The following is a 230,686-nucleotide window of genomic DNA, read 5'->3' as shown; positions in this document are numbered from 1 at the left end:
CCCGGCGTAGGCCGCAAGACGGCAAACGTCATTGCTTCGGTCGTCTACAACAAACCGGCAATGGCTGTCGACACGCATGTGTTTCGCGTAGCTAACCGCATCGGTCTGACAAACAACAGTAAAACTCCGTTAGAAACGGAAAAAGAGCTGGTGAAACATATCCCGGAAGAGCAAATCCCGATCGCTCACCATTGGTTGATTCTGCATGGACGCTACACTTGCATCGCCCGCAAGCCCAAATGTGAAGAATGTGGGCTCAAACCTTGGTGTAAATATTTCCTGAGTCCAAAGAAAACATAACACACAATGAAAGCTGACAAGCGGGAAATAGTAACATTCGTTATAGCTGCTCTCGCTACGTTGATGGCAGTCTGGTTCTTTTTAGGCAAAATGCAAAAAGAGAAAGAGACGGTGCGGACTGATTTATACACATTAGTAGCCCCGGCACCGGATGCGATATTGAGCATAAACCGTCCTGCCGCTTTCAGCAAATATATCTTATCACGAAAACCGGAACGGGATGCTTTCGCTTCAAAGATTCCGGATATCTATCTTTCCATCATTCAAAACAACCGGAATCTTCCGTGGCTGCTTCTATCTTTCCATCCGCAGGGAGTCATCTTTTACGCACAAGTGGGAAACAACTACGCCAGCCGGATAGAGAAAAACACGTTGCAGAAGGTATTCGGTTCGTTCGCGCCGCAGAAACAGAAGAAGGACGGCATCACATTCACCTATTATCCGGATGCCGGAAACCGTTTTTTCGGTTATTATCAACATGAAGGCATATGGGTGGCGAGCTACAGTAAGAAGCTGCTCGAAGAAGTAGCCCAAATCCAATGGAACCGGAAAAGTTATTTGCGTCCCGACCAGGACCACCTGCGTAAGTCATTCGACCCAAACGCCCCGCTGAACCTGATGGTGCAAGCAGACAGCCTCGACCTATACGTTTCCCTTCCCGATTCAGCCGAATGGCGTGTCCGGAAAGGATGGTTAGGCGCCGATCTTTTCATGAACGAAAATCATCTTTGCTATTTTGGCAACCTTCCCTATAATTCGACCGCCGACAGCTTATATACCTCTTTAGGCGACACATTGGCACTGCGGTTGGAACAGGCCTTTCCGCAATTCACAGTGTCCAACCAAACGACACGGGAAAACAGCCGGGTGTTTTACACGGGATGTTTCACTTCCAAAGACCAATAAATAACGGGATATATCTTTTATAACAACTGCTTCAGCATCCTCAACGCCATATCCGCCGCCAACCGGATATTCTCTTCACGTTCCGTCCCGAAATGGCAACATTCGGATACGACCTTATCTTTCAGAGCAGCGGCAATCCAAACGGTTCCGACAGGTTTTTCGGGAGTACCGCCACCAGGACCGGCAATACCGGAAGTAGCAACCGCACAGTCGCAACCTAACACACGGATCGCACCTAACGCCATCTGTTCGACGACCGGACGACTGACCGCCCCGTACTGCGCCAGGCTCTCTTCCGAAACGCCTAAAACATGCTGTTTCACTTCATTGCTATAGGAAACGACTCCTCCGCAAAAATAATCGGAACTGCCGGCCACACGTGTAATCAGATGTGCAATATATCCACCGGTGCAACTTTCTGCCGTTCCCAACGTCAGGTGGCGAGAACGAAGCAACCCGCCTATTTCTTCTTCTATAACCATTCTTCTCTTCTTTACTTTTTCCTCTTTACCTCAGTTTCGCCTCTACCCTTGCAAAGGGAGCGGCATCCATCGGGCAGAACTGCTTGTCGAGATATTTGTAATATCCCGTTATGGCAACCATCGCCGCATTGTCTGTCGTGAAAGAAAACTTCGGAATATGCACTTTCCAACCGAAACGCTTCGCATGATCGAGAAAAGCATCCCGTAAGCCGGAATTGGCCGATACGCCACCAGCAACAGCCACCTCCTTAATGTTCAGGTTCTTCGCTGCCAGGCGCAACTTGTTCATCAGGATATCGACCACCGTCGCTTGCAAAGAAGCGCAAAGGTCCTGCTTGTTTTTTTCGATAAAATCGGGGTCTTCCTGCAGCTTGTCACGCAGGGTATAAAGGAAAGAGGTTTTCAATCCGCTGAAACTATAGTCGTAACCGGGGATATGCGGCTTACTGAAGGTAAAGGCCTTCGGATTCCCTTCATTGGCAAGGCGGTTCACGACAGGACCGCCGGGATAACCTAACCCCATCACCTTTGCACATTTATCAAACGCTTCACCGGCGGCATCGTCGATCGTCTGCCCGATCACTTCCATATCATTGTAAGCGTTCACCTTGATGATCTGTGAGTTTCCACCCGAAACCAACAGGCAAAGGAACGGGAACGAAGGAGCATGATTGTCTTCCGGCGTCTCTTTGATGAAATGAGCCAGCACGTGTGCCTGCAAGTGGTTGATCTCGATCATCGGGATGTCCAACGAAGCCGCCAAACCTTTGGCAAAGGAAGTTCCGACCAGCAACGACCCCATCAACCCCGGCCCTCTGGTGAAAGCAACGGCGCTTAGTTCGGATTTATCGATACCGGCACGCTTGATCGCTTCGGCAACCACCGGGATAATATTCTGCTGATGTGCGCGGGAAGCCAGTTCGGGAACGACACCACCATAGGCTTCGTGAACAGCTTGACTGGCAATTACATTCGACAACATCACGCCTTCGCGTATTACAGAGGAGGAAGTATCATCACACGATGATTCGATTCCTAATATTGTCACACTCATATCTTCGCTTTAATTTTTGTGCAAATTAACGAAATCTATCGGGATATTGTTGTAGTTTTGTGCTTAAATATAGTAAAGATATCAAAGGATTAAAATACATAATCATCGCCCTGTTTACCCTGTTCTGGATATTCTACGCGACTCCGGCCATTCTGTTACGCATTCCCTATGTACAGCAAAAAGTGGCCAATACGGCAACGACAGTATTATCCGAGCGTTTAGGTGTGCCCGTACGAATCGGGAATGTAGACATCGAATGGTTCAACCGCCTGGTGTTGGAAGATCTATATCTCGAAGATGAAAGCGGAGCCGTGCTGTTCGATGCCAACCATGTTTCAGCTGGTTTTGAAATCTTGCCTTTACTGAACGGCAAGATCGTGTTTTCGACAATCCGCCTGTTTGGGTTCTCCGTCAGCCTAAGCAAAGAAACACCGGCAGACAAGTTGAACCTGCAATTTGTCATCAATGCATTCGCCAGCAAAGACACGGTTAAAAAGCAACCCAACATTGACTTACGTTTCAACTCGATCCTCATACGCCGCGGTAATTTCCGCTACGATGTGAAGAACGCAGCCGCCACCCCAGGAAAGTTCAATGCCAAACATATCGACATCCGCAATATGAGCGCCAAGATATCGATGAAGGCATTCAACAAGGATAGCCTCAATGCCAACATCAAAAAGATGAGTTTCGACGAAGCTTCGGGCTTTTCGCTCAACAAACTTTCACTCAATATAGTTGCCAACAAGGACAGTGCAATCATCAACAACTTTGAAATCAAGTTGCCTGAAACGGACCTTAAAATAGACCGTACCCATATCCATACGAAGAATGCAGAAAGTGCTGCAGATTTACTGGATCATTCGCCCGTAGAACTGAATATCGCACCTTCGCAAATCTGCCTGAAAGACCTCTCCGCTTTCGTCCCGGCATTTCGCAATTTTTCGGAAACCATCGAACTTTCGGCTGAGGCTTCGGGCTATATAAACAACATCGACCTGAAACGGCTGACACTGAAATACAGCGATAAGATGCTTTTTGTCGGAAAAATGGGGATGAAAGGAATCACGCACCCGGAAGATGCTTATATTTTCGGGCAAGTCAACAAAATGTATATCACAACCGAAGGTCTTTCGGGTCTGGCCAACAACTTCAACGAGAGCTCGGTCAACCTGCCGGATGCGATCGTCAAGTTGGGCACGATCAACTTCACAGGCGAGATATCCGGTTTCTTCGACAACCTGGTCGCTTTCGGTAAGTTCTCGTCAGCGATCGGATCCGTCCAGACAGACCTGATATTCGGGAGCGACAAAGAGAAGAACATTGCCGCCTACCTGAAAGGCCATCTCTCGACCTCCACTTTGCATCTGAACGAACTTTTTCCAGAGGGCAACCCGTATGGGACAGCCAAACTGGACGTTACGCTGGACACGCACCGTCCTGTCAACGGATCGTTTTCGGGCAATATCAAAGCGAATATAAACGAGTTCGAATACAAGGGCTACAAGTACGAGGATATTCTCATCTCCGGTAATTTCAAGAAAAACGGATTCAACGGCGTGCTGGACATTGACGATCCGAACGGCAAACTGTATGCCGAAGGGTTGTTCCTGCACGAAGGAAAGAATTCCATGTTCAACTTCACCTCGCGTCTGGAGCATTTTCGACCGGACAGTCTCCATCTGACAGACAAATATGAGGCTCCGGACATCTCCTGTTCGTTGAATGCTGACTTCACCGGAGACAACATAGACAACCTGGAAGGGAGCATTATGCTTGACAGCCTCTCTTTCAAGACCGAACCGGACAGTTTTTTTCTGAAAAAGTTCAAGGTGGAAGCAACTGGTCATTCACTGGACCGCCATCTGACCATCACCTCCGATGTCCTGAATGGCGAGGTGACGGGAGCTTACTCTTTCACGACCATCGTCCCCAGCCTTATGCAGACACTAAAGGGATATATCCCGGCTCTGATCAACGTCACGCAAAAAAAGCAAAAGGTGATGGAAAACAACTTCTCTTTTTTGCTGACTATCGAAAATACGGAAGCCATGTCCAACACCTTGAAATTGCCTTTTACGATGCTGAATCAAGGACGCATCACCGGACATTACAACAACCAGTACAACCGTTTCCGCTTCGAGGCCTACTTGCCTAAATTCAACATCGGCAAATCCATGTTCGAATCCGGCTACCTGACCTGCGATAACCCTGAAGACAAAGTAAATTTGAAACTTAAGGCAACCAACTACAATACCAAAGGGTTACGCAACTACATGGATCTGAAAGTAGATGCTAAAGACAATCAGATCAAGACACAAATCGGTTGGGCGAACAACAAAGAACGACTGTTTAAAGCAGATATCTCCGCCTCCACGCTTTTCATAGAAGAAGAGCAGGAAAAAGAGCCTGCCAAACTGCGTACGGAAATCTCGTTGGACAAGAGTCCGCTGATTCTGAACGATTCCACTTGGTACATCGCTCCATCCACCATCACCCTTGCTGACGACAAGATCAGGATACAAGACTTTTCCGTTTCCAACGGCAACGAATATGTCCACATGGGAGGAGTGGTTTCAAAAGATCCGACCGACACACTGCTGCTGAACCTGAAACAGGTCGAACTGAGCTATATCTTCGACATCCTGAACATCCCGGTACTCCAATTTGCAGGCAAGGCTACCGGCACTTTCAATATCACCGACCTGTACGGTAGCCGGATGCTGAACACCGACCTCGAAGTGCAAAACTTCTCGTTCAACCAAGTACAGTTAGGACGCCTCAACCTTTTCAGCGAATGGGACGACCAGCAAAAAGGTATCTTGATGTTAGGCAGTATCTATAAAAACGATACGACCTGGACCGATGTGAGCGGCTATGTCTATCCGGTCGGTAAAAACGCAGGCCTTTCTCTCTTTTTCGGGGCAAATGATTTGGATGTCGCCTTTCTGCATCCTTTCGTCGAGAATATCGCCAAAAACATACAAGGAAGAGGTTTTGGAAATGTCCATCTGCATGGACCGTTCAAGGAATTGAATGTGGAGGGCGATGCTTTTGTACTCGATGGCGGCCTGGGTATCGAATATCTGAACACCTATTACACTTTTTCCGATTCCATCCACCTGACACCGGAAGCGATCATCGGACGTAACGTAACGGTGTATGACAAATTCGGCAACCCGGCAAAGGTTAACCTGACTGTCAACCACAAACATTTCAAGGATGTCAGTTTCAATGTAGGAGTCCAGACAAACAATATGCTGGTATTCGACACTTCCCAAAAGCAGAATCCGCTGATATTCGGGACTGTCTTCGGAACGGGGACAGCATCCATAAAAGGGAACGGACAACTGATCAACTTCGACATCAACATGCGAAGCGATCCCAAGACATCCGTCAAACTCGACTTCATGAACAATTCTTCTGCGGCAGAATACGATTTCATCACATTCGTGAATAAAAAAGAATTGGGCGAAATGGCACTTACCCGACCGGCCGATTCCATCAAACCTCTTATCTTCAAAAACGAAGATGAAGGAGCGGAATTGCGTATGAACTTCCTACTCGATATCACACCGGATGCCAACATCGAATTGATCATGGATCCGGTTGCAGGCGACAAAATTGCAGGGAACTGCAATGGGAGCCTCCAGATACAGTACGGAACGAAAACCGATTTGCGCATGTACGGAAACATCGGGATCGTACAAGGAAACTATAATTTCAGCCTGCAACAACTTATCCATAAAAACTTTAAGATTCGAGACGGCAGTATTATCAATTTTAGGGGAGATCCCTTCGAAGCAACGATGAATGTAAACGCCATTTATAACGTGACAGCCAATATACAGGACTTGGATCCCAGCCTGACATACGAAAGTTCCCGACGCAATACACCGGTCAACTGCGTATTGAAATTAGACGGTGTGCTGCGAAACCCGACTATATCGTTCGACCTCGAACTGCCGAGTTCCAACGAAGAACTCCAACGGCAGGTCAAAAGTCTGGTCGATACAGAAGACATGATGACCCGGCAAATCATCTATTTGTTGGTTTTGAACAAATTCTATACTCCGGAATACAATGCGCAATATAAATCGAACGATTTCAGCGCAGTGGCCTCATCCGCCCTTTCTTCTCAGATATCCAGTATCATGAACAGCTTCACCGACAAAGTGCAACTCGGCACAAATATCCGGACCAGCCAAGATGGCATCGAAGATACGGAAGTTGAGATGTTGTTGTCCAGCCAATTACTGAACAACCGCCTTATCTTCAACGGTAACTTCGGATATAAGAACAGTACGATAAACAACCAGAAGAATGCTTTCATCGGCGAGTTCGACCTTGAATATCTGCTGACGCCAAGTGGCGATATTCGCCTGAGGGCCTACAATCATGCCAACGACATGTATATGATATTGAAGCAAGCTCTGACGACACAAGGAGTCGGCATCATGTACAAGAAAGACTTTACTCGCTTCTCCGACATTTTCCGCCGCCGGAAGAAGTACCCGTTAGTCCCCCTTCCTCCAGTAGCCCCCCTCGACAGTACACAGCAAACACCGGTAGCCACAGAGCAAGTTCCGACAGCAACAGAACAAACAAAAAAGTAATCAGGATTTCGTATGTATGAAAGAAGAGGCCGCATTTCTTATAAAAGAAGATGGCTTATCATGAAACGGGGGCCTGCATTTCTATATATGCAGGCCCCCGTTTCATGATATTAATTATCTGATTATGCGAAGAACAGAATCAACAGCTGTGCCGTCAATACCCGGAGAAACATAGTCAACGGATAGACCGTTGCATAGCCTACCGATGGAGCATCATTTCCGGCTGTCGCATTCGAATAAGCCAATGCTGGCGGGTCAGTCGTACTACCGGCAATAAGTCCCATAAGCGTAAAATAGTTGACCTTACAGAAATAACGGCCGATACAACCGATGATCATCAACGGCACAAACGTAATGATGAAACCGTAACCGATCCAAGCAAAACCTCCATTATTCACAATCGTATCGACAAAACCGTCACCGGCACTGAGACCCACACAAGCAAGGAAAAGTGTAATACCGATCTCACGCAACATCAGGTTCGCGCTCTGTGTCGTATAGGTAATCAACTTATAATGATAACCGAAGCGGCTGATCAGAATAGCCACAACCAACGGACCACCTGCCAGACCTAATTTGACCGGCTGAGGAATACCGGGGAAGGTAATAGGAATACTACCCAGCACGATACCCAATGCAATACCAACGAAGATCGTGATCAGGTTCGGTTCGTTCAGGCGCTTCATCGAATTGCCCAAAACCTTTTCCACATTGGAAACAGCTGTTTCAGTACCGACAACATTCACACGGTCACCGACCTGCAAAGTCAGTCCCGGTTTGGCAACCAGATCGACACCGGCACGATTGATACGGGTGATATTAATACCATACAATTTACGCAGTTTTAACTGCCCCAGACGCTTACCGTTCAGTTCCGGTTTCGTGATCAGGATACGGCGGTTGATAAATTGGCTCTCCATACGGATCCACTGTTTACGCTCCATATCGATCTCTTCTCCGATAAAGGTCTTGATCGTCTCGGCATCCGTCTCGGTCGTGATAACAAAAACCTTGTCGTTTTCCTGTAATACCGTATTGGCCGAAGCGATTTCGATCTGCTTGTTGCTGTCACGCCAGACACGGGAAATAACGAAATCACGATGTTCAAGCAGGTTTGACAATTCAGCGACCGTCTTATTGAAAATAGCCGGATTCTTCACGATCAGCGAAATCGGCTTTGCCTCATTGGTATGCGAAGAATCTTCACTGTTCAACTGTTCGTTCTCCTTATCGAAATTTATACGGAAAATATACTTAATCAAGATAATGGACAAAATAATACCGATCACACCCAATGGATAAGCGACTGCATATCCCAAAGCGATCGTATTGTCTGACACTCCGTGCATATCGGTAAACGCTTGCTGTGCAGCTCCTAATCCCGGTGTATTCGTTACTGCACCCGACAAAATACCAACCATCGTTGGCATCGGAATCCCGGTGGCATAATGCAGAATGACAGCCGTCAGGACTCCTAAGAACACAATGCCACAAGCCAACATATTCAACGTAATCCCTCCCTGTTTGAAAGAAGAGAAGAAACCTGGTCCGACCTGCATACCTACAGAGTAGACAAAAAGTATCAATCCGAACTCTTTAAAAAAGTGAATCACGTTGTGGTTGATCGTAAAACCAAAATGTCCTAAAATAATCCCCACAAACAAGACAAGAGTAATTCCTAAAGATACGCCAAAGACCTTAACCTTACCCAATTGTATGCCGGCGGCGATCACAAAGGAAAGCAGAAGTATGGAGTGGCCAATGCCCTCGCCCCATAACAAATCATTAATCCAATTCATAATAATACGTGTAGTTATAATCTTAAATTTGCCTTAAAGGCTGCAAAGGTAGCCATTTACTTTGTGTTTAACAACATAAATACTATCTTTACCCTCCAAATATTTCAAAAGATGAAAAAGAGCTATTATATCTTATTAGGTTTGCTGGCCTGCCTCTCGCCAGCTTTTGGCCAAAACGATGCAGACGCCGTAACATCTGCATCAGAACAGGTTCCCGCGAAAATAGTCACTATCAATACAAGCGCCGGAACCATGAAAGCGAAACTGTATGACGATGTTCCAAACCATGTCCGTACCTTTATCGAACGTGCCAAACGAGGTGAATATGACGGAACATTGTTCACCCGTGTACTTCCCGAATTCATGATACAAGGCGGAGCTCCCGATTCCCGTAATGCACCTGCCGGTGCCCGTTGCGGTTTCGGAGACCGAAATTCGGAGATCATGCCGGAGATGCGTCCTCATCGCTTCAACAAGCGAGGTGCGTTGGCTGCTCCCCGTCAGAATGACGACATCAACCCGCAAAAAAAATCAGACATGTCGCAGTTCTATATAGTACAAGGGAAAGTCTACACCAATGGAGAATTGGACACGCTGGAAATGATTGCTAACCAGGATATCAAGGAGAAGGCTATGCAGAAATTCTTTTATCCTGTCCGTGCCGAACTGCGCATGCAGAAAACCAGCAATAAACGCGAATATCAGAAACGTTTGCGCAAAATCAACGCCCAGGTTGATTCAATGGTACGTGCCACACCCGGACACCTGTTGTTCACCAAAGAGCAACGAAAAGCCTACACTACTGAAGGCGGTTGCCACCATCTGGACGGCAACTATACCGTATATGGCGAACTCATCGATGGATTCGACGTGCTCGATGCCATCGCCGGACAACCCCGCGACGAATACGACCGCCCCAAAAAGGATATCCGCATTATTAAGGTGACAGTGGAAAAGTAAAAGTGAAAAGTAAATGCCTTTTTCTTAATTACTAATTTTTGATTATTGATTTCCCTATGCTCAAACGAGATTTCATCATGATACAGATCGAGGAACTTGCCAAAGTAGTCCTTCAGATCATTACGAACCGCAACACTAATGCGACTCGCCATACCCCGGAGTTGATCCAAACCGTGTACAATTCCCTCAAACTGGACCGTCCTGCCCTAATGGCTCTTCCGCCCGAAGAGCTTATCCGTCGCCTCGACAGTGATGACAATGGCGGAATCCTTCGTCTTGAGATAGCCGTCAAAACCTTGATAGAAGAAAGCTACCTCTACCCCGATGAAGAGCAAGCGATGTTGCGAAAAGCCAAGATGCTTTTAGAATATATCCAAAAGTATGACAATACGTTCTCTTTGGAACGCGTGAATATGCTGGACGAATTGGGACGGCGTATTCTTTGACCGATAGTCAAACATTTAACCGGTATCTCAAGTACATTTAACACACAGCCCTAAAAAGATAAGCAGGACTCATGCTAATGTCCGAACCTTGAGGTATCAATCTTCCGGACTTCTTTCTTCTTATATCCACCAAAGCGGTAATTGAAAAGTAAAGTGAAAGCGCGTGAATAAAAACCGTTGTTCATATCCAAGTGTTGCCCTTTAAAACGAACTTTCAAGTTAGGCATGCCTGAGTTGAAAAGATCGCTACAACGGGCAGACAAGCTTATCCTATCATTAGCAAAACCCCATTTAATTCCGGCTGTAAGGTTATAGACCGTTTCTATGTCAAAAGTACCCTGAATCATCGGGGTTTGCAGGCTACCTATTAATTCAAGAGCCAGATTCTTACTAACCTTAAACGTGTTATCCAGCGAACCGTTGAACATCCATTTCTTCCGGTTAAACGGGATATCGAAAAAGTCGTCGCAACATTGGCGAACCTGCATACCGATCAAAGTAAGTCGTGAATCCAGCCAATTCCCGACTTTAAAAGGTAAAATGACGTTTGCCCCCCACATCTGCATATAATTCCAATTTGTATTCTTATAGATTAATGCCAAGCGGTCGGTGGATTGGTAGCCTGTTTGTACGAAAAAGTCAGACGTATGCATGAAGAACAGACCGAAAATATACTTTTGTTTCCATATATAATTACCGTTCAAATTATAGGTTGTCGACGGTTTCAATCCCGGCGTTCCCCAAAGTTCGGTATATCCGTTTAGATGGCTGACGGAAGACTGCATATCCCAATAGCCCGGATATGTTTTATCCGTCGATAACGAAAACTGGAATAAATGTTCGGGAGATTTGACATACGTCAGGGATGCTTGCGGATAGACTGCCCATTTACGATAACTGCCGATGGTATAATATTCACCTGTAGCAGAGACAGAGACCGACGTTCCGGTCGCATAGTTCTTGCTCAGGGATACATAAACATTGGCAGTGTGCTCGTGAAGCCTGGAATCTGTATTTTCGGTCTGGATATCGCCTACAACCTTATCATAGGTCTGAAAGTCACGGTCTTTCGCAAACCGGTAAGACATTCCGTAACTTAAATTCCATTCTTTGCCCAAAGAACGTTTCCGGTCGGCATAAATAGAATACCGGTCTATTTTTTGACCGCCGATGATAGAAAAACAGCTTTGACCACCCTCCGTATAGTCAGCCGACAAAGTCTGATTATTATCGGATGTATAACGCGTGTAATCCCCGCCGACATCAAATCCGGATCCGGAATGATATTGCAAAGTAACATTATGCATACGGGTTTCGACATATTTGTCTACATTGCTTGCTTGGTAATTGCCTGAGGTCAGGCTATTGCTATGCTGGTCAGGAGTAAAACTACCGGTATAAGCGAGATTGAGATTATCCTTATCATTCAGGTTATACTCGAATACAGTCCTAAAATTGTGGTTCCAATACTTCATCCGCAACTGCTCGTTTTGCCTGATATCATATACTTGATTTTTCAATGTGTGCCTGGAATACAGATCCATATATTCCATCTTTTTTACATCATTGGCCCCATACATGACATCAAAAGCCATCTTAGGCGTCGATAAGCGGAAATTTCCGTTCGCCCCACCGCTATTGAAATATTGGTTTGTATAATCAGCATTGACTTCTCCTTGAAAAGAATAATCATGAGATCGTTTCAAGACAATATTGATCACAGCTCCTCTTACATGATATTCAGGAGGCGCGCTATACATGACTTCCGCCTTTTCCACCCTATCCAACGGAGTATTGCGCAAAAGTGTCTCAAGTTGTCCGGCCTCCATTGTTGTCGGTTTTCCATTCAAGACCACAGTCAAGTTTCCCGTGCCTGCCAAAGTAAGTACACCTTTACTCTCCTTTACACCGGGGAGTTTAGCCAGAGCCTCGTATGCATTGTTCACCACTCCATCACCGGCAAGAACGGACAAATCGTATCCCAAACGCCCATCTTCCACTTTCACAAAAGGACGCTCCGCTTTTACCACGATCTCATCCAAAGCATAATCCTGCGGATCAAGTCGAATGACACCGACATCTCTGCCCTTTCCCGTGATTTCCTTAGTTTTGTACAAGAGATGCTGTACGATCAATCGGTATTCTTCCGGCTGGCTATCCAATACAAAAGTTCCGTCTACATTCGAAATTGAGGCGTTTATATATGTAGAATCTGTTGTCTGCAAAACAATGGTTGCACCGTCTATCGGTTGTTTTTTATTGTTCGTGATCACCCCCGTGATATTCTGTGCCTGCAAGGAGGCAACAAAGAATAATAGTAAAATACCGATTCCGACTTTCATATAATATAAAGTTTGTATTAATTTCCACTCTCCCTAAACAAGGGGTATTCATCATGCACCAGACATAATTAGCTGTCCATCATTTTCTAATACACCGTAAATGTACCGATTTAATCGAAAAGAATAGCCAAGTATGAAGATAAAATGGATTTCTTGCAATAAACCGTTGTTTTTGTACGTTTATACAAAGAAATGGTTGGATGTTATTTTTTTATTTGAGATGAGATGAGAAAAACCTTTAATCTTTTATTTGTATGTCTGATCGCCTTATACGGCCGGATTGGATATCAAATAATCCATAACACCGATTTACCGCAATGTCAACCGGAAGGAAGCCTGTCAGATGTTGCCGAGGAGGTGATCGCTATTCCTTTGGAAACAAATAAACATTGTTCCTTGAAAAAGATCAGGATGATCAAGCGCGACCGGGAAGACCTCTTTCTCGTCAGCGATCGTCAACTTTACCATTTCAACAGTTCCGGCAAGTTTCTCGGACAAATAACAACACACCGGTCAGAAACAGGACAGCCGGTCGAATTGGCAGACTATGCAGTCGATCCCGTCCACGACCGCCTGATCGTTATCGGGACCGGACATGAGGTATATTATTACGACTACGACGGAAAACTCCTTTTTCAAAGCATCCTTCCTCAAGATGCTTCGTGGAAAACTTTCGGACATATAGCTTACTACGACAACCATCTGTGGGCGACAATCGACTTGATCAACTCCGAAAACGAACAAGCACCGACAGTCGAACAATGGCTCTACAAATTTGATCTCGAATTTAAAGAAGCAGGAAAACGCAAATTGGATGTAGCCGATTTAGGACGGATGGAAATCAACCACAAGACAGGTCCCGAAATAGCCGTCAAAGACGGACATGTTTATGTGCAGTCTCCATCCTTACAGCCGGCCCATATATTGAATGACACGCTCTATCTTATCTATAGCAACCAGTTGGACATCACGGAGGACTATGCACAGATCCTTCCTTTACAGATCGGGACACGCTTTTTGGTCTCTACCCATTACGATCCGACCTTACCGGAACATAGCTACACATTTTGTTACGACCAACAAGAGACAAAAGCCTATAACGTACAAGGTGGACTGGAAGACAATTTCTACAAGACAGGCAAGATCCCCGAACTTCAATCCATCGACCTTCAGAGCAATACCTACTGCTATTGCAAAAGTGGCAAAGAACTCGCCTACTCTTTTCCCCGCCGGACAAACAAAGACAATCCTGTCCTCTTTATAGTAAAAATGAAAGCCTGACTTTACTGCCAGGCTTTTATTTTTTAGAAATTAGAAAATCCGTCCACAAAGGCGTATCTTCATGACCGGATAAACAGTCAGTTTATCCACGATTTTAGAAAACGTATCGTCCGGATCGGCTTCAGCCAACAAATTGCCAATATTACCATAGTCCGTATAGACATCCGGTTTGCCTTGAAACTGGACGCCCAGTTCAAACATCACGCCAAGCCGTTTCTTCGGTACGGCACGGCCGAACCCCAAACCCACATACGGACGGAAACTCGAAACTTTCAAGCCACCTGACACATTACCGTTTTTGTCTACCGGAATCGTATAATCGCCGATAACGACACCGGCCTTATCGGCTTCGGCTACCAGTTCCTTCAATTCATCGCTATGTCCGTTTATCTTCAATAAAGTTCCTCCGCCAAAATAAGCGCCGGCAGTCAAAAAGAAAGAACCTTTTTTAAACGGATAATAGTTCACAAGTAATTCTCCGGAAACTCGCTTGATGTTTCCTTCCACATTGATCGTAGAGGGGACATTCACGCCTTCTGCCGCTTCCACTTCTACATCCACATCCGTATTCATGCTAAAATTCGGCATAAAGGAAAGGCCACCGCGCAAAGCAAAGTGGGAAGTGATGGGAGTTGCCACATTCACATCGACACCGATAGTACCGACACCCACACCAACTGCTAAAGAATTAAACAAATCCTTTTGGGCCATAACATCACTCATAACCACACTCGAAAAGGCCAACGAGATAACACAAAGTAGAGTTCTAATTCCTTTCATGATTTCTTAAAATTGTATTTGCATTAAAATAAAGTATGACAAAGGAAATAAGAATTTCCGACATAACTGCTGATATAGAATAAAAAAGAGAGTGTAAAGGTTATAGTTTTTACACTCTCTCTTTTTTATTCTATAACAATTACAGAATTAATCTTCACTTTCGTCTTCCTTCATATTGTGGAACACATTCTGAACATCCTCATCTTCTTCCAGCTTTTCAATCAATTTTTCAATCGATTCACGCTGTTCGGGAGTCACCTCTTTCACATCGTTCGGAATACGGACAAATTCGCTGCTGGTGATTTCATATCCATTTTCTTCCAGATATTTCTGAATAGCTGAATTTTGGGCAAATTCACCATAGAGAACCACTTCGTCTTCATCTTCATCCACTTCATCGACACCATAATCAATCAGTTCCAACTCAAGATCTTCCAACGACATGCCTTCTTTCTTCGCAATATGGAAAACACATTTATGCTCGAACAAGAACTCCAGACTGCCGGATGTACCCAAAGAACCGCCGTTCTTGTTGAAATAGCTGCGCACATTCGCAACAGTACGAGTCGTGTTGTCTGTTGCCGTTTCCACAAAAATGGCAATACCGAAAGGACCATATCCTTCGTAGTTCATTTCCTTATAATCGGTAAAATCCTTAGAAACAGCCCGTTTGATAGCACGTTCGACATTTTCTTTCGGCATGTTTTCTTTTTTAGCAGTCTGCATCAACACACGCAAACGCGGATTGTTCTCCGGTTCCGGTCCACCTTGTTTTGCTGCTATCGTAATTTCTTTACCCAACTTAGTAAATACACGGGCCATATTGCCCCAACGCTTAAACTTTCTCGCTTTGCGAAACTCAAACGCTCTTCCCATGATTTATGATCTCTATTTTTTAATTTTTAATTTTCAATTTATCTCAATTGTGCTCCTAATTTCTGTTCCAAGTTCGTCTGGATCTTTTTCATGATAGCGTCAATCTGCTTATCATTCAAAGTCTTTCCTTCATCCTGCAAATAGAAGCTGACAGCATATGATTTCTTACCTGCCGGCAGATTCTTTCCTTCGTATACATCAAACAAAGTAACGTCTTTCAACAGTTTACGTTCGCTCTCCGTCGCTATCTTTTCTATTTCGGCAAATTGAACGCTCTTATCCAACAACAAGGCAAGGTCGCGTTTTACAGCCGGGAATTTGGAGATTTCAGAGAAAGCCACCTTGTTTTTCTTGATTTCCTTCATCAACAGCGTCCAAGAAAATTCCGCATAATAGACTTCCGCATCAATATCCATTTCCTTGCATATTTTCGGGCTGACAATACCCATCGTACCCAACTGGCGACCGGACGAAGTCGTGATACTCAATCCTGCCGAATAGATATCGTTCGCCAGATTGCCGAAAATAACCTTCTGCAAGTTCACTCCGAGACGAAGCAGGATATTTTCCACATAGGCTTTCAGTTCGTAGACAGACGATTTTTCATTCGGATGCGCCCAGTTGTTATCCACACGGCTACCGCTCACCCACAAACCCAAACGATAATCTTCCGAGAACTCAGCCAATGTTTCATCTTCTTTCTTATGGTCGATATTGTAATCGTAGCAGTTCCCAAATTCAAAGAAACGGATATTACCATTTTTGCGTTTCGCATTATGTTCGATACTTTCCAAGCCACCGAACAGCAACGTCTGGCGCATGCAATTCAAATCGGCACTAAGCGGATTCATCAGCATCACACAATGAGAAACCGGATAAGTGGAAAGGTTGTCATAGTAAGCCGAACGGGTCAGCGAGTTATTCAGAATCTCATTGAAACCGCAACCGCAAAGCTGTTCGGAAATCAGGTTCTGCAATTTATAACTGCGATCGGTCGGAGTCTGATAGCTCAGGTTTGACTTCACATTGTCACTGAACTCCACGTTATTATATCCGTAAATACGAAGAATATCTTCGATCACATCGACATCACGCTGTACATCGATACGATATACGGGCACATCAATCACCAGGCCTTCAGTCGTTTCGGAAACAATCTTCATTTCCAGGCTATCCAAGATACTCTTGACCGTTTCAACCGGAATCACCTTACCGATCAGCGTATTGACCTTATTGTAAGCCAGTTCCACACGATACGGTGCAACCGGAGCCGGATAAACATCCTGAATGCCACCCGTAATCGTTCCACCTGCTACCTCTTGAATCAACAGGGCGGCACGCTTCATCACTTCGACCGTCTGATTCGGGTCCAGGCCGCGTTCATAGCGGAAAGATGCATCCGTGTTCAGACCGAAACGACGGGCTGTCTTACGAATCCAAGTAGGATGAAAAGTGGCAGATTCCAGAAATACATTCTTGGTTTGTTCCGTCACGCCGGAATCGAGGCCGCCGAATACACCGGCGATACACATCGGTTCTTCCACATTGCAAATCATCAGGTCACGGTCGGTCAACGTGCGTTCCACGCCATCGAGCGTCACAAACTTGGAGCCTTCCGTTGCCGAACGTACCACGACTTTATTACCTTTGATCTTATCGGCATCGAAAGAGTGTAAAGGTTGTCCTACGCCATGCAGGATGTAGTTCGTGACATCCACCACGTTATTAATAGGACGCAAGCCGATCACCTTCAAACGGTTCTGCAACCATTCCGGACTTTCCTTTACGGTCACGCCCTTGATCGTAATGCCTGAATAGCGCAGGCACGCTTCTTTATTTTCAACGACTACTTCGATAGCCGGAGTTTCATCATCAATCTTGAAAGCCTCCACACCCGGACGTTTCAAGTTGGCAGGCTTACCGTGTTGTTTCAGATAAGCGGCCAAGTCGCGAGCCACACCGAAATGAGAAGTGGCATCCACGCGGTTCGGCGTGATATCGACTTCCAGCACGTAGTCGCTCTTTACATTATAATATTCTTTGGCCGGAGTACCGACTACCACATCGGCCGGCAGTACGATGATACCTGCATGATCCGTCCCGATACCGATTTCATCTTCAGCACAGATCATACCGTTCGATTCAACGCCGCGGATTTTGGAACGTTTGATCGTAAAGCACTCGTCACCATCATACAATTTAGTACCGTTTACAGCAACGACCACTTTCTGTCCGGCTGCCACATTCGGTGCACCGCAAACGATCTGCAAAGGTTCCGCACCGCCTACATTCACGGTTGTAATGTGCAAGTGATCGGAATTCGGATGTTCTTCGCAAGTAAGAACTTCACCGATGACAAGTCCTTCCAATCCGCCTTTAATGGTTTGAACTTCTTCTACCCCGCCGGTTTCCAAACCGATAGAGGTTAGTGCTGCTGCTACTTCATCAGGCTGTAAATCAAAATCAAGATAATCTTTCAGCCAATTGTAAGATATATTCATCGCTTTAAAATTTATTCAGTAAAGAGACGGGGCCGTCCGGCCGACGCCAAATTGACGGACAAAAGTACAAATAATTATTTAATATGTAGAACAACAGCAAAACGAAAATAAGTTCCATACCCATGAAAGGATTGCTCCATGCCTATAAAACTAAAAATTCATGCCCAAGAAACTTTATTTTGCAAACTATTAGAAATCTCCTACATTTGCACCATAAATCTGAAATATACATTTATATGCGCATAGATATACTGACCGTACTTCCCGAGATGATCGAAGGAATGGTGAACTGCTCCATTGTGAAACGGGCACAAGACAAAGGTTTGGCTGAAATACACCTGCATAACCTGCGGGATTACACGACCAACAAATGGCGCCGTGTGGATGATTATCCCTTTGGAGGTGAGGCTGGTATGGTCATGCAGATCGAACCCATCGACCGAGCCATCTCGGCCTTGAAAAGCGAAAGGGATTATGACGAAGTGATCTACACATCGCCGGATGGGGAAACCTTCAATCAGCCGATGGCTAACAGCATGTCGATGCTGGACAACCTGATTATCCTTTGCGGACATTATAAAGGAATCGACTACCGCATCCGCGAACATCTGATAACAAAAGAAATATCCGTCGGTGATTATGTCCTGACCGGTGGAGAACTGGCAGCCGCCATCATCACGGATGCCGTCGTACGCCTCATCCCCGGAGCTATCGGCGATGAACAAAGCGCACTCTCCGACTCGTTCCAGGATGATTTACTGGCTCCTCCCGTCTACACACGGCCGGCCGATTACAACGGATGGAAAGTTCCCGAAGTCCTCCTGTCCGGACATCAACGCAAGATTGAAGAATGGCGCTTGCAACAAGCCCAGGAAAGGACTGCCCGACTGCGTCCCGATCTATTGAAGTAAATTGTTTTTCACTTTTGTTCCACCACAAAATTATAGATAAACGTATATTCATACATGTTTGTTTCCGCAGTAGCGCCATTTACGGGATTGATCTTTTCTTCAACCGTCATGCCAGTAATATAGTCGCCGGTTAACGTATAACGGAACGTATATTCGGCACAGATATCCGTTGCTTCGGAAACATTATACCAATAGGCACGGGCCGGCAAATTCTGATTCATCTTCCCATACAGCAGGTTAAGCGGAGAAATCATATCAAAACCAACCGGTTGAAACGAATTGACAACCCGGAACGGGAAGTTTTCCGGACGCAATTGAGAGTTATATTCATACGTAATCTCTTTCTGTGGCAGATAGGCATAACGTACCACGTTTCCATTCTCCCACGAATAGCGGTCCACTTCCCCCATTTCTCTCGTCTGATAGCCCGAACCGTTCTCATTCGGCCACTGGATAACTTGCGAAACCGATTTCAGCCAATTGGAGTTATAGGTGTATCTGTTTTCTACCGCCGTATACACCGCATTGCTCATGTACTTGTTTTCGGATTTTTCTTCCTTGCCCGCAATCATATTTCCACTCAACGTATAAACCGTATGGATAAACGGATTGGTCGGAGAGCCGTCGACCATCTTCACGCCGCTTACGGAAATCGTCTTGTCTACAATAATATAATTATCAGTGAACCGGTTTCCATCCATATCCAATACAATCCGATTGATTTGCTTGTCCTGGTCGTAAGTGATATCCGCATTAAAAAAAGCATTCCCGTTTTTCGTACATGCCACCCCCGTCAGTTTATTCAATTCCGGGACATACGGCTTATCATCACCTCCGCAAGACACAAGTCCTGCCACTATTAAAAGCATACTCAAAAGCTTCTTCATCTTATTTTCTCTTTATTATTATTCGACCTTACAAATGTAGAACATTTGCGAAAATAACGGACGAAGTAACCTATTTTAAGTAATTCTACTTGAAGAAATGCAAGTAAACCATTAGTTTTGCGGCATATTTTTCACAATAAACAGCTAATAACAAACATATTACAATAAGATAAAACGTAAAATATACAATATCTAAAATTTAATAACATGAGAATGAAACATCTGACAGTGGCAGCACTGACATTATTACTGTCTGTTTCCTGCAGTCAAAAACAAGAAGACTATCCGTTCCGCAACCCCGATCTCCCCATCGACGAACGTATAGACGATCTCTTAAAACGTCTGACGGCCGAAGAGAAAGTCGGGCAAATGATGAACACGACTCCGGCTATCGAACGCCTCGGCATTCCCGAATACGATTGGTGGAACGAAGCCTTGCACGGTGTCGCACGTGCAGGAAAAGCGACCGTCTTTCCGCAGGCAATCGCAATGGCTGCGACTTTCGATGACGAAGCCCTGTACAAGACATTCACGATGGTGAGCGATGAAGCCCGCGCCAAATACCATCAGTATCAAAAAGATAAAGAATACGATCGCTACAAAGGCCTGACCTTTTGGACACCGAACATCAACATTTTCCGTGATCCTCGCTGGGGCCGCGGCATGGAAACTTATGGAGAAGACCCGTACCTGACGGAACGAATGGGCGTGGCCGTAGTGAAAGGCTTGCAAGGAGACGATCCGAAATACTTCAAGACACATGCTTGCGCCAAGCATTATGCAGTCCATAGCGGACCGGAATGGAATCGCCACGAATTTGACGTCACGGTGACACCTCGTGATTTATGGCAAACCTACCTGCCGGCTTTCGAAGCCTTGGTAAAAGAAGGAAATGTACAGGAAGTCATGTGTGCCTACAACCGCTATCAAGGCAAACCTTGTTGCAGCAGCGACAAACTGCTCATCGACATCCTCCGGAACAGTTGGGGATATGAAAACATCATTCTTTCCGACTGCGGTGCGATCAACGACTTTTGGCAAAAAGACGAGCGCACGCCTCGCCACGAAACACATCCCGATGCGGAAAGCGCCTCTGCCGACGCCGTCCTGAACGGCACAGACCTGGAATGCGGCAACAGTTACCGGGCTTTGATCAAAGCTCTGAAAGACGGGAAAATATCTGAAAACGACCTGGATGTTTCCCTCCGCCGCCTGTTGAAAGGGCGTTTCGAATTGGGTATGTTCGACCCGGACGAACGGGTTCCATACGCTCAAATCCCATATAGTGTGGTGGAAAGCCCCGAACATGTGGCACAAGCACTCGATATGGCGCATAAGAGCATGGTGTTGCTGAAGAACAAGAACAACACGTTGCCGCTGAGCAAGACAATCAAGAAGCTCGCCGTCGTCGGGCCGAATGCCGCCGACTCAACGATGCTTTGGGCAAACTACAACGGTTTCCCGACACATACCGTAACGATACTGGAAGGACTCCGCAACAAAGTTCCCGATGCTGAAATAATCTACGAATTGGGCTGTAATCATGCCGCCGATTTCGTAATCCAGGACCTGGGCAGCCACATCACCTCACCTGCCGGACAGGGATTCGCATCCGAATTCTTCAACAATACGGAATTCGAGGGCGAAGCCGTTTACAAAGGCCTGGCAAGCCAATTGCATTATACGACAGGTGGAAACACGCAGTTCGCACCGAATGTAAACCTGACAAACTTCACGGCTCGTTTCACCGGCGAGTTTGAAGCGCCTGAGACAGAACAGGTCGAGATCAAATTGTCGGGAAACGACGCTTTCCGCCTCTTCATCGGAGATGAAAAAGTCGCCGAAGTATGGGAAAACGAATATGGAGCAGAAAAAACATATATGCTGAATGCGGAAAAAGGGAAAAAATATCCCGTCAAGATCGAATATATGCAACGCATGGGTAGCGCCGACCTCAATTTCCAGATCGGTACGCGGCGACCTGTCGATTATGCCGCCACAGCCGCCAAAGTCAAAGATGCGGATGTGATTGTCTATGTCGGAGGTATTTCTCCTCGCCTGGAAGGTGAAGAAATGCCGGTCTACGTGGAAGGATTCAAAAAGGGAGACCGCACCAATATTGAAATACCGAAAGTACAGCAAGAAATGGTAAAAGCACTGAAAGCAACGGGCAAACCTGTCGTTTACGTGCTTTGCACAGGTAGCGCATTGGCTTTAAACTGGGAAAATGCCAACGTCGACGCCATTCTGAATGCCTGGTATGGCGGACAGGAAGCCGGAACAGCGGTTGCCGACATCCTGTTTGGCGACTATAACCCGTCAGGACGCCTGCCGGTCACATTCTATAAATCGATCGACCAGTTGCCTGACTTCGAAGATTACAGCATGAAAGGACGTACTTATCGCTATATGACCCAAACACCGCTTTATCCGTTCGGATACGGTTTGAGCTACACGAACTTTGCCTATCGGAATGCGAAGTTGTCTTCCACCAAGATAGCCAAAGACCAGCCCGTCACACTGACATTCGACATTGCCAACACCGGCAAAACGGATGGTGATGAAGTCGCACAAGTCTACATCAAAAACCCGAACGATCCGGAAGGGCCGATCAAGGCGCTGAAAGCATTCTTGCGTGTACACGTAAAAGCCGGCGACAGCCAGGAAGTCAACCTCAAACTGACTCCCGAAGCCTTCTACTCTTTTAACGACAACACGCAAACGATGGAAGTTCGCCCCGGAAAGTATCAGATTTTATATGGTGGCTCATCCAGCGACAAGGATTTGCAGACATTGGAGATGGAAATCGAATAAAAAAAGGCGGTTAAAAACCGCCTTTTTTTATTATTTGCAAATGATGATTTATCCAATATATGTTTCCATAAACTTGGCACCCGGAACCGGAGAAATCGTCACGACATCCGTATCAGCCGGAATCAGGACCGTTTGTCCCTGGTGAATATAAATTTCATTGCCTTTATTGTCACGGATAGACGCTTTACCTTCCATACAGATATAAACCACAAAAGAATCCAGTTCGGAGAAATCACGGACCATGATCGTATCTATATCCAACAGATTAGTTGTAAAATACTTACAGGCGGCAAGCTCCACTGTCGCATTCGTATGTGCTTTGTAATGGGTGCGGTAGTCCGGATACAAGGTGTAGTCGATCGCATCCTTTGCCAGTTCGGTATGCAGTTCGCGCCCTTTACCGTCCGGTCCTTTACGGTCGTAATCATATATACGATAGGTGATATTGCTCGTTTGCTGGATCTCAGCAATGAAACAACCGGCTCCGATCGCATGCACGCGCCCTGCAGGCAGGAAGAAAACATCGCCCGGATTCACCTCGTAACGCTGTAGCACGTCCATGAACGTATTGTCCTTGACACGTTTCACATATTCGTCCGCATCGATCTGCTTTGAAAAACCGGAATATAAGCCGGCGCCTTTGGTTGCATTGATCACATACCACATTTCTGTCTTACCGAAAGAGTTATGGCGTTTCTTTGCCAGTTCGTCATTCGGATGAACCTGGATAGACAAATCATCACGTGCATCGATAAACTTGATCAACAAAGGGAATGTGGTACCGAACCGTTCGGCTACCTTTTCACCCAGCAGTTGTTTGCCATATGTACGGATCAGTTCATCCAGCGTTTTACCCTCGAGTTCGCCATTATCGACGACGGAATAATTACCCTCCACATGTGAAAGTTCCCAACTTTCGCCGATGCCTTCCTGCACCGGAGTGATACCCTTAAACGGGCAGATTGCAGAGCCTCCCCAGATAATCTTCTTGAGGATAGGCTTAAATGTCATTGGATATAACATATTGATTTATGATTTTTGATTTATGATTTATCAGGTTTATGATTTATAATTTATGATATGATCAACACACAAATCACAAATTATAAATCATAAATTATTTCACTTTCCGAAGAACGACAGCGCTACGTGCCGGGATGTATAATTTGAGCCATTCTTTTTTCTCTTTTTTATACAACGGGTCGAATTGGGTGAAATGGTGAATGGAATCGTCCGCGAGTCCGAACCCTCCGAAGCGGGTGGCATCGGTATTCAACACCACTTCATATTCGCCCTTAGGCACAAGGAAGCCATAATCGGTAAACGATTTTGTCGGGCTGAAATTGAACACGAACACCAGTTTTTTTCGCATGTAAGCCAGAATCTGGTCTCCATCGTTATCCCAGACTTTCAGTATCGGAGTGGCCTGGAAGTTTTTCACGCTACGGATCAACTCCAACATTTCGCGGTCGAAATCGCCTAAGAAATGATATTTCAAATCCAGGTTGTCGACCAAATTCCATTGACGGCGTGCATACTTATGCGACCAGCCATTTCCTTCACGCGGGAAATCAATCCATTCCGGATGACCGAATTCATTCCCCATAAAGTTCAGATAACCTCCATTGATAGTGGTGGCCGTAACCAGGCGGATCATTTTATGCAAAGCCACACCGCGTTCCACCACCAAACTATGATCGTCTTTCTGCATATGCCAATACATGTCGGCATCGATCAGACGGAAGATGATCGTCTTGTCGCCCACCAATGCCTGGTCATGACTTTCGGCATAGCTGATTGTCTTTTCATCGGCACGGCGGTTCGTTGTTTCCCACCAGATGGAAGAGGGATGCCAGTCTTCGTCTTTCTTTTCCTTGATCGTCTTGATCCAATAATCAGGGATATTCATTGCCATACGGTAGTCGAAACCATAGCCGCCATCTTCATATTTGACAGCCAGCCCCGGCATTCCGCTTACTTCCTCGGCAATCGTAATCGCGTTCTTATTGACTTCGTGGATAAGCTTATTAGCCAACGTCAGGTATGCAATGGCATCACCATCCTGGTGGCCGTTAAAATAATCACTGTAATTGCAGAATGCCTCACCCAGCCCATGGCTGTAATAGAGCATCGAGGTCACGCCATCGAAACGAAACCCGTCGAATTTATATTCGTCCAGCCAGAACTTGCAGTTCGACAACAGGAAATGAAGCACTTCATTCTTTCCATAATCGAAACAGAGGGAATCCCATGCAGGATGCTCGCGACGGGCACCGCCCAAGAAATACTGCGTGTAGGACCCGTCAAAACGTCCGAGGCCTTCAACTTCGTTCTTGACCGCATGGCTATGGACAATATCCATAATCACGGCAATCCCCATGCCATGAGCTTCGTCTATCAACTGCTTCAGTTCTTCCGGCGTACCGAAACGGGAAGATGCAGCAAAGAAACTGCTGACATGATAACCGAACGAACCATAATAAGGATGCTCCTGGATAGCCATGATCTGAATGGCATTATACCCTTCCTTTGCTATACGGGGCAACACCAGGCGGCGAAATTCGTCGTAGCTGCCGACTTTTTCTTCATTCGAAGCCATACCGATATGGCATTCATAAATCAGCAAAGGAGAAACATTGGGCTTGAACCGCTTATGTTTAAACACATACGGTTTATCCGGATTCCATACTTGCGCACTGAATATTTTGGTGTTTTCATCCTGAACAACACGCCGTATCCATGCTGGAATACGTTCTCCGCTGCCGCCTTCCCATTCAACCAGAAGTTTGAACAGGTCTTCATGGTGCAACAAATCTTCTGCAAGCATGATCTCCCAAATGCCATTGCCCAACCGTTGCAACTTATACCGGTCGTCTTTCTTCCATCCGTTGAAAGTTCCGATCAGGTACACAGCGGTTGCATTGGGTGCCCACTCACGAAACACCCATCCATCCTTTGTTTTATGCAATCCGAAGTAAAGATATCCCGAAGCCATTTCCGACAACGTCTGTCTGCCGTTACCCGTCAGGCTCTTTTCTTTGTTTACCACGTATTGATACCGTCCTTCTATTGCCTCCTTATAGGGGGCCAGCCAAGGGTCATTCTTTATTAGACTTAGCGACTCCATGATTTATTGAGATTGGTTTCGCACAAAGATAGAAGAAAAAACTTACATATATACAAAAAGTCCGGATACTTTCCCTTTTTCAAAAAGATATAAACTCTCCATCCTCAGAGTTCCACCTTCTGCTCGCATCCACTATCTTCCATGATTCGGCTTATGTTTACTTTACAGAGGCTTTCACCTTCTTTTTTTCTGTGGAAACCGAACCAAAATTCCACAAAAATCAGACAATATCCCCCATTTAAACCCAAATCCACAATAAATCATTGGTTCTTAACATCATACTCAAAACAGCAGTTTCTTAAAAAATATTACCCTTGCTACTAATTTGGTTTATATGGGGTAGAAAACCTAATTAGATGCGGTAGTAGTTTCGATTCGAACCAACGGCTTTTTTCACAAAATCACAATAAGGGTAGAAAAAAACAAAATCGCCAATAAAAAAATCCGCCGACAAAAGGGGCTATATTTAATTCCTTTTCTTATTTTTGCAAGAAACCGTTTAATGCTAACAGATGAGTAAGGGAATTAAAAGCATAGCCTTTTATTTGATGATGATTCTGATCTTTGGCTCACTCATGTATTTCATAGTCAAAGAAGGAGAAAGTCGGCAAGTCGATACGGCTATCCAAACGATGCAAAACGCCCCCCGGGATATGGGCGAAGGCTTTTTTGTGTTCTGGGATTCGGTCACTCATCATATTCAATCTCCAATCGGAATCCTCCTTCTGCAAATCATTACGATATTAATCGTCTGCCGTCTGTTCGGTTGGATGTTCCAAAAGATCGGGCAGCCCACCGTCATCGGTGAAATCGTAGCCGGCATCGTACTCGGCCCGTCCGTACTCGGGCATCTGTTGCCGGGAGTATCCGCGTTTCTTTTTCCTTCCGAATCATTAGGCAATATCACCATATTAAGCCAATTCGGCTTGATTCTTTTCATGTTCGCCATCGGCATGGAACTGGACATCGGCGAAGTCCGCAAAAAGCTGAAAGAGACCATCCTGATCAGCCATACCAGCACGATCGTTCCGTTTTTCTTCGGTATGCTGACGGCCTATTATGTTTATGAATCCTATGCCCATAAAGGGACACCGTTCCTCTCGTTCGCCCTGTTCATCGGGATTGCCATGAGCATCACGGCCTTTCCGGTCCTGGCACGTATCATCCAGGAAAAAGGGTTGACCAAAACACATCTGGGAACCCTTTCGCTGGCAAGCGCCGCCAATGGAGATATTACAGCCTGGTGCCTGCTGGCCGTCGTGATAGCCATCGCCCAGGCCGGCAGTATGCTGAGCGCCGTGTACAATATATTGTTTTCCATCTTGTACATCCTCTTCATGTTTTTTGCCGTTCGTCCTTTCTTACGGATGATCGGGCATATATACCACAACAAAGAGGTGATCGATAAAGCGCTGGTGGCCCTGATGTTCCTGTTGCTGATCGTATCGTCTTATTTTACCGAGATATTAGGATTGCATGCTCTTTTCGGCGCCTTTATTGCAGGAGTAGTCATGCCGGGAAACATCAAGTTCCGCAAGATCATGACAGAAAAGGTGGAAGACGTATCGCTGGCGCTCTTCCTGCCGCTTTTCTTCGTTTCGACCGGACTGCGCACGGAGATCGGTTTGTTGAACTCGCCGGAACTTTGGACCATGTGCGGAATCTTTACAGCAGTAGCCATCATCGGGAAGTTCGGAGGGGCCATGTTCTCCGCCCGCTTTGTCGGTGAAAGTTGGAAAAACAGCCTCTATATCGGAGCACTCATGAACACGCGCGGTTTGATGGAACTGGTCGTGCTGACGATCGGCTATGAGATGAAGATATTGCCGCCTTCCATTTTCGTGATGTTGGTTTTGATGACACTGGTCACGACCTTTATGACGATCCCTCTGGTTTCGTTCATCAAATTCTGCTTCACGGCTCATGACAAGATCAAGGAACAACGGATATATACAGAACCGACCGACGGCATATTCAAAGTCTTGCTTTCGTTCGGACGTGCCGGAAACGGCCAGATCATGCTCGATGTCGCCCATCAGATGTTTGCCCGCGGGAAAAACAAACTGGACCTGACGGCGCTTCACCTGACGGTCGGCTCCGATGTCAACCCGCTGCATACGGATAATTTCGAGGAAGTGAGCTTCGGTCCTATCCTGTACGGAGCCAAAAAACTGGGTATGCACATCCATACCCGCTACGAGGTGTCGAACAACGCCGGGCAAGATATCTGCGACATCGTCAATAACGAAGGATTCGATTTCCTGCTGGTCGGTTCGGGCATCTCCATGAGCGACTCGCCGGACGATATCGAGGCCAACCGCTACCGCACGTCCTTTTACAACCGCTATTTCAAACGCTTCAAAGCACCCGAATCCTGGTTTTATCCCGGCGCTTTGCTGAAAGACAAGACGAAGATGTTTATCGCCCGCAGCAATTGCGACGTCGGCGTGTTTATCAATCGCAATTTCGTGAAAGCCTCCAACGTATTGGTCATCATCAGTTCCGAAGAAGATCTCTTCCTGCTCGACTACACAAGGACATTGCTGAAAACGACGCACGGTTCTGTCGGCATCGTAGCCAAGATATCCTCCACAACGGCCGGACATGATCAAATTGTCAAAGAACTTTGGGATTTCGTCTCGTCCATCCCGCAAACTCATCTGTTACCGGACAAAGACCTTACACCGGGATTGTTCAACGGCTATAACTTCATGCTGATCGGCTATGACACCTGGAACGACGTATCCGAACACCGCAAAGAGGCTCTTCAAAAAATGCCGTCGACATTGATTTTAAACAAGAACCGGAATGAGCAGAAATGAGACGATACTTCCTATACCTCTTCCTCGTATTATCCAACATCATATACACAATACAAGGAGAAAATCTCACATACGACTACTTCAACCATTTAGGGATAGAAGACGGACTCTCCCAATTGTCGGTCTTGGACATTTTTCAGGATTCGGACGGGTATCTCTGGTTGGGGACAAGAAACGGAATCAATCAATATAACGGATACGAATTCAAAGTATACCGAAACGAAGTAAGCGATTCGACAACACTCAGCGACAGCCATATCTTGGCAATCACCGAAGATAAAGCAAAGAATATCTGGATCGGAACGACTAACGGACTCAACTCGATCCGGTATTCCGACAAGAAAGTCTTTCGTTATTATCCCGACGAAACGTCTCGCAACCAGGAAATACGCTGCTTTTTGCTTCACAGGAACGACTCGTCGCTATATACCTTTTCCGACAACAAGGTGTATGCCTGCCTTCGTGACAACACGCTAAGCTACTTAAACACATTAAAAGAAATAGAAGGAGGAATAAACGCCGTTTCGCAATCCGAAGACGGGACCATTTATATCGGAACCGGCCAGCATGGGATGTTTATCTACACTTCCGACTGGAAATTTATCACCCAGGTCAAACTTCCCCGACTGGCCAAAGACCATACACAACAAGACATTATCAACACGATACTGGCAGGTCCCGGCGGCCTGGTATGGATAGGGACATACGCCCACGGCATCTATCTGTATAATTCCCGTACACGGCAAATCAGCCATTTCGACAATACCAATTCCAACCTGTCCGACCGTGCCGTCCGGAAATTTATTTATTTAAATGACAGCACGCTATTAATCGGCACGTTCGAAGGATTGAACATCATGGATTTGACCACGATGGAGATAAAACCGTTCCCTATCCATACCCATGCCAACAACGAGTCCGAGATATCCTCCATCCACAGTCTTTTGGTCGACAGAAACCAGACTTTATGGATCGGTACTTATACGAACGGAGTTTATTATCATAGTCCTTTCCAGAATAATGTAACCATGATCTCCCCTAAAGATTTCCCTAACCTGATCATCGGGAAAGGGGAAATGGATAAAAACGGGAATCTATGGTTTGCCACAGAAGGAGCCGGATTGTTCTTCTATAACCCGGCCACCAGAGAACAAGCATTATATCCAATAAAAAAGTCGCATGGCAAAGGAAACGACAATGTCATCAAATCCATTAAAATAGACGGAGACATTCTATACTGTTCCACCCACTACGGAACAGTATATTCCTTCGATACGGTCCGGAAGCAATTCACCCTTTTGCATGATTTTACATTCAACGATATCAATTCGCTGTTCATCGACAGCAAGAACCGGTTATGGATTCCGGCAAACAGCAATAAGGCACTCGTGCTGGTTGACAGGGATCGATGCATCAATCTCTTTCCCACGCAAAACGGGCCACAACTTTTCAAGCATGTATCCGTGATGGATGAGATATCGCCTGATGTGTTCCTGATCGGGACCAGCCTGGACAGCCTTTACCTCTACGATATGCCAAAGGCGAGACGGGAAAACCTGAGCTACAAACTGTCCTCCCTGAATTCCCAAACGCAATCAGGCGAGATCACCGGAATACTCCAAGACAGAAACAACCGGATTTGGATATCCACGACCAAAAACGGGTTATTCCGCCTCGACCATTCACTGAATGTCATGAAGCACTATAAGAAGGAAGACGGCATCTCCGACAGCTATATTGCTCAACTGATAGAAGACAAAAAGGGGAATTTATGGGTAACGACCACCCAGCATATCTATAAGTTGGACGCAGAAAAAGACCTTTTCCTGCCGGTCGAGCAACCCTACACGATGGAATTTACCAAATTTGCCGGTACAGCCTCCCATAACGGGCAACTCTATTTTCCCGGCAACAAAGGAGTCCTCGCTCTGTCTCTCGAACAAAAGAGAACCAACCCCTACAAGCCGCCTGTCCTCATTACCTCCGTACAGGTCAACACACAGGAAACACTATCACCGCCGGACTTCAAGCACGGACTGAAACTCGATTACAAGCATAACAACCTGACAATCGGATACACAGCTCTCAACCTGATTCATCCGACCATGAACCGGTATGCCTACAGGTTGGCCGGCGCGGATATGGATTGGCATTATGTAGGCGACCGGCGCGAAGCCTATTACAGCAACCTCCAACCCGGCACATACACTTTCGAAGTCATGGCCTCCAACAACGACAATCTATGGAACCCGCAAGCAGCCAGCCTGCAGGTCACGATCACGCCACCTCTCTATAAGACCTGGTGGGCTTACCTGATATACATAACCTTGACCGTCTGTGCCATCATTGCAACATTCCGCCATGCGCAACGGAAACGGGAGAGAGAACGAGCCGATGAACTCCATAAGGAACGGATTCAGATGTTTACCAACTTCTCCCACGAATTGCGCACGCCTTTAACTCTGATCATCAACCCGCTAAACGACCTCTTGGAACGTGTATCCTTCTCTCCGGAAGTAAAAGACATATTGCTGCTGATCAAAAAGAACACCCAACGAATGCTCTTGCTGGTAAACAGCCTGATGGACATACAGAAATATGAAGCCGGAAAATCCGACCTGCAGAAAAGCCGTTTCGACTTTGTCCCTTTTATCAAGGAAATATATCATTCCTTCGAAAGCATCGCCGGCAACCGGAATATCAAGTTCACGCTTATAGACAAGCTGCCCCACCCCTATTTTGTATTTCTCGATCAAACCGAAATAGAAAAAGTCTTCTTCAACCTGCTTTCCAACGCCTTCAAGTTCACGCCGGCGGAAGGAGAAATTTCAATTCTGACACGTGCTCTTTCCCAACAAGAATGCAAAGAATTGCCTCTTTTTCCGGTACAGCAAAGTTCTTTCCTGACCGAACCCCGCTATCTATACATAGAAGTCAACGATACCGGAAAAGGGTTTGACAGTGAAAAAGCGGAAAAGATATTCGAACCATTCTACCGTTCGCAAGAAGATATACACCGGCAAATAGCCGGTACGGGAATCGGGTTGACCCTCACACGCTCTATCGTCTTGCAACACAAAGGATACATCTGGGTCAAAAGTTCGGAACAGGAAGGAACGACCTTCATGCTCCTCCTCCCCGGCATGGAAGAAACAGCAACTCTCCATCCCTCCACCAGCCATAAAAAGGTAAACTTATTGTTGGAAGAGGTGGAATCCGGGAAAAAACCGGTTATCTTGTTAGTCGATGACAACCTCGAGATCCTTCAATATCTGGAACAACAACTCAACAACGAGTATACCATAACCAAAGCCACCAATGGCAAAGAGGCGTTGAAACAGCTCGAAGAGATCAACCCGAATATCGTGATCAGCGATGTCATGATGCCGGAGATGAACGGGTTGGAACTGTGCAGACGTATCAAGGAAAGCCAAGCTCTTTGCCATATACCAGTCATCCTGCTAACAGCCAAATCAATGGTTTCGCAGATAGAAGAAGGGTTGGAAACAGGTGCGGACGACTACATCGTCAAACCGTTCCAGATGTCCCTGTTGCGAGCCCGCATCAAAAATATCCTGTCGGTACGGGAAAAAATGAAAATGATATATGGAGGCGACCTTTCCTTAAAACATCTGGGAATGGGAGCTTCGGAAGAAGAGAACGACTTCCTGACACAATACATCGATATCGTAAAGGCCCACCTATCGGACCAGGAACTGGACATATCCGTCATATACGAAGCATTGGGGATGAGCCGGGCCAATTTTTACCGGAAAGTAAAAGCCGCGACAGGGCTCTCACCAAACGAACTGATCAAGAACATCCGGCTTGAGGCAGGCGCAAGGCTACTCAAAGAATCTAATCTGAACATATCAGAGATTGCCGAACACACAGGTTTCAGCAGCAGTTCTTATTTTGCCCGCAGTTTCAAGGCCGTCTATGGTATCTCCCCCTCGGAATACCAGAAAAAACAGGCGGAATGAGAATCCTGTACTAATATATGAGATTATTTTACCAACCTTGTTCCATTCTCTTCCCTACTTTTGGACTGTCTATCAGAGATAATCAGACGGATAATCTAATTCAAAAAAAAGAGATATGAGAAACATTTCAAATTACCAACGAATGGCATGCATCATCTGTATGTTATTCACCTGCATCACCTCCAAAGGACAAACGCAGGAAATCGACCTTTCCGGGGAATGGGGATTCCAGACAGATTTTATGGATTTCAGACGCGGCTCGCTCGATGTCCGCTATATGCATCGCTTGCAGGAAACCATCACCCTTCCCGGCATTACCGATGACTACCAGATCGGTTACAAATCTCCTTACCGCCACCTCGACCGCCTGACACGCCTGTACGAATACATGGGGCCGGCCTGGTACCAGCGTGAAATCGCCATCCCGAAAGAATGGGAGAACAAACGCATCTTCCTGTATTTCGAGCGCACGCACTGGCTCAGCTCCGTCTATGTAGGCAAGCAGGAAATAAGCAAGATCGATTATGTCAGTGTCCCGCACAACCATGAACTGACCGAATTCGTGAAACCGGGAAAAACCGAACTGATCACTTTCTGTATCGACAACCGCTACCAATACGATACGCATAAATGGGATCACGCCCATTCCGAGTTTACACAGATCAACTGGAACGGCGTCTTGGGAGAAATCAAACTGGTGGCTGTCGACCCGGTCTACATCGACGACATGCAAATCTACCCGAACATTGCGGACAACAGTGTAAAGGTAAAGATGCAGATCAACAACTGCACAAAAAAGCCCTTCAACGGTACTCTTTCCTTCCATATCTCCGGCACGGATTATGACCTGGCGACAGATGTTCCCGTCAGCGGGAACGACACGATCGAAGTAATCGAACAGACGATCCGGTTAGGTAAAAAAATAAAACTGTGGGATGAATTCCAACCGAACCTCTACAACATGGGCTGTAAGCTGCATACGACCGTCGCCGGCCACAACTACGAACATGCCAAAGAAGCGACCTTCGGCATGCGTGAAGTGACGGCCAGCAAAGATCATGTCCTGATAAACGGGCATCCGGTCCATCTGCGCGGGACGGTGGAAAACGCCGTATTCCCTCAAACGGGCTACGCGCCTGTCGACGACGCCTCTTGGGAACGCATTCTGAATATCCTGAAAGAGTACGGGATGAATCACATGCGCTTCCACTCCTGGTGCCCTCCGGCAGCAGCTTTCCGCGCGGCCGACAAATTGGGCGTCTATCTGGAAGTAGAACTGCCGATGTGGGGAAAAGATGCCGAACCCGATGAAAAACGCTATGGTTTCTTCCGCCGCGAACAGAAAGCTATCCTGAAGGAATATGGCAACCATCCATCCTTTGTCCTTTATTGCAACGGAAACGAAATAACCGGCAACTTCGATTTCATCGAAGAGTTGACGCATACCGGCCGCGAGCAGGACAGCCGCCGCCTCTTCAGTGGTTCGACTGCCCGCAAAAGAGTCAATTCCGACCAGTTCTATATCACCCATCAGACAAACAAGGGGAACGTGGCAATCTACGAAGGCCGTCCATACACCGATTGGGACAAAAACAAGGAAGCAAGCATCGACGTCCCGGTCATCTCACACGAGTCCGGCCAGCGTTGCGTATACCCGAACTACAAAGAGATCGAATATTATACCGGCCCGGTACGCGCCCGCAACTTCGAAGTGTTCCGTGAATCGCTGGACAAGAATCACATGCTGGATCAGGCGGACGATTTCTTCAAAGCCTCCGGGGCACTGACCGTCCTCGAATATAAAGATGTAATAGAAGCACAGCTACGCACCGACCGGGCTGCCGGGTTCCAACTGTTATCCATCAACGACTTTACCGGACAGGGATATGCCCCGGTCGGAATCCTGGACCCGTTTTGGAATTCCAAAGGACTCGTGACCCCGGAAAAGTTCAGGGAATCCTGTTCTTCTACAGTCCCGTTGCTGCGCTTCGAGAAAAGAGCATTCTATACCGACGAAACATTCCGGGCAAAAGCCGAAGTCTATAACTTTGGCCCTGCGGCTCTCAAGAATGCCAAACTGAAATGGTTCGTGACAGACATGTCCGGCCGTACGCTCGCTTCAGGCAAACTGAAAACACAGACGATCCAAGACTACGGGGTTTTCCCCGTCGGCGAATTTAGTTTCGACTTCAGCAAGCTCACCGGACCTCAACGTCTGAAAGTCCATTTCACCATCAACGACAAGTGGAGCAACGACTGGAATATCTGGGTATATCCACATCAGCCGAAACTTATGCAATCGACCGGTGATGTCCTCTATACGACCGTATACGATGATCAAGCAAAGCAATATCTGGAACAAGGTAAAAAAGTCGTACTATGCCCGATGCCTAACCGGGTAAAAGGACGTAAGTCCACTTTTCACAATCATTTCTGGAATCCGATCATGTTCAAATGGCCACCGATGACCATCGGCTGCCTGATCCATAACACCCAGCCGGTTTTTGCCGATTTTATCACCGACAACCACACCGACTGGCAATGGTGGGACATTCTGGAAAATGCGAAAGTGATCGAAATGGCTGATGCTCCCCAGGAATTACGTCCTTTCATCCAAGTAATCGACAGCTATGACAACAATCAGAAATTAGGCATCGGCTTCGAAGCGAAAGTGAAGAACGGGCAACTGCTGGTATTGGCTGTCGACACGAAAAAGAATATCGACAAACGCCCGGCCACTCGCCAATTACTGAAAAGCATTGATTCTTACGTAAAAAGCAACAAGTTCAATCCGCAAATACAGGTTGACGAATCCTTTATTCGCTCTTTTCTAATAAAATAACCGATTCTCTCATTTTTCTTAACAAAAGAATCTCATGAAACGATTTTTATTATCAGCTTACTTGTTCCACCTCCTCTCTGTTACTTCTGCTTTCAGCCAAGAAATACAGATAACAGTGTTCGCTCCGTTAGAGCAAACATATGGTGAAGTATTCGAATCGCCGGAGCTTATGACCATGAACGATATGGGTATCGACTTCGGATATGCTCTTTATGAAACAGAGCTCAAAACGGAAGAAGAAAATCCGACACTGGAAGTGGAAAACATCAGGGATTATGCAACCGTTTACCTAAACGGGAAACTACAAGGTTGCCTGACAGACGACCATAAAAGCCTATTGCTGAATATTGCTCCGGGGACATATCAGTTACAAATCTATGCCGAGAATATCGGACGCATCACCTATGGTCCCGAAATACTGGACAACTCAAAAGGACTATTTGGAGCCATCTCGCTCAACGGTGCAGCTATCGAGAACTGGAAAATGATTCCGCTTCTCGTCCGCGAAACTTCCGTTAACGAACTCACGTTCGGAGACAAAAAAGAAGGCGACTCTCCCTGTTTCCACAAAGGGACGTTCGAGATGAACACCCCCAAAGACTGTCACATCAGTATTAAAGGCTGGGGAATGGGAGAACTCTGGGTAAACGGCGAATATCTGGGGGCCTATTGGGAAGAGAATGCCACGCAATCCGTAGAAGTTCCGGCAAGCGTTCTGAAACAAGGGAAAAACGAAGTCGTCCTTTTCGAACTGAAGAACAACAGCCAACGGTCTGTTTCCCTGTCAGACAAACCGGTATACAAATAAAAAAAGCCACGGAAGCGGCCCGGTTTCCTCAACGGATTCAGGCAGGCTTCCGTGGCTTTTACGTCTTTTTTATACGTTAGTAGCCGTCCTTCTATTCAAATCCGGCATGTACGCCTTTGATGGAAAAGGAATCCGCTTCCCGTTTTTTCTCTCCGGTATACATCCATTCGATCGTATCTTCGTATGTCTTGCCATCTTTGCTTACGACAGTCTTCACGATGTTCTTCCCGTCTGCCAGAGTCACATTGTCTATAATATAATGTACGTCTGTATAACCTTTGTGAATGCCGGATAGCTCTCGGCCGTTCAGGAAAACCTTCGGTTCGCCGATATTGGAATAGACAGTGATGGAAGTGACTTTCTTTTCGCGGTCCACATTCCGGCGTTGTGTCAGGTACAGAACGGGGTCTTCGCTCCAGTTCGCCTTGTACCAGAAATAGGAGTCTTTCTTCGTCTTGCGGTCGAAAGTCACCATACCTTTCATATTACGTGCAGGGAGGTCGCCGCGGTTGGCCAGAGGAGTAGCGAAATCGAAGGTGTTCCACAAATAAGAAGCGACAATATACGGATGCTTGGCGATCACGCTCCACTGGTATTCGTGCGTCTTCGTCTGAAAAGTTTCCGGATAGAAGGGCTTCGTCCAGTTAAGCGAATTGTCCAGATATTCGGTCTGATGAGCCAGATTGGCGTCGGCCCCGTACTCCGTCAACATCAGTTTCTGGTTCGGATAGTTCTTCTCCAAACCTTCCACCCACGGTTCGATATCCTGCAATTTCTTTTCATACCAGCCGAAATAGCGGTTCATGCCCTGTATGTCGGCGTTCAGGTTGACCGGATGCTCCATGTGTCCGTATCCGTTTACCGAAACGGTGTAACGGTCCGGATCTTCCGTCTTCGCCAGGTCATGCAAGGAGCGGGTCAGTTCTTTCGTATATTCATGCGGATGGTAGACCTCGTTATGCAACCCCCAGACATAGATGGACGGGTGGTTGAAGCTCTGGCGGATCAGTTCGCGGAGCTGGTTACGGGCGTTCTCGGCTTCCTGTCCGGAGACACGGTTCACAAAAGGAATCTCCGCCCAGATGACCAACCCTAAGCTGTCGCAACGCGAATAGAGGTAGTCCGATTGCTGGTAGTGGGCGAAACGGACGGTTGTCGCACCGATATCCATGATCGTAGCCAGGTCAAAATCATGGTTTTCGTTCTTCAACGCACTGCCCAGTCCCCACCAGTCCTGATGGCGGGTAACGCCGTACATCGGGTATTTCTCTCCATTCAGATAGAATCCTTCGCCGGCAACGATCTCGTATTTGCGCAGGCCCAACGGTTGCACCACTTCGTCGATCACTTTCCCGTCCCGGATCAGGCGGCTCACGACCTTATACAGATAAGGGTTCTTCCGGCCCTGCCACAAGGTGGGATTCTTGATCTTGAAATCGGTTTCGAACGACTGTACGCCCTGCGGTGTCAGGTCGAACGAGCGGCTCTGGGTTGCTATCTGCTTCCCTTCCCGGTCGTAAATCGTGTTCTGCAAAGTGAGCGGAGCCGGTTGCAACGTCCCGTTGTCCAACTTCACTTTCACTTTTACATCCGCTTGCTTTTTGGAGACATTCTTCTGGGTGATATAGACACCGGAAGAAGCGCAATCGGTCACACATATATTATAAGGATCTGTCACGATCAGCCAAACCGGGCGATACATCCCGCCGTAAACGCCGAAAAGCACATGGTTGATGGGAATCACGTCCGGACGTGACGCATTGTCGGCTTTCACAATGATCTCGTTATCCGCTCCCGGTTTCAGCACCGTGCCGATCTCGCATGAAAAAGCGGAATAGGCTCCTTTATGGGTCGTGACAAGCGAACCGTTGACATACACTTCCGCAACGGCCCCCACACCTTCGAAGCGGAGGAAGACGCGTTTGTCTTTCAGTCCGGCGGGAAAGAAATAGTGTTTCTTGTAGTAGGCAGGTCCCTCGTAGAACTGGTCATACTGCGTCTGCATGTCTTTTGCATTCCATGTGTGAGGAATCTCGACTTCGGTCCATCCACTCTCCCATTTCGGCGCATTAACGGCCAGTTCCTTGCTTGCCGGCGCTTTCTTAAATACCCAGCCGGAGTTAAACGACTCGACAATCCGGCCTTCGGCCTGCACCACCCAACTGAAACAGGCCAACAATAAGGTTAAACTCAATACTCGTCTATTCATGATGTTTTTATTGATTGAGTTGCAAAAATAGGGTTATCAGCTCATTGAACCGTGCAAAATCATCTCAAACCTGTTCAAGATCGTCTCCAAATCGCTATCTTTGCAACATATGATAAAAAGGTTCCATATCACACTCGCCATATATTTAGTCATGCTATATGTAACTCCCGCATATAGCATAAATTTCTTCTTCTCCCATTTGGGAGTAGAAGACGGCTTGTCACAAGTCTCCGTTCTTGACATTTTCCAGGATTCGGACGGCTACATCTGGTTCGGGACGCGCAACGGTGCGAATCGCTATGACGGTTACGAATTCGTCGTCTACCAGAATGAAGTCAACAACAACGCAACGTTAACAGACAACTACATCCGGGGATTTGCCGAAGACGACAAGAAGAATATCTGGATCGCGACATCGAACGGAATCAATTGCATCGACTACAAAACAAAAAAGATAACCCGTTTCTACCCGAAAAGCATCAATGAGGAATGTCCAACCAACATTGTCAACCGGTTATTGAAACATACGGACGGAAACGTCTACGCTTTCTGCAGCCGCTTCATATTCAAATGCCGCATGAACCAGACAGTCGAAGCAACCTTTCCCGACACGGCTCTTTCATCCCCGACCTATTCCGCAGCACAAGCTCCGGACAAGGACATCTACGTAGGGACACAAAGCAGCGGCTTGTATATCTTTTCCGACAACTGGAGGTTGAAACAGCACATCCCGTTCGATAAAACCATCACCACCATACTGCCCGGCACAAACGGGGATATATGGCTTGGAACGGACGAAAACGGGATTTGCCTCTTCAACAAAGAAAAACAGACCTTCACCTGGCTGCACAAAGACAATACAAAACTCAGCAACAACTCGATACGCGCGTTCGTACCCTATGGCGACAGCTCTATCCTGATCGGGACGTTTCGCGGTTTGAATATCCTGGATAAAAACAAGTTCACCATCACTCCGGCAAACATCAATATATCCGGAAAGGGAGGCTTGAGCCACTACTCCATCCACAGCATGCTGATCGACAAAGACCAGACGCTCTGGATCGGGACCTACTCGGCCGGAATCAATTATCACAGTCCTTTTTACCGTCCGTTTTCCTATATCACGCCAAACGAATATGCCGGTATCATCGGCAAAGGAGAACAAGACAAGAACGGAGACATGTGGTTTGCAACTGAAGGCGCGGGATTGTTTTACTATAACCCGAAAAACGGACGGCAACAGCTTTACCCCATCAAACCTCTTCACGAAGGAAATTACGAGATCAACATCATCAAATCGCTCCTGATACAGGGGGATTCTATCTTGTGTTCCACCCATTTCGGGTCAGTCTATCTGTTTTCTATCCGGGACAAACAGTATAAAATGCTATACGACTTCCACCACAACGACATTCTCACCCTATACATCGACAAAAGCAAACGGCTCTGGATACCGACAAACAGCGACCAGAACTTAGTCATGGTCGACAAAGGGAAACAGATCAACCGGTTCATGGCAGACGGCGCTTCCCGTTCTTTCAACGGAGTCACCGTGATCCATGAACTCGAACCGGACCGTTTTTTATTCGGCACATTGTCCGACAGCCTTTACCTATACGACATAAAGAAAGAAACCGTCCGTAACCTGACCTCCGAACTGCAACCGAATCCTCAGTTCGAGAAGCTGGGAAATATCACGGTCGTCACGCAAGACGAAGAAGGATATATCTGGATTGCAACCAATAAAAACGGGCTGTACCGCTTGAACCGGAATCTGAAACTGGCCAAACATTATCAGAAAGAAGACGGGCTGTCCGATAGCTACATCAACTCGCTCACGATCGACCGGCATCAGAATATCTGGGTGACAACGGGTAAATCCCTGTATAAACTGGACCGTACGACCGATACGTTCAGCGAAATGAAGATAGCCGACATCCCGGCAATGGAATTCACACGATTTTCAGGCAATAGCATTTCGACCGACGGCGATATCTATTTCCCCGGAGACAAAGGAGTCCTTTTCTTCAACCCGGACAAGATTACGGTCAATCCCAATATTCCACCCGTATATATTACCTCCCTGATCGTGAATAACGAAGACAACGTGACCGGAGACATCGAGAACGGGAACATTACGCTCGCTTCCAACCAAAACAGCATCACGTTCAGGTATACGGCACTAAACTTTATCCATTCCGAAAGAAACCAGTATGCCTACAAACTGGAAGGGGCCGACCCGACGTGGCATACGGTCGGCAACCGGCGGGAGGCCTATTACAGCAACCTCGCACCCGGCACCTATACGTTCAGGATCAAAGCCTCCAACAACGACAATGTTTGGAACCCCGAAGAAGCGACACTACGCATCACGATCGATCCGCCCTTCTACAAGACATGGTGGGCTTACCTTCTATATTTCAGTATCATCACATTCGTCATCACGAGAATCATCCGCCATCAGCACAACAAGCATGAACGGGAACGGGAACTTCGCTACAAACAGATGGAGCAGGACAAGGTCAACGAACTGCATGAGGAACGGATGCGCATGTTCACCAATTTCTCACACGAGCTGCGCACTCCTCTGACGCTCATCATCAACCCGCTAAACGACCTGATGCAGTACGTCTCGTTCTCGCCCGAAATAAAGGAGACGCTCCAGCTGATCAAAAAGAATACCGGACGGATGTTGCTCCTGGTCAACAACCTGATGGACATACAGAAATACGAGGCCGGTAAAACAATCCTGCAAAAGACCTGTTTCAATTTCTCTGCCTTTATCCGCGAAATGTACCACTCGTTCGAGAGCGTGGCACACAATCGGGAGATCCGTTTCACGTTGGAGAATGAACTGCCGGAGACGTACCAGGTTTGTTTCGACGAAGCGGAAATCGAAAAGATATTCTTCAACCTGCTCTCCAATGCCTTCAAATTCACTCCGTCGGAAGGAGAAGTAACCATCCGTGTCAGTACGGTCACACAAGCTGAATGTGAACTGCTCCCCCATTTCCCGGCTCAATACAGCTCCATATTGATAGAAAGCGGATATCTGTTCATCGAAGTAATCGATACCGGAAAAGGGTTCAGCGAGCAAGAGGCGGAAAAGATTTTCGAACCTTTCTATCGTTCGCAAGAAGATATACACAAGCAGATTTCCGGTACAGGAATCGGACTCAGCCTGACACGCTCCATCATTTTGCAGCATAACGGTTGTATCTGGGCAGAAAGTTCGGAAACGGAAGGCACCCGCTTTATGTTCCTTCTTCCCGACACCGAAAAGCAGGACGGAGGGCAAAACGAATCTCCCGTTCTGTCCAAGTCCGCCGAAATCAGCAAGAAATTCGATTTGCTGGTCGAAGAGACCGAAAACAAAAACAAGCAGACAGTCTTGCTGGTCGATGATAACCAGGAAGTGCTTCAATATCTGGAACAACAGCTCAGCCTCGATTATATCGTGGTCAAAGCATTCAATGGCAAAGAGGCCTTGGCTATGATCGAGGAGTCATACCCTCATATCGTCATCAGCGACGTCATGATGCCCGAAATGAACGGGCTCGAACTTTGCAAACGTATCAAGGAAAACCAAAACTATTGCCATATACCGGTTATCCTGCTCACCGCCAAATCGATGATATCGCAGATAGAAGAAGGACTGGATGCCGGTGCAGACGACTATATCGTCAAACCGTTCCAGATATCCTTGCTCAAAGCCCGCATACGGAATATCCTTTCCCTGCGCAAAAAAATGAAAACGATGTACGGGGAAACGCTTTCTCTCAAACAACTCGGAGTGGAAGAGCCGAAAGAGCACGATGATTTCCTCGCCCGGTATATCGAGATCGTAAAAGCCAATATTTCGAATCCGGAACTCGACGTGTCGGTCATTTATGAAGCATTGGGTATGAGCCGGACCAATTTCTACAGGAAAGTTAAAACCGTAACCGGGCTTTCTCCCATCGAACTGATCAAAAATATCCGTTTGGAGGCAGGAGCGAAACTCTTAAAGGAATCAGACATGAATGTTTCCGAAATAGCCCAACATATCGGTTTCAGCAGCCGTTCGTATTTTGCCCGCAGTTTTAAGGCTGCCTACGGAATGTCTCCGACAGAATACCAGGAAGCTGGATCTCAAAACGGGTAGTACCTCTATCAATATTCATCAAAATAAATGTTTTTTAGCACGTTGGAATAAATTTATCCCCTTTTGGAATAAATTTACACGTGCTTGGTTTGCATCTTTCATTCTTTTGACACAAAAACAAACAGGACCGACAGGTTAATTACTAATTGTTTAATGTGCTAATAAATTATGAAAGGCATGAACAGACAACTACGAGGGAATTTGCCACCCAATGAAAAGGCAAACGGAAAGAGCAGATTTCTTTCCTTATTACTATTTTTTATGGCGTTTATATCCGTACAGGTATATGCGCAGAACGTCAAAGTGTCCGGTACGGTAATCGCGGATGCTGACAAATTTCCGATTATCGGAGCTAACATTGTCGTAAAAGGCACGACGATCGGTACCGTTACCGATGTTGACGGGAAATTCACCCTTGATGTTCCTCAAAACTCAACAATCGCAGTTTCTTACATCGGTTGCGAAACGCAAGAAATCAAGATTACGGGTGCTAAAACATTAGACATCGTCCTAAAAGACAATGCGATCGGTTTGGACGACGTTGTTGTTATCGGTTACGGTTCGCAACGTAAATCAGATATGACGGGCGGTATCGTCGCCGTGGGAGAAGAAAAGCTCCAGATGGTTACGACAAACAACTTGCTCGACAAATTAGCCGGACAGGTTCCGGGGTTAAACATTACGACAAGCAAAGCCAACCCCGCGGAAGACCAGACCTTGCGTGTTCGTGGTGAAAACTCGCTGAGTGCAGACAACTCACCTTTGATCGTATTGGACGGTATTCCTTACAGCGGTTCACTGGGTGACATCGATCCCGACATCATCGAAAACTTATCAGTGCTGAAAGACGCTTCGTCTGCCGCCATCTACGGTTCACGTGGTGCAAACGGTGTAATCCTGATCCAGACAAAGAAAGGTAAAAAAGGCGCAGCCACCGTATCCTATAAAGGACAGGTAGGTTTCTCACAACCGGAACGCCACATCGACATGATGAACGGATCCCAATATCTGGAATTCATTACCCAACAGAAAAAAGAACTAAGCAACTTGACAGGCGACGCATTGCTGCCGGAAAACATCCTGCACGCCATCGAACTGGAAAACTATCGGAATGGCATCGAAACCGACTGGCAAGATTTGATCTTCCGGAATGCGTTGACCAACAGCCACCAACTCAGTGTCTCCGGTGGAACGGAAAACACAACCTATATGGCTTCGATCTCCCGCCTGAACCAAGAAGGGGTTGTTAAAGATACGGGTATCAAACGTACCAACATTGCTTTAAATATTACGCAAAAGTTAGGTTCTTGGTTGACAATCGGTATGGGTACGCAAGCCGCACAAAAAGAATACGGAGGAGTACAGGCCGGTATCAGCGATGCCATGTTGCAATCTCCTTACGGTGTTTTATATAATAAAGACGGTTCCTTGCGCGACTATCCGATGGACGAAACATTGCATCCCAACCCGTTAGCCGACATGGAAGCGACAAGCGACAAAACAGCCCGCAACATTTTCATTTCGACATTTGCAGAAGCCATGTTGCCGATAAAAGGCTTGTCTTTCCGCACTAATTTCGGTTATAACTATCGCAGCAAATTCGAAGGCGAATATTACGGACGAAACACTTTGTCCGGTAAAGCCAAAAACGGTAGCGCTTCTATCCTGAACGAACATTATTGGGATTACACATGGGAGAACTTACTGAAGTACACAGGTGAATTCGGAAAACATAAGATCGACGCCACTGCCCTGTTCAGTATGCAGCAGACCTCTTTGGAACAATCCAAACAATCCGGAACAAGCTTCGTAAACGATGATTCCGAATACCACAACATGGCCGGCGCGGAAGAGAACAAAGTCCTGACTTCCGAACTGACGGAAACAGCTATGTTATCCTATATGTTACGCTTAAACTATAGCTACGCGAACAAATATTTGCTGACCGTAACCGGTCGCTCGGACGGCTATTCCGCATTCGGAACGAACAATAAATATGCATTCTTCCCTTCTGTTGCCGCCGCATGGAATATTTCTTCGGAAGATTTCATGGAAAATACATCCAATTACTTGGATATGCTGAAAATACGCCTTTCATGGGGTTCAAACGGAAACCAGGCTATCAAAGCTTACCAGACTCTCGACCGCCTGCAGTTAACCAACTATATTTGGGGAGACAAAGGGACGACTGTCAATGGCGTACTCCTGCCTAACAACGGTGTCGGAAATCCGAACTTGAAGTGGGAAACCACCCGTACGGTCAATGCCGGTGTAGATTTCAGCTTTTTCAACAGCCGCCTGTCCGGTAGCATCGACTTCTATGTGGCCAACACTTCCGATTTGTTGATGAGCCGTACTGTTCCTATCATGAACGGATACAGCTCTATTATGGACAATGTCGGCAAGACGCGTAACACAGGTGTGGAACTGAACTTGAATTCGATCAACATCTCGACCAACGATTTCCGTTGGAGCTCAAACTTCAACTTTGCCTTGAACCGCGACAAAATTATCGAATTGCGCGGTGACGGTAAAGACGATATAACAAACAAATGGTTTATCGGCGAACCGTTACGTGTCCACTACGACTATAAAGTCGCCGGTATCTTCCAAGAAAACGAAACGTTCGAAATGAACGGACATACCATCAGCTGGGATCCGGCAAGCCAGAAATACTTGAATGAAGAAGGCAAGGAATATCAGAAAGGAGCAAAACCCGGCTATGCCAAGATGGAAGATACTGACGGCGACGGCACGATCACAGCCAAGGACAAACAGATCATCGGATCCAAACTGCCGAGCTTTACCATGTCTTTGGGTAACACGATCACATATAAAGATTTTACTCTTTCATTCTTGTTCAACGGGACATTCGGTGTTACAAAAATCATGAGAGACCAAAACATCGAACGTTGGGGCCAAAAGTACAACTACCTTGCCAACATGGGCTACTGGACTGCAGAAAATCCGAGCACCGAATATACTTCAGCAGGCTATATTCCGTACGACAAGCATGAATTCTACAAAAAGATGAACTACGTACAACTGAAAAACATCACGTTAGGTTACAACTTGCCGAAAAATATCTTGAACCCGATCGGCATAGCTGCACTAAACGTTAATGTAAGTATTAACAACGTATGTACATTCAGCAATGTGAAAAATGCGATGAACTTCGACGGTACGGATACGAATGCTGATATCATTTCCTGCTACCCGACCGCACGTTCTTATATGTTGGGATTAAATCTTACATTCTAATAATTAATAAAAAGATTACAAATGAAAAAGATATTAGCCGCTGCAACAGCAGCTGTTTTATTAATCACGGGAACAAGCTGTTCCGGGTTCCTGGATGAAGAATTAAAAAAAGAACTGGCTCCGGATAATACATATACCAGCAGCTATGGCTTTAAAGTCGGTATAACGGGGTTGTATGCATGGGCACGTTCCGAGTTCAACACATGGGGAACAGCTCCCACCACGCTCGGACAGGCTTGCCCGTACGAATCGTTTCAAGTGGCAACGGACATTGTTTACACAGGTCATAAAGATGGTAACCTCGTTCCTTTCGAAAACCTGTCTTACACATCTTCCAGTACATTCGTCCAAAACTACTGGAAATGGTCATACGGCCTAATCGCCAATGTCAACGAGATATTGTCATACGCCGATAAGAATGAAAACTGGGACACGCCGAACGATAAAATCGGTTTCCAGGCAGAAGCCCGCTTCTTCCGTGCGTATGCCTATCGTTATTTGGTCTATCTGTATGGAGATGTTCCTTACGTCGATAAGATCGAAAGCCAATTCCGCATCGACTTCACTCGTACACCGAAAGCAGAAGTGCTGGACCACATGATCGACGACTTGAAGTTTGCCGCTGAAAACTTGCCGGAAAATCCGGACAATGTGGAAGAAACAGGGAAATTGACCAAATGGGCCGCTTTGCATCTCTTATCCGAAGTCTATCTGATGGCAGGGAAATATGCAGATGCCGAAGATGCAGCTTTGCAAGTTATCAATTCCGGCTATTTCCAGTTGATGACAGAACGTTTCGGTTCAGCGACCAACCAGCCGGGTGACGCCTTCTCGGACATGTTCAAAGAATACAACCAGAACCGTCCTTCCGGCAATAAAGAATCGATTTGGGTCATGCAGTTAGAATACAATACCCCCGGTGGTGGCGGAGCTTACGAAGATTGGAGCAAACGTGCATGGGTTCCCAAATATTGGGATGAAACAGGTTTCACCCTCTGCGATTCTTTAGGTGGTCGCGGACTGGCACAGATCGTTCCGTTCCAATGGTGGATCGAAAGCACGGATTTCTTTGACGCTACCGATATCCGTAACTCGGAAGCCAATATAAAGAGACATTGGTACTACAACAATCCGGAAACACCGGAGCTATTGGGCAAACCGGCTGAAATGACAGAACTCACGAGATCCAAATGTACTCTTTATCCGGCTGTCACGAAGTTTTTCTATGGGAAAACAGAAGACGATCCTTCTTACGGTGGCAACAACAAAGACCGTATGAAATTCCGTTTGGCTGAAACTTACCTGTTACTGGCCGAAGCCCGTATCCAGCAAAACAATGCAGCAGGTGCAGCCGAAGCCATCAACGTAGTCCGCAGACGCGCCAATGCTTCTGAAATCACGGCAAGCCAAGCAACCCTCGATTTCTTGCTGGATGAACGCATCCGCGAATTAGTTGGTGAAGAACTACGCCGCTTGACACTGGTTCGTACAGGTAAATTAGTGGAACGCACAAGGAAATATAATCCTTACAGTAAAGAAATCGATGAACACAACACGCTGTGGCCTATACCACAAACAATCATCGATTCCAATACAGGCGCTGATTTCCCGCAAAATCCGGGATATAATTAAATAATAAAGATAAGCTGCCTTGGGTATTTGCTCCGGGCAGCTTATCTTTGTTTTTTATTCTATTACCTATAATTATATATGAAAACATACTTCATTCCTATTCTTCTGGCCTGTGCCTTTTTTGCAGCCATCTTTCCTCTGCAGGCTCAACAGTCCATATATGTCGCCCCGACAGGAAATGACCGAAATGCCGGGACCAAAGATGCTCCTTTGGCCTCTTTACCGGCTGCGATAAAAACCATAGAAACTTCAACAGAACAAAACATAACCCTTTTTCTACAAAAAGGAACCTACCATTTGGAAAAACCTCTAACCTTCTCACCGGAGATATTGGCCGGAAAAAGACTACAGATCACGACTTCCACACAATCCGACTCGGTCATCATATCCGGAAACAAAAGACTTTCCCTGCAATGGAAAAAAGGAAAACACGGGCTATGGGAAGCCCAAACGGAAGATTCTTTCGACCAGTTATGGATCAATGGAAGCCCAAGAATCCTCGCCCGCTATCCCAACTACCGAAAAGACACCCTGTTTAACGGCACGGCCGAAGACGCCCTCTCTCCTGAACGGATCAAAAAATGGAAAAAACCGGAAGGAGGATATATCCATTCCATGCATGCCGGAATGTGGGGCAGCCAACATTACCTGATCACCGGAAAGGTGAAAGACTCCTTGATCTATGAAGGCGGTTATCAGGTGTCACGTCCATCTAAAATACATCCTTCACTCCGTTATGTAGAAAACATACGGGAAGAACTGGACAGTCCGGGTGAATGGTTTTTAGACAAAAAGAAACATATTCTTTATTATTATCCATTGCCCGGTGAAACGATGGATGCCGTCGAAGCCGAAGCCACCGTCACTCCGCATCTGTTTGTCATCCGAGGTACGGAAAACGAACCTGTCCGTGGCCTTAACATCAATGGCATTACATTTACTCATACCCGGCGTACGGTTATGGAACCCTACGAGATGCTGATGCGCAGCGACTGGGGAATTTATCGCGGTGCCGCCGTATTATTCGAGAACACGGAAAATTGTAAAATCAACAATTGCGAGTTTAAGGAAATCGGAGGAAATGCGGTGTTCCTGAGTCGTTATGCCTATCAAGACACGGTCATCGGCAACCATATCCATCACACGGGTGGAAGCGCCATCTGCATAGTCGGAGATACATCCGCCACACGTTCCGGAGCATACGGATACAGTCATTTCATACCATTCGAACAAATGGACCGAACTCCTGGTCCCAAAAACAAGCTATATCCTCGCCAATGCCTGGTTGAAGACAATCTGATTCATGATCTCGGAACGGTAGAGAAACAGGTTGCAGGCGTAGAGATACAAATCGCCGCTATGCTTACAATCCGGTATAATACGATTTACGATGTCCCACGTGCCGGTATCAATGTCGGCGACGGTGCTTTCGGCGGCCATTTGATCGAGTATAACGATGTGTTCGATACAGTTCTCGAAACAAGCGATCATGGAGCTTTCAATTCATGGGGACGGGACCGTTTCTGGCATCCGAAATACAACGAAATGGCACGTTTGGCAGAGGAACATCCCGAATTGACCGGAGCGGATGCACTCTACACGAACATCCTCCGGTATAACCGTTTCCGCTGCGATCACGGATGGGACATCGACCTTGACGACGGAAGTTCGAATTACCATATTTATAATAATATCTGTCTGCGCGGAGGTATCAAACTAAGAGAAGGCTTTCTCCGTAAAGTTGAAAACAACATATTGGTCAATAACTCCCTGCATCCGCACGTTTGGTTCAAGAATAGCCACGATGTAGTCCGCCGCAACTTATTTATGCAACCCTACTATCCTATCTCATTGAATGGCTGGGGTGAACAGCTTGACTACAACTTCTTCACGTCTCAGATGGCATTAGATAATGTTCGGAAAAACCAAACAGACGCTCATAGCATCACCGGGGCTTTCGACTTTGAAGATGCCGCCCGAGGCAACTATACGTTGCTCCCCGGCAGTAAAGTCTTTGAAATCGGATTCGAGAACATCCCGATGGATCGTTTCGGCGTTTATAGTCAAAGGCTGAAAGCTCTTGCCAAAACTCCGGAGTTTCCGCTTATCCAAATCATCGATGCTTATGACCAGGACAAAACCTATAGCTGGTTAGGAGCAACGATTCGAATTGTCAACGGTCTTGGAGACCGTTCGGCTTTTGGCCTGCCCGATGAAAGAGGTATTGTCATCATCGCTGTTGAAAAAGGCAGCTTGGCAGACAAAGCTGGTCTCGGCAGAAACGATGTTATACGGGCTATAGCTGGAAAGGAGATTTCGACGATAGAAGAAGTTTTTGCCTTGACAGAAGAAAATCGCTGGAAAGGAAAGGTTTTTGTCACGATCATCCGTAACCAAACAGAAGAAAAGACACAACTGAAATTTAAATAATTCAACGGTATATGAAACAGACTTTTTTAATACTTTGCTTTTTCGCATTGATACAACCGCTTTTTGCCGAAAAGAAAGACTGGCTGATCGACGGAAGCCCGTATAAGACGGAAGCCAATCTATCGTCGGACAAGAAACAAATCGAATTGACAAACGGCCTCCTTCGCCGTACCTTTTCGCTAACTCCCAACGGTGCGACAATCGCGCTGGACAACCTGATGACGGGACAAAACGAACTGCGTGCCGTACGACCGGAAGCCGTGCTTGTCATCAATGGAAAAGAGTATCCGGTCGGAGGTTTGGAAGGACAACCTGTCCATAATTTTCTGACAAAAGATTTCCTGTCCGACATGCAGCTTTGCGACTCGGCTTTTGTCTTGGCCGATTATACGGTCGGCGAGACAAAAGAACGCTTTCCCTGGAAACCGAACGAGACCTGGATCAGTAACAAATATCCGTGGCCTGCACCCGGAAAACGCATTACTTTCACTTATAAGGCGCCCCGGAAAATAGCAGACGAGTGTAAAGGCTTAACCGTCCGCATCGTCTACGAACTGTATGACGGCGCTCCGATCCTGTCCAAATGGATCGAGATCGACAACAAGGGACAAAAGGCTGTCACGCTGGATTCCTTCAAATCAGAAGTCCTTGCGCTGGTTGAAACCGCTCCGAAAGTCCACTATGGTGAACCTCACGAAGTGCGCATGATGGCGCAAGAACCGGGACATTATACGAAAGACTACCGCAAGAAACCAGTACAGACAGATGCCCCGCGCGACTATATCGACCGCTTCACCCAACTATTCGTCGTTACGGACTATGCAATGGGCGGAGACATGGAAGCGATGAAAGACAATCCGGCCGTCCGTTGGGTATTCGATCATCCGGAATATGAATTTACCGGTATCCGCTATTACGGGCAATACAAGCCGGCACGCCTGGAAGTGACACCGCTGTTAGGACCGGCCGAAAAGATCGCGCCGGGAGAAAGTTTCACCTCTTGCCGTGCCTTCGAAATGCTTCGCGACGCGACAGACCGTGAAAGACGGGGGCTTGCCGAGTGTCGATTCTGGCGCATGATGGCTCCTTGGACACAGGAAAATCCGATCTTTATGCACGTAAGAGAATCAAGTGATCAGGCTGTCAAACAGGCAATCGACCAATGTGCGGCTGTCGGCTTCGAAATGGTGATCATGACTTTCGGCAGCGGTTTCCGGATCGAAAACGATTCGGCCTCCTATCTCCAACGCATGAAAGCGTTGAACAGTTATGCTGCAGACAAAGGCATCGCTATCGGTGGCTATTCGCTACTGGCAAGCCGTGGAGCCAAACCGGAAGATGCTGCGATCAGCCACCATACAGGCCGTCCGGCAGAGACACGCGCTGAAGGAAGCCGTTTCGGAATTTCCCCTTGTATCGCATCCGATTGGGGAGACCTCTATTTCAAACGTCTACGAAATTTCTTTAACACGACAGGAATGAATGTGTTCGAAAATGATGGCTCTTATCCCGGCGATCCATGTGCCTCCACCCTGCATAGCGGGCATAAAGGTTACGAGGATTCACAATGGAAACAATGGGAAAAGATCCGCTCGTTCTATCAGTGGTGCCGGGCAAACGGTATCTATCTGAATGTTCCGGACTGGTACTTTTTGACTGGTTCCAACAAAACCCCGATGGGATATGTCGAAACCAACTGGTCTCTGCCAAGAGCCTATCAGGAAATTATCGAACGGCAGAATATCTACGATGGAACCTGGCAGAAAACTCCCAGCATGGGTTTCATGTTCGTCCCTCTCACCCAATATCATGGAGGTGGAGCCGCAGCTACCATCGAACCGTTAAACGAACATCTGGACCATTACGAGACCCGGCTTCGCAATCTGTTCGGGGCAGGCGTGCAAGCCTGTTACCGCGGACCGCGTCTATACGACACGGACAAGACTCGCGAATTAGTGAAACAATGGGTCAGCTTTTACAAACAACATCGTGCAATCCTCGATTCGGACATCATCCACCTAAGACGTCCGGACGGGCAAGACTGGGACGGGATCATGCACGTCAACCCGAATTTGAAAGAAAAAGCATTCATCTCGATTTACAATCCTCTGGACAAGGAGATCGAAAAAGAGATCAAAATTCCGTTATACTATACCGGAATATCCAGTAAAGCCATTGTAAAGGAGCAAGGAACGAACAATCGCGAATACACCCTCTCACGCGATTATTCAATCTCCCTAAAAATACAAATCCCGCCAAAAGGCTACAATTGGTATATAATAGAATCAATCGATTAATAGAACAAGTATCATGAAAACTACAATCAAGTACATCTGTACAAGCCTTTCACTTTGCGCTTGTACCTGTTTAGTGAATAACCTGCCGGTACAGGCTGAAACGACAAATACAGCCGTTGCCTGTGCGACGGGAACGGGTTGGAATCGGCAAAGCGTCATGGATGTCGCTCGTCGGGTGGCTGACTGGCAGATCAAGGATTATCCGGAAAACAAATATGCCAAGAGCGAACCGCGCGGATGGATCGCCGGAGCGCTTTATATGGGGATGTTCGACTGGGCGGAACTGAGCGGAGACAATACTTATTATGACTGGCTCCGGAAAATCTTCAACCGCCAGAACTGGCAAGTTGCCAACCGGATGTATCATGCCGACGATGTTTGTATCGCACAGACCTATATAGATTTCTACAATAAAGAAAAGAATGAGAATATGCTGAAACCGACTATTGCCCGCGCCGACTGGGTTTTGAACAACCCTTCCAACGGAAGCATGGATCTCGATTACGGCAAAGGCAGCACAATCGAACGCTGGACCTGGTGCGACGCCCTCTTCATGGCACCCGGAGTCTACACGCGGCTCTATACGTTGACCGGCAACCGCAAATACATGCATTTCGCTGACAGCGAATTTCGTGCCACTTACAACCATCTGTACGATAAAGACGAAGACTTGTTCTATCGCGACAGCCGTTACATCGGACAGAAAGAAGCCAACGGCAAGAAGATTTTCTGGGGACGCGGCAATGGTTGGGTAATCGGCGGATTGGCGGAAATACTGAAGACGCTGCCGGCGGAAGATACCGAGTTCCGTCCTTTCTATCTCGAACTTTATAAGGAGATGTCCGAACGCCTCGCCGGACTGCAAGGGAAAGACGGCTACTGGCATGCCAGCCTGTTGGATCCGGACAGCTATCCTTCGCCCGAAACAAGTGCGACCGGATTTATCGTTTACGGCCTGGCATACGGAATCAACCAGGGGTATCTGCCGGCAGACAAATACCTGCCAGTCGTAAAAAAGGGATGGGAAGCATTGACCCGTGCTGTTGAAACAGACGGGAAATTAGGCTGGGTACAGCCGGTAGGTGCCGATCCGAAAAAGGTGACACGCGACATGACCGAGCTCTATGGTACAGGCGCATTCCTGATGGCTGCATCGGAAATTTACAAATTAGCAGACAAATAAGTCACAACAAGGCTCTTCTTTTCACAAAAGTGCCTGTAAAAGCTCTTTAACACCCGGGTAAACCCACCTTTTACATCCGGGTGTCGGTAGGGTAAACACCCGGGTGTGCAGGAAACAGACACCCGGGTGTGCAGGAAACAGACACCCGGGTGTGCAGCATCTACCCTCACTATCTTACTGAAAATAAGCAACATGCTTTATATCTTTTTCCGCTATATGGGGAAATGATGGAATGATAGTAGAATGATAGATAAAAATGGCATCTATCATGCAATAAACAAACTGTATATAAACGGTTTACATGCAAATCATGATAGTATGACAGATATTTTGAAAAAATAATAATGATATGAACTATAAAGTTTGTTTACTCTTCGCGCTCTTCTCCCTTTCCTTATCCGGTATTTCCGCAACGAACGGACAGGATTCATTACGCCAAATTCAGCTAAAAGATCTGGAAGTGCAAATCCGATGGGTAAATCCTACCGCCATACGAGCCTATCTGGACGACACCAAAACTGCATTGGGAGAGAAAGCTCCCGCGCTATACAATAAACTGTCCCGCCTGGAAACACTTCTGCCCGGTGTGCAGCAGGCCTTCTCCGGCGGGGTTTCCGGTAACGTGGTCGACGAAGTGATTGGCCAAGCGCAAGAAATACTTACGTTGAAGCGTGAGATCATCCTGGCCAACCCGTTGCTGGATATGGACAAGCTCATAGTGGCCCGTTATCGTTTGGGCGACAAGGCCCGTAAGGCAATGGGCCCGTCTATGGGTACTTCGACAGCCAACTACAACTCGCTCTTTTCCAACTCGCGTAAAGGCTACGATGCCGAGATCGACCTGCTCACGGGTTTGCGCGGACAAATCGAAAGCTGCCGGATATACAAACCTGAAGCCGATGTCCCAGTTTCGGACATACAGCTTCACTGGGATGCCGACCGCCTCCTCTTCTCTTCGCTCGACAAAGACCGGAAATGGCAGATATACGAAATAAACACGGACGGAAGTGGTTTCCACCAGAAGATCACTTCCGATGAACCGGATCTGGAATTTTGCGACGCCAATTACCTGCCGGACGGGAAAGTTGTGGCGACGACCAACATCGGCTACAACGGTGTTCCTTGCGTGCATGGCGACGATGTGGTAGCCAACCTTGTTTCCTTTGATCCGCAGACGCACGCCTTGCGCCGTCTCACCTTCGACCAGGACGGGAACTGGTCGCCTATCGTGATCCCGAACGGACGCATCATGTACACCCGTTGGGAATATACGGATCTGACACACTATTTCTCCCGTATCGTGATGCACATGAACCCCGACGGGACGGAAAACAAAGCCCTCTACGGCAGCGGCTCCTACTTTCCGAACAGCACGTTCGACATGAAACCGCTCTCCAAGCACAGCAGCCGCTTCATCGGCATCATCTCCGGCCATCACGGAACGGCACGTTCGGGACGGCTCGTCATCTTCGACCCGGCCAAAAGCCGGAAAGAGGAAAAGGGAATGATACAGGAACTGCCGTTTAAAGACCGCCCGATCGTACCGATCATCAAAGACGAATTGGTCGAAGGTGTCTGGCCTCAGTTCATGAAGCCGTTTCCACTGAACGAAAAGTATTTTTTAGTCGCCTGCAAACCAGCCAAGGATGCACTTTGGGGGATTTACCTGGTCGACGTTTTCGATAACCTGACACTCATTGCCGAGCAGGAAGGGGAAGGCCTGACCGCTCCCATCCCACTGGTAAAACGCGAAACACCTCCCGTCATTCCTTCGAAGATCAAGCCGGACAGCAAAGAGGCCACGGTCTTTATCCAGGATATCTACGAAGGAGAAGGTACGCAGGGTGTTCCGCGAGGTACGATCAAGGCTCTCCGCATCTTCGCTTATGAGTATGCCTATATCTTAGCTCCATCCGACCACGATGCACAGGGAATACAAAGCGGATGGGACATCAAGCGCATACTCGGGACGGTCCCGGTCGAGGAAGACGGTTCCGCACTGTTCACCATTCCCGCCAACACGCCGGTTTCCATCCAGCCGTTGGATAAAGACGGGGCTGCCATCCAGTGGATGCGCAGTTGGCTGGCAGGGATGCCGGGCGAGATCGTCTCCTGCGTCGGTTGCCATGAGGACCAGAACAGCATACCTATTCCCAAACGCACGATTGCTTCGGCCAAGCAGGCACGCCGGTTGGAAACACCGGAAGGAGGTGTACGTCCGTTCACGTTCCGCCTGGAAGTGCAACCGGTACTGGATCGTAACTGTGTGTCGTGCCACAACGGGAAAAATGCCGAACCGGACTTCCGCAAGGACCAGATGGTCACGTATAAGAGAGGTATATTGACGAAAATCAACAAACAGTATGACCAGAGCTATCTGAACCTGCACCCATACGTGTACCGCCAAGGTCCGGAATCGGACATCTACGTCCTCAAACCGGCCGAATTCCATGCAAGTAACAGTGAACTGATCCGCATCTTGCAAGCCGGACACCACGGTGTAGAGGTTCCGGAAGAGGACATGCGGACACTTTATGCCTGGATCGATCTCAACGTGCCTTACTACGGGGCTTTTACCCAAATCGACCTGAAACCCGAATCCCCCAAAGGCCAGGTGGCACGTCGCATGGAGTTGGCCGAGAAATACAGCGGGGTACGGGTAGACTGGCAAAAAGAGATTGCCGACTATGCAGACTGGCTGAAAGAAAACAAAAAGGCAGACGCCATTACCGGAGCGACGACCGGCGAGACAGTCAATATTAAAGAGCCGGCCAAACCGGTCCGTCCGGTCAAAGTAAAAGGATTTCCGTTCGACACGCAGACAGCGACAGCCCGGCAAGCCGCCAAAGGCAAAACAACCCGCCGTCTCACCATCACTCCGGATGTCCATATCGACCTGGTATGGATTCCCGCCGGCAGCTTTGTGATGGGGAATAACCGGACACCATCCGCTTCTCCTGCATTTAAAGCGAACGTGAAGGATGGCTTCTGGATGAGCACGACCGAAATCACGAACGAACAATTCCGCGTACTTTTCCCGGAACACGACAGCCGATACATCGGACAGACCTGGAAAGATCATACAACTCCCGGTTATGCAGCCAACCGGCCCGAGCAACCCGTCGTGCGCGTCAGTTGGGATGAAGCGAACGCTTTCTGCCAAAAGATCAGCGAAATATCAGGCAATACTGTTTCCCTTCCAACCGAAACACAGTGGGAATGGGCGGCTCGTGCGGGAAGTGCCGATGATTTCTGGTTCGGATCAGTCAATAGCGACTTCGGATCTTTCGAGAACTTGGCAGACAGTACGACTGTCGACTTGGCAGTAACGGGAGTAGACCCGAAGCCGATGCGGGCAAACGATCCCATGCGCAAGTTCTGGGATTTCCTGCCGAAAGTCCTGAACGTAAACGACCACCAACTGATCAGTTGCCCCGTCGCCTCTTACCGCCCCAATCCCTGGGGATTGTACGACATGAACGGGAATGTGGCGGAATGGACAGCCTCCGATTACATGCCTTATCCTTTAAAAGAAAAGGCAAATAAAAAGACTGCCGAGAAGAAAGTAGTACGAGGCGGTTCCTGGCGTGAACGTCCCAAATACTCCACATCTGCCGTCCGTAAAGCCTACCGGCCTTGGCAACGGCCGATGAATGTCGGCTTTAGAATCGTGGTCCTTGATCACGATTCTAAAGTCAATTAACAATTCTCACAATGCTCTTCCCATTGCCCTCCCGGCTTACCTGTACGCGGACAGGGATGCGCTCTGTCATTTCCTGTACATGCGAGATGACGCCGATCTTGCGTCCCTGCGTCCGCAAACTTTCCAAAGCATCCATCGCCACACGAAGCGTATCGGCATCCAAGGAACCGAAACCTTCGTCGATAAAAAGGCTTTCAACCCTCATCCGGTTGGATGAAAGAGAAGACAAACCGAGTGCAAGCGCCAGTGAAACAAGGAACGATTCACCCCCCGAAAGGCTATGGACGGTACGCACCTCATCACACATATCCCGGTCGATCACCTGTAAGGCAAGCGTATCTGGAACCCGTTCCAACCGATAGCGCCTCGTCAATTCGCGCAGTTGCACATTGGCATAGTTCAACAATATATCGAGTGTATATCCCTGCGCTATGCGGCGGAACTTGGCTCCATCGGCTGAACCGGCCAGTTCATTCAGTTTCGCCCAACGTTCGCTCTCCGTGCGCCGGACATTCAAATCATCCTGCAAGCCGGAAACTTTCGCCTTGTTCTCCGTCTGGGTACGAAGGCGAAAAGCGAGTTCCGTCTTTTCCTGCGTAAATCGAAGTAAGGTCGCTTCGAGCGGCTGTCCATCCGAAGAAGCCGAATAGTCGGCAGTCCATTTGTCCAAAGCCGCCTTTCGCCGGAGCAGGTCGGCCGAGGCTTCGTCCAAGTCTTTTGCGATCTGGTCGGCTATGCCGCGCGTCTGGTCGGCTATACCGGATTGTTCGGTCTGCGTGGCCGACAACTTTTTCAAGCGTTCTTTCAGTTCTTCCATTCGCCGGGTGTATTCCCGTTCCACGCTGTCTGCAGGGCGGCCGTTCAAAAGCTTCTTCCGCTCCGCCTGCAAGGATGAAAAAGCGGAACGGTTCTTTTCGTGAAGCAGCCCGGCTTCTTCAGCTTGCTTTTCGAGAGAAGGGAGGAAAGAGGCGAGAGATTCGCACTCAGCTCTCCGGGCACTTTCCTGCCGTTCCTGTTGATGGAGTTTCTCGGTATTCTCATGCCATTGGCGGGCGAAGTCTGTCAACGTTTTACGGAAGACTTCCGGATTCTGCAACCAGGCTTTCTGCCATTCGTTATTATCGAACAGACGATCGGCAGCCGAAAGAGACTGGGCTAATTGGACAGACTGCTCCTTGACAACAGTTTCTTCCCGCTCCTGACGACTGGCGACGAGTTGCAGCCGGCCGATCATCTCCTTACAGGAAGCCTCGCTATCAGCCAACTCCTTATGGAATTGAAGCAACTGTTGCTGCAGACGGGCAAGACGGCGGTTATAGGCACTGTAGGTTTCTTTTTTATTCGATAAATCCTGCAGTTGAAGGGTTAAGACAGCAATCGGGCTTTTATCTCCCACCCTCTGACTTTTCTCTACAGGAGAAGAGATACGCCCTTCTTCTTGGGAATGTACGGACGAGATAAAAGGATGATGCGTGCTTCCGCAAACCGGACAGGGTTGCCCTTCCTGCAACCTACCGCGCAAATCCTTTATATTGCCGGAAGCCTCCAAACGTGCCTGTTCGATAAGCAACCGTTCCCGTTCCTGACGAAGTTTCTCAATCTGTTTGTCCAAAGCCGGAGCATCGATCGCTTTCAGTTCTTCTTCCAGGCTTCGATAGTCCGTTTCCGCCTGCTTCAAGGCCTGCTGTTTACTTGCGCTGGTCTGTTGCAGGCCGGCAAGTTGTTTATTCAACGCTACAGCCTCCTGCCGAAGTGTTTCGATCGAACGGTTTGCCACTTCCACCCCCGAACGGGCAGCTGAGGCCGCATCCAGATGAAGCAACAGGGCGGAAAGCTGTTCCGCTATGCTTTCTTTCTTCTTATAACGCTCGCGCCAGGCGGTCAGACGGGCAATCTCCTCTGCTCCCTGCTTACGACGAAGAACAGCTGCCTGATATTTCTTTTCGGCTTCTCCTTTCCGAAGCGTTACATTCTTCAACTGCAGCTCCGAATGGGACAGGTCGCGAACAGCCGTATCCAACTGAACATCCAGTTTACGCGCCTGCAACAACTCCTGTTGAAGAGATTTGAAATGAGCCTCGGACTGTTGCTGCTCCTCCACGCCCTTTTCGTATTCGCGGCGGGCGACCGTCAACAATTCCGTCGCGTGTGTCAGTTTGTCGACAGCCTCTTTTTGCTGTCTCCTGCGGACAGAAATCTGCTGTTCGACAGAGCGGACAGCCTCTTGAAGGGCTTGCCGCTCCGCTTTCGCACTCTCGACACGCTGCAAATCCTTCTCCGCTTCGGCAAGACGGGTACGTAGACCGTTTTCTTCCTCATCCGTCAATAGTTCGATACCTTGTATGCGCGATTGTATCTGTTCGAAGGCTTCTTTCGCCCGCGCGTTCCTTTCGAATATCTGGCGGGAAATGGCGGAATAGAGTTCGGTTCCGGTCAGTTTCTCCAACAAGGAGGCTTTTTCTCCCTGTTCGGCTTTCAGAAAAGTGGAAAAATCGTTTTGCGCCAACAATACGGAACGCGTGAACTGTTCGAAGGTCAGGCCGATCAGCTCGATGATACGGGCTTGCAGATCGGAACGCGTTCCCTGCTCTTCCTCCTCCTTGTCGAGGTTATACAAAACCAAACGCGGATTCTGCAACCGTCCGTTTTCCTTGTCGCGTGCCCGTGCCACCGACCAGCGTGCCCGATAGCGGTGTCCGTTCAAAGCCATGAAATCCACCTCTGCGAAACCGGATGCCGTTCCCCTTCGCAACAAGAAACGGGGGTCACTTTGAGACAGTTGTTCATTGCTGACATCCTGTAGCTTGACATTATTCTCTTTCGCCTGGTCGGTACGGGGCGTACGGGCAAACAAAGCCAGGCACATGGCATCCAAAAGTGTGGATTTTCCCGCTCCCGTCGGTCCGGAAATAGCGAAGATCCCAGCCGAGAGCAATGGTTCTACCGTAAAATCTATCTCAAAATCACCTTCCAGCGAGGCCAAGTTACGACCTCGTATCGCTAATATCTTCATAGGGAAACCTCTCGCATTACATCGTTAAACATCTTCTCCAACTCTTCCGGTAAATCTCCCCCGAAACGGTTCGTAAAGGTATGCCGGAGCATATCCAGCGGATCTATCTTCTGCAAATCCGTATAAGACAAAGGACGAGATTCTTCCTCTCCCTCTTTTTTAGGATAAGAAGGGATGATGGAAGTCAGGCGTACGGCCTTATCCGCCAGCGCCTCCTCCACCCGATGCCGGAAACCCGGATCAGGTTCCGTCAGGAGCACCTGTACTTCCAGATAAGGCCACAGGCTGCGGTCAGCCTCCTCTTCCGCCAACGGCAGAGCGGAAAGCTGTAAAAGGACTTCGGCTGGCGATGCCGGTTCTGCCGGGACCCGTTGCAAGGCGGTTCTGAGTGGGACGGGCACTGCTTCGAGCTCCGACAGGCATCCGTTTTCGAGGGTAAAGGCAACGACCTGATGCCGGTAATGCTGTTCGGAGAAAGACATCGGAAGCGGACTACCGGCATAGCGTACATGTTCACGTCCTCCAACCCGCTGCGCTTTGTGGATATGACCGAGAGCCGTATAAGCCAATCCCTCTTTAAAAGTATCGGCCGACACAGATTCAAGCCCCCCCATAATGGTCCGTTCGCTCCGGTCGTCTTCCGACAGTTCGGCTCCGGTCGCATGCAGATGTCCCATTGCAAGAAGCGCCTCGCCCGGTCGTCTTAGGCTGTCGGCATAATCGTACAGTTGGTGATACATCCGGGTAACGCCCTCCACATACGAATCTTTTCCTTCTTTAGCTGCGGGATAATCACCCTGACGGAGATAGGGGACAGCCAGACAGAGCGCTTCCCGTTTTCCTTCCTTATTATATAAAGGAATCAAAAGCGAATCGAAATCAATCTTGCACAAGTCCGTTCGCGGAACAACCCCGACAATCGACGTGTTCAGTTCTTCCAACAGAGGTATCGGCGCCTCCAGACGGGCAGCCGAATCATGATTGCCAGCGACAATCACAATCTGCAAATGCGGGTTACGCCGGTTCGCTTCCCGCAAAAACCGGTAGAAACGGCGTTGGGCGGCTGCCGACGGATTGGCTACATCGAAGACATCTCCCGCAATCAGCAAGACATCGGTCTGTCGCTGCGTCAAGGTATCGGTCAGCCACGCAAGAAATGCCTCATGCTCCTCATCACGGTCATAACCGAAAAAGGTTTGCCCCAGGTGCCAGTCGGCAGTATGTATTATTTTCAATGACATCGTCTCTTTGTTTTGTTTGCAAATTTATCAAACAATAGCATAAAAAAGCATGAAAGAGACGATAATTCCGCAACGCTAAAAAATCATTCGATGACAGCAAAAGGTATGTTTGCTGTGGAAACATATCCCGTATGATCGAGTACATAAACATACAGGCGATAATATCCGGGGGTATCGATAGAAATCCGGACATTGCCGGTCTCCGTAGTCCTTACCTTCCCAACGCGATCCGGGCGTGGTTCATAGGCGCCACCTGTTGCCGTGACTGTCGCTTCTTTCAATACTTCCCAGACGTATGTAAGCCGATCTCCTTCCTTGTCGGCGGCAATCACTTCCACATCAAAGCCGGTGTTGCTTTTCACTTTCGGTCCAAACGAAATGCCGTTAATCGTCAATTGTCCGACAACCGGAGCCGTCTGCTCCGGCTCTGTTCCGGTCCAGACACGTTCCATCGCTTCCACCATGGGCGTTTTTTCTCCGTTCAACGGTAAACCTTCGACCTTGTTTTCCACAAACATACTGAACCACGTCGGGGTACGTTCCTCCTTCTGCCCCCAAAGAAACACAAAAGATCCCAAGCAACGAGGGTTACCACCGATGGCTTTTTTATAGCGTGTTTCATAAACGATCCGCTTCTCTTCACTGGTCTGTTCGATCGGTGCGCCCCATTCTGTTTTCCGGGTTTCCCACCAGCCTGTCGGTCCCCATTCCGTGATGATGAAAGGGCCACGATAGGGAGAATCTTCGAAAAGTTTCCCCACCTCAAAGATGTTGCCATAGCTGTTTATCCCGACAAAGTCCAAAGACGGAGCATAGCGGGCGATCAATTCCAAAGCCTTCGGCTTATGTGAAATAACAGTAGCGACCAAGTGGTTGTGATCCACTTTCTTTATTTCTTTCGCCAATTCCTCCACAAAAGACCAGGATTCCGGTATATTCGCCTTGTCCAAATCGATTTCATTGCCAATTCCCCAGGCAAACAAAGCCGGATCATCCTTGAACGTCTCTGCCAACAAACGGACTTCTTCTAACTTTTTCCTTTTAAAATCATTATCGACATAGCGATCCGGATCTTTCGGCAATGCGATGCCTTGCATCAGATACATATGAGCGGCCCCGGCCTTTTCCAATGACCGGCGAATCGACTCCACGTCACCTCCCCAAGTCCTGAAAGCATTTGCACCGCAAGCACTCGCGACCTCCAACCGATTCGCACCGCCCACTCCTTTTATATAAAGGGGATTGCCGGCAACCGACAAAGACCACGCATCGCCCCGGCAAACGATCTTGACATACTCTTTTCCTGCACCTTCAAGACCATAGCCAAACATGCTATTTCCGAGCCACAAGGCCACCAGAAACACCCAACAGACCACTCTCTTCATATCGATGAATCTATTTCAGCACCTTGTCGATCCACGGCAGCACCCATTCTCCTTTAAAATAATGATTCTTCGGATCGACATTGACTATTTCGAAAAACACATCCCGGTTGATACCCTCCGGAACTTTCTCTATTTGTTTCCGGTCTTTAGGATCGGCAAACTTCTTATAATGATAGAACGTGAAGTTCTCCGGTTTACCGGCTATCCGATAGGCTTTGCCGATCAAGTCGAAATCGCGGTCAAGACCGCCTTCCGTACAAATAACGGGACGGGGAGCCAAAGCAGCAACCAGATCGGGGAAATCGAATTGCGTCAAAAAGCCCGGTATCAAATGCTCGATAGAGTTCGGGAAAGGACGTGCCCCTTTCGAATCAGGTTCTGTCATTACCAAAATTCTTTCAAGCGTACGGCACAAGAAATCATTGTAGACAAATGCATATATGGACGGATCCAAAGCGCCTAACACCATTAACGGTTCGGTCCCTAAAGAGAAACCGCTGACGATGATCCGCTCTTTATTCACAAAATCCTGTCCTTTCATCCAGTTCAAGACAATCCAATCCTGATAAGCGGTCAGTCCCAAATAACTCCATCCCATTTCGAGCAAGATACGGGATGTATTCAAATAGTCGAAATAACCATTGTCCGAAAGTTCGGCACAGGAGGTGTTATCCACCGCAACCGCCACCAATCCTTTCTTCACATAATGCAATGCCATAGCCCCTTTCTTCACTGGTTCGACAGGCTGCGAGGTCAACTCATAATCTCCTTCTGTTTCACCGGCCAGTCCCTCTTTACTTCCCCCAAATCCGGGTATACAAAGCACGCCGGGTGCTTTATGGGCGGCATCGACACCATCCGGGATCAACACCAGATAAGGGACGACACTGCCCGGCAACGGATAGGATTCCCATTTCTCAACCCGATAGCCATCCCGCTGAACCGTTTTGACACAAACCGGAGCCGGTACATCCGATTGTTCAGGAAAATGCATCAACTCTTTCATTGCTGTACGCAGGTTGGATTGCCACTCCTTAAACTCGGCAGGTGTAAATGACGGATCAAAGGCATAAGCCGGCTTTACTTGCTCCAACATGTATTGAACAGAACCTCTGGAACTCAGGAAACGCCCGTCTTTACGATTGGTAGTTATCTGAGCCTGCCCTATCACCGGCATCACAAACAAAAAAATCAACAGACTATTAATAAGTTTATTCATAACAAATCTTTTTATGAAGGCACGTCAAATGTTATTAACGACCACAGATGACACCTTCTATTGAAACAAACGAACGATCAAACCGAAATTAGAATCACGGAAAGAAGTCTCCCAAGGCGTCGTATCTGCCGGATCATTCCGCGACTGAAGCAGTCCTGCAGCCTTTTCTTTTTCTCCCCTATAGATAGCCGTACACCATTGTGCCACACGATTTTCAGGGAAATCTGTACTCCAAGCGGCAACCATACGATCCGCTTCCTGTACCTTCCCGGACTCACGCAGAGCCAATGCATTCAACAAATTACCGGAACCGAAATGAGAACGGGATGTTTTATATCCGGCCACAGCCGATAACAAAGCGGATGCTTTCCGACTATCTCCCAGCCCGGCTGCTGCTTTCGCTTCCAGATAATCTTCCAAACGACTATCGATCATATTGTCATAAGGTTTTCCAACCCCTAAGTTCTCCGGCCACTCCTTAGAGGCCTCCACGCTTTTCATTACCTGCTTATAGTTCTTGTGGCTCAACTGTTCCATTGCCTGATACAAATTAGCCTCGCGGTAAACCGCACGTCCCGCATACGAACCTTCATTCGGAAGGACCTGCATCTGGCTTAACAAAGAGACACAGGGACGATACTGACCTGTCTCACATAGTGCCTTCGCATATTTCAGACCGATATAGTAGTTCGACGGATACTTCTTCATGTATATCTTTCCTGTCTCAGCCGCCTTCTGCCACTGCCTATTGGCGACATAATAATTAATCAAGGCAAAACCTGTACGCCATGACATCCCGATCTGTTCCGCCTTTAACAGGTCAGCCAGCCGGGATTCGCCCTCTTTTAAAGAGGCCCGGCTTAAATAGAACGGTGCATAGTCCGTCTCGCCACAATTTGTCAATAACTCCAATGCTTTTGATTTATCCTGGTTTGCCCATCGGATCAAGGCTTCATAATAATCGATCTTCCAGTCCGGTTGCACCGTCTTCGCCCATGCCAGCGCATTCAAAGAAGAAGGACGGAAAGGAAAGACCATCGCCGGAGAAAGAGTTTCGGCTCGTTGCAACATCCTGCGGCTTTCATCCTCGTTGCCAGTCTGATGTAATAGATAAGCCTGCTTATAAAGGGCTATCGGATAGTCTCCCGCACATGACAGAAGAGACAGCGCCTCTTCCGTGCAACCGACCGATTCATACCATTCAGCCAGTTCCATATAAGTTTCAAAAGGCAGCTCGTTGCGAATCAAAGATTGAAGATCATCGATAGGATGTCCCGAACCTTCACCCTGGTAGAGCTGTTCAAAACGCGCCGCATGATACAAGGGAAGGTCTTCCAACAACGGATTGATAAGCGCTTTGGCTTCTTTCAACCGGCCTGTCTTACGATAGACTACCATTAAAACATGGTCGGCACTCAGATTCATCCGGTTGAACTCTTTACTCCTCAATGCATAATGTTCAGCCTTTGCCCAGTTCTTTTCGAGCAGGAACATCTCGGCTAATTTTTCGTATGCAGCGCTACGTACTTCCAATGAATAGGAAGCAATCGAAAAGCCGTCTTTGGCATCCGTATAATTCCCTAAGGCCTTGTTGCACAACCCATACAAATAGTTGACATTTCCTTCGTACGTGTTGATGCTTAACGCCGTTTTACAACGGGCAAGCGCTTCATCATAGCGTCCCTGGCGATAATACAAAGAGGCCAATTTAGTCAGTGCCGGCACGAAATAAGGATCTTTTTCGAGAGAGGCCAATAAAAACTTCTCTGCCTTGTCAAGTATTTTTTGATTCATCCATTGTTCTCCTTGCGTATAAAGACCATATGCCGAGTTCCAATCAAAATCAGCAGGCAGTTGTTTCGGGCGACTGGTGATGTTATCCGAAGGGACTTCCGAATAGACCAACAAATCCTCTCCTATCACAATTTTCAATTTACCGGCTGCAACGGCTTTGTTTAACGGGATAGAATCTTTCCATGTTTCCAAGACATCGCAATTCAATGGGACGGAATGTACTTCCTTTCCTCCTTCATATAGTTTTAATGTCGTAGACAATTTCTGCAAAGGAGAAAAATACAGTTTTAAAAAGCCATCTTCCCTCAACACATTAAGCGCTCCGATACGGCTCGCCTTTGAAACGCCTTTTATTCCTTTTACCGGAAACCAGTACTCAGTCCATTGATCGGTTGCTTGCGGCCCGAATGCCGTATGTTTATAAGGAGTAAAAGCGCTGTTGGAAGCCGGTTGGTTGTACATACGTCCCGATTGCAGTTCGATATACTGGCCGTCAGTATCCGTCAGCAGGTCTTCCCAAATGCCACCCTCGCGGGAAAGTCCCCACAGGAATATCTTCATCCCCAGTTTTTCGTCATAATCTGCATGATGGATAGAACCGAAATCTTTATCATGCCAGTAAGCGCCATAGAAATCGTTATACTTTCCTACGATATGGTAAGATTTAGAATTACCAAAGTCATTCTTTTCATACCAAGAGATGTCGCGCCCCTGTTCATCCAACGGGAAAGAATGGAGTTCTCCGCCATGTCCGATATAGTTGGTTCCCGGATAGCAAAACTCAGCATTTCCGGCTGCCGGATAACCGGCATTCATCCATTGGTAGTAAGGCTGGTCGATGGAAGAACTGTTATGCCAGGTCGTTGTCGTCGTAAAGTAAGCCTTATCTTTGGGCAGATTCACCTCTACAGTCCACAGCGTCCGGGTAACCAGTTCATAGGAAGAGACATAACAACTCACGCTTCCGTCCGGTTTCTGCCGGGTCACGTAGTCGACCGGCGTACTGGATGTCGGCGCATGGCCGATAATGCCGAAGTTAAACTCTATACCACCCGATGTCCAGGGACCACGCATGGCTATATCACGGAACTTCACGACATGGTTGTTGTAGATAAACTCCCTGCCGGTGGTTTTATCTACCGCTCCCCATATCTTTCCGCCTATTTCGGGGAAGAGAGTCAATTTTATATAATCGTTTTCAAGAGAGACAACTTTCCATTGCCGGTCGATCCCTTTAGCTGAAAAGCCATCGAAACGAAAATAGGGATAGAACAGATCGGAAGGGTCCGCCACCGGATCAGGATCAGAAAACGGATAGGTTTTAACCGTCTCTACTGTCTCGGTCACAACCGCTTGTTGCGCAACCAAGGGTTGCAACAACGAGGTCGCACAAAGAAGGATGAAAATCTTTTTCATGGCAGTTCGTTTATCTGGACAATAATCAACAAACCTTTGCCTTTCGGGACAACAATCTCATCGCCGGGTTTCCAGTTGCCTTCTTGTTGGAAATTCTCAATAGCCGGAGCATGCAATGTCACTTTTGATGGATCGAGACCCAGTTTGGCCCAGTCTACAGAAAGCTTCACCTTGGCATCCGAATCTTCCCATGTAGCCAACGAGATCAACGCCTTATCGCCCTTATGGCTGTATACAGTCGCCAACGTCTTTTCGCTACCTGTCTTCACCGGATTATCTTTCACCCAATAACCGATCATTTCACTATTCTGCATACCGAAAGAATCCCACAGTTTCCACAGAGGTCCGTTGTCCACACGAGGACTTCGTCCCGTCATGCCATACAGCATGCCGCGCCACGGATTACCTCCGCCTTCCAGCATCTCGCCCATAAGGCCATATGGAATACCTGAAACTTCAATCAACCAGAACTCGGGCGGGAAATCATAATTGAAATATTCACCGAACCACAGACGGTCGAGATATGGGAAATGTTCCAGATACAAATTGGCGCTATTGGCAAAACCATCTTTCGGATTATACTGGTTGGCTGAATGCAAGTCAATCATCGCCCCCGGATTCGTGCGGTTCATCACCTTGCGGATACGCTTCATTGTCATCCGGTCGAAAGCCAAGTCGTCAATATACAGCCCATCAATACCGACATTCTTCACCAACCAGTCGAGCCCTTCCAGATAATAATTATGCCAACGGGAAACCCCGCTGTTCACAATCGCCGCATCTTTCAATCCGGGCACAAACCAAGCTCCGATATAATTCTGGTCCAAATGCTCTTGCAGCCAGGAGAAGCCGCCACCGGGACCTTCCGAGAATATCTCATTACCCAAGCTACGCAAAGCGAACATTTCCACGCAACTGTTAGACAGTTCGCGAACGGTGTTGTAAATCTTCACCTTCATGTTGCGGGCATGAGCTCCATCAATATAAGCCTTCATCTCCTTCGTCCGCAGGAACGGGTAGTTGATAAACGGATTGATAGCATTGGCATGATGGATATTGATGACATTGGCTCCACGCTTTTGTATGCCATCGAGAAACTCATAGCTATGATAATAACGTTCACGCCATTGTTTATCCGTATCGATCGGGCGGAACGGAGTCAAAGCCAAATTGAAATAGTAATACAAGCGGTCTCCCTTTTTCACCGTACGCTTACCGGAATAGGCGTTGATACGCGTCCCGTCAGCAGCTTTCCGGATATCAATACCTCCATTTCCTGCATTACACCAAGACTCCGGCATATGAAGCGGTTTCTGATGATAGAAATTGGTATTCAGCGGACGTTCGTACTTATTGTCATACAGACGAATCTGGATACCGGCATTGACATCGCCCACCCAAACTGCATCCTGGTTTTTCTCTACATCCCATTTCCAACGGAGATTATCCGGGCAGAAACCACCCTTTTCTCCCAAACCCATCATATAATGTCCGACACCGGAGGCTAAATGTGTCCGCAGCGCCACATCTTCCACGGAAGCATCTTCGCGGGCTACCAGTGTCACTTTATATTCTATATTTCCATCCGATTCCATCTCTCCTTCCAGGTCCATCAGGAAACGGCTGTTCTGATTGAGAGCTTTCCAAGCTATTGCACCTTGTTTATGTTTGGTGATTTCAAAATTCAAGTTTTCCCACACACCGCCATCGGCAGCCAACTCCATTGGGGCAGCCAAGACACTACGCCCATTCGTATCGATACCGGTCATCGTTTCTTTGAAATAGCTGGTAATATGTTCCGGCAGACCTAAGTCAGAGAGTTTGACCTCACGTCCCAGACAACTGATCGTTTTGTCCTTCATCACCAGCGGTGTATAAGGAGCAATCACTTCATCGTCAAAGCCGATCTGCGAGTTCAGCCAGCGCAGGCGGGAATGGCGCCAAGGTTCGTTATCGCCATGATTAGCTATCACATTTTCCGAGACAGTCAAAGAAACCTGTACGGCCTTACTTTCGGCGTTGGCAGCTGAGACAGTGACCGTTCCCTGATAGGTTCCGGCAGAGAGATGTTCCGGCAATTGCGTTCCGATCCACAAAGCCTGCACTTTCCCTTTTTCCACAGAGCAGTTCTTTTCAAAAACAGTGCCAGTCACATCCGTTCCCTCCGTATTGAAACAGGTAAACGAAGAAGCAGGTATCTGCTCTCCGGTCGCTTTATTCGTAAGGGCGGAAAAATCGACATGCAGCTTCTCTACATTCGAACGAGCGGCCCAGACACCGAACTGGAAAACATAATATTCTCCCTTATCGGCTTGTCCGTCAAAGAAATCATGCCGGTTGTCGGCAATCCATTTATAAGGAATATCCGTTGTCATACGGATGGGGTATTTGCGGTCTTCCGTAAAGAGAATATATTTCTCTCCGGGACGTTCTTTCAATAATTGCGCTGTCTCTTTCGATGTCGCGATCACCTCCATCGGATAGAAACTGTTCATCTCATTGATTGCCTGGAACTGTACGACTTTAGCGGCCGGAAGAGCGGGAGCTTTCTTTCCGGACAGTTTATTTTTCTTTATCCAGTCAGCCGAAGCCGTATTTTCAAAAGCAGGGTAATTGACGGTCGGATAATAAGGACTACCGCTCATTACATTCTTCAGATAATAGATATAATATTCTCCGGGGACAGTCTGAGGTTGGAAAACGACCTCTCCCCGTTCACGGTCGATAGCGAAACGACATACATTCGTGACACGTTCACCCGTTGCAGCATCTACAACAATCAGATTCTTCGCTTCCGGATCCAGATCACGGCGCCGCCATTCGATCGTAGCCAATACGGCATCGGCCGGTTTATCAACAGCGACGACAACCCGATGGTTTCCCAACGAATCGGCATTCCATGTACCCACCCCATAAAGAGCGTCTGTGGGTACATCCTGTGCCTGTAAGCCGGTAAAAGCAAACAGGCTGAAGAGTGTAAATAATAATTGTTTCATGTGGACTATTTTTTATCTTTAATAATGCTTTATACGATTGATTAATTCATCTTGCGGACGTCTTTTCGCCAAGTCGGCGGGATCAGCCTCGCGAATAAAATCATTCTTCAGACGAATATTCTCTTCATTAAAATAAGCGATTTCCTCATCGGAGAAGCTATCTCTGAGTAAATCTGCCGGCGTACATAAAGAATACCCCAGTTGCTGCAACATATCTCCTGCGACGGATTCAAATATAGCAATATCTTCTGAAGATAATTCACGCAGAAATTTTTTTGTGTTGTCTTTCAGAATCGGTTTGGTTACATTTGCCCACATTTTGCCAGCTACCGCTGTATTTTCAGACTCCCGGCTTTTATAATAATCCATCACCTTGTCAGAATAAGGAAGATGTAGAAAACCACAAAGCCGCCGCATGACTTTTTCCGGATCGGCAATAAGCGATTCGTAATTCAGCATAAAGAAATGATCAGCTGCCGTTCTGTCTTTCAAACGAAGGGCTGCCTCCTGGTCCTTTTTCCAATTTTCAGCCAATGCATAAATATGTTTCTCTCCGACAATAGCCTTTTTGAACGAAAGGGCCACATCACGGCCATCCCTGTATAGATAGATATAATAAGGACGGATTCCTGTAGATTCGATACCTTCTGCATATAGCATATTTTTCATGCTTTTACAAAGCCAGAAAGAAGCTCCGGCCTGACGGGCTGCCGATTCATAAATCACCCTGAACAACTCATATAACGTCTGTTGCCTGCAAGAAGCCACCACTTCGTCCGTACGAATGGCAATGCCCTCCCAAGGCACCGGATTCACCGTAACCAACTCGCATACATCCTGTGCCAACCGATAAAAATTAGACCGATCCGCCAAATCGCCATACTTGGGAAGCAACGGCAAGAAACGTTGGAGAATATGGGGAGGATGGGGAGCAACAATCTCCCGGATTCCGTCCAACATTACGCGCAACAGATTGGAACCGGATCGTTGGGTTCCTATCATTTGTATACCTTGTATTGTATTCATAGAATTAGAATATGATAAAGCCCGCCACGCCTGCTCCGATGATCAGGTAAACCGGACTGATTGTGTATTTTAGTGAAATAAAAAATGTAACCAGGAAAATAAGAGCCGAAACGATCGACGGCGCAATCGTTTGCCCGATCGTAACGGCCGAAGCAAAGATCATACCGATAACAGCAGCCCGTACGCCTTTCATGGCCGCTTTTACGATCAATGACTGATTCAGTATCTTGACAAAACGGGATAGCAGCACGGTTAATACAGCCGGCGGAGTAAACATTGCTAAAGTTGCCAACAACGCCCCCGTGACACCTGCCACTTTATACCCGATGAAAGTTGCTGTAATGAATATCGGCCCGGGAGTTATCTGCCCGATCGCTATCCCATCGGCAAACTCAGCCGAGGTCAACCAGTTCAAATTCTCCACGAACAACTCATGCAAAGCCGGGATAACGACATATCCCCCGCCAAACAAAGTCAGGCTGATACCGGAAAAGGCCGATATAATCTGAATGCTTTCCGGAGCGCCCGGATATTGTCCTCCCCAAAGTAATATACAGAGTAATAGTAAAAGAACGATTCCGGAAGTTATCAACTGCCTGCGTCCCGTCTGTATCTTTCCATCAGAAACAAGACCTTGCCCCACAGGCTGGCGAAACAGGAAACAGCCGGCTATTCCACTGCTGAAAATCAACAGAAAAGTAACGGCAAAGCCCCCGATAAAAATCAACGACAAAGCCGCCAGCAAACAAATGACCCATTGGGCAGGCAATTTGATAGTCTTCCGTGTCATCCCAATCGCGACCGTAACGATCAAAGCTGTTATAGCGGGTGTGATCCCGCTGAATACATTCTTTACCGCCGGTATATTTCCGTAAGAGAAATACAACCACGAAAGGAATATGACCAGTAAGAATGCAGGAATGATGATTCCGGCAAAAGCGGCAATTGCCCCCGGTATGCCCCTTAAATGGTATCCTACATAAGCAATCGTATTGACGGCTACCGGTCCGGGCAAAACGGAAGTCAGAGAAATTCCATCCAGCAGATCTTCTTCTTTCAGTTTCTTGTCAACTTCCACCAATTGCTTTTGTACAATAGCAACCAGTGACATATAGCCGCCAAATGCGGTAGCACCCAGTTTCAGGAATGTAAAGAAAATATAGGAAAGTGATGTGGATCCCATATTATTTGATTTCTTTAAAGTATTTATCCCAGGTTTCCTTCGGAACATATACCGCCCGATAAGGAGCGAAATGTAAAACACTCTCCCAAAGAACCTTACCATCCTTATCCGTAACCATCACCGAACCTGTCTTCGAACTGCATTGCAGCAAATTCCCATTCGGCAACATAGAAGCATTTCCCATACGGGAAGTATATCTATCGGCAGGCAATAAAGCATTGACCGTTGTCTCGGCCGTACGTTTTTCTTCATCCAACCGAAAAGCCTTGCCACCGGAACGTTGGTTATGCAAGCCATTATCGAAAAGCATCAAATCGCCGTTTTCCATAATATAAGGCGAATGCTGGAAAGAGAAATAAGCCGTTGTGTCCATTTTAAAATCTCCGTCCCGTCCAAAACGCCAGACCAGTTTGCCACTTTCGGCATCCACCTTCCATATCTGGTCTTCAATAGGAACCGACAACAGATAATTACCGTCTTTATCAAAGCAAAGCCCGTTGATATGGAAACGGTCGTACCGATATTCCCCGATATGCGGATCTTTCTCTATATCCCATACATTCCAAACAGACCATGTCTTCAACACTTTTCCTAAGGTATCGATCACCATAATGCCATCACCGCCCAATGTATCCGTCTCCATTTTTCCATTGACCGGAATTGCCGCCACTTTTTTCGGACGGAACAGTGTATGTATGTTGTGGTCTTCATCCATCAATATTTCATGATGGATCACCTGAAGATCTTTTTCCTTTTCTACTTTATCCAAATCGAGGCGCCACATCGTTTCCCCTGTCAACGACACTTCAACCAATCCGGTCCCACCGGCAAATCCGATTGAACCGCGGCGCATCGGTTTTTTATGTTCTTCGTTACGTACTTGTTCCGGGGTCATAGTATAATCATCTATAACATCTTTCACAAACGGACGAAGCATTGCCAAGAATGTCCCCCGCGGAGTCAGAGAAGCAGCACGTACGCCAATATCTTCAACCTGCCAGTACCAACGAACCTCTCCTTCGTTGTCGATCAACATCATATAGCCCGGCAGACGGCCGAAACAGACTAATATCATCCCATCTCCCAATGCCTCCGTATCATGAGGATGTCCTTCATTAAACCAATGGTTCACCAGCCAAGGAGATTGTTCACGGGTCTTAAAAGTCAATTCTTTTGATTTTTGTTTAAATAGATTATCGATAACCACACGATAAGTATATTCGGTATTGGCCTTTAAAAGTAACAAATCCAGATGATGAAGCGTATCTGCCGGAGAAGTACGGGTCCGATAAGACTTTCCGGTCTCTTTTTCCGTATATTCAATATAAACAGGAGCAGGCTTGGCTATCGAAATATCCACCCGGTTATACATGGCCGTATTACGGGGTGAAGTCAGGGTTATCGATCTCAATGCATTTTTTTCAATCCATATAAAAATAGCTGACAACAGACAGCAGCAGGCAACAACAATTCCTATCAAACGCTTCATATCGATCTTATGTATTAATTGAATATAAAAGAAGGAAAGAAGGCATGCCAAAACACACCCTCTTTCCTTAAAAAAATTATTTATTTAGGTAACCGTGAAGGATTTTCTGCTGCCAAATTCGGATTCAATTGGGCATCATTCAACGGATACGGGAAATACCGCAAAGCAGAAGTTACATTTGTCGGCTGGGAGATACCCAGTTTCTTTAAATGTGCATTTACGATTTCCTCATATTTTCCAAAACGGATCAAGTCCGCACGACGCTGGAATTCAAATACAAGCTCATAACCACGTTCTTTAAGAATAGCATCGTTCATGGCTTCTTTCGTCGTAGGAGCCGGGAAACGGTCATGTTTGCCATATTCCGGTGCACCGGCACGAGCACGAATCTGATTCAGGTAAGGAAGAGCCGCAGCCGGACCATTCAAATTATTCTCGATTTCAGCCTTGCAAAGGATAACATCCGACAAACGGAATATACAAATGGTACGTCCATCATAATAAGCATCCGAAATCATATCGTATGTATATTTCATGGTAGCCACGTTTTGCATATACTTTGTCGTATCATTCGGAACAACCGTCACACCCTCCTCCGGAACCATGTAATGAAAACCGTAGCTAGATTGGTCATCGCGTTTTGCATCTCCCGTATAATCATAATAGAAGAATTCACGACGCGGGTCTTCTTTGTCATAACTGCGCCAAAACGGAAGAGATACGCCATAATACTGCCAACGTCCCGGTACATCCGGATGATCCGACGGACCAAAGTGACAGGCAATTTCGGCAGCATTCTGACCCGTTTCATGCAATAATGCAAAAATCATCTCCTTTCCATATTTGTTGTTTTCCGACCATACATATTTGAAATCGCTTTCCAATTCATACTGGCCACTGTTCAACACCATGTCGATATATGTTTTTGCATTTGCATAATCATGGTTACGCAAGTATATCTTTCCCAGCAAAGTAGCAGCTGCACCACTCGTGGCACGAGCCAGGTCCTGGCCACTCCAACTTGCCGGCAAAAGGTTGATACATTCTTTCAAATCAGAAATCAAAGCAGCTTCAATATCGGCTACCGGAGTCAATGCCGCATCATTCATGGTAAACGGATTCTTCACCAATGAAGTGATAAAAGGAACCGGACCCCATGCATCCGTCAAATCACGATAAGCCATTGCCCGCAAGAATTTGGCCTGTCCTTTTACCAGATTCTTCTTTTCTTCCGACATGTTGACAGCATCTACATTATCCAGAATCGTATTGGCATTCGATATCACATTGTACATATCCCGCCAGTTGTTGCTGAAATAACGGTTGCTGGCATCATACGTCATGTTACTCAGTTTAGTCGGGTCGCCGGCTGCTGTAGAATAACCCATATCGGTAGCATAATCGGTAATCATAATCATATAACCACCATAATACAACCAAGAATCACCCGGATAAGGATTCATATCCGAATATAAACCCACTACGGCAGCTTCAATATCCGACTCTGTTCCATAAGCATTCGCCGTCGTCAAATTACTATATATTTCAGGATCCAGATCGGTACAAGCCGAAAACAATCCCATCGTAACCAGACCTAATAAATATTTCTTACAATTCATTTTCAAATTCTCCTTTTCATTAGAATGTAATATTCAAACCTACCGTATAAGTACGCATAGCCGGATAAGCATTGAAGTCCATACCAGCACCAGCATTTGCCGTTTGTTGGCTTCCTCCTGATTGAGCAGCCTCGTTAGCTTTCGTATCCACTTCCGGATCCCAACCGGAATAACCAGTGATTGTAAACAAGTTCTCGGCAGAGAAATATACCCGGCAAGAACTTACCACTTTTTTAAACGGAATCGTATAACCCAATGTCAAATTCTTCAGACGGAGGAATGAAGCATCTTCAACGAAATGATCGTTCACATATCCACCGTACTGTGAGTAGTAGAAACCGTTACGCGGAATATCCGTATTCGTGTTTGAAGGTGTCCAACGGTTCAATGCATCAGTCGTACGTTTCCATTCCAAGTTCATACGAGTCATGTTCAACAAATCATTACCAATAGATCCCTGGAAGAAAATAGACAAGTCAAATCCTTTCCATGCGAAATTGTTGGTCAAACCAAAAATCAAATCAGGATTGGCATTACCAATAATCGTACGGTCATCAGCATCGATCTTACCATCGTTATTGATATCTTCGAATTTCGGATCACCCGGTTTTGAATTGGGCTGTGGAGCGTATGTTTCTCCTTCCTGCAGAACACCGATATATTTCCATCCATACAAAGATCCGAGAGGTTCTCCCTCGCGCACAATAGCATAAGCATTTTCCGATACCGTACCGACCGGTTTAGCTGAAGTGATACGTATATCGCCGCTACTACCCAAATCCAACACCTTGTTCCGGTTGAGTGCCAAATTGAACTTCGTATCCCATGTGAAAGCACCCGTCAGATTATGAGAAGTGATATCCAATTCAAAACCTCGGTTCGAGATCTCACCGATATTCTGCTGTCCGGAAGTAAAACCAGTATAATAAGGCAAGGAAACTTTCAGCAACAAATCTTTTGTTTTCTTCCAGTAACCATCCAACGTAACAGACAAACGGTTATTGAAGAAGCCCATATCGAAACCGACATTATACTGGGTTGTCGTTTCCCACTTCAAACTGGCATTTTCCGGACTACTCTGGCTCAGGTGTGTACCCGGCGTATTGCTTGAGCCGTCCAGTGTGATATGGTTGGTGGAAACCAATGCATAGGAAGCATAGTCACCGATACGTTCGTTACCCGTGACACCATAACCGGCACGTACTTTCAAGTTGCTGAAAACGCCCCAGTTCTTCACAAACTCTTCTTCACTGGCACGCCATGCCAAAGATCCTGATGGGAATGTTCCCCAATGATTGTTCGATCCAAATCGAGAAGAACCATCACGACGAACCGTTACCGTTGCCAAATATTTATCATTGAACGTATAATTCACACGGCCGAAGAATGAAGCCAAAAGATTCTCGGTCTTGGCCGAAGAGATTCCTTTAATAGAAGCGGCACCCAAATTGTTCCATTGGAACAGGTCTGTCGAGAAACCTTTTCCGCTTGCAGAACGAGATTCAGCACTGTATTTTTCATACGAATATCCCAACATCACATTCAAGTCGTGTACGCTGTTAAAGGTCTTCATATAATTCAATATGCCTTCAAACACCTGCCGGGTTGCTCTGAAATCATACGTAGAAGCCACACCTCCTTCTATTTCCCCAGCATAAGTAGTAGATTGGGGCAAATAAGAGCCTTTGAAATTATGTAACATTTCGACACCAGCCGTAGCTTTAGCTGTAAATCCGTCAAACGGATGAAGTTCGAGAAAAGCTGTTCCGTTGAACTTGTCATTCACGACTTCTTTCTTACGTTCCAGCAAATTGGCCAGCGGGTTATCTCCACGTCCACCAGGAACACGTCCGTATGAACCGTCATCATTGTAAGGCTTTACCGTCGGATCGTAGCCCATCACACTCAACATTACGTTCTCGCCCAAAATATTACCACTATAAGATTGAGCGTTCGAACGTTCACGGTGAGCATACATCGTTGCACCGGCTTTAATGAAATCATTGATGGTTTGATCGACATTTACACGTCCGGAAATACGGTTAAAATCCGTATTCTTCAAAACACCTTCTTGTTTATAATATCCCAAGCTGGTCAAAACTTTTGTCTTTTCAGAACCGCCACGGAACTGAATGTTATGATCCTGCACCAATGCGAGCCGTGTACAAACATCCAGCCAGTCGGTATCTACCGTAGACTGTAATTGAGACGGCGTATAAGCTCCGTTCGGATTACCTTCCTGACCGGCGATCTCCTGATACAACGCATTTTGCAAATTCATATAATCCTTTGCATTGATGAACTCAAACGGATTATCCACCTTCTGGGCTCCCAGGTAGCCACTGTAAGAAATTTTATTTTCGCCTGCTTTTCCTCGTTTTGTTGTAATCAACACAACGCCATTCGCACCACGTGCACCATAAATAGCTGTGGCCGATGCGTCTTTCAGGATCTGCATGGATTCTATATCATTCGGGTTCAAGTTCAAACCTTCGGAAGAAGGGAAACCATCCACCACATAAAGAGGTTCGTTGGTAGACGAAATTGAGTTGTTACCACGGACACGTACCGAAATGGTACCACCCGGCGCTTTTGAACTTTGCGATACCTGCACACCGGCTGTTTTACCTTGCAACGCCTGAGCTGCGTTGCTCACCGTACCACCCAACACCATATCGTCAGCCGATACAGTAGAAATAGCACCCGTCAAATCTTTTTTCTTCACATAACCGTAACCGATCGCTACAACCTCATTCAGACCGATTGCTTCTTCATCCAAGCTGATGTTCAACACAGACTGGCTACCAACCTTAATTTCTTTCGTTGTATAACCGATAAAAGAAACAACCAGTGTTGCATTATTAGGAACATCCAAGGTATACTTACCGTCCATATCGGTACTTGTACCATTCGTCGTTCCTTTCTGCACGACATTTGCACCCGGTATAGGTTCACCGGCACTGTCCGTTACTACACCCGACACCTTTTTAGACTGCTGGGTGATCATAACACTTTCATTATTTGCTTTCGTCGCATCCACTCCACTTGGAATAGCGTACGAAGAAACGATGGAAGATATACATAATCCAGCTATAAGACCGGATCTTGACAATACCTTCCGCGTCTGAGAATCTGCTACGATTGCAGCAAGATTGTTTTTCAGTAAAGCGCTGTTCATAAATTTGAATTATTAGATTTATATCTGCATTACAATTGCATTCCTTTTTACAATAATTTTGTCAGAAAACTAACAATTGATCCAAACTCTGTAAGAGCCTAATCAAAATATTTGCACAAAAATACAATTATATTTGATAATTCACAAAAACAGACGCATATTTCTTGCTTTTTTTATAAAAGGACTCAAGAGAAACTAAAATATAAGCAAAACAGTCGTTTATTTTCTTCATAAAGTTAAATTTAATTCTTATACGGCCTATGACACGGTAAACATAAACAGGGCGACGATATGTAGACGATTTTGTCGCCGGATATAACTACTTATCGGGTCGTTACCGGCCTTCTTCTAAATTATTGCCTATCTTTGTGCCGTCAATAAACAGAGGGAAACTTATGAATTGGTTACAAGAGGCCTTTTTAGAACCTACGATGGTTCAGGCGGTTATCATTATTTCACTGGTCTCTGCACTCGGATTGTATTTGGGGCGGATCAAGATATTCGGTATATCACTGGGTATTACATTCGTATTCTTTGCAGGTATCCTGGCAGGGCATTTAGGGATTGTCGTAAATAAAGACATGCTTTATTTCGCACAAAGTTTCGGTCTGATCCTTTTCGTCTACGCATTAGGATTACAGGTAGGACCCGGTTTTTTCTCTTCGCTGAAAAAGGGAGGCGTAGCTATGAACATGATGGGGCTGGGCGTTATTGTACTCGGACTGGCTATGACGGTCGGACTGCACTGGACAACAGGAGTTTCCCTTTCCAATATGGTCGGTTTGCTTTGTGGGGCCGTCACCAACACGCCTGCATTAGGAGCTGCCCAACAAGCTTTGTTGCAGATAGATCCATCCAACACCAAAGGGGTGACAGACATGGCATTGGCGTGTGCCGTCACTTATCCGCTCGGTGTGGTGGGCGTGATCTTGGCGATTATCATCCTGAGAGCCTTGTTTGCCGACAAGAAACCTAAAGACCAGAGAGAACAGCGCGATACGACTACCTATGTCGCCGAATTCCAGGTTAGTAATCCGGCCATCTACGAGAAAAGCATCAAGGATGTGATGAAGCTGACAGACAAACATTTCGTTATCTCCCGCGTATGGAGAAACGGGAAGGTAAGCATTCCGACTTCAGACACCTTGCTCCACGAACATGACCACCTTTTGATCATCTCCGTCAAATCGGATGTCGAAAATATTAAAGTCCTCTTTGGCGAACAGGAAAATGTCGACTGGAATAAGGCGGATATCGATTGGAATGCCATCGACAGCCAACTGATCTCCCGCCGCATCGCGGTGACCCGTAACCGAGTGAACGGTGTAAAACTGGGTTCCCTCCGCCTCCGCAACCTCTACGGTATCAATATTACGCGTGTGAACCGTGCCGGTATAGACCTGCTGGCCTCTCCCGACCTGCGCCTGCAAATCGGCGACCGGCTGACAATCGTCGGAGAAGCAAACTCGGTGAACACGGTCGGAAAGATTTTAGGTGACGAGATCAAACGGTTAAAAAACCCGAACCTGTTGGCTGTCTTTATCGGTATCTCACTGGGCATGCTGTTAGGGGCGTTGCCGATCACGCTGCCGGGGATGAGCACGCCGGTCAAATTGGGGATTGCCGGAGGCCCGATCATTGTCGGGATCCTAATGGGAGCATTCGGTCCACGTTTCCATCTGACAACCTACACGACGATGAGCGCCAACCTGATGCTCCGTCAATTGGGAATCATTATTTACTTGGCGGGATTAGGAATCGATTCGGGGGCACATTTCTTCGAAACGGTTTTCCGGGCTGAAGGGTTGCTTTGGGTCGGGCTGGGATTCCTGCTGACGATCGTGCCGGTACTGATCATCGGTTTTGTGGCTTCGCAATTCTTCAAACTCGACTATGCGCATAATGTAGGGATGCTTTGCGGAAGCATGGCAAACCCGATGGCTTTAAGCTATGCCAACACGACTGTCGATGGCGACGAGCCTTCCGTTTCTTATGCCACCGTCTATCCGCTTTCAATGTTTATCCGTGTAATCTCGGCGCAGTTGGTACTGATGTTATTTACCTGATCAGGCTTTGGAGCACCTGACCAGAACCTTTTTCCCATCCGAAAGAGTGGTTGCAAAAAGAAAGACAGGACCACCGTCGGCTATCTTCGTCCGCTTGCGCAGTTCTTCTACTGAAAGGGGAAAATTGCGCACGGTTATATTTGCCTGAGGAAGTGTTTTCGAAAGCCCTTTACAGAGTTTCCCTGTAAAAGGCAGTATTTCGTCTACCCGGAATCTACGACCGGGGAATCCGGAAACCAACTGGTCCGAAGTATATAAATGGCTGCTCACCTGCAACTTCTTTACTCCCATCCGGACAGCTATCTGCTTAAATGCTCCGGCTTTTAAAACCGAGACATTCGGTTCATACAAATATGCACCGACCCGTTCGGCCAAGATCAGTCCGGCATTACGCTCCTCCTCCATTGTAAAAAGAAAAGATTGCACCCCGTTCGTCCCGAAATTGATGCACCGGATCGACGGCTGTCTGCCTTCCGCCCCGCGTTCCGTCACGAAAAGCAGTTCTTTGCATTCGTTTTTCACAGAAAGGACATGTACGGACGTCGTCCCCGGCAGCAGCTCCAAAGTCATTTGTATATCGGCCATCGGAGAGAGTTTTGCAATGACACGCGGAGAACGTTTCAAAAGTTCCGGCAACAATCCGGGCAGGTCAGGTTCGCAATCCTGCAAGGCGAAAACCCGTTTGTTGGATTCGCCTCGACGTGCAGGATCGATATAGAAGGCATCGACCACCGGAAGAGCTTCGACAAATTGAGTGATATCGCCATTTACAACCGTTATATTACCGGCTCCCAAGACGGAAAAATTATATTCCGCAGCTTCACAATAAGCAGGGAAACGCTCTATGTAAGTCAAATGTTTTGCCTTACGGGAAAGAAAATAGCTATCGATTCCCAAGCCTCCCGTCAAGTCACAGACAGTCCAGTCTTCGCCAACCAGTTCTTGCTTATAGGCAGCCGTTTGTTCGGAAGAACATTGTTCTGCCGCAATCTTTGAGGGGAAGGCCAGTCGCTCGTTCTCATACCACGAAGGCAATTTCTCCCGAATCTGCCTCCGGGCCGCAATCTGATCGACCAAAAAAGGGATATCCATTCCGGGGTACTTAGCGGCGGAAAGTAACAGACGAGCCAAATCATCTGCTGCATGTTCTTTAATAAACTGTATTTGTGATGTTGTTAAAAACATATAGACAACAACTATAGAGTTAAAAGATCGAATTGATTAAGTATATAGCATGATAAAGATACCGTTTATTTCCCAACCGGCAAATCTTTTCAGAACAAACAACGCATTTCCATCTTCCGCCTTTCCACTTATTCCCCATATAACACGACATCGGTTATCCAGGCAAAGAGATTGGCTATCAATTTAGAAGCATCATTATTTATCTCTCCTGTAGTGTTATTTATCCGGTTATCACTTGTACCTCCTGTTCCGGACAAAGAGTTACCCAAATCCGTATCTCCGATATAAACGATCCGTCTCGAATAGTCTACACCTAACACGATCCCTCCAGCCTTCCCTGTCAAAATCGGAGTGATTCCTTTCGCCGACTCGGTGTTCAAAAGTATTTCACCATGATAGGCATCGTAGTTACGAAATGAGAAACCCGGAGAGACCGGAGTATAAGATCCGCTTGTAAAAGGTCCGGTAGAAGTGAAGTAGCTATTATCCACGCTTGACGGAGCGACAGCAAACTCACCATTATTGGCGGTCAAATATTTTATATCGCTATTTCCTCCTAAAAGTTCATCGATCAGATATTTACTTACATCCGTGGCATCATAAGAGGCAATCAGCACACGGTTCTTCTTCGCCTTCAACCAATCATGTACTTTCTTCGCATCTTCATTTCCGAAATAAGCATTACCCATATAATGGACATATACGACATCAAAAGCCGCAAAAAGGGCATCTGTCAATCTATTATTATTTGTATTGGACCGTATCAGATTATACCCTCCACAAATGACATTCCCGTCCGGACCGAAATTATTCCGATTATCCAATATGCCTCTTATACCTCCTGCACGTCCGTCAGGAGAAACCGAAGCGACAAGATTAGTGCCCAAATTACCTAAGCCGGCATTAAATGTCAACAAATTGATTACCGTATTGGCTGCCACACTATATTTTTGCCGGACCGTCACCAAGATTTTCCACCGATGGGCAGTAATGACAAAACGCCGGACCGGACCGGCATCACCAGACATATTATCCTGTAAGGCCGTTACAATCAACCGACTGCCGTCCGGATTCTTTTCTACGGTAAAATAATCATCTGATAATGATTGTTCCTCACTTCCTATCGGCAAGCCATTGGCATCCGCCCACTGAAGCGTATAGTCGGTCAAGTCGGTAAACACATCTATGACTGCATTAGAACCAGCCTTGTTATTCAATACGATTTCGCGGGAAGAAACACCGAAATGATGTTCTCCGTCAAAAGACATATCTATCGTATTATCATCCCATTGTTGCACTTCCACCATAATATGTGCAGACCGGTTATTCGCAGCATCGTCAGGATTGTCCCATCCGGGAGCGGAAACCTTTTTTACATTAAATATATATTTATGATTACGCAGGATTTGCCCAAAAGAGTTTTCCTTGTTATCCGGGTCAAAATCCATACGATAATAACTCATCTTGTCGCTTCCATTATAGTAGCCACCGACGACGACACACGTGGCATTGCTTACCCGGTCGCTTTCGGCCGGAGAACTCGCCTCCGGCAAATAAAGTTGTGCGGAAAATTCATTTCCATCCTCCTCGGCAACAGAAAACATACGGCTGTTCACATTTGCCGTACTTTCGTCAGGGACACTCGGAGTTGTCACTTTCACAGAGCCCGCTTCATCAGGAATCACCTGCAACGAACTATTGGCACGATATGCTTTTACTCCCGCCAGTCTGAAATTCATAGCTTCGGTAGCGATAACATCCACACGGGCTATGGAGCGTAACATCTTTATTCCTGTGATTTCTTGTTTTTCCGTCGATGACAGTCCGGCAGGGAACTCATATTCGCCATACATCGGGAAATTGGATACCAGATTATCAAACTGCCGATTTATTTTCTTTTTCACGACATCTTTACTATCACCCGACGACGGTTCATTGGATATAACCGCTTCGTCTGTATTTGCCAAAATAAGCAATTCCACAGGCAAAGGACTCGCTTTCAAAAGAGCAGTGAATGTTGTCTGTTCCGTATTGCTATTGATAGATATGCCTGGCACCCGGTACCGGTATTTCCGATCTTCAAACACCAACACCTGGACTTCACTAATCAAAGACTCATGAATGGGTTGTCCAATCCCGGCTTTTGTCTTAGAATAACCTGTAGAAAAGGGAATCGTTATGACCATTCTCACTTTTATACCATCACCTGCATCATTTCCGGCAGGTATCTCTACCTCGTCATTACAGGATATAAAAAAGAGAATAACGGCCAGGATGGATATAAATTTTCTCATGATGCGTTTTTCCGATAAAACATGAATCATCGTCCTTTTGTTTCATTAATCTAACTCATTGTTTTTTAAAGAATATCCATTTTCCTTAAAAACGTAACCATTTGGACCGAACGGATGTTTTCATAGGACAATCGGATTAAACCGGATAAATAAAAAAGCAATATAAGTATTCACTAAAAAAAGCAAGCATATGAAAACAAGCAATTTGTGTATGACGTTATTTGCAGCATTAGCTATTACGGCATGCAGCGAAGAGAACGAGTTCCCTCAAGAATCCGCAAAAGATCCGAAAGCCGACCGCCCGGACGCGTATACCTCTATCGCGATAAATATTCCTCATACGACTATGACGAAAGCCCCTTCGGGCCGTGCCATTGATTCGGGGACAGCAGATGAAAACAAGGTCAAGACCTTGCATGTATTTATCTATGATACCGATCCCCCACATACACCGACGGTTGCCGAATTTACGGTAGAAGACAATTCCCTTACCCCTCAATCTTCCGGTAGCTCCACCTGGGTGACAAACAAACCTATCAAAACCAAAAAAAACGACAAATATATTTTTGCAGCAGTGAACCTCAACGCAGACATGGTCAACTACATCACGACCAATGGCCTCGGGGCATTCAGCTATAACGAGTTTGCTCAAGAAATCTCACAACTGGCAGACCCGACAAACGGCTTTGTCATGTTCAACACAAGTTATCCGGAAAGCACTCCGGCCGCAAACTTATATGAAGATGAAAGCCTTGCCCTAACAAACCGCATGTCTATTCCGGTTTCCCGCGTTGTGGCGAAAACAGCCGTATTTAAAGCGAATGACTTCGTTGTAAACGGAGGAGGAAAAATGACAGACATAAAATTCGGGTGGAGAAACTTGAATAAAAAGTTCTACTTCATACAAGATAAAAGAGACGGGATTATCAAGGATTATAACTGGGAAAATTATTCCGTATCGGACTTCGAAAGAGGTTCAGACGCCATAAACACATATCTCTCAGCCGATGTTCCGGCCTCTTTTTCCTATGCGCCGGAGAATTCATTCAAATACAGCTTAGGGCAAACAGAAATAAACGGAGTGACTTTTATCAGTGTCAGTGGAGTGTTTACGCCAGACAAAGTAATATCGACCACCAATCCTACGCCAACCCAACCGGCAGATTTTACAATTATCGACAATCCTAATAATTCCGGCAAAACTTTCTATGTTGTCAGAACAACCGATGGCATTGCCAACTATTTCGTAAATGGAACCATTGCACAACAATATGCCGAGCTTTGCAGCAATAACACTCCGGGAATGCCTTCTTATAACGGAACATACGCATTGGAAGAGAATACCTTTACTGATGGAATCTGTTACTTCCACATTTTCGTCAATGCCAATGCCACGTCACCTCAAGCGCCTTACAATGTTTACCGGAATCAGTATTTTAAGGTAAACATCCATAGTATACAAGCCCCTGGTAATCCTTCAGACAATTTCGATACCGGAGAAATACTAAAACCTGAAACATGGATAAGTACGGATATCGAAATCAATCCATGGGAGGTTTACGAAGAAGACTATGATCTATAATCCATCATTTTATCTGTGAAATGAAAGCTTGTTTAAAATGGATCATATTAGTTACCTGGTCATTCGCACTGACAGATTGTATACAAGAAGGCCTGCCGGAATGTATTCCGGACGAAACAGGTATCGTTCTTAAATTTCAATATCCGGCCGGCACAAATACCCCCGATAACGGAAATAGGGTCGATCGGTTATCTGTATTCATTTTTGACGACAAAGGTTTTTTCGTTTCACAAATAAATGATTCCCTGATATGGATCGATGATAATTATGAATTGGGACTTCCTTATACACAAGGAAGTTACCAATTTGTAACATGGGCGGGGTATGACGAGGCAACATACGGAACAACAACGTGCATTCCGGGACTAACGCATATAGAAGATTTTTTCTTGTTCCTGAAACGGGATACGGACAACCGGATTACAGTCCAACCCAAGTTGCTATATCACGGGATACATAAGACGGTAACATTGGATGAACACGAAAAAAAGATTGTCCGGATAAATCTAAAACAGATTACGAACCATATCCGTGTCATTGCCTATAATTTGGACAAAGCCTTATCTCATAACATCTATATCGAAGATGATAATGGCAAATACGGATATTCATCTTCGTTTACCAATGACGACCGGATTCTTTATACGCCTGTCTATATGAGACCTGCACAAGAGAGCGATACGTTAACAGCAGATTTCAATGTAATGAAACTTGATAAAAACCGGATACCGCATTTACAGATAGTGGATGGAACAAACACCGTTTGCTACGATGAAGACCTTATCGGAGAACTTCTGAACAAAAATCCAGATATTAATTTAGAGAACGAACATGATTTCACAATTGAAATCTCATTCAAGGGTTATAGCCCGATCGGCATAAAGATTAACGGTTGGGATATAAAAGAAAGTGATGAGATGTAACCGCTTGAAAAATCGTGTAAAGTGCTGCGGATATTGAAAACCCGACAAACAAGCTATTCCACTAATTGTTTCAAGGTTCGAAACTTTTGTATCTGCGGTCGAAACTTCTGTGCCTGCGGTCGAAACTTTTGTGTCTGCGGTCGAAACTAAAGTTTCAACCGAGGAAACTAAAGTTTCAAGCAAGTGAAACAAAAGTTTCAAGGCAAGAAACTATTTGAAACTAAAGTTTCACAAAAAATATTCACTGAAACTTTTTACCAAATGTAAAAATACAGCTCTTATTTATACTTAAAATAAAAAGATTATAAAATAAAGTCAGTGCTATTTCTTTTATTACCTTTGCACCCAAACTGAACAGTTTTTATGTATTTTTTTAATTTATCTACGATGAAAAATATATTTACCACTTTATTACTCTGTGCAATAGCACTATCTGCAAAAGCACAACAAATGTATGAAAATAAAAACATCAATTATTCTTTTAATGTGATAGAAGCCGAAGCTGCCAAAGGAAATGTTTCGGCTATAAAGGCTTTGGGGGATTGTTATAATTATGGAAGGCAGTCTAATGCTACTTATCCAGGGGTTGTTGACTATAATAAGGCATTGGAGTGTTACAAAAAAAGTTCCGACTATGGTTATCCATGGGGGGCATGGGAGATCGCCCGTATGTATGAAGCAGGAAAGCTGAAAGACGCTGATGCGAAAAAAACTGCAGAAATGTGGCATGAAAAGGCGTTTAAAGAATTCAAAATCTATGCTGACCGGGGTGATGCAAATGCGATGGATAATCTATCGGAATATTATGCCGGTTATAATGGAGATAAATATCGAGACGGACTAAAAAACTTATATTGGTCGCTTTGCTCGCTTGAAGCGGGAAACCCAAGTGCGGCAACAAATGTTGCTTTTTGCTATACATACGAGAAAGAGGTGGAAAAAGATACTGTATTTGCTCTGGCATGGCATGCACGTTTTTGTATAGAAGCTGCTGAAAAAGGATGGCCTGTAGAAAAATATTTAGATTATAAGAAGCTTGCAGAAGCCGGTTATTCAAAAGCTGATTGGAAATGCCTGGCTGAACCTACATATTTGCCTATTCCACGTATATTAACGCAAAATGAAGACAGTATCAATGATGTGGTAATTTTTGCTGTCGATTTATTAAAAACACGGGCAGAGGATTTTAGAATAGCTTGTCGTACTCACAAACACATTACGGAAACCCCTGCCGATAATGAATCGTTTACGAGCAGTACAATACCTTCAGCAACGTACCAAGAAACGAAAACAAGCACTCAAAAACGCAAACGGAACTGGCTTTCAGCAATTGGACGCGCACTTGATGTTGTGAGTTCAGTAGCCGGCGGACAAAATGTAATGTCTGCATTGTCCCAATCTCTATCTGGTAATACAGCCAATGCAGCAATGGCACAGTCGTTCCAATATAGTGGCGATCAACGCAAAGGGCAGCAGGATTTCAACGGACGTATCATCAGGAATGAACTTACGGCTCCTTGCGTTTACGGGCAAGCACACTACACATGGTATGAAGATGGATATTGTTTCGTATATTCAGTGACAACATGTGTGGGCTGTTACGGGAAAAAGACATGTTACCTCTGCAACGGACAAGGCAAAATATATAATTCATACTTCAAAAACTACCAACAATGCACCATCTGCCAAGGAAGCGGAAGATGCAAGTATTGCCAAGGTGCAGGAAACCAAACAATGAGCAAGTTATGGGCTCCTGGTGAAGCAGAAGCTTATCAAGCAGCCAAAAGAGAAGTAGCGGCCGACGGCTATTCATCGTCAAGTAGTTTTTCGTCGTCATCTTCAAGTTCAGGAACATGTCCCAAATGCGGTGGTAAGGGATACAGGCCGGAATCATATACTTATGCTGCCGGTTCAAGCATGGCACCCTATCATAATGCCGGCGGGACCAATTGTTCCATTTGCAATAAAGCAACCGATCATTACCATTACCGCTGCACAGAATGCAAACGGCATTGATTCGCAAATAGTCATATTCCCACACCCAAAGTCGTTTACACTAAGAAAGAATCTAAATGCCTGTCCGATAGGGCAGACATAAGGAGATAAAAAAAAGTCCCACAAATCGTTGAATTTGTGGGACTTATCTGTTTACCATCTGGTTAGTTCAGCGGAAAGCGAGGGATTCGAACCCCCGGTACAGTTACCCGTACACCGCATTTCGAGTGCGGCCCATTCGACCACTCTGGCAGCTTTCCTTAGGTCGTTGTTTGCGAGTGCAAATGTAGGGAAAATTCAAATTCGTTGTCCTTTTAAGAGGATTTTTTTGCAAGAAAAAAAGGCATTCTCCTAAAAGAACGCCTTTTCCTTGTTAACGAATTTGCGAATTATTTGAAATAACGGTTGTATAGACCTTCAAATCCTTTACCGTGGCGAGCTTCGTCCTTGCACATTTCGTGAACAGTGTCGTGGATAGCATCCAGGTTTAATTGTTTTGCACGAGTGGCAATACGTTTCTTATCTTCGCAAGCACCACATTCGGCATCTTTACGTTTTTCCAAGTTTGTTTTTGTATCCCAAACAACATCACCTAACAGTTCGGCAAACTTGGCAGCATGTTCAGCCTCTTCCCAAGCATAGCGTTTGAAAGCATCCGCTACTTCGGGATAGCCTTCGCGATCAGCCTGGCGACTCATAGCCAAATACATTCCAACTTCAGTACATTCGCCCATGAAGTGCGCATTCAAGTCTTTAATCATTTCTTCATCACAACCTTTAGCAACACCGATCACGTGTTCATCGGCAAAAGTCAGTGCTCCGGTTGTTTCTACCAATTCTTTAAACTTGCTCTTCGGCTGCTTGCATTGAGGACAGAATTCGGGAGCTTCATCACCTTCGTGTACATAACCACATACTGTGCAAATCCATTTCTTTTTCATCTTTGTCTTTTTTTATTGGTTGTATAATCTAAAACAGTTGTAACACTCGCTGTTTGTTTTTTTTACAAATGTAGGGAAACATTCTATAACAAGCCCTACAAAACCAATAAATTTATTCTATCGGCAAATTGATAAAAACTATGATTTGCTCAAAATCCTTATTTCTTCAGCCACATATCCAACCACTCAAAGAATGTACGCTGCCAAAGCACGCCATTCTGAGGTTTCAACACCCAATGGTTTTCATCCGGATAGATCAACAGCTCGGCCGGAACACCTCGAAGGACAGCTGCATTAAACGCTGCCATACCTTGGTTGGCCAGAATACGATAATCCTTTTCACCGTGGATGCAAAGGATCGGGGTATCCCATTTATCGACAAACAGGTGCGGGGAATTGGCAAACGTACGTTGTGCCGTCGCATTCTGCTTTTCCCAGTAAGCGCCACCCATATCCCAGTTGGCAAACCACATTTCTTCTGTTTCGAGATACTGCATTTCCATATTGAAAATACCGTCGTGTGCAATAAAGGCTTTGAAACGTTTGTTGTGATGACCGGCCAACCAATAAACGGAGAAACCTCCGAAGCTCGCACCGACGCAACCCAGACGATCCTTATCGACAAACGGCTCTTTCGACATCTCGTCGATAGCAGTAAAATAGTCTTTCATGCACTGGCCACCATAGTCACCGCTGATCTGTTCATTCCATTCCATACCGAAACCGGGAAGGCCGCGGCGGTTCGGAGCCACCACGATATAGTCGTTAGCGGCCATAATCTGCATATTCCAACGATAAGACCAGAATTGGCTTACCGGACTTTGAGGACCACCTTCACAGAATAATAAGGTAGGATATTTCTTATTCGGATCGAAATGGGGAGGATAAATCACCCAGGTAAGCATCTGCTTGCCATCCGTCGTTTTCATCCAACGCCCTTCCACCTTGCCGATTGCCAACTGGTCATAGATATGTTTGTTCTCCGTTGTCAACTGAGCCACTTTATTGTTATCAGCCAAATCGATCGAATAAATTTCGTCTCCCATGCTCAAAGAATGACGCTGCACGATCAGTTTGTTTTCACCTAACAGGGCTACCCCGGCATAATCGTACATTCCGGAAGTAAGCGGGGTGATCTTATTGCCATCCGCCAAATCTATCTTATAAACCTGAGATTCGCCATGCCATACCCCCGTAAAGTAAAGGGCTTTCGCATCTGCACTCCAGACGAACCCGTCTACGTTGGAATCAAAATCTTTGCTGGCAAATATCTTTTCGCCAGTTTCCAGATTCATGACCATCAAACGGTTCTGGTCAGACTCATAGCCGTCTCGCTCCATGCTCTGCCATGCGATGAACTTGCCATCGGGAGAGTATTGGGGGTTCGTGTCATACCCCATGATGCCTTCGCTTATATTGGTCGTTTTTTTCGTACTCAAGTCATATACATAAATATCCGAATTGGTGGACAACGCATATTCCTTTCCTATCTTTTTACGACTCGTGTAAGCGACCTTGTCCGATGTTGTATTCCATGCCAGCTGTTCGATTCCACCGAACGGTTTCATCGGGCTTTCAAACGGTTCGCCTTCCATGATATCGACAGGGTTGCTGATAGCCTTGCCATCAAAATCGGCAACAAAAGGATGTGGAGCCGTTGTCACCCATTCGTCCCAATGCTTGTACATCAGGTCCGTAACAATAATGCCGGTAGCCTTATCCAAGTCCGGATATTTATCTGCCGTACTCTTGACCGTCTTTACCTGTGAAATAAACAGGACTTTCTTTTCATCGGGAGAGAAGGCAAAACCTTCGATATCCCCGTCATATGTAGAGAGTTGTCTGCGGTCACTTCCATCCGGATTCATTTCCCAAAGCTGGCTGCTGCCGCTTTCATTGCAAAGGAAAGCGATTTTCTTTCCACCTTTGATCCAGACTGCTTCGTTTTCGGAGTAAGCCGTTTTCGTAATCTGCTTATTATCCGTTCCGTCTGCGTTCATGACAAACACTTCGCGGTTACTTCTGTTTTCCGGTACGCTGTAGTAGGCTACAGTGTACACTATTTTCTGTCCGTCCGGAGATACTTTCATTCCCCCGATACGTCCCATAGCCCAAAGCACTTCCGGCGTCATTCGTCCGTCTTTCACTTTAATGTCCGAACGCCCGATCACATTTTCGGTGTTTCCTTTCTGCTGAGACGCACGACCGCCCGTCTCAGTTCCATCCCCACTACAAGCTCCAAATAATAAGGATGTTGCCATAACCATTGTTCCGATAGATTTATTCATGTAGTTTATAATATATTGTGTTTTGGGCACGAAAGTACAAAATATAATTTATATCTTTGTCCCATTAATTTAAGAACTGAACAGTATGAATAAGATTTGGTTATTTGGAGCCTCCATGTGTATGGTTTTAGCATTAGGTTCTTGTAAACCTAAACAGAGTGCGTATAAGGCTGCTTACGAACAAGCAAAAGAAAAAGAATCGACAGCTCCGGTTGAGGTAGTCGAAGAAGAGGAAGTAGTTGAAGAGGTAACTCCGGTTTCTAAACCGAGAACATCCAACGTCAGCACACGCGCAGAAAGAATTAATGCTGCACAGGGTGAGGACGCAAGCAGACTGAAACGTTATAGTGTTGTTATCGGCAGTTTCAAGAACAAAACAAATGCTTACGCTTTGAAAGAACGTATGCAGAACGACGGATATAACGCTGTTTTGGGAGAAAACGAACAAGGCATGCTTCGTGTGATCGTTGCCAGCTTTAATGACAAGGCCGATGCAGCAGACAGCCGCGATGCAATCAAAGCAAAATATGCACCTAACTTTCACGATGCTTGGATTCTGGAAAGAAAATATTAAAATCCAATCTCTACGGTAATAAAAAAGGATGAATCTTTAACCGATTCATCCTTTTTTTATTTGATCCGAACTATTAATCTAATTTCAACACAGCCAAGAATGCTTTCTGCGGAACCTCGACCGTACCGATCTGTTTCATTCGTTTCTTTCCTTCCTTCTGCTTTTCAAGCAACTTACGCTTACGGGAGATATCGCCGCCATAACATTTGGCCGTCACGTCTTTACGAACCGCCTTTATCGTTTCACGAGCAATGATCTTCGCTCCGATAGCCGCCTGAATAGCGATATCGAACTGTTGACGAGGAATCAGTTCTTTCAGCTTTTCGCACATACGCCGTCCAAAGGTCACGCTGTTGTCCACATGAGTCAACGTCGAAAGAGCGTCTACCGGTTCTCCATTCAGAAGAATATCCAGTTTAACTAATTTGCTCGGACGGAAATCATGGATATGATAGTCAAAAGAGGCATATCCCTTAGAGATACTTTTCAACTTATCATAGAAATCGATTACGATTTCACCCAATGGCATATCATAATGAATCTCGACACGATCACCGGATATGTATTCCTGCTTGATCAATATGCCGCGCTTACCCAGACAAAGTGTCATGATCGGACCGATGAAAGTCGTATTGGTAATGACTGACGCACGGATATACGGCTCATCGATATGATCGATCAATGTAGGATCGGGCAAACCGCTCGGGTTATGCACTTCCGTACAATTGCCTTTCTTGTCGTAAACCTTATAAGACACGTTAGGAACGGTCGTGATCACATCCATATTGAACTCGCGGTCCAAACGCTCCTGCACGATCTCCATATGCAACAATCCCAGGAAGCCACAACGGAAACCAAAGCCCAATGCCGCCGAACTTTCGGGTTGGAAAGTCAAAGAGGCATCGTTCAATTGAAGTTTCTCCAAAGAAGCACGCAAATTCTCAAAATCTTCGCTATCGATCGGATAAACACCTGCAAAGACCATCGGTTTCACTTCTTCGAACCCGGCAATCGCTTCCTTTGCCGGACGAGCCACATGGGTGATGGTATCCCCTACCCGAACCTCACGGGATGTTTTAATACCGGAAATAATATAACCGACATCTCCGGTACGGATCTCATCACGAGGCGACATCGTAAGTTTCAAAACGCCGACCTCATCGGCATCATACTCCTTACCGGTTGCTATAAACTTGACATGGTCTCCTTTATAGATCACTCCGTTTACAACTTTGAAGTATGCAATGATGCCACGGAAGGAATTAAACACAGAGTCAAAAATCAAACACTGCAACGGGGCTTCCGGATCACCTTCCGGAGCCGGCACTTTTTCGACGATCTTATTCAAAATGTCATAGACCCCTTCGCCCGTCTTACCACTCGCCCGGAGAATATCTTCCCGCGGGCATCCCAGCAGTTCGACAATCTGATCTTCCACCTCATCCGGCATAGCGCTCGGAAGGTCTATCTTATTCAAGACCGGAATAATCTCCAGATCATTCTCGATTGCCATATACAAATTGGAAATAGTCTGTGCCTGAATGCCCTGAGCTGCGTCAACAATCAGCAAAGCACCTTCACAAGCGGCAATCGAACGGGAAACTTCATACGAAAAATCGACATGCCCCGGAGTATCGATCAGATTCAGGATATATTCTTCTCCTTTATAATTATACTTCATCTGAATGGCATGACTCTTGATCGTAATGCCTCGTTCACGCTCCAGGTCCATATCGTCCAGAACCTGTGCCTGCAAATCTTTACCTTCTACTGTCTTGGTATACTCAAGCAAACGGTCGGCCAAAGTACTTTTACCATGGTCAATATGGGCAATAATACAGAAATTGCGGATATTCTTCATCTGCTAATTTTATTTAGGTATGCAAAGATAGAAATTTTAGGCTAAATTGTTATACATTTGGCATACCATTTGTTGTTAATAATATATGACACTACAAGAAATAAACAAAGCATACAACCGCATAATCGGTTCATTGGACAGTAAAGAATTAAAGAATGCCTTCGATTCTTTACAGGCTCTTATTGCAGGTAGTCGCGAATATTCTTTTCAGGATAAACTGAACGAATTGCAGGACACCTACAAGTATATGTTGCGCTACCGGATCGAAGGAGCAAAAGACCCGATGGAAGAGCAGATATACAACAACTTACAGGCTTCTGTCTATAAATTGGCCGATTTAGTCAAGCAAAAGGCTTTGGCAGTGGAATCTCCCCTATCCTTTTACAGCCGCCGAAGAAGTCTGAACATACAACCACCTCTCACCTATAAACAGCTGCACGGCCAATTAGCGTTGGAACATGAAGCCGGAAAGCACAAAGAGTGTGATACTTCGAATATTCTCCTCTTTAACAAAATATGGGTATCATCTTTTCTGAAGAAAGAAGAGGTGGAGGATATTCGCGGCATACTTCTGGACAATACATTGCCTTTCATAACCGGTTGCCAGATCGTTTCCGCCTTGATGTTGGGATTGCAAGAGGCATTCGACAAAGAGAAGATGCTTTTACTGTTCGACGCCGCCAACCATCCGGACGAAGAGATCAAAGCCAGAGCTTTGATTTCACTCCTGATCTCTTTATATACATATCGAAAACGGACCGACTTATACCCACAGATAGCCAACCGGTTGTCCGCATTGGCCGAAGTTCCGGGGTTCACCAAGACGATCCGCACAATCATCCTGCGCTTCATCTTAGCCCGCGAAACAGAAAAGATCACCCGCAAGCTACAGGATGAAATCATCCCGGAGATGATGAAACTAAGTCCGAAGATCAGCAATAAAATCAACTTGAAAGATCTCACCTCTGAGCAGTTGGGAGAAGAAATGAACCCGGAATGGGAAAACGTTTTCTCAGACAGCAATCTTGGCAAAAAGATGGAAGAGTTCGGAGAACTTCAGCAAGAAGGAGCTGACGTCATGCACTCGACTTTCGTTCATTTGAAGAACTTTCCTTTTTTCCGCGAGTTAAGCAACTGGCTGCTTCCGTTCACGATCGATCATTCTTATTTCGACGACCAGTTCACCCCGGATAACGAAGCTGAAAAGCAGATGTTCGACTCCATGACATTGGCGGCTTTTATGTGCAATTCGGATAAATACTCGCTTTATTTCAGCATGATGCAACTGCCGAAAGAAGCCCGGAAGATGATGATGAACCAGTTCGACAGCCAAGCCACTGAAATGATCAGACAGAATAAAGAGGAATTGATCAGCAAACGTGGAAAACTGGATACGATCATCGGACAATACATACAAGACTTATATCGTTTCTTCAAATTATATCCAAGCCATTTGGATTTTACGGATATTTTCACAATGTCGTTAGACTTTCACAACCTGGCCATCCTGCGCCCTTACATATCGGACAAAGAGAGCCTTACGACCATCGCCGAATATTACCTCCGTAAAAATTATTTCAGTGACGCACTGACGATATTCAGCCAATTGGCGGAAACGGATCAGGATAGCGACATCCTATTTCAGAAAATCGGCTACTGCAAGCAAATGGAAGGGGACTTGAAGGGTGCTTTGGATGCTTACCTGCACGCAGACTTACTGAATTCCGAAAGCAAATGGGTGATCCGGCGAATCGCCGGTTGCTACCGTTCACTCAAACAACCGAAAGAAGCCCTGAAATATTACCATCGGTACGAAGCTTTAAATCCGGACAATTTGTCGGTTCAAATCAGCATCGGGCACTGCCATCTCGAACTAAAGGATTATAACGAGGCTTTGAAATGCTTCTTCAAAGTCGATTACCTGGACAACAAAAGCCATAAAGCATGGCGACCTATCGCATGGTGCTCTTTCCTGACAGGAAAATACGATCAGGCACGAAATTACTATAAAAAGATACTGGATAACCAACCCAACACACAAGACCTGCTGAATGCCGGTCATACAGAATGGGCCTTGCAAAACATCAAAGGAGCGCTTTCCTTTTACCAGCAGGCGGTGCAAAAGGAAAACGGCAACTTCCTTAAGTTTCAGGAACAGTTCAACCAAGACGTAGCCGATCTGCTGATTGCCGGTATTGAAGAGGCCGAAGTCGCTTTGATGCTGGACCAGCTAAGATATAAAATGGAAGGGGAGATTTGACAATCTCCCTCCCCTTTATCCTCTGCTTCCGAGGCTATCCGTATCAGGATTGAGCTCCTTTACGGCATCCTTCACTTCTTTTTCACCTATCGGGTAAGTCACGGCTACTTGTTGTACGGGATAGTCTTCTTTTTCCCTGTCTGACGCTTTCGATTCGGCATTCTCCGGAATTTTGGTAAAATCATTGTCCATATCATTCATTATTTATGTTTCTATAGCTATTCAACAATAAAAATGGCCCGGAAGTTCCGAGCCATTCAATCAACCAAAACAAAAAAAACTAAAAACCTAAACATCAACCATCTTTTTCTTTTTGTTCTACTCTACGTTAAGGTTTCCTATCACTAAACAATCTTTCTAACCTAAAAAACAACCTATTAATCGTGTATATATATATTTTTTTCCCAAGTTTCCTATTCCTCGTATGCCGGCCAAGCCCCCTCTTTCATGCAAACATAAGCAGCTGTACGAACGGCAAACTCATGCGCTTCTTTCAACGAAGCCCCTTTCAGCAGCGAGATGATCAGCGCACCGGAAAAAGCATCACCTGCCCCGACCGTATCAGCCACCTGCACTTCCGGGGTCTTCAAAGTCGATTCTTCATTAGCGGCATATATCGTACTGTAAGCACCTCCGGCAGTCAGAACCACCAAACGGAGATTATAGCGTTCTATAAACCAATGTGCCACTTCCTTGTCCGTTCCTTCCAAATGAAACATATCCCGCAGGACAAGCAGCTCACCGTCATTCACTTTCAGCACATTTGCGAGGTAGAGCGATTCTTCGATCAACTCTTTCGTATAATAATGCTGACGCAAATTGATATCAAAACAACGGTAAGCGTCGTCCGGGGCAAAAGAAAGAATTGCCTGTATCGTCTCTCTCGACTGTGTGGAGCGCTGTCCTAACGTACCGAAACAAATAGCATCTGCCCGTTCAGCCAGATCAATCGCATTCGATGTCGGTGAAAGATGATCCCAAGCTACACGTTCATTAATAATATAGTCCGGAACGCCATTCTGCAAAGTAACCTGTACCGTCCCGGTCGGATAAGGGACTTTCTCGATCAGATATCGAATCGAATTATTATCCAGTTCTTTAAGGATTTCATTTCCGAGTTCGTCATCTCCAACGGCACTGATTGCATATCCTTCCGCCCCCAGCCTTGAAGCATGGTAGACAAAGTTGATAGGAGCACCGCCTGCTTTCTTTCCTGTCGGCAACATGTCCCACAGGAGTTCTCCTATGCCTACTACGACCGGTTTTTTATTGTTGACTTGCATTTGTTTTATTATAGTTTATTTGACAAGGATAATTCTGTTTTCCACGCTGCAAAGATAGAAGCCGATGACGGACACGACGATAACAAATGCTACAGGATTGATAACGTTTGTTACATAATACACTTATTTTCAAGCAACATATACAGATGTTACATAAATGTAACGAGCTTTATCAAAGGGAAGATATCATTCTTTTTCCAGATACTCCGTCGGAGTAATATTATAAACGGCTTTAAAGCATTTCGAGAAATAAGCAGGCGAACCGAAACCCGTCGCATAAGCTACCTCGTTCACATTCCCGGCTTTCCGGCGGAGCAGGGCAGCGGCTTTCTTCAAACGGTAGTTACGCAGAAAGTCAGTCGGCGTCACTCCGGCAAGTTCCTTCACTTTCCGGTAAAGATGCACGCGTGACAACCCCAACTTCTCACTTCCTTTCTCGATGCTGAAATCAGGATCGGCATACGACTCTTCTATCAGTTTCAAGAAACGATTCATAAAAAGATCGTCCATGCTTTCCGCTTTCTCCTCTTTCACGGAGACGACCGGCGAAGAAGCATCGCGGGCATAAGCCTCACGCAACCGGGCACGGTCTTCCAACAATTTGATGATATGCAATTTCACCACTTCTATATTAAACGGCTTCTGGATATACGCATCCGCACCGCCTGCGATACCGTACATCTGCTGCTTGTCGTCAGACAAGGCGGTCAACAACATAACCGGAAGATGGCTCAGGACAATATCCGACTTAATCTTGCGGCAAAGATCGAAACCGTTCATTTCCGGCATCATCACATCGCTGACAACCATCGAGACCTCTTCGTTCATCAACACTTCCAACGCCTTCACGCCATTATCGGCTACCAACACATGGAAGTTTCGTTTCAGTTCCGTCTGCAAGTAACCTCGTATATCCGGATCGTCTTCTACGATCAGAACCGTATAATCATAGGTACGTTTCAAAGCCGCCTGCATTTCGTCCGTGTTCAGATTGGCGACACCACTGGAAAGTTCGTTTACGGGAAGGTCGAACGTACAGGATTCGTCAAAATGAGATTTGCCTTTCAACAGTTCGACCGTGAAGACGGTACTCTTATGCGGGACACTCGTCACCCGGATCGTCCCCTTGTGCATATGGACGAACTCGCGCGTCAGATGCAGACCGATCCCCGTTCCTGTCACGTAGTTCTGGTCACCGGTAAAAAAACGGTCGAAGACGGAAGCTATGTTCTCCGGCGGAATGCCTTTGCCGTTATCTTCGACAGAAAGCTCGACCAGACCGTCTTTATCTTTCAGGCGGACCGTGATCGTCCCTCCATCCAGTGTAAACTTGAAAGCGTTGGACAAAAGGTTGGTCAGAATCTTCTCCATCTTGTCCCGGTCCACCCATATACTGACAGAAGGGCAGTCGTGCTCAAACGTGAAATGAATCTGCTTGGAAGCAGCCATCGTATCGAAACAAGATTTCACCTCCGCCACAAAAGCGACCAAATCCACCTCACTGACCCGCATATTCATCTTATTGCTCTCCACCTTCCGGAAATCGAGCAACTGATCCACCACCCTCTTCAGCCTCTCCGCGTTTTTTCGGATAATACGGATATCGTCTGCCAGCGAAGAACCTTCGGGCGCCTCTTTCGAGAGCTTATCGAGCGGACCGAGGATAAGCGTCAGCGGTGTCTTTATCTCATGCGTGATATTGGTAAAGAATTGCAGTTTCTGAGTCGTTGACTTCTCGATATAGCGGTTAGCCTCCGCCAATTCTTCTTTTTGCTGCTGTACCTGCAGATTCGTGCGCTTCAACTCACGGTTCTTCCGTTTCACCGTCCAGTTCACATGAATCACATACAAGGCAGACAAAAGCAACAGTCCCATCAACAAAAGAATGATGCCGACAGAGTTTTGAAGGAACGTATATTTGGAAAGCAAGCTCTCTAAATTCTCTCGTTGCAACTCGATCTGTTGCTGGTAGTCGACCACCTGTTCGGACTGGATGAACAGCGTCCCGGCATTGTCCTTATCGACCAAGGCCGAAGAGAGCAAATATTGCCGTGGCACCTCCTCTCCGTTCAATATCTGCATAGCCACACGGATAGCCAGGCTTCCACCCGTCGGATACAAGATCGAAGCGGCCAATTCTCCGTGCATGACGGCTTCCAACCCCGAACCATGTCCCGATACGGCATCGATCCCCACAAAACGAATCCGGTCTGCCAATCCGGGATGCTTCTTTTCGATCGCCCTGCGGGCAGCCATCGCCATCACATCGTTATGAGCGAACACGACATCCACTTCCTCCAGCGAATCCATTCTCGCAATGTCCTTCTCCACCGTTTCCGATTTCCATTTCCCGAATATCTCTCTCACCTTAATGCGAGAGTTCAAGACATCCATAAAACCGCGATGGCGATCCTGTGCCGGAGAAGAGCCGGGCAAGCCCCATATTTCCAACACGGTAGGATATTTCTCTTTCACCTGGCGGTTCACGAAAAAGCCCGCCTGCCGGCCGATATCGTAATTATTGCCGCCGATATAAGTCGTATATTCATCCGAACTGATCTTCCGATCTACCAGGATAGTCGGGATACCGGCACGATAAGCCTCGATCGCAATGGGAGTGACAGGTTCCGATTCGTTGGCTGAGATAATCAGCAGATCGACCTTTCGCTTTATCAGGCTGCGTATCTGCTCCACCTGCAACAAACTGCTGTCCGCCGCATCCTCGACCAACAGGGAGACACCCGGATATTCGGAGGCCTGCACCTTCATATCCAGCAGCATCGACTTACGCCAGACACCTTCAAGCGTACACTGCGAGACGCCAATAACATACTTTTTCTTCTCCGAATCTGTTTTGCAGGAAAAACAGAGTACTAAAAGTAAGGCCAATAGAGCGTAATAAGTTAGAGCAGGTTTCATTCTGTTTTGTTTACAGGTTTCTACAAATGTACGGTTTTAACACGACTTTCCATCGATACTTCTACTTCTGGAATACTTTTGTCGAGCGGATCACGACGTCTTTCACCGGACGGTCGTTCTTGTCCGTCTTGACAAGCGACATCTTCTCGACAATATCAAAGCCTTCCACCACTTCCCCGAAGATCGTCACCGATCCGTCCAGATGCGGAACGCCACCGACAGTTTTGTAAATCTCGCGACGGTCGGCTGGAATCGTATAATATCCCAGTACATCGAGCGTATCTTCCAACATGACGAGCGCCCGGTTCTCCAACTCCGTCTTCATCGAATCGGCAGCCAAGGAAGGTTCCTGTTTCTTCAAACGATCCTGAAATTTATAGAACAACCAGTTACGGCGTATCTCGTTGATACGGGCTTCTTTCTGTGCCAGCTCTTCATCCGTCAACTTCTTCCCCTGCACGAAACAGAATTGCGTGCCGGCAGAGGCTCGTTCAATATTCACATCGTCGGTTTCCTTCGCGTCGATCAAAGCGCCGCGTTTATTAAAATGCTGGGGCAATATCTCGGCGGGAACGGTATAACCACCGTCACCATCGCCATAAAGCACATGAGGTTCATGCGCTTTGCTGGCCGGATCGCCGCCCTGAACGACAAAGTCCTTGATGATACGGTGAAACAGCATTCCTTCATATTCGCCTGACCGGCAAAGCTTGATGAAGTTATCACGATGCAAAGGCGTATCGTCATAAAGCAGGACCGTAACATCCCCCATTGAAGTACTCACCGTTACATAAACCGGCTTATCCGGATCCAACGGCTTCTCTGCACAAGAAGCCAAAGTCAACAAAGACAAACAAAACAATAATAATCGTGTTCTCATAATTTTCAATTTTCAAATACCAACATCTGACAATGCTTGCAATCGAACTGCAACCGGAGGCGCGTATCTTTATAAAGCAGATAATACGGTTCCTTATAGGGAGATTTGTTCTTCTGATAAGTAGGGCACCATCCCATGCTGTAGCGCAGGCAGTGTTTGGCAAACATCAGCGGAACATCTTTCCGGGGAGACAGTTCGAATGCCGGGTCGATCTGTTCCACTCCGTGATCCCGATAGAACGAACGGGCTTTCCCGTTGGCGACATTTCCCAAATAAGTCAGGCTGCGTTCGGGAAAAGGCCTCGATTCGGACGGAAGCACATGTTTCGCCATCTCACGGGGATAACGGGCGCGGCGTGCTTCCAACAGCTTCTCCACCCCTCTACGGCGCATATCGGCGAGCAGAGAAGAGGGAACGAACCAGTTTTCAGACAAACCGACCATAACCTCCGATACCTCGAAAGGCGTATTCCCCAACTTGGACAGCTGTGTCCGGATATTATCCTGCTGCTCACGGCGAGCCGGCTCTTTCGCGAACGGCTCGGTCAGCATGATCCGCGCTCCCGTCTCATCTTCCATGCAAAGCGTGAAACCGAAGGGATTATCCAGAAACTCGATCTTCACGGACAACTTGCGTTCGGCTGAAGGTTTGGCGAGCAATTTATCAAATGCCTGGTCAAAATTGCGGTAAAGCGGAGTCTTGGGGGCAAGTTGCGGCATATCCAACGGGAACACCCGGTTTGCCTCCACCCGGTTTACACGAAAACCCTCCAATTCGCCTTTCTTATTGAAGAAGACAAGTCCGTCTCCGTTATTCAACTGCTTCAGGCCGGCAACGGTAAAGGAATTACCTTTGATCTCTTTGACCGTTCCGACAGGTTCACCGAGCGATTTAGGCGTATTGAAAGCGGTAATGTCCGCCGTCCGCCCTTCCAGAAGAAACGGGGTAAACCCGCGGTTAAAACTCTTTTCGGCTGCCGGCTCGAACGTATAGGTGCTTCGCCCGGCAGAAGCACGGCGATATTCCGGGCGACGGGACAAGACTGCGTCCAACTTCTTCCGGTAATAAGCCGTGATATTCTTTACATAGCCGACATCTTTCAACCGTCCTTCGATCTTGAGGGAAGAGACGCCTGCATCCAACAGGGCTTCCAGTTGGTCCGAACGGTTCATGTCTTTGAGCGAAAGCAGATGTTTGTTACTGACGATCTCCGTCCCCGCCGCATCGACCATCGTATAGGGCAGGCGGCAATATTGGGCACATTCCCCGCGGTTGGCGCTGCGTCCGCTCAGGGCGGCACTCAGGTAACATTGCCCGCTATAACTGACACAAAGAGCACCATGCACGAATACTTCCAGCGGGACGGTAGTCGCTTCCGCTATCCGGCGGATCTCGTTCAGCGACAACTCACGTGCCAACACCACCTGCGTAAAACCGGCAGCTTCAAGGAAACGGACCTTTTCCGGCATGCGGTTATCCGTCTGCGTACTGGCGTGAAGCGGGATAGGCGGCAGGTTCAGCCGGGTAATTCCCATGTCCTGAACGATCAGGGCATCCGTTCCGGCACGCCAAAGATCCCAGATCATCCGTTCGGCTTCATCCAGCTCCTCTTCTTTCAGTATCGTATTGAGCGTAACGTAGATACGGGCGCCATACAGGTGCGCATACTCGCAAAGTCCGCGTATGTCATCCAAAGAGTTGCCCGCAGCAGCACGCGCACCGAACTTGGGCGCACCGATATATACGGCATCGGCACCGTGATTAATCGCTTCAATCCCGCAATTGAGGTCTTTAGCCGGAGAGAGAAGTTCTATAGGACGGGATTTTGTTTGCATGATGTTATTTCTCATTATTTATTTCCCGCAATGAAGAACCAGGTTCTTCATTGCCTTATAAGTCTCATAAATCGCCCAACTTGCTGATATCCTCGATGCGGAACGGGGTTTCCTGGTAAACGTAATAATTCAGCCAGTTGGTGAACAGCAGATTGGCATGGCCACGCCAACGGACCACCGGTCCGAGAGCCGGATTGTCATTACGGTAATAGTTGCGAGGAATGGAAATAGGCAATCCTTTGTTCACGTCGCGCATATATTCGTCGTTGAGCGTGTAGGGCGAATATTCGGAATGCCCGGTGATAAAGAACTCGCGTCCTCCGCGCGCCATCGCCATATAGACACCGGACTCTTCGCTTTCGGACAAGAGCGTCAATCCGGGAACTTTCATCACATCCTCACGACGTATCTCCGTATGCCGGCTGTGCGGCACGTAGAACTCGTCGTCGAAGCCACGGAAGATCGGTACATAAGGTTCGCGCAACGTATGGCGGAACACGCCGAACATCTTGGCTGGCAGATCGTATTTGGGTATGCCGTAGAAATGGTACAACCCCGCCTGTGCCGCCCAACATATATATAAGGTAGACGTCACATGCGTACGCGCCCAGTCGAATATTTCGGTCACTTCCTCCCAGTAGTTCACTTCCTCGAAAGGCATCTGCTCTACCGGAGCACCTGTGATGATCATGCCATCGTAGAAATCATCCTGCATCTCGTCGAAATCTTTATAAAATTCCCGCATGTGTTCGATCGGTGTGTTCTTGGGAGTATGGCCCTTTATCTTCATAAAGTCAAGCTCCACTTGCAGGGGAGTATTACTCAGGAGGCGGACAAGGTCTGTCTCCGTCGTGATCTTCAGCGGCATCAGGTTCAGCACAACCACACGTAGCGGACGAATGTCCTGCTCAGACGCACGTAACGAGTCCATCACAAAGATGTGCTCTTTCTTCAACAGCTCAACAGCTGGTAAGTTCTTCTGTAGGTTTAAAGGCATTTTCTTTCCTTGAAATTATTTATATATGGCACAAAGATAGTGAGAAATTGACTTCCTTTGAAAATAAATCGTTGTTTCCCGCGTTAGTAGATTTACAATTAGATGGAATATGAAGATTCGTGCAATAGCAATACTACTATATATATTATTTTCGATACATGCTTTCGGGCAAGGACATGCCAAAATCAGCGGTTACATCCGCGATGCGGACGGCAATCCGTTGGACTTGGTCAATATTCGGGTCAAGAATACGTTAAACGGAGCGATGAGTAACGAAAAAGGGCACTACTCGCTTTCGGTCGCTACCGGCGACTCGGTGACGCTCATCTATTCATGCCTGGGTTACAACAAGGCCGAAAGGATCATTCCGCAGGTAACCGGCGACATGCGGCTCAACGTGCAGATGAACTACACCTCTATCGAATTGGGAGAAGTGACAGCGACCGCTATCCGAAGACAGACATCCACCCTTCAAACCCTCGATGCCGACCGCGTCAAGCTGCTCCCCGACCCTGCCGGAGGGAGCATTGAAAGCCTGGTCGTCACATTTGCAGGCGTTACTTCCAACAACGAATTAAGTTCACAATACTCCGTACGTGGCGGCAGCTATGACGAGAACATCGTATATGTGAACGGACTGGAAGTGTTCCGCCCGCTGCTCATCCGTTCAGGACAACAGGAAGGACTGAGTTTTATCAACCCGGACATGACGGAATCCGTCAATTTTTCTGCCGGAGGATTTGAAGCCCGTTACGGAGACAAGATGAGCTCCGTGCTGGATATCACCTACAAAAAGCCGAAAGGATTCGAAGGTTCGGCCTCTGCCAGCCTGCTGGGAGCCAATGCCTATGTGGGCAGCTCGTCCGGCAAGTTCACGCAGGTGACCGGTTTTCGCTACAAAACAGGACGTTCTCTTTTGAAAACGACCGACACGGATGCCGAATATGATCCGAATTTCATTGATTTGCAGACGTACATGACATACAAGTTCACCCCGAAATGGGAGATCAACTTCCTTGGAAACCTGGCCATAAACAATTACAAGTTCATTCCCCACACCCGCGAAACTTCTTTCGGAACGGTAACGAACGCAAAAAAATTCAAGGTGTTTATGAGTGGACAAGAACGGGACAAATTCGAAACGCTATTCGGAGCGCTCACTTTAAAGCACAACCTGAACGACAATACGGAGCTCGGCTTGCAGGCCTCTGCTTTCACCAGCAAGGAAGAGGAAGGATATGACATTGCCGGCGATTACTGGTTGGGAGATGCGGCCGAAGAAGGCGGAGGTGAAATACAGAACTTATCCATCGCACGCTACAACGAACACGCCCGCAACCGCCTGCATTCCAACATCATGAACGTCGGCCACTATGGTGTCGCCCGTGTGAAAAACAACACGTTGAAATGGGGCGCCACCGTCCAGTTGGAAAAGATCAACGATAAGATCAGCGAATGGGAAAAACGCGACTCTGCCGGATACTCGTTGCCACAAGGAGGCGGAAACGTCAACGTGATCGCAAACCTGTTTTCGGATAATAAACTGGAAAGCACACGCATTTCCGGCTATTTGCAGGACATGTTCAAGTTCCGCACCAAACAAGGCCTGTTCACGCTGGTCGGCGGCATACGCGGCAGTTACTGGAGCTATAACAAGGAATTCATATTCAGCCCGCGTGCATCAATCGGTTTCATTCCTAATTTCGACCAGAACCTGACATTCCGCCTGGCTTCCGGCCTGTATTACCAATCTCCTTTCTACAAGGAACTGCGTACGACCGTACAGGACGAACACGGCAACAGCATCATACAGCTGAACAACGACCTGAAATCGCAACGCTCCATCCATGTCATTGCAGGAGGCGATTATACCTTCCGGGCCTCCGGCCGGAACTTTAAAGTCAGTGCCGATATGTATTACAAAAAATTGGACAACCTGAACCCTTATACGGTAGATAATGTCAAGATCCGGTACTACGGCGAGAACTGCGCCCAAGGTCACGCAATGGGTCTCGATGTCAAATTCTTCGGCGAATTTGTTCCGGGTACGGACTCCTGGATCAGTTTCTCCCTGATGAAAGCGGAGCAAAGCATCCGAGGTAGCGAGTATGTCCCGATGCCCAACAGCCAAGGCTACAATGTATCGCTTTTTTTCCAGGATTATTTTCCCGGTTACAAACGCGTCAAACTGAATCTGAAAGGCGTCTTGTCCGGCGGCCTTCCCGTCACAGCCCCACGTACAGGCTACGAGGACGGTTATTTCCGCACTCCGACCTACAAACGTGTGGACCTCGGTTTTTCTTACCAGCTTGCCGGGGGAACGGATGCGATTATGGATCGCGGATTTTTCCGCAACCTCAAAAACATTTGGCTCGGACTCGACATTTTCAACCTGTTCGACATAAAGAACACAAGTTCCTATTATTGGATCACCAATATAGACAACCACCAGTACGCGATCCCCAATTACCTGACAGGCCGACAGTTGAATGTTCGTCTTATTGTTGATTTTTAAGCGTACAGTCCCAAATATATGCTTTTTAAACATATCCAAATCATGCTGATAAATATTAATGAATTATTTCTCTATTAATAAAAAGAGTGTACCTTTGTCCACATAGAACAAAAAACAATATTTAATCATTAAATTATTATTGACATGGAACTTACACATATTGAACATTTGGGTATCGCAGTAAAGAGCATCGAAGCTTGCCTGCCGTATTATGAAGAAGTTTTAGGACTGAAATGCTACAACATCGAAGAAGTTGCCGATCAGAAAGTAAAAACAGCATTCTTTAAAGTCGGTCAGACCAAGATCGAGTTGCTGGAACCGACAAGCGAAGACAGCACAATCGCGAAATTCATCGAAAAGAAAGGTGAAGGCATCCACCATATCGCATTTGCTGTTCCCGACGTACAGGCTGCATTGGACGAAGCAGAATCAAAAGGCGTCCGGTTGATCGACAAAGCTCCGCGCGGAGGTGCAGAAGGCTTGAGCATCGCATTCCTTCACCCGAAATCGACTTGTAGCGTTCTGACCGAACTTTGCATGCCGGGGAAATAAAAACCAATTGACAATGGATAATTGACAATTGGCAATTAAATAGTTCATTTCTAACAACAAATCTATAATACAATGAGTAACCAACTTGAAAAAGTAAAGGAGCTTATCGCCCTTCGCGAAACAGCTCGTTTAGGTGGTGGAGAGAAAAGAATTGAATCTCAGCACAAAAAAGGTAAATACACGGCACGCGAGCGTATTGCCATGTTGCTGGATGAAGGGAGTTTTGAAGAATTCGATATGTTCGTACAACACCGTTGTACAAACTTCGGCATTGAAAAGACCAAGTATCTGGGTGACGGTATCGTAACCGGCTACGGTACGATCGACGGACGTTTGGTATATGTTTATGCCCAAGATTTTACCGTATTCGGCGGTGCTTTGTCAGAATCATTGGCCATGAAGATATGCAAAGTCATGGATCAGGCAATGAAGATGGGCGCTCCCGTTATCGGTTTGAACGATTCGGGTGGCGCACGTATCCAGGAAGGTGTTAATGCTTTGGCCGGTTATGCTGAAATCTTCCAACGCAATATCCTGGCATCCGGTGTTATCCCCCAGATTTCCGGTATCTTCGGCCCGTGTGCCGGTGGTGCGGTCTATTCTCCTGCCCTGACAGACTTCAACATCATGACCCGCGGAACAAGCTACATGTTCCTGACCGGTCCGAAAGTAGTCAAAACCGTTACAGGCGAAGACGTGACACAGGAACAGTTGGGCGGTGCAAGCGTACACACGACCAAATCCGGCGTGGCTCACTTCGCAGTCGATACGGAAGAAGACGGTTTGCAGTTGATCCGCAAATTGATCAGCTTCCTGCCACAAAACAACCTGGAAGAAACTCCGCTGATCGAATGTAAAGATCCGATCGACCGCCTGGATGACAACCTGAACGACATCATCCCTGACAACCCTAACCAGGCTTATGACATGTATGAAGTTATCGGGACCATCATCGATAACGGCGAGTTCCTGGAAGTACATGCCGACTATGCAAAGAACATCATCGTAGGGTTCGCCCGTTTCAACGGCCAGACAGTCGGTGTCGTAGCCAACCAGCCGAAAGTAATGGCAGGCTGCCTGGATAGCAACGCTTCCCGCAAGGCAGGCCGTTTCGTCCGCTTCTGCGACGCTTTCAACATTCCATTGGTTACATTGGTCGACGTACCGGGATTCTTGCCGGGTACAGGCCAGGAATATAACGGTGTCATCCTGCACGGAGCCAAATTGCTTTACGCTTACGGCGAAGCTACAGTGCCCAAAGTAACCGTAACATTGCGTAAATCTTACGGTGGTGCCTACTGTGTGATGAGTTCCAAACATCTGCGCGGTGATATGAACTACGCATGGCCGACAGCCGAAATCGCTGTTATGGGCCCGAGCGGTGCCGTAGAAGTCATCTTCGCAAAAGAAGTGGCTGCCTCGGAAGATCCGAAAGCTTGCGCTGCTGAAAAAGAAGCCGAATACAAAAAAGCATTTGCGAACCCGTACAATGCTGCTCAATATGGTTATATCGATGATGTTATCGAACCTCGTAACACTCGTTTCCGTATTATTCGCGCTTTACAACAATTGCAGACTAAGAAGTTAAGCAATCCTGCTAAGAAACATGACAATCTGCCTCTATAATTCTTAAAACAGGAAATGAATATGATCAATAAGAAAATAGGGGTATTGCTGCTGTTTGCCTTGCTCGTTTCATTCGGGGCAAAAGCACAGCGTGCAACCTCCATGCGAATCAATGAAGTGCTGGTCATCAATGAAGATAACTTCGTTGATGATTACGGCAAACGCCATGCCTGGATCGAATTGTTCAACAATTCGGCCGGTTCGGTCAATATCGCCGGTTGTTACTTGACTGACGACAAGAGCAACCCTAAAAAATATCCGATTCCTAAGGGCGACGTTCTGACAGTCATTCCTCCCCGCCAGCACACCTTGTTCTGGGCGGATGGAGAGCCTAATCGAGGAACATTCCATGTTAATTTCACTCTTGACCCATCAAAAGAAAATTACATTGCTTTATATGATGCAGACGGTAAGACTTTGATCGACGAGATCGTTGTTCCGGCTTCACAGAAAGCGGATGTCAGCTATGGTAGAACGTTAGATGGAGAAGGCAAATGGGCAACTTTATCAAAAGTTACTCCCAGCACCAACAACGTGACATTGGACTCTAACGAGAAAATCGAGAACTTTAAAGAAAATGACTCTTGGGGTATCGGTATGACCTTGACTGCCATGGCAGTTGTGTTTTCCGGACTATTCCTGTTGTTCATCATCTTTAAACAAATCGGCAAACTCTCGATTGCTGCCAGCAAACGCAATGCACAGAAAGCAGCCGGGGAAGCCGTCATTGCAGACAATGCCGGCCAGGAATCCGGAGAAATCTTTGCGGCTATCGGTGCAGCTTTGTATGAAATGAGCGATGACAACCACGACATCGAACACACGGTTCTGACGATCCGTAAAGTTCAAAGATCTTATTCTCCGTGGAGCTCCAAGATTTATGGTCTGCGTGAAGTTCCCAAAAAGTAATTATCTCTAAAAACAAACAAGAATGAAAAGTTTTAAATATACTATTAACGGTAACGTATATAAAGTACACATCAACTCGGTAGTGGATGATATCGCAGAAGTAGAAGTAAACGGTACGCCCTACCAGGTAAAAATGGAGAAACCGGCGAAAAAACAAATGGTTACGCTGAAACGTCCGGCTCAGGCTCCAACCACGGCAAGCGGCGAACCGGTTATTTCACGCCCGGCAGCCTCAACCACCAAAGGAGCTGTCAAATCTCCGCTGCCAGGTGTCATCCTACAAGTTAACTGCAAAGTCGGTGATGCTGTCAAGAGAGGCCAGAATCTGCTTGTCCTCGAAGCCATGAAGATGGAAAACAACATCAACGCCGACCGTGACGGCAAGATCATTGAAATAAAAGTAAACAAAGGGGATTCCGTACTGGAAGGTGCTGACCTCGTCGTAATAGGATAATATTATGTTAGGATCAGTATTATTACAGGCAGCAGGTGCGGCTCATGAAAGTTTTCTCCAGTTCTTGGGTGAAAACTTGGAGTTGTTCCTCACTTATACAGGAGTCTACAACGCGACACCGGGTCACATCATCATGATCCTCGTCGGTCTGTTGTTTATTTTCCTGGCTATTAAATATGAATTCGAGCCTATGCTCCTTATCCCTATCGGGTTCGGTATCCTGATCGGTAACATTCCGTTCAAAGATGCAGGATTGCAAGTAGGTATTTACGAACAAGGTTCTGTGCTGAACATCCTCTACCAGGGTGTAACCTCCGGATGGTATCCGCCGCTGATCTTCCTCGGGATCGGGGCTATGACCGACTTCTCCGCCCTGATCTCCAATCCTAAGTTGATGTTGATCGGTGCTGCAGCCCAATTCGGTATCTTCGGTGCATATATCATCGCCCTTCAGATGGGATTCGAGCCGAACCAAGCCGGTGCTATCGGTATTATCGGTGGTGCTGACGGCCCGACAGCTATCTTCCTTTCCTCCAAGTTAGCTCCGAACCTGATGGGTGCTATTGCGGTATCAGCCTACTCTTATATGGCATTGGTTCCTATCATCCAGCCACCGTTCATGCGCTTGCTGACCACGAAGAAAGAACGTCTGATCCGTATGAAACCGCCGAGAGCCGTTTCATCAACGGAAAAGATCGTATTCCCGATCGTTGGTCTGTTGCTGACTTGCTTCCTGGTTCCTTCCGGCCTGCCTCTGTTAGGTATGCTGTTCTTCGGAAACTTGTTGAAAGAAAGCGGTGTGACACGTCGTTTGGCTGAAACAGCCCGTGGTCCGCTGATCGATACGATCACGATCTTGTTAGGTATCACGGTAGGTGCTTCCACGCAGGCAACCCAGTTCCTGACTTTGAACTCCATCAAGATTTTCGGTTTGGGAGCTTTGTCTTTCGTGATCGCAACTTGCGCAGGTATCCTGTTCGTGAAGTTCTTCAACCTGTTCTTGAAAGAAGGCAATAAGATCAATCCGCTTATCGGTAACTCCGGTGTGTCTGCCGTGCCCGACTCTGCCCGTATTTCTCAGAACGTAGGTCTGGAATACGATCCGACCAACTACCTGTTGATGCACGCCATGGGTCCGAACGTAGCAGGTGTAATCGGTTCTGCCGTAGCAGCCGGTATCCTGCTGGGATTCTTAGCATAATCAAATTCATACAACATAGAAGAGCCTCCATATCGTTTGATGCGGAGGCTTTTCTTTGCAACCGGCCTTATCAGATATTTTGTTCGATGGTCATCGGGTCTGTTTCAGGATTAGCTTCCTGCTCCAATGTCGTTCCCAAAAACAACCAGATCATTAGCAGGACAATCGCAATCACCACCCCGAAGATCAGCAGTACATTCGTATTCTTTCGTCTCATGTCTATTCTTCAATATTGATTTGCAGATAAAACAAGGCAATTCCTTTTTTGGTTTAACCGTTCTTTACTATTACTCCTTATTTAACAGAGCGGACATTATAACAAGAGACATGTTTCACCTCAAATACTATCATACTATCATAATCAATCAGAACTAACTGATTATAAACATAAAACAGCCATGATAGTCTAATTATCAACTATCATGGCTACTATCATACCATCATATCGCCAATAGGCAATACTATAAAAATCAATCGTTTAATTCTTCCACATAATAACAAGTTCCCTTCACCATGCGTTTATTTGGAACGTTATTCCGCTTTAAAAGCTTGCCAAAATTGAGGATCATCGTTTTTGTTATGTTAAAACCGGGATGTTTTTCTGCAATCATGTCCAATATCTCGGATGCCAAGAGCGGTTTTACCGCTTCAAGGTCCTCTGCAATCTTAAAATAACGTAAGAACAGTTGCTCTTCGGCCGGCAGCTGCTGGAAATCCTTATTGTTTTCGGTGATCAGCGCTTCTTCCTCCGGAGTAAACCAAAAACGTTCTCCCCGCCTCAACAATTCTTTCGCCTCTGCATACAACTGCTCATAATCGACCGGCTGGGCATAATCGATCCGCCCTTTTACCTCCACGCAAATGAAACGCCGACTTCCGGTCGGATCTGTCAGCAAGTCGTAATTGTTGCTGGTCGCAATAAAGGTTGCATAACGGCGCAGGTTGCGATTCGAGCTCTGATAAGGCAAGCGGGTATTCACAACCGCTTTTTGCAGGATATGTTTCAAAAAACTTTGGTGGGAGCTTTTTACGGAATCAAACTCATCAATATTAATCAAAGCATACCGATGCAGGGCCAGTTCTGCCTCACGCCGATTACCGAAATCAATACTGTCCGTATAATAAGGCCGTAACACAGGGGGCAACAAATTCAAACAAAACGTGGATTTTCCGCAACCTTGATCGCCGACCAACAAGGGTGTCGTGCTGTTTCCATGTACCAAATCCAGTTCCATCCAATGCGCGACCATACTCAGAAACCAACGATAAAAAAGATCGCCCCATACCGGACTATCACAAGAAACACGTCCGGCCAATGCCCCGATATGTTCTTTTCCATCCCAAACCGGAAGATTTTCAAGAAAATGGTCGATCGGATGATACACCGGAATACGATCGGAATTAACATACCGGTCGATATCCTTGTCCCACACATTCAGCCCCTCCTGTTGCGCCTCCAAACAAATGGAATTACGCACCTTCATCGTGTAAGGCTTAAAAACAAACTGAATCACCGAACGATCCAGATATTCCACCTCCCCGCTCATCTCATTAAACCGGAAAAAGTAACGTCGGTTCATGAATTCGTCCAGTTGCAACACCAATGACATGGACGGTGGAAGAACCGAAAACGGCTCTATCGGTCTCGATAGGTTTTGCAAAGTATAAGCCGAACGGAATGTCGCACGGATATCCACCTTGTATTTCTTCAAAGCCTCGTAGCGCAACGTCCAGCTCACCGCCTCCTCCTCCGGTATCCCCAGTCGGCAACAAGCCTGGCCCAGTTCGATGAACAACGCCTGCAAGTCGCCTTCGGGATTTTCCTCGAACCGCCGTACCATCTCCAACAGGGTTACGCTGAACAAAGTGGCGATCTGTCCGTTACGTTCCACACCGGGAACCATCCTGTCCAACGGATCTGCCGGAGGCGCCTGCACAATTTTCAAGTCACCCCCGTCCGGCATCTGCAAAGGCTGTTCGATCCTGATCGCCACCGCATCAGGATTGTAATATGCATCCGGATCGAAACTGAACCGGCATCCCCGCGATACCAATGGTTCTTTTAAAGAAATAATACTTCTGAGTTGCGGTTGGAAATGACGGACCGCCAACTGGTAAGCCGTTGCATGAAACAAGCGTGCCTGTTCTTCCCTTTTAGGCAAAGTTCCATCCGGAAGAGTAAAAGGGATCACGATCTTGACCGAACGTCCGCTTAACCCGACAAAAGCCAATAAAGTCTGTGGCAATGCGGCAGCTTCGCCACGGACAGCCTCTGCCTCCGCCAAGCTCCCCAATGCGTTCACTTCCAACAAGACATACCCGTTATAACGCCTCAACATCCTCTTCCCGTCATGCTTCTTGTAAGTTGCGGCAAAGACTAAAACCGGAAGTTTTCCCGTCAAATCTGTCGTCCGCGCCAAAAACGCCATATTCAGTTTCTGGCGGGCGAACAAGGCTTCTTCCGCCCCTTTCTCCTCTTTCAGCAACCCGGCGATATAGCCGATGTCGCGCGAGCACATCCGCAACTCACCTTTCTTATGTCTGTAAAGTGTCACCTGCATCACCTAAGTCTCCTCTCAAATTTGACAAACTTCATTCCTTTACGCACATCCGAAGCCATCCGGAAACAGACACGGCGGGCTTTCACCCGATGAGGCGTACAATCCTTCGGGTTCTCATACCCTTCGCTACCGGCCGACAAATAGAAATCGCCAAAACTGTCCAACTCGACCGAGTAACCTTCTCCCAATCGTTCCAAGATCACATTTCCCACCTCGCATACGGCCGCAAGGACATCTCCCGGACTCAGCGAGCAGCGATCTGCTACCAATTCGGCTAATTTTCTTGTCGTGATCCGGCCACAAGTGACCGGTACTCCATAATAAAGGGACTTTTTTGCATCTTTTGTCTTATCCACTTTTTGCCGGACTACATAAAAATGTGCCATAATATACTACGTTTAACATTAAACAATGTATGAAAAACTCACTAACACCCCCATTTTAACAGTCTACAGACCCCCATCTCATCTATGTCGAGACCCGGATCTCGATACCCGACAGACCCGGATGTCCAGCTAAAAAGGATATACAAATATACACATTATATAGACAATAACCAAGGATTATCAAGTGTTTTCAAACACAAATGGCAAACATTGACAAATATTATCACAGACCGTCAAAGGCATATTGATTTATGATAGTATGATAGTTCATATGATAGTATAAAACAGCATACTATCATATGCTATTTTGTTGAATGTATTATCTTTATGATAAAACATGATAGTATGATAGTATATATCATATAGATTCTATAGTGTGTAAAACATCAACCTAAAGAAAAGCCATGTACACGAATCATGTTATGCTAAGCTGCATTTGCCAATTTGAATTTCTAATGTTTTGGTACAATCAAAAATACGCTTTCTTCTTCATCCACCAATACACTCCTACACATATCAAACATGAAAGCATAGATCCTATACATGTACTTAGCCCCATAGGATAGAGCGTCTCCGGATACAGGGTTGACGAGAGCCAGGCAAGAGGGATACGAGCACAGACTATCGAAACGCTGTTGTGTATGAAAGATATGACGGAGAAACCACAAGCCGTGAAGAAACCACTGAAGCAGAAATGCAAGCCTGCGAAGATACAATCCCAAACGTAGCCGCGAAGATAATCCGCACCCTGTGCCAACACTTGTGCATTGTCCGTAAATATTCCGACAGCCAACTGTGGAATAAATTGCAGCACAACCGCACACACCACACCATAGCCAGTGGTTATCATCATAGCGGTACGCATGGTTCGCTTGGCACGTTCCATATTTCCCGCTCCGATATTTTGCGCGGAAATGGCAGACACGGTAGAGAGCATAGCTGAAGGGACGATGAATACAAGACCGATGAATTTCTCCACGATACCTACGGCTGCCGCATCAATGAGTCCACGTTGGTTGGCTATAACTGTAATGGCAAGGAACGATACTTGTATGAATCCATCCTGCATGGCTATCGGCACACCTATCTTCAAAATATTTTTTATCACGTCACGGTGTGGATACAGGTCGGAACGTGATACGTCCAGTATTCCACGATGGCGGCGTATCGTCACAAAGGCAAACAACACGCTTGTCATTTGCGACAAGGTCGTACCAAGGGCAGCCCCCATTGCGCCAAGCTCGAAGAAACCGATGAAAAGATAGTCGAGAGCGATGTTTATCACACATGCCACAGCTACGAAATACATCGGACTGCGCGAGTCGCCCAATCCACGAAATATCGAGGAGATGATGTTATAGGCGATAATGAATGGTATGCCGGTAAAACACACCGTGAGATAATGCTTCATGCCATCAACTGCCTCTGCCGGCGTGTCCATCACGCCCACGATCCATCCTCTCAAACATAGCAGCACAACCATCAGCACGATGGCAATGATAGCAAACATGGTTATCGTGTTGCCGACAATGATACGTGCCCTCGGGCTGTCCTTTGCGCCTACGGCACGTGCGGTGAGAACAGTCGTCCCCATGGCAAGCCCGATGAGCACCACGGTTACCATATACATCACTTGTGCACCATTTGACACAGCAGTGGTACTGTCCACATCGCAGTACTGTCCGATGACATAAAGGTCGGCAAGTCCATATAAGATTTGCAAGAAGTAAGCGAGCATATATGGCAAAGAGAATGTCATGATGTTGCCGAGGATGCTCCCTTGAGTTAAATCTTTTCCGTTCATCTCTTTTCAATTATTTATGGCGCCAATGAAAGACAGAGCCAGAATCGTAGCCGACATCGGAACGATCATTGTTACCACAAGGGGACGATTGATTAAGAGGGGAACTTAGTCCAATCCCCTTAACACCTTATTCTTTGCAACCGTCGCCTGAAATTCTTTCAAGTAGAAAGGCTCGAAATAGGCCGTGTCTTCAAACTTGCCGGCGGCAAAGGCTTGTTCTGCCAACGGGATCATGTTTACGGCGAGCGGATGGACGTCCTCGATAAAGAGTGCGTTCGGAGAAGTTATGACCGGTTTGCATTTGGTGGCACCGTTACCAAAGAAACAAACTTTCCCTTTTTCCAGGAAAGAAGCATACGTTCCGGCTTCGACTATATCGGCCGACACCGGGCGGACAGGCGTCAAAAATGCATCGTAAATAGCAGCATAGACTTCCATACGCCGGGCATCCAACATGGCACAATACAGGCAATCGCCAGCAGGCTTGTTCTTCTCAATAGCAGTTGCAGCCAGGATATCCAACGTATGAATACCGATCAGAGGAATACCGAAGCCAAAACAAAGGCCTTTTGCGACAGACACGCCGATACGTAAACCGGTATAAGAACCGGGACCGCTGCTGACCGCTATGGCATCCGGAGCTTTCCGGCCTTTCATTTTCAATACAGAAAGAGCTTCTTCCACAAACACGCCTAACAGGGCTGCATGCGAAGGACCGTCAAACGAGGCCTTCTCAAAAAGGACTTCACCATCCATAGACAATGCTACGGAACAAACAGATGTCGATGTTTCGATATTTAATAGACAAGACATAATAATTGACAATTGGCAATTGGCAATTGACATTCATTATATAATGTATCAAAAGCCAATTGATTGATAATGGATGCAAAAGTATAAATAATTGTCAATTGTCGATTGTCAATTGTCAATTGATTAGTTATCTTTGCACAAATTTTTAGAACAATGATACAATCAATGACAGGATTCGGTAAGGTTACAACCGAACTCCCTTCTAAAAAAGTAACCGTAGAAATAAAGGCTCTGAACAGCAAGCAACTGGATTTGTCCACCCGCATTCCTTCCATCTACAAAGAAAAAGAAATGCAAATACGCAGTTTGTTACTCCAATCGCTTGAACGTGGAAAAGTCGAATTCAATATATTCATCGAGTATATCGGCAAAGACACACCCACACAAATCAACCTGGCTGCGGTGGAAAACTACTACAATCAAATCAAAGATATCGCCGGCCACCTGAACATCGGGCTTCCCTCCGATTGGTTCCAGACACTGCTCCGCATGCCGGACGTGATCAAGACAGAGGCCCAGGAAGTAAACGAAGAGGAATGGGACGTGGTTGAGAAAGCGATCAAAGAGGCCATCAAGCATCTCTGCGATTTCCGTATCCAGGAAGGCGCCATGTTGCAAAAACTGTTCGAACAGAAAATTGCCAACATAGCCCGTCTGCTATCAGAAGTGGAACTGTACGAAAAAGAACGGATCGAAAAGATCAAAGCCCGCATCATGGATAATCTCGAAAAGATTGCCGGACAGGACTACGACAAGAACCGGTTCGAACAAGAGATGATCTATTATATCGAAAAACTGGACGTAAACGAGGAAAAGAACCGCCTGGACAATCATCTGAAATATTACATCAGCACGATGGAAAGCGGACACGGACAAGGCAAAAAGCTCGGTTTCATCGCTCAGGAAATGGGACGAGAGATCAATACCCTCGGTTCGAAAAGCAACCATGCCGAAATGCAAAAGCTCGTCGTCCAGATGAAAGACGAACTGGAACAGATCAAAGAACAGGTGTTAAACGTATTATAAAAACGATATATGGCTGGCAAACTGATCATATTCTCCGCACCGTCCGGATCGGGCAAATCCACGATCATCAATTTTCTGCTGAAGCAGAACCTGAACCTGCATTTCTCCATCTCGGCTACCAGCCGGGCTCCGCGCGGGACGGAAAAGGACGGAGTGGAATATTATTTCCTTACGCCGGATGAATTCCGCACCCGTATAGCGGCTGGTGATTTTCTGGAATACGAAGAGGTCTATACCGATAAATACTACGGCACGCTGAAAAGCGAAGTGGAAAGAAGATTGGCGGGAGGTGACAACGTCATATTCGATGTCGATGTCGTAGGCGGTTGCAACATCAAGAAGTTTTATGGCGACCGTGCCCTGTCGGTTTTTATCCAGCCCCCCTCGATCGAAGCCCTGCGCAGCCGCCTGGAAGGACGCGGAACGGATGCTCCGGAAGTAATCGAAAGCCGTATTGCAAAAGCTGAGTTCGAACTGGGATTTGCCGACAAATTCGACGTAATCATAGTGAACGACAAGCTGGAAGCAGCCCAAGAAGAAGCATTAAAAGTGATAAAAGAGTTTCTTGAGAAAGCATGAACGGCAAGAAAACCGGTATTTATTCAGGATCATTCAATCCGGTTCACATCGGCCACCTGGCATTAGCCAACTGGCTATGTGAATTTACCGAACTGGACGAATTATGGTTTCTGATCACCCCCCACAACCCGTTAAAAGAGAAGGACGAGCTAATGGATGACCGGCTCCGCTACGAACTGGTAAAGAGATCCATCGCCGGCTACCCCAAGTTTCACGCCAGCGACTTCGAGTTTTCCCTTCCGAGACCCACTTATACCATCCGTACGCTCCGTGCATTGGAGGCGAGTTTTCCGGACCGTGAATTCTATTTCATCATGGGTGCGGACAACTGGAAATCCATTACCCGCTGGGTAGAATACGAGGCCATCATATCCAATTATCCGATCTTCATCTATCCGCGCAAAGGATTCGATATCGAAATACCGGCCGGATATCCTCACATAAAAAAGGTTGACGCCCCTTTGATCGAAATATCCTCAACCTTTATACGTACAGCATTCGAGAGCGGGAAAGATGTCCGTTTCTTTCTGCCCGAAGCCATACGAGACCAATCTTTCCCATTACAAAACAAGACCTTTTAGGGACATAAAGCATAAAGTCACATTCGTTTTTAGGCAATAAGTAAGAAAAGTTTTGTATTTTTGCCCCGTATTATACAAAATAATAGCGTAATGAATCTATTAGAACTGAGTGAACAGGAAATCATAAGACGTAACAGCATGGAGCAGTTACGCCAGATGGGGATAGAACCTTATCCCGCAGCCGAGTATGTAACGAACGCATTTTCCAAAGAGATAAAAGAGAATTTTAAAGACGATGCAGAACCCCGTCCCGTAAGCATTGCGGGCCGTATCATGAGCCGCCGTATCATGGGAAAGGCATCCTTCATGGAATTGCAGGATTCAGAAGGCAGAATACAGGTTTACATCTCTCGTGATGACATTTGCCCGGAAGAAAACAAAGATCTGTATAACATCGTTTTTAAGAAACTGCTCGATATCGGTGATTTTGTCGGGATCAAAGGTTTCGTATTCCGTACGCAGATGGGTGAAATTTCCGTCCATGCACAAGAGATAACGGTATTATCCAAATCACTCAAGCCGCTACCGGTCGTCAAATACAAAGACGGTGTGGCATACGATGGATTCAACGATCCGGAATTGCGCTACCGCCAACGTTATGTCGACCTGGTGGTAAACGACGGTGTAAAGGATATTTTCATGAAGCGTGCTGCCGTCATCAAAACAATGCGTACGGCTTTGGACGAAGCCGGATATACGGAAGTGGAAACACCGATCCTGCAATCCATTCCCGGAGGGGCAAGCGCACGTCCGTTCATCACACACCATAACTCGCTGGATATCGACCTCTATCTGCGCATCGCAACCGAACTGTATCTGAAACGATTGATCGTCGGAGGTTTCGAAGGCGTTTACGAAATCGGCAAGAACTTCCGCAACGAAGGTATGGACCGTACACACAATCCGGAGTTCACCTGTATGGAGCTTTACGTTCAATACAAGGACTACAATTGGATGATGAGCTTCACCGAACGGTTACTGGAACGTATCTGTATCGCCGTCAACGGCACAAGCGAAAGCGTTGTCGACGGCAAAACCATCAATTTCAAAGCACCTTACCGCCGTCTGCCGATCCTGGACGCCATCAAGGAAAAGACAGGCTACGACCTGAACGGCAAGAGCGAAGACGAGATACGTGCGATCTGCAAGGAACTGAAACTCGAAATAGACGAAACGATGGGTAAAGGCAAGCTGATCGACGAAATTTTCGGTGAATTCTGTGAAGGCACGTTTATCCAGCCGACCTTCATCATCGACTATCCGGTCGAGATGAGCCCGCTTACCAAGATGCACCGAAGCAAACCGGGATTGACCGAACGCTTCGAGCTGATGGTCAACGGGAAAGAATTGGCGAATGCCTATAGCGAGTTGAACGACCCGATCGACCAAGAAGAACGTTTCAAAGAACAATTGCGCCTGAGCGAAAAGGGAGACGACGAAGCGATGTTCATCGACCAGGATTTCTTGCGTGCCCTGCAATTCGGTATGCCTCCGACATCCGGTATCGGCATCGGCATCGACCGCCTGGTGATGTTGATGACAGGACAGACGACCATCCAGGAAGTATTGCTCTTCCCGCAGATGCGCCCGGAAAAGACAGTCAAGAAAGATGCCGCAGAAAAATATGTCGCATTGGGAATCGACGAAGCATGGGTTCCTGCTTTGCATAAAGCCGGATATATCACGACCGATATGTTGGCAGATGTCAACCCCAACAAGTTGAGACAAGAGCTCTGCGAAATGAATAAGAAATATAAACTGGAATTGCAAAACCCCACTGCCGAAGAAGTAGAAACGTGGATTGCAGGTGCAGCCAAATAAGAGTAATACTATGAAGTTGCCCGGAAAAATTGCAATAATGGGAGGTGGTAGCTGGGCTACCGCCTTGGCCAAGATTGTACTTTCTACACAAGATAGTATTAACTGGTATATGCGCAGGTCGGATCAGGTGGAAGAATTTCTGTTGTTGGGGCATAACCCCAGCTATCTTTCAGCCGTCAAATTCGATACAGACAGAATCAATTTCTACACGGATATCAACGAAGTGATCAAAGATTCGGATACTTTGATTTTCGCCACCCCGTCTCCTTTTTTAAAACAACATTTGATGAAGGTGACGACTTCCATGCAGGACAAATTCATCATTTCGGCCATCAAAGGAATCGTACCGGACGAAAACATGCTCGTAGCCGATTACTTTGCCGAATACTACAATGTCCCGATCGACAATATCGCCGTTATCGGCGGTCCGTGCCATGCCGAAGAAATCGCACTCGAACGGTTGTCCTACATCACGTTGGCTTGTCCGAATATCGAGAACGCTAGGGCTTTCTCTCCCGTATTCAAGAACCAATACCTGAACAACTCCTGCTGCAAGGATGTTACAGGTATCGAATATGCATCCGTATTGAAAAACGTATATGCCATCGTTGCAGGTATCTGCCATGGCATGAAATACGGAGACAATTTCCTGGCTGTTTTCATCTGCAATGCGATCGAAGAGATGCGTAACTTCCTCGATGCCGTACATGGCCTTGAACGGGACGTGACAGATTCGGTATATCTCGGTGACCTCCTGGTAACCGCCTATTCCCGTTTCAGCCGTAACCGTACGTTCGGAACCATGATCGGGAAAGGCTATTCGGTCAAAATAGCCCAACTCGAAATGGAGATGATCGCCGAAGGATATTACGGAACCAAATGTATCCGTGAAATAAATGAAAAATATAAAGTAAACATGCCGATCCTGGATACTTTATATGGTATTCTATACGAAAAAAAATCGCCGACTACCGCAATACGGCAGTTGACTGAAACATTTAAATAATAATGTAAATATGAAGAACATCAGTCTTAACATCGACAAAGCACTGGGTACCGTAACGAAAGAACAGGTATACGCTCAGGCTGCAAAGGCTAACGAATGTAATGCCACTTTACAAAATGGTAATGGAGCAGGTAACGACTTTTTAGGTTGGTTGCACCTTCCCTCTTCTATTACAGAAGCTGAATTGACAGACATCGAAAATACGGCAAACATACTTCGTTCCAAATGTGAAGTTGTTGTTGCCATCGGTATCGGCGGTAGCTATCTGGGAACAAAAGCAGTGGTAGAAGCATTGAACAACAGCTTCGACTGGTTACATACGGACCGTAAGAACCCGGTTTTAGTATATGCCGGACACAATATCGGCGAAGACTACCTGTATGAACTTTGCGAAATCCTGAAAGGCAAACAGTTCGGCCTGATCAATATCTCCAAATCCGGTACGACGACCGAACCGGCATTGGCTTTCCGTATGCTGAAAAAACAACTGGAAGACGCAGTCGGCAAAGAAGAAGCCAAACACCGTATCGTTGCCATCACGGATGCCAAAAGAGGCGCTCTCCGTACCTTGGCTGATCAGGAAGGCTACAAGACATTCATTATCCCCGACAACGTCGGCGGCCGTTTCTCCGTACTGACTCCGGTTGGTTTGCTGCCTATCGCCGTTGCCGGCATCAGCATCCGCGACTTGGTAGCCGGAGCTGTTTCGATGGAAAAAGCAACAGACGTAAGCGTTCCTTTTGCTGAAAACATGGCAGAAATCTACGCTGCTACACGCAACGAATTATATAAGAGCGGCAAGAAGATTGAAATCCTCGCCAACTTCCACCCGAAACTCCATTATATTGCCGAATGGTGGAAACAACTGTACGGTGAAAGCGAAGGCAAGAACGGTAAAGGTATTTTCCCGGCTTCCGTCGATCTGACAACCGACCTGCACTCTATGGGCCAGTGGATCCAGGATGGCGAACGTACGATCTTCGAAACCGTCATCTCTGTTGAAGAACCGAACCACAAAGTAGTCGTCCCGACAGACGATGCGAACCTGGACGGTTTGAACTTCCTCGCCGGCAAACGTGTGGACGAGGTGAACAAGATGGCAGAACTGGGCACTCAGTTGGCTCACGTAGACGGTGGTGTTCCCAACCTGAAGATCACGATGCCGGAAGTAAGCCCCTACTACATCGGCCAGTTGTTCTACTTCTTTGAAAGAGCATGCGGTATCAGCGGTTACATGTTAGGAGTAAATCCGTTCGACCAACCGGGTGTAGAAGCCTACAAAAAGAATATGTTCGCCCTGCTGAACAAACCGGGTTACGAAAAGGAAAGCGAAGCGATCCGCGCACGGTTGTAATCAGCAATCACACAAATTTTGGGCACGGACTTCCACAGATTGTGTAATCCGTGCCTAAATTATATCTACCAGTAAGCATAAAAAAAGATGATTCAAGAAGCAATCGCCCGATATCTGCAAAAGCAGCAACAGGCTTTCCTTTCTCCAAAGGCCGTACTTTTCGATATGGATGGTATCCTGTACGATTCCATGCGTTTTCACGCCCGTGCCTGGTACGAAACGGCAACCCGCCACCAGTTGAACTCCACCCCGGAACTATTCTACCTGTATGAAGGGCGGACGGGTGAAAGCACGATCAACGAGTTGTATCAAAAGACTTTCCAGCGAGATGCGACGGATGAGGAAAAAAAGTCCATCTACGAAGAGAAAGCGACCTTATTCAATCGATATAATGATGGGAAAGCGATGCAAGGAGCTGCCGAAGTTCTGAAAGCGGTTAAAGCCTCCGGCTTGCAAACTCTCGTCGTAACCGGCTCCGGACAACACAGTTTGATCAACAAGTTGGAACACACCTATCCGGGCTATTTCAAACGAGAAAAGATGGTGACGGCTTTTGACGTGAAGTTGGGTAAGCCACATCCCGAACCTTACCTGATGGGGTTGAAAAAAGCAGGCGTCAATCCTCATGAAGCCTTTGTCGTAGAAAACGCCCCGATGGGCGTACAAGCAGGAGTTGCTGCCGGAATCTTCACTATAGCGGTCAATACCGGTCCTTTGGATGACCGGGTTTTACTCGATGCCGGCGCCGACCTGCTTTATCCGAACATGACGGCTTTGGCGGAGGATTGGAACAACCTCATGAAGGCAGTCAAGGCCTCTAAATAAATAAAGGAGGTGTGTCCGATTATATTTTACTGACACACCTCCTAAAAACTTCTTACTTCACATAATCCGCCTTGTTCAGGTAATCATAGCTCTGCTGAACGCTGGCTACCGGATCATTCTGAGTGTATTGTTCGACTTCAACATACCAGTCTTTGATATTGTTGGCATACATCTGGTCAAAGATAGGTTTGAAATCCATCTTGCCACTGGCGCCGATTTCCTTTTCATCTTTGATATGGACTGCCTTGAACTGGCTCGGACGGTTTTTCAGGTAAGCAACAGGATCTGCGCCACCTTCCTGTACCCAATATACATCCATTTCGAAGAATACATGGTTCGGGCTTACATTATCCAACAAGAAGTCGTAGATCAACTGGTCTTCGATTTTGCGGAATTCAAAAGCATGGTTATGGTAACCGAATGCGATGCTGGCAGCTGCCGTCTTATAACCGACGGTATTGAAATAGTCGCAATACATCTTCAGGTCGTCCAAAGTCGTCTGGTCGTTAACCGGCATCCACGGCTGAACCATGTATTTGACACCTAATTCATTGTGAGCATCGATAGCCTGATCCCACCAACTCATCACTTCGGCTTCTTTTTCCTTTGTGAAAGCTTGTCCCAAGTGAGCACTCGTACATTTCATGCCCAGGTCATTCACCATCTTCTTGAACTCAGCCGGAGCCAAACCATAGATTTTGCCATTATCATAGCTGGCTGTTTCAAGATTCTTATACCCCATCTTTGAAGCCGTTTCCAATACTTTCTGGATTCCTTCTTCTTTTACAAGGTCTCTTAAAGAATATAGCTGAAGCCCGATATACTTGGAAGATTCGGAAGCTGACGCTTTACCGGCACAAGAGGACAACAACTGAGGCATCACCATACCCCCTGCGAGCATTAACGAAGCCCGCTTTAAAAACTCACGTCTGTTCTGCATAGTACTAAAAAAATTAAGTTTGCTTTGAGAATTTCTACAAAAGTAAAACTATATTCGGTGGATTCTAACATAATAACGTTAAAATCATCAAAACGGAGTCATAAAACAGTCTTATCTTCTTTTACCGGCTCCTTAAGAGGAGGCAAGAACAGCCAAAGGAGCGCCTCTTAAAGAGCCTGCTTCATCTTCATATACCGGTGCTGTTTTATTATCATCTTCCGGCTACGGATAATTTGAAAACGATAAATCACGAGAGCCAGTACGAAATAGATTCCTGCCTGAATCCATAACGTATGATATTCATGTACGACCTCGTTCAATGTCGCCCCACAGGTATTGATGCGGATGAATCCTTGGATACCCGGTGTCGAAGGGAACAGATACCCTACGACCCGCCAAAACGGAGGAATCGCTTCTTTCGGCCAAGAAACTCCGGAGATGAATATCAAGATCACAGATGTAAAGACAAACACCAGCATCGGTGCCTCGCGAGTCGTCATAAAACCGGATAAGGTCATGGCAAAGAAGATCGAAGCAAACAGATACGGCAGGATGAACAGCAAGATTGTCACCGGGTCACCAACCTGAGGCAGGGAAAAGAGTTTCGGCACGATAGCCAATACCCAAACGCAGACAACCGCATAAATCAGTATATAGGTCAAAGACTTGCCAAACACGATACGCAAGGTTCCGTTAAAATGCCGGCTGATCGGGACAAGGCAATGGAAGCGGTTCTTCTCACGCGCCGTTCCTCCCAACATGCCGATTCCTAAAACCAACGTTTGCTGGATGACCAGAATCAGTATGGCCGGAACCAGAAAACTGGCAAAACCGTTCTGCGTATTGAAAAGAGTCACTGATTCATAAGGGATCGGATTGACCGTTATTTCCTCCTGCTTCGCCGATGCGCCCGGAGCATTGTGCATCCGTATTTCTTTTCCCAGGTCGAACGACACTTCCGTCGCCGCCAGCAGGAACGCCTTGTAGAACAGCAGGCTGCTCATATCGCAATACAGAGGGACCGTTGTCCGTTTGCCCGTATGCAAATCCTTACTGAACTCGGTCGGGAAATAGAGGATCCCGTAGGCTTCCTTTCGGTCCAGCATCCGCTTCGCCTCCTCCATATCCGCCAAGACGGCGACGACCTTGACATCGGGCGTAGCATTCACACGACGGGTAAACTCGCGGCTCAGATAGGAATCTGACTGGTCCACGACTACCATCTTCGCCTCACGTATCATCTCGTTATTATAAATAAAGGAATAGAGCAACGGATAGGCAAAAGGCACCACGAAAAAGAAGATCAGCACACCTGCATCCTTAAAGACATTTTTCAGTTCGTCCTTCCAGATGTAAAAGGTATCCAAGATGCCTTCCTTGATTATATATCGTAAACGATGTTCTCTTTTCATAACTTTCTGTTTTACGGAATATATTTAAAGTACAACAAGGCGTCCTTCAGGTTCTTTCCGATCAGGAAAGGCAAAACGAGAAAACCCAAGAGCCAGGCATATTGAGCCCAACTATAGAAGAAAGGCCTTCCATTCAAAGCCTGGTCTACATAGATCAGGAAATAGTGCCGGAGCGGAAACAGGTTGGAGAGCGCCTGCAAAGTAGGATCCATTCCCAACACAGGGAAAGAGAATCCGACGATAGAGAAAGCGATCATTCCGAACAGACAGGCTGAACTCAGTCCCAAGCGAAAAGTCGGCAACACTCCGATCATGAAGATCCCGACCGCCTGCGAAGCGACCACCAACAGGAACAGAGCCGACAGCATCGGTAGCCAGCCACAATTCAACGGGAACGAATTGAATCCATACAAGGCTGCCGCATACAGGAACGACACGATCGTGAAAATCAGCGTATGAGGCAGCATCTTCCCTATAAGGCTCACCGTGAGCGAGTTTCTACCCATTTGCAACCATTCGCGGGCTGTCGAGTATTTAATCTCGGAGCCGATGCTCAACACCGTCACCAAAAATATCATCAATTGCAGCACACCGGGCAAGAGCGTGTTATTCAGATAGACCGAATAGTTGAGCCACGGGTTCCCGATCGCATGCGTGTCGATCACGATCGGTTGGAGCTGTGCCATGATCCGGTCTTCGGTATAACCGTGTGCCAATCCTGTCTGGAGACCGACCGAAGCCCCTGCCAAGACAGAGATAGTCTTCATATCCCGAAACAGCAAGGATGCGGCAATAAGGTAAGTCCCGTTCGTATAGAACGACAGCTTGGGTTGCCGACCTGCCGTCGCATCCACACCGAAATCCTTCGGGATATAGAAAATTCCGTAAACTCTTCCTTCCTGCATCGCCCGACGGGCCTCTTCGAACGAGACGGTCTTCAGCACCACCTTCGTCTGCTCGAAAGCATCCAACTGGCGGACTAAGTTGCGGGAGTTGGAAGAACCGTCCATGTCGACAACCGCAACAGGCATATCGGTCGGCAAGCCCTCCTTCATCAACGAGAGGAAAAAGACCAAACAGATAGTCGGCGCCACCAACATGCAGAAGATGTAGACCGGAGTTTTACAAATCCTGAGTACCTCACGCTTTGCTATTGACAATTGACAATTGATAATTGACAATTTTGGACCGCTATTTAATTTTTCATTATTCATTTAACTTTGTTCTTTAATTGTCAATTGTCATTTATCAATTGTCAATTTCTTAACGACCGACATTCCCGGACGCAAGTCTGCCACCTTCTCCACCGGACGGGCACGCACCTCGAATGTCTTGGAGTCGAACTGCCCGTTCGTTTTCGTCGCTTTCCAGGCAGCATAGGTCCCCATGTCCTTCATATAATAGACTTTCAGTTTGACCGGCCGGTTATCCAACGCCGGAATAAAAGCGTCTAATTCGGAACCTATCTTGATATCTTTCAAAAGGTCTTCGCGGATGCTGAAGGTGACCCACATATCGTTGAGATCGGTGATATTCATGATCGGCGCACCTGTACCGACCAGTTCGCCCACTTCGGGGAAGCGTTCGGACACTTCACCGTCGATCGGAGAGACAAGTGCCGCTTCCTTCAAATAAGACTCCACTTCGGCAACCGCACCACCGGCCTGTTGCACAAGGGCAGCGGCAGCAGCTTTGTCCTCCGCACGGGCTCCGTCTACGGCCATATCATACTGGGATTTGGCTGCTTTCTCGGTAGCGACCATCGCCTTGTAATTGGCTTCCGCCTCGTCGCGTTTTTGGGCAGACATTACCCCTTTGTCGAACAAGTTTTGTACGCGCGTATATGATTTTTTAGCAATATCCAATCCGGCCTGTGCCTTCTGCCACATTTCATATGCTCCGGCAATCTCTTGCGAGCGAGCTCCCTTGATGGCCTTTGCGTTCTGGGCTTCGGCGGCACGGCGTACGGCTTCTGCCTGCTGGAGTTTGGCCAGAACTTCGGGGGTATCCAAGAAGACAAGCGTGTCGCCCGCCTTTACCTTGTCGCCTTCACCGAAACGATACGCCTCGATTCGTCCGGGCACTTTGCCGGAAATACGGACTTGCGTGGCTTCCGCCTGTCCCATGATGACCTCGTCCGGAGGCGTCAGTAAAAAGAAACCGGTTAATGCGACCAATCCGATCACACCTAAGAATGTGATAAATGCCAATAGCATGTTATTGATTGAGTATTTTTTATTCTCGTTCATGAGTTTGAAATTTATAATTTATGATTTATGATTTAGTAAGAATCAGGCTCGCGTTCATTTGCTTAATCCGCGTTCCTTGTTCTTCCAGGAAGCTCATTACCCAGCTTTCCCATTGCTTTTGTCAAATAGACTTCCGTCAGTTTTACCTCTATCTGCGCATCTATCAGACTGGAACGCGCCGACACCCAGGCCGTCTGTGCCTGCATCAGGTTAAGAGCCGGGATTACGCCTTCTTCAAATCCGAGGTTGGCATGGCGAAGGTTCTCTTCCGCATTCTCCATATTACGGGTGGAGGCGATCAGTTTCTTGTTCGCTTCATTGACCTTGTAGACAGATTGATTGACCTGCAATTCCACCTTCTCGCGGGCATCCAGCAATTCCAACGACTTGATACGCGTCTCGGCACGGGCCGAATTACGCTTATAACTACCCTCCCACCAACCGGAAAGCGGGACTTTAACCATTACGCCGACATTGAACATCCCGGCAAATTCATTTTTGAAACCGTTCATCGAATTAGGATTCGTAACCAAATAATTAGCCATAAACGCCACATTCGGCAACATATCCGACAAAACGATACGCTCCTTGCGCTTATAAATCTTAGTCGCCAGATCGAGGCTCTTCAACTCGTTACGGTTCATAAAGGCCTCATTCACATCGGCAGCCGTAATGGTGGGGTTCGCCGGAAAATCTTCGATGTCCTCATCTGCCAAAACCAGCGGGTCTTCCAATGGCAACCCGCATATTTGTGCCAATAACATACGGGAAAGAGCCAACCCGTTATCGACTTTCGTCTGTGCCATCTCGGCTTCGTTCAGTTTGACTTTGACCGAGAGCCCGTCGGCTTCGGTCGCCACTCCCTCGTTGATCATTGCCGTTATATCGTGATCGGTCTTGCGGAGCAAATCGACATAGGCATCGGCCAGCTTCTTTTTATTCACTAAAGAGATCACCTGCCAATAGGTTTCATCGGTTTTATAGATGACATCCTGCAATTGCTGGTCGTTCATCGACTCGGCCAATTGTTGGGCGTACTTGGTGATCTGATTATAATTGACAATCTTACCTCCCATAAAGACAGGTTGCACGAGAGAAACGCCTCCCACCCAGATATTCTGGATATCGAGGTGTTGCAAACCGTCCACTCCTTCCATCAACTTCCCAAACACTGGCAACTGGGCGACCGATCCGAGAGCCCCTCCGATAGAAGAGCCGAGTGCTCCCATATCCAGCAGGTTGATATCTTTCTGGTTCCACATATACGCACCGGTAGCCGAAAGCTGAGGAAAATATTTGGTAAAAGCGGCGTTTTTCTCATAGCCGGCCATTTTAACCTTTTCCCCCGAAATCTTCAACTCTTTGTTGTTCTGAATAGCCAGCCCACGGCATTCATCCAGCGTCAACGTACGCCCGGCATTTGCATAGCCCGACGAGACCAGTAGTGCGACTAATACGACAAATCCTTTCATCCTTATCTTGTTTTATTCGATTCTTTTCTAAGACGATGCAAAAGTACAGGTTCACTTCAAATATAAAATTGAACTAATTCAATAATTGCTTTCTTATATATATAGGCAGGCCGAATGTTTCACCTGGTTTCTCTGCCCTCCATCCGGTTCAAGTGAATGAGAGGACTTTCCGTTTCAACTTGCAATACCAGGCATTGCTGATACCCATATAATGGGCGATATACTTATCGGGAACCCGGTTGATCATCCAAGCATAGTTCGTATAAAGGAACTGAATGAACTCTTCCGCCGTAGAAGAGAGACGAACGGCTAACAGGACATCCAACTTATAAATGATCGTCAACATGATGTTCTGATAATAGGAAGCAAACAGGGGGTAACGGAACGAAAGGTTCTCGATATGGTCGCGAGAGAAGCAAAGCAACTCACCGGCTTCAAGTGCTTTGATCTCGAATTCGGAAGGCTGCTTGGTAAAATAGCCGATGGCGGAAAGGAACGGGAACATATTATCGGCCGCAAAGCCGGTGACGCATTCATTGCCGTTCTCGTTTATATAGAGATTGAGGAAAAGGCCTTTGTTGATGAAATAGGCATCCTGGCACAATTCACCTGTACGCAACAGATAATCTCCTTTTTTCACGGAGATTACCTTTGCATTTTTTTCCAGTTCGCCGAGAAAAGCTTCATCGCGGGCGAGGGTTTCCGGAAGATCGGCAAGCAGTCGCGCGAAATGAACATCCGTCTTCATTTCTATTTTTCGAGTGTGAAGCTTTTACGACCGATCAAATTGCCGTCCGCAAATATATCGACCCGGTATGTACCAGGAGAAAGGAACTCCTCGATATTCCAGTACATCGTAACCGGCAACTCCTCTCCGTCATATTCGACCAGTTTCTTCATGGAGTAATTGATTTCTTTTCCCTCGAAGGTAAAGACGTCGGCACGGCTCTTCAACAGGATATCGTCGTCCGGTTTCATGATACGCACATAGATCGTCTTCTCTCCGACCGGAGCCGTAATGTTCTTGCCGATCCGGAAGTCAACGACAAATTGTTCCATCTTCTTGATCACCTTCGCTTTCTTTCCGCGCCCATTGACAGGAGTCACGTTGATACCCGTCGCATCCAAGCGGCTTGCCAACGTAACACGTTCCGTCAGTTTCTCTTTTTCCTTCTTCAAGGTGGTAGCCGTAGAAGAAGCCTGTTTGTATTTCTTTACCGCCTCGTTCTTTTCCACTTTCAACTGTTCGTTGGCACGGTTCAGGGAGTCGATCTGGACTACATAGTTACGCATGATCTTGCGCAACGTCTGCAATTCCTTCTTCAGGCGGGCAATTTCTTTCGTATTTGTCGCCTTTACGGTACGGAGTTCTTCCTGCAAGCGTTGTACTTTGGCTTGCTCGGTAGACAACAGGTTTAGCAACGAGTCATTACCTATAGTAAATTTATATCCTTCATATTGGAGAGACAATTCGTTAAACTCATCTTCCAATGATTCCTTATCCAGGACATAAGCCTGTTCCAAATCTTCCATCTGTTGTTTCTGATGGAAAATATAGTAGGCCGCACCGGCGATAATCAACAATAACACAACCACTGCCATGATCAGCAGTGACATCTTATTTATTTCTTTTGTCTCCTTCTTTTCAGCATCCATACGGTCACGATTAAAAATGAACACGCAAAGGTACAAAAAATGATTTTAATTTCGAATATTATTCCTACCTTTGTGGCACTCAATTAAATAATAATTTGCATGCACGAGAAACTTATTATTCTTGATTTCGGCTCGCAAACAACTCAATTAATCGGGCGCAGGGTCCGTGAGTTGAATATGTATTGCGAGATTGTCCCCTACAACAAATTTCCCCATGATGCTACAGATGTAAAAGGTGTTATCCTTTCCGGAAGTCCTTATTCCGTATATGACGCCAATGCGTTTAAAGCAGATTTAAGTGAAATACGCGGTAAATATCCCGTATTGGGAATCTGCTACGGAGCCCAATTCCTGGCTTACACATCCGGCGGAAATGTTGAACCGGCCAACTCTCGCGAATACGGACGTGCCAATCTGTCGTATATCGACAATACGGACGAATTGCTGAAAGGCATCAACGTCGGTTCACAAATCTGGATGTCCCATGGGGATACCATCACAGTCCTCCCTGAGAACTTCAAAGTAATCGCCAGTACGGACGATGTAAAAGCTGCCGCCTATCACGTGGAAGGCGAACAAACCTGGGGCGTACAATTCCACCCGGAAGTATTCCACTCGACCGACGGTACCAAGTTATTGGACAACTTCCTGAATATTTGCGGATGTGCCAAAGACTGGACACCGGCCTCTTTCATCGAATCGACCGTTGCCGAACTGAAAGAACGGCTGGGTGACGACAAAGTAATCTTGGCGCTTTCCGGCGGTGTAGACTCTTCGGTTACGGCCGTTTTGCTACACAAGGCCATAGGAAAGAACCTGACCTGTATCTTCGTCGACCACGGCTTGTTGCGTAAGAATGAATTTGAAAACGTGTTGAAAGATTACGAACACTTAGGGTTGAACGTAATCGGAGTCGATGCCAAAGAGAAATTCTATAAGGAACTGGCGGGTGTCAGCGAACCTGAAAAGAAACGCAAGATCATCGGTAAAGGTTTTATCGACGTGTTCGACGAAGAAGCCCGTAAGCTGAAAGACATAAAATGGTTAGGTCAAGGCACTATTTACCCGGATGTAATCGAATCGTTGTCCATCACCGGAACCGTCATCAAAAGCCATCATAACGTAGGTGGCCTGCCCGCCAAAATGAACCTGAAGCTAGTCGAACCGTTACGCCTTCTGTTCAAAGACGAAGTACGCCGTGTCGGTATGGAGTTAGGTATGCAACCGCATCTGATCAAACGCCATCCGTTCCCCGGTCCCGGCTTGGGTATCCGTATTTTAGGCGATATCACCCCGGAAAAAGTGCGTATCTTGCAAGATGCCGACGACATCTATATGTCGTTGATGCGCGAATGGGGCTTGTACGACAAAATATGGCAAGCCGGAGTGATCCTCCTTCCGATCCGGTCCGTAGGTGTCATGGGTGACGAACGGACATACGAAAACACAGTCGCCCTGCGTGCCGTAACCTCGACAGATGCCATGACGGCCGACTGGGCACAACTTCCTTACGAATTTCTCGCGAAAGTGTCCAACGAGATCATCAACAAGGTCAAAGGCGTAAACCGCGTTGTCTACGACATCAGTTCAAAACCGCCAGCAACGATCGAATGGGAGTAAAATAAAAAAAGGAAGCATAAAAAAGTATTACCCGTTTATTCGCTTGATTACCCGGCAAGGATTTCCTACGGCGAGCGAATGGGCGGGTATGTTTTTTGTTACGATGCTACCGGCTCCGATCACGACGTTATCACCGATTGTGACACCGGGGAGGATGATCGCTCCGGCACCGATCCATACATTGTTTCCGATCGTGATCGGGTAAGCATACTCCAAGCCTTTGTTACGATCGGATGCGTCCAAAGGATGCCCTGCCGTATAAATGCCGACATTGGGAGCGATGAAAGCATTGTCGCCGATACAGACTTTTGCACCGTCAAGTATAACCAGATTGACATTCGCATAAAAGTTCTCCCCTACTTCTATATTATACCCGTAGTCGCAAGCAAAAGGTGGTTCGATGATCAGGTTCTCCCCGGTCTTTCCCAGTAGTTTTTTCAAAAGAGCCTTGCGTCCGGCCTGCTCGGAAGGACGCAAACGATTATAATCATAAAGCAATTCTTTCGCACGCTCGCGATCCGCCAATATTTCAGGATCATAATTAGCATCGTATAATTGGCCGAGACGGCATTTCTCTTTTTCGGTCATTGTTTCTCTCCTTTTTACTGGTTCAACACATGTATCGTGTGGCAAGCGACCAATGCCGCTGTTTCCGTACGCAAACGGCTTTCGCCTAATGAAATGGGTTCAAATCCTTGTTTTAGGGCAAGCGCTATTTCTTCGGGGCTGAAATCACCCTCCGGACCGATCAGGACAAGTGCGTTTTCGCCCGGATGATACGTTTGTTTCAAAAGAGGTTTCACGCCTTCTTCGCAATGGGCGATAAACTTACGGCCGTCAAAAGGCTGACTGACGAACGTACGGAAATCGACCATTCCGCTCAGTTCCGGCAAGGTCGCTTTCTGCGATTGCTTCATTGCGCTGACCAAAATTTTCTCCAGGCGGGCAGGCTTAATCTCTCTTCGTTCGGAAAAGCGGCAGTTCAAGCAAGTGATAGCATCGATACCGATCTCGGTCGCTTTCTCTGCAAACCATTCCATACGGTCCATATTCTTGGTCGGAGCCACTGCTATATGAAGATTGAAGTTCCATAAAGCAGGCTGTTCCCACTTTTCCAGGATATTCACTTCACAATGTTTAGGATGGGCACGGCTGATCGTCGCTTTAAAAAAGGAACCTTTGCCATCCGTCAATAAAATCTCGTCGCCTTCAGCCAATCTGAGTACGCGAATGCAATGCCCGGCCTCTTCTTCCGGAAGCTCCGGACTCACAGCTATATCCGGTGTATAAAATATCTGCACTTGGATAAATTAAAAAATTAAAAACTAAAAATTTCCCACTGTCAATTGACAATTAACATCATTCCTATTATCGTGGCCGATAGCACCGATACCAACGCACCGCCAATCATAGCCGGAAAACCGAAACGGGTGATCATTTCTCTCTTTTCGGGAGCCAACACGCCCATTCCTCCCAGCAAGATGCCGATAGACGAGATATTAGCAAAACCACATAAAATATAGGTAGACATCAATATGGATTTCTGATACATAAACAGACCGGCATCTTTCCATTCCTGCAGCTGGAAATAAGCCACAAATTCGTTCAAAATGGTTTTCTGCCCCAACAAGGAACCGACCAGCATCACATCCTGATAAGGGACCCCGATCAGCCACATAAAAGGAGAAAGGATCACTCCCAACACAAATTGGAATGTCAACCCTTTGGCTTTCCCGTCCGTAACAGAAACGATCCAGTCATTCAGTCCGGTATAGCGCCCGATCACACCCTCCAGAATATAATTGGCAAGAGCGACCATCGCTATGAACACAAGCAACATCGCCGCGATGTTCACCATCAGCCGTACGCCGGTCGACGCACCTGCCGCCAACGCATCCAACGCAGTGGAATGCTGCCCGATCTTTTCCATCTTCACCAAGCGGTCGTCAACTTTTTCCGTTTGCGGACAAAGTATTTTAGCCAGGACGATAGATCCCGGAGCCGCCATCAACGACGCCGAAAGCAAATGTTTCGCAAACAAAACCCTCGACACGGGATCGCCTCCCGCCAACATACCGATATAGGTTCCCATCACCGTTCCGGCTATTGTCCCCATCCCGGAAACCATTACCAGGAATATTTCCGACCGGTTCATCGCCGGCAGATAATTTTTGATCAGAACAGGCGATTCCGTCATTCCTAAAAACACATTGCCCGACGTAACCAATCCTTCGGCTCCGGAGATGTTCATGAAACGCCGCAATACCCAGGAAAAGCCCCCCACTACACGTTGGATAATTCCCCAGTAATAAAACAGAGAAACCAAGGCTGAGAAGAAAATCACCACTGGAAGCGAGTTCAACAAAAAGATAAATCCTTCACTTTTGGTCACCAACGGTCCCAAAAGAAAAGCAACTCCAGACTGGGTAAAATCCATCAACTTGATGAATGCCTTCCCTATCCATTCCAGAACAGTCCCGGCTGCCGGGACGTACAATACGATAAGGGCAAAGACGAGCTGCATAAACAATCCCCCGCCCACCAGTTTCCAATCGATCCGTTTCCGGTCGTAGCTCATCAAGTAAGCAATTCCCAAAACCGTAGCAATTCCTAAGATACCACGCAGAAAAGATTCAATACTCAAACCGAATTGTTGTTCTATCATTTGGCTCCGTCCTCCTCTTCACGACGCCGGATTTCATCCTTGTACATCTTTGCATATTCATAATTCTCATCAGCGATCGCATCGTCCAGGCGCTCCAACAATTCATCGGCCTCCAAAAGAGAAAGCCATTTTTTCAGTTGGGCTTCATCATGTATTTCCTCCGGCTCTAAATATAGAAAAGAATCATCATCATCGTCTTTCTCTTCTGCCGCATCATCAAGCACGACTCCACATTCGCGGACGATCTCAGGAGTCGTATAGATATCGCATTTCACGCGCAAAGCGATGCCGATAGCATCGGAAGTACGTGAATCCAAGCGAATCTGTTTGATTCCATCATCAAAAAGCAATTCGGAATAAAACACGCCATCTTCAAATTTATAAATGAAAACCTCACACAAACGAACCCCAAATGCCTGTGCAAAGGTTGCAAACAAATCATGCGTCAAAGGGCGAGGAGGCGTGATACGCTCCAAAGCGATCGCGATAGACTGGGCTTCCGACGTTCCGACAATGATAGGTATGCGGCGGACGCCCTCTTCTTCTGCCAGAATCAAGGCATAAGCACCTGATTGTATCTGGCTGTTCGTTAAACCTTGCACCCGTAGTTTTATTCTTGTATCCACACTATTTAGTTTTTTAGTCAGTTCACAAAAGTAATATTATTTCGGAATCTTAAAAACATTCGAAAGGAAAGAAAAGTACAAACGGCTTGAAAAAAGAAAAGGTTGTCATCACGACAACCAATCTTCATTGCTAACCTTAAATCTAATACCATGAAAAACACAGTGCAAATATATAGACTTTATGTTATTCAGCATAGTTTTACAGCAGAATATTTAAGTTTTTAGCATTATTTTAATCTGCGCACATTCTGTTTAAAGGTGGTTAACAGTTTGTTGCCGTTTTAAATAGTTTTCCACCTGCTCGAATGTCACATCTTTCAAGACTACTTTCTTATCCTTGTCCAGCAGATAGAGGGTAGGTATTGCCTTCAGATCATATATTTCATCATTTTTCAGGCTCACCGCACTGTCATAAGAATTGATCCAATCTGCAGGCATATAAGAAATATGGTTTCTCCATGCCTCCATATCTTCATCCGGGTAGACGGCCAAGATTTTAAGTTTGTTATTCTTGCTCCACTCCGCCACAAGCGGTGAAGCTGCCAGCCGGTCCGTGATTTCCTTACAGGCTTGACAATCCGGATTATAGAAAAACAAGAGCAGATAATCGGCTTTCGTGCGATACAAAGTTTCTTCTCTTCCGTCCGCCAGCGTGTACGTGAAATCTGCCGCCGGTTCTCCCACCCTGTTTTTAAAGGCCAATTCGAGCAAATGAGCCGGACGTATCTTGTTTACATCATCCAAGACCGGAGCTTCCAAAATCGCTTCCAACACATAGATGAACAAAGACTCGTCTCGCATAGGCGAATTCGGATCATAGAGATATTTCTCATATATACCGGCAAAATAGACAAACATCGAACTGTCGGCAGACGCCCTATTCATCATATCCTTGACGGAAGAAGAGGCTGCTTTTGGCGGGACAGATTTTATCAGATCGATATAATCGGAAGTCGCCTGCTCCGTAATTTCCGGAAGATGGATCAGGGTGGTATCCGTAAAATCAAACTTATCCCAATAATGTTTTACCAGGTAAACGGCACGTTCTTCCGGCTCAGTAATGACACTGGGGATAGAAACCATCTGAAAAGTACGTTCATGAGTGTTTCCTGTTTCTGTTTTTTTCACCTTCTGCCCGTTACAGGCGCCAAAGATGAAAGTAAAAGATAATAGGCAAAGTATTCTTATCCTCATCATATCTTGTTTTTTATTCCATACAAAGATATGATTTATCAGCAATTAAAAAGCCGGAGAAATAAACAATTAACGGTCTGATCCATAAAAGTAAGAGGTTATCCGAAAACCGGCGGGCTCATTCAGAAAAAAAATGCCGGTGTCCTATAGATAACCTCTTACAAGCTACAGGTTGAAATTCGAAGTCCTTATATTTTTTACCTTATCGATAAATCAAAATAAATTATAGTTCGTCCGCAAGACTTTAAATTCAGTCCGACGGTTTATCTGGTCTGCTATCTCCTGTTGTTCAGGTGTCAGTTTTTCAATGAATTCTTCGGTCAGGACATCTCCTTCGTTCAGGAAATCATAATTCTTGGCCATCTTCTTATTGATTGTTTTAGGGACGCTTTCGCCATACCCTTTAGCCTCAAGCCGGTCTTGGGCGATTCCCCCGGCAATCAGATAGTCGACAACCGATTGCGCCCGTCGTTGCGCCAAGCGTTCGTTATACTGTTCCGAACCTTTGCGATCGGTATGCGCTCCCAATTCGATCGTCACGTTCGGATTGTCGTTCAGCATCTTGATCATTTCGTCCAACGCCTTCTTTGATTCCGGACGCAAAGTCGCCTTGTCGAAATCATAGAAAATATTTTCGATCACGACAGGTTTACTGATCGGGGAAAGGAAAAAGTCCACTATATATGTTTCGTTCTTCTCCTCCGGCCCTGTTTTCAGCTCAAAATTCTGATTCAAATATCCACGTGCGCTTGCCATCATCACATAGCGGATATCACGTTCCAGTTCAACCTTGTACTTACCGTCTTTCTTTGCCAACACTTTTTCGTTCAGACCGTCCCGACCGACAATGCGGACCGTTGCGTCTTCTATCGGGTTCTCGTCTACATCGGAGACGATGCCTTCGATAAAGATGGTGATAACCGGCAGTTCAAAAGAATACAAATGGTCATATCCACGCGCATCATTGCGGTTGGAACTGAAAAAACCCCTTTCCTTATCACCGGCAAACGTGATGCCGAAATCATCACCGGCAGAATTGATCGGCGCTTTCATATTCTCGACGTTCCACTTGCCCGTACTGTCCAAGGTCGCTTTGAAAAGGTCCAGTCCTCCCATTCCCGGATGACCGTCGGAAGCAAAATAGAGTGTTACGGAATCCCGCACGTAAGGGAACATCTCGTCGCCCGGCGTATTGATGTCCGGTCCCAGATTCTCCATCGGACCGAAGTCGTTCCCCATGACACGCGCCCGAAACAGGTCTTTGCCTCCATAACCGCCTACGGCATCCGAGACAAAATACAGATACTTGCCGTCCGGCGATATAGAAGGATGGCCGAGAGCCGTCACCGAATCTTTTACGATATTCGCTCTGGTTCCCTTTCCCCATTTGGCACTGCTACGGGAAGATACATAGATTTCAGAAGTACGCGGTCCTTCCGGGTCCTGCGCACAATAAGTATAATACATCGTATTTCCGTCTTTGGAGAAAGAAGGTGTCCCTTCGTCGAACTCGGTATTCACTTCGTCTTCCAGTTCTACGGGCGCTTGCCAAGCACCGGTTTCATCCTGTTTGACCAGAAAGAAATCGTTATTCCGCTGTCCGGTGATCGCACTGTTGGTCTCTTCCTTATCTTTCCCGGCTCCTTTAGGCGTACGGGAGGAGGCGAAATACAACTGGTCGTACTTCTCACCATACAACATCGGGCTGAACTCGGAACGGCGGGAGTTGAACTTTTCCATCCGCCTCACCGTATAGCGGGTCGGCGCCTGTTTCCATTTTACGGCCTCCTCACAACCGGCCACTCCATTAAAAGCCAACACGCTGCCCGGCTCTGCCAACAGGTAGTCATTGTAATATTTGATTGCCTCCCCATAACGTCCGCTCTTCTGGTACATCTGTCCCAGACGGAGATTTACGATACTGTCCGGATATTTATACCTGAGCGCATTCATATAAGCGCTGGTCGCACGCGGCGTATTGTTGATCAAACGGTTGCATTCTGCCATCCGGAATGCGATATATCCACGCAGATCGCGCTTGGCAGGAGGAGTCTTCGTATAGACTTTCCTGTAAATGGCCGCCGCTTCAAAATATTCACCGATACGCTGTTTCTCTTCCGCATCGCTCAACTTCGCTGATTTACAGGAATACAGAAAAGACGCAACCAACAACAGGAACAAATATGGGGTAAGTTGTCTCATTTGCTATAATCTATGTTTTATATAAACAGGATTATGTACGATTTATTGTATGAGCATTACAGCAATAGCGAGCTGTCCCCATAACTCAAAAAACGGAAATCATGCTCCAAGGCATAATCATAAATATTTTTCCAGTCTCCCTTCACAAAAGCGGATATCAGCAACAGCAAGGTGCTTTTCGGCTGATGGAAATTGGTAACAATGCCACGTACAATCTTAAACTCATAGCCCGGAGCAATAATAATCCGGGTAGCCGTCACCAACTTGTCCGCCTGGTGCCGGTCCAAATAATCCAGAATATTTTGCAACGCTTCATCTGCCGTCAACCTGTTATTCGCCTCTTCGTAAGGCATCCACTGCTTGACGATCAGCTCCTCGGCTGTGGCATCCGGGTTCGAAGCCAACGTGACACCCATATAATAGAGGCTTTCGAGCGTACGGACCGAAGTCGTGCCGACTGCAATAATCTTACCGAGGTTATTCTTGATCCGTTCGATCGAACTCCTGCGTACGGAGATAAATTCTGTATGCATCTCATGTCCTTCGATCGTCTCGCTTTTCACTGGCTTGAACGTCCCGGCCCCGACATGGAGCGTCAATTCTTCCCGTCCGATCCCCCGCGCATCGATAGCGGCCAGGACTTCCGGTGTAAAATGCAAACCTGCCGTCGGCGCGGCAACCGAACCTTTTACTTTGGAGTAAACCGTCTGGTAGGTCTGCAAATCGCTTTTTTCTGTCTCGCGGTTCAAATAAGGCGGAATCGGCAATACACCCGCCGCATCCAGCAGATCGGCAAACGTGCAAGTCGGATGATCCCATGTGAACTCGATGAGGTGGCTGTCCCCGCAAGTCTGCAATTTTTCAGCCTTCAGTATGACAGTCTCACCGTTGAGCTGCACCTCCTTCTTCAAAACTCCTTCTTTCCATTTCTTCAGGTTACCGACCAGGCAAGTCCAGCGGCAACGCTCGGTCTGCTGGAAAACCAAAGCATAATCATGTGGCTCGACCGGTTCCAGGCAGAAAATCTCGATCCTCGCACCTGTCTCTTTCTGAAACAGAAGACGCGCCTGGATCACCCGTGTATTATTGAATACCATCAGGGAACCTTCCGGCAGGTAATCCGTAATATGCTTGAAAATGCTTTCGCTGACTTTTCCATCCTTATATAATAAGAGTTTCGACTCATCCCGTTTGGATAACGGGAATTTGGCGATCCGCTCGTCAGGAAGCGGATAATCAAATTCTTCAATACGTATCTGTTGCGTCTTTGTTGTCATGATTTTTGCTATTACAGGTTCTTTTTACCGAACCGGATTGCAAAAGTACAAATTTATAGGTAAAAAGCATCAGAAAACACGAACAAGAATCCGGCCTCCGGATTTATCAAAATGTCACTACCACCCCATCAAAATCGGATTAGTAGTGCATGTATTTGGAATTAGTATAGCGGGTAATATTTTTTAACATTTCATATTATCATGTTTTACCCAATAAATATGGCAATATGATATGCTGGTGCTTCCTATAAGAAACGTGATAGGCAAATCAATCAGCCGAAACTGGATTAGTCACTGAATTTTACTACTTTTGTGGCAAATAACAAAAGTAAATCGAATTATGAGTAACATAAAAGTAGGAGACAAAGTGCGTTTCCTGAACAGCACCGGTGGAGGTGTCGTTCGCAGTTTCAAAGGAAAAGACCAGGTTTTGGTGGAAGATGAAGACGGGTTCGAAGTGCCGGCGCTGATCCGCGAATGTGTAGTCGTAGGAGACAGCGAGATGCAGGTACACAGCTCCCGGCGTTCACCGCTCCCTTCCGCGACACAGGCGCCCGCCCCACAACCTAAGAAACCGGAGCCTCAACCCGAAGAGGAAAAGGTTACGGAGACCGCAGAAGGCGAACGACTGAACATATACCTGGCTTACCTCCCGATAGAACCGGCCAAAGTGATGCAGGGAAGCGGCTACGAAACCTATTTCATCAACGACAGCAATTACTATCTGTTCTTCAATTACATGAACCGCCAGAACAACAGCTGGATCAGCCGCTATAATGGCATTGTGGAACCGAATACACAGATTTTCCTGGAAGAATTCGGCAAAGAAGAGCTGAACGACCTGGAACGTATCTGCGTGCAACTGATCGCTTTCAAAAAAGACAAACCATTTTCATTGAAGAACGCCATTTCGGTAGAGCTCCATCTCGATACGGTCAAATTCTATAAGCAACACTGCTTCATGGAAAACGATTTCTTCGATGAAGATGCAATGGTCTACCCGATCGTGCGCCAGGACATTCCCGAAAAAGAATTGCTGATTTCCGCTGCCGAACTCCAGGAAGCCATGCAGCAGAAGGTACGCGAAGACCGTCGCGTTCCCCAAACGATCGTCAAGAAGAAAGCGACCGACAGCTCGATTTTGGAAGTGGACCTGCATATCACGGAGTTGTTGGACAATACCAACGGGCTGAGCAATGCGGACATGCTGAACTATCAGTTGGAAAAATTCCATGAAGTACTTGCCAAATATGCAGCCAACAAAGGACAAAAAATCGTCTTTATCCACGGTAAAGGCGATGGAGTACTGCGCAAGGCGATCGAGAAAGAATTGAAAACAAGATACAAACAACATTATTACCAAGATGCTTCCTTCCGCGAATACGGCTTCGGGGCAACGATGGTAACGATTAAATAAATTGTCAAGTATCCCTTATGGCAACTGAAATAGAAAGAAAATTTCTTGTGAAAGGCGACTTCAGCCGGCAAGTAACCTCTGCACAACGTATCGTGCAAGGGTATATCTGCTCACAACCCGGACGGACGGTGCGGATACGTATCCGGGGCGAAGAAGGATTCCTCACGATCAAGGGCGCATCGGACGAAAAAGGGTTGAGCCGCTACGAGTTCGAACAAAAGATACCATTGGCGGATGCGGAAGAGCTGCTGAAACTGTGCGAACCCGGAGCCATCGACAAAGTGCGCAATCTGGTTCCTGTCGGGAAACACACCTGGGAAGTCGACGTCTTCCATGGCGACAATGAAGGATTGGTCTTAGCAGAAATCGAATTGGCTTCCGAGGACGAACCTTTTGAACGACCCGACTGGATCGGACAGGAGGTCAGCGGAGATCGTCGTTACTACAACTCGATGTTGACAAAACGCCCGTATAAACAATGGTGAGATTTATGATTTCAGATTTATGATTTATGAAGAAGATAAAGCCATAAACCTGAAATCATAAATCTGAAAAATCATAAATCATAATTCATAAATAATAAATCAATGAAGAGACTCATCATCTCCCTCGCGGCAGCCATCCTGTCGCTACCGGCAGTAGCCGATGAAGGCATGTGGTTGCTGCCTTTGCTGAAAGGACAAAAGTTTCCGGAAATGCAAGCCTTAGGACTCAAATTGCAGGATTACGATATCTACAGCCCCGACTCGGCTTCCTTGAAAGATGCCGTTGTCATATTCGGAGGCGGCTGTACGGGCGAAATCGTTTCGCCGGAAGGCCTGCTCCTGACCAACCACCATTGCGGCTACAGTTGCATCCAACGCCACAGCACGCTGGAACATGACTACCTGACAGACGGCTTTTGGGCTATGTCGCGCGAACAGGAACTTCCGAATCCCGGCATGACCGTCACTTTCATCGACAAAATAGAGGATGTGACCGACTATGTGAAAAAGGAACTGGAAAAAGACACCGATCCCAACAGTATGAACTTCCTCTCTCCTAAATTTCTGAACGGGCTGGCTAAAGCAAAAGCCGGAGAAAAGTTCCTGCAGGACAATCCGGGCACGGAAGTCGAGATTAAGGCGTTCTACGGTGGCAACCAGTATTTCATGTTCACAAAGAAAATCTATTCCGATGTCCGCCTGGTAGGAGCTCCTCCCTCGTCGATCGGGAAGTTCGGCGCAGACACCGACAACTGGATGTGGCCGCGCCATACGGGCGACTTCTCCGTCTTCCGTGTCTATGCCGATGCAAACGGCAATCCGGCCCCCTACTCTGACAAGAATGTTCCGCTTCGCCCGAAACGCTGGTTCAAGATTTCATTGAAAGGCGTCCAGGAAAACGACTATGCCATGATGATGGGATTTCCCGGCCGTACCAATAAATACTACACATCCTGGGAGGTGGCGGAACGCCGCGACATCGACAACACGGTCCGCATCCACATCCGCGACTTGCGCCAGAAAGTCATGCTGGACGAGATGTTGAAAGACCCGGCTGTCCGGATCCAGTACGCCAGCAAATATGCAGGCTCGACAAATGCATACAAAAACGCGATCGGCAGCAACTGGGCCATTAAAAAGCGCAATTTCGAACAAGTGAAAAAGGAAGAACAGGACAAACTGATCGCCTGGTCCAACAAAATGTGCGAACCGAGCTATCCCGACGCCCTGATGGCGCTCGAACAGATCGTATCAGACCGCAAAGACCTGCGTTTCCGCAGTTGGATGCTGGACGAAGCGATCCTGCGAGGAATCGAGTTCACAAGTGTGCCGACTCAAACGGATGCAGTCATAGAAGCCTTGAAAGGAAAAGACAAAAAAGCGCAGCAGGAACAGCTCCGGCTGTTGGAACGGGCTTATCATGGGTTTGCCAACAGCAATTACTCGGCCGACGTAGACAAGAAAATCGCCAAAGTGATGCTGAAAGAATACCGCAGCCAGGTCGATCCGAAAGCGCAACCGGCCTATTTCACACAGATCGACAAGAAGTTCAAGGGAGACACGGACCGGTTCGTCGACTATCTGTTCGAGGAATCCATTTTCGGCAGTGAAGATAATTTCAACAAATTCCTTTCCCGCCCGTCTGTCAAAGCGTTGGAAAACGACCCGATGATTCTTTTCGCCAAATCTGTCCGTACGGAGGAGACAAATTTGAAGAATGCGTTAAAAGAATTTGAGGATGGATATGCAATGGCTCACCGCAACTATGTAAAAGGCTTGTTGGCCATGTACGGCGACCGTGCCAATTTCCCCGATGCAAACTTTACCCTGCGCCTCACTTACGGACAAGTAAAAGGGTACAGTCCGCGCGATTGCGACTACTATGGCCACCAGACAACACTGGACGGTGTGATGGAAAAAGAAGATTCCACCAATTGGGAATTCGTAGTGCCCGCCCGCCTGAAAGAGTTGTATGCCGCCAAAGATTTCGGACGCTACAAGGCTTCCAACGGAAAAATGCCGGTTGCTTTCAGTGCAACCACTCATTCGACCGGTGGAAACTCCGGCAGCCCAGTGATGAACGCGAACGGCGAACTGATCGGCATCAATTTCGACCGCAACTGGGAAGGAGTCGGCGGCGACATCCAGTATCTTCCCGACTACCAGCGCAGCATCATAGTCGACATCCGCTACGTCCTCTTCCTGATAGACAAATATGCAGGAGCGGGATATTTGTTGGATGAGATGGAGATTGAAGAATAACCGGTAGAAAACAGACGACCATTGTATAAGTCAAAAATCATAAATCTTTTTACCTTTGCAAGTAATAAAGAAGATAACTGAATGATCGATCAACCTACCATAGACCGGATACTGGATGCAGCAAACATTGTAGACGTTGTTTCCGAATTCGTCACCCTCCGGAAACGAGGTATAAACTATGTAGGATTATGCCCTTTCCATAGCGACAAGTCGCCCTCTTTCTACGTGTCGCCGGCAAAGAATATCTGTAAATGCTTTGCCTGCGGCGAAGGAGGTACGGCTGTTCACTTCATCATGAAGCACGAACAGCTTTCTTATTATGACGCTCTTCGCTATCTTGCCAAGAAATACAACATTGAAATACAGGAACGGGAACTGTCGGAACGCGAAAAGCAAGTACGCAGCAACCGCGAAAGTATGCTGATCGTCAATAGCTGGGCGCAAAAATACTTCACCACCCAGCTCTACGAACATCAGGAAGGCAAGACCGCCGGCCTACGCTACTTTGCCGAACGTGGTTTCCGGGAAGATACCATTCGCAAATTCCAGTTAGGCTACAGCCTCGACCAACGGGACGCCCTGTATAAAGCGGCAATAAAAAGCGGTTACAAAAAGGAATTTCTCGAAAAGACAGGTTTGGTGATCGCCTACGATAACGGCGGAGTAAACGACCGTTTCCGCGGGCGTGTCATTTTTCCGGTCCATTCACTCAGTGGGAAAGTCGTCGCTTTCGGAGGACGCGTACTGAAGAAAGACGAAAAGACGGCCAAATATGTCAACTCGCCCGAAAGCGAGATTTATCATAAGAGCAACGAGCTTTACGGAATCTATTTCGCCAAACAGGCGATCGTAAAGGCAGACCGCTGCTTCTTGGTGGAAGGCTATACGGACGTGATCTCCATGCACCAGGCAGGAGTCGAAAACGTAGTCGCTTCGTCGGGTACGGCCCTCACGCAAGGACAGATTCGCCTGATACACCGTTTCACCAATAATATCACGGTCTTGTACGACGGCGATGCGGCCGGCATCAAAGCAGCCTTGCGCGGTATCGACCTGCTGCTGGAAGACGGCATGAACGTGAAAGTGGTGCTTCTTCCGGACGGAGAAGACCCCGACTCCTTTGCCCGCAAGCACAACGCAAGCCAGTTTGCCGAGTTTATCAGGCAGAACGAGACCGATTTCATCCGTTTCAAAACGCGCCTGCTATTGGACGATGCAGGAACGGACCCGATCAAACGGTCGGCATTGATCTCCGATATTATCCGGACGGTGGCCATTATCCCCGACAATATAGCCCGTTCCCTTTATATCCGGGAATGCAGCGCGATGATGGAAATAGACGAGATGATCCTGTTGAACGAAGTAAACAAAATCCGTCTCAACAAGGAAGAAAGGCAAGCCAAAGTATCGCCACCCTCCGCACCGGCTGTCCCGTCAAGTATTCCCGAATATCCGGATATCCCCGGCTATCAACCTTATCCGGAAGAAATCCCGGCTGAACAACCGCAAGAAGGCCTTCTACCTCCCGCCGATATGATTCCGCCTCCACCACCGGAAGAATACGGACCCGGAGCAGGAGACGGAAGCATGCCGCCGCCCGCTCCTTTCACACCGCCGGCCAACATCCCGGTCGAGCCGAGGCGTTCGCCCTATGAGGCCTACGAAGTTGCCCTGTTGCGGTATATCGTGCGCTATGGCGAGCGCATCCTGTTCCAATATACGGACGAAGAAACAAACGAGGAAGTCGTGATCCGCGTTTCCGAATATATCCGTTCCGAACTGGAACGCGATGACCTGACCTTCTATACTCCGCTCTTCAAGAGTATGATGGACGAAGCGGCCGACCGTTGCCAGTCCGAAGGATTCATCGCGAACCGCTATTTCCTCGCCCATCCCGATCCGAACGTGAGCCGCCTTGCCGCCAACCTGATCAGCGAAAAATATCAGCTTAGCAAGTATCACACCAAATATCGGGAACTGGAACAAGAAGAAGACAAACTCGACCAGTTGATAATCCGAGAACTGTATGCATTCAAAGATGCCTATATTCTCTCGCAGATCAAAGAGATACAGGCACAGATCAAGAGCCTGCAAAACAACAAAGACATGGATCAGGTTTTCGAGTTGATGAAAAAACTCACGCGCCTGAACGAAATAAAGAATGTATTGAGTAAAGAATTGGGAGAAAGAATAATATTAAAAATGTAATGCCTATGAATTTTTTAGAAACGGAAGACGTGGTAAAGCAATATGCCAACCACCTCGCCCTTAACAAAGTCAGCATCCAGGTCCCCGAGGGGAAAGTCTTCGGGTTATTGGGACCGAACGGAGCCGGCAAAACCACACTGATCCGTATCATCAACCGCATCACAGCCCCCGACAGCGGCCTTATCCGTTTTAACGGACGTGAGTTTCAACCGGAAGATATCTACCAGATCGGTTACTTGCCGGAAGAACGCGGCCTGTATAAAAAAATGAAAGTCGGCGAGCAGGCCATCTACCTGGCGCAACTCAAAGGGCTCTCCTACCAGGAAGCCCGCACACGGTTAATGCGCTGGTTTGAAAAATTCGACATCATGCCTTGGTGGAACAAGAAACTGGAAGAGTTGTCCAAAGGAATGCAGCAGAAAGTACAGTTCATCATCACCATCATCCACGAACCGAAACTTCTGATCTTCGACGAACCGTTCAGCGGATTCGACCCCGTGAATGCCGAACTGCTGAAAAAAGAAATCCTCGAACTGAAAGATGCCGGACACACGATCATCTTTTCAACACACAACATGTCGTCCGTCGAAGAGATTTGTGACAATATAGCCTTGATCAACCGTTCGCAGGTTGTGCTTTCCGGTAATGTGACAGAAGTGAAAAACCGTTTCCGGACAAACAATTTCACCATCCGCTTCCATTCCGAATCAGGGAAACTGCAGCTCATCCCGGAAATGTTCAGCCTGCTGACAGAAAAAAATCTGGCCGGAACAAGTGAAGTACGCATCCACAAAGAGCCGGGCATTACCAACTCCGCCCTCCTCTCCGCATTGGCCGGACAGACCGAAATCATCTCTTTCACGGAAGAGATCCCTTCGATGAACGACATATTTATTAACACCGTCTCCGGTACAAATACTACGCAAGCATGAATAAGATAGGACTTATAATAAAAAGAGAATACCTTCGCCGTGTCAGCAAAAAATCGTTTCTGTTGCTGACTTTCCTTACGCCGTTCTTGTTTGCCGCCCTCGTATTCGTCCCGCTCTGGCTGTCGACCATCAAAGGAGACGATGCCAAGCAGATTGCGATTATCGACACGACAGGCAAATACGCTCCGCTGTTCCAAGATACGGAAGAATACACCTTCATCACCGAAAAAGGCTCCAGCCTGGAAGAATACCGCAAAAATCCGGATAAGGAAATATTCGCATTCCTGAATATCACAGACGATCTGTTGCAAAATCCGACCGCTGCAACGCTCTATTCGCAGAAGCAAATACCAATGGGCTTGAAAACCACGATCGACAAAACACTGTCCGAATATTTGAAAGACGAGAAACTCGCCTCTTACAACATCGACAACTTGAAACAGATCATTGAGGACAGTAAGATCAATTTCAATATCAAGACCATCAAATGGGATGAAGACGGAAGTGAGAAAAGCACTTCGGCCGAAGTCGCCTCTATCTTAGGAATGATATTGACTTTCATCATCTATATGTTTATCATCATATACGGTGCGATGGTCATGCAGGGAGTAATGGAAGAAAAGACGAACCGTATCATCGAAGTAATGATTTCGTCGGTCAAACCGTTCGACCTGATGATGGGGAAAATCATCGGAATCGGTTTCGTCGGCCTGACACAGGTATTCCTGTGGGGAATCCTGACAGCTGTACTGGTGTCGGGAAGCCTTTTCTTTTTCGGTAGCAGCGCGTCTCCTGAAGACATGATGACGGCACAGATGGCGGCACAAGGCATGGGCGATATGGCAGCCGGCTCTTCAGAGATCAGCATCCAGGTGCAGGAAATCATCAATTCGATCAACTTCAAGATGATCGGCATCTGCTTCGTTCTTTATTTTATCGGAGGCTATCTATTGTATGCGGCTCTATTTGCCGCTATCGGAAGTGCTCTGGAACAGCAGGAAGACACTCAGCAGTTCATGACTCCGATTATGCTTTTGATGGCATTCAGCTTGTATGCCGGAATCTACAGCATGAATAATCCCGACGGCCCGTTGGCCTTCTGGTGTTCGATGGTTCCGTTTACCTCCCCCATCGTGATGATGGTCCGTTTACCGTTCGACATTCCGGTATGGGAATTGCTGCTTTCGTTTGCCCTGTTGTTTGCCACAGCTATATTTATCGTCTGGTTCTCTGCCAAAATTTACCGCGTCGGCATCCTGATGTATGGCAAGAAACCAAGTATCAAAGAGATGCTCAAATGGTTGAAATATAAATAGACAAGAAGCCATACTCATAATGCCTGTTATTAGACCTTAATAATGGGCATTATGAGGTGCTTATAATAGTCAGTATTAGCATGTCTACTTCCCCTTATAAGTTTTTCTCACGTTTACTGCCACTACTATCACTCTCCTCTATTATCAGTTGATCTACAAAATAATTAACAGACAGTAACAGCAAATAAAAAGTGGTAGCAAATAATGTTTTTCTACCACTTCTCACATACTTTTTTTATAAACTAATGGTATTTCCAGCCCTTTTTTCTACTTTTTTTCAGAAAGGAGTAAAAAGTTTCAGTTTGATTCCCTTGCAGGGAGAACTATTGTTTTGATTACTACAACACTTTCAATATATCACCACATTTTCCAATCAACGATTGAAAATAAGCAGCCTTTTCATAATCTTGTGCATCCGAAGCCTTTTTCATCCTTTGCGACAAATCTTCCACACATTCTCGTAGCGTATCTGCCGTTGCTTCCCGTCCACTGGATAGAGAAGTTCTCAATAATTCTATCGCCTGTTCAAAATCCTGCTCTACGCCTTTACCTTTGTAATATTTAAGAGCCAATTGATATTGCGATTCCGAGTCGTTTTGTTTTGACAAAGAGATAAGTTTTGAAATTTCGTCACCCGACTTCTGTTCTTTATTTTCAAGGGGAAGAACTTTCATCAACTCAACAAAATTATTATCCAGCACATTCAACAAAGGACAAAAAGCATATCGAAATACTTCACGATCTATACTGAAATCATCTCCGACATTTAATACTGATTGTGCCATCAATTTATCACAATCTTCGTTAATCAACAGACAAATCGGATCATAATTAAGCATATGAATCTTATTGATAAATCGCAACACCGATGCATATTGACTCTTTTGTATTTTAACGGGTAAATATGCAAATAAAAGAACCTGCTTATCCTCTTCCCTGCAAAGAATCTTCACCTTTAAACAGACACAATCCATGTCAATCGAAAAAACAAATTCCCCTTCTTCATCATGATACTCAAAGTTCAAATCAAACTCTTTCTTCAAGTAATCATTTACCTGCTTTGCTAAAACATTCATAATCCGTATATATTTAATCCGATTAATTAACGATACATCCGATCACTCCACTTCCCGACAATGTATTCAATTCCAATAACTAAAAAAACAGCCAAACAGAAAAACAAGATCCGGCTACCAAAAACTTCCACGCCATTATCTATAAACGAACGACATTGCAACGCCACCTCTACCAACTTATGATCATAAACTTTTCCTGCTCTTTCCATCGATAACAGACGTAAAAGGGGAAACTCCACACACATATTATAGGCGATACGCCCAATCGCTATGAAAAGAAAGGTTCCCAAAATAATGCTCAATCCAATTCCCCAATTACGAAGTAGTTGCATCCATGAAAAACAGCTCATAAACAAAGTCCGTTTACAACGCATCATAGCATATTTGAAATGAGAATCGTACATAAGCAATTCGTTATTTTTCAACTCTTTGTATATCCATTCCATCTCTTTACTTACCTTTTTCTTTGAAAAAGACATTGGATGGCTTAACAAGAAAACCTCATCAAACAAGTGCTCACCTTTTACCTCACAAAAAATTTCCTCACCTGTCTCTTCAAGTAACAGATTCAGCAAAGATTCATAGCAATCAAGCAAAGAAATATTAAAATACAACTCCGCCTTTTTCCGTTGCCACCAATGGCCAACCATTGCTCGCTTATAGTAAAACAACGCCGTAAGCAATGAATCAAGAGCGTACCTTACACGACAAAACTCAACATCTTCCTTTTGAAAAGACTTGCAGGAATCTTCAAATATTTCCTGAAAAGACTCAAACGCACATCTTCCTTGCAAAAGCTTCAACGTCACAAGGAACAAATTCGATAACGTTTTCAAACTCCCCGAAACCTCCTCTTCCATCTGGGTAATTTCAGATACCCACTTTTTCATTGTCTGTATGTTCATAACAATCAAACCGTTAACTATTATTTCCGTTTATACAATAGAGCTTTAGAACCCGATTGTTTACCAACAACCTCAATCCTTTCTCCAACTAAGACCTTATTAAAAAAGAATGAAAAGGTTGATGATTTTACCAACCCACTAACCAACTGAAAAAGATCGTTACGAGTAAACTCCCGCTCTAATGGCTGGGAGTTTACAGTACACAAAATGACTTCCTTACTACTCATTTTATCTATGTGATTTATTATTATTCCACAATTGCCAAACACTCAAAGTAATAGTACCTAATGCAGCAGCAACAGTTGCGCCCATTGCAAAATAGTTTTGCCAGTCCCATGCTGATTTAGACTTACTCTTGGATTGTCGAACGTAGACTTGTTTCTTTTGTTTTTCTTTCTTTATCTCCTTATCCTCCTCTTTTGGAGTTTCCTTTTTAAAGGTATCTTCCACTAAAGAAGCAGTATTAATAACAACCTTCTCTTGCTCTTGAAACATATTTATTATATATCTACGAAATTCAGGTAAACTGTCATAAAGCAAACCTTTCAATGAAACAAATTGATCCCTATAAGAATCATATTTATACTCATTAAACCTATCATCCACAACACCCCAACCTTCTCTCAATAGATACTCTGCTTCACCCCGATCAAAATCAAGCCGAATTATTTTCTTCCCTGACAGACGACAATACTTATAATGAAAAATAAGTTCGAATACATCTTTATTCATCAAAGCTTTGTTACCCTGCTCTTCATCAATCAATCTCCATATTCCATCCGCCCACTTTTGGAGTTCGACAGAATCTTCTTTCATTTTTCCAAGCAAAAGCTTGGATCTACGGAATAAAAATTTATATTTCATACCCTTTTTTATTTAATTATGCCACAAAGGAATGCCATACAAGATTAGTTGGCAAATAATTCTCAGATGTTTATTCCAAAATTCAAATTACAAGTAAAAAAATACTCTTATTATAGCATTTTGGATATTTTTACTATTTTTGTGATGTTCATTAATAAAAAAATGATATGGAAGAGAACATCAAAGAATCAAGTTTAAGTACAATGGATAAACTTAAGGCTATAAAGCGTCTTAGACTATTTTACTCAACGGATGAGGAATTTATAAATTTTGCAGGAAAACAAATAAAGAGTAATGGGTTTAATAAACTCACAGAGAAGAGAAAAGAAGAACTTTACAGGAGTTTTACTAAGGACTACATTGAAAACCTTTGTGTATTCACTAAAAAGTATCCTCGTTTTGCGTATTTGGTATTAGAAAGCACAAACATTAACACATTTCTTCAACTATACGAAAGTACTTCTAATTTTTACATGGAAAATAAAAAAGAAATTTCCATGATTAGGGATTCTGATTCAAAAAAAACGATACTTTTTTTAGATTGTATATTAGAAGATACTATAATTAATGACCAAACTATACCAAAAGACATTTTAAATCTATGCGAGAAATACAAAGAAAATAGAATCTATAGTTCTGCTATTCTTTTATTACTGATATTAGAATTGATTCCAGCTTTCGATAAAAGAGGAGATGATATTGAAAATATTAACACTGATTTTCAAATACTAATAAACGAAATCACAGATTACCTACTTTATATATCGGCAAAAAAAATAAAAATCAAGGTAAATTCATATATAATAAAAAGCCTTTCATCTATCTGTAAAAAAGAGATAATAAGACGTTTAAAAAACACGCCAATAAATAGATTTACTTTATACCTTTTTGCAAACACAGCTCTTGAAATATGTTCTTCCATAAAATCAAAAGGAATTATTGCAACAGTGAATGCAATTAGAAATACCAATGAAGACTATTTTTCAAGGATAAAATTAGATGGACTTTGGGAAGTCATAAAAGGTAATGGAAAAGAATTTTATGAATTACAGAGAATTAACGCCACATATATACTTCTAAAACACTATACTTTTAAAAGAGACTACATAAATAAGGATCGAGAATACGAGCTCTATTTACTAGATCATATTTCAAATAATAAATACAGCTATGGCCTCTTCATTGAAAAAGAAGAAGAAGAAGTTAATTTGTCAGAATCTTTCAATTGTGGCTCTCTTCAAATAGAGATTAATAAAACGAATAATGAATATCTATTGATCTTTGAAAATGAATCCCTTTTAGGCGAAGTTGGGTTTACATTGAAACAATCCCAAGCAGGTATATATCGTTATCAACCATATTTGAATAAATACAACAATCTTCATCAACAAAATTTGGATAAAGATAATGAAAGAGAATGGGGAATAGGGAAAAAAAATCGAAACTCGTAAACTCAAATATCTTTACACTGAGGATCATATCATATTCAAATTATCTGATGAAGATTTTATCAACTTAATAGAAGAATAAACAACGAAGATATGCTCAATATCACAACATCAAATCCTGATAATACTATTCTATACCAAGAACGCCAAATCAAAGGAGTCATAAAACAATTCCTTATATTGGAAGAAGAATATTTTGATTTTGAAACTCTCTTGGAACAATCTTATCTCAAAAAGATAAAAGATCAAAAGAAAAAAGAAGCATACCAAACATTACTATATAAAGATTGATAGTTCTTTTGTCTTTTAATTCAATCAGTTCGCCCTCTTCGAGAACAATTGTATGGAGATGGTCTCTATCCGTTGGTTTCGCTCCACTCTTCCCAAGAAGAACTGGAAGCGACGCTTGATTACGCGATCTACCGATACTATCTGCGACCGTCGTATGACTTTATCCAACATTTGCTATGGAACAGGGAGAATCTGGAAGTATTGTGTCCCGCCTCCTTTCGGCAAGAAATACAAGAACTTCTCCGGAAGATGTTAGAGCGATACAGACATTAAGTCATATTCATTCCGTCCTCAAAATGCTCAATCGTTGAGCATTTTGAGAACGTTTTTTGCTCAATTGTTGAGCAATTTGCCTATCTTTGTCCAAAAGAGACAGGTAATGGAACGCTTGCAAAACAGATATAAGAAATTATTACTGGAAACAGATACTCGTTTCCATAGATATATGTATAACCGGATCAATTGGAACAACCGGATGATCGGATTGACCGGCCCTCGTGGAATCGGTAAAACAACACTTGTGTTGCAATATATCAAGGAAAATTTACCGACCGACGATTCGTTATATGTTACTGCGGAAGATTTTTATTTTGCTGACCATCGACTACTGGATTTGGCTGACACATTTGTGAAAAGTGGCGGAAAGCACCTCTTCATCGATGAAATACATCGTTATAGTGATTGGTCAAGAGAGTTGAAGCTCATCTATGATTACCATCCCGAATTACAGGTTGTATTTACCGGATCGTCCGTACTCGATATCAACAAAGGAATCTCAGACTTGAGCCGACGTGCAGCTATGTATCACATGCAAGGATTATCGTTTCGGGAATATCTGCAACTTTTTCACAATCTGACATTTCCGGTCTATTCTTTAGCGGAGATACTGCAACTTAAAGTAGAGATTCCAATCCAATTCCATCCCTATCAATTCTTTCCCGATTATCTGAAACGAGGATATTATCCTTTTTCTTCCGAAGACCCATATATCTATATCCAACAGATTGTAAATCTGACCTTGGAAGCAGATATTCCACAATTTGCCGGTATGAATGTTTCGACAGGCCGCAAGCTGAAACAACTATTGGCCATTATCGCTAAAAGTGTACCTTTCAAACCGAACATCAGCAATATAGCGACGGCTCTGAACGTAAGCCGCAACAGCGTGGCAGACTATTGCCTATATGTGGAAGAAGCCGGACTTATCGCACAACTACGAGATGACACAGGGGGCATACGCGGATTAGGGAAAGTCGAAAAAATATATCTTGACAACACAAATTTAATCTATAGCTTGGCAGGCGAAAACAGCGAGATCGGGAATATCCGCGAAACCTTTTTCTTTAACCAGATGCGGGTAAACCAAGATGTCATCACCTCTTCCGCTTCTGATTTCTGCATAGAAGGTTATACGTTTGAAATTGGAGGACGTAAAAAAGGAAACAAGCAGATTGAAGGACTCCCGGATGCGTTTGTTGTAAAAGATAATATCGAGTTTGCTTTTGCCCACACGATACCGCTTTGGCATTTCGGATTCAATTATTAAGAATCCTACCAGCCATTGTGTATAAAAAAAAGAGCCGTACCATAGATATGATACAGCTCTTTTTTTGTTGTTCAACCAGGGCTCGAACCTGGACTAACAGGACCAGAATCTGTTGTGCTACCATTACACCATTGAACAATTTCCGTTCAACAAAGATGACAATTAATTTTTTTTGTTGTTCAACCAGGGCTCGAACCTGGACTAACAGGACCAGAATCTGTTGTGCTACCATTACACCATTGAACAATTTTAATTAAGCTTGTCAACTCTCTTGTTGTTAGCGAGTGCAAAAGTACATACTTTTTCAAAATAAACAAATGATACGGTGAAATTTTTTGCTTAATAAACTTTTTTCTTTTGCTGCTTGTTTTGATTTTGCAAGTATATACATATATTAATAGAGGGAAATCACCCACATAATAAATATAAGAAGTATATTTGCGACTTCGAATATTATTCAATAAAAAGTAGATGGATCAAACAGAAGAATTAGTTAAAACGATTGTAGAAGGACTACAGGAAAAAAAAGGCAAAAATATTGTAACCGTAGACTTAACCCAATTATCCGGCTCGATCTGCCAATATATGATAATCTGCGAAGGTAACACTCCTACACAGGTTTCCGCATTGTCGGATTCGGTTTGGGATTTTGCCCATCGCAAGGCGGGAGAAAAACCGCTTTCAATAGATGGAGCACAGCGTTCCGAATGGATCGGAATGGACTATGGCACGGTTCTTGTACATATATTTTTACCGGGACTTCGCGAGTTTTACAATCTGGAAAACCTTTGGTCGGATGCCAAAGTGACTCAGATCGCCGACCTCGACTGACGACCGGGTCTTACATTGTTTAGAGATAATTACATATGGAAAATAAAAACGACATGTTTAACAAAGCACCGAAGAACAATAAGCAAAAGATGTTCAAGTTTAATCTTTATTGGATGTACGGGCTCATTTTTATAATGCTTTTTGCGTTGTACCTGACAAACGATTCTTCGGCATCTAAAGAATTAGGCTGGACCGAGTTCCAAAAGTTAGCGCAGGAAAACGTATTCGACCGGATGGTTGTCTACAACAAAAAGAACTTGGTTGAAGCAACCGTAAAAGACGGACAGAAAGGTTTGGTATTCAAAAAAGACAGTGCTGTATTGGGGACCAACCCGAAAGTATATGTCAAAATACCGTCGGCCGATAAATTCTCAGACTTCTATGACAAGGCTGTTGCTGAAAATCATATTACTACACAGGTCAGTTTTGAGGAAGGCGATGATGTTATCTGGAATTTCCTTGTTTCATTCGGTCCGATCTTGCTGATCATCGTCGTGTGGATCTTCCTGATGCGACGCATGTCAGGTGGCGCAAGCGGTGGTCCCGGCGGAGTATTCAGTGTAGGCAAAGCAAAAGCCCAGCTTTTCGACAAAGACAACGACCGGAAAGTAACATTCAAGGATGTTGCCGGCCTTGCAGAGGCGAAACAGGAAGTGGAAGAGATTGTTTCTTTCTTGAAAAGCCCCGAAAAATACACGGAATTGGGAGGTAAAATACCCAAAGGAGCCTTGCTCGTAGGCCCTCCCGGAACCGGTAAGACATTATTGGCCAAGGCTGTAGCTGGAGAAGCTGACGTTCCGTTCTTCTCCCTGTCAGGTTCGGACTTCGTTGAAATGTTCGTCGGCGTGGGTGCTTCCCGTGTACGTGATCTGTTCCGCCAAGCAAAGGAGAAAGCGCCTTGTATCGTGTTTATCGACGAAATCGATGCAGTCGGTCGCGCCCGTGGTAAAAATGTAAACATGAACAGCAACGATGAACGCGAAAACACGTTGAACCAGTTGCTTACGGAAATGGACGGTTTCGGATCCAACAGCGGTGTTATTATCCTGGCCGCCACGAACCGTGCCGACATTCTGGATAAGGCGTTGCTTCGTGCCGGACGTTTCGACCGTCAGATTCACGTGGAATTGCCTGACCTGAACGAGCGCAAGGAGATATTCGGAGTGCATCTGCGTCCGATCAAAATAGACGAAAGCGTCGATGCCGAATTCATGGCACGCCAGACTCCCGGTTTCTCCGGAGCCGACATTGCCAATGTCTGCAATGAAGCCGCATTGATTGCCGCCCGTAACGGTAAAAAGTTTGTCCAAAAAGATGACTTCATGAATGCGGTTGACCGTATCGTCGGAGGTTTGGAGAAACGAACGATGATAACAACTGCAGACGAACGGAAAAGCATTGCTTATCACGAAGCCGGTCACGCCACATTAAGCTGGTTCCTGGAACATGCCAATCCGTTGGTAAAAGTAACCATCGTGCCGAGAGGTAAAGCATTAGGGGCAGCTTGGTACATGCCTGAAGAGAGACAGATCACAACCCGGGAACAGATGCTTGACGAAATGTGCGCAACATTAGGCGGACGAGCTGCCGACGAGTTTTTCCTCGGTAAAATAACAACCGGGGCCTCGAATGACCTCGAGCGCGTGACTAAGCAGGCCTACGCAATGGTCGTATATTTTGGGATGAGCGATAAACTTCCCAACATCAATTATTACGATTCAAGCGGACAAGACTGGGGCTTCACCAAACCGTACAGCGAGGAAACAGCCCGGATGATCGACCAGGAAGTACAGAACATTATCAACGAGCAATACGAACGAGCCAAAAGCATCCTGAAAGAACACGCGGAAGGACACAACAAGTTGGCTCAAGTTTTGCTGGAACGGGAAGTAATCTACACGGAAGATGTCGAACATATTTTCGGTAAGCGTGCTTGGGTTTCCCGCTCGGAAGAGATACTGGAACTGCAAGAGAAAGCAAACGGCAAAAAAGCCGAAAACCAATAAAAAAACACTATCGTCTTGAAAAATCTAATTACACGGGCGTTAACCGGCATTATTTTCGTCGTGGTACTGGTGGGAGCCATTTGTATCCATCCGATTTTCTTCCTTATTCTTTTCTGTCTCATAACAGGATTGACTTTGTGGGAATTCGGAGGTCTGGTCAAGCATTATGAAAATGCAAATCTGCAACGAGCCGTGAATGTGCTCGGAGGAGTCTATCTGTTTATCGCCACTTTCGTTTATGCAAACGGACTGACGGACGGTATGATCTTCCTACCCTATCTGCTCTTTATCATATTGACAATGATAGCCGAGCTCTATTACAAGGCTCCGAATCCGATCAACAACTGGGCATTCACACTTTTTGCCCAGGTTTATTGTGCCGGTTCCTTTTCCATGCTGAACTTTATCGGTGCGGAACCGGGAACCCCCGGTGTCATGAGCTACACACCGCTCTTCATCATGGCCATTTTTATCTTTGTCTGGTTGGACGATACGGGGGCATATCTGGTCGGTTCGCTGATCGGGAAAAGAAAATTATTTGAACGGATCTCTCCAAAGAAATCATGGGAAGGTTTCTTTGGCGGGTTGATCCTCGTCTTGGCTTCCTCACAGGCGTTCGCTTGGTTCGATCCGGAAATAAGCCGGCTCAATTGGCTGGGGCTGGCAACAACGGTCGTCCTGTTCGGAACCTGGGGAGATTTGGTCGAATCCCTGCTGAAACGTACGCTCGGAGTAAAAGACTCCGGTAATATATTGCCGGGCCACGGTGGAATGCTGGATCGCTTCGACAGCGTCATGCTGGCTGTTCCCGCCAGTTACATCTATATCGAATTATTTATTCGAAATTAAAGGTGAGTGTCACCATCCGGGAAGTTGCTTTGGACAGGGAGTTCGGATATTTGATCAAATCCGGATCAGCCAAGTCGCTCCGGTCTTTCTCCAGCAGGTCTACCAAACCGAAACTGAATTTAAGTTCCGGACATAATTTAAAAAACGGAAGATAAATATCACATCCGATACCGAATTCTACACCGAAATCCGTTCCTTTCAACAGGATCGGATTTCCTTTTTTACGCCCCAGGTCGAAAGCACCGTAAATACCGCCAATCAGATAAGGACGATAGTTATTCACACGGAAAGCACTGTACTTCACATCAAGCGGAAACGTCAGGTAATTGGAACGGACAGAAGAGGAATACATGCTTACCACCGGATTTTCATCCGTTCCCTCCACTCCTTCCATTTCAGGACGACGGAACACGATTTTTTTATCCCCGAAATGGATAGTCGGCGTAAAACGCAAGTTGAAATACGGGTTCAAGTACATATCTCCGATAACCCCGACACTAAAACCGGGCGAATAGTTCGGAATCTCGGCATACCAGGTTTCACCGTTTGTCGCCACACCGCTATTAGTCAATATCAAGTCCTGCGCATGCAAGCCAACATGAAATCCTAAGTGAAACCATTTCAAATCCGCATAGGGCTGATTCTTCACCTTTTCTTTCTGAGCCATTACAGCTGTTACAGACAGAAAGAATACACATATGATAAATAGTAGACGTCTCAATTCTTTTCGCAATTTTGAATTTATAACGGGAAAGAGCCCGACTTATTGCAAAAGAGCATTTATTTGTAAAAAAAAGGAGGAGTTCTTTTTTTAATTCAAAGAAAGCTCTATTTTTGCACGAACTAATAGTTATCAATTTAAACGTTTAAAAAAATGGCTTACGTAATTAGTGACGATTGTATCGCTTGCGGTACTTGTATTGACGAATGTCCGGTAGGAGCAATTTCAGAAGGCGACAAATACAGCATCGACCCTGAAATGTGTGCAGATTGTGGAACTTGCGCAGATGCTTGTCCTACTGAAGCAATTCATCCGGCAGAATAAACCGCAACACCAATAGGTATCCTTCAAACAGGGCCTATAAAGACAAGGGGCTGTTTCCTTTCGGAACAGCCCCTTGTTATTTTCATCCATTACCGACTTTGTCAAAATTCAATATTCAGTTTGATCTCATCCGAATCGTCTTCCTGACGATTTTCTCCGGGCATTGTCTCCTCCGGCTCTTCACCGGCTGCCCTACATTGCTTAATGTAACTGATTACATCATTCATTCCATCCATGAACTTGTCAAAGTCCTCCTTATACAGGAAAATCTTATGCTTTTCAAAAGAAACCTGCGTGCCATTCTTCGGCTGCACCTTCTTACTTTCCGTTACAGCCAAAAATAAATCGTCCTTCAGATTCTTCTTTACATCCAGATAATAAATTCTTTTTCCCGCTTTAATGGTTTTAGAGTACAAAATCTCTTTATCACCACCTTCAACTTGTATTTTCTTCACCGAGTCTTCCATTATAGCAAACATTCGTTAAACACCCACCCATTTATCATAAACTTGCTTCAAATATGTGCATTTTTTTTTAACGACAACTATTTTAACGCATAAAAATGCGTTAAAATAATCAGAATATTACGAAATAATAAACAACACACAGAAAATTAGGCAAGACGGTGAACTTTTATAAAAAGAATAACTAACTTTGCAGCCAAATTTATAACAAGTAGTTCCTTCAAACGATGATCAACAGAATTTTAATCCGCATTAAAGTTTTACAGATAGTATATTCTTACTATCAAAACGGAAACAACGACCTCAAAGTAGCGGAAAACGAATTGCTTTTCAGCCTCAGAAAGTCTTATGACTTATATCATTATTTTCTTCTCCTAATTGTCGATGTCACAAACTTACAAAGACGCCTCTTGGATGCCCGTAAGAACAAGTATATGCCGACAGCAGCAGAACTGAACCCCAACACCCGCTTGATAGAAAATCGTTTTGCTGCACAATTAGCAGAAAACGAAATGCTTCAGAAATATGTGGCCGAACAGGGGCTTTCATGGGATAATGACGAAGACTTCATCAGGATGGTGCTCGACCTGATCTTATCGTCCGAACAATACAAGGAATACCTGGACAACGAAAACGATTCGTACGAAACAGACAAGGAATTCTGGCGCGTCGTATTCAAAAAACTGATCTGCGGCAATGAAGCGATCGATGAGTACCTGCAAGATAAAAGCATTTACTGGAACGACGACATCTCCATCATCGAAACATTTACGCTGAAAACGATCAAACAATTCGATGAAGCAGCCGGAAGCAAACAAAAATTGTTGCCGATGTTTAAAGATCTCGAAGACCAATCTTTCGCTATTAAATTATTCCGCCAAACATTGATGAAAGGAAGCGAATTCCGCGAACGCATCAACAAGCATATGAAAAACTGGGAAACTGAACGCATCGCCAATATGGACCTTATCATCATGCAGGTAGCGTTGGCCGAAATCATGACGTTCCCGACAATACCTATTAACGTGACGCTGAATGAATATATCGACACGGCCAAATACTACAGTACCCCGAAAAGCGGAACGTTTATCAACGGTATTTTAGATTCTGTCGTCAGCGAGTTAAAAAAAGAAAAGTTATTGCTCAAAGATTAATTATTATCCTTACATTTGTGTCAGTATCGAATTGATATTAACTTATTAATGTTTATAGTTATATGAGCTTACTTACTATTTTACTTCAGGCCGCCGGTGGAAGCCAGCAATGGTCCGGTATTTTGATGATGGTTGTTATTGTTGCGATCTTCTATTTCTTTATGATCCGTCCGCAACAAAAGAAACAAAAAGAAATTCAGAAAGCCCGTGAAGCCTTGAAAGCGGGAGACAAAGTGATCACCGCCGGAGGTATCTACGGAAAAATCAAAGAGATCGGTGATACATATATGTTGATTGAAATTTCTGATGGCGTACGCATCCGTGTAGACAAAACATCCGTGTTTGCATCTGCAGAGGACGCACAGCAAAAATAAACAACGGAACCATATGTCACGACTTGGACTAATCAAACAAACATTCAAGTCTGCCCGGATAGAGATTAAGGCTTTTCTTCGCCGTCAAGAGTGGAAAGAAGCCTTGATCTTTTTCTGTTTTATACTGTTGGCTTTCGGTTTCTGGCTCCTCCAGAGCCTGCAACAGGAGTATGAAATAGATATCAAGATTCCGGTCAAATACAAGAATGTGCCACCGGATATATCTTTCACTGAAACGCCTCCCGAAGCTATTACGGTCAAAGTGAAAGACAAAGGGAGCGTGTTGCTGAACTACTCCTTCGGCCGGTCGTTTGCCCCGATTGAGGCCAATATGAAAACAAAACCGGAAAAAGCAGGTAAACTGGCCATCAGCAGGAAAGAAATCGAAAGCGATATCAAGAAACAACTGATTGCGACTACTTCCCTGCTCGGTTTCGATCCTCAACATATCGACGCAGCCTACAGTAAACGCATGAAAAAGGAGATACCGGCCGTGTTCGAAGGGACTGTCCAAACGAACGCCGGCTTCAAAGTCTCAGGCGACATATCCATTACTCCCCATAACATCAGCGTTTACGCCAGTGATGTCGTTCTGGATACTTTGAAAGAGATAAAAACAGTCTATACCGAGATAAAAAAAGGAAACAAAACCGTCACACGCACCGTCCAACTGGAAAAAATAGACGGAGCCACTCTCGAACCGACAAGTGTGACCGTTACGATCCCGATAGAAGAGTATACGGAAAAGACGCTGGAGATACCGGTTATCTGCACCAATCTGCCACGCCATTATACCCTGCGCACATTCCCGTCTGTCGTGAAAGTAAGTTGTAGCGTCCCTCTTTCACGCTTCAAGGATGTCTCGGCGGATGATTTCGAAATACGGATCTCTTTTGCTGACCTGGAGCAAAGCGCTTCGGGAACATTACCTTTGCAACTGAACAAAAAACCGGGTTGGGTGGATGTCGCCACAATTTCACCGGACAGGATCGAATTTATATTGGAACAAACAAAATCAAATGATTAAGATAGGAATAACCGGAGGAATCGGGAGCGGCAAATCAGTGGTAGCCGCCTTATTGGAGTTATCAGGCATACCTGTGTATATCGCAGATACGGAAAGTAAGCGTCTGACGGCCTCCTCGCCCGTTATCAGGGAAAAACTGATTGCCCTGTTCGGAAAGGAACTTTATACGCCCGACGGTTTGGATAAAAAACGACTCGCCTCCCATATTTTCGGAACCCCGGAACGGCTTGAGCAGGTGAATGCAATCATTCATCCGGAAGTGAACCGCCACTTTCTCGCTTGGGCGGAGAGACAGAAAACCCCGGTATGCGCCATCGAGTCCGCTATCCTTTTCGAATCGGGTTTTAACCGGATTGTCGACACGACACTGATGGTCTATGCCCCGATGGAGATACGCATCGGGCGGGCGCTCGAACGCGATGCCGTTTCCCGCGAAGAGGTCATACGCCGTATCGAAAGCCAGTTGCCGGATGAAGTAAAGAAAGAGAAATCGGACTACGTGATCTTCAATGACGGAGAACAGGCTTTACTTCCGCAGATAAGTACTTTCCTTTCCGGACTAAAAACAAGAAAAACCTGACTTTCAATCTTATAACAAACGTAATAAGATAATAGAATCAGTTGAAGGATCGATTTACGCTTAGTGAATAATCATTAGAAACAAGAAAATATATTCAAAACTGCCGAAAATTCCCGGTAGTTATGTTACATTTGCACACTCAAAAGTTAAACACTATTAGAAAAACAAAGTATTATGTTGAAGACGATTTTGTCTATCTCGGGCAAACCGGGATTGTTTAAATTGGTTTCCCATGGGAAAAATATGCTGATTGTTGAGTCGTTAGCAGACAAGAAAAGAGTTCCTGCATACGCAAAAGATAAAGTAATTTCTCTGGGAGACATCGCTATCTACACAGATGAAGCAGAAGTCCCTTTGCATGAAGTTCTGACCAGCGTCAAAAATAAAGAAAACGGACAGCAAGCTTCTATTTCCACATCCGCCAAACCGGACGAACTGCGTGCTTATTTCGCAGAGATACTTCCCAATTTTGACCGTGAACGCGTATATCCGAGCGACATCAAGAAATTGATCTCCTGGTATAACATCTTGATCGGTGCCGGCATCACGGAATTCACTCCGGAAGAACCGGCAGCGGAAGAGGCTCCGGCTGAAGAAACAAAAGAAGAAGCATAATAGAGTCACAACCTGCCGGCACGTAAAGATACTTATTGTAGAAAACGCATTTTTCAGGCTCAAAAGAGAACTGGCATCAAACAAATGTTAATTTGCTTTTTCGACGTCAAAAAGGAACTTTCACCCACTGTCCGGCACTTCTTCGCAACGAAGACGGTCGTCATTCCATTTACAAGGGACTTCATCGCCACGAGAACGGTCGTCATATACAACGACAACGGACCTCACGGCGATGAAGTCCCTTGTCATTGTAAAAAACCGCGCACCTCACGGCAACAAGCCCCTAAAATACCGTTGGAATATTTGGGACACCACCCGATTTATCTGAAAATATCCGATTCTCCGGAAGATAAGATTTATCACTTTGCACGCGTTTTCCTCTTCCGGTAACCAAATCGCCAGCTTTCCTAAACGACCTCAGCGCCTCATTTTTCCTGTAGTCAAAAAAAGCAACCGAAACCCGGAAAAAAGTCAATCCAAAACATACCCGGATTTCGGATGAAATAGGGAAATAGCCTGAAAAGGGGTTATTGTAAAAAATATATAACCTTTAGAACAACGGATTAGCTACTTTTTCCTTCAACAAGGCCAAATCGACTACTTGGCGGATATCATCCACATAATGGAAAGTCAGTCCTTTCAGATAGTCGGGCTTGATCTCTTCGATATCTTTCCTATTCTCTTGACAGAGGATCAGTTCCTTGATGCCGGCACGTTTGGCAGCCAGTATCTTTTCCTTGATGCCGCCTACCGGAAGGACTTTGCCGCGCAGCGTGATCTCACCGGTCATAGCCAGGTTACTGCGCACCTTACGCTGCGTAAAGGCAGACACCAATGAAGTTACCATCGTGATACCGGCACTCGGACCGTCTTTCGGAATCGCTCCTTCCGGCACATGGATATGTACATTCCAGTTTTCAAACATATCTTCGTCGATACCGAACAATCCGGCATGCGAATGAATATATTCGAGTGCCAACATGGCAGATTCTTTCATCACGTCACCTAAGTTACCTGTCAAAGTGAGCTTCGACCCCTTTCCTTTGCTCAAACTGGATTCCACAAACAGGATTTCACCGCCGACAGCCGTCCAAGCAAGCCCGGTTACGACACCGGCATAGTCATTTCCCTGGTATTTATCACGCGAATATTCGACTGCTCCCAAATAATCATGCAAGTCTTCGGGACGTATCTGTGCCGGAAGTTCTTCTCCTGACGCCAGTTTGCGGGCCAGCTTACGCATGATCTTGGCAATCTTTTTGTCCAATTCACGCACACCGCTCTCGCGGGTATAGGATTCGATGATCGCCTGCAATGTCTTTTTCGGGAACTTCACTTTGCCTTTCGACAGACCGTGGATCTCCAACTGCTTCGGAACCAAATGGCGGGCAGCGATTTCTACTTTCTCCTCCATGATATAGCCACTCACCTCGATCAGCTCCATACGGTCCAGCAACGGCTGGGAAATCGTGTTCAGGTTATTGGCGGTCGCGATAAACATAACTTTGCTCAGGTCATAATCTATATCCAAATAATTGTCATGGAAAGCGTTGTTCTGCTCCGGATCCAACACCTCAAGCAAAGCGGAAGCGGGATCGCCTTTGAAATCATTCGTCACCTTGTCGATCTCGTCAAGAATAAACACAGGGTTTGAAGTTCCGGCTTTCTGGAGATTCTGGATGATACGTCCGGACATCGCGCCGATATAGGTACGACGATGACCGCGTATCTCCGCTTCGTCATGCAGGCCGCCCAACGAGACCCGGACATACTTACGGTGCAAGGCTTCTGCGATCGATTTTCCCAACGAAGTCTTGCCGACTCCCGGAGGTCCGAACAGGCAGATTATGGGCGACTTCATATCTCCCTTCAGCTTCAGTACGGCCAAATGTTCGATGATACGTTCTTTCACCTTTTCCAGCCCATAATGGTCGCGATCCAAGACTTTCTGCGCATGGGCAAGATTGAAATTATCTTTGCTGTATTCGTTCCATGGCAGATTGACGATCGTCTGTACATATTGTGTCTGGATGGAAAAATCAGGAGATTGCGGATGCAGGCGTTCCAGCTTGCGAACCTCTTTCTCAAATGTTTCGGCCACAGCAGGCGGCCATTTTTTCCGGGCTGCCTTCTCACGCAGTTCCTTTATCTCCAACTCATTGATGTTTCCGCCCAGTTCTTCCTGGATTGTCTTGATCTGCTGTTGGAGGAAATATTCTTTCTGCTGCTGGTTTATATCCTCGTGCGTCTTCATCTGGATGGATGTTTTCAATTCCACCAACTGATACTCCCGGTTCAAGATGAACAAAAGACGGTATGCACGGTCTTTCAGGTTACCGATCAACAACAGATCTTGTTTTTCCGACGATCCGTTGGGAACGTTACAACAAGAGAAATTAATCAGGTAAAGAATATTTTTGTTATTCCGTATTGAAAATATCAAGTCGCGAGGCGGCTCGGATGTAGCACCGAGCATCTTGATTGTCAAATCCTTGATAGTCGAGACAAGTGCTTCGAATTCACGATCGGACTTGTCCGGCATGACGTCTTCGAGCAGTTTGATCTTTCCGGTCAGGTAGGGATCGTAAGTAGAAAGTTCTTCCAGTTGGAAACGCTTCTTTCCTTGCAGGATCACGGTCGTCGTTCCGTCCGGCATTTCGAGCACACGGACAATGTCTGCCACTACTCCTGTCGTATACAGATCTTCTATCTTCGGGTCTTCCGTATCCATATCCTTCTGGCAAACCACTCCGATCAGGCTTTTCTTATGGGCTGCCTCCTTAATCAAGCGCATGGATTTAGGACGCCCTATCATGACCGGCATAGCTACCCCCGGAAACAACACCATATTCCGAAGCGGAAGAATAGGCAGTTCCTCTCCCACCTTTTCCATTCCTTCAGTAAAGTCTTCATCAACATCACAATCCGTGAGGATAGGCATTACGATACCAATATTATCATCCAAGTCGTTGTACGACTCCTCGGCAAACATCGTTACTTTATCTTTCTTCATATATTCTTTGTCATAGTTGCGGAATATTCATTTATCACCCGCAATTCTATTTTATACAATAAACGTGCCAAAGTTACTGTTTTTAACTCAAATCCGACTACTTTTGCACAAAACAATTGACAATGGACCATGTGACTATGAACAATTACTCAGTCCACACCAATTGTCAATTGTCAATTACTAATTGTCAATTGCTATGTCAAATCCTTTTTTCCAATTCAAACAGTTTACCATCCGCCATGATAAATGTGCGATGAAAGTAGGGACCGACGGTGTTCTGCTCGGAGCATGGGCCGGAATAGAATCATGCAACCGCATACTGGACATCGGAACAGGAACCGGACTGATCGCCCTGATGTTGGCACAACGCAGCAAAGCTGTTATCGACGCCATCGACATAGATGCCGATGCTTGCCTCCAGGCACAGGAAAACACAGAATCTTCTTCCTTTGCCGGACGGATAAATGTCCGGCATTCCGCCTTGGCCGATTTCGCACAAGCCGGCACGAATCTATATGACCTGATTGTATCCAATCCCCCTTATTTCGTCGACTCGTTGAAATGTCCCGACCGGAAGCGAAACACGGCCCGCCATACCGACACGCTGACATTGGAAGATTTGTTGCAGGACAGCCGAAAACTGCTTGCCCCGCAGGGACGCATCGCTCTCATCTTGCCCTACGATCAAAAAGAACGTCTTGCGGATTGCATCCGGACATACCATCTGTTTCTATCGAAAGAGACCTCCGTCATTCCCGTGCCCGGTGCCGAGCCGAAACGGTTGTTAGTCGAACTGACGGCAGAATCGACCACTCCTTTCACATGCTCCGACCAACTGACCATCGAGATTGCAAGGCATCAATACACCGACGAGTATATCAGCCTGACCAAAGATTTTTATCTGAAGATGTAAGGGAGTTTCTTATCGAAGAAGCGGGTTACTTCGCCAAACAGGTTCTGCACCTCTTCCGTAAAGGAAACAGTTTCGGGAGTCAATACATTCAATGATTTAGGAAGAACGGATATCTCGATCCGGCTGTCTGCCATGACTGGTTCGCCGTCCAGATGCATGACTCCCGGCTTCTGGCGGATGATCGTAACCTCTTTTCCTTTGAATGTCTTGATCTTGCTATTCCGGTCGATCTGCTTCGTAAACAATTGGATCGCCAAGGGCGCTATGTCCAACGGCCCGAAAGGAGAAAGGATCGTTATGTCCATCTCACCATCCTGAATATTGGCATGGGGGGCGATAAACGCATTATTACCATATTGGGAAGCATTTCCGCAAGCCACCAGAAACGCCTTTTCCTTGACCGTCTGGTTATCGATCAAAAGTTCATAAGGTTCGGGCCGGTAACTCAGATATTCCTCCACCGTGTTCTTTATATAAGTGAGTGACCCGCGGCGTTTCTCTCCGGCAAACTTCTGACTGACCGCCGCATCAAAACCGACTCCGCAGGTACAGAAAAAAATACGTCCGTTCGCCTTGCAACAGTCAATTGTCGAAATGTGCCCTTTTGCTATCAGGTCGATCGCCCGGCGTGCATCCATCGGAATATGTAATTCACGTGCCAGGCCGTTGCCGGAACCTTTCGGGATAATTCCTAACACAGCATCCGAATGGAGCATGGCACGGGCTATCTCGTTCACAGTTCCGTCTCCCCCGACGGCAATCACACAATTAGCACCTTTCTCAAGTGCTTGCCGCGTCAATTCGCTGGCATGCCCGGGATATTCCGTAAAAGAAATTTCCACACTTCTATTTCCGCCCGCAAATGCAGTCTCAATCATTTTCGGAATCTTCCTTTTCGAACCGACACCCGATATCGGATTTATAATGGCCTGTATGCTGATTGCTTGTCCCTCCATTCTAACTGTTACTTACTTTGAAGGGACAAAAATAATGCTTTTGTAAAACTTTTAAAGCATTTCGGCTACTATAAGTTATTTTTTTACTACTTTTGCAGCTGGATTTGCCGAAACATAAATATTATGTAGTAAGCAAATCCGGATTCTTTTAGAATAACAACGTAGCGAGAAAATCATTCTCTGTTAATTATAATATGAAACTTTTACAAGAGAAACTATCAAAGTACGATGCTCCTCAACGGGCCATGGCCGCAGGAATTTATCCATACTTCAGAATGATTGAAAGTGATCAGGATACAGAAGTAACGATCAGCGGTAAAAAGGTCCTGATGTTTGGTTCTAATGCCTATTTAGGCCTGACAAACCATCCGAAAGTAAAAGAGGCAGCTATTGATGCCATTAAGAAATATGGTACGGGTTGTGCCGGTTCGCGTTTCCTGAACGGAACGCTGGATTTGCACATTCAGTTGGAAAAACGTCTGGCCGAATTTGTCGGTAAGGAAGATGCCATTGTTTATTCTACTGGATTTCAGGTAAACTTAGGTGTAGTATCCTGCCTGACAGGACGTGAAGACTATATCATCTGGGACGAGTTGGATCATGCATCTATCATTGAAGGACACCGTCTTTCTTTCTCCACCAAACTGAAATACAAACATAACGACATTGAGTCTCTGGAAAAGCAGCTCCAGAAATGCGAACCCGACAAAGTGAAGCTGATCGTTATCGACGGTGTGTTCAGTATGGAAGGCGACATTGCCAAATTACCGGAAATCGTGGCGTTGGCTAAGAAATATAATGCAAGCGTAATGGTTGACGAAGCTCACGGCCTGGGTGTTTTGGGCGATCACGGCCGGGGAACTTGTAATCACTTCGGTGTGACTGACGATGTAGACCTGATCATGGGTACATTCAGCAAGTCACTTGCTTCTATCGGCGGTTTCATCGCCTCGGATAAAGAGACAATCAATTATCTCCGTCACAATTCCCGCTCCTATATATTCAGTGCAAGCAACACTCCTGCCGCTACTGCTGCTGCCGGTGCGGCACTCGATATCATGTTGAGCGAACCTGAACGCATCGAGCATCTGTGGAAACTGACTCACTATGCATTGGATGGATTCCGCAACATGGGCTGTGAAATCGGTCATACTTCAACGCCGATCATCCCGTTGTTTATCCGCGACAACGATCTGACATTCCTGATTGTAAAAGAATTATTCGAAGCCGGTATTTTCGTAAACCCGGTAGTTTCTCCGGCTGTTGCGCCTGAAGATACGCTGATCCGCTTCTCACTGATGGCGACTCACACGATCGAACAGCTCAACTACGCATTGGAAGCAATTCACAAAGTATTCAAAAACCACGGGCTGGTTAAATAAATCAGTACGGGTCATGATAAAGAAAAGGGCAAAACGGAGTTTTCTGTTTTGCCCTTTCTCTTTATAATTCATTCTACATTTGCTACGAACCAAATATTTTACGTATTTTTGCGTAATTGTACACACTATACATACATTATATATATACCGGACAAATGGATTTTAAATTAAATACAGGAAGTTGCTGCATGGGTAAAAAGGGATGCAGCAAGATACAAAATAATAAACTGAATACCTATGATTGGCTTTGCGACGTGCCCGATGCGGCAAACGCAACCGATTACGTGGAAGTACAGTTTAAGAACACCCGTAAAGGGTATTACCTCAACAGTTCCAAAATACCTCTGGAAAAAGGAGATTTAGTCGCAGTGGAAGCCAGCCCCGGACATGACATCGGGACCGTGACACTGACCGGCAAACTCGTCCTCCTTCAGATGAAAAAGAACAATGTCCGCACCGGCGAAGGTTATGAGCCTAAGAAAGTTTATCGCAAAGCCAAACCGACCGATATCGAGAAATATGAAGAGGCGAAGGCTAAGGAACATGCCACGATGATCCGTTCACGACAGATCGCGGCCGACTTAGGACTGAATATGAAGATCGGGGACGTTGAATACCAGGGTGACGGCAACAAGGCAATCTTTTATTATATTGCCGACGAGCGTGTCGACTTCCGCCAGTTGATCAAAGTACTTGCCGAAGCCTTCCGGGTCCGCATCGAAATGAAGCAGATCGGCGCCCGCCAGGAAGCCGGACGTATCGGCGGTATCGGTCCTTGCGGACGCGAATTGTGCTGCTCAAGTTGGATGACGAGTTTCGTGTCGGTTGCTACCGGAGCCGCCCGCTATCAGGATATTTCCATGAATCCCCAAAAGTTGGCCGGCCAATGCGCCAAGCTGAAATGTTGCATCAACTACGAAGTAGACACCTATGTGGAAGCACAAAAGCGTTTACCGTCCCGCGAAGTGGTACTGGAGACAAAAGACAATACCTATTATCACTTTAAAACGGATATCTTCAAACGGGAAATCACCTACTCTACAGATAAATCTTTCGCAGCCAATTTGGTTACGATCCCGGCCAGCCGTGCCTTCGACGTGATCAACATGAACAAGAAAGGCATGAAGCCCGTCACGCTCGAAGCCGATACCAAACCGCAACCGCCTAAACGCGATGCGCAGGATATCTTGGGACAGGACAGTGTTACCCGTTTCGATTCTTCCCTGAAAAAGAAGAAAAAGAGACGCAGTGGAAACGGCAACAAGGAAAATAACGGCAACAAGGAAAACCTTCCGAAAGAAGCCGCAACCAACAATGGCAACGAAGGGAACAACAAACCCGCCAACGGAGAAAAAGCGAACGTCAACAACGGTAACGAAAATAAAAACGGAAAAGGAAACGGTAGCAAGAACGGAAACCGTAACCGTAACAGACCGCGTCCGAACCGAGTAAATAACGATAAGCAACCGAATAATGACAAACCTCAGCAACAAGCTAAGCCCGCTGCCAAACCGGACTCCAAGCCGGAAAGCAAGCCGAACACAAAGCCGGAAGCTTAAAGGAATCATTACCGCACTGACTTGTTTCCTGTTCTTTTCCTGCGAAAACCCGGCCTTATACGACCAGTATCAGGCGATCAACGACATTACGTGGGAAAAGGACAAGGAATACTATTTCACTTTCGAGGTGAAAGATATATCTGTTCCTTACGACCTGACACTGGAAGTAAGGAACAATAATTTGTACCCTTATCAGAACTTATGGCTTTTCTGTAGTGAAGAGCGGCCGATCGGCCCGCTTCGTCGGGACACTATCGAATGTATGCTTGCCGATGAATTCGGCAAATGGCACGGACATGGCATTTCTTTATATCAAAGCAGCTTTCCCATTCATTCGCGATACAAATTCCCGTATGCCGGGCAATATACATTCAGTTTCCGCCAAGGAATGCGTGACGATGCCCTGAAAGGAATACAGGAAATCGGTTTCTCGGTCCGCCCTTCCCGTTGACGACTTACTCGTACAACCCAAACACCCGCTTGCTACCGCTCCCTTCTGGAAGCATCCAAACGAAGGAAGATAAAGAGCAGGATCGTGAATCCCCAAAGAGAAGAACCGCCGTAGCTAAAAAAAGGCAACGGAATGCCGATCACAGGTGTAAGCCCCGTCACCATCCCGATATTAATGGCCAAATGGAAGAAAAAGATAGAAGCGACACTATAGCCGTATACCCGATTGAAAGTGGAACTTTGCCGCTCTGCCAGCACGATCAGGCGCAGGATCAGAAATCCGAACAACAATAGAACAGCCGAGGCGCCGACAAACCCTTGCTCTTCACCCACCGTACAAAAGATAAAATCGGTATCCTGTTCAGGTACATACTTCAGCTTGGTCTGCGTACCATTCAGAAAACCCTTTCCGGTGAACCCACCCGAACCGATCGCGATTTTCGACTGGTTCACATTATAGCCGGCACCGCTCGGATCATTTTCCAAACCCAATGAAACCTTGATGCGTTTCTGTTGGTGCGGTTCCAGAATATCGGTAAACACATAATCCACCGAATACATAAAAGCCAGCGATCCCAAAGCAAAGACAGCTATCAACACGTAATGCCATACCCAGTAGCGGACAGAAAGGAAAATCAGATAGCAGACGACTAGCAAGACCAGCCCGATCGATATCAGGGAATAATCGACCGGCATAAAGAAAGAAGCGGCATACCCACCTAAATAAGCAACCCCGGCAGTACCCGATATCACCAGTATCGCACGGGTATCTTTCCTTTCTATTTGTATCAGAAAAACCGTGATCAACAGAATCAAAGAAGAGACAAGCAACTCTCCCATCGCTGTAGCTCCCGCCGTTACATCCGAAAACTTCATGCTGACGACAAAAATGACAACAGCACAGACCCCCGACAAAAGGATATATCCTGACATTCCCTCCCGGTATAACATCAGGAAGAAAGCCAGGTAAACCAATGCCGAGCCGGTCTCCTGTTGCAACAGGATACAAACCATCGGCAGAAATATCAACGACAAAACGAGCATGAAGTTTTTTGGAGTAGTCAGCTTGAAACCATAGGTATTCATCAGTTTCGCAACAGCAAGCGCTGTCGCGAACTTGGCAAACTCCGCCGGCTGCAACCTGACAGGCCCCAAAACGAGCCACGAATGGGAACCTTTTATATTCGGAGCCAGAAAGATCGTCGCAATCAGCAACACGATGACACCGGCATATATCAGATAGGCAAAGACGTCAAAAAACTCACTCTCCAGCATCAGGATCACAAAAATCAAGCCGACCGACAGCCCCATCCACATCAATTGCGAACCGGGACGCCCCGACAAATCAAACAGCCCCACGTTATCGAATTCATAACTGGCGCCACAAATGCTGAACCAACCGGCAACGATCAACACCACATAAAGGATGATCGTCAACCAGTCAACCGTCTTCCATATTTCAGTCTTCCTATAACTCACGATTCGGTAAAGATAAAACGTTTGGTGATACAACTGCATTCGACATCGTCTCTTCCAGCAACTTGCTCTCTTCCGACAGCTCGCCCTTCAGATACTTCTCCATCATCAGCTTGCCGATCGGCACGCCGTAAGTCGCACCGAAACCGCCATTCTCCACATACACGCAGATGGCGACCTTCGGATTCTGATAAGGGGCAAAACCGATAAAAGCCGAATGGTCTTTCCCATGCGGATTCTCGGCCGTACCTGTCTTGCCGCAGACTTCGATATCCGTTATTGCCGCCCCCCGGCAAGTCCCGCCTATAACGGCATTTCTCATGCCTTCGGCTACAATTTCATAATTTTTGCGTTCCACCATCGTGTAGCGTTTATTCGTATAAAGAGAATCCAACGGCGTGTCCTGCACCTCTTTCACGACATGCGGAGTAATAAAATACCCCCGGTTGGCAATAGTTGCCGCCAGATTACAAATCTGCAAAGGCGTAGCCAGCACTTCACCCTGCCCGATCGCAATGGAGATGACGGTACTGGAACTCCAGCGTTTACCATGATATTTATCATAATACTCGCTGTTCGGCAAAAAGCCTCTATTCTCCCCAGGCAAGTCAATGCCCAACTTATAGCCGTATCCCATAGAAACCTGATAGTTCTTCCAAACTTCAAAAGCCTCTCCCACGCTCGGATAACGCCGGCGGCTATCGATCATGTCACGCAATCCCCAACAAAAAAAGGAGTTGCAGGAGGTAGCCAGTGCATAGGTCACATTTAAAGGAGAAGCATGGCCGTGGCACGCCGGTTTACCGTTCCGGGCTCCTGTATATCCATGCGCACACGTGTACATGGTTGATGTCGTAATCACCCCTTCCTGAAGGAAAGTCAACGCCTGTGTCGGCTTGAATGTCGATCCCGGCGGATAACGCCCCATGATGGAACGGTCCAGCAAAGGTTTATCCGAGTTTTTCGACAGCATGACGTGATTTTTCCCCCTCTGGCGGCCGACCAACAAGTTCGGGTCATAAGAAGGCGAAGATACCAGACACAGCACTTCCCCCGTTTCCGGTTCGATCATGACAATGCTGCCCCTCTTGTTCTGCATCAGCTTTTCGCCCAAAGCCTGCAAATCCATATCGATCGAAAGCGTCAGATTCTTACCGGACACCGGAGCCATATCATGACGGCCTTCTTCATACCGTCCTTTTATACGCCCATGCGCATCGCGCAGCAGGATCTCCACGCCTTTCACTCCGCGTAAAACCTTTTCGTAAGACAACTCCACGCCTGAACGTCCGGCATTGTCTCCCTGCACATAATAAGGGTCCTTCTCTATATCTCCCCGGTTTACCTCCCCAATATTGCCCAACAGATTGGCACCATAAGGATATTCGTATTCCCGGATCGTACGGTTCTGAATATAAAAGCCGGGGAATTTATACAACTTTTCCTGCAGGACACCGCATTCCTGTGCAGAGAGGTGATTCATAAACACCTGCGGGACATAGGAAGAATAGCCCGGATTCAGCCGCCTGTTCTTGATTTCGGCAATACGTTTCACAAACAGTTCTTTTGTAATACCGAGGATATTGCAGAAGTCGAGCGTATCGAACGGTTGAATCTCACGCATGATCAGCATGACTTCATAAGAAGGTTGGTTATAGACCAGCAATTTCCCATTACGGTCATAAATGATGCCCCTGGAGGGGATCAATGTCTTTTTCTGAAATGCATTGCTGTCAGCCCACGCTTTATAATCGTTGTCCACCACTTGCAGGAAGAACAGACGAATGATAAAGATGAGAACCAGCAGAACAACAGCGCCGCCAATCACGAAACGCCTGTTCTCAAGAGTATACTTCGTATTAATCTCCACTTTTCTGGGACTCTATATTGAATGCTTCTATTGTACAAATTAATAAGGTCGTAGTCACCACACTCGCCACGATACGGATCGCCAGGAACAACGGGTCGAAAAGAGTCAGCGACTCGATCAAAAACAGCGTAACATGATGAATCGCGACAAAAAACAATGTGTAGCGGAAGAACCCGCCATATCCGAATGTTTTGTAAGAAGGATAAATTCCTTCCGGCAGTTCTTTTCCCATCAACAACTGAATCAACGGGTGACGAATAAAACCGGCCAGCGTACAAGCAAACGCATGCATTCCGGGCGTATTTGAAAAGATATCGATCACCAACCCGATCAGAAAAGAGAAAAACACTACATTCGTCTGTGAACTCCCCACCGGCATTTTCAGTATGAAATAAAGATACAAGAACGGCGTGGCCACACGCAGAAAATGGATATTGTTCAGGATCAAAACCTGAACCAACACCAACACCACAAAATAGATGAAGCCTCGCAGTATATTGTTAATCATTCTTTTTAGCCTCCCTGCTCTATTCTTTTTTGCTCCGCCTGACGGTAATTCTTTATGATACGCACATTGTTCAAAGCCTGAAAATCAGTAGCCAGTTCCACTTCAAGCGAATAGAAATTATCATCATGCTGTTTCTCGAAATTCACAACTTTACCCACAATAATACCGGATGGGAAAATAGCGGAATAACCGCTCGTCACGATCGTATCTCCAAGCTCAAACTCCACATGGCGCGGCAATTCGTCCAGATTGGCAAAACGCGCATTACGCCCGTTCCAACTCAATGTTCCGAAATAACTGCTTCCCAGCACTTTGCAACTCAACTTAAACTTCGGGTTCAACAGAGGAATCACAACGGAAAAATGGTCGGAAACCGTCGACACGATTCCCACGACACCCCGTTCGGAGACAACCCCCATGTCAGGCTCCACTCCATCCTTACGGCCTTTGTTCACTGTGATATAATTGGACAAATGCGTGACACTGTTGTTCACGACATCAGCCAACACAAAACTATACGGAAACTGTTCGGTCGAGTCAGACGCAAAACCGGTAAAGAGGACCGTGTCGGCTCGCATCATCTCCAACTGATCCTGTAATTCGAGCAACTCCATTTCAAGCTGCCCGTTACGCTCCAGAAGCTCCCGGTTTATGTCGCGCAGGTTCAGGTAGGAAGTCACAAAGCCGGAGACAGAAGCAATATGTCCCGTTATCACATTTGCCGAACTGAACATAATGTTCCGTTGGTACGCATTATTGCGATAAACCAGCATCAACGATATGATCTCAAGCAAAATGAACAAGAACCAATGCCTCTTTCTGACTAAAAAATCCAGGAGTTTACGCATAATCAGTTGAAAATTGAAAATTGAAAGTTGAAAGTTGAATATTCAGCAAGTGTACCACCCGTTTACATTCAACTTTCAACTCTCAACTTTCAACTTATATTTACCGGATAAGGAAATTAAATTTGTCGATATTCTTCAACGCAATCCCCGTACCTCTGGCAACAGCATGCAAAGGATCGTCTGCCACATGGAATTCGATCCCCATCTTATCGCGCAAACGTTTGTCGATGCCACGCAGCAAAGCGCCGCCTCCGGCCAGATAGATGCCGTTTTTCACGATATCGGCATACAATTCGGGAGGTGTCTGTTCCAACGCGCTCAGAACAGCCGCTTCAATCTTTGAGATCGATTTATCGAGACAATGTGCAATCTCCTGATAGGAAACAGGCACTTTCATCGGCAGAGCTGTCATCTGGTTCGGACCGCATACTTCAAAATCTTCAGGAGCGTCTTCGAGGATACTCAAAGCGGAGCCGACATTGATCTTGATACGTTCCGCCATACGCTCGCTGACACGTATATTATGTTGGCGACGCATATATTCCACGATATCGTTCGTCAGGTCGTCACCCGCCATTTTGATGGACTTGTTGGAAACGATGCCCCCCAGCGAAATCACCGCGATCTCGGTCGTACCGCCACCTATATCGACAATCATGTTTCCTTCGGGCGCAAGCACATCCATACCGACCCCGATAGCGGCAGCCATCGGTTCAAAAACCATATATACTTCACGGCCACCGGCATGTTCGGCAGAGTCGCGTACGGCACGGATTTCAACTTCCGTACTACCCGACGGGATACCGATCACCATACGGAGCGAAGGAGCGAACCAGCGTTTACGTCCGCTGGCCATTTTGATCAATCCACGCATCATCTGCTCGGCAGCGTAGAAGTCGGCTATGACACCTTCGCGGAGCGGACGGATCGTACGAATATTCGGATTGGTCTTTTCGTACATCTCTCGTGCCTGGCGTCCTACCGCCAGTACCTTTTCCGAACGAGCATCCAGAGCGATCACGGAAGGCTCATCCACTACCATCTTATCATTACAGGTAATAATGGTATTGGCAGTCCCCAGGTCCATTGCCAATTCTTGTGTGAAAGAAAATAATCCCATTTTAATTAGTGTTTAAAGTGACGAATACCCGTCTTAACCATAGCCAAGCCATGTTCGTTGCAATAATCAACAGACAGCTTGTCGTTAATAGAACCTCCCGGCTGGATAACGGCTGTGATACCGGCTTTGTCGGCTATTTCCACACAGTCGGCAAACGGGAAAAACGCATCAGAAGCCATAACGGCGCCATTCAAGTCGAAATTGAATGAAACAGCCTTCTCGATAGCTTGTTTCAACGAGTCCACACGTGAAGTCTGTCCGATACCGCTTGCACAAAGCTGTTTGTTCTTCACCAGCGTGATAGCGTTAGACTTGCTGTTCTTCACAATCTTGTTGGCGAACAACAGGTCTTCCACTTCCGGAGCTGTCGGTTTCTTTTCCGTCATCGGTTCCAGATCGGCTTCACCCTGAATGCTAAGGTCTTTTTCCTGCATCAACACGCCGTTCAGCAATGAACGGAACTGCATCGAACAAGTCTTGCATTCCTTACGGATCAATATAATACGGTTTTTCTTTTGTTTCAATACTTCAAGAGCATCGGCATCATAAGCCGGAGCGATGATCACTTCGAAGAATATCTTATTGATTTCTTCCGCCACTTCCTTGTTTACGGTCGTATTCGTGATCAGGATTCCTCCGAAAGCAGACACCGGATCACCGGCCAAAGCATCTTTCCATGCTTCCACCACGTTGCCGCGAGAAGCGATACCGCAGGCATTGTTATGCTTCAGGATGGCGAATGTCAGTTCGTCGAATTCATCGATCAGATTTACAGCAGAGTCGATGTCGAGCAAGTTGTTGTAAGAAATCTCCTTTCCATGCAACTGGTCGAACATATTGTTGAACTTGCCATAGAACTTGGCAGCCTGATGCGGGTTTTCACCGTAGCGCAGATGCATAGGATCGTCTACGGAAGCACGGAAATGCGAGCCTTGGCGATCGTCGAAATAATTGAAGATTGCGGAATCGTAGCCTGAAGAAACGGCAAACGCTTCTTTGGCAAACCATTTACGGTCTTCGATAGACGTCTCTGCTCCTTTCTCGTTCAGCAACTGCATCAACGGCTGATACTGAGCTTTGGATGCGACGATCACTACATCGTTGAAGTTCTTTGCAGCGGCACGGATAAGAGAAATGCCGCCTATATCTATCTTTTCGATAATTGCCTGTTCTTCCGCACCGGAAGCGACTGTTTCCTCGAACGGATACAGATCGACAATCACCAAGTCTATTTCAGGAATTTCATATTGCGCGATCTGAGCCTGATCGCCTTCATTGTCACGACGGTTCAAAATGCCGCCAAACACTTTCGGGTGAAGTGTCTTCACACGTCCGCCCAAGATAGAGGGATAGCCGGTCAGGTCCTCTACCGCATCGCAAGGAAGTCCCAGTTCTTCTATAAACTTCTGAGTACCACCCGTTGAAACGAAACTAACACCTTCGCGGTGGAGCTTTTTTAAAATTTCATCTAATCCATCTTTATGGTATACCGATACCAATGCACGTTTAATACGTTTTGTTGCAGCCATCTTCGTTGGGTTTATTTTAATGTTTTAGAGCACAAAAATAGAGATTTATTTTCAATATGTATATAAGGTATGAAAATAATTTCCTAACACCAACTATTAAAGAGTGCTACATAAAGCGAAAAAAACGGCCGTCCGCAAACTTGCGAAACAGCCGGGAGCAAATTACTTATCCTGAGACGTTTTCAATGAATCTTCAATAATCTCCTCATTTTCGTCTGCCTCTTCTATCGTTTCGTCCAATTTGGTCACATCATGACTCGTGCAATCATCGGACAAGACCGGGCGCGGAGTAAGTGTTTCATTCTCCAATTCGGAACTTTCGTCCCACAAAGTGTTCATTATTCCAGCCATAATTATCTGTGTTTTATTCGTTAATACGGAGATAAAACAAGCCGGAAGGCTAAATTGTTGAATCCGAACACGCCCGGTCTTTCATGCGACTATCATCCATCCTCATGATTTGCCAGTCTACTTTGGAAGGCCAAACAAGATTAAATATGCAACTGCACCCCCAAAGAAACAGGGTGGACTTTCGGACCTTTGTCTTTTTCAAACAGACCGAAAGGAGAATATTTGGCATAGAAACCGATGCAACCGACACCTGCCTGAAAAAGGAAATCCATTGTTACCGGACGAAGGTTCATGCCCCGGTCCATCTTTTTCTTATGTTTGTCACCATCTGCATCATGATAGACGATTTTGGAAGAAGAAATAGTTTTGATCACACCAACGACACCGCCGGAGACAAAGAAACGCGGAGACTTGCGACGATGTTTCGGCGACTGCCATTCAAGCAAGATCGGAATTGTCAGGCTGGTGATATTCAGTTTGCTGGCATCGTAAACGACTCCTTCGGGAGCGGGAACCAACTGTGTCACACCGTCCACTTCCTGAAAATGAGCGTTCATATCCAGCCGATAACGGCTCCAGCGCATACCGGCTCCTGTCACAACCGCCCACCTGTAACGGGAGAAGGGGAAACTGAACTCCATAAAATTCAAATTATACTCCAACGAATTACCGCTGCGAAGCGAAACGCCGTCCACATCATTGATCCCGTCGCTACCGGAGAAGTTGGCGAAGCCCATGCCGAAGCCGGCCCAGTGCGGATCGAAATCCTTGTCCCAGGAAGGGATCGGGATATTGATGGATTTGATATGCTTGCGCCGTTCGTAGCTCTGCCCGTCACGGTAATGCCCCTCGAAGACCATTTCACTATCTATCGAATCGCCTTCTTCGGTCAGTTCATACACTTTCACTTTCATCCGTTCGCCATTGTCTTTCACGACGATACGTTTGTTTTCCAACCGGATGACCGTATCAGCCGGCATCGGTTCGACATCTGCAGCCAGCAATCCGATGGCAGGAAAGCATGCGGCTATGATCAGTAGAAATCTTTTCATATTTTTTCTTGTTTATCAGTTTATAAATCTTTTTTGGTAAATAAAATAGTGATCAGGTCGTCACTGTCCAGTTCGCCTTCGATATAGACCAGCGTGATCGTTCCTTTGGAATTGACTTTGAACAGGACAAAACGGTTCACGTCCGGATCTTTGCCCGGAAGTTGGTAATAAGCGGAAACCACTCCCCCGTCATCCGTCACCTCCTTGATCTTGCGTGCTCCCTGTTGATCGGCTTCGAGGCATTGCCGGGTAAAGCGAAGAGCTTCCGGATCGTTCTTGATCGTGATGCTCTTGTAGCGCGTCATGCCGTATGTTTCCAGCATTTCATTGGAAAGCTCCACCATCGTGACATTCTTCTTTTTTCCGTAGCGGGTAAAGACATCCTGTATCTTCAGGTCTTTCTGCGTTTCGGCAGCTTCCACACCACCGGCCGGCAACAACATCAAGGTTGCCAACATTATTAATAATGTATATTTCAACTGTTTCATCTTGATATTCTTTTATTCGTCCTCACTAAAAAGACTACCTAATTCTTTTAACTGATTATCTATTATTTGACGATCTGCCTCATCCTTATCCATCTCCGGGAAGTAGTCATCGGCAGGAGTGGCCACCTCCTGCAACGCTTCGACTGCCAGCGAACGGACTTTATGAATGTCGGTATAGCAACGACCGTTTATCACAACATAGTTATCGGAACAGAAACAGGGATCGGCAGGATACAGCAGACGGGTGAGGCTCAACAGAGCCAACACGCAGGCTGCCACGCCGGAAAGGATATAAAGGACTGCACGCTTCCGGTTCTTTGGACGGAGCTGAACGGATACAGGTTCGGGGTCCGAATCCGGTTCGCCAACTTGCGCTTCCGCATCACGCTCTATTTCTTCGTCGAAATAAGCAAAGAGAGGAATATAAGCAGCCAGATGTTCCGGCACTTTCCCCGAAGCGAAAAAAGCACGGATCAGCCTTTCTTCCGCGGCAGAAGTCTCACCTTCGAAATACCGCTCCAGCAACTCCTCTATCATATGTAGATTCCTCTTTCCCATAAATTATAAATCTCTCATTAACTGTTCCCGTATCTTTTTCCTGGCTCTCGAAAGATTCACCCGAACCGCTTCGACCTGAGTGCCTGTTATCTCCGCTATCTCCGCCAACTCATACCCTTCGACGTCTTTCATCCGGATAATGGTTTGCTGAAGTGAAGGCAGCTTGCTTATCAGCCAACGGATACGGTCTACCGTATCGTGCTGTTCCAGTTCTTCCGCCGGATTTCTTGTTCCCGAATCGAGCGAAAGCGAAGTGATATCCATACCTTCCGGCCGATGCTGTTTCAGTTTGTCCAGTGCCAGGTTCTTGGCCACTTGTACAGCCAGTGCCTCGACACTGTTATAGCCGTCCAGCTTCTCGCGAATCTGCCACAATTTCAGAAAAGTCTCCTGCACGATGTCCTCTGCATCCGACCTGTCCTCCATCATCCGCCACGAAATATTGATCAACTTATCCCGGAGCGGCAGCACGGTTATTTTAAACGTTTCGAGTTCCATTTCTGCTATTATGACGACAAAGAAACGAAAACATAACATGGAAAACCCGGAAAAAATAAAAAAAGGCATATTATCATCGAGGCAGACAACCTTGACGAGACAAGAATTGTTTCTTTCGAGACAGAGTTCGATCGGGGACTCATCACGAATAGTAACAATAAAAAAACAAGTCATGAGAACTAAATTATCCGTCTTGCTATTGTGTTTATGCAGCCTCACATTGCTCGCTGCATGCAGCAACAACCGGCAAAAACAAAAAGCACCTGCCGAAAATATCGCAGCCCCTATCCGGGACTTTCTGAAGCAAAAGTATCCGACCGCAACAATCCTGAAATCCGAAAAGGAGAACAACGGGACGGAAGTGGATATACAAGAAAAGAATCTGCACAAAGAAGTATGGTTCGACACGAAAGACCAATGGGTTTCCACACATTGGGAAATCAATGCCCGCAACGTGCCTGCCGCCATTATGGATGCGTTGCAAAGCTCCGCCTACAATCAATATAAAGTAGAAGATATCACGGTGATCGAACGACCGGACGGCCTGTTCTACGATTTCAAACTGAAACAAGACAACAACGAGATACATGTCGTACTCGACTCCGAAGCACAGATCGTAACCCAAGGTTCGACCCTTGCTCCGGGATACGACTGGTAGATTCATATCCGCCTCTCTTATTTGAAGTGGAATTTTTCCCAGGTATAGACTTTTGGCGTGTTTTTCAGGAAAGGTTCCACCTGCTTGCGCTCGGCTTTTGTCAGATATTGGGGAGTCGTATATTCGACCGTCAACGTCTGGTTGTCAGGGCTGAGCGAATATTTCCGCAAGTCCATGTCCAGACGGGCAGTTGCTTCGATAAAGGCAGCCCGGTTTTTATCGGCATCGTCTTTGATAAACCACTCTGCCGGAACGGGAGTATACAGGTCTTCCGCGTTCAACGGTTTCCAATCTGTCGTAAAAAACTCGATTTGGCTGTCGGGGACGGGACCGTATACGGTCGTGATCATACAAATAACATAGGTATCGTTCACCAGTGGCAACAGCTTCATCTCCACCGTGCTGCGGTCCGTCACTTGCAACAACAGGTAATCATCCGTCAGCTTTTTCAAGGTGGAAAAGCCGTTCATGGTGTTTTTCAGCTTCGCTTCCTTTCCTGAATTATACAAATCTATCAAATCCTTACGCCAGGCATTTTCCAGTTGGGGGACATATTGGTCGGGCATAACAACAAAGACTGCATCCATCTCCTGTGCCTTCATTCCCCACACAAACACACAAAGCAATATAGAAAAAAATAATCGTCTCATATCTTAAATTGAATTTATAGGGAGACAAAGATAAAAATAAAATATCTACCTTTGCCATAAGTAATCATAAAAGGTAACGTATATGAAAACAGTAGGAGATAAAATATTAATTTCTCCAGACCTTACCCACTTGCCCAATTGGATAGAAGGTACAATTATAGAAATTGAAAACAATCCATTTGTGGGTGTTGTCATCTCAGCTGAGACCGAAGACGGAAATATCTTCTTCGGAAAAGAAGACCTATTCAAATCTCAAAACAGAAAAGTATAAGTGATGATTTAGGAAACCTTTTTAGAGCTATAGAAGCTCTAAAAAAAATTCCTTGGTTCCGAGAATCAGTCCGTGACATCAGAGGGTATAAAGTTGAAAACTGGTCAAACTTTACAGATATAGTAAAAGATTTTTAGCGCGTACCGAGATACAGGAATATCATTCCTAATAATACTAAAAACAGATCGATCGCCTTGCTTTTCAGGTTCTTTTCATGGAAGAACAAAGCGCCGGCAAGGAAGGTCACCAAGACATTGCTGCGGCGGACCATCGAGACGATAGAGATCATCGAACCGGGGAAAGTAAGGGCATAAAAATAAATCCAATCCGCCACGCAGAGGAAGACGGAGATAAAGACAATGTTCCAGTGCCAAACAAAAGGCGTCGTGCTTTTCCGTCGCGGATACCAGAGGAACAGGAGGATCGGCAGCATCATCAGACACTGGTAGACATTGAACCATACCTGCACCGTCATCACATCCAAGCTTCCCATCAGATGTTTGTCATACAAACCGCTCGCCGCTCCGGTAAGGATGGACAAAACGGTAAAGAAAATCCATTTATTATGCGTGAAACGGATTCCCTCTTTTTTCCCGGACGAGGAAAGGAGGTAGAAAGAGGCAATGGAAAGAATCACCCCGATCCATTGGTACAGGTTCAGTCGCTCACCGAAGACAAGCATGGCTCCAACCAGCGTCACGACTGGTTGCGTAGCCTTGATGGGCCCGGTAATGGTCAACGGCAAATGCTTCAGGGCGAAATAGCCGAATATCCACGACGACAAAACGATCACAGCTTTTATAAACACAGCTACATGTGTCTCAAAGGAGACACGCGGCACATACAGCATCGTCCCGTCGAGCACATCCGTAAAGAACGACAGAAAAATGAAAGGGACGAAGATAAGACTGCTTATCAATGTATTGAAAAACAAAACCGGAATAACAGCATTGCCATCCAGCGAAATCTTTTTATTTACTTCATAACAACCTAAAAGAAAGGCGGAGATGAAGGCTAATCCGAGCCACATAAGAATTGAGAATTGAGAATTACAAACGTATTTTCGGGGTAGGTGACATCGACCAGATAGAGCGCATGTCCGGGAGCGGAGGTTCCGGCACGACCGCGGTCCTTGGCTTCGATCACCTGGCGGAAACCGTCGATGGAAAGCTTGCCCCGCCCTACTTCCAGAAGCGTCCCGACAATGGCACGCACCATATTGCGCAGGAAACGGTCTGCCTGTATGGTGAAAACCCAAACATCGCCTTCCTGCTCCCAACCGGCCTCATAGATGCGACAGTTGTTCGTCTTCACATCCGTGTGCAACTTGCTGAAACTGGTGAAATCTATATAATCGAACAAAACCGAGCAAGCTTTGTTCATCGCCTCGAAATCGAGTTTTCCCGGAATTTTATAGACCAGTTCGTAATTGAACGGATCTTTCCGTGTCGTGATATAATACTTATATGTACGCGAAGTGGCATCGAACCGGGCATGCGCATCGGGACGAACAGGCACGATACGATAGATCGCGATATCCTTGGGCAGCAAACGATTCAGCTTCTCCGCCAGAAAGGCGAGGTCGGCAATCGGTTCCTGCCAGTCGAAATGAGCCACCATCAGGCGGGCATGCACTCCGGCATCCGTCCGCCCGGCTCCCACGATCGGGACCGGCCGGCGCAATAAAGTCGCCAATGCATCTTCGATGGATTGCTGTACAGTGGTTCCATTCGGTTGTATCTGCCAGCCACAAAACTTTTTGCCGTTATAACCTAAATATATAAAATATCTGTTCACGTCGGAATATCCTGCTTCTGTTTTTTAATTCGGGTACAAAGGTAACAGAAATCTCGCCAGAGGATTGCCTATACTGACAGAAAAGTGTAAATTTGCAAATATAAATCTTTACAAAAAACTATTCGACATGTTTGAAACATTGCTTCAATCGTCCTATTTTGCCTTGTTCCTGATTATCGCCTTAGGGTTCATGTTGGGCAGAATACAGTTCAAAGGTCTCTCCCTCGATGTATCAGCCGTTATCTTTATCGCTCTCCTGTTCGGCCATTTCGGGGTAATCATTCCTAAGGAACTGGGAAATTTCGGCTTGGTACTGTTCATTTTCACCATCGGCATACAAGCGGGCCCCGGTTTCTTCGACTCCTTCCGTTCGAAAGGAAAAACACTGATCATACTGACACTCCTGATCGTCGGTTCGGCCAGTCTCACGGGCTTGGCTCTTAAATATGCAGTCGGGATCGACACGCCGAGCCTTGTGGGCCTGATCGCCGGGGCGCTGACCAGCACACCGGGACTTGCCGTTGCGATCGACAGCACGCATTCCTCTTCCGCTTCCATCGCCTACGGTATCGCCTATCCGTTCGGGGTGATCGGTGTGATACTTTTCATAAAATTACTGCCGAAGTTGCTGCGTAAGGATCTTGTCGCCGAAGCCAAAGCGCTCGATACACAGCGGAAAGGGAAATATCCTCCGTTGCACACGGCGACTTTCCGCATCACCCACGCCAATATATTCGGGAAAACACTGGCCCAGTTACAACTCCGTTCCATGACGGGTGCTGTCATTTCCCGTGTGAAACATAAAGACCGGACAAGCATACCGGTCGCGCAAACCATCCTGCACGAAGGAGACATGATCAAGGCTGTCGGCAACGACAATTCTTTGGAACAACTAACGCTTCTTGTCGGCGAACGTGTAGAGAACGACCTTCCTTTCGGCAGCACGCAGGAACTGCAATCGCTGTTGGTAACAAACAAGGAGGTCATCAACAAGAGCCTGGGCTACCTGAATCTGCAACGCACGTTCAACTGTACCGTCACCCGTGTACGCCGAAGCGGGATCGACCTCTCGCCCGAACCGGACCTGTTGCTGAAATTCGGCGACAAGCTGATGGTGGCCGGAGAAAAAGAAGACATAAAGGAATTGGGGCAAGTGTTCGGGAATGACGAGAAAAAACTTTCCGATACGGACTTTTTCCCGATTGCGGCGGGTATTGTCCTCGGAGTGTTGTTCGGAAAGCTGAATATTTCATTTTCGGACTCTTTTTCTTTCTCGCCCGGTCTGACAGGCGGCATCCTGATTGTCGCGCTTGTCCTGAGCGCAATCGGCAAGACAGGCCCGGTCATTTGGTCCATGTCCGGTTCCGCCAACCAACTGCTCCGCCAGATCGGTCTGCTTCTGTTCCTCTCCGAAGTTGGGACATCGGCCGGTGTCAACCTGGTGTCGACTTTCCAGGAGAGCGGCTGGACATTGTTCGGAGTCGGGATGGCGATCACAATAGTACCGATGATCATAGCCGTCCTGTTCGGGCATTTTGTCTTCAAAATACACATTCTGGACCTGATCGGGACGATCGCCGGAGGAATGACCAGCACACCGGGGCTTGCCGCTGCCGATTCGATGAGCGACAGCTCCGCTCCCAGCATCGCCTACGCCACGGTCTATCCGATTGCTATGGTGTTCCTGATCCTCTTTATCCAGTTTATTGCCGTATTGGTGGCATAAGAGACGGATTACCTCGGCATGAAAATAAATTTTCCATATAGGGAAAAAAACCGCCCCCCCCCCCCAGCATCCCCTCCGCCCCGTTTTATCCTTTTTTTTTGTTTTTCCTGATCTTTTTTACCCATTTTTTCGCCTTATTGTTGACAAAAGAAACGAATTACCCGGAAAAAAAAAAAATTTTTCAAAAAAGAAAAAAAAATTTTTCAATATAAAAAAATTTTTTTTCCCCGCCGATGAAAATTTATTTTCACCAAAACGAAAACGCTGAAAATATTTATCTATCCGTTTTTTCCCTAATTTCGTTTCCCCCTCTGGTTAATGTCTTGACGATTCTAATATTTTGTGTAATTTTGTAAGGACTAACAATTTTACAAAATTACCATGCAGACAAACCAACAGTTTGACCTCGCCTTCAACTTATTACAGAACACCGGAACCAACCTTTTTCTGACAGGTAAAGCCGGAACCGGTAAAACCACCTTCTTAAAAAGGCTGAAAGAGGTTTCACCCAAGCGGATGATCGTCGTGGCGCCAACCGGAGTAGCGGCCATTAATGCCGGAGGCGTCACCATTCACTCCTTTTTCCAACTGCCGTTCGGCCCTTACCTTCCGTCTTCATCTTCGGAAGGTAAAAAAGATTTCAAGAACCAGTTCCGCAAGGATAAGATCAACATCATCCGCAGCATGGACCTGTTGGTGATCGACGAAGTCAGTATGGTACGTGCAGACCTGCTGGATGCCATCAGCGATGTCTTGCGCCGCTACAAAGACCACAGCAAACCGTTCGGAGGAGTCCAACTGTTGCTCATCGGAGACTTGCAGCAATTAGCGCCTGTTGCCAAAGACGATGAATGGAATTTGCTGAAAGAACACTATCCGTCTACCTTCTTTTTCGACAGCAAGGCGTTGTCGGAAAGTAATTATTTCTGCATCGAACTGACACATGTCTATCGACAAAGCGACACGAACTTCATCAACCTATTGAATAATATCCGCGAGAATCGTTTCGACGACGAGACCTTGCAGCAGTTGAACCGGCGGTACATTCCTGACTTCCGGCCGGACGAAGAATCGGGCTACATCACGCTCACGACACATAACTACCAGGCACAGCAGATCAACAACCGGAAATTGGCGGAACTGCCCGGACTGCCTTATACTTTTCAGGCCGAGATCAACCATGAGTTTCCGGAATATTCTTACCCGACCGACGACAAGCTGACTCTGAAATGCGGTGCACAAGTCATGTTCGTCAAAAACGATTCTTCTTCCGAAAAGCGATATTACAACGGGAAGATCGGGAAAATCGTATTTATCAATACCAACAAGATAACCGTAGTCGACCGGGAAGGCAACGAAATCGTTGTAGAAAAGGAAACCTGGAACAACGTGAAATACACGATCGATCCCGAAACGCAGGAAATTACCGAAACGATTTCGGGTACATTCAGCCAATATCCGCTGAAAACAGCTTGGGCGATCACTATCCACAAAAGCCAGGGGCTGACTTTCGAGCATGCCATCATCGACGCTTCAGCCGCATTTTCGCACGGACAGGTGTATGTCGCACTGAGCCGTTGCAAGACACTGGAAGGACTCGTTCTGAGCAGCCGGATCACCCGCAACGCCATGATCAACGATTCCCGGATACAGGAATTCATTTCAACGGTCGACAGCCGCCAACCGCACGAAGAGCAAATACAGGCTGCACAACAACTTTATTTCACGAAACTGATCTGCGAACTGTTCGACTTCAACAACCTCCAGCAACGCATACAATATGCCGCCTTTATTGTGTACGGGAACCTGCAAAAACTATATCCGGAACTGAGCGTGCAATATTCCAACACCCGCGATGCGTTTCGTTCCACGGTCACAGATGTCGGCGAACGATTCATCCTGCAATTGAAAAGGCTGATAGCCGATAATACCGATTACCTGAAAGACAACATGATACAGGAACGTGTCCGTAAAGGGGTCGCTTATTTTCTGGAGCAGATAGACCGCCTTTGCACTCCGCTGCAGAACGTATCGAACGTGGAAATCGACAACAAAGAAACACGCCAAACAGTCAAGAGTGCACTGGACAAATGGAACGAAGACCTTCGTATCAAACTATCGACCCTGCAAGGTTGCCAAGAGGGATTCACAATTTCCGGCTATCTGTCTGCCAAAGCCAAAGCGAGCATCGAACAGCCACCTGCCCCGGCTACACGCAAACGTTCCGAAAAATCATCGGAAACAACCAAACTCGAAATATCGGCCGACATCAAACATCCGGAACTATACACCAAATTAAAGCACTGGCGTTATGAACTGGCTACCGAAAAGGGCCTTCCCCCTTACACCATCCTGCAACAAAAAGCCTTGATCGGTGTAGTTAACACCTTACCCGTCAGCGGACGCGATCTTCTCAAAATTCCAGGTATCGGGAAAAAGATTGTCGAAAATTATGGCGCAAAGTTGTTGGAAATAGTAGACGAATACAGGAAGGGTGAATAATGTGCCAATGGGATATTGGGATATTGGCACATTATCCCATTATTTTTTCAGCTCGAAGCCCATCTTCATCCCATCATATTGGCTTGCCAGCTTATTGAGAGCCTGCAAGGTCGTATTTTTAGAGACAGCAGACAGTTTTGTAAGGAAATCAAGTAATTTATCTGCATCGAAAAGTAAAGAGAGCTGGTCATTGGTGACAACGACATGAGCCGTCATCGTCGTCAATTTCGACTTTCCGATCCTGCCATAGTGCAGCTCCATCGTCTTGTCGTCCGCATTAAACGAATAAGTACCTTTCAATGTACGGCCTTTCAGGGCACTGGTGAATGTACTGTCGGTGTTAAAAGTATAATTGAATGCACCTTCAATGATCCCGACTTTCGCACAATAGTCTTTCAGTTTCTTTTCCATCTCCGAAGAGGCCACGCTTGCCGCCACATTCTTCAACGCATTGTCACCTTCCAGCTGGATGGCAGGATTCACATACGTCCACGTACCTGCCAGATTTTCCACCGTCAGTTTTTTCCCTCCGGTCACAGCCGTTACGGCGTCTTTCACGGCTGCTGAATTCAAAATGTCTTTAATCGACTGTCCGTACGCCGCATCCGACACGGACAATATGCCACAAACGGCAACCCCCAAAATCCAATTTTTTTTCATATTCATCTATTCTTACTCATGTTTACAGCATGCAAATATACAAATAAAAAAGGGACACCGGCCGGTGTCCCTTTTCATATATTCGCTCCACGAACAAAAATCAGAGTTTATCGTTAGAACCAAGTACGTTGATAATTTTGTGCTTGTACAGCTTTTCCATATTATCACGAGCCGGACCCAGATATTTACGCGGGTCGAATTCAGCCGGTTTTTCAGCGAATACCTTACGAATAGCAGCCGTCATAGCCAGACGAGAGTCTGAGTCGATGTTGATTTTGCAAACAGCAGACTTGGCAGCCTTACGCAATTCTTCTTCAGGAATACCGATAGCAGCCTTCAGAGCACCACCGTATTTGTTGATTGTATCAACTTCTTCTTGAGGAACAGAAGATGATCCGTGAAGAACGATAGGGAATCCCGGAAGTTTTTTCATTACAGCGTCCAATACATTGAATGCCAATGGAGGAGGAACCATTCTTCCTGTTTTCGGATCAATATGGCACTGTTCCGGTGTAAACTTGTATGCACCGTGAGAAGTACCGATAGAGATAGCCAAAGAATCGCAACCTGTACGGTGAGCGAAATCGATCACTTCTTCAGGATCTGTATAAGTGTGGTGGTCAGAAGAAACTTCGTCTTCAACACCTGCCAATACTCCTAATTCACCTTCTACAGTTACATCGAACTGATGAGCATAATCAACAACTTTCTTAGTCAGAGCTACGTTTTCTTCATAAGGAAGATGAGAACCGTCGATCATGACAGAAGAGAAACCTGAGTCGATACAACTTTTGCAAGTTTCGAACGTATCGCCGTGATCCAGGTGCAGAACGATCTGAGGATTCGGACAACCTAATTCCTTAGCATATTCAACAGCTCCCTGAGCCATGTAACGCAACAGAGTAGCATTTGCATATTGGCGAGCACCTTTAGATACCTGCAGGATTACCGGAGACTTTGTTTCAACAGCAGCCTTGATAATAGCCTGCATCTGTTCCATGTTGTTAAAGTTGAAAGCCGGAATGGCGTATCCGCCTTTGATGGCTTTTGCGAACATTTCTCTTGTGTTCACCAAACCTAAATCTTTGTAATTTACCATTGTTGTATATGTTATTACGTTAATGATTAAAAATCTCCCACAAAGATAATAACTATCCGAGAACATTATGCTTTTGAGCATATAAAATAACACAAAAGTGGCTCGAATAGAAAAAATAATTCAAAAATCTTTGTTTGTTCAACTCAAATCCATACCTTTGCAACCCAAAATACCGGTTACCAAACTAAAGTATAAGAATATAAATTAAAAAATAAGATAACAAAGCAATGAAAAAAGGAATTCATCCTGACAACTATCGTCCTGTAGTATTCAAGGACATGTCAAACGAGGACGTATTTATCACTCGTTCTACTATCAATGCAAAAGAAACGATCGAAATCGATGGTGTTACTTATCCGCTGGTAAAGGTCGAAATCTCAAGCACTTCTCACCCGTTCTACACTGGTAAGGCTAAATTGGTCGATACTGCCGGACGTGTTGATAAGTTCATGAGCCGCTACGGTAACCGTAACAAAAAATAAGACCAATCGACAATAGACAATTGGTTTAGATAAAAAAATAGAGAAAGGCCGTTCTGAAAAGGATGGCCTTTTCCTATTTTATCAGGAGACATCCATAAAGAAAGCGACTTCCATTTTTTATTTACAAAGATATTCTTACTTTTGTACGTAATTGATGATCGAAATGAATCCATTCCCTTATTTCATTCTCAATTGTCAGTTATCAATTATCAATTAAATAATGCCATGGCAAAAACGAAAGAACAATTACTAAACATCCTGGACCAGTTCCAGCTCACAGAGAAAGTAGTTTCCGCCGAACCATTCGGAAACGGACACATCAACGATACGCTGAAAGTAACAAACGAAAAAGGCGAAATCAAATACGTGCTGCAACGCATCAACCATCTGATCTTCACAAACGTGGACATGTTGCAGAACAATATCCAGATCGTTACTTCGCATATCCGTAAGAAACTGGAAGAAAAAGGCGAAAGCGACATCGATCGCAAAGTATTGACATTCCTTCCGACAAAAGACAATAAGTTGTATTATTTCGATGGAGACAGCTATTGGCGTGTTTGCCTGTTCATACCGAACAGCAAGAGCTACGAAGAGGTCAACCCGGAGCTGTCTTACGAAGCCGGCAAGGCTTTCGGCGACTTCCAGTCCATGCTGGCCGACATACCGGAAGGTACGCTGGGCGAGACCATACCGAACTTCCATAACATGGAATTCCGCCTGGAGCAGTTCCACGATGCAATAAAGGCCAATGCCGCCGGCCGCCTGGATGAAGTGAAAGACTTGATCGATGAAATCGAAAAACGTGCCGAAGCCATGTGTATCCAGGAACGCCTCTACCGCGAAGGCAAACTGAAAAAACGTACGAACCATTGCGATACGAAAGTCAACAATATGATGTTCGATGCCGAAACCAACAAGGTTTTGTGCGTAATCGACCTCGACACGGTCATGCCGGGCTTCGTCCTGTCTGATATCGGCGACTTCATCCGTACAGGAGCCAACACCGGTGCTGAAGATGACGAAAACCTGGACAACGTCAACGTCAACATGGACATCTTCAAAGCCTATACACGAGGTTACATGGAGAAAGCCAAGTCTTTCCTGACTCCTTTGGAGATCAAGCTTCTCCCATACGGTGGCCGTTTGCTGACCTACATGCAGACAGTCCGTTTCCTGACCGACTACATCAACGGCGACACGTACTACAAGATACACAGCCCGAAGCACAACCTGATCCGCACAAAGGCTCAATTCAAACTGCTCCAAAGCCTCGAAGCGCACGCAGACGAGATGGATGCGTTCATGAGCGAATGGCTGTAGGAACAAGACTATAACTCCATTGGCGGTTGGCAATCTGGCAGTAAAATAATACTGCCCGGTTGCCAACTGTTTTTTACCGGTTTTTCGTATCTTTGTGATTGACAGACAATGTCAAAACAACATCATGACAAATATATTAAATAAAATAAACTCATTGTTCCCTATCTCAGACGATACCGTTCAAATATTGAAAGAGAACGTGACCTACTGCCGCTTTCCTAAAAAATATCAGTTGATAAAAGCAGACACCTATTGCAAATCCGCCTTTTTCATCGAGAAAGGAATAACGCGTTCCTTTTGGCTGGTAGACGGCGAAGAGATTACGACATCGTTTGCCGGAGAAGGCAGCATAGTGTTCAGCATGGATGAACTGTATTACGGAAAGATAAGCGAAGAATTCGTCGAAACACTGGAAGAGGTGGAAGCCTACCGGATACCGCTGGCCACATTGACGCATCTTTTCGAAACCAACATCGAGCTGTGCAACTGGGGAAGAATCATTCACCAAAACGAATACAGACGTTTACACCGCAGCCACAAAGACCATCTGACCTTGTCGGCAAAGGAACGATACGAAGCGTTCAAAGAACAGTTTCCGGACGCATACCGCCGAGTGAACTTAGGATACATCGCCTCTTATCTGGGCATCAGGCTCTCCACACTCAGCCGGCTCCGATCAAACGGATAGCAGAATTTGACATAGGACAAATTTTTTATCCTCAAAAACAAATACATTTGCCACATATTACAAATATCTAATTCAATCTCAATGTCAGACACAACAATCTCTTCAGCCGCATTTGCGGATACCAAACCCCATTACGAACTTCTTGACGGATTGCGAGGGGTGGCAGCCTTACTGGTTGTTTTTTATCATATCTTCGAAGGCCTTTCGTTTGCAGCCGGAGGGACGCCCATCACAACGATCAACCACGGCTACCTGGCCGTCGATTTCTTCTTTATCCTTTCCGGTTTCGTGATCGGTTATGCCTACGACGACCGTTTGGGAAAGACTATGACGATCGGTAACTTTTTCAAACGTCGTCTAATTCGCCTCCATCCGATGATCATCATGGGAGTGGTATTGGGAGCAATCGCTTTCTTCATACAAGGTAGCGCCCAATGGGACGGTAAACATGTGGCAACCTCGGCAGTGATGCTATCCATGCTCTGTGCGATGTTTTTCATCCCCGCCTTGCCCGGCGCGAGATATGAAGTGCGCGGCAATGGCGAAATGTTCCCCCTAAACGGCCCAAGCTGGTCGCTCTTTTTCGAATATATCGGAAACATCCTTTACGCTGTATTCATTCACCGTCTTTCCACCAAAGCCTTGACCGTGCTCGTCGCTCTTTTGGGGATAGGGCTTGCCGGGTTCACGATCTTCGATGTTTCGGGGTACGACATGATCGGTGTGGGATGGACGCTCGACGGCGTGAATTTCCTCGGAGGTTCCTTGCGTATGCTCTTCCCCTTCTCGTTAGGGATGCTGTTATCCCGCAACTTCAAACCGTTCCAAATGAAAGGAGCCTTTTGGATTTGTTCGATCATTCTGCTGCTCCTCTTCTGTGTACCTTACATAAAGGTGGACAATGCTTCTATCAGCCTCAACGGACTATTCGAAGCTGTCTGTATCATCCTCATTTTCCCTGTCCTTGTCTGGCTCGGAGCCTCCGGAAAGACAACAGACAAACGTTCGACACAAATATGTAAATTCTTAGGCGACATATCCTATCCGCTCTATGCCGTTCATTACCCGATCATGTATCTGTTCTATGCTTGGCTGATCGACAACGAGCTTTATACTTTCGCTGAAATCTGGCCTATGGCAATAGCAGTTTATGTCGGCAGCATCGCCTTGGCTTACCTCTGCCTGAAGCTTTATGACGAACCGGTAAGAAAGTGGTTAGGCCAAAAGTTCCTGAGAAAAAAATAAATTCCTTTAGAAGTGTGTCAAAAAGCATTTGTCCCCATGTCAAGCGTGAGGACAAATGCTTTTTGACACACTTCCATATTTTGACACACCGCCACAAAGTTTCCAACCGATATCTCCGGTTACAATTACAAGGCATGCACTCGCTAAATATTCTTTCCTTTATTAACATACTATAATGTGTTCCATTTAATTAACAACCTCAAGCCACAGGTTGAATCGTAAACCATACCTCTTATTTTTCACCATTTATACCAATCTCAATCTTCCACATTTTCTCCCTGATTTTTAGGAAATGGTTTCTAAAATACCACAATTACAATCAAAAGCCAAAACGTTTTATTCCGGCCTCTTGTTACTTCTCAAACTATGAGAATAGTGGACAATCGCCAGAACATCTCTATGTGACTGACGAACTTTGTCGCATATAAACCGAGAGTTATTATATGATATACCTATTGATTTTATTAGCCTTCGCAATTTCATCCCTGATGTCTATGATCATTATTCCGAGGATTTTGGTCGTTGCGTTGAAAAAGCGGCTTTTTGACATCCCGGACAGCCGGAAAATACATAAAGGGGCTATCCCGAGACTGGGTGGCCTGTCTTTCGCTCCGTCGATCCTGTTTTCCCTCTCGTTCGTTTTCGCTCTCTATTGTGCGGGATACATGTACAGGCTGCAAATACCGTTCTGGTTGTTCACACATACTCTTTCGGAATTCTACCTGTTGGTTTGCGGGGTGATCCTGCTCTACCTCGTCGGGTTGAAAGACGACCTGGTAGGGATGCGCTACACCAAGAAATTCATGGTGCAGATTGTGGCAGCCTTACTCCTGCCGTTGTCGGGGTTGTGGATCAACAATCTCTACGGGCTGTTCGGGATACATGAACTGGCTTCCTGGATCGGTATTCCGCTCACCATCCTCGTGATCGTATTTATTACCAATGCCATCAACCTGATCGACGGGATAGACGGGTTGGCATCGGGCCTGAGCGGTTCGGCATTACTTGTGCTTGGCAGCCTCTTTTTGATTAATGGGATGTGGATATACGCTCTGCTGTCGTTTGCTACGCTGGGAGTACTGGTCCCCTTCTTCTACTACAACGTCTTCGGACAGGCAGATCACGGAAGAAAAATATTCATGGGTGACACAGGGAGCTTGACTCTGGGTTATATTCTGGTATTCCTCGCCATCCGCTATGCATCCTACAATCCGGACGTAGTACACTATTCCGCCGGAGCTATCGTGATCGCATTCTCGACACTGATCGTACCGATGTTCGATGTCGTACGCGTGATAATCGTACGGATATGCAACCACCAACCAGTGTTTAAACCGGATCGTAACCACATCCATCACAAATTTCTCGATATGGGCATGAGTGCACATAAAGCGATGATCAGTATCGTCATAATCGCTTGCTTGTTCAGCAGCCTCAATATCTTGTTGGTATCATTCGTGAATATCAATATCGTATTTGCCGGCGACATCGTGATCTGGGTGGCATTAAGCATTTGGTTCGAAAGGGGCGGAAACAAAAAAGAATCTTTAAAAGGAAAAGAATTGGTCAAACGAATTTAGAAAAAGACAAATAATGAAAGCATGTTTTATGGGACTGGGCTATATCGGCCTGCCTACCGCAACTATCGCTGCCGGAAGCGGTATTCAAGTTATCGGGGTCGATGTGGATCCTAAAGTAGTGGAAATGACAAACCGGGGGATTATCCATATTGTGGAACCGGGGTTGCAAGAGTTGTGCGCGGAAGCCGTGGAATCCGGCAAACTGAAGGCTTCAAATGTACCGGAAGAGAGCGATGTGTACCTGATTGTCGTTCCGACTCCGTTCAAAGGTAATCACGAACCGGATATTTCATATGTTGAAACAGCGACACGCATGGTCATACCTTTCCTCAAGAAAGGAGATCTTTTCGTTATCGAATCGACCTCGCCAATCGGGACCACCGAAAAGATGGCAAACCTGCTTTACGCATTGCGTCCGGAACTGGAAGGGAAAATATACATCGCTTACTGCCCGGAGCGCGTTTTGCCGGGTAACGTCATCTACGAGCTGATGCAAAACGACCGGGTGATCGGTGGAATCAACCCCAAATCGACCGAAAAGGCGATACAATTCTACAGCCGTTTTGTCAAAGGGACACTCCACAGGACAAATGCCCGGACTGCGGAGATGTGCAAACTGACGGAAAATTCGTCACGTGACGTCCAAATTGCTTTCGCCAACGAACTGTCGCTGATCTGCGACAAGGCTGGTATCAACGTATGGGAGCTGATCGAACTTGCCAACAAACATCCGCGTGTCAACATCCTGCAACCGGGTTCAGGCGTGGGCGGGCATTGTATCGCTGTCGATCCCTATTTCCTGACCTCCGAATTTCCCTATGAATCGCAACTTATCTCGAAAGCACGCGAAATCAACAACTACAAAGCGTTCTGGTGTGCCGAAAAGATCGAAAATGCCATCTTGCATTTCTTCCTCGAACATCACCGCAAACCGGTTGTCGCTCTGATGGGCCTCGCTTTCAAGCCTAATATCGATGACCTGCGCGAATCGCCAGCCAAGTACATCACATCGAAAGTCCTCCAACGTTCAGCCGACACAGACATCCTGGTTGTCGAACCCAATGTTCATGAACATACTGTATTCAAGCTGACCGGTTATAAAGAGGCTTACGACCGCGCCGATATCGTCGCCTTCCTCGTTTCCCACAAAGAATTCAAAAAATTACCATACGATGAAGAAAAAGTGATCCTGGACTTTTGCGGAGTGTTTAAGAGATAGGGATGAAAATAGCGAACAAGTCCAAATCCATCACCTCAGGTTCAATCAAAAGAAATTTTGTATTGAACCTGTCAAATACGATAACAGCGCTCCTTTTCCCCCTGGTCACGTTTCCTTATGCTTCCCGGATCTTATTTGCAGAAGGCATCGGACGAGTGCAATTCTTTCTGTCGATCATCGATTATATCGCCCTATGTACGGCATTAGGAATTCCTTTGTATGCCGTCCGGGAAATTGCAAGAGTACGGGATGATGCGGTGCTACGGAGTAAGACGACAACCGAAATCCTGCTGCTTCATGCCCTGTTGACGTTAGCGGGTTATGCCGTCGTCTTGTTACTCGCTTTCACGGTTGCGAAAATCGAGGTAGATGTGCCTTTATTCCTGTTGCTCAGTTCGACTTTGTTCTTCAATGCAATCGGAGTTGCCTGGTTCTATCAGGCAATAGAAGATTTTAAATATATTACGATCCGGAGTTTGATTGTTCGCATCGTGTCTCTCGTCGCTCTCTTCGTTTTTGTCAAAGACAAGGACGACTTATTCTATTACGCCGCTATTCTGGTGATCGCAAATGTAGGGGGAAATATATTCAACTTCTTCCGTTTACGAAAATACCTTCTGTTCATTTCCTGGAAAGAGTTAAACCTGTGGAAACATTTGAAGCCGGCTTTACGGATATTCGTCCTGAACCTGATGATCAGCATTTATGTCAATCTCGATTCCATCATGCTGGGTTTTCTCAAAAACGAACAGGCTGTCGGGTTCTATACGGCAGCCACACGGGTAACGAAAGCGGTCATAGGATTAGTTTCATCATTAGGGATGGTTCTTCTTCCCAGGTTCTCCAACATGATCAGCAACAGGCAGCTAAAAGATTTCAGAACTTTGGCAGACAAGGCGATAAGTCTTATTCTTTGTTTATGCCTGCCGATGGCAACAGGGATTATCTTCATGTCGAAGCCAATCATCAAGTTGTTTTGCGGACCAGATTTCACCCCTTCCATACTCACTTTGCAACTGATCGCCCCAACCATTTTCTTCATCGGCCTATCGGGCATCTTGGGTATGCAAATCCTCTATCCACAAGGGAAGGAAAAGCTGGTCATTATAGCAACAGGTACAGGTGCAGTCATCAATTTCACCCTGAATTATCTGCTGATTCCCCGGTACTTTCAGTATGGTGCGGCCATCTCCACTTCGATTGCCGAATTGTCCGTTCTCGTCGTAATAATTCTGATCGGGAAGAAATTTCTCCCTATCCGGTTCATAAGCAGGCAAAACCTACAATATTTCCTGGGTACCCTCCTGATAACGGCTTTTCTCTTTCTTATCAATCATTTAAGACTTGACGACTATCTGAAGCTGCTTATCGGGATACCGGTGTCGGTCGTCTTTTATTGTCTGTATCTCTATGGGCGAAAAGATGCATTCGCCTTACAGATCAAAAATATCCTCGTATCAAAATTAAAATCACATATATGAAAAAGTATGATTATCTGATTGTCGGGAGCGGACTATACGGCTCCGTATTCGCCTACAAAGCAAGACAGGCCGGAAAGAAAACAATCGTCATAGACAAACGTCCGCACCTCGGTGGGAATTTGTATTGCGAAAATATAGAAGGGATCAATGTCCATAAATATGGAGCTCATATTTTCCATACCTCCAACAAGGAAGTATGGGATTTCGTCAACTCCATTGTCGAATTCAACCGGTATACGAACTCACCGATTGCCAACTACAAAGGGAAATTATTTAATCTGCCCTTCAACATGAATACATTCTACACCTTATGGGGTACAAAAACTCCGGAAGAGGCAATGAAAAAGATTGAAGAACAACGAAAGGCATCCGGCATCACCGATCCTCAGAACCTGGAAGAGCAAGCGATCTCACTGGTCGGAAAAGATATCTATGAAATATTAATCAAAGGATATACGGAAAAACAGTGGGGCAGGAAAGCGACGGAAGTTCCGGCATTTATCATCAAAAGGTTACCTGTACGTTTCACATTTGATAATAATTATTTCAACGATCGATATCAAGGTATACCTGTCGGCGGCTATAACAAACTGATAGATGGTTTGCTCGAAGGGACAGAAGTCCGGACAGGGACCGATTTTTTCTCAGACCGCTCCTACTTCGAATCGCTTGCCGAAACGTTAGTCTATACCGGCAAAATAGACGAATTTTATCGTTATCGATTCGGGAAGTTGGCATACAGGAGCCTCCGATTCGAGCAAGAGACACTGGATTATCCTAACTACCAAGGGAATGCAGTTGTCAATTATACAGAAGCAGAAGTACCTTTCACCCGCATTATCGAACACAAGCATTTTGAATTCGGTACACAAAATAAAACTGTTATCACGCGCGAATACTCCACCGAATGGAAAGACAACGATGAACCTTATTATCCCATAAACGATCAGAAAAACAATGATGTTTACAAGCGGTACAAGGAGCTGGCCGACAAAGAGAAGAATATTATATTCGGTGGACGCCTCGCCGAATACAAGTACTACGATATGCACCAGATTGTCGAAGAAGTTCTCAAAAAGTTTTGATATGATCATATATGCATTCATCGTGACTTACAACAGGCTCGATCTGCTTAAAAAAACGATTGCCTGCTTGCAGCACCAGTCTCACCCTATCGACAAATTGTTTATCGTGAACAACGGTTCGACTGATGGCACGGCCGAATGGTTATCCGCCCAACCGGATTTACAGGTGATCCACCAACAAAATATCGGTGGAGCCGGTGGTTTTTCTACCGGGGTCCAACATGCATATATGGAGGGAGCCGATTGGATTTGGATGATGGACGACGATGTTTTTCCGGCTCCTGATTGTCTGGAAACATTACTGAAATATAGCAACCGCTCGCTTTGCCTCCATCCGGCACGGTATTATTCCGATGACGTTTATGTTCCGTGGGGATATCAGTATGACATACGGAAGGATAAAGAGACAAAAATCTCTCCTGAGAACTTCGGGAAAGAGATTTTTTCCGTCAACGTCGGTTGTTTCGAAGGAATGCTCATCCATCGTTCCATCATCGACAAGATCGGTTTTCCGGACAAACGATTTTTCATCACCAGCGATGACCGGATATACGGATATCTCGCCAGCCTGCATACGGATGTCACGCTTGTGCGGGATGCCAAACTGAAACGGCAGGCTCTTTCTTACGAAACGAAAAACAACCCGATGTACACTTACTATGTGATCCGGAATTTCCATCTCCGAAACGAATATTGCCGGAGACTGTCCGGGGACAAGGGATTCACATTTTGGACTAAAGTCCGGTTCGCCCTTGGTCTTTTAAAATCTTATACATACAGGTATTCTCATTTGGAAAAACCGCTCCGGCAGAAAATGAGAAAAGCTGTCCGCAAAGGAACGATAGACTGTCTCAAGAAGAAAACAGGTAACACATTCGCAATCTGAAATGCTGACAATTTCGAAGAATAATATAGATTATATATTCATCTGTATCATCTTGTTGTTTTCGACAAGTGCCAATATATATTTATCAGGTATCCCGGGGTGCATCCTTCTATTTGCATGTACTCTTTCATTTCAGTTCATCCAGGAAAGGAAAATTCTTATCAGCAGTAAATTTGCGCTTTTCATCGGCTTATTATCGGTTTATTTCGGACTGCTCTCTTTCCTGCATCACCAGTTAGAGTATTACAAATTCATCTGCTATTTCACTTATTCGTATGCAGCATATGCCACCATACGGATTGTTTCGGACAAACTTTTGTTTTACCTCGAGACAGCCATAACCATGTTCGCCTACATAAGCGTGTTTTTCTTTTTATGGCAACTTGTCAATCCAGCAAGTCTGTTCTATATCGCCAAACTGATCGGCACACAATACCCGGATGCCCTTGCCTCATCCGAATATCGGTTTGCTTACAACATACTTGTCTACTCGATCAATTCCCCGCTCGACGGATCGTTTACCCGGAACTGCGGATTATTTTTCGAACCAGGATTACATGCTTGTATTCTCTGCTTGGCATTGGCCCTGAACATCATGAGAAACAATCTGAAATTCGAGAGACGTTTTTTCCTGCTCACATGCGTATTGCTGACAACTTTCTCAACAACAGGTTTCATTATCTATCTATTCATTCTGATGGTGGCGGGATACAACCGGTCAAAAAAGTACTCCTTTCTGTTTCTTCCCCTACTCACCCTGATCCTTCTACCTTTTTTGTATTCTGATTTTTTCATTCTGAAAATCACAAATGATTTTGAACAGATGATCAACTACGAACAAGTATTCCAGTTGGCCAAAGAGAGCGATTCCCTACAGACCCCCGGAAGATTGATCTCGCTCCGTTTGGCATTCATAGACTTTCAGCATCACCCGTTTTGGGGTGGAGGGACAAAAGTTTCCTCATTATCCGACCTGTATGGCGGAGAAGTAATGCTGGTAAGCGGATTCGCCATGCTGCTGGTTTATTATGGCATATCGATGGCTATCATATGGATATATGGTTTTTACAGGTTCTCAATATTTGTCCGGTCGTTTTACCAGGTCAAAGGTGGCAAATACCTGCTTTTTTTCGTTTTGCTCTTGATCTCTTTATCATACGAAATCGAGTTCCCTCTCTTTTTCATAATTGCGACTTTACCATTCTTTCATTCATACGAACATAAAACAATACCTCATCCGATAAAAAATAAAAATGAATATATTGCAAGTTATATATAGTCTCTCACAAGGCGGAGCCGAACGCTTTGTCGTCAACCTGTCCAACGAGTTGGCCGAAAAAGGACATAGGGTCACATTAGGAACTTTCCGGGATGACGAAACCGACCCGAAGATGTCATTCAACCGGCAATTTCTGAATAAGAAAGTCCGCTATGTCAATCTGAAGATTTCGCCCGGTTTTTCATTGGAAAAGATAAACCGGATAGAGAATCTCGTAAAAGACACAAGACCGGACATCATCCATTGCCACTTGAATGTAATCCCCTATTTCTACCGATTGGCTATGACCAATCGGAAAACAAAGATATTCCATACTCTGCATAACCTTGCCGAAAAGACGTATGAAAGCAAGTATCAGTTTTACATCAACAAATTCTTTTACGCCAACCGGCTAATCAGGCCTGTTACGATTTCCAGGGAATGTCAGTTTTCATTTGAAAAGCTTTACAAATTACAGGGAGTTCCGAACATAAACAATGGTTGTCCCGAAATACATCCTACCTCTCTGTTCCCTGAAACCCTAAAAGAGGTAGCAAGCTATAAAACAAATGCGGCCGAACCGCTATTCATCCATGTCGCCAGGTTCCATCCGCAAAAGAACCAAGAACTGCTGGTCGATGCTTTTAATAAACTGGCTGCCGGACAGAACCGGTTTACACTTCTTATTATCGGGAATGGCTTCGACACACCGAAAGGATTAGAATTGCAACAAAAAGCATGTCGGAATATTCATTTTTTAGGGCTCAAAGCAAATGTCAGTGATTATCTGCTCTGCTCCGATGCTTTCTGCCTGACATCACACTACGAAGGATTGCCCATCAGTTTGCTGGAAGCCTTGTCATGCGGATGTGTTCCCATCTGTACGGCAGTAGGAGGAATAACCGATGTGATCGAAGATAAGGTAGAAGGTTATCTCTCGAAAGATTTGTCGGTCGATTCATATCTTACAGCAATAAAAGCATTCATGAATTGTCCGGGATATATAAGCAAGAAGGTATTGAAAACGCATTTCAAAAATAATTATTCGATGGGACAATGCACCGACAAATATCTACAACTTTATCGCTCATGAAGTAAATATCCATATTCCAAAACATAAAAAGATGAGACAACTAAAAGTATTATTCACAGTGCCTTCACTATCTTTGATCGGTGGCGTTGCCAATCATTACTCCGGATTGAAAAGCTATTGGACGGAAAATGTCAAATACAATATAATAGGAAAAAGGCATAACATAAAAGGAATATATTGGTTACCTTTTGATATTCTCAAGTTTACTCTGAATTTAATATTCTTCTCTCCGGATATCGTCATATTAAACCCATCTCTGGGAGTGTCTGCACTAAAAAGAGATACCATATTCCTAACACTAAGTAGGTTATTCCGCAGAAACACGGCCTTGTTTTTCCACGGTTTCAACGAAAATACAGTTACAAACATCGACAAAAAGAGATTAGCAAAAACATTGAATCGGAATGTATGCATATTCGTTTTGGCAAGGAGCTTTAAAAAGACATTAGAAATGTGGGGAGTAAAAGTTCCTATTTACATAATGACAACCAAAGTTGATGACAGGCTCGTTGATAATTTTGACATCCATTCCCGTAGCGGGAACATTCGGAACATTCTTTTTTTATCACGTATCACCATTGAAAAAGGAATATTTATAGCAATACAGGCTTACCGGAAATTACAGAAACTTCACCCACATCTGAAACTTACGATCGTCGGGGAAGGAGAGGCCTTAAAAGAGGCACAGGTTTTCTGCGCAAAAAACAATTTACAACAAGTCATATTCACTGGCCCTTTGCAAGGCGAGAAATTGAAAGAAGCCTTCCGTAAAGGAGATTTATATTTATTCCCGTCATTTCATGAAGGAATGCCAACCTCTGTTTTGGAAGCTATGGCTTTTGGAATTCCAGTCATAACACGCCCGGTAGGAGGCTTGGTCGATTTTTTCGAGAATGAGAAGATGGGGAAAATGGTCGATAGCATAAAACCTTCCGATTTTACTGAAGCAATAGAATCTCTTCTTACGAATGTCAATCTGGTAAAACAAATATCCTTATACAATTATCAATATGCACAAAAGCATTTTCTGGCATCCCGGATTGCACTTGACATGGAAAACAAACTCAAAGCTGTTTTAGACTTTAAAGAATAACGTTAAGAACAATATGGTAAAGACTTCCTATCTCAATCAAATGATAGACGGGCTGGACAAATGGCTGCAATCCATCCGCTTCTGTTATATGGAATGCAATTACATTCCGGAAAAATTATTGACGAATAATCACCGTTTAAATGTGATTTTAAGAACATTCTTCCGTCTTTCTCCCATCAATCTCAGAGGAAACAGAAAAGGAGATGCCTATCCTTTGACACCGCAAGCAAATGTCGCATTATTGAAAGCCTATAACTTATCAAAAGACAAAGAGATCATCCAGATGCTTCTTAAACGAATATGGAAGCTCCGTTCAACAAAGACAAAACATTTTGCATTAAAGCAAGGTATAAAAATATCTATCAGTTTATATGAAAATGATAAAGAAGACCCCACCCCATTAAATACGGTATGGTTCGGACAATTCCTTTTGGAAGAGCAAGCTGGGATATTCAGTAAACAAGATAAAAAAGAACTTTTGCTATCCATATCGGATTATTTAATAGAAGAATCGGGCTATAACGATCACCATTCGGAAGGAGTCTATTTTTATTACGGACCTACACTGAAAAAAGAGATCTATAACGCCAGCTCTTTAATAAGCTCCTTCCTGCTACGTGTCGGTCATTTATACGATATTCAACTCTATAAAACACTCGGTGAGCGAGGTATCCAATATATCGTGAATAAACAAAATGACGACGGCAGTTGGTTTTATGCCTCTCCCCCCGAAATAAAATCGATCGATTGTTTCCACCAATCCTATATTTTACAAGCTCTTTGTATGGCAAAAGATTATCTGCCATTTGATATTTCCATAAGTATAGAAAAAGGAATCCGCTATTACCGGCAGAACTTATTTAAAAAGTACGGCGATCTGGTTATTCCGATTCGGTATGACAAAAGATATCCGCCCCGAAACACATGGTTATTCCAACTTGTCGATGGAAGAGATATTGCCGAAGCTTTAATTTTTTTTTCCAAATATAGCTATGACGAAACAATGATAAACGGGTTGCTATCCTATCTGTATAAAGAATTTCATAACAAAAAGACAGGCGCTTTTGCCAGTGAGATTCTAATATGGGGTAAGAACAAAATCCCCTATATCGAATTTCAGGCTTGGTTTCTATATGCTTTAAAGATTGTTTCATCTTCTATCAAAAAAGAATCGATATGAAAATTATTTCAAACTATCCCAATTTTAAGAACAAGGGGGGAGCTCAGGATATCACCATTCAATTAGCAAAAAAGCTGAATGGAAATATACCAATCGTATTGACAGACACCCCTATGGATAAAATACATCCGGACTATAAAAAAGAGAATATACATTTTGAAAAATTCAGTATTTATTCGATTTTCAAATATAATGCCCCAGACACAGTATTTCTATCCCATCACCGTTCTCAAACTTCACGTTTGATGTTTTTAAACTTTTTCTTCGCCGGGAAATTAAAAATTATACATGTGGCTCACAATACTTTCACAAACTTAAAACCACTCACCTGGTTACCGGAAAGAATCGTAGCCATCTCCAATGGCGTGAAACAAAATCTCATTAACTATTTTCATATAAAAAGCGACAGGATAACCGTCATTTTCAACGGGATAGAAGATATCTTCCGCAATACTCATAACAGACAAGACAGAAGCGAAATAAGAGTCTTATTAGCCGGGCGTATCTGTCCTGTAAAACAACAAACAGAATTAGTCAAACAAACCAAAGGAAAACTATTGTCTCATATCAAGTTCTATTTTGCCGGTACCGGAGCACAAATGGATGAGCTGAAACAGGAGATCGGAAAATCAGACCAGTATTTTGTATTAGGGCAAATAGATATCGGAAAGGAAATGCCCGAATACGATTATGTCTGTCTGTTTTCCAAGAATGAAGGGTTAGGACTGACCTTGATTGAAGGGTGTATGTTCGGAAAACCATTAATATCGAATGATCTGGCAAGTGTACAAGATGTCAATATAAACGGTTATAATGGTTTTGTCGCAGACACGTGGGAAAAACTCGTCATTTGCCTGAACTCACTGCCTTTGCCCAACTCTGAAAAATATCAATCCTTATCCAAACATTCGAGAGCTCTTTATGAAAAACGCTTCAGGGCTTCCACTATGATAAATGAATATAAAACAATCATTCAATCTTTTTCAAATCAGAATGAACGATAGCAGAATAAAAATAAACGGAATAAAAGTCCACCCTTTTCCCTCGGATTCCAGTTTGCTGGAGTATGTGGGGGAACATAAAGGAATATTGGTGGCGATAAATGCAGAGAAAATACTGCATGCGAACGAACAGATGCGGGATATCGTGAACAGGAATATCGGGTATTGCGATGGCATAGGAGCTGTCATGGCGGTACGGCGGCACGGAGCCGGAGATGCCGTCAAGATCGCGGGATGTGAACTGTGGCTGAAGATTATAAAAAACTTGTACCCAAAAGGAAAGACGTTCTACCTGATCGGGAGTAAACAACCCGTGATAGAGAAGACCGTCACCCGATTGAAAGAAGATTTTCCTGGAATCAGGATAGCCGGCTACCGGAATGGATACATACAGGCAGAGATAGAGCAAAAAGAACTGATCGAAGAGATCAAGAGAAAACGGCCGGATGTTGTCTTCGTCGCAATGGGATCACCCAAACAAGAGCTCTTGATGGAAGAAATGCATCAGGCACATCCTGCGATCTACCAAGGGTTGGGAGGGAGTTTCGATGTCTATACCGGAAATGTGAAACGGGCACCCGAATGGTGGGTGAAACACAATATCGAATTTGCATACCGCCTATTGAAGCAGCCCTCACGCATCAAACGACAGATACATTTAATCAAATTCCTGATACTGGTCAAGACAGGAAAAATCTAAACAGAAACATCATGAAGAAAATTATGCTTGTCTTCGGCACTCGCCCCGAAGCAATTAAAATGGCGCCATTGATAAAAGCGTTCCAACAGAAAAAAAATAAATTCGAGACCATTGTCTGCGTTACCGGACAGCACAGGGAGATGCTGGACCAAGTATTGAGACTTTTCAACATCCGGCCCGATTACGATCTCAACATCATGAGGCAGGGACAGGATCTATACGACGTAACAGCCCGAGTGTTGACAGGGATGCGAGACGTCCTGCAGGAAGCAAAGCCTGATATCGTCCTGGTTCATGGAGACACCACAACTTCAACGGCTGCAGCACTTGCCGCCTTCTACGGGCAAATACCGGTAGGGCATGTAGAAGCGGGACTGCGTACGCATAACATCTACAGCCCCTGGCCCGAAGAAATGAACAGACAGATCACGGGGAGGATTGCAACCTGGCATTTCGCCCCTACCGCCTTGAGCCGGAACAATTTGCTACAGGAAGGTGTCGATGCGGACAATATCCATATTACCGGAAACACTGTGATCGATACTCTTTATCACGTTGTCTCAACAATTCGTGAGAATCCAACCTTACGCCAGCAACTCAACATCCAATTGAGATCCGCAGGTTATAAAACCGCGTATTTTGCGGAACAAAGCCGTCGCAAAATGGTTTTAATAACAGGCCACCGCCGGGAAAATTTCGGCGACGGATTCATCCAGATATGCCAAGCAATCAAGACTTTGGCTGAACGGTATACAGAGGTGGACTTTGTCTATCCCATGCACTTGAACCCAAATGTCAGGAAACCCATTCACGAGGTATTCAGGAATGCTCATCTTTCCAATCTGTTTTTTATAGAGCCGTTGGAATATCTGCCTTTCGTCTATCTAATGGAGAAGTCGACACTCGTCCTGACCGACAGTGGTGGTATACAAGAAGAGGCTCCGGGTTTAGGAAAACCGGTACTTGTTATGCGTGACACCACGGAACGGCCGGAAGCGCTTGACGCAGGAACGGTGAAGTTGGTTGGAACGGATTACGACCGGATTGTGAATGAGGTATCCCGCTTGCTGGACGACAATACTTATTATAACCGTATGAGCCAGGCAATAAATCCCTATGGAGACGGGACTGCCAGCCAACGAATCGTTCAAACAATAGAAAAAGTAATATGAAAAATCTTGACAAAGAACAAGCCGTATTATGCCGGCTAAAACCGTCTGGCCGCCAACGGACGAGACAACGGCGCCCGGTACAATGTTTCTTCGGATTCCTGCTTCTGCTGGTATCGACCACCATACAGGCACAAATACCACAGGAACTGATCGATAAAGCCCGTGCCGCCGGGATAACGGAGGAACAGATACAAAAAGAAATAACCAAACAGGGGAAAGAACAAAACGGAATCAACCAAATCATTTATCCGCCTACGGAAAACACCGTATCCGACCGTTCCCTTTCTGCCCAACAGACGCTTCCTTCGCTAACGGAACAGCGCAACGAGCATAAGCCGGAACAACCTTTGGAAAATATTGTTTTCGGACGCGAGATTTTTTCCGATAAGAATTTGACATTCGAACCGGAGTTGAACATACCGACGCCTAAAAATTATGTTCTATCGGCAGGAGACGAGTTACTGATCAATGTCTGGGGAGATTCGGAGCTGAATCTGAAACTCAGTATTTCTCCCGACGGGACAATCCTGATCCCCAATGTCGGTCCGGTATCCCTGAGCGGACTGACTATCGAAGCGGCAGAGAACCGTATCCGGCAAGAATTGGGGAAAATCATGGCAACGCTCGATGGCAACCAACCCAACACGTTTGTTTCTGTCGGACTGGGACAGATCCGCAGCATCAAAGTCAATATTGTCGGTGAGGCTGTTGCACCCGGAACTTATACACTCTCGTCGCTCGCCACGCTTTTCAACGCCCTTTATGCGGCAGGAGGGGTAAACGACATAGGTTCGCTACGAAACATCAAGATATACAGGAACAGCAAAGAGATCGCCAACCTCGATGTGTATGACTATCTGCTGAACGGCAAATACGACACGAATATACGCCTGGAAGACAACGACATGATTATTATCGGACCTTACGAACAGCTTGTCACCGCTGCCGGAAAAGTAAAAAGAGACCGCACCTATGAACTCCGGCGGGGAGAGACGCTTGCCGACCTGCTCGACATGGCAGGCGGGTTTACGGGCGATGCCTACACCGGCAGCATACGGGTGAAACGCAAAGCCGGAGACCGCTACAAGATTGCCTCTGTCAATGAAGAACAGTTCCAGACATTCGTACTGCAAGACGGCGATTCGCTGATGGTCGATTCAGTCATTCCTTTCTACGATAACCGGATCATCATTTCCGGTGCCGTCTGGCGTCCAGGTGAATACGAACTGAGCCCGGACGTGCACACCGTCAGGCAATTGATCGGACAGGCATCGGGCCTTAAAGGAGATGAGTTTGCCGGACGCGCACAGATCACAAGGCTCAACCCGGATTTCACCAGTTCGGTGATCGCCATCAATATTGTAGACATTTTGAACGGGAAAGCTCCTGACATCGAATTGCAGAAAGAAGACCGGCTCTATATACCTTCTCTGTTTGACCTTCGTGAACCTTATACGATCAAAGTCAGCGGAGCAGTCAACGCTCCCGACACCGTACTACCTTTCCGTAAGAACTTGACGGTTGAGGATGTTATCGTCCTCGCCGGCGGCCTGCGTGAAGCGGCATCGATCATCAATGTGGAAGTGGCACGACGGATCAAAGACCCGTCCGCCACCCGAAGCAGCAACCAAACGGCCGAGACTTTTAGCTTTACCCTCGATGAAGGGCTGGCAGTCACCTCCGGCGATACGCTTTTCACCCTCGAACCTTTCGATGAAGTGTTCGTCCGTTTTTCTCCCGGTTATCAGGAGCAACAAGTCGTAAAGGTCGGAGGCGAGATCACTTTTACAGGCAGCTATGCTTTAAAGAAAAAAAACACGCGTTTAAGCGAACTGATCGTACAGTCGGGAGGCATCACTCCGGATGCCTATGTACGGGGAGCCAGCCTGAAGCGGAAACTGACGACGGACGAGTTGCGCCAGATCGAGACTCTCCTGCAATTGAGTAACAACAGCAAGCAGAGTCGTGACTCGATCACCGTTTCACTTGCCAACCTGAAAGAATACCCCGTAGGCATCGATCTGCAAAAGGCACTCGCCCATCCGGGAAGTGCCGACGACCTGGTGTTGCGCGACGGAGATGTGCTCTATATCCCCCAACAACAAAGCACGGTGAAGGTGAGCGGTTCCGTCACCTACCCCAACAGCGTGACCTATACGAAAGGGATGAACGTCCGCGACTGCCTCTCGCAAGCCGGAGGCTACAACGACATTGCCCGCAAGTATCCGATCGTCATCTATATGAATGGAAAAGTGGCGACTACACAGCGTAAGATGATTTTTTTCAAACGCTACCCCAAGGTCGAACCGGGCTGCGAAATCGTAGTGCCTGCCAAGACGCAACGTGACCGCCGGACAAGCCTGGCAGAGATCATGAGTGTCGGCAGTTCCGTCACTTCAATGGCTGCAATGATAACGTCAATGGTTAATCTCCTAAAGTAAACAGATGGATAAGAACAATCATACCCCGTCGTCTCCACTACCGGAGATCGACTTGATCGCTCTCGCCGGTTACCTGTGGAAAAAGCGGCGTTTCTTCGGCAAATGTTGCGGGATTGCAACAGTGGTAGGGCTCATCATTGCATTCAGCATACCCAAAGAATTTTCCACAACGGTGAAACTGGCTCCCGAAACGACCAATGCCACAGGCAAGATGGGCAGCCTCGGCGGGCTGGCGGCAATGGCAGGGATAGACATTGGCTCGGCCTCCGGCCAGGATGCTTTGTCGCCGAACCTCTATCCCGACATTGTGCACAGTACACCTTTCCTGTTGGAGCTTTTCCCCGAAAAGGTGACCGACAAAGAGAAGAAATACACGATTTCTTTATACGATTACATGGCCGACCATCAGCGTTCCGCCTGGTGGACCATTCTTGTGAAAGCGCCTTTAAAAGGGATCGCGGCCTTTCGTTCGTTTCTCTCCGACAATGAAGAGAACGATGGCCGGCTCAACCCCTTCCGGCTCACCCACAAACAAGAAGAGGTACTGAAAAGTCTACGCCAACGCATCACGGTCTTTGTCGATAAGAAGACACAGGTCGTTACTCTCGGTGTCGACATGCAAGACCCGCTAATCTCGGCCGACGTGGCACACAGTATCGTGATAAAACTGCAAACCTACATCACGCATTACCGTACACAGAAAGCAAAGAAAGACATGGAATTTACGGAAAAAGTACTAAAAGAGTCCCGCAGTGCCTATTACAAAGCACAGCAAGCCTATGCAGCTTTTGAAGACAGCAACAAAAACATCATCTCCGCCAGTTACCGTACCGAGCAAGAACGTTTACGCAATGAGATGACTCTTACATTCAATGTATATAACACGCTGGCACAAAAACTCGAACAGGACAAACTCCGGGTACAGGAACAAACGCCGGTCTACACCATTATCGAACCGGCAACCGTTCCTCTCAAAGCATCCTCTCCCCAAAAATTGTTGATTCTGGCAGCATTCGTCTTCCTTGCCTTCATCGGGGGATGCGGATACTTGCTCATCAAGGAATATGCGAACTTTTCACCATCGGAATCCGAAGTCCAAGACCCGCAAAAGGCTTTATGACCGGCTCACCTGCAGTCCTTTATCCGACAAACTCATTTCGACAAAACGGGCATTGCCATTTTGCGGGTCAGTCGTGAGAAGCCGGCGGATCTGCAAAGAGGCTTCCGGGTCTTTGGCTACGATATAAAGGTAACCACCTCCGCCGGCACCGGGAAGTTTATAGCCCAGAGCATACTCTTTGATACGAGAGATAAGCCGTTCTACGGCAGGCGGATTTGTCCCGGCATCAAGTGCCTTGTTTTGTTCCCAACTTTTACCGACCAACCGTCCATAAGAAGCGAAATCACCTCGAAGGATCGCCTCGTACATATCTAATGCATGCACCTTCATTTCGGAAAGCAGACGAAGATGCGTACCACTGTTTAAGAACATTCCACGTACAATTTCAGCAAGGATATCTTTCGCCGTACGGGTAATCCCTGTATAGTAAAGCAGGTGGCAAGCACGATATTCGGGTTCGGTAAAAAGATATTCCGGCAACCAACGTACCGATGGGTTCTGGTGGAAGCCCTCACCCGTCTGCAACAGTTTCAATCCATGCAACACGCCACCGTACTGGTCTTGCCAGCCCCCTCCGGTCGTGAGCAACTGCTCAAGGATCAGCGTCCGGTTACCAATCTCGTTCTTATCCCACGCCAAACCACAAAAATCCGACAACGCACCCAATACCGTAGCTGCGAGGATCGAACTTGTTCCCAAACCGGAACCGGCCGGGATTGCAGCCAGCAAGGTCACCTCCAACCCACAACCGAATGCTTTCAACTGCTCTTCCAGCGAAGCATAACGACCTGCAGAGAATTCGGGTGTAAACCCGGCCAGAGCCAACGCCGCTTTCGGGATAGAGAAAGGAGAACCGACCTTGTTAAAGTTACGCAGTTCGTCCCAAGTCGAGATACTCTCCATCGCCCCGATGTCGATAGAACGAAGAATGATACGATACTCGCGAGCCGGCTTCACATAAACCTGTAAGGGAGGCTGCCCGTTCAACTCGATCGCCACGTTCACGACATTGCCGCCGGCATACATACAGTAAGGAGGCGTATCCGTCCAGCCTCCCGCCAAGTCGATACGCACAGGACTGCGCCCCCAGACAATCTGATCGCGATAGACATTAAGGCGAGGAGCCTGTTTCTCCTCTGCAATCGTACCGATCAAGCCTTCACGCAACAGTGAGAATGCCTGCTGCTGTTCCACCATCCCCCGTTCATCACCAGAAAGTTGCAGAACACGGGCACGGAACATATGGTCATGCACACGCTTCATCAACGGTGCTTCTGCCGGCAAGGCCTCTGGTAGCGCAATTCCTCCGGAGACAAATTCAGAAGCGGCATCAGCCAGATCCAACTGATAGAAAATACTTTTATCATGATTAGCTGCAAGCATCGGCCAGTTTTTCTTTCTGAACGCTTCGCGCTGGGCAAACAAACGACGGAGATTCGCACAGTCGGAAAGTCGGTTTGCAGACATTTTTTCAGCCGTTTTCCATACCCGGCCTCCTTCATCCAGATGGGGTTCGGAGACCATCCAGCGCAATGCGACTTCCAGTTCGTCCACACTCCGACAGACAGGGAACAAAGCTGCATTCTGTATGTCGGTACACTCCGGCAGGCTGATCTCCCGCTCCGCAGCCCATTCCACGATGGGACGCCCCATAAAGAGCGTTGATTCATCCGCCGTATTTCCTTTGAAAGTATCATTGAAACCATACGGACGCGCCACCCAACCTTCGTCTCCGAAAGGCACGACATCAATGCACACACCGGAAGGAATGTGCAACTCCCAATCGTTCACCGGAACACCCGTAATCACATGCCGATCGGCAAGACTCCACCGTTTCCCGACAAAACTGTTTTCGATCCACAGTTCGGAATTGCCGGAGGTCAGTGAACAACAAACTTCAGCATTCTGAACAAACATGGCCGGATGCGGTTTTACCTTACGTTGCATGATTGCCCGTTGGTCACGTACAAGGTTCTGCACCGACAGCGTCGAGGAAATCAGTTCGCGGCTCGTACCATAATGGTAAAACTCTCCTCCCGGCAACGGCAAGATAGCAACGGTCAGCGCATTCAATTCTTCGTCGGTTATGCGCGGATGAACTCCGAGAGCAAGACCGAACTCAGAATACAGGTCGTATTCCTTCATCTGTTTTCCGTCCGGATAGTAAGAATGTTTCATCAACAGTTCCACCGCCCGGTCACTGAGCAACCAGACTCCTATATCCATCAGGAAAAGATGCGTGCCCGCCAAGCGTCCCAACTCGTCGAGAGTAGGTTTCTGAAGCATGAAATCGAGCTGGTCGGGAGATTTGCGGTCCGACACAAAGACTCCGTGGCGAGTGGCAAGTACAGGATCCACCCACAAGCCGTAACAAACAACATCGGCCTCAGGGATCTCCTGCAACGGCTCGCTGTTACGCAGGTAGACATCGCCACTGGCAATCAACGTATGCAACGAATCCGGTGCTTTGCGCATGATCTCCTCATACAGCGGTAGTTGGAGTGAAAGGAGGTTTTGAGACAATTTCTGTCCCCTCGCCCACCTGAACACCGGAATGGGTGTCAATATCTTGCCCGAAGGAGCATATCCGGGCAAACGTCGGCTCTGCCCTCCCGCATGCAGTAAAATTCGCTTTTCACGCGCCAGCCATTCTCCGGCAGTCAACGCTCCGGCAGTTTCATCGTCCCGACGGCAAGCTTCAAGCAACCAAGTCGTTCCTCCACCTGATCCCAGACGGGCACCTACCGGATCGGACGTACAAAACCAATCCGCCGGATCGGCATTCGCTATCTCATGAAAACAGCCAACCAGGTTAGGCGGCAGTGACAATAATTTCTTCATATCCCACTATTCTTTCCGGCAAAAATACTCCTTTCCCCTTTCACTGCGTAAAATTTAATTTAATTTTTATTTTCAGAGGCTGTTTCGTTTAAATTATTATATCCACCTTTGTAGAGGGAATGCACTCTTATAATCATATGACAATAAAAAAAGTTGGTAAATACTAATCCCACCCTTTCTTTTCTATTTCTGAAGTATCTTTAGTTATTCATTTAATATTCAGATGGTATGATATACGGTTATGTAAGAGTCAGTACGGATAAACAGAGTACTGAGAATCAACGTTTCGAGATTGAAAACTATTCAAAAGCGAAAGGTTTCCGTATCGAACGTTGGGTAGACGAAACAATTAGCGGAACAACAAATGTATCGGATCGCCAACTCGGCAGATTACTAAAGCAAATTCGTAAAGGTGACACACTTGTAACAACAGAATTATCAAGGCTTGGCCGTAATTTGATGCAGGTCATGAGCTTCCTTCACCAGTGCATGGAACGGGATATCATCGTCCTTACAGTCAAAGAGCGCTATGAATTAGGGAATAATATCAATAGTAAAATCCTGGCCTTCGCCTTTAGCCTGAGCGCGGAAATCGAACGTAATCTGATCTCACAACGTACCCGTGAGGCACTTGCGCGTAAAAAAGCAGAAGGCACGATACTCGGTCGTCCGAAAGGTAAAAAGACCATGCAGGTCAGGTTGTCAGGAAAAGAAAATGTCATCAAGAAAATGATCAATGAAAAATGCTCGATGAACGAAATCGCCGAAAAATTCGGAGTAAACCGTCAAACTCTCCGCGATTTCCTCCGGGATACTTTTCCGGACTGGAGAAAATATAGATATATTAAGTAATCGGGCCTGCATGGCTTTAATTGTCTGAATGTTAATCTATGTAACCTTGATAAAATGTTTTTGAGGTAATTTATTATCAGTCAATACGGCATGTCCGATGAGGCAAAGTGATCCACATACTAAATAATCCAAAACCTGCCGCTCGCTGTACTAACGGCATGTGGTTGGTTTTGGATTATTTAGTATTTCTCCGACAGAATAGGAATACCTCTTTTCACACAGTCATACCCTGCATATTCTCCTTCCGTTTTTTCTACTTTTCAAAATCTTTATTGAATATTATACGATAAATCAACTTTTTAGAAATAATTGCTTTATCTTTGACAGATACATCAAATCTCCTATAAACAAAAACAGTATGGAAAAGACACTTGTTATCCTGAAACCCTGTACTATTCAGCGAGGACTGATCGGGGAAATAATCTCCCGCTTCGAGAGAAAGGGCCTACAACTGGCAGGCATGAAAATGATCTGGCTGACAGATAATATCCTCAGTGAACATTATGCACACCTGAAAGAAAAGCCTTTCTTCCAACGCATCAAAGACGCCATGTCGGTATGTCCCGTCATCGTATGTTGCTGGGAAGGGGTGGACGCCATACAGGTCGTCCGCCAGTTGACAGGCGCCACCAACGGAAGAAACGCACAGCCGGGAACGATCCGCGGCGACTTCAGTATGAGCGTACAAGAAAACATCGTACATGCTTCCGATTCGCCTGAAACAGCAGCCATCGAATTGAAACGCTTTTTCAATGACGATGAATTGTTCGACTACAAAACGAATAATCTGTTAGCAATCTATGCCAACGACGAGTTTTGAAACATAAAAGAGCCGGAAAGCAAGGGGAAATTCCTACACTTCCGGCTCTGATATTTTAGAACCTCTGCCCTATCCCTCTCGAACCGGACAAAACAACCTAATTACTAATCTAAAAATCTAATACCATGAAAAAACACACTACGCTTATATAACCGGAGTACGCGGTAAAAGGTTCACTGTGATCCCAATAATTGACAAAGAAATCCATTCCGGTTGTTTAATTCCCGAATTGCCGTTATATTTGTGCCTCGTTTGAAATAGAAATACAGACATTATAAAACGTATAAATATATGCATAACTGGTTTGAATGTAAAGTCTCCTTCGAGAAAATCATGGAGAATGGAATACAAAAGAAAGTGACGGAACCTTATCTGGTCGACGCCCTGTCATTCACGGAAGCGGAAGCCCGTATCATCGAAGAAATCCGTCCCTTCGTATCCGGTGAATTTACAGTGACAGACATCAAACGCGCCCGCTTGTCAGAGTTGTTTTTCAACGAAAACGGCGACCGCTTCTATAAGATCAAAGTTTACTTCATCACCCTCGACGAAAAGAGCGGAGCCGAAAAGAAAACCGCAGCACAGATGCTGGCACAAGCGTCGAACCTGAAAGATGCCATCGCCGTACTGGAAGACGGCATGAAGGGTACGCTTGCCGACTATACGATCGCATCCGTCACGGAAACCCCGCTGATGGATGTCTTCCCCTTTGACGCCAACAGTATCCCTGCAGAAAAGAAATCCGAGGAAGAACTGATTGCCGAACAGAAAAAACAGGCTGAAACAAGAGAAGCATGAGCATCACCGAGAATATAACAAGACTGAAAGCATCGCTGCCGGCAGGTGTCACGCTGGTAGCGGTCTCCAAGTTCCATCCGGCCGAGGCTTTGCAAGAAGCCTACAACGCCGGACAACGTGTATTTGGTGAAAGCAGGGCCCAGGAACTGACGGCCAAGCAAAAAGTTTTGCCCGGTGACATCGAGTGGCATTTTATCGGCCCGTTGCAAAGTAACAAGGTGAAAGACATCGCCCCGTTCATCCACATGATACACAGCATCGACTCACTGAAACTTTTGCAGGAGGTCGACAAACAGGCGGCCAAACATAACCGCATCATCCGTGTACTGCTGGAGATACATGTCGCGCAGGAAGAAGCCAAACACGGTTTCAGTCCCGATGAATGTCGCGAACTGCTGCACGGTCTATCACCCGAAACCCTTCCCCACATCCGGATATGCGGACTGATGGGGATGGCTACAAACACCGACGACACAGTTCAGATCCAGAATGAGTTTCATAAACTCCATGAACTTTTCTCTGAACTGAAAAACTCGGTATTCAAAGGTGACGAATACTTCCGCGAATTATCGATGGGAATGAGCCATGACTACCCGGTAGCCATCCGCGAAGGCAGTACAATGGTACGTATAGGAACCAGTATTTTCGGAGAACGGGAATATTGAGTTTTAACCATTTTAAAGGGCAAGAATAGATAAGGTAGAAAATAATTCTCTATTTTTGTAATCGTTGAACATAATTGAATCTGACATGATTGACATTAAAACACAATATGCGGGCCTAACACTCCGTAACCCGCTTATCGTCGGAAGTTCCGGTCTGACAAACAATGCGGAACGAAATAAGGAATTTGAAAAAGCCGGTGCCGGAGCGATCGTGCTGAAATCTCTCTTCGAAGAGCAGATTGAAATGCAAAGCAATGCATTGATGCAGGATTCGGACTATCCCGAAGCAGCCGATTACATACGCAGCTATGTAAAAGCAAATCAGATAAACGGTTATCTGGAACTGATCCAGAAGACAAAAGAATCATGCACCATCCCGGTTATCGCAAGCATCAACTGTTATAAATCGGATGCATGGGTCGAATTTGCCCGCCAAATCGAATTGGCTGGAGCCGATGCCTTGGAACTGAACGTGTTCTTCCTGGAAACAGACCTCACATACAGCAGCGAAAACATGCGCGACTTGTATGTCAGCATTATCCGCAAAGTGAAAGAAACGGTTTCGATCCCTGTCATGATCAAGATGAGCAAAATGGTCGGTAACATTCCGGCCGTCGCCCATACGCTGACCGTAAACGGAGCGGACGGAATCGTCCTCTTCAACCGTTTTTACCAACCGGATATCGACATCAACAATATGCAAATCGTCTCAGGCAACGTCTTCAGCAACCATTCCGATTTGAGTGACACGCTTCGTTGGACGGCAATCGTTTCGGGCAAGATACCCGGAATCAGTATTGCTTCCTCTACCGGCGTACACGATTGGGAAGATGTCATCAAATGCCTGTTGGCAGGAGCCGATGCCGTACAGATGTGCAGCGCCGTTTATACACACGGGGCGGAAATCATCTCACAAGTCCTCACCTGTATCGAAGAATGGATGCACCAAGCACATTACCAGTCGCTTGACCAGTTCAAAGGCAAACTGAACTATGCAAACATTCCCAATCCGGCGATGTATGAACGCTCGCAATTCATGAAATATTTCTCCAATAGAGATTAAACAAACTATCTATCCGTCGTCCGACGAAAATCTTTTTACAAAAGGATGCATGTTATTTTCAGAAAGCATGCATCCTTTTGCTTTAAAAAATGATAAACAAACACACTTACAACATGAACTACCTGATTATAGGAGGAGTAGCCGGAGGAGCTACCGTCGCAGCACGTCTGCGCAGAATAGATGAAAAAGCCAATATCATCCTGTTCGAACGAGGAAAATATGTATCGTATGCCAACTGTGGCTTACCTTATTATATAGGTGGCACGATCAACAATCGGGAAAAGCTGTTCGTACAGACAGTGAAAGGCTTCACAGGCCGTTTCCGGATTGATATCCGTACAAAACAGGAAGTAACCGCCATCCGTCCGGATAAAAAAGAAGTAGAAGTCAAGAACCTGTCCACCGGTGAAACATACACCGAAACATACGACAAACTGGTACTTTCACCGGGAGCCGAACCGCTCCGGCCTGGTATCGAAGGGATCGGAAGCAAGAAGATATTCACGCTCCGCAACGTGCCGGACACCGATACGATCAAGAATTACGTCAATACCGAAAACCCGAAACACGCTATCGTTGTAGGTGGAGGCTTTATCGGACTGGAAATGGCGGAAAACCTGCATGACTTAGGCATCCAGGTCGACGTGGTGGAAATGGCTGACCAAGTGATGGCTCCGTTAGACTTCTCAATGGCAGCAATCGTACACCGGCAACTGACCGAGAAAGGAGTCGGACTGCACTTGGAAGATGGTGTCAACCGTTTTGAAGAAAAAGACGGTGGTGTGACCGTACACCTCCGCAGTGGCAAACAGATCGCTACCGACATGGTTTTGCTGAGCATCGGGGTACGCCCGGAAACCAAACTAGCCAAAGATGCAGGACTCGCCATCGGAGAACGGGGTGGCATCGCCGTAAACGATTACATGCAAACTTCCGATGCCGATATATATGCTCTCGGCGACGCTGTCGAAACACGCCATCTCGTAACCGGACAACCGACCCTTATTCCGCTGGCAGGACCGGCAAACAAACAGGGACGCATCGTGGCAGACAATATCGTATTTGGCAACAAAGAAAAATATCCGGGATCAATCGGAACCTCCATCGCGAAAGTATTCGACCTGACGGTTGCCACATCCGGTGCCAATGCCAAATTGTTGAAACGTAATAATATCGCATACATATCATCCTATACGCACGGAGTGTCGCATGCCGGATATTATCCGAATGCCGTTTCATTGTCTATCAAGATATTGTTCGCTCCGAAAAACGGCAAACTGTTAGGAGCTCAAGTTGTCGGTTTCGACGGAGTAGACAAACGCATCGAGATGCTGGCACAAGTGATACAGCGAGGCGGGACAGTCTACGACCTGGCGGAATTGGAACATGCCTATGCTCCGCCCTATTCGTCAGCTAAAGATCCTGTGAATATGGCCGGATTCGTTGCTGAAAATATTTTAAGCGAAAAGTCCCGGATCATCCAATGGCGCGAACTCGCTGAACTTCCGGCCGACACGATTCGAATCGATGTCCGTACACACGACGAATATAAATTAGGTACAATTCCCGGATTTATAAACATACCGGTAGATGAATTACGCGAACATTTAGACGAACTGCCGAAAGAGAAACCGATCGTCGTAACCTGTGCAGTCGGACTGCGTGGTTACCTGGCCTATCGCATCTTGGTGCAGAATGGCTTCAAGCATGTGCGCAACCTGTCCGGTGGATACAAAACGTGGAGCGTGGCGACCGCACCCATAAAAGAGGTCGTTTCCCACAAGCCGGAAACACAGGGAGGCACAAGTTGCGGATACTCCGCCCCCCAGGCCACTCCGTTGAAAGTAGATGCATGCGGACTGATGTGTCCCGGACCTGTGATGCAATTGAAAAAGAACTACGAGACGTTGAAGGCCGGTGAACAACTTCAGATAACTGCCACCGACCAGGCTTTTGGCAAGGATGTCGCTTCCTGGTGCAAGATGACAGGCGCAGAACTGGTTGCATTGGAAAACAAAAACGGAGTGGTTGCCGCCACCATTCGTAAACAGGATAAAACAGCTTCCTGCGAGATTTCACGGAATAATGCCGACAACAAGACACTGATCGTCTTCAGCGATGACCTGGACAAGGCATTAGCCTCCTTTGTCATTGCCAATGGAGCGGCTTCGACCGGCAAGAAAGTGACCATGTTCTTTACGTTTTGGGGGTTGAATGTGATCAAGAAACAGCATAAACCTGTAGTCTCCAAAGATATTTTCGGTAAGATGTTCGGCTGGATGCTTCCGTCATACAGCGGCAAACTCAAACTGTCTAAAATGAATATGGGAGGTGCCGGTAGCTGGATGATGCGTCTCATCATGAAGCAAAAGCGAATCGACAGCCTGGAAAGCCTGATCCGACAAGCCATAGACAATGGCGTGGAAATGATCGCCTGCACCATGAGCATGGATGTCATGGGCGTGCAAAAAGAAGAACTGATGGACAATGTCACGCTGGGTGGCGTGGCTTCTTATCTCGAACGGGCAGAAGAGGCGAATGTAAATCTGTTCATCTGATTTGATTCATCCCTCCCTTTCAAAGAGGCTGTGTCGTAATTAAGTTTTACGGCGTAGCCTCTGTTTTTCTTGACTTCGTCACTCATTATTTCTCCATTTTATATATTCTTGATAAATAGCAATTTATATATTTGCATCATCCAAAAACGGGTGGTGCATTGATGAAGTCAGGACGAAAATCTTTTTCAAAAGCATGCATGCTATTTTCAATATCTTTTAGGGATAAAAAAATCTTTTTCCGTAAGATTACATCTTTGAGCAATCCGTTTGCAATAATCGAGTCTTCCTACTGTGTGGTTTCGCGAATCGGAACCAAATACGAATTTCAATCCGGCCTTTTTTGCCATTAAAATAAAATCTTCATGTGGCACTTGTACAGTATCGTTTATTTCTATTGCGATATTTCTTGAACGAGCAGCATCAACAATCTGTTGCAACCTATTCTTTGTCCAAAGGATATCATATTTTCGTTGTATACAACAAGGAAGAAAAAGAGGACAGGCAAATATATCCAACGGCTCACTTCCGATAAGAATATCCATGTAATGTTGCATGTTGCGTTTCATAAATTCATCCGGGTCATCTATGTATGCATTATATTCCCATAACAAGATTGTTTCTCCGTAACCGTTTCCTTTTGCCACAATCTGCGGATCCATCGCAATATAATCTGCCTGTGCAATTAATTCGGGTGACAGTTTTTCCGACCATCCCGGGCTCATAGGTTGTAAACCTATATAAACAGGATATGGTTTTATTGTGTTGATATATTCTTCTAATTGAGCATCATTGGTAATGCCCCACGGGGCGACATTCTCCATGACACCAATTTTCATATTTAATTGTCGGGATTTGGCGATAATATCTTCAATCGTAAGCTCTTTGGAACGGTGAACATGTAAATCCATCAGGGGAAATTTAAAATCACCCATTGCTTTCTCTGTCGAAATCTCCTTTTCTGCCGCCAAATTTGTATTCCAAAAAGAACCTGTGCATAGCAACCCTGATATCTGTAGAAAAGTTTTCCTGTCCATAATTTGTATCTATTCCGTTATTTCAATAAGATTATTTTCAGGACCCTGTATACAACTTTCATAAAATCCGTCCCCCGTTTTCCTTGGCCCGCTTATCACTGCGTACCCGTTATTCTCCAGCACACGGGTAAGATTGTCTACGGCTTCTTTGCTACCCACAGAAAAAGCAATATGAATATATCCACTTAGAAACTGATCTTTCTCCCGAGTGAGGATTTCAGGACGATTCATGATTTCTAATCGTGAACCATCTGCAAAAGTTAAAAAATAGGTTCTTAATCCTGTTTTGGGATTATGATACATTTGATTGGCTTGTGCAGAAAAGAAATGGACAAAAAAGTTTTTCATATTCTCCAAATCATGCACATATATCGCCATGTGATCCAATTTTATCATCGCTATATTTTTTGTTGGCAAAGTTAATTCATGGCAAACCTATGTATTTGTTTCATTTTCCATAAAGATTGTCTTATATTTGTATGATTCGTTATGTTCTCATTTTTGTTTAGAATAATATAAACCATAGAGTAATGTTATTGGAAAACCAATCATTTTCGTATGACTACGTTCGACTTTTCCCCCAAGAGCAAATCGGGTTACACAGACAGCCCTCATGGGAATTGACACTTATTGTTATCGGTTCCGGTATAAAACTTATCGGAGATACGACAGAACCGTTTCAAAGCGGTGAAGTCGTAATAATACCACCAGAAATTCCCCATTGTTGGTATTTTAATGGTGACAAGACCGATACAGACGGCAAAATAGTAAACATTACATTATCATTTACTCATGAATTTCTCAATCATTGCTCATTAAATTTCCCTGAACTCCACCGACATATTGAAAAATTCAAAAATATCCAAGAAGCCCTAAAATACAATGATTCCCAATCTATAATCATTGCATCTATTTTAAAATCAATGCATAAACAAAATGAAGTGGAACGCCTTTCGGCTATGATAAAATTACTCGCCGTTTTGCCGTTGGCGGATAAAACCCGTACTGTAGGAAAATATACGAAGAAAGACAAGAAACAGAAACGGCTGGATATGATACGCATTTTTGTAATCTGTAATGCATATCGGAATATTTCTCTTGACGATGTTGTTCGCCATGTTGGAATGAACAAGTCGGCTTTCTGTTCATTTTTCAAACAATCAACAGGAAAAACCTTCACTACTTATTTAAATGAGTACAGGATAGAACTCGCATGCCAATTATTAGAACAAGAATATATATCCATATCTGAAATATGTTATCATGTCGGTTTTACTGATATCCCATATTTTAACCGAGTATTCAAAAAATATAAAGGATGTTCCCCTTCGCAATATCGTTGCAAAAAATAAAGCCATAATTTTTTTAATTCAAAGACAAGGCATAATTGCATAAATTTTTGACTTCGCTAACAGTTTCAAAAGTCACCTTATGATCATCTATATATTGTTTGAGCAATTCTTTATGTTTAGGAAATATTTTCAGGAATTGTTTTTCAGTAGAGAATCGTTTTAACCGTTTATTTTTTTCGATATAAAACCGGCATACTATTTTGGCAAGAACGGCATTTTTTTCATTATCTCCTGAGCCATATACCATATTGGAGTAACTATCAACAGAAGCCGTTTCTGTTTTTCCTCCAAACGTCAAGTCTTTTTTTATTCTTTTCTGACCGAGATATTGAACTAAAATACGTGGATTCGCTTGTATGACTTCTGCAGCTTCATCACGATCCACCAATACGAATATCCGTTCTCCCACCTTTATGGACACAATCATATCGGGATCTGCAAATTCTTTTATTTCATTATCTTTATCAATAAATTTAAACCTGTTTCTCAGGAGATCGTAATTGGATCGTACCTGAAAAACTCTCCCATCTTTATAATGGATGTAGGAATCGGCAAAATCAGAGAACAGATAGAAGGAACGATCTTCTTGAGTCCAACAAACAAATGAACTACAACAAAGAAAGAGTACAAAAAGGAGATATTTCATATTATTAGGATAAAGAAGATGATAAAATAGTTGAAAGAAGAAAGAGGCGATTGGCTTTACCTCTCTTCCCCTTTCTTCTTTTTCTAATGATTTAAATAGAACCGGAACTCCATTTATATGCTTCCTCCGAAGTTACAGGTAACACATGTACTTGGATTTCATACAAACGCTTGTATTCCGAAGCTCCATCAGGACGAAGAGCCGTATTTGTCACCAGATATTGACAAGGCTGTGAAAAATCGCCGGGCGTACCTAACTTGGGAGCTCCATTAACCGGATCTACCCTACATGCTCCCTGATCATCAAGGATGAATTCCAAGACCATCTCATTTATTTTCACCGGCATAATGACACTTCGAAACATACCTTCTTGCACTTCTTCGTAATAAGCAGAGGGTTTCACATTTTCAGTATTGAATGCTGTCTTAACAAACAAATGGCCTTTATTGGGCGTTATATATTCAACTTTGTCTAATAAAAAAACATGAATGATATGTTTTTTCCCCTCAGGAGCCGAACTGTCATCAACAATTTCTTTTATATTATTGACAGTCATTGTTTCACCAACCGCTAACGACTTGTTCAATATCGTCATTGAAGCCCCGGTATTGTTGGTATATTCAATGCCATTCTCTATATATAATCCGCAAAACGAAATGTTTCGACTTTTGGGAACGAAACGTTCTTTTTCCCAAAACGAAACGTTCTTTTTTTTCGCACCCCTAAACACCCTCTACCCTGCCCTTTTCCGCTTAATTTCTCACTTCTAATTATTACTAAGAAATTTGGTAGTCTCGCCAAAAATCGCTACATTTGTATAGTATAAATTGGTGTGTTGTGCACTCTCTCACACATACTAAAGCACTATCAAATTTCATTTTCTTAAACCATTTTCGACCGGCTTACGCCGGTATTTATAATAACACGAACGGCGTTCGGAAACCATCCGAACACCGTTCGTTCGTTTTAGTCGCTTCGCTCCACGCTTTGGCGCTTTGCGCTTACAACACTTCGCAAATCGCTTTATACGCTTTGATGCTTTGCGCCCGAACGAGTTTGCCGCGGAAGGCCAGACGGGAACCGACATACGTGTTCGAGTGCGATGCATCGGAATTCGCATTCGCATTCGACACGCCGCCAGACGCACTCGCATAGCGGTACCCGCGATAGACCACACGGACTGTTGAGGTACTTATCCAGTATTTATCGCAATAATATGTACTGGATGAGCCGTTTGCGCTTCCAACAGGCACCATATCCATATACTTGCCATGCGCGACACCTACTATCCATTGGTCGCTGGTAGTCTTACCTTTGACAAAACGAGTACTGCCATCCGGCATCCAGATTCGCCATTTGCCCACGTTGTCGCTATCGTTCGGCAGATCCACGCCGTCCATCATGTCATACTTGTTGCCGTAAATGTCCTCATAGCCCAAACAGCAGATATTGTTTACCTGAGTCACGGTCGGAGAACCATACTCGTCCTGGCCACGATACCAAGCGTATTGGTGGATAGAACCGTCCACGATGGAATTCGTGATCTTGTCGTTTATTTTATACGCTTCATCATAACCGATCGTATCCTGCATACCATAACCGGCTGTACCGCCCGTGATACGATTGTTCGTATGCTGACCACCTCCGCACTGTTCCTGGCTGTCGCGACGACCATAACGGGCATAAAACAGGTTCGCAATACGAGAGTGCATCAATGCGTCTATCTGTTGCATACCGCGCTGAACCGAGTAATAATGAAAGTCGATCCAGTTCATACTGGCCGTCGTGGAATTACCTGTTATGCACGAACGCAACTTGCTACCTACCACACTGCTGCCTACTATCGCACAAAGATGTTCCTCGTTGGCTACCCAATCGGGCTCCATATCCTCAATCTTGTCGGAGTTAGAAAGAACGACCTTGTCGAACTCGGCCGTGTTCAAGATCGAGAAGTGCAAGGCCGTGGCATCCTCCGGAACATCCGATATCAAGTACATGCCGGCCTCGAACTTCAGACCGATTGTTGGAACCACGATAGTTTTGACTACATTTCCAGAGCTGTCTACAAATATGCTGCCTACCAAACCCGTACCCGGTACGCTCGGGAAACGTACACGCTTGTAACCTTGCACATCCACCTTGCAGACTGAATACGCCTTGTCCGTGCTGTAGGAATCCTTCAGCGTGGACTTGCCGCTCAACAGCTTGCGCTCCGCAAGGTAACCGCCCTGCGTGCCCTTGATATCGTCCAATGTCAGCACCGTCACGTCAGGGACGGGGGGCATATCATCGGGACCGTTGGAGCTGTAACAACTGTAGTTCTTCCCGTTCAGGTAGTCGTTGATACCCTTCGACCAAAAGAACGGCTCGTACATCATCCAATCACCCTCGCTGCCGTCAAGTTTCGCCGTACTGCCGTCGTAATATTTGTTGCTGTCGGCATCATCCAAAGGACAGTAGGTCATCTCACCGTCCGGATTGTTGATGTCAACCGTCTGGCCCGCCATCTCCTCTTTACGGCTTGTGGGCTTTTTCGTCACCTTGGCTAGCACACGGTGGCGCTTCTTGAAGATCGCCGCCACGTGGGCATTCATGACGTAAGCATTTCCATACTTATAGCCGGTCTCGTTGTCCGGGTTGGAGATATTGGCATCGTCCGGTACGCTCTCGTCCGACTCGATGATACTGTAGGCCGGTTGCACAATCTCCAGTTCAGGGTACCGCTCCCTGTATCTGTCCGCTTCTTCGTCCTCCATGTACTTTGTCAGGCGGAGCCTGCCACGCAATCCGGAATGACGGTTGTCTATCGCTCCGGTGGAGGTATAGGTACCATAATCGTAGTATTTTCCGAGCAGCCTGCCGTCATCCTCCATATCGATGTCAAGGACAAAACGCTCCAGTTTACCGCTACCGTTCAACTTGGCCTGATGAAGACGTTCCAGCATGGCAAACCCGTCAATGCCCGGACAACCCATGAACCGGTAGCCTCGCACGTTACCGATGCCATCCAGTACCAATCCGCTCTCTGCCAACCTGGGAAGATATTCCAGAAACAGTTCCTCTATCGTTTCCGGCAAGCATAACTGCACAACAGGCGCACCGGTGGCAAGTTTCACGCGGGTAAGCCCCGTGCCTCTCACGTCCAGCTTCTTCAACCGTCCCTGCCAGCTCAAGTCCAAGGTCGTCACGTTGCCGTTATCGCCATTCCGTGCCAGCA

170 protein-coding genes, 3 tRNA genes and 2 pseudogenes (1 of these 175 cut by a window edge) are annotated in these 230,686 nt (G+C 46.1%); 90 read left to right on the top strand and 85 right to left on the bottom strand.

Going from position 1 to position 230,686, the window contains the following annotated elements; all coding sequences use genetic code 11:
• Together nth and BQ9893_RS19655 are read left to right on the top strand one after the other, a co-directional pair.
• Positions 1–300, top strand: partial view of an endonuclease III gene (gene nth / locus BQ9893_RS19660; protein ID WP_075967624.1) — the 3' end only. 345 nt of this gene lie to the left of the window's left edge; 300 of the gene's 645 nt are visible here — the last part of the coding sequence; the start codon falls outside the window, past its left edge; it ends in the stop codon at positions 298–300.
• Between the two features lie 6 nt (positions 301–306).
• Positions 307–1,206: a hypothetical protein gene (locus BQ9893_RS19655; protein ID WP_075967623.1), complete on the top strand. Its 900-nt coding sequence runs from the start codon at positions 307–309 to the stop codon at positions 1,204–1,206.
• 17 nt (positions 1,207–1,223) lie between these two features.
• On the opposite strand, the gene BQ9893_RS19650 is transcribed toward BQ9893_RS19655, so the two are convergent.
• Both BQ9893_RS19650 and tsaD read right to left on the bottom strand, forming a co-directional pair.
• Entirely contained in the window at positions 1,224–1,688 is a 465-nt protein-coding gene (locus BQ9893_RS19650) for a CinA family protein (protein WP_075967622.1), read from the bottom strand.
• A gap of 25 nt (positions 1,689–1,713) precedes the next feature.
• Positions 1,714–2,742 (bottom strand): tRNA (adenosine(37)-N6)-threonylcarbamoyltransferase complex transferase subunit TsaD, encoded by a 1,029-nt coding sequence (gene tsaD / locus BQ9893_RS19645; protein ID WP_075967621.1) that lies wholly within the window; start codon positions 2,740–2,742, stop codon positions 1,714–1,716.
• A 110-nt stretch (positions 2,743–2,852) separates the two neighbouring features.
• On the opposite strand from tsaD, the gene BQ9893_RS19640 reads away from it, so the two are divergent.
• Entirely contained in the window at positions 2,853–7,358 is a 4,506-nt protein-coding gene (locus tag BQ9893_RS19640) for a translocation/assembly module TamB domain-containing protein (protein WP_139322635.1), read from the top strand.
• Between the two features lie 122 nt (positions 7,359–7,480).
• On the opposite strand, the gene BQ9893_RS19635 is transcribed toward BQ9893_RS19640, so the two are convergent.
• Positions 7,481–9,157 carry a putative transporter gene (locus BQ9893_RS19635; RefSeq protein WP_075967620.1) on the bottom strand — a complete coding sequence of 559 codons (1,677 nt, stop codon included), beginning with the start codon at positions 9,155–9,157 and terminating at the stop codon, positions 7,481–7,483.
• Positions 9,158–9,268: 111 nt separating this feature from the next.
• On the opposite strand from BQ9893_RS19635, the gene BQ9893_RS19630 reads away from it, so the two are divergent.
• Together BQ9893_RS19630 and BQ9893_RS19625 are read left to right on the top strand one after the other, a co-directional pair.
• On the top strand, positions 9,269–10,117 hold the full coding sequence (locus BQ9893_RS19630; protein ID WP_075967619.1) for a peptidylprolyl isomerase: 849 nt from the start codon (positions 9,269–9,271) through the stop codon (positions 10,115–10,117).
• 56 nt (positions 10,118–10,173) lie between these two features.
• Positions 10,174–10,563, top strand: a complete 390-nt coding sequence (locus tag BQ9893_RS19625; RefSeq protein ID WP_075967811.1) for a hypothetical protein — start codon at positions 10,174–10,176, stop codon at positions 10,561–10,563.
• Positions 10,564–10,637: 74 nt separating this feature from the next.
• On the opposite strand, the gene BQ9893_RS19620 is transcribed toward BQ9893_RS19625, so the two are convergent.
• Positions 10,638–12,905 (bottom strand): outer membrane beta-barrel protein, encoded by a 2,268-nt coding sequence (locus BQ9893_RS19620; RefSeq protein ID WP_075967618.1) that lies wholly within the window; start codon positions 12,903–12,905, stop codon positions 10,638–10,640.
• Between the two features lie 225 nt (positions 12,906–13,130).
• On the opposite strand from BQ9893_RS19620, the gene BQ9893_RS19615 reads away from it, so the two are divergent.
• Positions 13,131–14,186 (top strand): 6-bladed beta-propeller, encoded by a 1,056-nt coding sequence (locus BQ9893_RS19615; RefSeq protein ID WP_075967617.1) that lies wholly within the window; start codon positions 13,131–13,133, stop codon positions 14,184–14,186.
• Positions 14,187–14,216: 30 nt separating this feature from the next.
• On the opposite strand, the gene BQ9893_RS19610 is transcribed toward BQ9893_RS19615, so the two are convergent.
• The 3 genes from BQ9893_RS19610 to pheT form a co-directional block, all read right to left on the bottom strand.
• Positions 14,217–14,966, bottom strand: coding sequence for a hypothetical protein (locus tag BQ9893_RS19610; protein WP_075967616.1), 750 nt, complete (start codon positions 14,964–14,966; stop codon positions 14,217–14,219).
• Between the two features lie 147 nt (positions 14,967–15,113).
• The gene (locus BQ9893_RS19605) at positions 15,114–15,842 is read right to left on the bottom strand and encodes a YebC/PmpR family DNA-binding transcriptional regulator (protein ID WP_075967615.1); all 729 of its coding nucleotides are present in this window, start codon (positions 15,840–15,842) and stop codon (positions 15,114–15,116) included.
• A 38-nt stretch (positions 15,843–15,880) separates the two neighbouring features.
• Positions 15,881–18,343 (bottom strand): phenylalanine--tRNA ligase subunit beta, encoded by a 2,463-nt coding sequence (gene pheT, locus BQ9893_RS19600; RefSeq protein ID WP_075967614.1) that lies wholly within the window; start codon positions 18,341–18,343, stop codon positions 15,881–15,883.
• 236 nt (positions 18,344–18,579) lie between these two features.
• Between pheT and trmD the strand changes: the two genes are divergently transcribed.
• Complete coding sequence (gene trmD / locus BQ9893_RS19595) at positions 18,580–19,254, top strand: tRNA (guanosine(37)-N1)-methyltransferase TrmD (RefSeq protein ID WP_075967613.1); 675 nt, start codon at positions 18,580–18,582, stop codon at positions 19,252–19,254.
• A gap of 8 nt (positions 19,255–19,262) precedes the next feature.
• Here trmD and BQ9893_RS19590 read toward each other — a convergent pair whose 3' ends face one another.
• Positions 19,263–20,141 (bottom strand): DUF5032 domain-containing protein, encoded by an 879-nt coding sequence (locus BQ9893_RS19590; protein WP_075967612.1) that lies wholly within the window; start codon positions 20,139–20,141, stop codon positions 19,263–19,265.
• A gap of 207 nt (positions 20,142–20,348) precedes the next feature.
• Here BQ9893_RS19590 and xyl3A point away from each other — a divergent pair, with 207 nt between their 5' ends.
• Positions 20,349–22,955, top strand: a complete 2,607-nt coding sequence (gene xyl3A, locus BQ9893_RS19585; RefSeq protein WP_075967611.1) for a xylan 1,4-beta-xylosidase — start codon at positions 20,349–20,351, stop codon at positions 22,953–22,955.
• A gap of 48 nt (positions 22,956–23,003) precedes the next feature.
• Here the strand turns inward: xyl3A and BQ9893_RS19580 are convergent, their stop codons facing one another.
• Together BQ9893_RS19580 and BQ9893_RS19575 are read right to left on the bottom strand one after the other, a co-directional pair.
• A complete protein-coding gene (locus BQ9893_RS19580) occupies positions 23,004–23,978 on the bottom strand; it encodes a type I phosphomannose isomerase catalytic subunit (RefSeq protein WP_075967610.1) in 975 nt (324 codons plus the stop codon).
• Between the two features lie 94 nt (positions 23,979–24,072).
• Entirely contained in the window at positions 24,073–26,082 is a 2,010-nt protein-coding gene (locus BQ9893_RS19575; RefSeq protein WP_075967609.1) for an alpha amylase C-terminal domain-containing protein, read from the bottom strand.
• Positions 26,083–26,594: 512 nt separating this feature from the next.
• On the opposite strand from BQ9893_RS19575, the gene BQ9893_RS19570 reads away from it, so the two are divergent.
• The 4 genes from BQ9893_RS19570 to BQ9893_RS19555 all read left to right on the top strand — a co-directional run bounded on the left by BQ9893_RS19570 (position 26,595) and on the right by BQ9893_RS19555 (position 36,537).
• Positions 26,595–28,904: a cation:proton antiporter gene (locus BQ9893_RS19570; RefSeq protein WP_075967608.1), complete on the top strand. Its 2,310-nt coding sequence runs from the start codon at positions 26,595–26,597 to the stop codon at positions 28,902–28,904.
• Entirely contained in the window at positions 28,901–32,887 is a 3,987-nt protein-coding gene (locus BQ9893_RS19565) for a hybrid sensor histidine kinase/response regulator transcription factor (RefSeq protein WP_075967607.1), read from the top strand. Before BQ9893_RS19570 ends, BQ9893_RS19565 begins: the two co-directional genes overlap by 4 nt.
• A gap of 142 nt (positions 32,888–33,029) precedes the next feature.
• Positions 33,030–35,729 (top strand): glycoside hydrolase family 2 protein, encoded by a 2,700-nt coding sequence (locus tag BQ9893_RS19560; RefSeq protein ID WP_244155243.1) that lies wholly within the window; start codon positions 33,030–33,032, stop codon positions 35,727–35,729.
• A 34-nt stretch (positions 35,730–35,763) separates the two neighbouring features.
• Positions 35,764–36,537 (top strand): beta-galactosidase, encoded by a 774-nt coding sequence (locus BQ9893_RS19555; protein WP_075967605.1) that lies wholly within the window; start codon positions 35,764–35,766, stop codon positions 36,535–36,537.
• 91 nt (positions 36,538–36,628) lie between these two features.
• On the opposite strand, the gene BQ9893_RS19550 is transcribed toward BQ9893_RS19555, so the two are convergent.
• Positions 36,629–38,746 (bottom strand): glycoside hydrolase family 2 protein, encoded by a 2,118-nt coding sequence (locus BQ9893_RS19550; protein WP_075967604.1) that lies wholly within the window; start codon positions 38,744–38,746, stop codon positions 36,629–36,631.
• 109 nt (positions 38,747–38,855) lie between these two features.
• On the opposite strand from BQ9893_RS19550, the gene BQ9893_RS19545 reads away from it, so the two are divergent.
• The 7 genes from BQ9893_RS19545 to BQ9893_RS19515 all read left to right on the top strand — a co-directional run bounded on the left by BQ9893_RS19545 (position 38,856) and on the right by BQ9893_RS19515 (position 57,396).
• Positions 38,856–42,890, top strand: a complete 4,035-nt coding sequence (locus BQ9893_RS19545; protein ID WP_075967603.1) for a hybrid sensor histidine kinase/response regulator transcription factor — start codon at positions 38,856–38,858, stop codon at positions 42,888–42,890.
• A 177-nt stretch (positions 42,891–43,067) separates the two neighbouring features.
• On the top strand, positions 43,068–46,151 hold the full coding sequence (locus tag BQ9893_RS19540) for a SusC/RagA family TonB-linked outer membrane protein (protein WP_075967810.1): 3,084 nt from the start codon (positions 43,068–43,070) through the stop codon (positions 46,149–46,151).
• Between the two features lie 21 nt (positions 46,152–46,172).
• Positions 46,173–47,783, top strand: a complete 1,611-nt coding sequence (locus tag BQ9893_RS19535) for a RagB/SusD family nutrient uptake outer membrane protein (protein WP_075967602.1) — start codon at positions 46,173–46,175, stop codon at positions 47,781–47,783.
• A gap of 78 nt (positions 47,784–47,861) precedes the next feature.
• Positions 47,862–50,213 (top strand): right-handed parallel beta-helix repeat-containing protein, encoded by a 2,352-nt coding sequence (locus tag BQ9893_RS19530; RefSeq protein WP_075967601.1) that lies wholly within the window; start codon positions 47,862–47,864, stop codon positions 50,211–50,213.
• Between the two features lie 11 nt (positions 50,214–50,224).
• Positions 50,225–52,510 (top strand): hypothetical protein, encoded by a 2,286-nt coding sequence (locus BQ9893_RS19525; RefSeq protein ID WP_075967600.1) that lies wholly within the window; start codon positions 50,225–50,227, stop codon positions 52,508–52,510.
• Positions 52,511–52,523: 13 nt separating this feature from the next.
• On the top strand, positions 52,524–53,693 hold the full coding sequence (locus BQ9893_RS19520) for a glycoside hydrolase family 88/105 protein (RefSeq protein ID WP_075967599.1): 1,170 nt from the start codon (positions 52,524–52,526) through the stop codon (positions 53,691–53,693).
• 349 nt (positions 53,694–54,042) lie between these two features.
• Positions 54,043–57,396 carry an SUMF1/EgtB/PvdO family nonheme iron enzyme gene (locus BQ9893_RS19515; protein WP_075967598.1) on the top strand — a complete coding sequence of 1,118 codons (3,354 nt, stop codon included), beginning with the start codon at positions 54,043–54,045 and terminating at the stop codon, positions 57,394–57,396.
• Here the strand turns inward: BQ9893_RS19515 and BQ9893_RS19510 are convergent.
• From BQ9893_RS19510 to BQ9893_RS19460, 11 genes are all read right to left on the bottom strand, one after another.
• On the bottom strand, positions 57,389–60,409 hold the full coding sequence (locus BQ9893_RS19510; RefSeq protein ID WP_075967597.1) for an AAA family ATPase: 3,021 nt from the start codon (positions 60,407–60,409) through the stop codon (positions 57,389–57,391). The genes BQ9893_RS19515 and BQ9893_RS19510 overlap by 8 nt on opposite strands.
• Entirely contained in the window at positions 60,406–61,650 is a 1,245-nt protein-coding gene (locus tag BQ9893_RS19505) for an exonuclease SbcCD subunit D (RefSeq protein WP_075967596.1), read from the bottom strand. The genes BQ9893_RS19510 and BQ9893_RS19505 overlap by 4 nt, the downstream gene beginning before the upstream one ends.
• Before the next feature lie 83 nt (positions 61,651–61,733).
• On the bottom strand, positions 61,734–62,981 hold the full coding sequence (locus BQ9893_RS19500) for a hypothetical protein (RefSeq protein ID WP_374046574.1): 1,248 nt from the start codon (positions 62,979–62,981) through the stop codon (positions 61,734–61,736).
• A gap of 64 nt (positions 62,982–63,045) precedes the next feature.
• Complete coding sequence (locus BQ9893_RS19495; RefSeq protein ID WP_075967594.1) at positions 63,046–64,254, bottom strand: alpha/beta hydrolase family protein; 1,209 nt, start codon at positions 64,252–64,254, stop codon at positions 63,046–63,048.
• Between the two features lie 57 nt (positions 64,255–64,311).
• Entirely contained in the window at positions 64,312–67,464 is a 3,153-nt protein-coding gene (locus BQ9893_RS19490) for a DUF5107 domain-containing protein (RefSeq protein ID WP_075967593.1), read from the bottom strand.
• Complete coding sequence (locus BQ9893_RS19485; protein WP_075967592.1) at positions 67,461–70,460, bottom strand: glycoside hydrolase domain-containing protein; 3,000 nt, start codon at positions 70,458–70,460, stop codon at positions 67,461–67,463. The genes BQ9893_RS19490 and BQ9893_RS19485 overlap by 4 nt, the downstream gene beginning before the upstream one ends.
• A gap of 18 nt (positions 70,461–70,478) precedes the next feature.
• Complete coding sequence (locus BQ9893_RS19480; RefSeq protein WP_075967591.1) at positions 70,479–71,486, bottom strand: sulfotransferase family protein; 1,008 nt, start codon at positions 71,484–71,486, stop codon at positions 70,479–70,481.
• A gap of 4 nt (positions 71,487–71,490) precedes the next feature.
• On the bottom strand, positions 71,491–72,669 hold the full coding sequence (chrA, locus tag BQ9893_RS19475; protein ID WP_075967590.1) for a chromate efflux transporter: 1,179 nt from the start codon (positions 72,667–72,669) through the stop codon (positions 71,491–71,493).
• Position 72,670: 1 nt separating this feature from the next.
• Positions 72,671–74,158, bottom strand: a complete 1,488-nt coding sequence (locus BQ9893_RS19470) for an aryl-sulfate sulfotransferase (RefSeq protein WP_075967589.1) — start codon at positions 74,156–74,158, stop codon at positions 72,671–72,673.
• 80 nt (positions 74,159–74,238) lie between these two features.
• Entirely contained in the window at positions 74,239–75,777 is a 1,539-nt protein-coding gene (locus BQ9893_RS19465) for a RagB/SusD family nutrient uptake outer membrane protein (protein ID WP_075967588.1), read from the bottom strand.
• A gap of 19 nt (positions 75,778–75,796) precedes the next feature.
• A complete protein-coding gene (locus BQ9893_RS19460; protein WP_075967587.1) occupies positions 75,797–78,955 on the bottom strand; it encodes a SusC/RagA family TonB-linked outer membrane protein in 3,159 nt (1,052 codons plus the stop codon).
• Between the two features lie 395 nt (positions 78,956–79,350).
• Between BQ9893_RS19460 and BQ9893_RS19455 the strand changes: the two genes are divergently transcribed.
• On the top strand, positions 79,351–81,021 hold the full coding sequence (locus BQ9893_RS19455) for a putative transporter (RefSeq protein ID WP_075967586.1): 1,671 nt from the start codon (positions 79,351–79,353) through the stop codon (positions 81,019–81,021).
• Here BQ9893_RS19455 and BQ9893_RS19450 read toward each other — a convergent pair whose 3' ends face one another.
• Positions 81,022–82,206 (bottom strand): THUMP-like domain-containing protein, encoded by a 1,185-nt coding sequence (locus BQ9893_RS19450; RefSeq protein WP_075967585.1) that lies wholly within the window; start codon positions 82,204–82,206, stop codon positions 81,022–81,024.
• A 128-nt stretch (positions 82,207–82,334) separates the two neighbouring features.
• Complete coding sequence (locus BQ9893_RS19445) at positions 82,335–84,500, bottom strand: DUF4906 domain-containing protein (RefSeq protein WP_075967809.1); 2,166 nt, start codon at positions 84,498–84,500, stop codon at positions 82,335–82,337.
• 190 nt (positions 84,501–84,690) lie between these two features.
• Between BQ9893_RS19445 and BQ9893_RS19440 the strand changes: the two genes are divergently transcribed.
• From BQ9893_RS19440 to BQ9893_RS19430, 3 genes are all read left to right on the top strand, one after another.
• A complete protein-coding gene (locus tag BQ9893_RS19440; protein WP_075967584.1) occupies positions 84,691–86,082 on the top strand; it encodes an Mfa1 family fimbria major subunit in 1,392 nt (463 codons plus the stop codon).
• A 20-nt stretch (positions 86,083–86,102) separates the two neighbouring features.
• A complete protein-coding gene (locus BQ9893_RS19435; protein ID WP_075967583.1) occupies positions 86,103–87,005 on the top strand; it encodes a FimB/Mfa2 family fimbrial subunit in 903 nt (300 codons plus the stop codon).
• 387 nt (positions 87,006–87,392) lie between these two features.
• On the top strand, positions 87,393–89,021 hold the full coding sequence (locus BQ9893_RS19430; RefSeq protein ID WP_139322627.1) for a hypothetical protein: 1,629 nt from the start codon (positions 87,393–87,395) through the stop codon (positions 89,019–89,021).
• Between the two features lie 152 nt (positions 89,022–89,173).
• On the opposite strand, the gene BQ9893_RS19425 is transcribed toward BQ9893_RS19430, so the two are convergent.
• From BQ9893_RS19425 to BQ9893_RS19415, 3 genes are all read right to left on the bottom strand, one after another.
• Positions 89,174–89,260 (bottom strand) — tRNA-Ser (locus tag BQ9893_RS19425).
• Between the two features lie 129 nt (positions 89,261–89,389).
• Positions 89,390–89,941: an NADH peroxidase gene (locus BQ9893_RS19420; protein WP_075967581.1), complete on the bottom strand. Its 552-nt coding sequence runs from the start codon at positions 89,939–89,941 to the stop codon at positions 89,390–89,392.
• A gap of 158 nt (positions 89,942–90,099) precedes the next feature.
• Positions 90,100–92,229: a dipeptidyl-peptidase Dpp5 gene (locus tag BQ9893_RS19415; protein WP_208610831.1), complete on the bottom strand. Its 2,130-nt coding sequence runs from the start codon at positions 92,227–92,229 to the stop codon at positions 90,100–90,102.
• Between the two features lie 85 nt (positions 92,230–92,314).
• Between BQ9893_RS19415 and BQ9893_RS19410 the strand changes: the two genes are divergently transcribed.
• Positions 92,315–92,803 (top strand): SPOR domain-containing protein, encoded by a 489-nt coding sequence (locus BQ9893_RS19410; protein ID WP_075967580.1) that lies wholly within the window; start codon positions 92,315–92,317, stop codon positions 92,801–92,803.
• 73 nt (positions 92,804–92,876) lie between these two features.
• Here BQ9893_RS19410 and lepA read toward each other — a convergent pair whose 3' ends face one another.
• Positions 92,877–94,664 carry a translation elongation factor 4 gene (gene lepA / locus BQ9893_RS19405; protein WP_075967579.1) on the bottom strand — a complete coding sequence of 596 codons (1,788 nt, stop codon included), beginning with the start codon at positions 94,662–94,664 and terminating at the stop codon, positions 92,877–92,879.
• A gap of 85 nt (positions 94,665–94,749) precedes the next feature.
• Between lepA and BQ9893_RS19400 the strand changes: the two genes are divergently transcribed.
• Positions 94,750–96,924, top strand: a complete 2,175-nt coding sequence (locus tag BQ9893_RS19400; protein ID WP_075967578.1) for a tetratricopeptide repeat protein — start codon at positions 94,750–94,752, stop codon at positions 96,922–96,924.
• 15 nt (positions 96,925–96,939) lie between these two features.
• On the opposite strand, the gene BQ9893_RS21785 is transcribed toward BQ9893_RS19400, so the two are convergent.
• The 6 genes from BQ9893_RS21785 to metA form a co-directional block, all read right to left on the bottom strand.
• Positions 96,940–97,116, bottom strand: a complete 177-nt coding sequence (locus tag BQ9893_RS21785) for a hypothetical protein (protein ID WP_167369893.1) — start codon at positions 97,114–97,116, stop codon at positions 96,940–96,942.
• Between the two features lie 221 nt (positions 97,117–97,337).
• Entirely contained in the window at positions 97,338–98,207 is an 870-nt protein-coding gene (locus BQ9893_RS19390; protein WP_075967576.1) for a carbohydrate kinase family protein, read from the bottom strand.
• Between the two features lie 186 nt (positions 98,208–98,393).
• Entirely contained in the window at positions 98,394–101,126 is a 2,733-nt protein-coding gene (locus BQ9893_RS19385) for a hybrid sensor histidine kinase/response regulator transcription factor (RefSeq protein WP_075967575.1), read from the bottom strand.
• Positions 101,127–101,187: 61 nt separating this feature from the next.
• Positions 101,188–102,006 carry a peptidylprolyl isomerase gene (locus BQ9893_RS19380; protein ID WP_075967574.1) on the bottom strand — a complete coding sequence of 273 codons (819 nt, stop codon included), beginning with the start codon at positions 102,004–102,006 and terminating at the stop codon, positions 101,188–101,190.
• 5 nt (positions 102,007–102,011) lie between these two features.
• Positions 102,012–103,841 carry a peptidase U32 family protein gene (locus BQ9893_RS19375; RefSeq protein ID WP_075967807.1) on the bottom strand — a complete coding sequence of 610 codons (1,830 nt, stop codon included), beginning with the start codon at positions 103,839–103,841 and terminating at the stop codon, positions 102,012–102,014.
• A 64-nt stretch (positions 103,842–103,905) separates the two neighbouring features.
• Complete coding sequence (metA, locus tag BQ9893_RS19370; RefSeq protein WP_075967573.1) at positions 103,906–104,838, bottom strand: homoserine O-acetyltransferase MetA; 933 nt, start codon at positions 104,836–104,838, stop codon at positions 103,906–103,908.
• 109 nt (positions 104,839–104,947) lie between these two features.
• Between metA and BQ9893_RS19365 the strand changes: the two genes are divergently transcribed.
• The 6 genes from BQ9893_RS19365 to BQ9893_RS19340 all read left to right on the top strand — a co-directional run bounded on the left by BQ9893_RS19365 (position 104,948) and on the right by BQ9893_RS19340 (position 112,095).
• A complete protein-coding gene (locus tag BQ9893_RS19365; protein WP_075967572.1) occupies positions 104,948–107,353 on the top strand; it encodes a TonB-dependent receptor in 2,406 nt (801 codons plus the stop codon).
• A gap of 144 nt (positions 107,354–107,497) precedes the next feature.
• The gene (mce, locus tag BQ9893_RS19360) at positions 107,498–107,905 is read left to right on the top strand and encodes a methylmalonyl-CoA epimerase (protein WP_075967571.1); all 408 of its coding nucleotides are present in this window, start codon (positions 107,498–107,500) and stop codon (positions 107,903–107,905) included.
• A gap of 72 nt (positions 107,906–107,977) precedes the next feature.
• Positions 107,978–109,531, top strand: coding sequence for an acyl-CoA carboxylase subunit beta (locus tag BQ9893_RS19355; protein WP_075967570.1), 1,554 nt, complete (start codon positions 107,978–107,980; stop codon positions 109,529–109,531).
• 21 nt (positions 109,532–109,552) lie between these two features.
• On the top strand, positions 109,553–110,440 hold the full coding sequence (locus BQ9893_RS19350) for an OadG family transporter subunit (protein ID WP_075967806.1): 888 nt from the start codon (positions 109,553–109,555) through the stop codon (positions 110,438–110,440).
• 22 nt (positions 110,441–110,462) lie between these two features.
• Positions 110,463–110,894: a biotin/lipoyl-containing protein gene (locus BQ9893_RS19345; protein WP_075967569.1), complete on the top strand. Its 432-nt coding sequence runs from the start codon at positions 110,463–110,465 to the stop codon at positions 110,892–110,894.
• A 4-nt stretch (positions 110,895–110,898) separates the two neighbouring features.
• Positions 110,899–112,095: a sodium ion-translocating decarboxylase subunit beta gene (locus BQ9893_RS19340; protein WP_075967568.1), complete on the top strand. Its 1,197-nt coding sequence runs from the start codon at positions 110,899–110,901 to the stop codon at positions 112,093–112,095.
• A gap of 70 nt (positions 112,096–112,165) precedes the next feature.
• Here BQ9893_RS19340 and BQ9893_RS21780 read toward each other — a convergent pair whose 3' ends face one another.
• The 5 genes from BQ9893_RS21780 to tsaB all read right to left on the bottom strand — a co-directional run bounded on the left by BQ9893_RS21780 (position 112,166) and on the right by tsaB (position 117,659).
• Positions 112,166–112,312 carry a hypothetical protein gene (locus tag BQ9893_RS21780; RefSeq protein ID WP_167369892.1) on the bottom strand — a complete coding sequence of 49 codons (147 nt, stop codon included), beginning with the start codon at positions 112,310–112,312 and terminating at the stop codon, positions 112,166–112,168.
• Between the two features lie 253 nt (positions 112,313–112,565).
• The gene (locus tag BQ9893_RS19335; protein ID WP_075967567.1) at positions 112,566–114,656 is read right to left on the bottom strand and encodes a BT4734/BF3469 family protein; all 2,091 of its coding nucleotides are present in this window, start codon (positions 114,654–114,656) and stop codon (positions 112,566–112,568) included.
• Positions 114,656–115,042 carry an HU family DNA-binding protein gene (locus BQ9893_RS19330; protein WP_075967566.1) on the bottom strand — a complete coding sequence of 129 codons (387 nt, stop codon included), beginning with the start codon at positions 115,040–115,042 and terminating at the stop codon, positions 114,656–114,658. Before BQ9893_RS19330 ends, BQ9893_RS19335 begins: the two co-directional genes overlap by 1 nt.
• Positions 115,043–115,511: 469 nt before the next feature.
• Positions 115,512–116,846, bottom strand: a complete 1,335-nt coding sequence (locus tag BQ9893_RS19325; protein ID WP_075967565.1) for an MATE family efflux transporter — start codon at positions 116,844–116,846, stop codon at positions 115,512–115,514.
• A gap of 105 nt (positions 116,847–116,951) precedes the next feature.
• Complete coding sequence (tsaB, locus tag BQ9893_RS19320; RefSeq protein ID WP_075967564.1) at positions 116,952–117,659, bottom strand: tRNA (adenosine(37)-N6)-threonylcarbamoyltransferase complex dimerization subunit type 1 TsaB; 708 nt, start codon at positions 117,657–117,659, stop codon at positions 116,952–116,954.
• 153 nt (positions 117,660–117,812) lie between these two features.
• Here tsaB and BQ9893_RS19315 point away from each other — a divergent pair, with 153 nt between their 5' ends.
• The 7 genes from BQ9893_RS19315 to BQ9893_RS19285 all read left to right on the top strand — a co-directional run bounded on the left by BQ9893_RS19315 (position 117,813) and on the right by BQ9893_RS19285 (position 124,851).
• Positions 117,813–118,685 carry a YicC/YloC family endoribonuclease gene (locus tag BQ9893_RS19315; protein ID WP_075967563.1) on the top strand — a complete coding sequence of 291 codons (873 nt, stop codon included), beginning with the start codon at positions 117,813–117,815 and terminating at the stop codon, positions 118,683–118,685.
• Between the two features lie 9 nt (positions 118,686–118,694).
• The gene (gmk, locus tag BQ9893_RS19310; RefSeq protein WP_075967562.1) at positions 118,695–119,264 is read left to right on the top strand and encodes a guanylate kinase; all 570 of its coding nucleotides are present in this window, start codon (positions 118,695–118,697) and stop codon (positions 119,262–119,264) included.
• The gene (gene nadD / locus BQ9893_RS19305) at positions 119,261–119,845 is read left to right on the top strand and encodes a nicotinate (nicotinamide) nucleotide adenylyltransferase (protein ID WP_075967561.1); all 585 of its coding nucleotides are present in this window, start codon (positions 119,261–119,263) and stop codon (positions 119,843–119,845) included. The genes gmk and nadD overlap by 4 nt, the downstream gene beginning before the upstream one ends.
• A gap of 90 nt (positions 119,846–119,935) precedes the next feature.
• Positions 119,936–121,666 (top strand): lysine--tRNA ligase, encoded by a 1,731-nt coding sequence (gene lysS, locus BQ9893_RS19300; protein WP_075967560.1) that lies wholly within the window; start codon positions 119,936–119,938, stop codon positions 121,664–121,666.
• A 10-nt stretch (positions 121,667–121,676) separates the two neighbouring features.
• Complete coding sequence (locus BQ9893_RS19295; RefSeq protein WP_075967559.1) at positions 121,677–122,672, top strand: NAD(P)H-dependent glycerol-3-phosphate dehydrogenase; 996 nt, start codon at positions 121,677–121,679, stop codon at positions 122,670–122,672.
• A gap of 10 nt (positions 122,673–122,682) precedes the next feature.
• Positions 122,683–124,026, top strand: coding sequence for a glucose-6-phosphate isomerase (locus tag BQ9893_RS19290; RefSeq protein ID WP_075967558.1), 1,344 nt, complete (start codon positions 122,683–122,685; stop codon positions 124,024–124,026).
• An 87-nt stretch (positions 124,027–124,113) separates the two neighbouring features.
• Positions 124,114–124,851 (top strand): inorganic diphosphatase, encoded by a 738-nt coding sequence (locus tag BQ9893_RS19285; protein WP_075967557.1) that lies wholly within the window; start codon positions 124,114–124,116, stop codon positions 124,849–124,851.
• A 52-nt stretch (positions 124,852–124,903) separates the two neighbouring features.
• Here the strand turns inward: BQ9893_RS19285 and BQ9893_RS19280 are convergent, their stop codons facing one another.
• From BQ9893_RS19280 to BQ9893_RS19250, 7 genes are all read right to left on the bottom strand, one after another.
• Positions 124,904–125,791 (bottom strand): sugar phosphate isomerase/epimerase family protein, encoded by an 888-nt coding sequence (locus BQ9893_RS19280; RefSeq protein WP_075967556.1) that lies wholly within the window; start codon positions 125,789–125,791, stop codon positions 124,904–124,906.
• 167 nt (positions 125,792–125,958) lie between these two features.
• Entirely contained in the window at positions 125,959–127,203 is a 1,245-nt protein-coding gene (locus tag BQ9893_RS19275) for an ABC transporter permease (RefSeq protein ID WP_075967555.1), read from the bottom strand.
• A gap of 11 nt (positions 127,204–127,214) precedes the next feature.
• Entirely contained in the window at positions 127,215–128,417 is a 1,203-nt protein-coding gene (locus tag BQ9893_RS19270; RefSeq protein WP_075967554.1) for an ABC transporter permease, read from the bottom strand.
• Between the two features lie 27 nt (positions 128,418–128,444).
• A complete protein-coding gene (locus BQ9893_RS19265; protein ID WP_075967553.1) occupies positions 128,445–129,452 on the bottom strand; it encodes an HlyD family secretion protein in 1,008 nt (335 codons plus the stop codon).
• Between the two features lie 62 nt (positions 129,453–129,514).
• Positions 129,515–130,924 (bottom strand): TolC family protein, encoded by a 1,410-nt coding sequence (locus BQ9893_RS19260; protein WP_075967552.1) that lies wholly within the window; start codon positions 130,922–130,924, stop codon positions 129,515–129,517.
• 148 nt (positions 130,925–131,072) lie between these two features.
• Positions 131,073–131,672: a Crp/Fnr family transcriptional regulator gene (locus tag BQ9893_RS19255; protein WP_075967551.1), complete on the bottom strand. Its 600-nt coding sequence runs from the start codon at positions 131,670–131,672 to the stop codon at positions 131,073–131,075.
• A gap of 2 nt (positions 131,673–131,674) precedes the next feature.
• Entirely contained in the window at positions 131,675–132,580 is a 906-nt protein-coding gene (locus BQ9893_RS19250; RefSeq protein WP_075967805.1) for a hypothetical protein, read from the bottom strand.
• Between the two features lie 99 nt (positions 132,581–132,679).
• Here BQ9893_RS19250 and guaA point away from each other — a divergent pair, with 99 nt between their 5' ends.
• Positions 132,680–134,200, top strand: a complete 1,521-nt coding sequence (gene guaA, locus BQ9893_RS19245; protein ID WP_075967550.1) for a glutamine-hydrolyzing GMP synthase — start codon at positions 132,680–132,682, stop codon at positions 134,198–134,200.
• Positions 134,201–134,227: 27 nt separating this feature from the next.
• On the opposite strand, the gene BQ9893_RS19240 is transcribed toward guaA, so the two are convergent.
• The 7 genes from BQ9893_RS19240 to BQ9893_RS19210 all read right to left on the bottom strand — a co-directional run bounded on the left by BQ9893_RS19240 (position 134,228) and on the right by BQ9893_RS19210 (position 142,164).
• Positions 134,228–134,788: a sugar O-acetyltransferase gene (locus tag BQ9893_RS19240; RefSeq protein WP_075967549.1), complete on the bottom strand. Its 561-nt coding sequence runs from the start codon at positions 134,786–134,788 to the stop codon at positions 134,228–134,230.
• Between the two features lie 14 nt (positions 134,789–134,802).
• Positions 134,803–135,501 (bottom strand): 16S rRNA (uracil(1498)-N(3))-methyltransferase, encoded by a 699-nt coding sequence (locus BQ9893_RS19235; protein ID WP_075967548.1) that lies wholly within the window; start codon positions 135,499–135,501, stop codon positions 134,803–134,805.
• 41 nt (positions 135,502–135,542) lie between these two features.
• Positions 135,543–136,865, bottom strand: coding sequence for a NupC/NupG family nucleoside CNT transporter (locus BQ9893_RS19230; protein WP_075967547.1), 1,323 nt, complete (start codon positions 136,863–136,865; stop codon positions 135,543–135,545).
• Positions 136,862–137,491 (bottom strand): bifunctional nuclease family protein, encoded by a 630-nt coding sequence (locus BQ9893_RS19225; protein ID WP_075967546.1) that lies wholly within the window; start codon positions 137,489–137,491, stop codon positions 136,862–136,864. Before BQ9893_RS19225 ends, BQ9893_RS19230 begins: the two co-directional genes overlap by 4 nt.
• A 252-nt stretch (positions 137,492–137,743) precedes the next feature.
• The gene (locus BQ9893_RS19220; protein ID WP_075967545.1) at positions 137,744–138,685 is read right to left on the bottom strand and encodes a DUF5106 domain-containing protein; all 942 of its coding nucleotides are present in this window, start codon (positions 138,683–138,685) and stop codon (positions 137,744–137,746) included.
• A 213-nt stretch (positions 138,686–138,898) separates the two neighbouring features.
• Positions 138,899–140,887, bottom strand: a complete 1,989-nt coding sequence (gene porE, locus BQ9893_RS19215) for a PorE family type IX secretion system protein (RefSeq protein WP_075967544.1) — start codon at positions 140,885–140,887, stop codon at positions 138,899–138,901.
• 56 nt (positions 140,888–140,943) lie between these two features.
• Positions 140,944–142,164 (bottom strand): S-adenosylmethionine:tRNA ribosyltransferase-isomerase, encoded by a 1,221-nt coding sequence (locus tag BQ9893_RS19210; RefSeq protein WP_075967543.1) that lies wholly within the window; start codon positions 142,162–142,164, stop codon positions 140,944–140,946.
• Between the two features lie 340 nt (positions 142,165–142,504).
• Here BQ9893_RS19210 and BQ9893_RS19205 point away from each other — a divergent pair, with 340 nt between their 5' ends.
• The 6 genes from BQ9893_RS19205 (at position 142,505) to BQ9893_RS19180 (ending at position 150,784) form a co-directional block, all read left to right on the top strand.
• Positions 142,505–143,581 (top strand): DUF2027 domain-containing protein, encoded by a 1,077-nt coding sequence (locus tag BQ9893_RS19205; protein WP_075967542.1) that lies wholly within the window; start codon positions 142,505–142,507, stop codon positions 143,579–143,581.
• 17 nt (positions 143,582–143,598) lie between these two features.
• A complete protein-coding gene (locus BQ9893_RS19200) occupies positions 143,599–144,066 on the top strand; it encodes a CYTH domain-containing protein (protein WP_075967541.1) in 468 nt (155 codons plus the stop codon).
• 102 nt (positions 144,067–144,168) lie between these two features.
• A complete protein-coding gene (locus BQ9893_RS19195; protein ID WP_075967540.1) occupies positions 144,169–146,328 on the top strand; it encodes a S46 family peptidase in 2,160 nt (719 codons plus the stop codon).
• An 81-nt stretch (positions 146,329–146,409) separates the two neighbouring features.
• Complete coding sequence (dnaG, locus tag BQ9893_RS19190; RefSeq protein WP_075967539.1) at positions 146,410–148,536, top strand: DNA primase; 2,127 nt, start codon at positions 146,410–146,412, stop codon at positions 148,534–148,536.
• Positions 148,537–148,541: 5 nt separating this feature from the next.
• Positions 148,542–149,468: an ABC transporter ATP-binding protein gene (locus BQ9893_RS19185; RefSeq protein WP_075967804.1), complete on the top strand. Its 927-nt coding sequence runs from the start codon at positions 148,542–148,544 to the stop codon at positions 149,466–149,468.
• On the top strand, positions 149,465–150,784 hold the full coding sequence (locus tag BQ9893_RS19180; RefSeq protein WP_075967538.1) for an ABC transporter permease: 1,320 nt from the start codon (positions 149,465–149,467) through the stop codon (positions 150,782–150,784). Before BQ9893_RS19185 ends, BQ9893_RS19180 begins: the two co-directional genes overlap by 4 nt.
• A gap of 338 nt (positions 150,785–151,122) precedes the next feature.
• On the opposite strand, the gene BQ9893_RS19175 is transcribed toward BQ9893_RS19180, so the two are convergent.
• The 3 genes from BQ9893_RS19175 to BQ9893_RS19160 all read right to left on the bottom strand — a co-directional run bounded on the left by BQ9893_RS19175 (position 151,123) and on the right by BQ9893_RS19160 (position 153,629).
• On the bottom strand, positions 151,123–151,860 hold the full coding sequence (locus BQ9893_RS19175; protein WP_075967537.1) for a UvrB/UvrC motif-containing protein: 738 nt from the start codon (positions 151,858–151,860) through the stop codon (positions 151,123–151,125).
• A gap of 26 nt (positions 151,861–151,886) precedes the next feature.
• Positions 151,887–152,750, bottom strand: a complete 864-nt coding sequence (locus tag BQ9893_RS19170; protein ID WP_167369891.1) for a hypothetical protein — start codon at positions 152,748–152,750, stop codon at positions 151,887–151,889.
• 243 nt (positions 152,751–152,993) lie between these two features.
• Positions 152,994–153,629 (bottom strand): hypothetical protein, encoded by a 636-nt coding sequence (locus BQ9893_RS19160; RefSeq protein WP_075967534.1) that lies wholly within the window; start codon positions 153,627–153,629, stop codon positions 152,994–152,996.
• A gap of 167 nt (positions 153,630–153,796) precedes the next feature.
• Between BQ9893_RS19160 and BQ9893_RS19155 the strand changes: the two genes are divergently transcribed.
• The 3 genes from BQ9893_RS19155 to BQ9893_RS19145 all read left to right on the top strand — a co-directional run bounded on the left by BQ9893_RS19155 (position 153,797) and on the right by BQ9893_RS19145 (position 156,914).
• The gene (locus tag BQ9893_RS19155) at positions 153,797–155,080 is read left to right on the top strand and encodes a hypothetical protein (protein WP_075967533.1); all 1,284 of its coding nucleotides are present in this window, start codon (positions 153,797–153,799) and stop codon (positions 155,078–155,080) included.
• A gap of 90 nt (positions 155,081–155,170) precedes the next feature.
• The gene (locus BQ9893_RS19150) at positions 155,171–155,368 is read left to right on the top strand and encodes a hypothetical protein (RefSeq protein WP_075967532.1); all 198 of its coding nucleotides are present in this window, start codon (positions 155,171–155,173) and stop codon (positions 155,366–155,368) included.
• Positions 155,369–155,747: 379 nt separating this feature from the next.
• The gene (locus BQ9893_RS19145) at positions 155,748–156,914 is read left to right on the top strand and encodes an ATP-binding protein (RefSeq protein ID WP_075967531.1); all 1,167 of its coding nucleotides are present in this window, start codon (positions 155,748–155,750) and stop codon (positions 156,912–156,914) included.
• 67 nt (positions 156,915–156,981) lie between these two features.
• On the opposite strand, the gene BQ9893_RS19140 is transcribed toward BQ9893_RS19145, so the two are convergent.
• A tRNA-Gln gene (locus BQ9893_RS19140) sits at positions 156,982–157,052 on the bottom strand.
• A gap of 37 nt (positions 157,053–157,089) precedes the next feature.
• A tRNA-Gln gene (locus BQ9893_RS19135) sits at positions 157,090–157,160 on the bottom strand.
• A 225-nt stretch (positions 157,161–157,385) separates the two neighbouring features.
• On the opposite strand from BQ9893_RS19135, the gene rsfS reads away from it, so the two are divergent.
• From rsfS to BQ9893_RS19120, 3 genes are read left to right on the top strand one after another with little or no spacing between them, the layout of a single operon-like run.
• Positions 157,386–157,745: a ribosome silencing factor gene (gene rsfS, locus BQ9893_RS19130; protein ID WP_075967530.1), complete on the top strand. Its 360-nt coding sequence runs from the start codon at positions 157,386–157,388 to the stop codon at positions 157,743–157,745.
• 35 nt (positions 157,746–157,780) lie between these two features.
• Entirely contained in the window at positions 157,781–159,751 is a 1,971-nt protein-coding gene (ftsH, locus tag BQ9893_RS19125) for an ATP-dependent zinc metalloprotease FtsH (RefSeq protein WP_075967529.1), read from the top strand.
• Between the two features lie 15 nt (positions 159,752–159,766).
• Positions 159,767–160,600, top strand: coding sequence for a phosphatidate cytidylyltransferase (locus tag BQ9893_RS19120; protein ID WP_075967528.1), 834 nt, complete (start codon positions 159,767–159,769; stop codon positions 160,598–160,600).
• Here BQ9893_RS19120 and porT read toward each other — a convergent pair.
• A complete protein-coding gene (gene porT, locus BQ9893_RS19115) occupies positions 160,587–161,321 on the bottom strand; it encodes a type IX secretion/gliding motility protein PorT/SprT (RefSeq protein ID WP_075967527.1) in 735 nt (244 codons plus the stop codon). The two genes, BQ9893_RS19120 and porT, sit on opposite strands and share 14 nt — an antisense overlap.
• A gap of 153 nt (positions 161,322–161,474) precedes the next feature.
• Between porT and BQ9893_RS19110 the strand changes: the two genes are divergently transcribed.
• Entirely contained in the window at positions 161,475–161,645 is a 171-nt protein-coding gene (locus BQ9893_RS19110) for a DUF362 domain-containing protein (RefSeq protein WP_075967526.1), read from the top strand.
• A gap of 101 nt (positions 161,646–161,746) precedes the next feature.
• On the opposite strand, the gene BQ9893_RS19105 is transcribed toward BQ9893_RS19110, so the two are convergent.
• Positions 161,747–162,112, bottom strand: a complete 366-nt coding sequence (locus tag BQ9893_RS19105; RefSeq protein WP_075967803.1) for a DUF3276 family protein — start codon at positions 162,110–162,112, stop codon at positions 161,747–161,749.
• A gap of 224 nt (positions 162,113–162,336) precedes the next feature.
• Between BQ9893_RS19105 and nusB the strand changes: the two genes are divergently transcribed.
• The 5 genes from nusB to BQ9893_RS19080 all read left to right on the top strand — a co-directional run bounded on the left by nusB (position 162,337) and on the right by BQ9893_RS19080 (position 165,859).
• The gene (gene nusB, locus BQ9893_RS19100) at positions 162,337–163,263 is read left to right on the top strand and encodes a transcription antitermination factor NusB (protein ID WP_075967525.1); all 927 of its coding nucleotides are present in this window, start codon (positions 162,337–162,339) and stop codon (positions 163,261–163,263) included.
• A 62-nt stretch (positions 163,264–163,325) separates the two neighbouring features.
• Complete coding sequence (gene yajC / locus BQ9893_RS19095; RefSeq protein WP_005647768.1) at positions 163,326–163,637, top strand: preprotein translocase subunit YajC; 312 nt, start codon at positions 163,326–163,328, stop codon at positions 163,635–163,637.
• A 13-nt stretch (positions 163,638–163,650) separates the two neighbouring features.
• Positions 163,651–164,664 (top strand): CdaR family protein, encoded by a 1,014-nt coding sequence (locus BQ9893_RS19090; RefSeq protein WP_075967524.1) that lies wholly within the window; start codon positions 163,651–163,653, stop codon positions 164,662–164,664.
• Positions 164,657–165,244, top strand: coding sequence for a dephospho-CoA kinase (gene coaE, locus BQ9893_RS19085; RefSeq protein WP_075967523.1), 588 nt, complete (start codon positions 164,657–164,659; stop codon positions 165,242–165,244). The genes BQ9893_RS19090 and coaE overlap by 8 nt, the downstream gene beginning before the upstream one ends.
• Before the next feature lie 174 nt (positions 165,245–165,418).
• Positions 165,419–165,859: a DUF5606 family protein gene (locus tag BQ9893_RS19080; protein ID WP_075967522.1), complete on the top strand. Its 441-nt coding sequence runs from the start codon at positions 165,419–165,421 to the stop codon at positions 165,857–165,859.
• A 120-nt stretch (positions 165,860–165,979) separates the two neighbouring features.
• Here the strand turns inward: BQ9893_RS19080 and BQ9893_RS22370 are convergent, their stop codons facing one another.
• Positions 165,980–166,108: a hypothetical protein gene (locus BQ9893_RS22370; RefSeq protein ID WP_262497394.1), complete on the bottom strand. Its 129-nt coding sequence runs from the start codon at positions 166,106–166,108 to the stop codon at positions 165,980–165,982.
• A 301-nt stretch (positions 166,109–166,409) separates the two neighbouring features.
• Positions 166,410–168,872: an endopeptidase La gene (gene lon / locus BQ9893_RS19070; RefSeq protein ID WP_075967520.1), complete on the bottom strand. Its 2,463-nt coding sequence runs from the start codon at positions 168,870–168,872 to the stop codon at positions 166,410–166,412.
• 196 nt (positions 168,873–169,068) lie between these two features.
• Here lon and BQ9893_RS19065 point away from each other — a divergent pair, with 196 nt between their 5' ends.
• Positions 169,069–169,785, top strand: coding sequence for a tRNA1(Val) (adenine(37)-N6)-methyltransferase (locus tag BQ9893_RS19065; RefSeq protein WP_075967519.1), 717 nt, complete (start codon positions 169,069–169,071; stop codon positions 169,783–169,785).
• Here the strand turns inward: BQ9893_RS19065 and BQ9893_RS19060 are convergent.
• Positions 169,770–170,741, bottom strand: a complete 972-nt coding sequence (locus BQ9893_RS19060; RefSeq protein WP_075967518.1) for a diacylglycerol/lipid kinase family protein — start codon at positions 170,739–170,741, stop codon at positions 169,770–169,772. The genes BQ9893_RS19065 and BQ9893_RS19060 overlap by 16 nt on opposite strands.
• A 194-nt stretch (positions 170,742–170,935) precedes the next feature.
• Here BQ9893_RS19060 and spt point away from each other — a divergent pair, with 194 nt between their 5' ends.
• The 3 genes from spt (at position 170,936) to gldH (ending at position 174,133) form a co-directional block, all read left to right on the top strand.
• Positions 170,936–172,123 carry a serine palmitoyltransferase gene (gene spt / locus BQ9893_RS19055; RefSeq protein ID WP_075967517.1) on the top strand — a complete coding sequence of 396 codons (1,188 nt, stop codon included), beginning with the start codon at positions 170,936–170,938 and terminating at the stop codon, positions 172,121–172,123.
• 155 nt (positions 172,124–172,278) lie between these two features.
• A complete protein-coding gene (locus BQ9893_RS19050; protein WP_075967516.1) occupies positions 172,279–173,682 on the top strand; it encodes a PSP1 domain-containing protein in 1,404 nt (467 codons plus the stop codon).
• Entirely contained in the window at positions 173,597–174,133 is a 537-nt protein-coding gene (gene gldH / locus BQ9893_RS19045; RefSeq protein WP_075967515.1) for a gliding motility lipoprotein GldH, read from the top strand. Before BQ9893_RS19050 ends, gldH begins: the two co-directional genes overlap by 86 nt.
• Before the next feature lie 32 nt (positions 174,134–174,165).
• On the opposite strand, the gene rodA is transcribed toward gldH, so the two are convergent.
• The 11 genes and pseudogenes from rodA to BQ9893_RS18990 form a co-directional block, all read right to left on the bottom strand.
• On the bottom strand, positions 174,166–175,611 hold the full coding sequence (rodA, locus tag BQ9893_RS19040) for a rod shape-determining protein RodA (RefSeq protein WP_374046516.1): 1,446 nt from the start codon (positions 175,609–175,611) through the stop codon (positions 174,166–174,168).
• Entirely contained in the window at positions 175,601–177,478 is a 1,878-nt protein-coding gene (gene mrdA / locus BQ9893_RS19035) for a penicillin-binding protein 2 (protein WP_075967514.1), read from the bottom strand. Before mrdA ends, rodA begins: the two co-directional genes overlap by 11 nt.
• Positions 177,468–177,986 (bottom strand): rod shape-determining protein MreD, encoded by a 519-nt coding sequence (gene mreD / locus BQ9893_RS19030; RefSeq protein WP_075967513.1) that lies wholly within the window; start codon positions 177,984–177,986, stop codon positions 177,468–177,470. Before mreD ends, mrdA begins: the two co-directional genes overlap by 11 nt.
• Positions 177,979–178,834, bottom strand: a pseudogene (gene mreC, locus BQ9893_RS19025) (rod shape-determining protein MreC). The gene mreD and the pseudogene mreC overlap by 8 nt, the downstream one beginning before the upstream one ends.
• Before the next feature lie 100 nt (positions 178,835–178,934).
• The gene (locus BQ9893_RS19020) at positions 178,935–179,954 is read right to left on the bottom strand and encodes a rod shape-determining protein (RefSeq protein ID WP_005640987.1); all 1,020 of its coding nucleotides are present in this window, start codon (positions 179,952–179,954) and stop codon (positions 178,935–178,937) included.
• 5 nt (positions 179,955–179,959) lie between these two features.
• Complete coding sequence (purH, locus tag BQ9893_RS19015) at positions 179,960–181,483, bottom strand: bifunctional phosphoribosylaminoimidazolecarboxamide formyltransferase/IMP cyclohydrolase (protein WP_075967511.1); 1,524 nt, start codon at positions 181,481–181,483, stop codon at positions 179,960–179,962.
• Between the two features lie 162 nt (positions 181,484–181,645).
• Positions 181,646–181,834 (bottom strand): hypothetical protein, encoded by a 189-nt coding sequence (locus BQ9893_RS19010; RefSeq protein ID WP_075967510.1) that lies wholly within the window; start codon positions 181,832–181,834, stop codon positions 181,646–181,648.
• 140 nt (positions 181,835–181,974) lie between these two features.
• The gene (locus BQ9893_RS19005) at positions 181,975–182,886 is read right to left on the bottom strand and encodes an outer membrane beta-barrel protein (RefSeq protein WP_075967509.1); all 912 of its coding nucleotides are present in this window, start codon (positions 182,884–182,886) and stop codon (positions 181,975–181,977) included.
• A gap of 20 nt (positions 182,887–182,906) precedes the next feature.
• Positions 182,907–183,374, bottom strand: coding sequence for a DUF6108 family protein (locus BQ9893_RS19000; protein ID WP_075967508.1), 468 nt, complete (start codon positions 183,372–183,374; stop codon positions 182,907–182,909).
• A 12-nt stretch (positions 183,375–183,386) separates the two neighbouring features.
• Positions 183,387–183,932, bottom strand: a complete 546-nt coding sequence (locus tag BQ9893_RS18995) for a hypothetical protein (RefSeq protein ID WP_075967507.1) — start codon at positions 183,930–183,932, stop codon at positions 183,387–183,389.
• A gap of 3 nt (positions 183,933–183,935) precedes the next feature.
• On the bottom strand, positions 183,936–184,430 hold the full coding sequence (locus BQ9893_RS18990; protein ID WP_075967801.1) for an RNA polymerase sigma factor: 495 nt from the start codon (positions 184,428–184,430) through the stop codon (positions 183,936–183,938).
• A 172-nt stretch (positions 184,431–184,602) separates the two neighbouring features.
• On the opposite strand from BQ9893_RS18990, the gene BQ9893_RS18985 reads away from it, so the two are divergent.
• On the top strand, positions 184,603–185,088 hold the full coding sequence (locus BQ9893_RS18985) for a PepSY-like domain-containing protein (protein WP_075967506.1): 486 nt from the start codon (positions 184,603–184,605) through the stop codon (positions 185,086–185,088).
• A 17-nt stretch (positions 185,089–185,105) separates the two neighbouring features.
• On the opposite strand, the gene BQ9893_RS18980 is transcribed toward BQ9893_RS18985, so the two are convergent.
• Positions 185,106–185,738 carry a DUF3256 family protein gene (locus BQ9893_RS18980; RefSeq protein WP_075967505.1) on the bottom strand — a complete coding sequence of 211 codons (633 nt, stop codon included), beginning with the start codon at positions 185,736–185,738 and terminating at the stop codon, positions 185,106–185,108.
• A gap of 82 nt (positions 185,739–185,820) precedes the next feature.
• Between BQ9893_RS18980 and BQ9893_RS18975 the strand changes: the two genes are divergently transcribed.
• Positions 185,821–186,009 (top strand): transcriptional regulator, encoded by a 189-nt coding sequence (locus BQ9893_RS18975; protein ID WP_075967504.1) that lies wholly within the window; start codon positions 185,821–185,823, stop codon positions 186,007–186,009.
• 133 nt (positions 186,010–186,142) lie between these two features.
• On the opposite strand, the gene BQ9893_RS18965 is transcribed toward BQ9893_RS18975, so the two are convergent.
• On the bottom strand, positions 186,143–187,039 hold the full coding sequence (locus BQ9893_RS18965; RefSeq protein ID WP_075967503.1) for a DMT family transporter: 897 nt from the start codon (positions 187,037–187,039) through the stop codon (positions 186,143–186,145).
• Entirely contained in the window at positions 187,024–187,806 is a 783-nt protein-coding gene (gene truA / locus BQ9893_RS18960) for a tRNA pseudouridine(38-40) synthase TruA (RefSeq protein ID WP_075967502.1), read from the bottom strand. Before truA ends, BQ9893_RS18965 begins: the two co-directional genes overlap by 16 nt.
• A gap of 127 nt (positions 187,807–187,933) precedes the next feature.
• Here truA and BQ9893_RS18955 point away from each other — a divergent pair, with 127 nt between their 5' ends.
• Together BQ9893_RS18955 and BQ9893_RS18950 are read left to right on the top strand one after the other, a co-directional pair.
• Positions 187,934–189,532, top strand: a complete 1,599-nt coding sequence (locus tag BQ9893_RS18955; RefSeq protein WP_075967501.1) for an aspartate:alanine exchanger family transporter — start codon at positions 187,934–187,936, stop codon at positions 189,530–189,532.
• Positions 189,533–189,913: 381 nt separating this feature from the next.
• Positions 189,914–192,034 carry an HRDC domain-containing protein gene (locus BQ9893_RS18950; RefSeq protein ID WP_075967500.1) on the top strand — a complete coding sequence of 707 codons (2,121 nt, stop codon included), beginning with the start codon at positions 189,914–189,916 and terminating at the stop codon, positions 192,032–192,034.
• A gap of 39 nt (positions 192,035–192,073) precedes the next feature.
• Here the strand turns inward: BQ9893_RS18950 and BQ9893_RS18945 are convergent, their stop codons facing one another.
• Together BQ9893_RS18945 and BQ9893_RS18940 are read right to left on the bottom strand one after the other, a co-directional pair.
• On the bottom strand, positions 192,074–192,694 hold the full coding sequence (locus BQ9893_RS18945; RefSeq protein ID WP_075967800.1) for a DUF4923 family protein: 621 nt from the start codon (positions 192,692–192,694) through the stop codon (positions 192,074–192,076).
• Between the two features lie 100 nt (positions 192,695–192,794).
• Entirely contained in the window at positions 192,795–193,793 is a 999-nt protein-coding gene (locus BQ9893_RS18940; RefSeq protein WP_075967499.1) for a class II fructose-bisphosphate aldolase, read from the bottom strand.
• A gap of 227 nt (positions 193,794–194,020) precedes the next feature.
• On the opposite strand from BQ9893_RS18940, the gene BQ9893_RS18935 reads away from it, so the two are divergent.
• From BQ9893_RS18935 to BQ9893_RS18850, 18 genes are all read left to right on the top strand, one after another.
• The gene (locus BQ9893_RS18935; protein ID WP_008150452.1) at positions 194,021–194,275 is read left to right on the top strand and encodes a type B 50S ribosomal protein L31; all 255 of its coding nucleotides are present in this window, start codon (positions 194,021–194,023) and stop codon (positions 194,273–194,275) included.
• Between the two features lie 225 nt (positions 194,276–194,500).
• Complete coding sequence (locus BQ9893_RS18930) at positions 194,501–195,598, top strand: phosphotransferase enzyme family protein (protein ID WP_075967498.1); 1,098 nt, start codon at positions 194,501–194,503, stop codon at positions 195,596–195,598.
• 124 nt (positions 195,599–195,722) lie between these two features.
• Positions 195,723–196,286 carry a Crp/Fnr family transcriptional regulator gene (locus tag BQ9893_RS18925; protein ID WP_075967497.1) on the top strand — a complete coding sequence of 188 codons (564 nt, stop codon included), beginning with the start codon at positions 195,723–195,725 and terminating at the stop codon, positions 196,284–196,286.
• An 81-nt stretch (positions 196,287–196,367) separates the two neighbouring features.
• Positions 196,368–197,531 (top strand): acyltransferase family protein, encoded by a 1,164-nt coding sequence (locus tag BQ9893_RS18920; protein WP_075967496.1) that lies wholly within the window; start codon positions 196,368–196,370, stop codon positions 197,529–197,531.
• Positions 197,532–197,974: 443 nt separating this feature from the next.
• Positions 197,975–199,111 (top strand): MraY family glycosyltransferase, encoded by a 1,137-nt coding sequence (locus tag BQ9893_RS18915; RefSeq protein WP_075967495.1) that lies wholly within the window; start codon positions 197,975–197,977, stop codon positions 199,109–199,111.
• A gap of 13 nt (positions 199,112–199,124) precedes the next feature.
• On the top strand, positions 199,125–200,330 hold the full coding sequence (gene wecC / locus BQ9893_RS18910; RefSeq protein ID WP_075967494.1) for a UDP-N-acetyl-D-mannosamine dehydrogenase: 1,206 nt from the start codon (positions 199,125–199,127) through the stop codon (positions 200,328–200,330).
• Positions 200,331–200,332: 2 nt separating this feature from the next.
• Complete coding sequence (locus BQ9893_RS18905; RefSeq protein ID WP_075967493.1) at positions 200,333–201,811, top strand: flippase; 1,479 nt, start codon at positions 200,333–200,335, stop codon at positions 201,809–201,811.
• Entirely contained in the window at positions 201,808–202,896 is a 1,089-nt protein-coding gene (gene glf / locus BQ9893_RS18900; protein WP_075967492.1) for a UDP-galactopyranose mutase, read from the top strand. Before BQ9893_RS18905 ends, glf begins: the two co-directional genes overlap by 4 nt.
• Before the next feature lies 1 nt (position 202,897).
• A complete protein-coding gene (locus tag BQ9893_RS18895) occupies positions 202,898–203,782 on the top strand; it encodes a glycosyltransferase family 2 protein (protein ID WP_075967491.1) in 885 nt (294 codons plus the stop codon).
• A gap of 1 nt (position 203,783) precedes the next feature.
• Positions 203,784–205,061: a hypothetical protein gene (locus BQ9893_RS18890; protein WP_075967490.1), complete on the top strand. Its 1,278-nt coding sequence runs from the start codon at positions 203,784–203,786 to the stop codon at positions 205,059–205,061.
• Complete coding sequence (locus tag BQ9893_RS18885; protein ID WP_075967489.1) at positions 205,036–206,133, top strand: glycosyltransferase; 1,098 nt, start codon at positions 205,036–205,038, stop codon at positions 206,131–206,133. The genes BQ9893_RS18890 and BQ9893_RS18885 overlap by 26 nt, the downstream gene beginning before the upstream one ends.
• 31 nt (positions 206,134–206,164) lie before the next feature.
• A complete protein-coding gene (locus BQ9893_RS18880; protein WP_075967488.1) occupies positions 206,165–207,226 on the top strand; it encodes a glycosyltransferase family 4 protein in 1,062 nt (353 codons plus the stop codon).
• A gap of 88 nt (positions 207,227–207,314) precedes the next feature.
• Complete coding sequence (locus BQ9893_RS18875; protein ID WP_139322625.1) at positions 207,315–208,406, top strand: prenyltransferase/squalene oxidase repeat-containing protein; 1,092 nt, start codon at positions 207,315–207,317, stop codon at positions 208,404–208,406.
• The gene (locus BQ9893_RS18870) at positions 208,403–209,410 is read left to right on the top strand and encodes a glycosyltransferase family 4 protein (RefSeq protein ID WP_075967486.1); all 1,008 of its coding nucleotides are present in this window, start codon (positions 208,403–208,405) and stop codon (positions 209,408–209,410) included. Before BQ9893_RS18875 ends, BQ9893_RS18870 begins: the two co-directional genes overlap by 4 nt.
• Positions 209,400–210,107 carry a WecB/TagA/CpsF family glycosyltransferase gene (locus BQ9893_RS18865; RefSeq protein WP_075967485.1) on the top strand — a complete coding sequence of 236 codons (708 nt, stop codon included), beginning with the start codon at positions 209,400–209,402 and terminating at the stop codon, positions 210,105–210,107. Before BQ9893_RS18870 ends, BQ9893_RS18865 begins: the two co-directional genes overlap by 11 nt.
• Before the next feature lie 11 nt (positions 210,108–210,118).
• A complete protein-coding gene (gene wecB, locus BQ9893_RS18860; protein ID WP_075967484.1) occupies positions 210,119–211,279 on the top strand; it encodes a non-hydrolyzing UDP-N-acetylglucosamine 2-epimerase in 1,161 nt (386 codons plus the stop codon).
• On the top strand, positions 211,276–213,720 hold the full coding sequence (locus BQ9893_RS18855) for an SLBB domain-containing protein (protein ID WP_075967483.1): 2,445 nt from the start codon (positions 211,276–211,278) through the stop codon (positions 213,718–213,720). Before wecB ends, BQ9893_RS18855 begins: the two co-directional genes overlap by 4 nt.
• Before the next feature lie 4 nt (positions 213,721–213,724).
• Positions 213,725–214,840: a GNVR domain-containing protein gene (locus BQ9893_RS18850; protein ID WP_075967482.1), complete on the top strand. Its 1,116-nt coding sequence runs from the start codon at positions 213,725–213,727 to the stop codon at positions 214,838–214,840.
• Here the strand turns inward: BQ9893_RS18850 and BQ9893_RS18845 are convergent.
• Positions 214,835–217,681, bottom strand: coding sequence for a bifunctional fucokinase/fucose-1-phosphate guanylyltransferase (locus BQ9893_RS18845; protein WP_075967481.1), 2,847 nt, complete (start codon positions 217,679–217,681; stop codon positions 214,835–214,837). The two genes, BQ9893_RS18850 and BQ9893_RS18845, sit on opposite strands and share 6 nt — an antisense overlap.
• A 228-nt stretch (positions 217,682–217,909) precedes the next feature.
• Here BQ9893_RS18845 and BQ9893_RS18840 point away from each other — a divergent pair, with 228 nt between their 5' ends.
• The 6 genes from BQ9893_RS18840 (at position 217,910) to BQ9893_RS18815 (ending at position 224,437) form a co-directional block, all read left to right on the top strand.
• Positions 217,910–218,533: a master DNA invertase Mpi family serine-type recombinase gene (locus BQ9893_RS18840; protein WP_075967480.1), complete on the top strand. Its 624-nt coding sequence runs from the start codon at positions 217,910–217,912 to the stop codon at positions 218,531–218,533.
• Positions 218,534–218,891: 358 nt separating this feature from the next.
• Complete coding sequence (ndk, locus tag BQ9893_RS18835) at positions 218,892–219,353, top strand: nucleoside-diphosphate kinase (protein ID WP_075967479.1); 462 nt, start codon at positions 218,892–218,894, stop codon at positions 219,351–219,353.
• A 291-nt stretch (positions 219,354–219,644) separates the two neighbouring features.
• Complete coding sequence (locus BQ9893_RS18830) at positions 219,645–220,151, top strand: DUF4494 domain-containing protein (protein WP_075967478.1); 507 nt, start codon at positions 219,645–219,647, stop codon at positions 220,149–220,151.
• Positions 220,148–220,816: a YggS family pyridoxal phosphate-dependent enzyme gene (locus BQ9893_RS18825; protein WP_075967477.1), complete on the top strand. Its 669-nt coding sequence runs from the start codon at positions 220,148–220,150 to the stop codon at positions 220,814–220,816. The genes BQ9893_RS18830 and BQ9893_RS18825 overlap by 4 nt, the downstream gene beginning before the upstream one ends.
• An 85-nt stretch (positions 220,817–220,901) precedes the next feature.
• Positions 220,902–221,879, top strand: a complete 978-nt coding sequence (locus BQ9893_RS18820) for a dihydroorotate dehydrogenase-like protein (RefSeq protein ID WP_075967476.1) — start codon at positions 220,902–220,904, stop codon at positions 221,877–221,879.
• A 113-nt stretch (positions 221,880–221,992) separates the two neighbouring features.
• A complete protein-coding gene (locus tag BQ9893_RS18815; RefSeq protein ID WP_075967475.1) occupies positions 221,993–224,437 on the top strand; it encodes an FAD-dependent oxidoreductase in 2,445 nt (814 codons plus the stop codon).
• Between the two features lie 206 nt (positions 224,438–224,643).
• Here BQ9893_RS18815 and BQ9893_RS18810 read toward each other — a convergent pair whose 3' ends face one another.
• Together BQ9893_RS18810 and BQ9893_RS18805 are read right to left on the bottom strand one after the other, a co-directional pair.
• Positions 224,644–225,471: a PHP domain-containing protein gene (locus tag BQ9893_RS18810; RefSeq protein WP_075967474.1), complete on the bottom strand. Its 828-nt coding sequence runs from the start codon at positions 225,469–225,471 to the stop codon at positions 224,644–224,646.
• A gap of 9 nt (positions 225,472–225,480) precedes the next feature.
• Positions 225,481–225,867: a VOC family protein gene (locus BQ9893_RS18805; RefSeq protein ID WP_208610830.1), complete on the bottom strand. Its 387-nt coding sequence runs from the start codon at positions 225,865–225,867 to the stop codon at positions 225,481–225,483.
• Positions 225,868–226,001: 134 nt separating this feature from the next.
• Here BQ9893_RS18805 and BQ9893_RS18800 point away from each other — a divergent pair, with 134 nt between their 5' ends.
• On the top strand, positions 226,002–226,823 hold the full coding sequence (locus tag BQ9893_RS18800) for an AraC family transcriptional regulator (protein ID WP_075967473.1): 822 nt from the start codon (positions 226,002–226,004) through the stop codon (positions 226,821–226,823).
• Positions 226,824–226,836: 13 nt separating this feature from the next.
• On the opposite strand, the gene BQ9893_RS18795 is transcribed toward BQ9893_RS18800, so the two are convergent.
• From BQ9893_RS18795 to BQ9893_RS18785, 3 genes and pseudogenes are all read right to left on the bottom strand, one after another.
• Positions 226,837–227,469 (bottom strand): hypothetical protein, encoded by a 633-nt coding sequence (locus tag BQ9893_RS18795; protein ID WP_075967472.1) that lies wholly within the window; start codon positions 227,467–227,469, stop codon positions 226,837–226,839.
• 91 nt (positions 227,470–227,560) lie between these two features.
• A complete protein-coding gene (locus tag BQ9893_RS18790) occupies positions 227,561–228,064 on the bottom strand; it encodes a DUF5018-related domain-containing protein (protein WP_244155219.1) in 504 nt (167 codons plus the stop codon).
• Positions 228,065–228,470: 406 nt separating this feature from the next.
• Positions 228,471–230,686: pseudogene (locus BQ9893_RS18785) on the bottom strand (hypothetical protein); the annotation flags it as partial.

This window comes from Parabacteroides massiliensis, assembly GCF_900155425.1.
GTDB lineage: Bacteria > Bacteroidota > Bacteroidia > Bacteroidales > Tannerellaceae > Parabacteroides > Parabacteroides massiliensis.
The sequence above is the reverse complement of the archived record's forward strand: the minus strand, read 5'-3'. Positions and strand labels throughout refer to the sequence as shown.

Excerpts from the sequence above, each read along its gene's own strand:
- BQ9893_RS19655 (WP_075967623.1), top strand. The coding sequence starts at position 307 with ATGAAAGCTGACAAGCGGGAAATAGTAACATTCGTTATAGCTGCTCTC.
- BQ9893_RS19650 (WP_075967622.1), bottom strand. The coding sequence starts at position 1,688 with ATGGTTATAGAAGAAGAAATAGGCGGGTTGCTTCGTTCTCGCCACCTG.
- tsaD (WP_075967621.1), bottom strand. The coding sequence starts at position 2,742 with ATGAGTGTGACAATATTAGGAATCGAATCATCGTGTGATGATACTTCC.
- BQ9893_RS19635 (WP_075967620.1), bottom strand. The coding sequence starts at position 9,157 with ATGAATTGGATTAATGATTTGTTATGGGGCGAGGGCATTGGCCACTCC.
- BQ9893_RS19630 (WP_075967619.1), top strand. The coding sequence starts at position 9,269 with ATGAAAAAGAGCTATTATATCTTATTAGGTTTGCTGGCCTGCCTCTCG.
- BQ9893_RS19625 (WP_075967811.1), top strand. The coding sequence starts at position 10,174 with ATGCTCAAACGAGATTTCATCATGATACAGATCGAGGAACTTGCCAAA.
- BQ9893_RS19620 (WP_075967618.1), bottom strand. The coding sequence starts at position 12,905 with ATGAAAGTCGGAATCGGTATTTTACTATTATTCTTTGTTGCCTCCTTG.
- BQ9893_RS19615 (WP_075967617.1), top strand. The coding sequence starts at position 13,131 with ATGAGAAAAACCTTTAATCTTTTATTTGTATGTCTGATCGCCTTATAC.
- BQ9893_RS19610 (WP_075967616.1), bottom strand. The coding sequence starts at position 14,966 with ATGAAAGGAATTAGAACTCTACTTTGTGTTATCTCGTTGGCCTTTTCG.
- BQ9893_RS19605 (WP_075967615.1), bottom strand. The coding sequence starts at position 15,842 with ATGGGAAGAGCGTTTGAGTTTCGCAAAGCGAGAAAGTTTAAGCGTTGG.
- pheT (WP_075967614.1), bottom strand. The coding sequence starts at position 18,343 with ATGAATATATCTTACAATTGGCTGAAAGATTATCTTGATTTTGATTTA.
- trmD (WP_075967613.1), top strand. The coding sequence starts at position 18,580 with ATGCGCATAGATATACTGACCGTACTTCCCGAGATGATCGAAGGAATG.
- BQ9893_RS19590 (WP_075967612.1), bottom strand. The coding sequence starts at position 20,141 with ATGAAGAAGCTTTTGAGTATGCTTTTAATAGTGGCAGGACTTGTGTCT.
- xyl3A (WP_075967611.1), top strand. The coding sequence starts at position 20,349 with ATGAGAATGAAACATCTGACAGTGGCAGCACTGACATTATTACTGTCT.
- BQ9893_RS19580 (WP_075967610.1), bottom strand. The coding sequence starts at position 23,978 with ATGTTATATCCAATGACATTTAAGCCTATCCTCAAGAAGATTATCTGG.
- BQ9893_RS19575 (WP_075967609.1), bottom strand. The coding sequence starts at position 26,082 with ATGGAGTCGCTAAGTCTAATAAAGAATGACCCTTGGCTGGCCCCCTAT.
- BQ9893_RS19570 (WP_075967608.1), top strand. The coding sequence starts at position 26,595 with ATGAGTAAGGGAATTAAAAGCATAGCCTTTTATTTGATGATGATTCTG.
- BQ9893_RS19565 (WP_075967607.1), top strand. The coding sequence starts at position 28,901 with ATGAGACGATACTTCCTATACCTCTTCCTCGTATTATCCAACATCATA.
- BQ9893_RS19560 (WP_244155243.1), top strand. The coding sequence starts at position 33,030 with ATGGCATGCATCATCTGTATGTTATTCACCTGCATCACCTCCAAAGGA.
- BQ9893_RS19555 (WP_075967605.1), top strand. The coding sequence starts at position 35,764 with ATGAAACGATTTTTATTATCAGCTTACTTGTTCCACCTCCTCTCTGTT.
- BQ9893_RS19550 (WP_075967604.1), bottom strand. The coding sequence starts at position 38,746 with ATGAATAGACGAGTATTGAGTTTAACCTTATTGTTGGCCTGTTTCAGT.
- BQ9893_RS19545 (WP_075967603.1), top strand. The coding sequence starts at position 38,856 with ATGATAAAAAGGTTCCATATCACACTCGCCATATATTTAGTCATGCTA.
- BQ9893_RS19540 (WP_075967810.1), top strand. The coding sequence starts at position 43,068 with ATGAACAGACAACTACGAGGGAATTTGCCACCCAATGAAAAGGCAAAC.
- BQ9893_RS19535 (WP_075967602.1), top strand. The coding sequence starts at position 46,173 with ATGAAAAAGATATTAGCCGCTGCAACAGCAGCTGTTTTATTAATCACG.
- BQ9893_RS19530 (WP_075967601.1), top strand. The coding sequence starts at position 47,862 with ATGAAAACATACTTCATTCCTATTCTTCTGGCCTGTGCCTTTTTTGCA.
- BQ9893_RS19525 (WP_075967600.1), top strand. The coding sequence starts at position 50,225 with ATGAAACAGACTTTTTTAATACTTTGCTTTTTCGCATTGATACAACCG.
- BQ9893_RS19520 (WP_075967599.1), top strand. The coding sequence starts at position 52,524 with ATGAAAACTACAATCAAGTACATCTGTACAAGCCTTTCACTTTGCGCT.
- BQ9893_RS19515 (WP_075967598.1), top strand. The coding sequence starts at position 54,043 with ATGAACTATAAAGTTTGTTTACTCTTCGCGCTCTTCTCCCTTTCCTTA.
- BQ9893_RS19510 (WP_075967597.1), bottom strand. The coding sequence starts at position 60,409 with ATGAAGATATTAGCGATACGAGGTCGTAACTTGGCCTCGCTGGAAGGT.
- BQ9893_RS19505 (WP_075967596.1), bottom strand. The coding sequence starts at position 61,650 with ATGTCATTGAAAATAATACATACTGCCGACTGGCACCTGGGGCAAACC.
- BQ9893_RS19500 (WP_374046574.1), bottom strand. The coding sequence starts at position 62,981 with ATGTTTGGCTATGGTCTTGAAGGTGCAGGAAAAGAGTATGTCAAGATC.
- BQ9893_RS19495 (WP_075967594.1), bottom strand. The coding sequence starts at position 64,254 with ATGAATAAACTTATTAATAGTCTGTTGATTTTTTTGTTTGTGATGCCG.
- BQ9893_RS19490 (WP_075967593.1), bottom strand. The coding sequence starts at position 67,464 with ATGAAAAAGATTTTCATCCTTCTTTGTGCGACCTCGTTGTTGCAACCC.
- BQ9893_RS19485 (WP_075967592.1), bottom strand. The coding sequence starts at position 70,460 with ATGAAACAATTATTATTTACACTCTTCAGCCTGTTTGCTTTTACCGGC.
- BQ9893_RS19480 (WP_075967591.1), bottom strand. The coding sequence starts at position 71,486 with ATGAATACAATACAAGGTATACAAATGATAGGAACCCAACGATCCGGT.
- chrA (WP_075967590.1), bottom strand. The coding sequence starts at position 72,669 with ATGGGATCCACATCACTTTCCTATATTTTCTTTACATTCCTGAAACTG.
- BQ9893_RS19470 (WP_075967589.1), bottom strand. The coding sequence starts at position 74,158 with ATGAAGCGTTTGATAGGAATTGTTGTTGCCTGCTGCTGTCTGTTGTCA.
- BQ9893_RS19465 (WP_075967588.1), bottom strand. The coding sequence starts at position 75,777 with ATGAATTGTAAGAAATATTTATTAGGTCTGGTTACGATGGGATTGTTT.
- BQ9893_RS19460 (WP_075967587.1), bottom strand. The coding sequence starts at position 78,955 with ATGAACAGCGCTTTACTGAAAAACAATCTTGCTGCAATCGTAGCAGAT.
- BQ9893_RS19455 (WP_075967586.1), top strand. The coding sequence starts at position 79,351 with ATGAATTGGTTACAAGAGGCCTTTTTAGAACCTACGATGGTTCAGGCG.
- BQ9893_RS19450 (WP_075967585.1), bottom strand. The coding sequence starts at position 82,206 with ATGTTTTTAACAACATCACAAATACAGTTTATTAAAGAACATGCAGCA.
- BQ9893_RS19445 (WP_075967809.1), bottom strand. The coding sequence starts at position 84,500 with ATGAGAAAATTTATATCCATCCTGGCCGTTATTCTCTTTTTTATATCC.
- BQ9893_RS19440 (WP_075967584.1), top strand. The coding sequence starts at position 84,691 with ATGAAAACAAGCAATTTGTGTATGACGTTATTTGCAGCATTAGCTATT.
- BQ9893_RS19435 (WP_075967583.1), top strand. The coding sequence starts at position 86,103 with ATGAAAGCTTGTTTAAAATGGATCATATTAGTTACCTGGTCATTCGCA.
- BQ9893_RS19430 (WP_139322627.1), top strand. The coding sequence starts at position 87,393 with ATGAAAAATATATTTACCACTTTATTACTCTGTGCAATAGCACTATCT.
- BQ9893_RS19420 (WP_075967581.1), bottom strand. The coding sequence starts at position 89,941 with ATGAAAAAGAAATGGATTTGCACAGTATGTGGTTATGTACACGAAGGT.
- BQ9893_RS19415 (WP_208610831.1), bottom strand. The coding sequence starts at position 92,229 with ATGAATAAATCTATCGGAACAATGGTTATGGCAACATCCTTATTATTT.
- BQ9893_RS19410 (WP_075967580.1), top strand. The coding sequence starts at position 92,315 with ATGAATAAGATTTGGTTATTTGGAGCCTCCATGTGTATGGTTTTAGCA.
- lepA (WP_075967579.1), bottom strand. The coding sequence starts at position 94,664 with ATGAAGAATATCCGCAATTTCTGTATTATTGCCCATATTGACCATGGT.
- BQ9893_RS19400 (WP_075967578.1), top strand. The coding sequence starts at position 94,750 with ATGACACTACAAGAAATAAACAAAGCATACAACCGCATAATCGGTTCA.
- BQ9893_RS21785 (WP_167369893.1), bottom strand. The coding sequence starts at position 97,116 with ATGGACAATGATTTTACCAAAATTCCGGAGAATGCCGAATCGAAAGCG.
- BQ9893_RS19390 (WP_075967576.1), bottom strand. The coding sequence starts at position 98,207 with ATGCAAGTCAACAATAAAAAACCGGTCGTAGTAGGCATAGGAGAACTC.
- BQ9893_RS19385 (WP_075967575.1), bottom strand. The coding sequence starts at position 101,126 with ATGAAACCTGCTCTAACTTATTACGCTCTATTGGCCTTACTTTTAGTA.
- BQ9893_RS19380 (WP_075967574.1), bottom strand. The coding sequence starts at position 102,006 with ATGAGAACACGATTATTATTGTTTTGTTTGTCTTTGTTGACTTTGGCT.
- BQ9893_RS19375 (WP_075967807.1), bottom strand. The coding sequence starts at position 103,841 with ATGCAAACAAAATCCCGTCCTATAGAACTTCTCTCTCCGGCTAAAGAC.
- metA (WP_075967573.1), bottom strand. The coding sequence starts at position 104,838 with ATGCCTTTAAACCTACAGAAGAACTTACCAGCTGTTGAGCTGTTGAAG.
- BQ9893_RS19365 (WP_075967572.1), top strand. The coding sequence starts at position 104,948 with ATGAAGATTCGTGCAATAGCAATACTACTATATATATTATTTTCGATA.
- mce (WP_075967571.1), top strand. The coding sequence starts at position 107,498 with ATGGAACTTACACATATTGAACATTTGGGTATCGCAGTAAAGAGCATC.
- BQ9893_RS19355 (WP_075967570.1), top strand. The coding sequence starts at position 107,978 with ATGAGTAACCAACTTGAAAAAGTAAAGGAGCTTATCGCCCTTCGCGAA.
- BQ9893_RS19350 (WP_075967806.1), top strand. The coding sequence starts at position 109,553 with ATGATCAATAAGAAAATAGGGGTATTGCTGCTGTTTGCCTTGCTCGTT.
- BQ9893_RS19345 (WP_075967569.1), top strand. The coding sequence starts at position 110,463 with ATGAAAAGTTTTAAATATACTATTAACGGTAACGTATATAAAGTACAC.
- BQ9893_RS19340 (WP_075967568.1), top strand. The coding sequence starts at position 110,899 with ATGTTAGGATCAGTATTATTACAGGCAGCAGGTGCGGCTCATGAAAGT.
- BQ9893_RS21780 (WP_167369892.1), bottom strand. The coding sequence starts at position 112,312 with ATGAGACGAAAGAATACGAATGTACTGCTGATCTTCGGGGTGGTGATT.
- BQ9893_RS19335 (WP_075967567.1), bottom strand. The coding sequence starts at position 114,656 with ATGCAGGTGACACTTTACAGACATAAGAAAGGTGAGTTGCGGATGTGC.
- BQ9893_RS19330 (WP_075967566.1), bottom strand. The coding sequence starts at position 115,042 with ATGGCACATTTTTATGTAGTCCGGCAAAAAGTGGATAAGACAAAAGAT.
- BQ9893_RS19325 (WP_075967565.1), bottom strand. The coding sequence starts at position 116,846 with ATGAACGGAAAAGATTTAACTCAAGGGAGCATCCTCGGCAACATCATG.
- tsaB (WP_075967564.1), bottom strand. The coding sequence starts at position 117,659 with ATGTCTTGTCTATTAAATATCGAAACATCGACATCTGTTTGTTCCGTA.
- BQ9893_RS19315 (WP_075967563.1), top strand. The coding sequence starts at position 117,813 with ATGATACAATCAATGACAGGATTCGGTAAGGTTACAACCGAACTCCCT.
- gmk (WP_075967562.1), top strand. The coding sequence starts at position 118,695 with ATGGCTGGCAAACTGATCATATTCTCCGCACCGTCCGGATCGGGCAAA.
- nadD (WP_075967561.1), top strand. The coding sequence starts at position 119,261 with ATGAACGGCAAGAAAACCGGTATTTATTCAGGATCATTCAATCCGGTT.
- lysS (WP_075967560.1), top strand. The coding sequence starts at position 119,936 with ATGAATCTATTAGAACTGAGTGAACAGGAAATCATAAGACGTAACAGC.
- BQ9893_RS19295 (WP_075967559.1), top strand. The coding sequence starts at position 121,677 with ATGAAGTTGCCCGGAAAAATTGCAATAATGGGAGGTGGTAGCTGGGCT.
- BQ9893_RS19290 (WP_075967558.1), top strand. The coding sequence starts at position 122,683 with ATGAAGAACATCAGTCTTAACATCGACAAAGCACTGGGTACCGTAACG.
- BQ9893_RS19285 (WP_075967557.1), top strand. The coding sequence starts at position 124,114 with ATGATTCAAGAAGCAATCGCCCGATATCTGCAAAAGCAGCAACAGGCT.
- BQ9893_RS19280 (WP_075967556.1), bottom strand. The coding sequence starts at position 125,791 with ATGCAGAACAGACGTGAGTTTTTAAAGCGGGCTTCGTTAATGCTCGCA.
- BQ9893_RS19275 (WP_075967555.1), bottom strand. The coding sequence starts at position 127,203 with ATGAAAAGAGAACATCGTTTACGATATATAATCAAGGAAGGCATCTTG.
- BQ9893_RS19270 (WP_075967554.1), bottom strand. The coding sequence starts at position 128,417 with ATGAATAATGAAAAATTAAATAGCGGTCCAAAATTGTCAATTATCAAT.
- BQ9893_RS19265 (WP_075967553.1), bottom strand. The coding sequence starts at position 129,452 with ATGAACGAGAATAAAAAATACTCAATCAATAACATGCTATTGGCATTT.
- BQ9893_RS19260 (WP_075967552.1), bottom strand. The coding sequence starts at position 130,924 with ATGAAAGGATTTGTCGTATTAGTCGCACTACTGGTCTCGTCGGGCTAT.
- BQ9893_RS19255 (WP_075967551.1), bottom strand. The coding sequence starts at position 131,672 with ATGAAGACGGATGTTCATTTCGCGCGACTGCTTGCCGATCTTCCGGAA.
- BQ9893_RS19250 (WP_075967805.1), bottom strand. The coding sequence starts at position 132,580 with ATGGATGCTGAAAAGAAGGAGACAAAAGAAATAAATAAGATGTCACTG.
- guaA (WP_075967550.1), top strand. The coding sequence starts at position 132,680 with ATGCACGAGAAACTTATTATTCTTGATTTCGGCTCGCAAACAACTCAA.
- BQ9893_RS19240 (WP_075967549.1), bottom strand. The coding sequence starts at position 134,788 with ATGACCGAAAAAGAGAAATGCCGTCTCGGCCAATTATACGATGCTAAT.
- BQ9893_RS19230 (WP_075967547.1), bottom strand. The coding sequence starts at position 136,865 with ATGATAGAACAACAATTCGGTTTGAGTATTGAATCTTTTCTGCGTGGT.
- BQ9893_RS19220 (WP_075967545.1), bottom strand. The coding sequence starts at position 138,685 with ATGAGGATAAGAATACTTTGCCTATTATCTTTTACTTTCATCTTTGGC.
- porE (WP_075967544.1), bottom strand. The coding sequence starts at position 140,887 with ATGAGACAACTTACCCCATATTTGTTCCTGTTGTTGGTTGCGTCTTTT.
- BQ9893_RS19210 (WP_075967543.1), bottom strand. The coding sequence starts at position 142,164 with ATGACAACAAAGACGCAACAGATACGTATTGAAGAATTTGATTATCCG.
- BQ9893_RS19205 (WP_075967542.1), top strand. The coding sequence starts at position 142,505 with ATGAGTAACATAAAAGTAGGAGACAAAGTGCGTTTCCTGAACAGCACC.
- BQ9893_RS19200 (WP_075967541.1), top strand. The coding sequence starts at position 143,599 with ATGGCAACTGAAATAGAAAGAAAATTTCTTGTGAAAGGCGACTTCAGC.
- BQ9893_RS19195 (WP_075967540.1), top strand. The coding sequence starts at position 144,169 with ATGAAGAGACTCATCATCTCCCTCGCGGCAGCCATCCTGTCGCTACCG.
- dnaG (WP_075967539.1), top strand. The coding sequence starts at position 146,410 with ATGATCGATCAACCTACCATAGACCGGATACTGGATGCAGCAAACATT.
- BQ9893_RS19185 (WP_075967804.1), top strand. The coding sequence starts at position 148,542 with ATGAATTTTTTAGAAACGGAAGACGTGGTAAAGCAATATGCCAACCAC.
- BQ9893_RS19180 (WP_075967538.1), top strand. The coding sequence starts at position 149,465 with ATGAATAAGATAGGACTTATAATAAAAAGAGAATACCTTCGCCGTGTC.
- BQ9893_RS19175 (WP_075967537.1), bottom strand. The coding sequence starts at position 151,860 with ATGAATGTTTTAGCAAAGCAGGTAAATGATTACTTGAAGAAAGAGTTT.
- BQ9893_RS19170 (WP_167369891.1), bottom strand. The coding sequence starts at position 152,750 with ATGAAAAAGTGGGTATCTGAAATTACCCAGATGGAAGAGGAGGTTTCG.
- BQ9893_RS19160 (WP_075967534.1), bottom strand. The coding sequence starts at position 153,629 with ATGAAATATAAATTTTTATTCCGTAGATCCAAGCTTTTGCTTGGAAAA.
- BQ9893_RS19155 (WP_075967533.1), top strand. The coding sequence starts at position 153,797 with ATGGAAGAGAACATCAAAGAATCAAGTTTAAGTACAATGGATAAACTT.
- BQ9893_RS19150 (WP_075967532.1), top strand. The coding sequence starts at position 155,171 with ATGCTCAATATCACAACATCAAATCCTGATAATACTATTCTATACCAA.
- BQ9893_RS19145 (WP_075967531.1), top strand. The coding sequence starts at position 155,748 with ATGGAACGCTTGCAAAACAGATATAAGAAATTATTACTGGAAACAGAT.
- rsfS (WP_075967530.1), top strand. The coding sequence starts at position 157,386 with ATGGATCAAACAGAAGAATTAGTTAAAACGATTGTAGAAGGACTACAG.
- ftsH (WP_075967529.1), top strand. The coding sequence starts at position 157,781 with ATGGAAAATAAAAACGACATGTTTAACAAAGCACCGAAGAACAATAAG.
- BQ9893_RS19110 (WP_075967526.1), top strand. The coding sequence starts at position 161,475 with ATGGCTTACGTAATTAGTGACGATTGTATCGCTTGCGGTACTTGTATT.
- BQ9893_RS19105 (WP_075967803.1), bottom strand. The coding sequence starts at position 162,112 with ATGGAAGACTCGGTGAAGAAAATACAAGTTGAAGGTGGTGATAAAGAG.
- nusB (WP_075967525.1), top strand. The coding sequence starts at position 162,337 with ATGATCAACAGAATTTTAATCCGCATTAAAGTTTTACAGATAGTATAT.
- yajC (WP_005647768.1), top strand. The coding sequence starts at position 163,326 with ATGAGCTTACTTACTATTTTACTTCAGGCCGCCGGTGGAAGCCAGCAA.
- BQ9893_RS19090 (WP_075967524.1), top strand. The coding sequence starts at position 163,651 with ATGTCACGACTTGGACTAATCAAACAAACATTCAAGTCTGCCCGGATA.
- coaE (WP_075967523.1), top strand. The coding sequence starts at position 164,657 with ATGATTAAGATAGGAATAACCGGAGGAATCGGGAGCGGCAAATCAGTG.
- BQ9893_RS19080 (WP_075967522.1), top strand. The coding sequence starts at position 165,419 with ATGTTGAAGACGATTTTGTCTATCTCGGGCAAACCGGGATTGTTTAAA.
- BQ9893_RS22370 (WP_262497394.1), bottom strand. The coding sequence starts at position 166,108 with ATGACAAGGGACTTCATCGCCGTGAGGTCCGTTGTCGTTGTATATGAC.
- lon (WP_075967520.1), bottom strand. The coding sequence starts at position 168,872 with ATGAAGAAAGATAAAGTAACGATGTTTGCCGAGGAGTCGTACAACGAC.
- BQ9893_RS19065 (WP_075967519.1), top strand. The coding sequence starts at position 169,069 with ATGTCAAATCCTTTTTTCCAATTCAAACAGTTTACCATCCGCCATGAT.
- BQ9893_RS19060 (WP_075967518.1), bottom strand. The coding sequence starts at position 170,741 with ATGGAGGGACAAGCAATCAGCATACAGGCCATTATAAATCCGATATCG.
- spt (WP_075967517.1), top strand. The coding sequence starts at position 170,936 with ATGAAACTTTTACAAGAGAAACTATCAAAGTACGATGCTCCTCAACGG.
- BQ9893_RS19050 (WP_075967516.1), top strand. The coding sequence starts at position 172,279 with ATGGATTTTAAATTAAATACAGGAAGTTGCTGCATGGGTAAAAAGGGA.
- gldH (WP_075967515.1), top strand. The coding sequence starts at position 173,597 with ATGACAAACCTCAGCAACAAGCTAAGCCCGCTGCCAAACCGGACTCCA.
- mreD (WP_075967513.1), bottom strand. The coding sequence starts at position 177,986 with ATGATTAACAATATACTGCGAGGCTTCATCTATTTTGTGGTGTTGGTG.
- BQ9893_RS19020 (WP_005640987.1), bottom strand. The coding sequence starts at position 179,954 with ATGGGATTATTTTCTTTCACACAAGAATTGGCAATGGACCTGGGGACT.
- purH (WP_075967511.1), bottom strand. The coding sequence starts at position 181,483 with ATGGCTGCAACAAAACGTATTAAACGTGCATTGGTATCGGTATACCAT.
- BQ9893_RS19010 (WP_075967510.1), bottom strand. The coding sequence starts at position 181,834 with ATGGCTGGAATAATGAACACTTTGTGGGACGAAAGTTCCGAATTGGAG.
- BQ9893_RS19005 (WP_075967509.1), bottom strand. The coding sequence starts at position 182,886 with ATGAAAAGATTTCTACTGATCATAGCCGCATGCTTTCCTGCCATCGGA.
- BQ9893_RS19000 (WP_075967508.1), bottom strand. The coding sequence starts at position 183,374 with ATGAAACAGTTGAAATATACATTATTAATAATGTTGGCAACCTTGATG.
- BQ9893_RS18995 (WP_075967507.1), bottom strand. The coding sequence starts at position 183,932 with ATGGGAAAGAGGAATCTACATATGATAGAGGAGTTGCTGGAGCGGTAT.
- BQ9893_RS18990 (WP_075967801.1), bottom strand. The coding sequence starts at position 184,430 with ATGGAACTCGAAACGTTTAAAATAACCGTGCTGCCGCTCCGGGATAAG.
- BQ9893_RS18985 (WP_075967506.1), top strand. The coding sequence starts at position 184,603 with ATGAGAACTAAATTATCCGTCTTGCTATTGTGTTTATGCAGCCTCACA.
- BQ9893_RS18980 (WP_075967505.1), bottom strand. The coding sequence starts at position 185,738 with ATGAGACGATTATTTTTTTCTATATTGCTTTGTGTGTTTGTGTGGGGA.
- BQ9893_RS18975 (WP_075967504.1), top strand. The coding sequence starts at position 185,821 with ATGAAAACAGTAGGAGATAAAATATTAATTTCTCCAGACCTTACCCAC.
- BQ9893_RS18965 (WP_075967503.1), bottom strand. The coding sequence starts at position 187,039 with ATGTGGCTCGGATTAGCCTTCATCTCCGCCTTTCTTTTAGGTTGTTAT.
- BQ9893_RS18955 (WP_075967501.1), top strand. The coding sequence starts at position 187,934 with ATGTTTGAAACATTGCTTCAATCGTCCTATTTTGCCTTGTTCCTGATT.
- BQ9893_RS18950 (WP_075967500.1), top strand. The coding sequence starts at position 189,914 with ATGCAGACAAACCAACAGTTTGACCTCGCCTTCAACTTATTACAGAAC.
- BQ9893_RS18945 (WP_075967800.1), bottom strand. The coding sequence starts at position 192,694 with ATGAAAAAAAATTGGATTTTGGGGGTTGCCGTTTGTGGCATATTGTCC.
- BQ9893_RS18940 (WP_075967499.1), bottom strand. The coding sequence starts at position 193,793 with ATGGTAAATTACAAAGATTTAGGTTTGGTGAACACAAGAGAAATGTTC.
- BQ9893_RS18935 (WP_008150452.1), top strand. The coding sequence starts at position 194,021 with ATGAAAAAAGGAATTCATCCTGACAACTATCGTCCTGTAGTATTCAAG.
- BQ9893_RS18930 (WP_075967498.1), top strand. The coding sequence starts at position 194,501 with ATGGCAAAAACGAAAGAACAATTACTAAACATCCTGGACCAGTTCCAG.
- BQ9893_RS18925 (WP_075967497.1), top strand. The coding sequence starts at position 195,723 with ATGACAAATATATTAAATAAAATAAACTCATTGTTCCCTATCTCAGAC.
- BQ9893_RS18920 (WP_075967496.1), top strand. The coding sequence starts at position 196,368 with ATGTCAGACACAACAATCTCTTCAGCCGCATTTGCGGATACCAAACCC.
- BQ9893_RS18915 (WP_075967495.1), top strand. The coding sequence starts at position 197,975 with ATGATATACCTATTGATTTTATTAGCCTTCGCAATTTCATCCCTGATG.
- wecC (WP_075967494.1), top strand. The coding sequence starts at position 199,125 with ATGAAAGCATGTTTTATGGGACTGGGCTATATCGGCCTGCCTACCGCA.
- BQ9893_RS18905 (WP_075967493.1), top strand. The coding sequence starts at position 200,333 with ATGAAAATAGCGAACAAGTCCAAATCCATCACCTCAGGTTCAATCAAA.
- glf (WP_075967492.1), top strand. The coding sequence starts at position 201,808 with ATGAAAAAGTATGATTATCTGATTGTCGGGAGCGGACTATACGGCTCC.
- BQ9893_RS18895 (WP_075967491.1), top strand. The coding sequence starts at position 202,898 with ATGATCATATATGCATTCATCGTGACTTACAACAGGCTCGATCTGCTT.
- BQ9893_RS18890 (WP_075967490.1), top strand. The coding sequence starts at position 203,784 with ATGCTGACAATTTCGAAGAATAATATAGATTATATATTCATCTGTATC.
- BQ9893_RS18885 (WP_075967489.1), top strand. The coding sequence starts at position 205,036 with ATGAATATATTGCAAGTTATATATAGTCTCTCACAAGGCGGAGCCGAA.
- BQ9893_RS18880 (WP_075967488.1), top strand. The coding sequence starts at position 206,165 with ATGAGACAACTAAAAGTATTATTCACAGTGCCTTCACTATCTTTGATC.
- BQ9893_RS18875 (WP_139322625.1), top strand. The coding sequence starts at position 207,315 with ATGGAATGCAATTACATTCCGGAAAAATTATTGACGAATAATCACCGT.
- BQ9893_RS18870 (WP_075967486.1), top strand. The coding sequence starts at position 208,403 with ATGAAAATTATTTCAAACTATCCCAATTTTAAGAACAAGGGGGGAGCT.
- BQ9893_RS18865 (WP_075967485.1), top strand. The coding sequence starts at position 209,400 with ATGAACGATAGCAGAATAAAAATAAACGGAATAAAAGTCCACCCTTTT.
- wecB (WP_075967484.1), top strand. The coding sequence starts at position 210,119 with ATGAAGAAAATTATGCTTGTCTTCGGCACTCGCCCCGAAGCAATTAAA.
- BQ9893_RS18855 (WP_075967483.1), top strand. The coding sequence starts at position 211,276 with ATGAAAAATCTTGACAAAGAACAAGCCGTATTATGCCGGCTAAAACCG.
- BQ9893_RS18850 (WP_075967482.1), top strand. The coding sequence starts at position 213,725 with ATGGATAAGAACAATCATACCCCGTCGTCTCCACTACCGGAGATCGAC.
- BQ9893_RS18845 (WP_075967481.1), bottom strand. The coding sequence starts at position 217,681 with ATGAAGAAATTATTGTCACTGCCGCCTAACCTGGTTGGCTGTTTTCAT.
- BQ9893_RS18840 (WP_075967480.1), top strand. The coding sequence starts at position 217,910 with ATGATATACGGTTATGTAAGAGTCAGTACGGATAAACAGAGTACTGAG.
- ndk (WP_075967479.1), top strand. The coding sequence starts at position 218,892 with ATGGAAAAGACACTTGTTATCCTGAAACCCTGTACTATTCAGCGAGGA.
- BQ9893_RS18830 (WP_075967478.1), top strand. The coding sequence starts at position 219,645 with ATGCATAACTGGTTTGAATGTAAAGTCTCCTTCGAGAAAATCATGGAG.
- BQ9893_RS18825 (WP_075967477.1), top strand. The coding sequence starts at position 220,148 with ATGAGCATCACCGAGAATATAACAAGACTGAAAGCATCGCTGCCGGCA.
- BQ9893_RS18820 (WP_075967476.1), top strand. The coding sequence starts at position 220,902 with ATGATTGACATTAAAACACAATATGCGGGCCTAACACTCCGTAACCCG.
- BQ9893_RS18815 (WP_075967475.1), top strand. The coding sequence starts at position 221,993 with ATGAACTACCTGATTATAGGAGGAGTAGCCGGAGGAGCTACCGTCGCA.
- BQ9893_RS18810 (WP_075967474.1), bottom strand. The coding sequence starts at position 225,471 with ATGGACAGGAAAACTTTTCTACAGATATCAGGGTTGCTATGCACAGGT.
- BQ9893_RS18805 (WP_208610830.1), bottom strand. The coding sequence starts at position 225,867 with ATGATAAAATTGGATCACATGGCGATATATGTGCATGATTTGGAGAAT.
- BQ9893_RS18800 (WP_075967473.1), top strand. The coding sequence starts at position 226,002 with ATGTTATTGGAAAACCAATCATTTTCGTATGACTACGTTCGACTTTTC.
- BQ9893_RS18795 (WP_075967472.1), bottom strand. The coding sequence starts at position 227,469 with ATGAAATATCTCCTTTTTGTACTCTTTCTTTGTTGTAGTTCATTTGTT.
- BQ9893_RS18790 (WP_244155219.1), bottom strand. The coding sequence starts at position 228,064 with ATGACGATATTGAACAAGTCGTTAGCGGTTGGTGAAACAATGACTGTC.